Annotated in this window: 209 protein-coding genes, 2 tRNA genes and 1 riboswitch (1 of these 212 cut by a window edge); of the genes, 129 read left to right on the top strand and 82 right to left on the bottom strand. The window is 71.4% G+C overall.

Annotation, left to right across the window (positions count from 1 at the left end):
* Positions 1 to 275, top strand: partial view of a hypothetical protein gene (locus HEK131_RS29750; RefSeq protein WP_030816552.1) — the 3' portion only. 61 nt of this gene lie to the left of the window's left edge; the window shows 275 of its 336 coding nt (coding positions 62-336); its start codon lies beyond the left edge, outside the window; the stop codon is at positions 273 to 275.
* 139 nt (positions 276 to 414) lie between these two features.
* Here the strand turns inward: HEK131_RS29750 and HEK131_RS29745 are convergent, their stop codons facing one another.
* A complete protein-coding gene (locus HEK131_RS29745; RefSeq protein WP_217465025.1) occupies positions 415 to 828 on the bottom strand; it encodes a pyridoxamine 5'-phosphate oxidase family protein in 414 nt (137 codons plus the stop codon).
* Between the two features lie 115 nt (positions 829 to 943).
* Between HEK131_RS29745 and clpB the strand changes: the two genes are divergently transcribed.
* Positions 944 to 3,541, top strand: coding sequence for an ATP-dependent chaperone ClpB (gene clpB, locus HEK131_RS29740; RefSeq protein ID WP_244451867.1), 2,598 nt, complete (start codon positions 944 to 946; stop codon positions 3,539 to 3,541).
* A 172-nt stretch (positions 3,542 to 3,713) separates the two neighbouring features.
* A complete protein-coding gene (locus HEK131_RS29735) occupies positions 3,714 to 4,244 on the top strand; it encodes a YbjN domain-containing protein (protein WP_217465022.1) in 531 nt (176 codons plus the stop codon).
* Between the two features lie 67 nt (positions 4,245 to 4,311).
* Here HEK131_RS29735 and HEK131_RS29730 read toward each other — a convergent pair whose 3' ends face one another.
* Positions 4,312 to 5,499: a pyridoxal phosphate-dependent aminotransferase gene (locus HEK131_RS29730; protein ID WP_244451866.1), complete on the bottom strand. Its 1,188-nt coding sequence runs from the start codon at positions 5,497 to 5,499 to the stop codon at positions 4,312 to 4,314.
* Positions 5,500 to 6,376: 877 nt separating this feature from the next.
* On the opposite strand from HEK131_RS29730, the gene HEK131_RS29725 reads away from it, so the two are divergent.
* From HEK131_RS29725 to HEK131_RS29695, 7 genes are all read left to right on the top strand, one after another.
* Positions 6,377 to 6,904: a DUF2617 family protein gene (locus HEK131_RS29725; protein WP_217465020.1), complete on the top strand. Its 528-nt coding sequence runs from the start codon at positions 6,377 to 6,379 to the stop codon at positions 6,902 to 6,904.
* 79 nt (positions 6,905 to 6,983) lie between these two features.
* Positions 6,984 to 8,621 carry a polyamine aminopropyltransferase gene (locus HEK131_RS29720; RefSeq protein WP_244451865.1) on the top strand — a complete coding sequence of 546 codons (1,638 nt, stop codon included), beginning with the start codon at positions 6,984 to 6,986 and terminating at the stop codon, positions 8,619 to 8,621.
* 101 nt (positions 8,622 to 8,722) lie between these two features.
* A complete protein-coding gene (locus tag HEK131_RS29715) occupies positions 8,723 to 9,541 on the top strand; it encodes an SRPBCC domain-containing protein (protein ID WP_244451864.1) in 819 nt (272 codons plus the stop codon).
* Between the two features lie 51 nt (positions 9,542 to 9,592).
* The gene (locus tag HEK131_RS29710) at positions 9,593 to 10,381 is read left to right on the top strand and encodes an aldose 1-epimerase (protein WP_244451863.1); all 789 of its coding nucleotides are present in this window, start codon (positions 9,593 to 9,595) and stop codon (positions 10,379 to 10,381) included.
* Positions 10,382 to 10,391: 10 nt separating this feature from the next.
* Positions 10,392 to 10,943: an orotate phosphoribosyltransferase gene (pyrE, locus tag HEK131_RS29705; protein ID WP_244451862.1), complete on the top strand. Its 552-nt coding sequence runs from the start codon at positions 10,392 to 10,394 to the stop codon at positions 10,941 to 10,943.
* 150 nt (positions 10,944 to 11,093) lie between these two features.
* A complete protein-coding gene (gene fbaA, locus HEK131_RS29700) occupies positions 11,094 to 12,116 on the top strand; it encodes a class II fructose-bisphosphate aldolase (protein WP_217465015.1) in 1,023 nt (340 codons plus the stop codon).
* 84 nt (positions 12,117 to 12,200) lie between these two features.
* Positions 12,201 to 13,667, top strand: a complete 1,467-nt coding sequence (locus tag HEK131_RS29695; protein ID WP_244451861.1) for an MFS transporter — start codon at positions 12,201 to 12,203, stop codon at positions 13,665 to 13,667.
* Between the two features lie 22 nt (positions 13,668 to 13,689).
* Here the strand turns inward: HEK131_RS29695 and HEK131_RS29690 are convergent, their stop codons facing one another.
* Positions 13,690 to 14,109, bottom strand: coding sequence for a DUF3151 domain-containing protein (locus tag HEK131_RS29690; RefSeq protein ID WP_217465013.1), 420 nt, complete (start codon positions 14,107 to 14,109; stop codon positions 13,690 to 13,692).
* Complete coding sequence (locus HEK131_RS29685) at positions 14,106 to 15,524, bottom strand: glycosyltransferase family 39 protein (RefSeq protein ID WP_244452179.1); 1,419 nt, start codon at positions 15,522 to 15,524, stop codon at positions 14,106 to 14,108. The genes HEK131_RS29690 and HEK131_RS29685 overlap by 4 nt, the downstream gene beginning before the upstream one ends.
* Positions 15,525 to 16,008: 484 nt before the next feature.
* On the opposite strand from HEK131_RS29685, the gene HEK131_RS29680 reads away from it, so the two are divergent.
* The 3 genes from HEK131_RS29680 (at position 16,009) to HEK131_RS29670 (ending at position 19,136) form a co-directional block, all read left to right on the top strand.
* Positions 16,009 to 16,869 (top strand): tryptophan 2,3-dioxygenase family protein, encoded by an 861-nt coding sequence (locus HEK131_RS29680; protein ID WP_217465012.1) that lies wholly within the window; start codon positions 16,009 to 16,011, stop codon positions 16,867 to 16,869.
* Entirely contained in the window at positions 16,862 to 18,055 is a 1,194-nt protein-coding gene (gene kynU / locus HEK131_RS29675) for a kynureninase (protein ID WP_244451860.1), read from the top strand. Before HEK131_RS29680 ends, kynU begins: the two co-directional genes overlap by 8 nt.
* A 184-nt stretch (positions 18,056 to 18,239) precedes the next feature.
* Positions 18,240 to 19,136, top strand: coding sequence for an alpha/beta hydrolase (locus HEK131_RS29670; protein WP_244451859.1), 897 nt, complete (start codon positions 18,240 to 18,242; stop codon positions 19,134 to 19,136).
* A 2-nt stretch (positions 19,137 to 19,138) separates the two neighbouring features.
* Here the strand turns inward: HEK131_RS29670 and HEK131_RS29665 are convergent, their stop codons facing one another.
* On the bottom strand, positions 19,139 to 19,360 hold the full coding sequence (locus HEK131_RS29665; protein WP_244451858.1) for a DUF7489 domain-containing protein: 222 nt from the start codon (positions 19,358 to 19,360) through the stop codon (positions 19,139 to 19,141).
* 110 nt (positions 19,361 to 19,470) lie between these two features.
* On the opposite strand from HEK131_RS29665, the gene HEK131_RS29660 reads away from it, so the two are divergent.
* Together HEK131_RS29660 and HEK131_RS29655 are read left to right on the top strand one after the other, a co-directional pair.
* The gene (locus HEK131_RS29660; RefSeq protein WP_244451857.1) at positions 19,471 to 20,679 is read left to right on the top strand and encodes a cytochrome P450; all 1,209 of its coding nucleotides are present in this window, start codon (positions 19,471 to 19,473) and stop codon (positions 20,677 to 20,679) included.
* A 64-nt stretch (positions 20,680 to 20,743) separates the two neighbouring features.
* Positions 20,744 to 21,076, top strand: a complete 333-nt coding sequence (locus tag HEK131_RS29655; RefSeq protein WP_244451856.1) for a hypothetical protein — start codon at positions 20,744 to 20,746, stop codon at positions 21,074 to 21,076.
* On the opposite strand, the gene HEK131_RS29650 is transcribed toward HEK131_RS29655, so the two are convergent.
* Positions 21,057 to 21,755: a DUF4097 family beta strand repeat-containing protein gene (locus tag HEK131_RS29650; protein WP_244451855.1), complete on the bottom strand. Its 699-nt coding sequence runs from the start codon at positions 21,753 to 21,755 to the stop codon at positions 21,057 to 21,059. The genes HEK131_RS29655 and HEK131_RS29650 overlap by 20 nt on opposite strands.
* A 215-nt stretch (positions 21,756 to 21,970) precedes the next feature.
* Positions 21,971 to 22,759, bottom strand: coding sequence for a diacylglycerol kinase (locus tag HEK131_RS29645; protein WP_244451854.1), 789 nt, complete (start codon positions 22,757 to 22,759; stop codon positions 21,971 to 21,973).
* Positions 22,760 to 22,947: 188 nt separating this feature from the next.
* Between HEK131_RS29645 and HEK131_RS29640 the strand changes: the two genes are divergently transcribed.
* Positions 22,948 to 24,231, top strand: a complete 1,284-nt coding sequence (locus tag HEK131_RS29640; protein WP_217465005.1) for an adenylosuccinate synthase — start codon at positions 22,948 to 22,950, stop codon at positions 24,229 to 24,231.
* Between the two features lie 90 nt (positions 24,232 to 24,321).
* The gene (locus HEK131_RS29635) at positions 24,322 to 24,513 is read left to right on the top strand and encodes a hypothetical protein (protein ID WP_217465004.1); all 192 of its coding nucleotides are present in this window, start codon (positions 24,322 to 24,324) and stop codon (positions 24,511 to 24,513) included.
* A 27-nt stretch (positions 24,514 to 24,540) separates the two neighbouring features.
* On the opposite strand, the gene HEK131_RS29630 is transcribed toward HEK131_RS29635, so the two are convergent.
* The 3 genes from HEK131_RS29630 to HEK131_RS29620 all read right to left on the bottom strand — a co-directional run bounded on the left by HEK131_RS29630 (position 24,541) and on the right by HEK131_RS29620 (position 26,848).
* Entirely contained in the window at positions 24,541 to 25,191 is a 651-nt protein-coding gene (locus HEK131_RS29630) for a hypothetical protein (RefSeq protein ID WP_161147858.1), read from the bottom strand.
* A 117-nt stretch (positions 25,192 to 25,308) separates the two neighbouring features.
* Positions 25,309 to 26,001 carry a GntR family transcriptional regulator gene (locus HEK131_RS29625; protein ID WP_217465002.1) on the bottom strand — a complete coding sequence of 231 codons (693 nt, stop codon included), beginning with the start codon at positions 25,999 to 26,001 and terminating at the stop codon, positions 25,309 to 25,311.
* A 121-nt stretch (positions 26,002 to 26,122) separates the two neighbouring features.
* Complete coding sequence (locus HEK131_RS29620; protein ID WP_217465001.1) at positions 26,123 to 26,848, bottom strand: TetR/AcrR family transcriptional regulator; 726 nt, start codon at positions 26,846 to 26,848, stop codon at positions 26,123 to 26,125.
* Positions 26,849 to 26,898: 50 nt separating this feature from the next.
* Between HEK131_RS29620 and HEK131_RS29615 the strand changes: the two genes are divergently transcribed.
* Entirely contained in the window at positions 26,899 to 28,401 is a 1,503-nt protein-coding gene (locus HEK131_RS29615) for an FAD-dependent oxidoreductase (RefSeq protein WP_244451853.1), read from the top strand.
* Between the two features lie 6 nt (positions 28,402 to 28,407).
* Here HEK131_RS29615 and HEK131_RS29610 read toward each other — a convergent pair whose 3' ends face one another.
* Entirely contained in the window at positions 28,408 to 29,793 is a 1,386-nt protein-coding gene (locus HEK131_RS29610) for an aspartate aminotransferase family protein (RefSeq protein ID WP_244451852.1), read from the bottom strand.
* Between the two features lie 211 nt (positions 29,794 to 30,004).
* Between HEK131_RS29610 and HEK131_RS29605 the strand changes: the two genes are divergently transcribed.
* Positions 30,005 to 31,918, top strand: coding sequence for a serine/threonine-protein kinase (locus HEK131_RS29605; RefSeq protein ID WP_244451851.1), 1,914 nt, complete (start codon positions 30,005 to 30,007; stop codon positions 31,916 to 31,918).
* 14 nt (positions 31,919 to 31,932) lie between these two features.
* Here HEK131_RS29605 and HEK131_RS29600 read toward each other — a convergent pair whose 3' ends face one another.
* Positions 31,933 to 32,733 (bottom strand): SLATT domain-containing protein, encoded by an 801-nt coding sequence (locus tag HEK131_RS29600; protein ID WP_244451850.1) that lies wholly within the window; start codon positions 32,731 to 32,733, stop codon positions 31,933 to 31,935.
* Positions 32,734 to 33,785: 1,052 nt separating this feature from the next.
* Here HEK131_RS29600 and HEK131_RS29595 point away from each other — a divergent pair.
* The 7 genes from HEK131_RS29595 (at position 33,786) to HEK131_RS29565 (ending at position 40,329) form a co-directional block, all read left to right on the top strand.
* A complete protein-coding gene (locus HEK131_RS29595) occupies positions 33,786 to 34,127 on the top strand; it encodes a YbaB/EbfC family nucleoid-associated protein (protein ID WP_217464997.1) in 342 nt (113 codons plus the stop codon).
* Positions 34,128 to 34,179: 52 nt separating this feature from the next.
* Positions 34,180 to 34,779, top strand: a complete 600-nt coding sequence (gene recR / locus HEK131_RS29590; RefSeq protein WP_161148711.1) for a recombination mediator RecR — start codon at positions 34,180 to 34,182, stop codon at positions 34,777 to 34,779.
* Complete coding sequence (locus HEK131_RS29585; RefSeq protein WP_217464996.1) at positions 34,772 to 35,440, top strand: DUF5063 domain-containing protein; 669 nt, start codon at positions 34,772 to 34,774, stop codon at positions 35,438 to 35,440. The genes recR and HEK131_RS29585 overlap by 8 nt, the downstream gene beginning before the upstream one ends.
* Positions 35,441 to 35,584: 144 nt before the next feature.
* Entirely contained in the window at positions 35,585 to 36,862 is a 1,278-nt protein-coding gene (locus tag HEK131_RS29580) for an aspartate kinase (protein WP_161148706.1), read from the top strand.
* Positions 36,862 to 37,920 carry an aspartate-semialdehyde dehydrogenase gene (locus HEK131_RS29575; protein ID WP_244451849.1) on the top strand — a complete coding sequence of 353 codons (1,059 nt, stop codon included), beginning with the start codon at positions 36,862 to 36,864 and terminating at the stop codon, positions 37,918 to 37,920. The genes HEK131_RS29580 and HEK131_RS29575 overlap by 1 nt, the downstream gene beginning before the upstream one ends.
* A 325-nt stretch (positions 37,921 to 38,245) precedes the next feature.
* Positions 38,246 to 38,950, top strand: coding sequence for a SigE family RNA polymerase sigma factor (locus tag HEK131_RS29570; RefSeq protein WP_374201510.1), 705 nt, complete (start codon positions 38,246 to 38,248; stop codon positions 38,948 to 38,950).
* A complete protein-coding gene (locus tag HEK131_RS29565) occupies positions 38,947 to 40,329 on the top strand; it encodes a hypothetical protein (protein WP_244451848.1) in 1,383 nt (460 codons plus the stop codon). Before HEK131_RS29570 ends, HEK131_RS29565 begins: the two co-directional genes overlap by 4 nt.
* A gap of 4 nt (positions 40,330 to 40,333) precedes the next feature.
* Here HEK131_RS29565 and HEK131_RS29560 read toward each other — a convergent pair whose 3' ends face one another.
* Positions 40,334 to 41,137, bottom strand: a complete 804-nt coding sequence (locus HEK131_RS29560; RefSeq protein ID WP_217464994.1) for an SURF1 family protein — start codon at positions 41,135 to 41,137, stop codon at positions 40,334 to 40,336.
* 124 nt (positions 41,138 to 41,261) lie between these two features.
* Here HEK131_RS29560 and HEK131_RS29555 point away from each other — a divergent pair, with 124 nt between their 5' ends.
* The gene (locus tag HEK131_RS29555; protein WP_244451847.1) at positions 41,262 to 43,070 is read left to right on the top strand and encodes a S9 family peptidase; all 1,809 of its coding nucleotides are present in this window, start codon (positions 41,262 to 41,264) and stop codon (positions 43,068 to 43,070) included.
* Positions 43,071 to 43,076: 6 nt separating this feature from the next.
* On the opposite strand, the gene HEK131_RS29550 is transcribed toward HEK131_RS29555, so the two are convergent.
* On the bottom strand, positions 43,077 to 44,870 hold the full coding sequence (locus HEK131_RS29550; RefSeq protein WP_244452178.1) for an NAD-binding protein: 1,794 nt from the start codon (positions 44,868 to 44,870) through the stop codon (positions 43,077 to 43,079).
* A gap of 161 nt (positions 44,871 to 45,031) precedes the next feature.
* On the opposite strand from HEK131_RS29550, the gene HEK131_RS29545 reads away from it, so the two are divergent.
* The gene (locus HEK131_RS29545; RefSeq protein ID WP_244451846.1) at positions 45,032 to 46,051 is read left to right on the top strand and encodes a permease; all 1,020 of its coding nucleotides are present in this window, start codon (positions 45,032 to 45,034) and stop codon (positions 46,049 to 46,051) included.
* Positions 46,048 to 46,758, top strand: coding sequence for a TIGR03943 family putative permease subunit (locus HEK131_RS29540; RefSeq protein ID WP_244451845.1), 711 nt, complete (start codon positions 46,048 to 46,050; stop codon positions 46,756 to 46,758). Before HEK131_RS29545 ends, HEK131_RS29540 begins: the two co-directional genes overlap by 4 nt.
* 121 nt (positions 46,759 to 46,879) lie before the next feature.
* On the opposite strand, the gene HEK131_RS29535 is transcribed toward HEK131_RS29540, so the two are convergent.
* Positions 46,880 to 47,776, bottom strand: coding sequence for an SCO2400 family protein (locus tag HEK131_RS29535; RefSeq protein WP_244451844.1), 897 nt, complete (start codon positions 47,774 to 47,776; stop codon positions 46,880 to 46,882).
* Between the two features lie 238 nt (positions 47,777 to 48,014).
* Here HEK131_RS29535 and HEK131_RS29530 point away from each other — a divergent pair, with 238 nt between their 5' ends.
* From HEK131_RS29530 to HEK131_RS29470, 14 genes are all read left to right on the top strand, one after another.
* The gene (locus HEK131_RS29530) at positions 48,015 to 48,488 is read left to right on the top strand and encodes a carboxymuconolactone decarboxylase family protein (RefSeq protein WP_217464989.1); all 474 of its coding nucleotides are present in this window, start codon (positions 48,015 to 48,017) and stop codon (positions 48,486 to 48,488) included.
* A gap of 112 nt (positions 48,489 to 48,600) precedes the next feature.
* Positions 48,601 to 49,638, top strand: a complete 1,038-nt coding sequence (locus HEK131_RS29525) for a permease (protein WP_244451843.1) — start codon at positions 48,601 to 48,603, stop codon at positions 49,636 to 49,638.
* Positions 49,635 to 50,411 (top strand): TIGR03943 family putative permease subunit, encoded by a 777-nt coding sequence (locus HEK131_RS29520; RefSeq protein WP_244451842.1) that lies wholly within the window; start codon positions 49,635 to 49,637, stop codon positions 50,409 to 50,411. Before HEK131_RS29525 ends, HEK131_RS29520 begins: the two co-directional genes overlap by 4 nt.
* Before the next feature lie 177 nt (positions 50,412 to 50,588).
* Positions 50,589 to 51,071, top strand: a complete 483-nt coding sequence (gene crcB / locus HEK131_RS29515; protein WP_217464987.1) for a fluoride efflux transporter CrcB — start codon at positions 50,589 to 50,591, stop codon at positions 51,069 to 51,071.
* 43 nt (positions 51,072 to 51,114) lie between these two features.
* Positions 51,115 to 51,489, top strand: a complete 375-nt coding sequence (gene crcB / locus HEK131_RS29510) for a fluoride efflux transporter CrcB (RefSeq protein WP_244451841.1) — start codon at positions 51,115 to 51,117, stop codon at positions 51,487 to 51,489.
* A gap of 11 nt (positions 51,490 to 51,500) precedes the next feature.
* Positions 51,501 to 51,911 carry an Imm50 family immunity protein gene (locus HEK131_RS29505; RefSeq protein ID WP_244451840.1) on the top strand — a complete coding sequence of 137 codons (411 nt, stop codon included), beginning with the start codon at positions 51,501 to 51,503 and terminating at the stop codon, positions 51,909 to 51,911.
* A 57-nt stretch (positions 51,912 to 51,968) separates the two neighbouring features.
* Positions 51,969 to 52,427, top strand: a complete 459-nt coding sequence (locus tag HEK131_RS29500) for a hypothetical protein (RefSeq protein WP_244451839.1) — start codon at positions 51,969 to 51,971, stop codon at positions 52,425 to 52,427.
* Between the two features lie 14 nt (positions 52,428 to 52,441).
* Positions 52,442 to 53,074, top strand: a complete 633-nt coding sequence (locus tag HEK131_RS29495; protein WP_244451838.1) for a hypothetical protein — start codon at positions 52,442 to 52,444, stop codon at positions 53,072 to 53,074.
* The gene (locus HEK131_RS29490; protein ID WP_244451837.1) at positions 53,074 to 54,741 is read left to right on the top strand and encodes a putative T7SS-secreted protein; all 1,668 of its coding nucleotides are present in this window, start codon (positions 53,074 to 53,076) and stop codon (positions 54,739 to 54,741) included. Before HEK131_RS29495 ends, HEK131_RS29490 begins: the two co-directional genes overlap by 1 nt.
* 4 nt (positions 54,742 to 54,745) lie before the next feature.
* The gene (locus tag HEK131_RS29485; RefSeq protein WP_244451836.1) at positions 54,746 to 55,177 is read left to right on the top strand and encodes a DUF4279 domain-containing protein; all 432 of its coding nucleotides are present in this window, start codon (positions 54,746 to 54,748) and stop codon (positions 55,175 to 55,177) included.
* A 67-nt stretch (positions 55,178 to 55,244) separates the two neighbouring features.
* Complete coding sequence (locus tag HEK131_RS29480) at positions 55,245 to 55,622, top strand: hypothetical protein (RefSeq protein WP_244451835.1); 378 nt, start codon at positions 55,245 to 55,247, stop codon at positions 55,620 to 55,622.
* A gap of 389 nt (positions 55,623 to 56,011) precedes the next feature.
* The gene (locus tag HEK131_RS30210) at positions 56,012 to 56,137 is read left to right on the top strand and encodes a hypothetical protein (protein WP_279614284.1); all 126 of its coding nucleotides are present in this window, start codon (positions 56,012 to 56,014) and stop codon (positions 56,135 to 56,137) included.
* 68 nt (positions 56,138 to 56,205) lie between these two features.
* Entirely contained in the window at positions 56,206 to 56,730 is a 525-nt protein-coding gene (locus HEK131_RS29475) for a VOC family protein (RefSeq protein WP_244451834.1), read from the top strand.
* Between the two features lie 61 nt (positions 56,731 to 56,791).
* Complete coding sequence (locus HEK131_RS29470; protein WP_244451833.1) at positions 56,792 to 57,619, top strand: hypothetical protein; 828 nt, start codon at positions 56,792 to 56,794, stop codon at positions 57,617 to 57,619.
* On the opposite strand, the gene HEK131_RS29465 is transcribed toward HEK131_RS29470, so the two are convergent.
* The 4 genes from HEK131_RS29465 to HEK131_RS29450 form a co-directional block, all read right to left on the bottom strand.
* Complete coding sequence (locus HEK131_RS29465; protein ID WP_244451832.1) at positions 57,613 to 58,248, bottom strand: hypothetical protein; 636 nt, start codon at positions 58,246 to 58,248, stop codon at positions 57,613 to 57,615. The two genes, HEK131_RS29470 and HEK131_RS29465, sit on opposite strands and share 7 nt — an antisense overlap.
* Positions 58,249 to 58,766: 518 nt before the next feature.
* Positions 58,767 to 61,151 (bottom strand): hypothetical protein, encoded by a 2,385-nt coding sequence (locus HEK131_RS29460; RefSeq protein WP_244451831.1) that lies wholly within the window; start codon positions 61,149 to 61,151, stop codon positions 58,767 to 58,769.
* 86 nt (positions 61,152 to 61,237) lie between these two features.
* A complete protein-coding gene (locus tag HEK131_RS29455; protein ID WP_244451830.1) occupies positions 61,238 to 61,918 on the bottom strand; it encodes a hypothetical protein in 681 nt (226 codons plus the stop codon).
* Between the two features lie 212 nt (positions 61,919 to 62,130).
* Positions 62,131 to 62,469 (bottom strand): hypothetical protein, encoded by a 339-nt coding sequence (locus HEK131_RS29450; RefSeq protein ID WP_244451829.1) that lies wholly within the window; start codon positions 62,467 to 62,469, stop codon positions 62,131 to 62,133.
* Between the two features lie 1,381 nt (positions 62,470 to 63,850).
* Here HEK131_RS29450 and HEK131_RS29445 point away from each other — a divergent pair.
* The 7 genes from HEK131_RS29445 (at position 63,851) to HEK131_RS29415 (ending at position 71,050) form a co-directional block, all read left to right on the top strand.
* A protein-coding gene (locus HEK131_RS29445) for an IS5 family transposase (RefSeq protein ID WP_432215685.1) occupies positions 63,851 to 64,659 on the top strand; the annotation gives its coding sequence in 2 pieces (ribosomal slippage) (positions 63,851 to 64,205 and positions 64,205 to 64,659; 810 coding nt in all).
* Positions 64,660 to 64,733: 74 nt separating this feature from the next.
* On the top strand, positions 64,734 to 65,366 hold the full coding sequence (locus HEK131_RS29440; protein WP_244451827.1) for a hypothetical protein: 633 nt from the start codon (positions 64,734 to 64,736) through the stop codon (positions 65,364 to 65,366).
* A 584-nt stretch (positions 65,367 to 65,950) separates the two neighbouring features.
* Positions 65,951 to 66,661 (top strand): hypothetical protein, encoded by a 711-nt coding sequence (locus tag HEK131_RS29435; protein WP_244451826.1) that lies wholly within the window; start codon positions 65,951 to 65,953, stop codon positions 66,659 to 66,661.
* A gap of 144 nt (positions 66,662 to 66,805) precedes the next feature.
* A complete protein-coding gene (locus HEK131_RS29430) occupies positions 66,806 to 67,123 on the top strand; it encodes a helix-turn-helix domain-containing protein (protein WP_244451825.1) in 318 nt (105 codons plus the stop codon).
* A gap of 1,003 nt (positions 67,124 to 68,126) precedes the next feature.
* Positions 68,127 to 69,254, top strand: a complete 1,128-nt coding sequence (locus HEK131_RS29425) for a hypothetical protein (protein ID WP_234019234.1) — start codon at positions 68,127 to 68,129, stop codon at positions 69,252 to 69,254.
* Between the two features lie 11 nt (positions 69,255 to 69,265).
* On the top strand, positions 69,266 to 69,667 hold the full coding sequence (locus HEK131_RS29420) for a hypothetical protein (RefSeq protein WP_244451824.1): 402 nt from the start codon (positions 69,266 to 69,268) through the stop codon (positions 69,665 to 69,667).
* Between the two features lie 150 nt (positions 69,668 to 69,817).
* The gene (locus HEK131_RS29415; RefSeq protein ID WP_244451823.1) at positions 69,818 to 71,050 is read left to right on the top strand and encodes a hypothetical protein; all 1,233 of its coding nucleotides are present in this window, start codon (positions 69,818 to 69,820) and stop codon (positions 71,048 to 71,050) included.
* A 424-nt stretch (positions 71,051 to 71,474) separates the two neighbouring features.
* On the opposite strand, the gene HEK131_RS29410 is transcribed toward HEK131_RS29415, so the two are convergent.
* The 5 genes from HEK131_RS29410 to HEK131_RS29390 form a co-directional block, all read right to left on the bottom strand.
* Entirely contained in the window at positions 71,475 to 72,269 is a 795-nt protein-coding gene (locus HEK131_RS29410; RefSeq protein WP_007823991.1) for a hypothetical protein, read from the bottom strand.
* 120 nt (positions 72,270 to 72,389) lie between these two features.
* Positions 72,390 to 72,602 (bottom strand): hypothetical protein, encoded by a 213-nt coding sequence (locus tag HEK131_RS29405; RefSeq protein WP_244451822.1) that lies wholly within the window; start codon positions 72,600 to 72,602, stop codon positions 72,390 to 72,392.
* A complete protein-coding gene (locus tag HEK131_RS29400; protein WP_244451821.1) occupies positions 72,599 to 73,702 on the bottom strand; it encodes a radical SAM protein in 1,104 nt (367 codons plus the stop codon). The genes HEK131_RS29405 and HEK131_RS29400 overlap by 4 nt, the downstream gene beginning before the upstream one ends.
* Before the next feature lie 53 nt (positions 73,703 to 73,755).
* Positions 73,756 to 74,208, bottom strand: coding sequence for an ATP-binding protein (locus HEK131_RS29395; protein WP_244451820.1), 453 nt, complete (start codon positions 74,206 to 74,208; stop codon positions 73,756 to 73,758).
* Between the two features lie 8 nt (positions 74,209 to 74,216).
* Positions 74,217 to 74,645 (bottom strand): hypothetical protein, encoded by a 429-nt coding sequence (locus HEK131_RS29390; RefSeq protein ID WP_007823984.1) that lies wholly within the window; start codon positions 74,643 to 74,645, stop codon positions 74,217 to 74,219.
* Between the two features lie 154 nt (positions 74,646 to 74,799).
* On the opposite strand from HEK131_RS29390, the gene HEK131_RS29385 reads away from it, so the two are divergent.
* Genes HEK131_RS29385 through HEK131_RS29375 form a run of 3 tightly spaced genes read left to right on the top strand, consistent with a single transcriptional unit; the run spans position 74,800 to position 77,316 of the window.
* The gene (locus HEK131_RS29385; RefSeq protein ID WP_043255187.1) at positions 74,800 to 75,924 is read left to right on the top strand and encodes a helix-turn-helix domain-containing protein; all 1,125 of its coding nucleotides are present in this window, start codon (positions 74,800 to 74,802) and stop codon (positions 75,922 to 75,924) included.
* Positions 75,921 to 76,589 (top strand): YdcF family protein, encoded by a 669-nt coding sequence (locus HEK131_RS29380; protein ID WP_043255186.1) that lies wholly within the window; start codon positions 75,921 to 75,923, stop codon positions 76,587 to 76,589. The genes HEK131_RS29385 and HEK131_RS29380 overlap by 4 nt, the downstream gene beginning before the upstream one ends.
* Positions 76,590 to 76,635: 46 nt before the next feature.
* On the top strand, positions 76,636 to 77,316 hold the full coding sequence (locus HEK131_RS29375; RefSeq protein ID WP_244452177.1) for a WbqC family protein: 681 nt from the start codon (positions 76,636 to 76,638) through the stop codon (positions 77,314 to 77,316).
* A 50-nt stretch (positions 77,317 to 77,366) separates the two neighbouring features.
* On the opposite strand, the gene HEK131_RS29370 is transcribed toward HEK131_RS29375, so the two are convergent.
* The 4 genes from HEK131_RS29370 to HEK131_RS29355 form a co-directional block, all read right to left on the bottom strand.
* Positions 77,367 to 79,058 carry a relaxase/mobilization nuclease domain-containing protein gene (locus HEK131_RS29370; RefSeq protein ID WP_244451819.1) on the bottom strand — a complete coding sequence of 564 codons (1,692 nt, stop codon included), beginning with the start codon at positions 79,056 to 79,058 and terminating at the stop codon, positions 77,367 to 77,369.
* Complete coding sequence (gene mobC, locus HEK131_RS29365; protein WP_432215715.1) at positions 79,058 to 79,711, bottom strand: plasmid mobilization relaxosome protein MobC; 654 nt, start codon at positions 79,709 to 79,711, stop codon at positions 79,058 to 79,060. Before mobC ends, HEK131_RS29370 begins: the two co-directional genes overlap by 1 nt.
* A gap of 104 nt (positions 79,712 to 79,815) precedes the next feature.
* Positions 79,816 to 80,886: a DUF2637 domain-containing protein gene (locus HEK131_RS29360; protein WP_244451818.1), complete on the bottom strand. Its 1,071-nt coding sequence runs from the start codon at positions 80,884 to 80,886 to the stop codon at positions 79,816 to 79,818.
* 212 nt (positions 80,887 to 81,098) lie between these two features.
* A complete protein-coding gene (locus HEK131_RS29355; protein WP_244451817.1) occupies positions 81,099 to 82,376 on the bottom strand; it encodes a DUF3631 domain-containing protein in 1,278 nt (425 codons plus the stop codon).
* Positions 82,377 to 82,670: 294 nt separating this feature from the next.
* Here HEK131_RS29355 and HEK131_RS29350 point away from each other — a divergent pair, with 294 nt between their 5' ends.
* From HEK131_RS29350 to HEK131_RS29340, 3 genes are all read left to right on the top strand, one after another.
* A complete protein-coding gene (locus HEK131_RS29350) occupies positions 82,671 to 83,183 on the top strand; it encodes a helix-turn-helix domain-containing protein (RefSeq protein ID WP_388827742.1) in 513 nt (170 codons plus the stop codon).
* 126 nt (positions 83,184 to 83,309) lie between these two features.
* On the top strand, positions 83,310 to 83,687 hold the full coding sequence (locus HEK131_RS29345) for a helix-turn-helix domain-containing protein (RefSeq protein WP_432215684.1): 378 nt from the start codon (positions 83,310 to 83,312) through the stop codon (positions 83,685 to 83,687).
* 32 nt (positions 83,688 to 83,719) lie between these two features.
* A complete protein-coding gene (locus HEK131_RS29340) occupies positions 83,720 to 85,237 on the top strand; it encodes a LacI family DNA-binding transcriptional regulator (protein WP_244451816.1) in 1,518 nt (505 codons plus the stop codon).
* A gap of 172 nt (positions 85,238 to 85,409) precedes the next feature.
* On the opposite strand, the gene HEK131_RS29335 is transcribed toward HEK131_RS29340, so the two are convergent.
* From HEK131_RS29335 to HEK131_RS29310, 6 genes are all read right to left on the bottom strand, one after another.
* Positions 85,410 to 89,417, bottom strand: a complete 4,008-nt coding sequence (locus HEK131_RS29335) for an NACHT domain-containing protein (protein ID WP_244451815.1) — start codon at positions 89,415 to 89,417, stop codon at positions 85,410 to 85,412.
* Positions 89,404 to 89,838 (bottom strand): DUF6375 family protein, encoded by a 435-nt coding sequence (locus HEK131_RS29330; RefSeq protein ID WP_244451814.1) that lies wholly within the window; start codon positions 89,836 to 89,838, stop codon positions 89,404 to 89,406. The genes HEK131_RS29335 and HEK131_RS29330 overlap by 14 nt, the downstream gene beginning before the upstream one ends.
* On the bottom strand, positions 89,835 to 90,743 hold the full coding sequence (locus tag HEK131_RS29325; protein ID WP_244451813.1) for a radical SAM protein: 909 nt from the start codon (positions 90,741 to 90,743) through the stop codon (positions 89,835 to 89,837). Before HEK131_RS29325 ends, HEK131_RS29330 begins: the two co-directional genes overlap by 4 nt.
* A gap of 424 nt (positions 90,744 to 91,167) precedes the next feature.
* Positions 91,168 to 91,241: transfer RNA gene (locus tag HEK131_RS29320), tRNA-Pro, on the bottom strand.
* Positions 91,242 to 91,306: 65 nt separating this feature from the next.
* The gene (locus HEK131_RS29315) at positions 91,307 to 92,080 is read right to left on the bottom strand and encodes a Pr6Pr family membrane protein (protein ID WP_217465072.1); all 774 of its coding nucleotides are present in this window, start codon (positions 92,078 to 92,080) and stop codon (positions 91,307 to 91,309) included.
* 55 nt (positions 92,081 to 92,135) lie between these two features.
* Positions 92,136 to 93,062 carry a metallophosphoesterase gene (locus tag HEK131_RS29310; RefSeq protein WP_217465073.1) on the bottom strand — a complete coding sequence of 309 codons (927 nt, stop codon included), beginning with the start codon at positions 93,060 to 93,062 and terminating at the stop codon, positions 92,136 to 92,138.
* A 107-nt stretch (positions 93,063 to 93,169) separates the two neighbouring features.
* On the opposite strand from HEK131_RS29310, the gene HEK131_RS29305 reads away from it, so the two are divergent.
* A complete protein-coding gene (locus HEK131_RS29305; RefSeq protein WP_217465074.1) occupies positions 93,170 to 93,637 on the top strand; it encodes a GatB/YqeY domain-containing protein in 468 nt (155 codons plus the stop codon).
* Between the two features lie 69 nt (positions 93,638 to 93,706).
* On the opposite strand, the gene HEK131_RS29300 is transcribed toward HEK131_RS29305, so the two are convergent.
* Entirely contained in the window at positions 93,707 to 95,986 is a 2,280-nt protein-coding gene (locus HEK131_RS29300) for a transglycosylase domain-containing protein (RefSeq protein WP_244451812.1), read from the bottom strand.
* A 584-nt stretch (positions 95,987 to 96,570) separates the two neighbouring features.
* Here HEK131_RS29300 and wblA point away from each other — a divergent pair.
* Entirely contained in the window at positions 96,571 to 96,909 is a 339-nt protein-coding gene (gene wblA, locus HEK131_RS29295) for a transcriptional regulator WblA (protein WP_202495049.1), read from the top strand.
* Between the two features lie 196 nt (positions 96,910 to 97,105).
* Here the strand turns inward: wblA and HEK131_RS29290 are convergent, their stop codons facing one another.
* On the bottom strand, positions 97,106 to 98,464 hold the full coding sequence (locus HEK131_RS29290) for an ArsA family ATPase (RefSeq protein WP_217465076.1): 1,359 nt from the start codon (positions 98,462 to 98,464) through the stop codon (positions 97,106 to 97,108).
* The gene (locus tag HEK131_RS29285; protein WP_244451811.1) at positions 98,461 to 99,438 is read right to left on the bottom strand and encodes an ArsA family ATPase; all 978 of its coding nucleotides are present in this window, start codon (positions 99,436 to 99,438) and stop codon (positions 98,461 to 98,463) included. The genes HEK131_RS29290 and HEK131_RS29285 overlap by 4 nt, the downstream gene beginning before the upstream one ends.
* Positions 99,439 to 99,509: 71 nt before the next feature.
* Between HEK131_RS29285 and HEK131_RS29280 the strand changes: the two genes are divergently transcribed.
* The 5 genes from HEK131_RS29280 to HEK131_RS29260 all read left to right on the top strand — a co-directional run bounded on the left by HEK131_RS29280 (position 99,510) and on the right by HEK131_RS29260 (position 102,143).
* Positions 99,510 to 99,668: a DUF4177 domain-containing protein gene (locus HEK131_RS29280; protein WP_018547934.1), complete on the top strand. Its 159-nt coding sequence runs from the start codon at positions 99,510 to 99,512 to the stop codon at positions 99,666 to 99,668.
* Positions 99,665 to 100,129, top strand: a complete 465-nt coding sequence (locus HEK131_RS29275; protein ID WP_217465078.1) for a RidA family protein — start codon at positions 99,665 to 99,667, stop codon at positions 100,127 to 100,129. The genes HEK131_RS29280 and HEK131_RS29275 overlap by 4 nt, the downstream gene beginning before the upstream one ends.
* 62 nt (positions 100,130 to 100,191) lie before the next feature.
* A complete protein-coding gene (locus HEK131_RS29270) occupies positions 100,192 to 101,082 on the top strand; it encodes an NUDIX hydrolase (RefSeq protein WP_161147723.1) in 891 nt (296 codons plus the stop codon).
* Positions 101,079 to 101,909 (top strand): MBL fold metallo-hydrolase, encoded by an 831-nt coding sequence (locus HEK131_RS29265; protein WP_217465080.1) that lies wholly within the window; start codon positions 101,079 to 101,081, stop codon positions 101,907 to 101,909. Before HEK131_RS29270 ends, HEK131_RS29265 begins: the two co-directional genes overlap by 4 nt.
* 24 nt (positions 101,910 to 101,933) lie before the next feature.
* A complete protein-coding gene (locus HEK131_RS29260) occupies positions 101,934 to 102,143 on the top strand; it encodes a hypothetical protein (protein WP_244451810.1) in 210 nt (69 codons plus the stop codon).
* Between the two features lie 47 nt (positions 102,144 to 102,190).
* On the opposite strand, the gene HEK131_RS29255 is transcribed toward HEK131_RS29260, so the two are convergent.
* Both HEK131_RS29255 and HEK131_RS29250 read right to left on the bottom strand, forming a co-directional pair.
* The gene (locus tag HEK131_RS29255) at positions 102,191 to 103,015 is read right to left on the bottom strand and encodes a nucleotidyltransferase domain-containing protein (protein WP_244451809.1); all 825 of its coding nucleotides are present in this window, start codon (positions 103,013 to 103,015) and stop codon (positions 102,191 to 102,193) included.
* A 152-nt stretch (positions 103,016 to 103,167) separates the two neighbouring features.
* The gene (locus tag HEK131_RS29250; RefSeq protein WP_023547771.1) at positions 103,168 to 103,842 is read right to left on the bottom strand and encodes a Crp/Fnr family transcriptional regulator; all 675 of its coding nucleotides are present in this window, start codon (positions 103,840 to 103,842) and stop codon (positions 103,168 to 103,170) included.
* A 311-nt stretch (positions 103,843 to 104,153) separates the two neighbouring features.
* Between HEK131_RS29250 and nth the strand changes: the two genes are divergently transcribed.
* The 3 genes from nth to HEK131_RS29235 are packed head-to-tail and all read left to right on the top strand — an operon-like array spanning position 104,154 to position 107,002.
* Complete coding sequence (nth, locus tag HEK131_RS29245) at positions 104,154 to 104,999, top strand: endonuclease III (RefSeq protein WP_217465082.1); 846 nt, start codon at positions 104,154 to 104,156, stop codon at positions 104,997 to 104,999.
* Between the two features lie 51 nt (positions 105,000 to 105,050).
* Positions 105,051 to 105,746 carry an NUDIX hydrolase gene (locus HEK131_RS29240; RefSeq protein ID WP_217465083.1) on the top strand — a complete coding sequence of 232 codons (696 nt, stop codon included), beginning with the start codon at positions 105,051 to 105,053 and terminating at the stop codon, positions 105,744 to 105,746.
* A gap of 56 nt (positions 105,747 to 105,802) precedes the next feature.
* Entirely contained in the window at positions 105,803 to 107,002 is a 1,200-nt protein-coding gene (locus HEK131_RS29235; RefSeq protein ID WP_244451808.1) for a MarP family serine protease, read from the top strand.
* Between the two features lie 43 nt (positions 107,003 to 107,045).
* Here HEK131_RS29235 and HEK131_RS29230 read toward each other — a convergent pair whose 3' ends face one another.
* From HEK131_RS29230 to HEK131_RS29205, 6 genes are all read right to left on the bottom strand, one after another.
* The gene (locus HEK131_RS29230; RefSeq protein ID WP_244451807.1) at positions 107,046 to 107,228 is read right to left on the bottom strand and encodes a hypothetical protein; all 183 of its coding nucleotides are present in this window, start codon (positions 107,226 to 107,228) and stop codon (positions 107,046 to 107,048) included.
* Between the two features lie 139 nt (positions 107,229 to 107,367).
* Entirely contained in the window at positions 107,368 to 108,303 is a 936-nt protein-coding gene (locus tag HEK131_RS29225) for an alpha/beta fold hydrolase (RefSeq protein ID WP_217465085.1), read from the bottom strand.
* A complete protein-coding gene (locus HEK131_RS29220) occupies positions 108,300 to 108,779 on the bottom strand; it encodes a phage holin family protein (protein WP_217465086.1) in 480 nt (159 codons plus the stop codon). Before HEK131_RS29220 ends, HEK131_RS29225 begins: the two co-directional genes overlap by 4 nt.
* A 55-nt stretch (positions 108,780 to 108,834) precedes the next feature.
* On the bottom strand, positions 108,835 to 110,277 hold the full coding sequence (gene nhaA / locus HEK131_RS29215; protein ID WP_244451806.1) for a Na+/H+ antiporter NhaA: 1,443 nt from the start codon (positions 110,275 to 110,277) through the stop codon (positions 108,835 to 108,837).
* A gap of 212 nt (positions 110,278 to 110,489) precedes the next feature.
* Complete coding sequence (gene acs, locus HEK131_RS29210) at positions 110,490 to 112,445, bottom strand: acetate--CoA ligase (protein ID WP_217465088.1); 1,956 nt, start codon at positions 112,443 to 112,445, stop codon at positions 110,490 to 110,492.
* 127 nt (positions 112,446 to 112,572) lie between these two features.
* Complete coding sequence (locus HEK131_RS29205) at positions 112,573 to 114,972, bottom strand: SulP family inorganic anion transporter (protein ID WP_244451805.1); 2,400 nt, start codon at positions 114,970 to 114,972, stop codon at positions 112,573 to 112,575.
* A gap of 349 nt (positions 114,973 to 115,321) precedes the next feature.
* Here HEK131_RS29205 and HEK131_RS29200 point away from each other — a divergent pair, with 349 nt between their 5' ends.
* Entirely contained in the window at positions 115,322 to 116,584 is a 1,263-nt protein-coding gene (locus HEK131_RS29200) for a hypothetical protein (protein ID WP_217465090.1), read from the top strand.
* 3 nt (positions 116,585 to 116,587) lie between these two features.
* Here HEK131_RS29200 and HEK131_RS29195 read toward each other — a convergent pair whose 3' ends face one another.
* Entirely contained in the window at positions 116,588 to 117,568 is a 981-nt protein-coding gene (locus HEK131_RS29195) for an ATP-binding protein (protein ID WP_244451804.1), read from the bottom strand.
* 129 nt (positions 117,569 to 117,697) lie between these two features.
* Here HEK131_RS29195 and HEK131_RS29190 point away from each other — a divergent pair, with 129 nt between their 5' ends.
* The gene (locus HEK131_RS29190; RefSeq protein ID WP_161147736.1) at positions 117,698 to 118,522 is read left to right on the top strand and encodes a Fic family protein; all 825 of its coding nucleotides are present in this window, start codon (positions 117,698 to 117,700) and stop codon (positions 118,520 to 118,522) included.
* 352 nt (positions 118,523 to 118,874) lie between these two features.
* Here HEK131_RS29190 and HEK131_RS29185 read toward each other — a convergent pair whose 3' ends face one another.
* Entirely contained in the window at positions 118,875 to 119,705 is an 831-nt protein-coding gene (locus HEK131_RS29185) for an HAD family hydrolase (RefSeq protein ID WP_244451803.1), read from the bottom strand.
* Between the two features lie 581 nt (positions 119,706 to 120,286).
* Here HEK131_RS29185 and ssd point away from each other — a divergent pair.
* Genes ssd through HEK131_RS29150 form a run of 7 tightly spaced genes read left to right on the top strand, consistent with a single transcriptional unit; the run spans position 120,287 to position 125,229 of the window.
* On the top strand, positions 120,287 to 121,393 hold the full coding sequence (ssd, locus tag HEK131_RS29180) for a septum site-determining protein Ssd (RefSeq protein WP_217465094.1): 1,107 nt from the start codon (positions 120,287 to 120,289) through the stop codon (positions 121,391 to 121,393).
* Positions 121,390 to 122,586: a TadA family conjugal transfer-associated ATPase gene (locus tag HEK131_RS29175; protein WP_217465095.1), complete on the top strand. Its 1,197-nt coding sequence runs from the start codon at positions 121,390 to 121,392 to the stop codon at positions 122,584 to 122,586. The genes ssd and HEK131_RS29175 overlap by 4 nt, the downstream gene beginning before the upstream one ends.
* A complete protein-coding gene (locus HEK131_RS29170) occupies positions 122,579 to 123,454 on the top strand; it encodes a type II secretion system F family protein (protein WP_244452172.1) in 876 nt (291 codons plus the stop codon). The genes HEK131_RS29175 and HEK131_RS29170 overlap by 8 nt, the downstream gene beginning before the upstream one ends.
* On the top strand, positions 123,451 to 124,236 hold the full coding sequence (locus tag HEK131_RS29165) for a type II secretion system F family protein (protein WP_244451802.1): 786 nt from the start codon (positions 123,451 to 123,453) through the stop codon (positions 124,234 to 124,236). The genes HEK131_RS29170 and HEK131_RS29165 overlap by 4 nt, the downstream gene beginning before the upstream one ends.
* Positions 124,237 to 124,296: 60 nt before the next feature.
* Positions 124,297 to 124,497 (top strand): DUF4244 domain-containing protein, encoded by a 201-nt coding sequence (locus HEK131_RS29160; RefSeq protein WP_217465097.1) that lies wholly within the window; start codon positions 124,297 to 124,299, stop codon positions 124,495 to 124,497.
* 22 nt (positions 124,498 to 124,519) lie between these two features.
* Positions 124,520 to 124,858 carry a TadE family type IV pilus minor pilin gene (locus tag HEK131_RS29155; protein WP_432215683.1) on the top strand — a complete coding sequence of 113 codons (339 nt, stop codon included), beginning with the start codon at positions 124,520 to 124,522 and terminating at the stop codon, positions 124,856 to 124,858.
* Positions 124,855 to 125,229: an Rv3654c family TadE-like protein gene (locus tag HEK131_RS29150; protein WP_244451800.1), complete on the top strand. Its 375-nt coding sequence runs from the start codon at positions 124,855 to 124,857 to the stop codon at positions 125,227 to 125,229. Before HEK131_RS29155 ends, HEK131_RS29150 begins: the two co-directional genes overlap by 4 nt.
* Here HEK131_RS29150 and HEK131_RS29145 read toward each other — a convergent pair.
* Positions 125,226 to 127,730: a DEAD/DEAH box helicase gene (locus HEK131_RS29145; RefSeq protein ID WP_244451799.1), complete on the bottom strand. Its 2,505-nt coding sequence runs from the start codon at positions 127,728 to 127,730 to the stop codon at positions 125,226 to 125,228. The genes HEK131_RS29150 and HEK131_RS29145 overlap by 4 nt on opposite strands.
* An 82-nt stretch (positions 127,731 to 127,812) precedes the next feature.
* Between HEK131_RS29145 and bldG the strand changes: the two genes are divergently transcribed.
* The 11 genes from bldG to HEK131_RS29090 all read left to right on the top strand — a co-directional run bounded on the left by bldG (position 127,813) and on the right by HEK131_RS29090 (position 144,041).
* On the top strand, positions 127,813 to 128,154 hold the full coding sequence (gene bldG, locus HEK131_RS29140; protein ID WP_010986038.1) for an anti-sigma factor antagonist BldG: 342 nt from the start codon (positions 127,813 to 127,815) through the stop codon (positions 128,152 to 128,154).
* A gap of 165 nt (positions 128,155 to 128,319) precedes the next feature.
* Positions 128,320 to 128,757: an ATP-binding protein gene (locus HEK131_RS29135; RefSeq protein WP_217465100.1), complete on the top strand. Its 438-nt coding sequence runs from the start codon at positions 128,320 to 128,322 to the stop codon at positions 128,755 to 128,757.
* A 343-nt stretch (positions 128,758 to 129,100) separates the two neighbouring features.
* On the top strand, positions 129,101 to 131,503 hold the full coding sequence (locus tag HEK131_RS29130) for a sodium-translocating pyrophosphatase (protein ID WP_161147746.1): 2,403 nt from the start codon (positions 129,101 to 129,103) through the stop codon (positions 131,501 to 131,503).
* Between the two features lie 195 nt (positions 131,504 to 131,698).
* Positions 131,699 to 132,307 carry a small secreted protein gene (locus HEK131_RS29125; RefSeq protein ID WP_202495048.1) on the top strand — a complete coding sequence of 203 codons (609 nt, stop codon included), beginning with the start codon at positions 131,699 to 131,701 and terminating at the stop codon, positions 132,305 to 132,307.
* 42 nt (positions 132,308 to 132,349) lie between these two features.
* Positions 132,350 to 133,870, top strand: coding sequence for a N5-glutamine methyltransferase family protein (locus tag HEK131_RS29120; protein WP_244451798.1), 1,521 nt, complete (start codon positions 132,350 to 132,352; stop codon positions 133,868 to 133,870).
* Positions 133,871 to 134,147: 277 nt separating this feature from the next.
* Entirely contained in the window at positions 134,148 to 134,345 is a 198-nt protein-coding gene (locus HEK131_RS29115) for a hypothetical protein (protein WP_217465102.1), read from the top strand.
* Positions 134,346 to 134,605: 260 nt separating this feature from the next.
* On the top strand, positions 134,606 to 137,437 hold the full coding sequence (gene topA / locus HEK131_RS29110) for a type I DNA topoisomerase (RefSeq protein ID WP_244451797.1): 2,832 nt from the start codon (positions 134,606 to 134,608) through the stop codon (positions 137,435 to 137,437).
* 195 nt (positions 137,438 to 137,632) lie between these two features.
* Positions 137,633 to 140,776: a dTMP kinase gene (gene tmk / locus HEK131_RS29105; RefSeq protein WP_244451796.1), complete on the top strand. Its 3,144-nt coding sequence runs from the start codon at positions 137,633 to 137,635 to the stop codon at positions 140,774 to 140,776.
* Between the two features lie 146 nt (positions 140,777 to 140,922).
* The gene (locus HEK131_RS29100) at positions 140,923 to 142,128 is read left to right on the top strand and encodes a DNA polymerase III subunit delta' (protein WP_244451795.1); all 1,206 of its coding nucleotides are present in this window, start codon (positions 140,923 to 140,925) and stop codon (positions 142,126 to 142,128) included.
* A gap of 96 nt (positions 142,129 to 142,224) precedes the next feature.
* The gene (locus HEK131_RS29095; RefSeq protein ID WP_244451794.1) at positions 142,225 to 143,862 is read left to right on the top strand and encodes an alpha/beta hydrolase; all 1,638 of its coding nucleotides are present in this window, start codon (positions 142,225 to 142,227) and stop codon (positions 143,860 to 143,862) included.
* Between the two features lie 105 nt (positions 143,863 to 143,967).
* Positions 143,968 to 144,041 (top strand) — tRNA-Thr (locus tag HEK131_RS29090).
* A 64-nt stretch (positions 144,042 to 144,105) separates the two neighbouring features.
* On the opposite strand, the gene HEK131_RS29085 is transcribed toward HEK131_RS29090, so the two are convergent.
* From HEK131_RS29085 to HEK131_RS29070, 4 genes are all read right to left on the bottom strand, one after another.
* Positions 144,106 to 145,806: an eCIS core domain-containing protein gene (locus HEK131_RS29085; protein WP_244451793.1), complete on the bottom strand. Its 1,701-nt coding sequence runs from the start codon at positions 145,804 to 145,806 to the stop codon at positions 144,106 to 144,108.
* Positions 145,807 to 145,923: 117 nt separating this feature from the next.
* Positions 145,924 to 146,238 (bottom strand): DMT family transporter, encoded by a 315-nt coding sequence (locus tag HEK131_RS29080; RefSeq protein WP_244451792.1) that lies wholly within the window; start codon positions 146,236 to 146,238, stop codon positions 145,924 to 145,926.
* 10 nt (positions 146,239 to 146,248) lie between these two features.
* Positions 146,249 to 146,312, bottom strand: a riboswitch (guanidine-III (ykkC-III) riboswitch).
* Positions 146,313 to 146,340: 28 nt separating this feature from the next.
* Positions 146,341 to 148,017, bottom strand: a complete 1,677-nt coding sequence (locus tag HEK131_RS29075) for a bifunctional 3'-5' exonuclease/DNA polymerase (RefSeq protein ID WP_244451791.1) — start codon at positions 148,015 to 148,017, stop codon at positions 146,341 to 146,343.
* 60 nt (positions 148,018 to 148,077) lie between these two features.
* A complete protein-coding gene (locus HEK131_RS29070; RefSeq protein ID WP_244451790.1) occupies positions 148,078 to 148,857 on the bottom strand; it encodes a Clp protease N-terminal domain-containing protein in 780 nt (259 codons plus the stop codon).
* 145 nt (positions 148,858 to 149,002) lie between these two features.
* Here HEK131_RS29070 and HEK131_RS29065 point away from each other — a divergent pair, with 145 nt between their 5' ends.
* Positions 149,003 to 150,112, top strand: coding sequence for a DUF2786 domain-containing protein (locus tag HEK131_RS29065; protein WP_244451789.1), 1,110 nt, complete (start codon positions 149,003 to 149,005; stop codon positions 150,110 to 150,112).
* Positions 150,113 to 150,251: 139 nt separating this feature from the next.
* On the opposite strand, the gene HEK131_RS29060 is transcribed toward HEK131_RS29065, so the two are convergent.
* Complete coding sequence (locus HEK131_RS29060; RefSeq protein WP_244451788.1) at positions 150,252 to 150,779, bottom strand: DUF4232 domain-containing protein; 528 nt, start codon at positions 150,777 to 150,779, stop codon at positions 150,252 to 150,254.
* Between the two features lie 173 nt (positions 150,780 to 150,952).
* Positions 150,953 to 151,441, bottom strand: coding sequence for a hypothetical protein (locus HEK131_RS29055; protein ID WP_217465112.1), 489 nt, complete (start codon positions 151,439 to 151,441; stop codon positions 150,953 to 150,955).
* A 504-nt stretch (positions 151,442 to 151,945) separates the two neighbouring features.
* Between HEK131_RS29055 and HEK131_RS29050 the strand changes: the two genes are divergently transcribed.
* Positions 151,946 to 152,164: a DUF397 domain-containing protein gene (locus tag HEK131_RS29050; RefSeq protein WP_202440822.1), complete on the top strand. Its 219-nt coding sequence runs from the start codon at positions 151,946 to 151,948 to the stop codon at positions 152,162 to 152,164.
* Positions 152,165 to 152,263: 99 nt separating this feature from the next.
* Here the strand turns inward: HEK131_RS29050 and HEK131_RS29045 are convergent, their stop codons facing one another.
* The gene (locus tag HEK131_RS29045; RefSeq protein WP_244451787.1) at positions 152,264 to 152,764 is read right to left on the bottom strand and encodes an ATP-binding protein; all 501 of its coding nucleotides are present in this window, start codon (positions 152,762 to 152,764) and stop codon (positions 152,264 to 152,266) included.
* Positions 152,765 to 153,097: 333 nt separating this feature from the next.
* Between HEK131_RS29045 and HEK131_RS29040 the strand changes: the two genes are divergently transcribed.
* The 3 genes from HEK131_RS29040 to HEK131_RS29030 all read left to right on the top strand — a co-directional run bounded on the left by HEK131_RS29040 (position 153,098) and on the right by HEK131_RS29030 (position 156,180).
* Positions 153,098 to 153,922, top strand: a complete 825-nt coding sequence (locus HEK131_RS29040) for a helix-turn-helix domain-containing protein (protein WP_217465173.1) — start codon at positions 153,098 to 153,100, stop codon at positions 153,920 to 153,922.
* A 114-nt stretch (positions 153,923 to 154,036) separates the two neighbouring features.
* Positions 154,037 to 155,497, top strand: a complete 1,461-nt coding sequence (locus HEK131_RS29035; protein WP_244451786.1) for an aldehyde dehydrogenase family protein — start codon at positions 154,037 to 154,039, stop codon at positions 155,495 to 155,497.
* Positions 155,498 to 155,631: 134 nt separating this feature from the next.
* Complete coding sequence (locus HEK131_RS29030) at positions 155,632 to 156,180, top strand: DinB family protein (RefSeq protein ID WP_217465115.1); 549 nt, start codon at positions 155,632 to 155,634, stop codon at positions 156,178 to 156,180.
* Positions 156,181 to 156,184: 4 nt separating this feature from the next.
* Here HEK131_RS29030 and HEK131_RS29025 read toward each other — a convergent pair whose 3' ends face one another.
* A complete protein-coding gene (locus tag HEK131_RS29025) occupies positions 156,185 to 157,588 on the bottom strand; it encodes a glutamate decarboxylase (protein ID WP_244451785.1) in 1,404 nt (467 codons plus the stop codon).
* A gap of 25 nt (positions 157,589 to 157,613) precedes the next feature.
* Complete coding sequence (locus tag HEK131_RS29020; protein WP_244337765.1) at positions 157,614 to 158,900, bottom strand: ion channel protein; 1,287 nt, start codon at positions 158,898 to 158,900, stop codon at positions 157,614 to 157,616.
* 137 nt (positions 158,901 to 159,037) lie between these two features.
* Here HEK131_RS29020 and HEK131_RS29015 point away from each other — a divergent pair, with 137 nt between their 5' ends.
* Entirely contained in the window at positions 159,038 to 159,799 is a 762-nt protein-coding gene (locus HEK131_RS29015) for a MerR family transcriptional regulator (RefSeq protein ID WP_244337763.1), read from the top strand.
* A gap of 16 nt (positions 159,800 to 159,815) precedes the next feature.
* Here HEK131_RS29015 and HEK131_RS29010 read toward each other — a convergent pair whose 3' ends face one another.
* A complete protein-coding gene (locus HEK131_RS29010; RefSeq protein WP_161149100.1) occupies positions 159,816 to 160,181 on the bottom strand; it encodes a YbjQ family protein in 366 nt (121 codons plus the stop codon).
* Positions 160,182 to 160,323: 142 nt separating this feature from the next.
* On the opposite strand from HEK131_RS29010, the gene HEK131_RS29005 reads away from it, so the two are divergent.
* On the top strand, positions 160,324 to 161,337 hold the full coding sequence (locus HEK131_RS29005; protein ID WP_244337761.1) for a DedA family protein: 1,014 nt from the start codon (positions 160,324 to 160,326) through the stop codon (positions 161,335 to 161,337).
* 18 nt (positions 161,338 to 161,355) lie between these two features.
* Here the strand turns inward: HEK131_RS29005 and HEK131_RS29000 are convergent, their stop codons facing one another.
* Positions 161,356 to 163,008, bottom strand: a complete 1,653-nt coding sequence (locus tag HEK131_RS29000; protein ID WP_244452171.1) for a threonine/serine ThrE exporter family protein — start codon at positions 163,006 to 163,008, stop codon at positions 161,356 to 161,358.
* Positions 163,009 to 163,125: 117 nt separating this feature from the next.
* Positions 163,126 to 163,617, bottom strand: coding sequence for an inorganic diphosphatase (locus HEK131_RS28995; RefSeq protein WP_030811306.1), 492 nt, complete (start codon positions 163,615 to 163,617; stop codon positions 163,126 to 163,128).
* A 112-nt stretch (positions 163,618 to 163,729) separates the two neighbouring features.
* Here HEK131_RS28995 and dacB point away from each other — a divergent pair, with 112 nt between their 5' ends.
* The 6 genes from dacB (at position 163,730) to folE (ending at position 171,459) form a co-directional block, all read left to right on the top strand.
* Complete coding sequence (dacB, locus tag HEK131_RS28990) at positions 163,730 to 165,292, top strand: D-alanyl-D-alanine carboxypeptidase/D-alanyl-D-alanine endopeptidase (RefSeq protein WP_244337759.1); 1,563 nt, start codon at positions 163,730 to 163,732, stop codon at positions 165,290 to 165,292.
* Between the two features lie 150 nt (positions 165,293 to 165,442).
* The gene (locus HEK131_RS28985) at positions 165,443 to 166,579 is read left to right on the top strand and encodes a zinc-dependent metalloprotease (RefSeq protein ID WP_217465122.1); all 1,137 of its coding nucleotides are present in this window, start codon (positions 165,443 to 165,445) and stop codon (positions 166,577 to 166,579) included.
* A gap of 193 nt (positions 166,580 to 166,772) precedes the next feature.
* Positions 166,773 to 167,861, top strand: a complete 1,089-nt coding sequence (gene tilS, locus HEK131_RS28980) for a tRNA lysidine(34) synthetase TilS (RefSeq protein WP_217465123.1) — start codon at positions 166,773 to 166,775, stop codon at positions 167,859 to 167,861.
* 86 nt (positions 167,862 to 167,947) lie between these two features.
* A complete protein-coding gene (gene hpt, locus HEK131_RS28975; RefSeq protein WP_030811294.1) occupies positions 167,948 to 168,508 on the top strand; it encodes a hypoxanthine phosphoribosyltransferase in 561 nt (186 codons plus the stop codon).
* Positions 168,509 to 168,702: 194 nt separating this feature from the next.
* Positions 168,703 to 170,742 carry an ATP-dependent zinc metalloprotease FtsH gene (gene ftsH / locus HEK131_RS28970; protein WP_217465124.1) on the top strand — a complete coding sequence of 680 codons (2,040 nt, stop codon included), beginning with the start codon at positions 168,703 to 168,705 and terminating at the stop codon, positions 170,740 to 170,742.
* Positions 170,743 to 170,853: 111 nt separating this feature from the next.
* Positions 170,854 to 171,459 carry a GTP cyclohydrolase I FolE gene (folE, locus tag HEK131_RS28965; protein WP_244337757.1) on the top strand — a complete coding sequence of 202 codons (606 nt, stop codon included), beginning with the start codon at positions 170,854 to 170,856 and terminating at the stop codon, positions 171,457 to 171,459.
* A gap of 37 nt (positions 171,460 to 171,496) precedes the next feature.
* Here folE and HEK131_RS28960 read toward each other — a convergent pair whose 3' ends face one another.
* The 6 genes from HEK131_RS28960 to HEK131_RS28935 all read right to left on the bottom strand — a co-directional run bounded on the left by HEK131_RS28960 (position 171,497) and on the right by HEK131_RS28935 (position 176,675).
* Entirely contained in the window at positions 171,497 to 171,985 is a 489-nt protein-coding gene (locus HEK131_RS28960; protein WP_161149094.1) for a DUF3180 domain-containing protein, read from the bottom strand.
* A gap of 59 nt (positions 171,986 to 172,044) precedes the next feature.
* On the bottom strand, positions 172,045 to 172,656 hold the full coding sequence (gene folK / locus HEK131_RS28955) for a 2-amino-4-hydroxy-6-hydroxymethyldihydropteridine diphosphokinase (RefSeq protein ID WP_161149093.1): 612 nt from the start codon (positions 172,654 to 172,656) through the stop codon (positions 172,045 to 172,047).
* Complete coding sequence (gene folB / locus HEK131_RS28950; RefSeq protein ID WP_161149092.1) at positions 172,653 to 173,012, bottom strand: dihydroneopterin aldolase; 360 nt, start codon at positions 173,010 to 173,012, stop codon at positions 172,653 to 172,655. Before folB ends, folK begins: the two co-directional genes overlap by 4 nt.
* A 271-nt stretch (positions 173,013 to 173,283) precedes the next feature.
* Positions 173,284 to 173,823 (bottom strand): nuclear transport factor 2 family protein, encoded by a 540-nt coding sequence (locus tag HEK131_RS28945; RefSeq protein ID WP_161149091.1) that lies wholly within the window; start codon positions 173,821 to 173,823, stop codon positions 173,284 to 173,286.
* The gene (folP, locus tag HEK131_RS28940; RefSeq protein WP_217465126.1) at positions 173,820 to 174,722 is read right to left on the bottom strand and encodes a dihydropteroate synthase; all 903 of its coding nucleotides are present in this window, start codon (positions 174,720 to 174,722) and stop codon (positions 173,820 to 173,822) included. Before folP ends, HEK131_RS28945 begins: the two co-directional genes overlap by 4 nt.
* A 138-nt stretch (positions 174,723 to 174,860) precedes the next feature.
* Positions 174,861 to 176,675 carry a phosphatidylglycerol lysyltransferase domain-containing protein gene (locus tag HEK131_RS28935; protein ID WP_244337755.1) on the bottom strand — a complete coding sequence of 605 codons (1,815 nt, stop codon included), beginning with the start codon at positions 176,673 to 176,675 and terminating at the stop codon, positions 174,861 to 174,863.
* Positions 176,676 to 176,897: 222 nt separating this feature from the next.
* Here HEK131_RS28935 and HEK131_RS28930 point away from each other — a divergent pair, with 222 nt between their 5' ends.
* The 3 genes from HEK131_RS28930 (at position 176,898) to HEK131_RS28920 (ending at position 180,586) form a co-directional block, all read left to right on the top strand.
* On the top strand, positions 176,898 to 178,025 hold the full coding sequence (locus HEK131_RS28930) for an alpha/beta hydrolase (protein ID WP_244337753.1): 1,128 nt from the start codon (positions 176,898 to 176,900) through the stop codon (positions 178,023 to 178,025).
* A gap of 95 nt (positions 178,026 to 178,120) precedes the next feature.
* Positions 178,121 to 179,341: a hypothetical protein gene (locus tag HEK131_RS28925; protein WP_244337751.1), complete on the top strand. Its 1,221-nt coding sequence runs from the start codon at positions 178,121 to 178,123 to the stop codon at positions 179,339 to 179,341.
* Between the two features lie 96 nt (positions 179,342 to 179,437).
* Complete coding sequence (locus HEK131_RS28920) at positions 179,438 to 180,586, top strand: NADH-quinone oxidoreductase subunit D (protein ID WP_217465130.1); 1,149 nt, start codon at positions 179,438 to 179,440, stop codon at positions 180,584 to 180,586.
* A gap of 1 nt (position 180,587) precedes the next feature.
* Here HEK131_RS28920 and HEK131_RS28915 read toward each other — a convergent pair whose 3' ends face one another.
* On the bottom strand, positions 180,588 to 181,595 hold the full coding sequence (locus HEK131_RS28915; RefSeq protein ID WP_244337749.1) for an SAM-dependent methyltransferase: 1,008 nt from the start codon (positions 181,593 to 181,595) through the stop codon (positions 180,588 to 180,590).
* 117 nt (positions 181,596 to 181,712) lie between these two features.
* Here HEK131_RS28915 and HEK131_RS28910 point away from each other — a divergent pair, with 117 nt between their 5' ends.
* Together HEK131_RS28910 and HEK131_RS28905 are read left to right on the top strand one after the other, a co-directional pair.
* Positions 181,713 to 182,918 carry a sensor histidine kinase gene (locus HEK131_RS28910; protein ID WP_217465132.1) on the top strand — a complete coding sequence of 402 codons (1,206 nt, stop codon included), beginning with the start codon at positions 181,713 to 181,715 and terminating at the stop codon, positions 182,916 to 182,918.
* Between the two features lie 65 nt (positions 182,919 to 182,983).
* Positions 182,984 to 183,655, top strand: a complete 672-nt coding sequence (locus HEK131_RS28905; RefSeq protein ID WP_217465133.1) for a response regulator — start codon at positions 182,984 to 182,986, stop codon at positions 183,653 to 183,655.
* 48 nt (positions 183,656 to 183,703) lie between these two features.
* Here HEK131_RS28905 and HEK131_RS28900 read toward each other — a convergent pair whose 3' ends face one another.
* Positions 183,704 to 184,807, bottom strand: a complete 1,104-nt coding sequence (locus tag HEK131_RS28900; RefSeq protein WP_217465134.1) for a DUF5937 family protein — start codon at positions 184,805 to 184,807, stop codon at positions 183,704 to 183,706.
* 144 nt (positions 184,808 to 184,951) lie between these two features.
* Positions 184,952 to 186,109, bottom strand: coding sequence for a threonine aldolase family protein (locus tag HEK131_RS28895; RefSeq protein ID WP_244337747.1), 1,158 nt, complete (start codon positions 186,107 to 186,109; stop codon positions 184,952 to 184,954).
* 112 nt (positions 186,110 to 186,221) lie between these two features.
* Between HEK131_RS28895 and HEK131_RS28890 the strand changes: the two genes are divergently transcribed.
* From HEK131_RS28890 to HEK131_RS28845, 10 genes are all read left to right on the top strand, one after another.
* The gene (locus HEK131_RS28890; RefSeq protein WP_254641992.1) at positions 186,222 to 187,250 is read left to right on the top strand and encodes a Rossmann-like and DUF2520 domain-containing protein; all 1,029 of its coding nucleotides are present in this window, start codon (positions 186,222 to 186,224) and stop codon (positions 187,248 to 187,250) included.
* Positions 187,247 to 188,248: a pantoate--beta-alanine ligase gene (panC, locus tag HEK131_RS28885; RefSeq protein ID WP_244337745.1), complete on the top strand. Its 1,002-nt coding sequence runs from the start codon at positions 187,247 to 187,249 to the stop codon at positions 188,246 to 188,248. Before HEK131_RS28890 ends, panC begins: the two co-directional genes overlap by 4 nt.
* Positions 188,245 to 189,942: an L-aspartate oxidase gene (locus HEK131_RS28880; RefSeq protein WP_244337743.1), complete on the top strand. Its 1,698-nt coding sequence runs from the start codon at positions 188,245 to 188,247 to the stop codon at positions 189,940 to 189,942. Before panC ends, HEK131_RS28880 begins: the two co-directional genes overlap by 4 nt.
* Positions 189,943 to 189,990: 48 nt before the next feature.
* Entirely contained in the window at positions 189,991 to 190,971 is a 981-nt protein-coding gene (gene nadC / locus HEK131_RS28875; RefSeq protein WP_217465139.1) for a carboxylating nicotinate-nucleotide diphosphorylase, read from the top strand.
* A gap of 5 nt (positions 190,972 to 190,976) precedes the next feature.
* Positions 190,977 to 191,774, top strand: coding sequence for a type III pantothenate kinase (locus tag HEK131_RS28870; RefSeq protein WP_217465140.1), 798 nt, complete (start codon positions 190,977 to 190,979; stop codon positions 191,772 to 191,774).
* 140 nt (positions 191,775 to 191,914) lie between these two features.
* Positions 191,915 to 192,574, top strand: coding sequence for a hypothetical protein (locus HEK131_RS28865; protein ID WP_217465175.1), 660 nt, complete (start codon positions 191,915 to 191,917; stop codon positions 192,572 to 192,574).
* 77 nt (positions 192,575 to 192,651) lie between these two features.
* The gene (locus HEK131_RS28860; protein ID WP_244337741.1) at positions 192,652 to 192,825 is read left to right on the top strand and encodes a hypothetical protein; all 174 of its coding nucleotides are present in this window, start codon (positions 192,652 to 192,654) and stop codon (positions 192,823 to 192,825) included.
* Between the two features lie 138 nt (positions 192,826 to 192,963).
* Positions 192,964 to 193,392: a BlaI/MecI/CopY family transcriptional regulator gene (locus HEK131_RS28855; RefSeq protein ID WP_302712210.1), complete on the top strand. Its 429-nt coding sequence runs from the start codon at positions 192,964 to 192,966 to the stop codon at positions 193,390 to 193,392.
* A 9-nt stretch (positions 193,393 to 193,401) separates the two neighbouring features.
* Positions 193,402 to 193,935, top strand: coding sequence for an amino-acid N-acetyltransferase (locus HEK131_RS28850; protein ID WP_161147473.1), 534 nt, complete (start codon positions 193,402 to 193,404; stop codon positions 193,933 to 193,935).
* A gap of 203 nt (positions 193,936 to 194,138) precedes the next feature.
* Positions 194,139 to 194,474: a histone-like nucleoid-structuring protein Lsr2 gene (locus HEK131_RS28845; protein ID WP_161147472.1), complete on the top strand. Its 336-nt coding sequence runs from the start codon at positions 194,139 to 194,141 to the stop codon at positions 194,472 to 194,474.
* Here the strand turns inward: HEK131_RS28845 and HEK131_RS28840 are convergent.
* Positions 194,453 to 195,109, bottom strand: coding sequence for an SCO3374 family protein (locus HEK131_RS28840; RefSeq protein WP_217465142.1), 657 nt, complete (start codon positions 195,107 to 195,109; stop codon positions 194,453 to 194,455). The two genes, HEK131_RS28845 and HEK131_RS28840, sit on opposite strands and share 22 nt — an antisense overlap.
* A gap of 430 nt (positions 195,110 to 195,539) precedes the next feature.
* Here HEK131_RS28840 and HEK131_RS28835 point away from each other — a divergent pair, with 430 nt between their 5' ends.
* Positions 195,540 to 198,065, top strand: a complete 2,526-nt coding sequence (locus tag HEK131_RS28835; protein WP_161147470.1) for an ATP-dependent Clp protease ATP-binding subunit — start codon at positions 195,540 to 195,542, stop codon at positions 198,063 to 198,065.
* Positions 198,066 to 198,132: 67 nt separating this feature from the next.
* On the opposite strand, the gene HEK131_RS28830 is transcribed toward HEK131_RS28835, so the two are convergent.
* Both HEK131_RS28830 and HEK131_RS28825 read right to left on the bottom strand, forming a co-directional pair.
* The gene (locus HEK131_RS28830; protein WP_244337739.1) at positions 198,133 to 201,219 is read right to left on the bottom strand and encodes an NACHT domain-containing protein; all 3,087 of its coding nucleotides are present in this window, start codon (positions 201,217 to 201,219) and stop codon (positions 198,133 to 198,135) included.
* A gap of 51 nt (positions 201,220 to 201,270) precedes the next feature.
* Entirely contained in the window at positions 201,271 to 201,870 is a 600-nt protein-coding gene (locus HEK131_RS28825) for an HAD family acid phosphatase (protein ID WP_244337737.1), read from the bottom strand.
* 381 nt (positions 201,871 to 202,251) lie between these two features.
* Between HEK131_RS28825 and HEK131_RS28820 the strand changes: the two genes are divergently transcribed.
* Positions 202,252 to 202,797: a M23 family metallopeptidase gene (locus HEK131_RS28820; RefSeq protein WP_217465146.1), complete on the top strand. Its 546-nt coding sequence runs from the start codon at positions 202,252 to 202,254 to the stop codon at positions 202,795 to 202,797.
* Between the two features lie 68 nt (positions 202,798 to 202,865).
* Here HEK131_RS28820 and HEK131_RS28815 read toward each other — a convergent pair whose 3' ends face one another.
* Entirely contained in the window at positions 202,866 to 203,465 is a 600-nt protein-coding gene (locus tag HEK131_RS28815; protein ID WP_217465147.1) for a TetR/AcrR family transcriptional regulator, read from the bottom strand.
* A gap of 123 nt (positions 203,466 to 203,588) precedes the next feature.
* On the opposite strand from HEK131_RS28815, the gene HEK131_RS28810 reads away from it, so the two are divergent.
* On the top strand, positions 203,589 to 205,181 hold the full coding sequence (locus HEK131_RS28810; protein ID WP_244337735.1) for an MDR family MFS transporter: 1,593 nt from the start codon (positions 203,589 to 203,591) through the stop codon (positions 205,179 to 205,181).
* A 51-nt stretch (positions 205,182 to 205,232) separates the two neighbouring features.
* Here the strand turns inward: HEK131_RS28810 and cseC are convergent, their stop codons facing one another.
* The 5 genes from cseC to HEK131_RS28785 all read right to left on the bottom strand — a co-directional run bounded on the left by cseC (position 205,233) and on the right by HEK131_RS28785 (position 209,643).
* Positions 205,233 to 206,564 carry a two-component system sensor histidine kinase CseC gene (cseC, locus tag HEK131_RS28805; protein WP_244337733.1) on the bottom strand — a complete coding sequence of 444 codons (1,332 nt, stop codon included), beginning with the start codon at positions 206,562 to 206,564 and terminating at the stop codon, positions 205,233 to 205,235.
* Positions 206,565 to 206,572: 8 nt separating this feature from the next.
* The gene (gene cseB / locus HEK131_RS28800) at positions 206,573 to 207,277 is read right to left on the bottom strand and encodes a two-component system response regulator CseB (RefSeq protein ID WP_244337731.1); all 705 of its coding nucleotides are present in this window, start codon (positions 207,275 to 207,277) and stop codon (positions 206,573 to 206,575) included.
* Positions 207,278 to 207,313: 36 nt separating this feature from the next.
* On the bottom strand, positions 207,314 to 207,919 hold the full coding sequence (locus tag HEK131_RS28795; RefSeq protein ID WP_217465151.1) for a hypothetical protein: 606 nt from the start codon (positions 207,917 to 207,919) through the stop codon (positions 207,314 to 207,316).
* 35 nt (positions 207,920 to 207,954) lie between these two features.
* The gene (locus tag HEK131_RS28790; RefSeq protein WP_217465152.1) at positions 207,955 to 208,494 is read right to left on the bottom strand and encodes a SigE family RNA polymerase sigma factor; all 540 of its coding nucleotides are present in this window, start codon (positions 208,492 to 208,494) and stop codon (positions 207,955 to 207,957) included.
* A gap of 273 nt (positions 208,495 to 208,767) precedes the next feature.
* Complete coding sequence (locus tag HEK131_RS28785; RefSeq protein WP_217465153.1) at positions 208,768 to 209,643, bottom strand: A/G-specific adenine glycosylase; 876 nt, start codon at positions 209,641 to 209,643, stop codon at positions 208,768 to 208,770.
* A gap of 181 nt (positions 209,644 to 209,824) precedes the next feature.
* Between HEK131_RS28785 and HEK131_RS28780 the strand changes: the two genes are divergently transcribed.
* Entirely contained in the window at positions 209,825 to 210,667 is an 843-nt protein-coding gene (locus tag HEK131_RS28780) for a hypothetical protein (protein ID WP_244337729.1), read from the top strand.
* A 190-nt stretch (positions 210,668 to 210,857) separates the two neighbouring features.
* Here the strand turns inward: HEK131_RS28780 and disA are convergent, their stop codons facing one another.
* Positions 210,858 to 211,982: a DNA integrity scanning diadenylate cyclase DisA gene (gene disA, locus HEK131_RS28775; RefSeq protein WP_217465155.1), complete on the bottom strand. Its 1,125-nt coding sequence runs from the start codon at positions 211,980 to 211,982 to the stop codon at positions 210,858 to 210,860.
* Positions 211,983 to 212,062: 80 nt separating this feature from the next.
* Positions 212,063 to 213,472, bottom strand: a complete 1,410-nt coding sequence (radA, locus tag HEK131_RS28770; protein WP_244337727.1) for a DNA repair protein RadA — start codon at positions 213,470 to 213,472, stop codon at positions 212,063 to 212,065.
* 244 nt (positions 213,473 to 213,716) lie between these two features.
* Here radA and HEK131_RS28765 point away from each other — a divergent pair, with 244 nt between their 5' ends.
* Positions 213,717 to 215,411 carry a BACON domain-containing protein gene (locus tag HEK131_RS28765; protein WP_244337725.1) on the top strand — a complete coding sequence of 565 codons (1,695 nt, stop codon included), beginning with the start codon at positions 213,717 to 213,719 and terminating at the stop codon, positions 215,409 to 215,411.
* Between the two features lie 7 nt (positions 215,412 to 215,418).
* Here the strand turns inward: HEK131_RS28765 and HEK131_RS28760 are convergent, their stop codons facing one another.
* Positions 215,419 to 216,237: a hypothetical protein gene (locus HEK131_RS28760; RefSeq protein ID WP_244337723.1), complete on the bottom strand. Its 819-nt coding sequence runs from the start codon at positions 216,235 to 216,237 to the stop codon at positions 215,419 to 215,421.
* Between the two features lie 71 nt (positions 216,238 to 216,308).
* Between HEK131_RS28760 and HEK131_RS28755 the strand changes: the two genes are divergently transcribed.
* The 4 genes from HEK131_RS28755 (at position 216,309) to ilvD (ending at position 220,713) form a co-directional block, all read left to right on the top strand.
* On the top strand, positions 216,309 to 217,241 hold the full coding sequence (locus HEK131_RS28755; RefSeq protein WP_217465159.1) for a Ppx/GppA phosphatase family protein: 933 nt from the start codon (positions 216,309 to 216,311) through the stop codon (positions 217,239 to 217,241).
* Positions 217,242 to 217,317: 76 nt separating this feature from the next.
* Positions 217,318 to 218,130 (top strand): sugar phosphate isomerase/epimerase family protein, encoded by an 813-nt coding sequence (locus HEK131_RS28750; RefSeq protein WP_217465160.1) that lies wholly within the window; start codon positions 217,318 to 217,320, stop codon positions 218,128 to 218,130.
* Positions 218,127 to 218,732 (top strand): TetR/AcrR family transcriptional regulator, encoded by a 606-nt coding sequence (locus HEK131_RS28745; RefSeq protein WP_161150265.1) that lies wholly within the window; start codon positions 218,127 to 218,129, stop codon positions 218,730 to 218,732. Before HEK131_RS28750 ends, HEK131_RS28745 begins: the two co-directional genes overlap by 4 nt.
* Positions 218,733 to 218,859: 127 nt before the next feature.
* Positions 218,860 to 220,713: a dihydroxy-acid dehydratase gene (gene ilvD, locus HEK131_RS28740; protein ID WP_217465161.1), complete on the top strand. Its 1,854-nt coding sequence runs from the start codon at positions 218,860 to 218,862 to the stop codon at positions 220,711 to 220,713.
* Positions 220,714 to 220,762: 49 nt separating this feature from the next.
* Here ilvD and HEK131_RS28735 read toward each other — a convergent pair whose 3' ends face one another.
* Positions 220,763 to 222,877 carry a serine/threonine-protein kinase gene (locus HEK131_RS28735; RefSeq protein WP_244337721.1) on the bottom strand — a complete coding sequence of 705 codons (2,115 nt, stop codon included), beginning with the start codon at positions 222,875 to 222,877 and terminating at the stop codon, positions 220,763 to 220,765.
* A 204-nt stretch (positions 222,878 to 223,081) separates the two neighbouring features.
* Between HEK131_RS28735 and HEK131_RS28730 the strand changes: the two genes are divergently transcribed.
* From HEK131_RS28730 to proC, 6 genes are all read left to right on the top strand, one after another.
* Positions 223,082 to 223,384 (top strand): SH3 domain-containing protein, encoded by a 303-nt coding sequence (locus HEK131_RS28730; protein WP_217465163.1) that lies wholly within the window; start codon positions 223,082 to 223,084, stop codon positions 223,382 to 223,384.
* Between the two features lie 45 nt (positions 223,385 to 223,429).
* On the top strand, positions 223,430 to 223,939 hold the full coding sequence (locus tag HEK131_RS28725; protein WP_244337719.1) for an EamA/RhaT family transporter: 510 nt from the start codon (positions 223,430 to 223,432) through the stop codon (positions 223,937 to 223,939).
* A 72-nt stretch (positions 223,940 to 224,011) separates the two neighbouring features.
* Complete coding sequence (locus tag HEK131_RS28720; RefSeq protein WP_244337717.1) at positions 224,012 to 224,818, top strand: class I SAM-dependent methyltransferase; 807 nt, start codon at positions 224,012 to 224,014, stop codon at positions 224,816 to 224,818.
* A gap of 91 nt (positions 224,819 to 224,909) precedes the next feature.
* Positions 224,910 to 225,698, top strand: coding sequence for an ABC transporter ATP-binding protein (locus tag HEK131_RS28715; protein ID WP_217465166.1), 789 nt, complete (start codon positions 224,910 to 224,912; stop codon positions 225,696 to 225,698).
* Positions 225,695 to 226,456 (top strand): ABC transporter permease, encoded by a 762-nt coding sequence (locus tag HEK131_RS28710; protein WP_244337715.1) that lies wholly within the window; start codon positions 225,695 to 225,697, stop codon positions 226,454 to 226,456. The genes HEK131_RS28715 and HEK131_RS28710 overlap by 4 nt, the downstream gene beginning before the upstream one ends.
* 63 nt (positions 226,457 to 226,519) lie before the next feature.
* Positions 226,520 to 227,332, top strand: a complete 813-nt coding sequence (gene proC / locus HEK131_RS28705; protein WP_217465168.1) for a pyrroline-5-carboxylate reductase — start codon at positions 226,520 to 226,522, stop codon at positions 227,330 to 227,332.
* Positions 227,333 to 227,671 lie beyond the last annotated feature (339 nt).

Genomic DNA, 227,671 nt, shown 5'->3' with positions numbered 1-227,671 from the left:
GCTGGCACTTCATCGACCTGGTCACCGCCATCCCCCACAGTGGTGACTCGTTGATGGTGACGGTGTTCGGCGAGCCGGTCGTGGTCACCCGTGACGAGGACGAGGACGTACGGGCGTACCGCTGCCTGCGCAAGCCCCGCGGCGCGCCGCAGCCGGTACGGTGTGCCGTCCGGTACGGAATGATCTTCGTGAATCTCGACCAGCGGGACCACCGTCTCGCGGAGCCCGAGGTCGCCGACCTCAGGACCACAACTGCCACCCCCCGCAGTGCCTGACGCGATTCCCCCGTCGTAAAAGATCGCCTCAGGTGCTTCCCCCCGCAGCGGCGTCACCGTGACCTGAACACGGTGACGCCGCTGCAGTTTCTGCGCATATTTCGGGGCATGCGCCCTCCGGCCAAGTGGCCGAAACTGCTCAGCCGTTGCCGAGCGCGCGTTCCACCTCGATCTCGATGGCGACCCGCAGGGGGTTCTCCCGGGGCTCCCGGCCGTACCGCTCGGTGAACCGCCGCTCCGCCTCCGCGACCGCCTCCCGGTCCTCGCGCACCCGCGCCCGCCCCTCCAGGGTGGCCCAGCGCCGGCCGTCCACCTGGCACACCGCCACCCGCGCGCCCTCGGGTCCGGCCGCGCGTACGTGCGCGGCCTTCGCGCTGGTGCCGCTGGTGATGACGCGGGCGATCCCCGCCTCCGGGTCCCAGGTCACGCACACCGGCACCACGTGCGGGCTGCCGTCCCGGCGCGGGGTGGTGAGTGTGCTCAGGTGCCGCTCCCGCCAGAAGCCGACGTACGACTCGTCCGGCGCGTCCAGGTCTACGGAATATGTGGCCATGGCCGAAACCTAGCCAACCTGAAGTTCCCGCCGCTTAATTGAGCGCACCCGACTCAAGTTTGTGTACACTGGTTAAGTCATCAGTGGAGTAGTGGCGGAAGGGGAGAACACGCACGTGGACGCCGAGCTGACCAACAGGAGCCGGGACGCGATCAACGCCGCGAGCCAGCGGGCCGTGACGGAGGGGCACCCCGACCTGACGCCCGCTCACCTGCTGCTCGCTCTGCTCGCGGGCCAGGACAACGAGAACATCACCGACCTGCTCGCCGCCGTCGGCGCCGACCCGGCCGCCGTGCGCACCGGCGCCGAGCGCGCCCTCGCCTCGCTGCCCAGCGTGACCGGCTCCACCGTCGCGCCCCCGCAGCCCAGCCGGGAGCTGCTCGCCGTCCTCGCGGACGCGGACGAGCGCGCCGGGGACCTCGGGGACGACTACCTCTCCACCGAACACCTGCTGACCGGTCTCGCCGCGAAGGGCGGCGCCGCCGGGGAAGTGCTCCGAGAGCAGGGAGCCACCGCCAAGAAGCTGCAAGACGCCTTTCAGAAGGCCAGAGGAGGACGCCGCGTGACCACCGCCGACCCCGAGGGTCAGTACAAGGCCCTGGAGAAGTTCGGCACCGACTTCACCGCCGCCGCCCGTGAGGGCCGCCTCGACCCGGTCATCGGCCGGGACCAGGAGATCCGCCGGGTCGTGCAGGTGCTGAGCCGCCGCACCAAGAACAACCCCGTCCTCATCGGTGAGCCGGGCGTCGGCAAGACCGCCGTGGTCGAGGGGCTGGCCCAGCGCATCGTCAAGGGCGACGTGCCGGAGTCCCTGAAGGACAAGCGGCTGGTCTCGCTGGACCTCGGCGCGATGGTCGCGGGCGCGAAGTACCGCGGTGAGTTCGAGGAGCGGCTCAAGGCCGTGCTCTCGGAGATCAAGGACTCCGACGGGCAGGTCATCACCTTCATCGACGAGCTGCACACCGTCGTCGGCGCGGGCGCCGGGGGCGACTCCGCGATGGACGCGGGCAACATGCTCAAGCCGATGCTGGCCCGCGGCGAGCTGCGCATGGTCGGCGCGACCACGCTGGACGAGTACCGCGAGCGGATCGAGAAGGACCCCGCGCTGGAGCGGCGCTTCCAGCAGGTGTTGGTCGCCGAGCCGAGCGTCGAGGACAGCATCGCGATCCTGCGCGGTCTCAAGGGGCGGTACGAGGCGCACCACAAGGTGCAGATCGCGGACAGCGCGCTGGTGGCCGCCGCGACCCTGTCCGACCGGTACATCACCTCGCGCTTCCTGCCCGACAAGGCGATCGACCTCGTGGACGAGGCCGCGTCCCGGCTGCGCATGGAGATCGACTCCTCACCCGTCGAGATCGACGAACTCCAACGCGGTGTCGACCGGTTGCGGATGGAGGAGCTGGCGATCGGCAAGGAGACCGACCCGGCCTCCCGCGAGCGCTTGGAGCGGCTGCGCCGCGACCTCGCCGACAAGGAGGAGGAGCTGCGCGGGCTCACCGCCCGCTGGGAGAAGGAGAAGCAGTCCCTCAACCGCGTCGGTGAGCTGAAGGAGCGCCTGGACGACCTGCGCGGCCAGGCCGAACGCGCCCAGCGCGACGGCGACTTCGACACCGCCTCCAAGCTGCTGTACGGGCAGATCCCGGAGCTGGAGAAGGAGTTGGAGGCCGCCTCGGCCGCCGAGGAGGAGGCCGCCAAGGACACCATGGTCAAGGAGGAGGTCGGCTCCGACGACATCGCGGACGTCGTCGCCGCCTGGACCGGCATCCCGGCCGGCCGCCTGCTGGAGGGCGAGACGCAGAAGCTGCTGCGCATGGAGGACGAGCTGGGCAAGCGGCTCATCGGCCAGGGCGAGGCCGTACAGGCCGTCTCGGACGCGGTCCGGCGTGCGCGCGCCGGGGTCGCGGACCCGGACCGGCCCACCGGCTCCTTCCTCTTCCTCGGCCCGACCGGCGTCGGCAAGACCGAACTCGCCAAGGCGCTCGCGGACTTCCTCTTCGACGACGAGCGGGCCATGATCCGCATCGACATGTCGGAGTACGGCGAGAAGCACAGTGTCGCCCGCCTGGTCGGCGCGCCTCCCGGCTACGTCGGGTACGAGGAGGGCGGCCAGCTCACCGAGGCCGTGCGGCGGCGCCCGTACAGCGTGGTGCTGCTGGACGAGGTGGAGAAGGCGCACCCCGAGGTCTTCGACATCCTGCTCCAGGTGCTGGACGACGGCCGCCTGACGGACGGCCAGGGCCGCACCGTCGACTTCCGCAACACCATCCTGGTGCTCACCTCCAACCTGGGCAGCCAGTACCTGGTCGACCCGGGGCTGGACGAGGCGGAGAAGCGGCAGCGGGTGCTGGACACGGTGCGGGCCTCGTTCAAGCCGGAGTTCCTGAACCGGCTGGACGACCTGGTGGTGTTCTCCGCGCTCGACGAGGCGGAGCTGGCCCGGATCGCCCGCCTCCAGATCGACCGGCTCGGCCGGCGCCTGGCGGAGCGGCGCCTCACCCTGGACGTCACCCCCGAGGCCCTGGCATGGCTCGCGGAGGAGGGCAACGACCCGGCGTACGGCGCCCGCCCCCTGCGCCGCCTGGTCCAGACGGCCATCGGCGACCGGCTCGCCAAGGAGATCCTCTCCGGCGAGATCAAGGACGGCGACACGGTCCGGGTGGACCGGTCCGAGGAGGGCCTGAAGGTGGCTCCGGCCACCGGAAAGACCCTGTAGTAGGGGCCCCGCGCGTTTGCCGGGAGGGCTCGGGTGTCACTCGTCGAGGAGACGCGCGGCACCCGAGCGCGGACCGCGTGTCCGCCCGTGGCTGACAGGCCGCGCCGGGGCTTGCCACGGACCTCCCCTTCTGGGGGAGGATGGCGGAATTCCGTACGAAGGGAAAACCACGGTGAGCATCGACCCGTCCTCGATTCCGAACTTCGGGGGCCAGCCCGAGCAGCAGCCGCAGGGACCGGCGGGCCCCGTCCTCCCGGATCAGGACCTCGTGAAGCAGCTCCTGGACCAGATGGAGCTGAAGTACGTCGTGGACGAGGAGGGCGACCTCGCGGCGCCCTGGGAGCAGTTCCGCACCTACTTCATGTTCCGTGGGGAGGCCGAGCAGGCCGTCTTCTCCGTGCGGACCTTCTACGACCGCCCGCACCAGATCGAGGAGAAGCTGCGCCTGCTCGAGTCCATCGACGACTGGAACCGGCGCACCCTGTGGCCCAAGGTCTACACCCACACCCACGACGACGGCACGGTCCGCCTCATCGGTGAGGCCCAGATGCTGATCGGCACGGGCGTCGACCTGAACCACTTCGTCTCCTCCACGGTGAGCTGGGTCCGCGCGGCCATCGAGTTCGACAAGTGGCTCGCCGAGCAGCTCGGCCTCGAGCAGGAGATCGACGACGCGGAGGACTCCGGCGGGGACGTGGAGTAGTCCACACCGGATTCCGCAGAGGCCGAGGGCCGGGGCGCGCGTTCTGCCGCCCCGGCCCTCGGCCGTGTCAGACCAGCCGGCGGAGGCGGTCGGTGGCCTCCCGGAGGACTTCCGGCTTCTTGCAGAACGCGAAGCGGACGAACGGGGCGCCCGCCTCGCGGTCGTCGTAGAAGACGGCGTTGGGGACGGCGACGACGCCCGCGCGCTCCGGGAGGGCGCGGCAGAAGGCGAAGCCGTCCTTCTCGCCGAGGGGGCGGATGTCCGTGGTGATGAAGTAGGTGCCCGCGGGGCGGAAGACCTCGAAGCCCGCTTCCGCCAGGCCCGTGGCGAGGATGTCGCGGCGGGCGAGCATGTCGCGCCGGAAGCCGTCGAAGTAGGAGTCGGGCAGCGCCAAGGCCTCGGCGACCGCGTACTGGAACGGGCCCGCCGAGACGTAGGTGAGGAACTGCTTCGCCGAGCGGACCGCGCTGACCAGGGCGGGGGCGGCCGTGATCCAGCCGACCTTCCAGCCGGTGAACGAGAACGTCTTGCCGGCCGAGCCGATCGTCACCGTGCGCCCGCGCATGCCGGGGAAGCCGGCCAGCGGCAGGTGTTCGGCGTCGTCGAAGACCAGGTGTTCGTAGACCTCGTCCGTCACCACCAGCAGGTCGCGCTCCACCGCCAGCTCGGCGATGGCGGCCAGCTCCTCGCGGGTCAGCACCGTGCCGGTCGGGTTGTGCGGGGTGTTGATCAGCAGCAGGCGGGTGCGGTCGGTCACGGCCGCGCGCAGCTCGTCCAGGTCCAGCCGGAAGCGGCCCTCCGACGGGCGCAGCGTCACCGGCACGCGCCGCCCGCCCGCCATGGCGATGCTCGCCGCGTACGAGTCGTAGTACGGCTCCAGCGCGACCACCTCGTCGCCCGGCTCCAGCAGGGCCAGCAGGGTCGCGGCGATGGCCTCCGTGGCGCCCGCCGTGACCAGCACCTCGGTGTCGGGGTCGTACGCCAGCCCGTACCGGTGCTGCTGGTGCGCGGCGATCGCCTGGCGCAGCTCCGGCACGCCGGGACCCGGCGGGTACTGGTTGCCGCGGCCGTCGCGCAGCGCCCGTACGGCCGCTTCCCTGATCTCCTCGGGGCCGTCCGTGTCGGGGAAGCCCTGGCCGAGGTTGATCGCGCCGGTGGCCGAGGCCAGGGCGGACATCTCGGCGAAGATCGTCGTCCCGAACTCGGCGAGCCGGCGGTTGAGGTACGGACGTGCGGTGGAGGTCATGCCGGCCATCCTGCGCCCAAGCTCTGGACTTCCTCAACTCGGCTTTGGCGTTCTTCGTGGGCGGGCATCCCCCGGTCACCGCGCGGTGCGCGGGTACGGACGAGGCGCCCACGGGGGGCCGCTTCGGGGGAACGGAAGGAGGGGGGACGCCATGGTCATCGGCATCATCCTCGTCGTGGTGGTGGTCCTGGTCGGTACGTCCGCGCTGCGGGCGCGGCGGCGCAGGTGGGGGCGGCAGCGGGTCTCGCCGGGTACGGCGCGTTCGCTGCGTGGCGGTTCGGGCTCGTCGGCCGCGTCCGCCGGGGCGGCCTCGGCGCACGACAGCGGGTCGAGCTGGTGGGTCTGGGGCGGCGACTCCGGGTCCTCTTCCGGTGGGGGGCACCACGGGGGCCATCACGGGGGCCACTCGTCCTGCGGGGGCGGCCACTCGTCCTGCGGAGGCGGGTCGTCCTGCGGGGGTGGCGGGGGCTGCGGGGGCGGTAGCTGAGCCGTGGGGCGCGGCCGGGGCGGGGGCTCCGGTCGCGCCCCGGCGGCGGCGGTGCGGCCACCGGCGTGATCCGGCTGCCCTCGGCGGTCTCCATGTGGCCGAAACGCGTAGCGGGGCGGCGCCCCGGGCGTGGGAACCGGCGGAGCCGCGTGCTCCGCGCTCGGCGTACGCCGTAGTTGAACAGTTGAGCTGTGGAGCCCTCTGAGGGATGGAAACCCTCCGAACTTGGGTAAAAACGCTGTGGCACGGCCAGTGTTCGTGATTCCCTCTAAAACACCACCTCAAGCCCTCGGACGTCCCATGGACACCGCTTCTCCAGCCGGGCCGACCTGGCCGAATCGCCCGGTGTCACCGAGGTGCGCCGGACCACCCCTCCTCGTGTGTTAGCGGAGCCGATCCATGCTCACGACCCTGAACACGTCCTACACCGACACGCGCGCTGCCGACCTGGCCTGGGCCCTCGGCCGCGAACCGCTCCCGGCCCTGGCCACCCTCGATCTGGAACTGGGCCGGGCGAAGATGCAGTTGAGACTGCTCGGCGCCTCCCACCAGGTCCTCCTGGAGGAGGACCGGGGCAGTTGCTCGGAGACGGTCGCGTGCATCCCCGGCTCCTCCACCCCGCTCCCGCTCGGCGTCGCCAAGCGGGTCGGCGACTGGGAGTACGAGTTCGCGGCGCGCGTGGAGATGCTCACGCCGGGCTCGTTCGCGGGCCGCGCCCAGGAGTTGCTGGCCCTGGTCTCCGACCATCCGCACGGCCTGGCCGGGGTGTTCCCCGGCAGCCCGCACGCCTTCACCGCGATGCTGGCCCAGTGGCACGAGGGTCAGGTGAGCTGGCGCACCTGGCACGCGTACCCGCAGGACGGGCAGTTGGTGGCGACCCGCACCCGTGTCGGGGTACGGGTCCCGGCGGGGCAGGGGGCCGGGTAAACCAACCGGTCTGCCTGACGGGGAGTTTCCACACGTGTGGGTGACGAAGCGTCCTGCGGCGGTGACGTAACGTCGCAGCGTGATCGATCCGCACGCCCCCGTGTCCCCGGGTGCCCCGCCCTGGACCGAGCCCGCGCGGCTGCCCGTGGAGCCCGGTACCGGGCGGTTCCTGGTGCTCGCGTGCGTCTTCGTCTGCGCGGCCTGCGGGCTGGTGTACGAACTCGAACTCGTCGCCTTCGCCTCGTATTTGATCGGTGACTCGGTCACCCAGGCGTCCGTGGTGCTGTCGGTGATGGTGTTCGCCATGGGTATCGGCTCGCTCGCCGCGAAACGGCTGCGCTGGCACGCGGCCGTGGGCTTCGGCGCGATCGAGACCCTGCTCGCGCTGGTCGGCGGGTGCAGCGCGATGTCGCTGTACGCGGTGTTCGCGTGGACCGGCGGCTGGGGCGGGATCTGGGCGGACGGGCCGCGCTGTCTGCTGGTCGGATTCTCCCTGGCCATCGGCCTGTTGGTCGGTGCCGAGGTGCCGTTGCTGATGGAGCTGATCCAGCGCATCCGGCGCCAGGACGCGGGCGGCGCGGTGGCCGACCTGTTCGCCGCGGACTATGTGGGCGCGCTGGTCGGCGGACTCGCCTTCCCCTTCGTACTGCTGCCGTTCCTGGGCCAGTTGACCGGCGCGCTGCTCACCGGGTCGGTGAACGTGGTCGCCGGGAGCGCGCTGGTGCTCGGGCTGTTCCGCCGGGACCTGACCCGGCGCGCCCGCTGGACGCTGCTCGCCGCCGGGCTCGCGGTGCTCGGGGTGCTCGCCTCGGCCGCCGCGCTCGCCGGTGACTTCGAACGGGCCGCCCAGCGCGCGGTGTACGGGCCGGACGTCCGGGTGGCCGCGCAGACGGACGTCCAGGAGGTGGTCCTCGCCGGGGGCACGGGCGGCAGGCCGCTCGACCTCTTCCTGGACGGGAGGCTGCGCGTCGGCGGCCGGGACGAGCGGCGCTACCACGAGGCGCTGGTCCACCCCGCGCTCTCCGGCCCGCACCGGCGGGTGCTGATCCTCGGCGGCGGGGACGGCCTGGCCGCGCGGGAGGTGCTGCGGCAGCCGGGGGTGGCGCGGGTGGACGTGGTCGAACTCGACGCCGGACTGGTCCGCCTGGCCCGCCGCGACCCCGGTCTCTCCGCCCTCAACGCCCACGCGTACGACGACCCGCGCGTGCGCGTCACCACGGCGGACGCGCTGAGCTGGCTGCGGCGGGCGCCGGCCGGGCGGTACGACGTGGTCCTCGCGGACCTGCCCGACCCCGGCATCACGGCGAGCACGAAGCTGTACTCCCAGGAGTTCTACGGCCTGACCCGCCGCGTCCTGACCCCCGGCGGGCGCCTGGCCGTGCACGCCGGCCCGGTCACCGCCCGCCCCCGCGTGTTCTGGACGGTCGCGGCGACCCTGCGCGCGGCGGGCTTCTCCGCCACCCCCTACCGCGTCCCGGGCCAGGACTCGGGCTTCGCCACCGGCCCGGACCGCTCGGCGGGCCCCTCAGGAAGCCCTCCGGACTGGGGCTTCCTCCTCGCGTCACCGGGCCCCCGAGCCCCCCGTCCCCGGCTGGCGTCCTCCGGCTCCCGGCCCCGCACCCTGACGGAACGGGACCTGAGGACGGACGTGGCGGCCGCCAGGATCACCCGGCTCCCCGGCCTGCCCCCGTCGACGCTGGCACATCCCCGGTACTGATGCTCCATCCCCGGTACTGAGGCTCCTCGACGGCCCTGGCGGTCCCCGTTCGCCGCCGAGGGCAGGTGAATTCCGGGCCGCACTGGGTAGGCTCGGCCAACATGGAGCTCCAGGTCTTCGTTCCGGTTCCGGCCGGCCGGCTCAGGGAGGCCCTCACGGATGCCGTGAGGGTGGCCCGCGCGGTGCCGGGACTTCAGCAGGACGCCGGGGCGGAACCCGTCGCCGGCCGGCTGAAGCTGCGGGTCGGCGGGCACTCGGTCACCTACCGCGGCACCCTCGCGGTCAGCGGGCGCGCCGACGGCACGTTCGCGGTGCGCGGTGACGGCACCGAGTCCCGGGGCACCGGCACGGTCACGCTCGCCCTCACCCTGAGCCTCGCCGCCGCCGAAGGCGGTACGACGGTCACCGTGGGCGGCACCGCCAAGGCGGACGGCCGCCTCGCCGAACTCCCCGGCGAAGCGGTGACCCAGGCTGCCAACCGCCTCCTCACCCGCACCCTGGAAACCCTGGCGGCGGGTTCCGCCGAGAGCACCGGGCAGGAGCGGGCGGCGCGGGCCGACGACCAGCGGACCGGCACCGACGACGGCCCGCACCCCAGAGTCTTCGACACCGAAGTCCCCCCGCCCGCCCTGGAGCCCGACGAGGCCGAGGCGATCCCCGACACCGTCGTCCCCGACGCGATCCCGGACGGCTTCGAGGTCCGCTCCGAGCCTCCGGCCGAGGCCGCCCACGCGCGCCGGACGATGATCGGCCGCAGCGCGGAGGAGGTCGACCACGCCCCGCCGCGCGGCCGCTACGCCCCCGTCCCCGCTCCCCAGACGGTCACCGGCAACCCGGCCCTGCGCTGGGCCGCCCCGGCTGCGGCGGTGGCCGTCGCCTCGGCGATCGTGGTGGCACGGGCCCTGCGCAAGCGCCACTGAGCACCCCCCACCGCCCCTCCCGCGCCCCGCGGGGACCAGTAGGGTCGTCCCGTGAGTAACGGAGAGATCACGCTGGCCGCGGGTGACGCGGAGGTACGGGTCCTGCCCGGTAACGGGGGACGGATCGGCGGGCTGCTCGTCGGTGGCACGGAGCTGCTGCGGCAGGGGGAGCGGTTCGGGTGCTTCCCGATGGTCCCCTGGTGCGGGCGGATCAGGGACGGACAGTTCCTGGACGGCGGAGTCGTACGGCAGATGCCGCTCAACTCCCCGCCGCACGCCATCCACGGCACCGCCCGCGACGGTGCCTGGCGCACCGCGCGCAAGTCGGCCGACGAGGCCGTCCTCACGTACGAACTGACCGACCCCTGGCCGCACACCGGCCGCATCACCCAGATCGTCAGCCTCGGCGAGGACAGCCTGACGCTGACCATGTCCGTGGAGACGTACGAGGATTCGTTCCCGGCGCAGATCGGCTGGCACCCCTGGTTCAACCGGAACCTGGGCGGTGAGGACGTGCGGCTCGACTTCACCCCGGCCTGGCAGGAGGAGCGCGGCGAGGACCACCTGCCCACCGGCAACCGCGTCGAGCCGAAGCCCGGCCCCTGGGACGACTGCTTCGGCATGCCCGACGGCGTCGACGTGCGCCTGACCTGGCCCGGGCAGATCGAACTGAAGGTGACCAGCCGCGAGCAGTGGGCCGTCGTCTACGACGAGCAGGACGCCGCCGTGTGCGTCGAGCCGCAGACCGGCCCGCCCAACGGGCTGAACACCGCGCAGCGCCTGGTCACCCCGCTGGAGCCGCTGGAGGCGTCCACCACCTGGACCTGGCGCCGCCTCTAAGCTGGGCGGTATGACGACGGACGCGCGTGGCGAACTGCTCCAGCAGATCAAGGACAAGGCCGTGGTGTACGGCAAGGTGACCCTCTCCTCGGGGCTGGAGGCCGACTACTACGTCGACCTGCGCCGCATCACCCTGGACGGCGAGGCCGCCCCGCTGGTCGGCCAGGTGCTGCTGGACCTCACCGCCGACCTGGACTTCGACGCGGTGGGCGGTCTGACCATGGGCGCCGACCCGGTGGCCGCCGCCATGCTGCACGCGGCGGCCGCGCGCGGGCAGAGGCTGGACGCTTTCGTGGTGCGCAAGGCGGCGAAGGCGCACGGCCTTCAGCGCCGCGTCGAGGGGCCGGACATCGCGGGCCGCCGGGTGCTGGTCGTCGAGGACACGTCCACCACCGGTGGTTCGCCGCTGACGGCGGTCGAGGCGGTGCGCGAGGCCGGTGCCGAGGTCGTCGGCGTCGCCACGATCGTGGACCGGGCGACCGGCGCGGCGGAGAAGATCGAGGCCGGGGCGGGCGTTCCGTACCGGTTCGCCTTCTCGAAGGATGAACTGGGGCTGGACTGACGGCCCGCTTGGGGCTGGACTTCTCCCCGGCCGCCAGGCCGTCCGGCAGGGCCGGTCTGGAAAGATGGGGCCGACGCTGACGTCGCCCCCAGGGTCCAGGTCAGGGCCGCATATCGCAGAACGCCAACCCGCAACACGAGGAGCGGACAGATGCCCATCGCAACTCCCGAGGTCTACAACGAGATGCTCGACCGGGCGAAGGCAGGCAAGTTCGCCTACCCGGCCATCAACGTCACGTCGAGCCAGACCCTGAACGCGGCGCTGCGCGGCTTCGCCGAGGCGGAGAGCGACGGCATCGTCCAGATCTCGACCGGTGGTGCCGAGTTCCTCGGCGGCCAGTACAGCAAGGACATGGTGACCGGCGCGGTCGCGCTCGCGGAGTACGCGCACATCCTCGCCGAGAAGTACCCGGTCAACATCGCGCTGCACACCGACCACTGCCCCAAGGACAAGCTGGACGGCTACGTGCGTCCGCTGCTCTCGCTGTCCGAGGAGCGCGTGAAGGCCGGGCGCAACCCGCTCTTCCAGTCGCACATGTGGGACGGCTCCGCCGAGACTCTCGCGGACAACCTCTCGATCGCCCAGGAGCTGCTGGAGCAGGCCCGCCGCGCGAACATCGTGCTGGAGGTCGAGATCACCCCGACCGGCGGTGAGGAGGACGGCGTCACGCACGAGATCAACGACTCCCTCTACACCACGGTCGACGACGCGATCCGTACCGTCGAGGCGCTGGGCCTGGGCGAGAAGGGCCGCTACCTGCTGGCCGCGTCCTTCGGCAACGTGCACGGCGTGTACAAGCCGGGCAACGTGGTGCTCCGCCCGGAGCTGCTGAAGGAGCTGAACGACGGCGTGGCCGCCAAGTTCGGCAAGCAGTCGCCGTTCGACTTCGTCTTCCACGGCGGCTCCGGCTCCTCGGAGGAGGAGATCCGCACCGCGCTGGAGAACGGCGTCGTGAAGATGAACATCGACACGGACACCCAGTACGCCTTCACCCGTCCGGTCGCCGACCACATGTTCCGTCACTACGACGGTGTGCTGAAGGTCGACGGCGAGGTCGGTGACAAGAAGCAGTACGACCCGCGCACCTGGGGCAAGCTGGCCGAGGCGGGCATGGCGGGGCGCGTCGTCGTCGCCGCGAACAACCTGCGGTCGGCGGGCAACAAGATGAAGTGACCCTCCCGTGGTCCCCATAGGGGGCCCGGCACCCTGTTCGCAGGGGCCGGGCCCCCTACGCGTATCCGGGGTATACCTGAGGGCATGCCCGATGTCCGGCTGGCCTCCACCAAGGGCCGGTGGATCCTGCTGACCACCGTGCTCGGCTCCAGCATGGCCCTGCTGGACTCGACGGTCGTGAACGTGGCGCTGCCGCGCATCGGCCGCGACCTCGACGCGAGCCTGGCGGCGCTGCAGTGGACGGTCAACGCGTACATGCTGACGCTGGCCGGGCTGATCCTGCTGGGCGGTTCGCTGGGGGACCGGTACGGGCGCCGGAGGGTGTTCGTCATCGGGGTGGTGTGGTTCGCGGCGGCCTCCCTGGTGTGCGGTCTCGCGCCGGACCCGAACGTGCTGATCCTCGCGCGGGCCCTGCAGGGGGTGGGCGGGGCGCTGCTCACGCCGGGCTCGCTCGCGCTGATCCAGGCGTCCTTCCATCCCGACGACCGCAGCCGGGCGGTGGGGCTGTGGTCCGGGTTCGGCGGGGTCGGCGCCGCCATCGGGCCGTTCCTCGGCGGCTGGCTGGTGGAGGGGCCGGGCTGGCGGTGGGTGTTCCTGCTGAACGTGCCGGTGGCGCTGATCTGCGTACCGGTGGCGCTGCGGCACGTACCGGAGTCGGACGCGGGGCCGGCGCACGGGCGGTTCGACGTCCTCGGCGCGGCGCTCGGCGCGGTGTCGCTGGCGCTGCTGACGTACGCGCTGATCGAGGCGCGGTCGGGGTCCGTCGCGGTGATCGTGACGGCGGTGGCGGGCGTGGCGGCGGCGGTTGCCTTCGTGTACGTCGAGCGGCACCGGCCGGATCCGATGCTGCCGCCGGCCATCTTCGCCTCACGGCAGTTCACGGCGGTCAACCTGGTCACGCTGTGCGTGTACGCCGCGTTCGGCGGCTTCTTCTTCCTCACCGCGCTGCAGCTCCAGGTGGTGGCGGGCTACTCACCGCTGGGCGCCGGTACGGCCCTGCTGCCGCCCACGATCCTGATGCTGCTGTTCTCGTCCCGCTCGGGTGCCCTGGCGGACCGCACGGGCCCCCGCCTGCCGCTGACCGTGGGCCCGCTGCTCTGCGCGGCCGCGATGCTGCTGATGCTGCGAGTGGGCCCGGACGCGAACTACCTGGCGGACGTGCTGCCGGCGCTCCTGGTCATGGGCGCGGGCATGGTCACCCTGGTGGCGCCCCTGACGGCGACGGTCCTGGCCTCGGTGGACACCGCCCGCGCGGGCCTGGCGAGCGGCATCAACAACGCGGCGGCACGGGTGGCGGGCCTGGTGGCGGTGGCCGCCCTCCCCCTGCTGACCGGCATGGGCCCGGACGCCTACCGCTCCCCGCCGGCCTTCGACGCGTCCTTCGACAAGGCGATGCCGATCTGCGCGGCGGTCCTGGTGGCCGGCTCGGTCCTCGCCTTCACCCTGATCCGCCATCGCCCCACCCCGGACTGCCCCCACCCGGAGTGCAGGACGCACTGCAGCCTGACGGCTCCGCCGCTGGAGCAGGGGACGGTCGGCCGGGAGGCGTGACTCCCGGCCGACCGGACACGAGTCAGCGCTTCAGCTCCTCGTAGGCTTCCTCGCTGCTGTCCTGCAGGAACTGCCAGCAGCGGTCGCCCTCTTCCTTCTCGTCGATCGCGTCGGCCGCGCGGGCGAGGGCCGCGAGGCAGCGGAGGAAGCCGCGGTTGGCGCGGTGGTCCCAGGGGATGGGGCCGTGGCCCTTCCAGCCGGCGCGGCGCAGGGCGTCGAGGCCGCGGTGGTAGCCGGTGCGGGCGTAGGCGTACGACTCGACCACGCGGCCGGCCTCGAAGGCGTCGTCGGCGAGCATGGCCCAGGCGAGGGAGAACGTGGGGTACTTCGCCACGACCTCGGCCGGGGACCGGGAGTCCTCGCCCAGCAGGCGGTACGCCTCTTCGTTCTCGGGCAGGCGGGTCGGGTCCGGGCCGCCGAACAGGTTCTTGTGCGTAGTCATGGCTGAAGTCTGCCACTACGGGACGGACCCCGACCGGGCTCCGGGAGGCGTTCGTAGACGGTCACCCTGCGGCCGCGTACGGTCTCGTCCGCGACCGGTGTGAAGTACGCGCGCAGCGCGGCCTTCTTGGCCTTGTCCCGGCGGGCCGAGGCCGGCTTCGCCACGTCCGGCGCGTCCGTGACCAGCACGATCCGGGCGCAGTGCGGGATCGCGGTGGCGATGCGCCCGGGGGTCGCCTCCACGCCCTTCAGGGTCCCGGAGGCCACCGGGGACTCGGCCAGGGCTATGTCCCGCAGGCCGGTGAAGGCACCGGGGGAGACCAGAGCGGTGTCGCGGCGGGCGGCCGGGATGAAGAGGACGGCGTCGCCGGGGCGCTTCAGGTGGTGGACACGGTCGGCCGCCGCCAGTACGTCGTCCACGCGGCTCTCGGGGGAGCGTCTGGCCAGGGAGTAGGGGAGGAGCGCCGCCGTCGCCGCCAGCAGGGCCAGCGGAAGGATCAGCGTCGCCGCGCGCAGGAAGCGGGGGCGGGCCGCGTGGACCGCCGTGGCCAGTGCGGTGCCGATGAGTAGGGCGAGGCCGAGGTGGCCGAAGAGGATGTAACGGTCGAGGAACAGGGGCTTGAACAGGGATACCGCTGCCAGGACGACGAGCGGGACGGCCAGCAGGGGCAGCGCCACCGCCGTCACCGAGGGGGCGCCCGGCCGGGGGCGGTCCAGCAGGGCCCCCAGGGTGCCGATCGCCAGCAGGATCGCCGGGCCGATCAGCATGTGCCAGGTCAGGGGCGGTATCCAGGAGATCTGTTCGGACTGGCGCAGGCTGAAGAGGATCAGCGGTGCCGTCCCCGCCACGGCGACCGCCGAAACCGCCGCCCAGCGAGCCCACGTGCCCGGTCGGGCCCGCACCCGGCACAGCGTCACCGCGTGCGCGGCCAGTACCAGCAGGGAGAGCCAGTTCAGCAGCCCGCACAGCAGGACCGTCACGCCGTACGCCGCCCAGCGCCAGGGAGCGGGCCGCTCCAGCAGCCCCACCAGCAGCAGCGTCGACACCGCCGCACCCGCCATGACCAGCGCGTACGGCCGCCCCTCCTGGAGGTGGAACTGCACGGCGGGCAGCAGCCCGAGGGCCAGTCCCGCGCCCAGCCCGGCCCGGTTCCCGGCCAGCCGCTGCCCGATGGCCGTCACGCAGGCCGCCGCCACCGCCATGGCCAGCACGGAGGGCAGCCGGAGTGCCGTGGTGCCGGGGCCGAAGCAGGTGAAGACGGCGTGCATCAGCAGGTAGTACAGGCCGTGCACGGCGTCGACCTGGCCGAGCAGGTGCCAGATGTCGGCGGTGGAGCGCCGGGCCACCTGCCAGGTCGCCGCCTCGTCCCGCCACACGCTGTGCTCCCGCGACAGCCCCCACAGCCCGAGGCCCATGGTCCACAGCGCCGGGAGCACCCACAGGCCCCCGTGCCCGGCGTTCCGTACGGGAACCCCCGTAAGTCTCGTGCGGACCTCCAGCGAGGTCACGACCCCGCCCCCGCAAAAGCGCACAGCACAGCCCGCACCCCTCCCCCGATACGCGCGAGCCCGCACTCCCCCGTGCCCCCATGACACCGACCGGCACTCACGCCCCCGCCCGCGACCCTAGGTGATCTCATTCAGGAAGAGAACGGTCTCTTACGGTCAACAAGCCGCCCCGCCACGGCCTGCAGGCCCGCCCCGCCACGCCGGGCAAGCCGCCCCGCCAAGCCCAGCAGGCCCGCCCCGCCACGGTCTGCGGGCCCCCCGCCAAGGCCGGCGCAGCGTCCCGCCTTGCCGTATCCCATGCGATTGCGGAGGATTCCCGTTGGGGACCGGGGCCCCCGTGCCGGCATCGGCAGGGGCGGACCGCTACCCGGAGTTGCTACAGGAGACAGCGATGTCCCACCAGGCTCACCCCCCTTCCCAGGCCGCCGAAGAGGCCGCTGAGCCCGAGACCCCGCATCTCGACTTCGCCGGTACGACGCCGTACGAGGACTACGTCCGGGCCGACGTGCTCACCCACCTCCAGCACACCCTCTCCGACGACCCCGGAGAGATGGTCTTCCTGGTCACGACCCAGGTGATGGAGCTGTGGTTCACGGTGATCACGCACGAGTGGGAGACGGCCGCGAAGGCGCTCCGCTCGGACGACGTGCCCACCGCCGTGGCCGCGCTGAAACGTTCCGTACGGGAGCTGGACGCGCTCAACGCCTCCTGGCGCCCGCTGGCCCAGCTCACCCCGGCGCAGTTCAACTCGTACCGCTCCGCCCTCGGGGAGGGCTCGGGGTTCCAGTCGGCGATGTACCGCCGCATGGAGTTCCTGCTCGGCGAGAAGTCCGCGTCGATGCTCGTCCCGCACCGGGGTACCCCGCGCACGTACGCCGAGCTGGAGAAGGCGCTGTGCGAGCCGAGTCTGTACGACGAGGCGGTACGCCTCCTCGCCCGCCGGGGCCACGCCATCCCGGACGAGGTGCTGCAGCGGGACGTGTCCCAGCGGTACGAGCCCGCCGACGCGGTCGAGGCGGCCTGGACGGCCGTCTACTCCGGTGACCCCGACGCCGACCTCGCCCGGCTCGGCGAGGCGCTGACGAACGTCGCCGAGCTGGTGTGGCGATGGCGCAACGACCATCTGGTGGCGACCCGCCGCGCGATGGGCGCCAAGGCCGGCACCGGTGGCTCGGCCGGAGTGGCCTGGCTGGAGAAGCGGGCCCGCAAGAACGTGTTCCCCGAGCTGTGGACGGCGAGGTCCCATGTCTGACCGTACGGAAGCGGCGCTGCGCGCCGAGGAGTTGGACGCGGCCGACGAGCTGGCCGGGCTGCGTGACCGGTTCGTCCTCGACGAGGGCGTGTACCTGGACGGCAACTCGCTCGGCGCGCTCCCCGCGCACGTCCCCGACCGGATGCGGGACGTACTGGAGCGCCAGTGGGGCGAGTTGCGCATCCGCTCCTGGGACGAGTCCGGCTGGTGGACCGCGCCGGAGCGGATCGGGGACCGGATCGCACCCCTGATCGGCGCGGGGCCGGGACAGGTCGTCGTGGGCGACTCGACGAGTGTCAACGTCTACAAGGCACTGGTGGCCGCCGTCCGCATGGCGGGGGAGGGCCGGGACGAGATCCTGGTCGACGCGACGACGTTCCCGACGGACGGGTACATCGCCGAGTCGGCCGCGCGGATGACGGGCTGCGAGCTGCGCCCGCTGACCCCCGCCGAGATCCCGGCCGCCCTCGGCCCGCGCACGGCGGCGGTCCTGCTCAACCATGTCGACTACCGCACCGGCCGCCTGCACGACCTGCCCGCGCTGACGGCGGCCGTCCATGACGCCGGTGCGCCGGTCGTCTGGGACCTGTGCCACAGTGCGGGCGCGCTCCCGGTCGGGCTGGACGAGCACGGGGTGGACCTGGCCGTCGGCTGCACCTACAAGTACCTGAACGGCGGCCCCGGTTCGCCCGCGTACCTGTACGTCCGCGGCGATCTCCAGGACCGTTTCGACTCCCCCCTGCCGGGGTGGAACTCGCACGCCGAACCCTTCGGGATGAACCCCGAGTACACCCCGGTGCCGGGCGCGCGGCGCGGCCGGGTCGGCACGCCGGACATCCTGTCCATGCTGGCGCTCGAAGCGGCGCTAGAGGTGTGGGACGGGGTCTCGGTGGACGCCGTGCGGGCGAAGTCGCTGGCCCTGACGGACTTCTTCCTGGACTGCGTGCGCGCGTACACCGAGCCCGGCCGGGTGGAGTGCGTGACCCCGCTGCGGCACGAGGAGCGGGGCAGCCAGGTCGCGCTGCGCTGCGCGGACGCCGGTGAGGTGATGAAGCGGCTGATCGACCGGGGCGTGGTGGGCGACTTCCGCCACCCGGACGTGCTCCGCTTCGGCTTCACCCCGCTGTACGTCGGTTTCGCGGACGCGGAGCGGGCGGCGCGGGTGCTCGGAGAAGTGCTGGCGTAGGCGCGGTAACGGTGCGCCGGGGGGCTGTGCGGAGGGACGAACTCCGCACAGCCCCCTTTTGCCTCACCCTGGGTGACATCCCCGTGTCCGCGCACGTCACGGGCCTGATACCGTCCCGGCCAACGGCCGAATCCCCACCCTGGCCCGGTCCGCCAAACCCCCTACGTAGCTGGAAGGTTGGAGCATGCCGGAGGACGCTAGCGCAGCCCGTGCCGCCGCCGAGGAGGAGTCGGCGTTCTCCCATCCGCCCGTCGACCCCGACGCGAGCGCCCCCTACGGGGACCACCCCGACCAGGTGATCGACTTCTACGCCCCGCGCACCGGGACGGCGGCCGCGCCGCTCGTCGTGGTGCTGCACGGCGGGGCGTGGCGGGCGCGGTACGACCGGCGGCACATCACGCCGTTCGCGGACTTCCTGGCGCGGCGCGGATTCGCCGTGGCGAACGTGGAGTACCGGCGTGGCGGGCCCGGCATCCCGGCGCAGAACACGGGCGCGGAACCCGCGTCCTCCGTACCCCCGGCGGGCCGCTGGCCGGAGACCTTCGACGACGTCGCCGCCGCGCTGGACGCACTGCCTGAGCTGGCCCGTGAGGCGCTGCCGAGTGCGGACGCCCGGCGCGTCGTCCTCACCGGGCACTCGGCGGGCGGGCACCTCGCGCTGTGGGCGGCGGCCCGGCATGTCCTGCCCGCCGACTCGCCCTGGCGCACCGATCGTCCGGCACCGCTGCGCGGGGTCGTCGCGCTGGCGCCGATCGCGGATCTGGGGATGGCGGCGAAGCTGGAGGTCTGCGACGGAGCGGCGGTGCAACTCCTGGGCGGACAGCACTCGTTCGCGGAGCGTCTTCCCTACGCGGACCCCGCGCTGCTCCTGCCCACCGGCATCGCCACGACCCTGGTCCAGGGGCGCGCCGACCTGGATGTCCCCCACGAGGTGGCGGAGTCGTACGCCGACGCCGCGGCGAGATCGGGCGAGGTCGTGGGGGTCACGCTGCTGGAGGACGTCGGCCACTTCCCGCTGATCGATCCGGCGGCGGACGCGGCGGCCGTCGTGGCGGAGGAGATCGCCCAACTGGCTTTCTGAGGCTATGCCTTGACCGGGTCGTCGCCGGGGCGCTTGACGAGGCGGTCGCCCACGGCCACGTCCTTCCATAGCCGGCGGCCGATGCGTACCTTCTTGGAGTCGCCGTCGCTCAGGCGGAGTTCGACGAAGTGGTACATGTTCGAGCCGTCGAGCATGCCGCGTGACTTGTCGGTGACGACGCCTTCCCAGGCGTCGTCCTGTCCGGGTTTGCGCGATTTGAACATGGGTCGAGTCTAGGAAGGCGAGGGGGCGCGCGGGCAGTGCCGAGGGGCACCTCCTGGGGATGACACATGTCATCTACCCCGGTGGTGCCGGCACGTACTAGCGTCCCCCCATGGGCACCACCTTCGACCCCTGGTCACCGGAGTTCCTCGCCGACCCCTACCCGGCCTACGCGGAGCTGCGGGCGCGCGGCCGGGTGATCCGGTACGAGCCGACGGACCAGTGGCTGGTGCCGCACCACGCCGACGTCTCGGCGCTGCTGCGGGACCGCAGGCTGGGGCGTACGTACCAGCACCGGTTCACGCACGAGGAGTTCGGCCGGACCGCGCCGCCGCCGGAGCACGAGCCGTTCCACACGCTCAACGACCACGGCATGCTCGACCTGGAGCCCCCGGACCACACCCGCATCCGGCGCCTGGTCTCCAAGGCGTTCACCCCGCGCACGGTGGAGCGGCTGCGGGGGTATGTGCACGGCCTGGCCGACGAGTTGGTGGGCGACCTGGTCGCGGCGGGCGGCGGCGACCTGCTGGCGGACGTGGCGGAACCGCTGCCCGTCGCGGTGATCGCGGAACTGCTGGGCATCCCCGAGGCGGACCGGGCGCCGCTGCGGCCCTGGTCGGCGGACATCTGCGGGATGTACGAGCTGAACCCGTCCCCGGAGACGGCGCGGCGGGCGGTACGGGCGTCGGTGGAGTTCTCGGAGTACCTGCGGACCCTGATCGCCGCGCGCCGCGCCGAACCCGCCGACGACCTGATCTCGGCGCTGATCGCCGCCCACGACGAGGGCGACCGCCTCACCGGGCAGGAGATGATCTCCACGGCGGTGCTCCTCCTCAACGCCGGTCACGAGGCGACGGTCAACGCCACGGTGAACGGCTGGCACGCCCTCTTCGAGCACCCCGCCCAACTGGCCGCCCTGCGCGCCGACCACACCCTGGTCCCCACGGCGGTCGAGGAGCTGCTCCGCTACGACACGCCTCTCCAGCTCTTCGAGCGCTGGGTCCTGGACGACATCGAACTGGCGGGCACCACGATTCCCCGGGGCGCCGAACTGGCCCTCCTCTTCGGCTCGGCCAACCACGACGAGACGGTCTTCGACGACCCGACGAGCCTCGACCTGTCGCGCGGGGACAACCCGCACATCTCCTTCAGCGCGGGCATCCACTACTGCATCGGCGCCCCGCTGGCCCGCCTGGAGCTGGGAGCCTCCATGAAGGCGCTGCTGCGGCGGGCCCCCACCCTGACCCTGGCGGCGGAGCCGCTGCGCAAGCCGGGGTTCGTGATGCGGGGTCTTGAGGAGCTGAAGGTGACCGTCGCCTGACGGCGGCGGCCTCAAGTTACGCTCCCGGTAAGCGGATTCCCGGAAGCGAGTGGTGAGGCGGACGATGGTCAGGGAGCTTTACGAGGTCCGGCTGCCGGACGCCGAGGACGCACCCCTCCCGCTCACCGACGACGAGGAACGGCGTTACCGGGAGCTCCTGTTCAGGGAGCTCGGCAACGAGATCTCCGAGCGGGGCTGGGTGCGGTATCCGGCTCACACCCCGCAGGAGCGGCGCCGGCTGGTCGAGGTGGCCGGGCGGCTCGGGGAGTACTGGGGGCAGCGGGTGTTCGTGGAGGCCGAGGACGTGACCCGGCTGCGGCTCTGCCTGGCCGGGTACGAGACGGCACCCGGCGTGCTTCCCCAGGTCGCTCCGCGGCCTACGCCACACCGACCTTGATGTTCCCGCCCCCGGTGCGGATGGTCACGTGGTGCGGGGAGGAGGGGTCGGTGGGGACCGAGATGTCGCTCCGGCCGCCGTCCGTCGTGGCCTTCACCGTGTAGGGGGTGCGGGGGAGGCTCACCGTCACGTTCCCGCCGCCCGTCTCGGCGTCCAGGGCCGACGGGGGCCTGGTCAGGGCCGCTTCGATGTTGCCGCCGTCCGTGCGGGCGGAGAGGTTCTTCGGGGCCGCGTCGGTGACGTGTACGTTGCCCCCGCCCGTGCGCGCCTTCATGTCCCCGTCCACGTTCCGGACGGTGATGTTGCCGCCCTCCGTGTCCAGGGTCAGGGTCGCGCCGGGAGGCACGGACACCGTGTAGCTCACGCCGCAGTCGTCGCAGCTCGGGGCGGTCAGGGTGAGGCGGCCGTCGCTCACGGAGTGCTCGGTGCGGGGCTTGTCGTGGGCGTAACGGATCTTCTCCGTGACCCGCGCGCCGGGCCCGTCTCCGGCGAGCACGTCGATGTCGCCGCCCTTCGTCGTGACGCTCAGCGCGCTGACCTTCGCGTCGACCCCGTACTGCGAGGTCGACGACTTGTCCTGCACGGCACACCCCCCGAGCGCGCCCCCCACCAGGACCGCGGCCCCCAAGGCCATGAGCAGACGGCGTCCGGGCAAGGTACGGGTCGGCTTGGCGTGCATGTTTCCCCCTCGGCTCCACCGGCACCGCGCACCGGCTTCCCACAGGTAGCAGGTGCCGGCCGTCGCCGAGGTGGAACGGCTTGATCCCGGCGCAGGAACGACGCGAACCGGACAGCCGAGCCGTGCCTGCGTGCTGCGGTGCCGTCCCATACCCAGCCCCGCGAACTCGTCCCCGCTCACGCCCACGCTCGGGTTTGCCGGCGGCGCCTGACCCCCTACGCCGGCACCACCAACCCCCAGGCCCCCTCCGCCACCCGCCAGGTCCTCCGCCGTACCGGGCCGGAGGTCTCCGCGTCGGCCCGGTAGTGGAAGTCCTCCCCCGTCACCGTGACCGTGCGGCCGCAGGAGCGGAGGGTGGAGGCTTCGGCGCCCAGGGACACCGGGCGGATCTCCACCTCCGCGACGCCCCGCGTCCCCGGTGTCACCGACACCGACTCCACCGGGCGGTCCAGGTCGATCACCGTGACGCCGTCGACCTCGACCCGGAGCCGGGCGGGCCGGACGGCGAGGGTGCGGACCAGGGTGCGCAGCCAGGGGCGGGCGCCCACGCCCACCGGCTCGGCGGGGACGGACGCGGGAGGTATGCCCAGCGAGCCGAGCACGACGCCGTCGCTGTCGTCCACCAGCAGGTCCAGCCGCCGGGACACCCCGTCCAGCACCGCCCGCGCGGAGGCGACCGGTCCGCCGGGCACCCCCAGCGAGCGGGCCAGGCCGGCGGAGCCGACCGGCACCACCGACAGCGCGCATCCGGCCAGCTCGCGGTTGCGGTGCAGCAGCCCGACCGCTCGCACGAGTGCTCGGTCGTCGCCGATCACCACCGGCCGCCGGGACCCCCGCCGCCCGAGCGCGCGGGCGAATTCCTCCGGCCCGTCCGGCAGGCACACCTTGGCCGCCGCACCCGCGCTGAGCACGTCTTTCGCTATCCGCACGGACTCCCCGTCCGTGTGCCTGGCCGCCGGATCGATGATCACAAGGAGCTGATCGGACGTCGCGGAAGTCGCCACCTCGGTCCTGCCTCGCTTCCTCGGGTAGCATCTTTGTGCAAGAGCCCCTTGCGCTATTGCGCCAGGGGCTTCGTCTATTCCGGGGCATCCGGTCCGACGGTCGTGCGGCCAAAGGCGGTCGCGGTGGTAAGCGGCGTACGCCCACACCCCGACCATGGACATGCCCCGCCCGGAAGGGGTGTACGCGCGTGCCCGCACTTGTGCTGCTCGGTGCTCAGTGGGGTGACGAAGGCAAGGGGAAGGCTACCGACCTGCTCGGTGGCTCGGTGGACTATGTAGTGCGCTATCAGGGCGGCAACAACGCCGGCCACACGGTCGTCGTGGGCGACCAGAAGTACGCGCTCCACCTCCTCCCTTCCGGAATCCTCTCCCCAAGCTGTACGCCGGTCATCGGCAACGGTGTCGTCGTCGACCCGTCGGTCCTGCTCTCCGAGCTGAGCGGTCTGAACGAGCGCGGCGTCGACACGTCGAAGCTCCTGCTCAGCGGAAACGCGCACATCATCACGCCGTACCACGTCAGCATGGACAAGGTGGCGGAGCGTTTCCTCGGCAAGCGCAAGATCGGCACGACCGGCCGGGGCATCGGCCCGACCTACGCGGACAAGATCAACCGCGTCGGCATCCGGGTCCAGGACCTCTACGACGAGTCGATCCTCGAGCAGAAGGTGGAGGCCGCGCTCGACGTCAAGAACCAGGTCCTCACCAAGCTGTACAACCGCCGCGCCATCGCCGCCGACCAGGTGGTCGAGGAGCTGCTGGGCTACGCGGAGAAGCTGAGGCCGTACGTCGCCGACACCGTCCTGGTCCTGAACCAGGCGCTCGAGGACGACAAGGTCGTGCTGTTCGAGGGCGGTCAGGGCACCCTGCTCGACATCGACCACGGCACGTACCCCTTCGTCACCTCCTCCAACCCGACCGCCGGCGGTGCCTGCACCGGCGCGGGTGTCGGCCCGACGAAGATCAGCCGCGTCATCGGCATCCTCAAGGCGTACACCACCCGTGTCGGCGCCGGTCCGTTCCCGACCGAGCTGTTCGACGAGGACGGCGAGGCGCTGCGCCGCATCGGTGGCGAGCGCGGTGTCACCACCGGCCGGGACCGCCGCTGTGGCTGGTTCGACGCGGTGATCGCCCGCTACGCGACCCGCGTCAACGGCCTCACCGACTTCTTCCTCACCAAGCTGGACGTGCTGACCGGCTGGGAGGAGATCCCGGTGTGCGTCGCGTACGAGATCGACGGCAAGCGCGTCGAGGAACTCCCGTACTCGCAGACCGACTTCCACCACGCGAAGCCGATCTACGAGACCCTGCCCGGCTGGTCCGAGGACATCACCAAGGCGAAGTCCTTCTCCGACCTGCCGAAGAACGCGCAGAACTACGTGAAGGCGCTGGAGGAGATGTCCGGCGCCCCGATCTCCGCGATCGGCGTGGGTCCGGGCCGGGACGAGACGATCGAGATCAACTCGTTCCTGTAGGCCGCACGCTCCGCACGGGTACGCCCGCCGGTCCGCCCTATGGGCGCGCTCGGCGGGCGTTCCGCTGTCCGGCGCGGTGCAATCTCTTCCATGAGCGGCGACCGGAACACCTGCGGAGGGCCCTACGGCGAGGGGTCCGGGTGCGGGGACCCCGTGGTGTTCGAGGTCGGTCGGTACAACCGGCCGCCGCTGCTGGTGTGCCCGCTGCATCTCGGCCCGTCCCTGCTGGTGGGGACGGGCGTCCTGTGGCCGCCGGTGATCAGCCTCGTCGGACGTCCGTGAGAGGCGCTCGCACGGCCGTGCCGAGGATCAACTGAAGACGATCATCGAGCCCTGGGCGAGGGAGCGGGTGGCGGCGGCGTGCAGGCCCAGCCAGACGTGCCGTTCACGGGCGAAGGGGCTCGGGTCGTACGGCGCGGGCACCGCGGGCTCCTCCAGCTCGGTGGGTGCCGAGGGGGGCGTCGGGGCGGCGGGCGGGTTGGCCGGATCGATGCCGATGGCCGGGGCGACCTGCTCCAGCTCGCGCAGCAGGGCGTGCGAGGAGCCCAAAGGGCCCCCTCCGGCGAGGAGTTCGTCGTTGGAGAGGGGCGCGGGGAAGTCGAGGGGGACGTAGGCGCCGGCGTGGTCGTAGTGCCAGACCAGGTGGGACTGCTGGGCGGTGGACTCGAACATCTCCAGCAACTGCTCGTAGTCCCCGCCGAGTTCGCCGACGGGCGTCACGGGGAGGCCGCAGAGCTGGAGGAGGTGCGCGCGGCGCAGGAAGTGCAGGGCGTCGTAGTCGAATCCCGCCACGGGGGCGACCTCGCCGTTGAGTCCCGGCATGTACTGGTAGACCGGGACCGGGGGGAGCCCGGCGGCGGACAACGCGTTGTTGTACACCGCGAGTTCCTCGGCGAACGGGTTGTCCGGCGTGTGGCACAGCACGTCCACGAGCGGCACCAGCCACAGGTCACAGGCCAAGGAAAACTCCTCGCATCGTCGCGCGCGAGCGGTCCCCTCGCACAGCGGGTGGACAAGGAAGCGTAGTCCGTGCGGCGCACGGGGTCGCCCTTCGGGGAGCGCCGGGGTGCGCGGGGGCTACTCTCCGGCCAGTTCCTCGACCATTTCCAGGGCGTGGGCGTTGGCCGCGGCGACGATCGCGCGGGCGCCCTCGGGGTCGTGGCGGGACAGGGCGTCGACCAGGTCTATGTGGCCGGCCCACAGGCGGCCGCGGGCCTCGGGGAGGCGGCGGAGGTGCTGGACCGCGCAGACCCAGGAGCGGACGCGGAGGCGGTGCAGGAACTCGGCGAGGTAGGGGTTGCCGAACAGCACGCTCAGCTCGCGCCAGAAACGGAGGTCGTAGCCGATGAGGACGGTGAGGTCCCCGGCCGCGTTCGCCCGCTGCGCCTCCTCGCCCCGGCGCCGTACGGTCGCCAGCGCGGCTGCGGTGTCCGGGTCGTCCGGGGTGGCGAAGGCGGAGTGCCCCTGGCTGAGGACGCGGAACATGCCCTCGGTGACCAGTGAACGGGCCTCGATCATGCCCCGGTAGTCGTCCAGGGAGTACTCCGGGACCCGGAATCCCCGGTGGTGGTCGGCCTCCAGCAGGGCCTGCGCGGACAGGTCGACCAGGGCCTCCCGCACGGGCGTCGCGGACACCCCGTACTGGTCGGCTATCTCCTTGACGGTGAACGCCCGCCCCGGCAGCAGTCGCCCGGCCAGCACCTCGTCACGCAGCGCGTCGGCGATCTGCTGCCGCAAGGTACTGCGCGTCACAGCGCCGTAGCCGGGCATCGTCCCGGAGTCTCCTCACACGAATGGGGCCGGTCTCGTACGCACGTGCCTATTTCCACTACCCCTTACGAGCACGTCACCTTACGCGTTCACCCCTGCCGGGCATCAGCCCCGGTGCCCTTTATGTGCGGAGGTCCTGTGTGAGGCCGTCGATCATCAGGCCCACGGTGAAGTCGAAGCGGTCGTGGCCCGCGCCCGCGGTCAGCTCGGCCGCGTGCCGGATGGTGTGCGGGAAGGTCTCGGCGGGCAGCGCGGTGAAGCGGCGTACCAGTTCGTCCCGGTCGGCCGGCCAGACCGCGTCGCCCTGCTCGGACCTGCGGTGCGCGACGGAGAGTTCGAGACAGTAGGCGGCCACGTAGAGCAGCAGCGCGTCGATGGCCCAGGCGGCCCGCTGCGGGGCGATGCCGCCCGCCAGGAGGACCGCGAGCATGCCCTCGCCGACCCGCACGGTCTCCAGGTCGGTCGGCGCCATGGCGAGCGCGGCGCCGGAGATGCCGGGGTACTTCAGGTACTGGTCGCGCAACTGCTCGCACACGGCCCGGATCTGCTCCCGCCAGGCCGCCGGGTCGGGCTCGGGGAGGGCGAGCCTCGCGCACAGGCGGCCGATGAGCAGCTCGTCCAGGTCGGCCTTGTTGACCACGTGGGCGTAGAGCGAGGCGGGGCCGGTGTCGAGCGCGGCGGACAGCCGCCGCATGGTCAGGGCTTCGTAGCCCTCCGTGGCGATGATGCCGAGCGCGGTGTCGACCACCTGCTCCACGGTGATCGGGTCCTTGCGGCGCCGGGGCCTGGCCCCGGCTTCGGTGGGCGGCGGCTGGTGGCGTGCCGCGCGGCGCTCTCTCGCGTTCACAGGGACACTATAACTTGACACGAACGCTGTTCGTACATAGAACGCTGTTCGTGGACAGGGATCCGGATGTGGAAGTGACCGTGGTCGGCGCCGGGCCGGTGGGCCTGGTGCTCGCCGCCGAGCTGGCGCTCGCCGGGGTGTCGGTGCGGGTGCTGGAGCGGCGGGACGCGCCCGACCCGGCGATGAAGGCGCAGTCGGTCAACGTGCCGACGGCCGAGGCGCTGGACCGGCGCGGGCTGCTTCCCGCGGCCGAGGCGATCCAGCGCGAGACGCTGCGCCGGGTGGGCCCCTTCGGCGGCCCGTCCGCCGACGGCGTCCTCCGCTTCACCGGGCACTTCGCGGGCATGCCCCTCGACCCCGGCCTGGTCGACTGGTCCGACCCCGACCTGGCCGCGCACACCGCGGTGGAGGGGGCGCGGATGCTGCCCCAGCAGCGGTTGGAGGCGCTGCTCGCCGAGCACGCGGTCCGGCTCGGGGTCACCGTGCGGCGCGGGGTGGAGGTGACCGCGCTGGAGGACACCGGCGACGGTGTCCTCGTCGGCACCACGGCCGGCCCGCTGCGCACCGGCCGGCTGGTCGGCTGCGACGGCGGCCACAGCGCCGTACGCCGTCTCGCGGGCATCGCCTTCCCCGGCACCGCCCCGGAGATCACCGGCTACCAGGCGGTCGTGGACATCACTGACCCGGAGAAGCTGGCCGACGGCTGGTCGTGGTCGCCCCGAGGCGCCTACCGGTACGGCCCCCAGCCCGGCCGCGTCGCCACCGTCGAGTTCGACGGCGGCCCCGCCGACCGCTCGGCGCCGGTCACCCTCGACGACGTCCAGGCGAGCCTGCGCCGCGTCTCCGGCACGGACGTCACGCTGACCGCCCTGCGTGCCGCCCCGACCCGCTGGACCGACAACACCCGCCAGGCCGCGGCCTACCGCGCCGGCCGGGTCTTCCTCGCGGGCGACGCCGCCCACGTCCACCCGCCCTTCGGCGGCCAAGGGCTCAACCTGGGCGTCGGCGACGCGATGAACCTGGGCTGGAAGCTGGCGGCGGTGGTGCGCGGCCGTGCGCCGGAGGCCCTGCTCGACACCTACGAGACGGAGCGACGCCCGGCGGGCGCGTGGGTCCTCGACTGGACCCGCGCCCAGACGGGCCTCCTGCGCGGCGACCCGAAGTCGGCGGCGCTACGGGAGGTGATGGCGGGCCTGCTGGGGACGCGGGACGGGACGACGTACGCGGTGAAGGCGGTCTCCGGGGTGACCCAGCGGGTGGACCTGCCCGGAGACCACCCGCTGACCGGGCGGTACGTCCCTGACCTGCGTCTGAGCGACGGCTCCCGCCTGGCGGACCACGCGCACGACGGCGGGTTCCTGCTGCTGGACCGCACCCCCGAGGGGGCGTTCGCCGCGCGGGCGGCCGGCCGGGTGCGCGTGGTCAGGGACGACGGCACCGGGGTCACGGGGCTGCTGGTCCGGCCGGACGGGGTGGTGGCGTGGGCCTCCGACACCACCGACCCCGCCGGCCTGGAAGCGTCCCTCGGCCGGTGGGCCGGGGAAGGGCGCTGACCTGCCTCAGGCCGACGTCGTGTGCTCGTCCGCCACGGTCAGCGCGGCGTCCAGCGCGGCCAGGCCCTCCTTCAGCTCGGGCTCGGTGATGTTGCAGGGCGGGACCACGTGGGTGCGGTTCATGTTCACGAAGGGCCACAGGCCGTGCTTCTTCGCCGCCGCGGCGAAGGCCGCCATGGGGGCGTTGGCCTCCCCGGCGGCGTTGTAGGGGACCAGGGGCTCACGGGTCTCGCGGTCCTTGACGAGTTCCAGCGCCCAGAACATGCCCGTACCGCGCACCTCGCCCACGCTCGGGTGGCGCTCGGCCAGCGCGGCGAGCGAGGGGCCGAGCACGGTCTCGCCCAGGCGCTTGGCGTTCTCCACGATGCCCTCGCGGGCCATGACGCCGATCGTGGCGACGGCGGCCGCGCAGGCCAGCGGGTGCCCGGAGTACGTCAGGCCGCCGGGGTAGGGGCGCTTGGCGAACGTCTCCGCGATCGCCCCGGAGATGGCCACGCCGCCGAGGGGGACGTAACCCGAGTTCACGCCCTTGGCGAAGGTCATCAGGTCCGGGACCACCCCCGACAGGTCCGCCGCGAACCACTCGCCGGTCCGGCCGAACCCGGCCATCACCTCGTCCAGGACGAACACGATGCCGTGGCGGTCGCAGATCTCGCGGACCCCGGCGAGGTAACCCGGCGGCGGCACCATGATCCCGGCCGTGCCGGGGATCGTCTCCAGGACGACCGCCGCGATCGTGCCGGGCCCCTCGAAGCGGATCGTCGTCTCCAGGTGCTCCAGCGCCCGCTCGCACTCCTGCTCCTCCGTCTCCGCGTAGAAGCGGGAGCGGTACAGGAACGGCGCCCAGAAGTGCACCACGCCCGCGCTGCCGTTGTCGGAGGGCCAACGGCGCGGGTCGCCGGTGAGGTTGATCGCCTGCTGGGTGCCGCCGTGGTACGAGCGGTACGCCGACAGCACCTTGGGGCGGCCGGTGTGCAGCCGGGCCATCCGGGTCGCGTGCTCCACCGCGTCCGCGCCCGCGTTGGTGAAGAAGATCTTGTCCAGGTCGCCCGGCGTGCGCTCCGCGATCAGCCGCGCGGCCTCCGACCGCGCCTCCACCGCGAACGCCGGCGCGAACGTCGTCATCCGCCCCGCCTGCTCCTGGATCGCGGCGACGACCTCGGGGTGCTGGTAGCCGATGTTCGTGAACACCAGCCCGCTGGTGAAGTCCAGGTACCGCTTGCCGTCGTAGTCCCAGAAGTACGAGCCCTCCGCGCCCGCGACGGCCAGCGGGTCGATCAGGTCCTGCGCGGACCAGGAGTGGAACACGTGCGCCCGGTCGGCGGCCTTCACGGCGGCGCCGGTCTCGGGGTCGGGGGTGGGGGTCTGCTCCGGGTTCGGCTGAGGCGTCATGCCGGTGAGGGTAGGGGGTGGGGGCGGGCCCGCGACATCGGCGGTCTGTTGCGGGCGGGGGCGCGATGCGCGACAGGTTGTCGTGAGTGGGGGAGCCCGCGGCGGGGTGCGAGGTGTTACGGAACTGTGGGCGAGGAGGTGGGGGCTTGCCCCGTATGCCCGCACTATCCTCGGTCCGGGGGAGCGCGCTTCGGGGGAAGGCGGTTGCGGCATGCGGGAGTTGGAGCCGGGGGACCCCCGGCGGATCGGGGAGTACCGGCTGCTCGGGCGGCTCGGCTCGGGGGACATGGGGCACGTCTACCTGGCGCGGTCGGACCGGGGACGTGCCGTCGCCCTGAGGGTCGTACGGCCGCGTCTCGCCGAGCAGCGGGAGTTCCGGGCGCGGTTGCGCCGCGAGGTCGCCGCGGCCCGGCGGGTCGGCGGGGTGTGGACGGCGCCCGTGCTGGACGCCGACACCGAGGCGGAGCTGCCGTGGCTGGCCACCGGGTACGTCGCCGGGCCGAGCCTCGCGGACGTGGTCTCGCGGTACGGGGCGCTGCCCGAGCGGTCGGTGTGGGTGCTGGCGGGTGGGCTGGTGCGTGCGCTGCGGGACATCCACGCGGCGGGGATCGTCCACCGGGACCTCAAGCCGTCCAACGTGCTCATCACCATCGACGGGCCCCGGGTCATCGACTTCGGGATCGCGCGTACGGGGGCGCCTGGGAGCTCGCCGGAGTTCATGGCGCCGGAGCAGGTGCGCAGGGAGGCGGTCACGCCGGCGGGCGACGTGTTCTGCCTGGGGGCCGTGCTGGCGTACGCGGCGAGCGGGCGGCTGCCGTTCGGGGGTGCGGAGCGGGGGGCGCACGCGCTGATGTTCCGCATCGCGCAGGAGGCCCCGGATCTCACGGGGGTGCCGGAGGGGGTGGGGCCGGTGGTCCGGGCCTGCCTGCGCAAGGCGCCGTCCGCCCGGCCGTCCGTGGACGCGCTGCTGGAACGGGTCTCCCGGTACGGGGGTGCCGAGCCGTGGCTGCCCGGGGGGCTGGTGGCCCAGCTCGGGCGGCATGCGGTGGGTGTGCGGGGGGCGCCTGGCGCGGGGGCGGGCACCCGGCCTCCGGCCGGGTCTGAGTTCCCACCCGCACCGCCCGTGCGGCATTCGTCGTCGGGTGCGGGTGGCCCCGGTGGGGTGGATTCGCCGTCGGCGGGTGCGGGATCGGGGGCGGGCACCCGGCCTCCGGCCGGGTCCGGGTTCCCACCCGCACCGCCCGTGCGGGTTTCGTCGTCGGGTGCGGGTGGCCCCGGTGGGGTGGATTCGCCGTCGGCGGGTGCGGGATCGGGGGCGGGCACCCGGCCTCCGGCCGGGTCCGGGTGCCCACCCGCACCGCCCGTGCGGGTTTCGTCGTCGGGTGCGGGTGGCCCCGGTGGGGCGGGCTCGCCGTCGGCGGGTGCGGGATCGAGGGCGGGGGACGGGCCGTCGGCCGAATACGGGCCGGGTGCGGGGGACGGGACGTCGGCCGAATACGGGCCGGGTGCGGCGCCAGCGGGGTGTGGGGAGCATGCGGCCGTGGGGGATGGCGGGCTCTGGCCTGCGGTTTCCGCCGAGGGCGGGCCCTTCGGGCATCCGCAGCCGTATGCGCGGGTGTCCCCGGAGGGGGATGTGCGGGACCGGAGGTCGACGTGGTTGCTCGTCCTGGTCGCGCTGGTGGTCGTCCTGGGGGCCGGGGGGACCGTCCACACGCTGATGCGGGGTGGCGGGGTGTCGGACACGGCGACCGTCGTGCCCTCGTCGGGCGACGGCGCGGGGGACGTCCCGGCGGGGTACCTCGGTGACTGGGAAGCCCGTACCGACCGCGCGGACGGGTCCGGGACGCGGCGGCTCACCCTGACGCAGGGGCGGGTCGGGGAGCGCGTGCTCGCCCTGGTCGCGGACGGGGCCGACTACCACTGCGCCTTCGCCGCTGACCTGGCCCGAAAGCCGGGCGCGGACGGGACGTTAAGGCTTACCGCCGCCACGGTCACCTCCGGCGCTCCCCTCTCCTCCTGCGCTCCGGGCGCCCCCACGGTCCTCACCCTCCTCCCGGACGGCCGCCTGGAGCGAGCCGAGTCCGCCGGGTCGGAATCCCTGACCTACACCCGGCGCCCCGGCTAGAGGAGGCCCGGCCGCTACCGGGGGTCCGGGGGTCTTTGGCGGGGCATGTTGGGGCGGGTGCCCGGGGGTGGGGACAGGTACCGGGACACGGGGGTGGCGGGCTCCGGGCGGGCGGGCCGGGCGGGCGGGGGCGAGGACACCGGGGGTCGGCCCTTGCGGAACTCCTGCATCCAGTCCGCCGTCTCCGTACGGACCAGCTCCGTCATGTCCTCCGAGAAGCGGCGCAGAATGCCCAGGCACCGCTCCGCCGCCTCCCCCGCGGTTCCCTCGGCGGGACCCAGCACCTCACGCGCGCTCTCCGACGCCCAGTCGAACTGCAGCGCCTGCAGGCGCCGTTGGACGGCCTGGGCCGTACCCATGTCCCGCATCCACCCCGAGGTCAGCCCGAAGCAGCGGTCCGCACCGGCGCACGCCGCTCCCAGCAGCAGCGCCAGGTAACCCCACGGCGCGCAGCCCGACACCGCGCCGGTCGCGTCCAGCAGGGGCAACGACGCCCCTACGACCACCCCCGCCGCCGTACCGCCCCGCAGGGCCCGTGCCGCCCGGCGACGCCACACCCGGTCCGCGAGGTACCAGTCGGCCGTACGCAGCGCCCCTCGCTCCACCCACCGGTACAACTCGTCCAGCCGCTCCGCGGGCTCCCCCCAGTCCCCGAGCGGCAGGGCCCGCCCCACCAGATCCCCCGCGAGCGGCCCGCCCACGTCCCGCTCGCCGCGCCGGGGTCTGCTCACCACCTGATCGTCCTGCTGCCCGTCCCGGTCGTCCGGCTCTGGACCGTCCCAGTCCCGGTCGTCGTCCAGCCGTGGTCCATCCATGTCCCGGTCGTCCCGCCCTGGTCCGTCCTTGCCCAAGTCATCCCCCCGCACTCCGCCCCGCCCGGGGCCGTCCCGCCGTGGTCCACCTCGGCCGGGGCCGTCCCGCTGGGGCCCGCCCACATCCAGGTTGCCTCGCCGTGGTCCTGCTCGGCCGGGGTCGTCCTGCTGGGGTTCGCCCACATCCAGGTCGCCTCGCTGTGGTCCTGCTCGGCCGGGGTCGTCCTGCTGGGGTCCGCCCACATCCAGGCCGTCCCGCCGTGGTCCGTCCCGGCCCAGGTCGTCGTGCCGGGAGCCGTCCGAGCCGCTCGTCCGGCTTTCGTCCGCACCCCGGTTCCCCGATGGCACCCCGTCCGTACCGAGCCCGCCCGGCCACACCCCGCCCCCACCTGAGCCGCCCGGCCGCGCCTCGCCGGTGCTCCGGTCCCCCTGCCGGGAGCCCTCCGCACAGGAACCGCCCTGCCAAGGGCCACCCCCGCTGGGACAGCCCGGCCGAGCCTCGTCCGTACTCCAGCCGGCCTGTCGTGAGCCGTTCGTACCCGGACCGCCAGGCTCAGTCTCGTCCGTACCCCGGCCGCGCGGCCCAGACCTGCCCACATCCCGGCCGCCCGGCCCAGACCCGCCCGCACTCGTATCGCCCGCATCCCAGCCGCCCGGCCGCGCCCTGCCCGCACCCCGATCGCCCGCCCCGGCCCCATCCGCATCCGATCCGCCCCGCCGAGCCCCGTCCGCCCCGGCCCGTTCCGCCCCCGGCTCGCCCGGAGGGGCGGGCTGCTTCTTCGGCTGACCCACCCGGCACTCCCTACTGAACGTGAACACCGACCGCGTACGGGAGCCTGAGCCCGTGGCGGTGCGAAGCATCCTTCCTACCGCTAGACGGGTGGCGGGGAGCCGGGTTCGGGGGGCATGACGCCCGTAAGGGGGGCGTGATCAGGTAGGGGGCCGGGGCCGATCTCACCCGAAAGAGTGGTAGGGCGAGGGCCGCCCGGACCACGTAGGCTCGTGCCGAGCAGAGAACCAGTACAGAAGCGGCGCGCGAGAGACAGGAGACCCCCGTGATTCCCGGTGGCGGCCAGCCCGACATGCAGCAGTTGCTCCAGCAGGCCCAGAAGATGCAGCAGGACCTCCAGCGGGCCCAGGAGGAGCTGGCGAACACCGAGGTCGACGGCCAGGCGGGCGGCGGCCTGGTGCGGGCGACCGTGACCGGCTCCGGCGACCTGCGCGCGCTGAAGATCGACCCGAAGGCGGTGGACCCGGAGGACACCGAGACCCTCGCGGACCTCGTCGTCGCGGCCGTCCAGGCGGCCAACGAGAACGCGCAGGCACTCCAGCAGCAGAAGCTCGGCCCGCTGGCCGAGGGACTCGGCGGCGGCGGCATCCCCGGTCTGCCTTTCTGAGGCCGGGGCAACTACCGTACGTATCGCAAGGTCTTGAAGGAAAGGCAGTCCGTTGTACGAAGGCGTGGTCCAGGACCTCATCGACGAGCTGGGGCGGCTCCCCGGCGTCGGTCCCAAGAGCGCGCAGCGGATCGCCTTCCACGTCCTCCAGGCCGAGCCGACGGACGTCAAGCGGCTCGCCCAGGCCCTGCTGGAGGTCAAGGCCAAGGTCCGCTTCTGCGCGGCCTGCGGCAACGTCGCGCAGGAGGAGCTGTGCAACATCTGCCGCGACCCGCGCCGCGACCTCTCGGTCATCTGCGTGGTCGAGGAGCCCAAGGACGTCGTGGCCATCGAGCGCACCCGTGAGTTCCGGGGCCGCTACCACGTCCTGGGCGGCGCCATCAGCCCCATCGAGGGCGTCGGCCCGGACGACCTGCGGATCAGGGAACTCCTGGCCCGCCTCGCCGACGGCACCGTCACGGAGCTGATCCTCGCCACCGACCCCAATCTCGAAGGCGAGGCCACGGCGACGTACCTCGCCCGCATGATCAAGCCCATGGGTCTGAAGGTCACCCGCCTGGCCAGCGGCCTCCCGGTCGGCGGGGACCTGGAATACGCGGACGAGGTCACCCTCGGCCGCGCCTTCGAGGGGAGACGACTCCTAGATGTCTGACGCCACGCTGCACGCCACCGCGCAGAACCCGGACGACTTCGCGGTCCAGATCGCCGACCAGGTCGAGAGCTTCCTGGTCGCCGTCACCGAGGTCGCCAAGGGGGACGAGCCCGGTTCCACCGTGCCCTTCCTGCTGCTGGAGGTCTCCCAGTTGCTGCTGGCCGGCGGCCGCCTGGGCGCGCACGAGGACTTCGTCCCCGACGAGCGCTACGAGCCCGACCCCGGCCCCGAGCCGGACGCGGACGGCCTGCGCGAGAACCTGGCCCGCCTGCTGGACCCGGTCGACGTCTACTCCGAGGTCTTCGACCCGTACGCGCCCCGCACCGCCCCCGTGGCGGCCCGGATCTCCGACGACCTCGCGGACGTCATCACCGACCTGCGCCACGGCATGGTCCACTACCGCGCGGGCCGCACCGCCGAGGCCATGTGGTGGTGGCAGTTCTCCTACTTCTCCAACTGGGGCCCCACCGCCTCCGCCGTGCTGCGCGCCCTGCAGTCCGTCCTGATCCACGTCCGCCTGAACCAGCCCCTGGAGGAGCTGGACGGCCTCGACACCGACCAGGACCTGGGCGACGAGGCGCTGGAGGTGGAGGCCGGACGCGTCATGGCCGAGGAGATCGGCACGCCCCTCGGTATCCGCCAGGTGCACCAGGGCCTGTGACGCGGGGCACTTTCCGCGTGGTCCGCGTACCGCTGGGCAGGTTCGGGACCGGGCGTACGACGTCTCACCATGCGGGAGCGCGATGGTGGATTTCGGACGCTCGATAGACTGAGCCGACACAAACGAACCGAGCGAGGAGCGCACGTGGGCCTTGTCGTGCAGAAGTACGGAGGCTCCTCCGTAGCCGATGCCGAGGGCATCAAGCGCGTCGCCAAGCGGATCGTGGAAGCCAAGAAGAACGGCAACCAGGTGGTTGTCGTGGTCTCCGCGATGGGCGACACGACGGACGAGCTGATCGATCTCGCCGAGCAGGTGTCTCCGATGCCTGCCGGACGTGAATTCGACATGCTGCTGACCGCCGGAGAGCGTATCTCCATGGCCCTGCTGGCGATGGCGATCAAAAAGCTGGGTCACGAGGCCCAGTCGTTCACGGGCAGCCAGGCAGGTGTCATCACCGACTCGGTCCACAACAAAGCCCGCATCATCGACGTCACGCCCGGCCGCATCCGCACCGCGCTGGACGAGGGCAACATCGCCATCGTCGCCGGTTTCCAGGGTGTGAGCCAGGACAAGAAGGACATCACCACGCTGGGCCGCGGCGGCTCCGACACCACGGCCGTGGCGCTCGCCGCCGCGCTCGACGCCGAGGTCTGCGAGATCTACACCGACGTGGACGGCGTGTTCACCGCCGACCCGCGCGTGGTGAAGAAGGCCCGGAAGATCGACTGGATCTCCTTCGAGGACATGCTGGAGCTGGCCGCGTCCGGCTCCAAGGTGCTGCTCCACCGCTGCGTGGAGTACGCCCGCCGGTACAACATCCCGATCCACGTCCGCTCCTCCTTCAGCGGGCTGCGCGGCACGTGGGTCAGCAGCGAGCCGATCGAGCAAGGGGAACAGCAGGTGGAGCAGGCCATCATCTCCGGTGTCGCACACGACACCTCCGAGGCCAAGATCACCGTCGTCGGCGTGCCGGACAAGCCGGGCGAGGCCGCGGCCATCTTCCGGACCATCGCCGACGCCGAGATCAACCTCGACATGGTCGTGCAGAACGTGTCGGCCGCCTCCACGGGCCTGACCGACATCTCCTTCACCCTGCCGAAGACCGAGGGCCGCAAGGCCATCGACGCCCTGGAGCGCAACCGCCCCGGCATCGGCTTCGACTCCCTGCGCTACGACGACCAGATCGGCAAGATCTCCCTGGTCGGCGCCGGGATGAAGACCAACCCCGGCGTCACGGCCGCCTTCTTCGAGGCGCTCAGCGACGCGGGCGTGAACATCGAGCTGATCTCGACCTCCGAGATCCGCATCTCGGTCGTCACCCGCGCCGACGAGGTCCCCGAGGCCGTCCGCGCCGTGCACACCGCCTTCGGGCTCGACTCCGACACCGACGAGGCCGTCGTCTACGGGGGCACGGGCCGCTGATGTCACGCACCGGTCGCCCGACACTGGCGGTCGTGGGGGCGACCGGAGCCGTAGGAGCGGTGATGCTCCAGATCCTGTCCCAACGGGCGGACGTCTGGGGCGAGATCCGTCTCATCGCCTCCCCGCGCTCGGCCGGCCGCAAGCTGGCCGTGCGCGGCGAGGAGGTCGAGGTCGTCGCCCTCACCGAGGACGTCTTCGACGGCGTCGACGTCGCCATGTTCGACGTGCCCGACGAGGTCGCCGCCCAGTGGGCGCCCGTGGCCGCCGCGCGCGGCGCGGTCGTGGTCGACAACTCCGGCGCCTTCCGGATGGACTCCGAGGTGCCGCTCGTCGTCCCGGAGGTCAACCCGCACATGGCCAGGATGCGGCCGCGCGGGATCGTCTCCAACCCCAACTGCACGACCCTGTCGATGATCGTCGCGCTCGGCGCGCTGCACGCCGAGTTCGGGCTGCGCGAGCTGGTCGTCTCCTCGTACCAGGCGGTCAGCGGGGCCGGGCGGGCCGGGATCGAGACGCTGCGCGCCCAGTTGTCCCTCGTCGCGGGCACCGATCTGGGCAGCGCGCCCGGCGACGTACGCCGCGCGGTCGGCGAGCTGACCGGGCCCTTCCCCGAGCCGGTCGCGCTCAACGTCGTGCCCTGGGCCGGGTCGCTGCGCGAGGACGGCTGGTCCTCGGAGGAGATGAAGGTCCGCGACGAGACCCGCAAGATCCTCGGGCTGCCCGCCCTGCCGGTCGCCGTGACCTGCGTACGGGTCCCGGTCGTCACCACCCACTCGCTGACGGTCCACGCCCGCTTCCAGGGCGAGGTCACCGTGGACGGCGCCCGCGAGATCCTCGCCACCGCCCCCGGCGTCGTCCTCTGCGACGACCCGGCCGCCGGGGAGTACCCCACCCCTGCCGATGTCGTGGGCACCGATCCCACCTGGGTGGGCCGGGTGCGGCGGGCGCTGGACGACCCGACCGCGCTCGAACTCTTCGTCTGCGGCGACAACCTGCGCAAGGGCGCCGCGCTCAACACCGCGCAGATCGCCGAACTGGTGGCCATCGAAATGATGTGAGAATCCTGTGATGTTCATGGGATTCTTGTCGCAGATGTGGCCGGAGCCATGGTCGGTGCCACTTGTCCCCGGCCTTCCTCACGACAGAGGATTTCCCTCCCCGCTCTCCGCAACCGCGTGAGTGCGGGGAGCGTCTTTGCCCTCACCCTGGTGCGGCGGGACGTGGATTCCGGGCGCGGGGCGTCGCGGCGGGGCGTGGTGACACCCTTTCAACTAGGCGTAGGGGAAGAGCGGGGCGCATGGCGGCATTTGAGGAACTGTCGGTCGTCGTGATTGTGACGCCCGGCACGTACAACCCTGCGGGGGGTACGTGTGTCCAACTGGCGTGGCAGAGGTACTCGAATTCGCACCGGCTCTCTTCGAGCCGGGCATATCCCCAGCAGCCCGCGGCGCGGCGGCGCTCCGGTCGCCCCGTGCGGCACTCCGTCCGCGTGTGCCCGGCGGCATGCCGGTGATCGCGCCGATGCCCGCAGCGCGTCCCACCCGCATACCCGGCCAGCGCGACGGCGCCGACGACACCGCGGGTGACGCGGCCGCCGGCACGACCGTCGACCATCTCACCGAGACCTACCGGGCGCACTACCGCTCCCTGCTCGGTCTCGCCGCCCTGCTCCTGGACGACACCGCTTCCTGCGAGGATGTCGTGCAGGAGGCGTTCATCCGCGTTCACTCGGCGCGCAAGCGCGTCCGGGAGCCGGAGAAGACCCTGGCTTATCTGCGCCAGACGGTCGTCAACCTCTCCCGGTCCGCGCTGCGCCGCCGCATCCTGGGCCTGAAGCTGCTCTCCAAGCCGATGCCGGACATGGCGAGCGCGGAGGAGGGGGCGTACGACCAACTGGAGCGGGACTCCCTCATCAAGGCGATGAAGGGGCTCCAGCGCCGCCAGCGCGAGGTGCTGGTGCTGCGCTACTTCGCGGACATGACGGAGGCCCAGGTCGCCGAGACGCTCGGCATATCGCTCGGCTCGGTGAAGGCGTACGGCTCACGGGGCATCGCCGCGCTGCGCGTGTCCATGGGAGCCAAGACATGAGCGAGCACGCCGAGCCCGCCGAGTCCGCCGAGCACGCCGAGTCCGCCACGGGGGCCGACCGACACGACAAGCCGACGCACGCTGGGAACGAAACTGTGAACGACGGCCCCCACGGGGAGGAATCCGCCCCTCTCGACGGTGAGCGGAGAGCTCAGGACGCGTCCGGCGAGGCCCCGGCGGCCCCGGCCGCTCCGGAGACGGAGCCCGAGGCTCCCGAGGAGCCTCGCGGGAGTTCCGGCCCGGACCGGACGCGCGAACTCGATCTCGACGGGTTCGAGCGGATGCTCGGGCTGGCCACCGGACCGGCGAGCGGACCGGCGGGCGGACGGCGCGGGATCGAGACCGACGGGCTGGACGACGGGCTCGGGTCGGACGAGCAGGCGCTGCGGCGGCTGCTGCACTCCGCCGTGGAGGACGTGGAGCCCCGTACCGGCTCGCTGGAGCATCTGCGGCGGGCCGTTCCCGCGCGGCGGGCCCGTAAGCGGCACGCGGCGGTCGGGATGGCGGCGGCCGCCCTGCTGCTCGGCACGGCGATCCCCGCCCTCGTGCACGTCTCCGACTCGGGCGGCACCGACCCCAACACCGCCATGGCGGGCCAGTCCGAGCTGACGCAGGGCACCGAGGGCCGGGGCAGGACCTCCGACGGTGCCACCGGCGACACCCGCGGCTCCACGGGCGACAAGCAGGGCGAGGGCAAGGACAGCGACAAGAAGGACAAGCCCGGTAAGAAGGGCGGCGACAAGGCGGGGTCCGCCGGTGCCGCCGACCCCTCGGCGAGCCTCGCCGCGGGGTCGCCCGTGTGCAGCCCGGCCCAGTTGGGCGTCACGGGCAGCGCGAACGGTCCCGACTCGGGGGGCGTGGTCTACGGCACCTTCCGCGTCTCCAACGTCTCCGGCACCCCCTGCACGGTCTCCGGTACCGGGCAGATCGGCGCCATGGCCCTCGGCGCGGCCGACCAGGCCAAGCTGGGCGTCACCGCGCACGTGTCCGGCGACGGTGCGAGCGGGCTGCCCGACCCGTCGCTGACGGTGTCCTCGCTGGTGCTCCAGCCGGGCGCGGCGTACGCGGAGCAGTTCGCCTTCGTGCCCTCCGAGACCTGCCCGGTGACGGGCGGCGGTACCACCACCACCGGCGGCGGTTCGGCCACCGGCGGCGCCCCCTCGCCCGACCCCACGCCCAGCCAGGACCCGGGCACGACCGGCACCACGGACACCGGCGGCACGGTCGGCGCCGCCCCGCAGTTGCTCACGGTCGACGGTCCGGCGGACGGCAGTGTGCAGGTCACGTACAGCACGGCGTCCGGCGCCGGGTCTTCGGCGGTCGTGTCGAACGCCTGCGCGGGGACGGTGTACTACTCCGGGATGCAGTCCGCCGGATAGTTCCTCAGACGGTGCTCGGGGTGCCGGCGTCCTCCGGGGCGCCGGCACCGTCCGTCACGAGGCCCAGCTCGGCGTCGCTCGCCGCCTCGGCCTCGCGGCGCAGCAGCCGGAACCACATGAAGACCACGAAGCCGGCGAAGACGAACCACTCGCCGGTGTAGCCGAGGTTCTGGAACGCCTTCAGGTCGAGACCGGTCCCGGCGGGCGCGGTCGCGGGCACCGCCTTCATCCCGGCGTCGCCCCGGTCGAGCGTGACCCAGGCTTCGTACAGCTTGTCCGGCACCAGGTTCACCAGGGAGGCCGGGCTGATGGCGTTGGTCTGCCCGGCGGGCAGGCCGCCGGTCGCGGGGACGCCGTTGCTGCCCGGTGCCTCGGGGGCCTGGAGCGCCCCGGTGACGGTGACCTTCCCGGCCGGGGGCGCGGGAGCCTTCGCCGCGTCGGCCGTACCTGGCAGCCAGCCCCGGACCACGGGGAGGGACTCGCCGGTGGACGTGCGCAGCAGGGTCAGGACGTAGAAGCCGGACTTCCCGTCCAGCTCACGGGCGGGCACCAGCAACTGCCTGCCGTACTCGCCGCTCACCTCGACCCGCCGCCCCGACGTGGCCTTGTCGACGGGCAGCATCCGCGCGAGCGGTACCGCCTCCTCGTGCCGGGAGGCCGCCGCCTGTTCGGTGGCGGTGCGATGGTCCTGCACCCGCCCCTCGAACCGGCTGAGCTGCCACGACCCCATGAACACGCAGAACGGGATGGCGAGCAGCACGAAGACGTTGATGCCCCACCAGCGGGGTGTCAGCAGAAACCGGTACACACCCCAACGGTACGGCTCCCCCGCCGCCGCCCCCACGCGACCCCCGGCGCTCCGGCCGGGCCGAAACACATCGCCCAGCTCAGAGGTGTGCCGCAAGGGGAGCGGGCGGGAGATCCTAGGGGGCATGGACAACGCTGACGAAGCTGTGGAGATGCCCGACTGGGAGAAGCGGTTCCGCGCGCCGCGGGTCTCGCTGCCCGACTGGGCCGAGGACGCGCCCGACCGCTCGCTGTTCGTGTCGAACGCGACCGGCACCTACGAGCTGTACGCCTGGGACCGCGCGAGCGGTGCGCAGCGCCAGGCGACGGACCGGCCGAACGGCACGACGGACGGCGTGCTCTCGCCGGACGGCGCGTGGATCTGGTGGTTCGACGACAAGGACGGGGACGAGTTCGGGGTCTGGCGCCGCCAGCCCTTCGGGGGCGGCCCCGACGAGACGGCCGTACCGGGTCTCGACGCCTCCTACCCGGCCGGGCTGGCGCTGGGCCGGGACGGGCGGACGGCGGTCGTCGGCCGGTCGACGGACGAGGACGGTACGACGATCCACCTCGCGCGGGCGGGCGAGGCGCCGGTGGAGATCTACCGGCACCGCGAGTCCGCCGGCGTCGGCGACCTCTCGCACGACGGCTCGCTGATCGCCGTCGAGCACACCGAGCACGGCGACGCCATGCACAGCGCCCTGCGCGTGCTGCGCCCGGACGGCACGGCCGTCGCCGACCTCGACGACACCCGGGGCGGCACCGAGGAGCTGGGCCTGGAGGTGCTGGGCTTCGCCCCCGTCGACGGCGACACCCGCCTCCTCATCGGCCACCAGCGCCGGGGCCGCTGGGAGCCGCTGGTGTGGGACGTGGCGAGCGGCGCGGAGACGGACCTCCCGCTGGACCTGCCCGGCGACGTGGCCGCCGAGTGGTACCCGGACGGCACCGCCCTGCTGATCGCGCACGGTTTCGAGGCCCGCAGCGAGCTGTTCCGCTACGACCTCGCCACCCGCGAGCTGGACCGCATCCCCACCCCGCCCGGCACCGTCTCCGGGGCGACCGCCCGCCCGGACGGCAGCGTGGAGTTCCTGTGGTCCTCGGCCGCCGAGCCGCCGGTGGTCCGCTCCACCAGCGGCCGGGTCGTGCTGGACCCGCCCGGCATGAAGTCCCCGCCGTCGGTGGCGGTGGAGGACGTGTGGGTGGACGGCCCCGGCGGCCGCATCCACGCCCTCGTCCAGAAGCCCGCCGGGGCCACCGGCCCCCTCCCCACCGTGTTCGACCTGCACGGCGGCCCGACCTGGCACGACAGCGACTCCTTCGCCGCGGGCCCGGCGGCCTGGGTGGACGAGGGGTACGCCGTCGTCCGCGTCAACTACCGGGGCTCCACCGGGTACGGGCGCGCCTGGACGGACGCGCTGAAGCACCGGGTCGGCCTGATCGAGCTGGAGGACGTGGCCGCGGTGCGCGAGTGGGCCGTCTCCTCCGGCCTCGCCGACCCCGAGCGCCTCGTCCTCACCGGCGGCTCCTGGGGCGGCTACCTCACCCTCCTCGGCATCGGCACCCAGCCGGAGGCGTGGACGGTGGGCATCGCGGTGGTGCCGGTGGCGGACTACGTCACCGCGTACCACGACGAGATGGAGGCGCTGAAGGCCATGGACCGCACCCTCCTCGGCGGCACCCCCGAGGAGGTCCCGGAGCGCTTCGCCGCGTCCTCGCCGCTGACCTACGTGGACCAGGTCAAGGCCCCCGTCTACATCTCGGCCGGCGTCAACGACCCCCGCTGCCCGATCCGCCAGATCGACAACTACGTGGACCGCCTCCGCGACCGGGGCGCGCCCCACGAGGTCTACCGCTACGACGCGGGCCACGGCTCGCTGGTGGTGGACGAACGCATCAAGCAGGTCCGGCTGGAGATGGACTTCGCCCGGCGGCACCTCGGGGGCTCGGAGAAGTAGGACGGCTCAGCCGAGTTCCGCCAGACCCCGGCGGGTCGCCGCGATCACCACCCGGTCGTCCTTCGTGAGGAGGCGGTCGGGTGGTGTGTCGGGTTCGCCTTCCACGGCCACGGCGCGCCAGATGCCCGGGGCGAAGGCGTCCGCCAGGGTACGGCCCTCCAGTTGGGGGCGGCCGGCGACGTCCACCGAGGCGAAGAGGAGGACGCGGCGCTCCACCGGGACCGCGCCCAGGACGCGGCGGCCCAGCATCGCCCCGGCGAAGGCGGGGGCCGAGAGGTAGGAGACGCTGCGGCTGCGGGTCGTGGCCAGCGGGTGGGCCACGCGCAGGGTGCGGTAGACGGCGGTGGCGAAGTCGTCGTCGTACAGGCGCAGTACCGCGCGCAGGTCGGGCCGGACCCCGCGGGCGTACAGCACGGCCTCCAGGTTGGTCGTGTCCGCGCTGGTCACCGCGAGCAGGGCGTGCGCCCGGCGGATCTTGGCCGCCTCCAGTACGCCCTCCTGCGTGACGTCCCCGATCACCACCGGCACCCGCAGCCGCCGCGCCACGGCGAGCCCGCGCGCCTCCGGGTTGCCCTCCACGCACACCACCGGGATGTTCAGCTCCCGCAGCCGGATCAGCACCCGCGTACCGATCTTGCCCAGGCCCAGCAGGACGACGTGCCCGCCGAGCCCGCGCGGCGGCTTCCGCAGCGCGGACTGCGTGCGGAAGGTGCCCAGCCCCTCCAGGACCGCCGCCAGCAGCACGGGCAGCAGGAGCAACCCGACCAGTCCTGAGAGGAGTTGGAGGATCTGCCGTCCCGTCGACTGTCCCAGCGCGGGCTCGTCGATCGCGAACAGGTCCAGCAGGGTCAGGTAGAAGGCGCCCAGGGGGTGGATGCCGGTCACGATCGACAGGGCGACCGCGAGCGCGATCACGCACCCGGCGAGCACGGCCAGCGACCACCTCAACTGCTTGGAGAACAGGGAGGAGAGGGGCGGGACACCGCCCACCCCGAGCCCGTTGCCCGCCGCCGGGCCCTCCGCCGCGGAGAACCGCTCCAGCGTCACCGTGGACCGGCCCCCGGCCCGCCGTACCTCCGCGTCGTCGGGCAGCAGCACCGGCCCGCCGTCGTCGCCGTCGGCCGACAGCAGCGCCAGCGTGCACACTCCGCGCGGCGCGGGCGCGCCGGCCTGGGGCGGGACCCGCTCCACCGCGCGCAGCAGCAGCCCCTCCGCCTGGATCACCTTGCCGGTTCCGGCGACGGCGGTCGCGGCGAGCGCGGGCGCGGCGGTGTCGGCGTCGGAGAGCACGGAGGTGGCCGCGTCCCGCACCGCCTCGTCGTTCTCGCCCACCAACACGGCTGCCTGATCGAGGAGTTCCTCGATGTGCTGGCCCAACCGGCGGTTGTAGAGCCGCAGTACGAGGCGCACGCGGGGGTTGAGGCGCCGTGCGGTGAGGGCGGCGCGGATGTTGGTCTCGTCGTCCTCGTAGACCAGCGCGAGCGCGGCCGCCCGCTCCACCCCGGCCTCGGCGAGCACCTGCTCGGTCAGGAACTCGGTCTCCAGCACCCTTTCGCCGCCCTGGTGTCGGCCTCCCGCACCGGCGTCGCTCCCGGCGGGAGAGGTGCCCCCGCCCCGGCCGACCGCCACCCCGACCACCCGGTCGAAGAGCGCCGCCGGAGCGGACCGGGGCCGTCCGACCACCGGCCGCCGCGCGGTGCGCGCGTTCGGTGGTACGACGAGGACGACCTGCTCGCCGTAGACTCCGCGCAACTCGGCGGACAACCGGTGCGCGAGACCGTCGTCCCCGCACACCACCATGGGCGCCGACGCGCCACCGGGACCGCCCTGATACGGAACGCTGCTCGCCACGAGGGGAAAGACTGCCCCAAGAAGGCGGACGGTTCCAGCCAACGCCTGAACGGGCCCACCGGCGGCCGCGTACCGCAGAGCAGCCGCACCCAGCCGGAGGTATCCCAGCCGTGGCCATCACCGAAGACGCCCCGCCCGGCGCGGAGTCGGGGACCGCATCGCCCGGCGGACGGCCCGGCGGCGGCAGGCTCAGCTCCCCGCTCGTACTGACCCTGGTGCTCCTGCTCGCCGTACTCGCCCAGGCGCCGATCCGGGGCGCGCTCGGCACCCCGGTGATGCAGAGCTGGACCACGGTGTTCGTCGCCGTGACCGTGCAGGCGCTGCCCTTCCTGGTGCTCGGGGTCCTGCTCTCCGCCGCCATCGCCGTCTTCGTACCGCCCGCCTTCTTCGCCCGCGCCCTGCCGAGCCGTCCCGCTCTCGCCGTCCCCGTCGCCGGGCTGGCGGGCGCGGTGCTGCCGGGGTGCGAGTGCGCGTCGGTGCCGGTGGCGGGCGCGCTGGTGCGGCGGGGGGTGACCCCGGCGGCCGCGCTGGCGTTCCTGCTGTCCGCGCCCGCGATCAACCCGATCGTGCTCACCGCCACGGCCGTCGCCTTCCCGAACGCCCCGGAGATGGTCCTCGCCCGGTTCGCCGCGAGCCTGCTCGTGGCCTGCGCGATGGGCTGGCTCTGGCAGCGGCTCGGCCGCGCCGACTGGCTGCGCCCGCCCGCGCACGGCGCGCACGAGGGCGCCACGAAGGCGGAGACGTTCTGGAACTCCGTGCGCCACGACATCATGCACGCGGGCGGCTTCCTGGTGGTGGGCGCGATGGCCGCGGCCACGCTGAAGGCGGTGGCTCCGGCGGAGTGGCTGCGTACGGCCGCGGGCAACCCCTTCCTCGCCGTCCTCGCGCTCGCCGTCCTCGCCGTGGTGCTGTCCATCTGCTCGGAGGCGGACGCGTTCGTCGCGGCCTCGCTGACCGACTTCTCCCCGACGGCCAAGCTGGTGTTCCTGGTGGTGGGCCCGATGATCGACCTCAAGCTGTTCGCCATGCAGGCGGGCACCTTCGGCCGCGGCTTCGCGCTGCGTTTCGCCCCGGCGACCTTCACGCTGGCCGTCGCGGGCGCGCTGCTGACCGGGGCGGTGCTGCTGTGAACCGCCAGGCGCAGGCCGCCGTGATGTTCCTGCTCGGCGGAGCGCTGCTGCACGCGGGGACGACCGATCTGTATCTCCGGTACGTCAAGTCCGGGTTGCAGCCGCTGCTGTTGGCGGCGGGGGTGGTCCTGGTCGCGGCCGCGCTGACGACGGTCTGGTACGAGCGGAAGCGGGCTCATGGGGCTCATGGGGCTCATGGGGGTCACCCCGAGCCGCGCGTGGCCTGGCTCCTGGTGCTGCCCGTGCTCGCCCTCATCCTCATCGCCCCGCCCGCCCTCGGCTCCTACAGCGCGGTGCGCACGGGTACGGCACTCCAACCCCCGTACGGTCTGGACCCGTTGCCCGCCAAGGACCCCGTCCGGCTGAGCGTCGTCGACTACGCCTCCCGCGCCGCCTACGGCCACACCCTGCGCGGCCGCACCGTCCGCGTCACCGGCTTCCTCGCCCTGGACGCGCACGGCACCCCGTACCTGGTCCGCATGGCCCTCAACTGCTGCGCGGCCGACGCCCAGCCGGTCAAGATCGGCCTGACGGGCCAACTCCCGCCGGTGCTGCGGCCGGACGCGTGGATGGAGGTGACGGGGGAGTACGCGTCCCGCGTGACGCGCGACCCGGTCAACAACGGGCCGATCCCGTATCTCCGGGTCACGTCGGCCCGCCCGGTGCCCGCTCCGGCCGACCCTTATGACGAGACGTGGAACAAGTGAGGCGACGCGGGGCCGGCTTGGCTGCGGCGCCCGGCTCTTGAGGGGGCTCCGGCCTCCTCGAGAGCGTCAGCCCCTGCCTCGGGCCGGGGCGGGGGCTGACGGTGTCCGATTTCGCGGGGCGTCAGCCCAGGCAGACGACCAGGAGGCAGAGGCGGGAGGGGGACGCCGAGGGTGCGGCCGACGGTGACGCCGACCGTGAGGCCGACTGAGAGGGGGACGCCGGGGCCGAGGACGGGGGCTGGGACGCCGGGGTCGTCGACGGGGGCGCGCTGGGGGAATCCGTCGTGGTGTCCGGGGTGGGCGCGGGGGTGCTCCCGGCCGGGGTGGGGGACTGCTCCGTCGGGGCCGACGGCGAGGACGGTGTGGCGGAGTCCGGCGCGGCGCTGTGGGGGAGGGGGAGCAGCGACCGGGAGTGCGGCAGGGCGGAGTGCGACGCGGAGCGGGACGGCTCGGACGGCTCCGGGGAGGCGGTGCGCGGCGCGGCGGGGGTCGTGCCGCGGGGCGCCGAGGGTGCCGTGGACTTGCCGTCGCCCGTGCGCGGGGGGCTGCTCGGGGCGGCCGAGCCGTGGGCCGGGGAGCGCGTGGGTACCGGCAGGCCCGCCGTGGCCTCGGGGCCCGTACCACCCATCGGGCGCTCGGCCTGTGCCGCCGTGGGCCGGGTGCGGTCGGTCGGCTGGTGGTTCAGCGCGGCGAAGGTGAGGCCGCCGCCGACCAGGGTGACGGCGGCCGCCAGTACGGCCCGGCGGCGGGTCTTCCTCCAGCGGGTCTGCTCACGGCGCCGCGCCGCACGGCCGCTGCCCGTGGCCACCTCGGCCGGGGGCTGCGGACGCGGAGCGATCGGCGGGGGCGCCGACCTGCCGTTGCGCGACGGGGCCGCGTCCTCCTCGCCGGGCCGCCGGACGGCGTACGTGCTCGGCCGGACCGGCATCGGAGCCAGGTCCGGGGAGGCGCAGTCGCCGCAGCCGGGGCAGACCAGGGCGCCGTTCAGATGCCGACGGCAGGCGGAGCAGTAGTCCATTCGCGGTCTTCCTGGGTCGACGGGCGCGGGTGAGGCGCCGCCACCGTAACGGGGCTTTCGGAAGACTGTGTGCGCCCCATGTGTCTCTCGTGCACACATTCCCAGGGGATTCCAGGTGCCCGGACCCTATGTGGCCCCATGACGCAGGTCACCCCCACACATGTCACACCCGAGCCGCCCCGGCCGTCGTAACCGTGAATCCCCCGCAACCGGATCACCGGATCACAGGAGTGCAGCAATGGACGCTCGTCTGAACCCCTTCGCCGTCCCGGCGGCCGCCAAGGTCATCAAGCACATCAACTCGGCCGGAAAGGTGGTCTCGGACTCCACCCTCCCCGCCGCCACCCAGGAGCTCGTGAAGATCCGCGCCAGCCAGATCAACGGCTGCGGCTTCTGCCTCGACATGCACACCAAGGAGGCGGCGCACGCGGGCGAGACCCAGCAGCGGCTGAACCTGGTCGCCGCCTGGCGCGAGGCCACCGTGTTCACCGACGCCGAGCGCGCCGCCCTCGAACTGGCCGAGCAGGGCACCCGCATGGCCGACGTGCCGGGCGCCGTCACCGACGAGGCGTGGGCGAACGCCGCCAAGCACTACGACGAGGACCAGCTCGCCGCCCTGGTCTTCCTCATCGGCCTCATCAACGCCTACAACCGCATGAACGTCATGCTCCGCATGCCCGCCGGCGACTACCAGGTCGGCCAGTTCGCCTGAGCCGCCGGCCCGGCCCCTTCGCCGGGTGATCCGGAGGCGAGACGGCGTGTGCGCCCCGCCGCGCGCACGCCCCTCGCTTATCGTCGGCCGAACACCGACATCCGGAGTGAAAATGGGAAAAACGGATGAGCTGGTGGGAGTGGTCGACGGGACGGCGACGGTAGCCACCCCCACCGCCCCACCGGCCCGCCCCAGCCCCGTACGTCTCCTGCTCGCCCTCACCGCCGGGGCGGCCGTAGGGATCACGGTGCTGCTGCTCGCCCGCGCCGGGGTGCTCGACCGGCCCGCCGTCCAGGCGTGGCGCACCGTCTGTCTGGCGATCACCGTGCAGGCGCTGCCGTTCCTGATCCTCGGCACCGTGCTGTCCGGCGCGATCAACGCCTTCGTCCCGGCCGACCTGTTCACCCGCGTGCTGCCCAGGCGGGCCGCGCTCGCCGTGCCGGTGGCGGGGCTCGCGGGCGCGGTCCTGCCGGGGTGCGAGTGCGCGTCCGTGCCGGTCGCCAACAGCCTGATCCGGCGGGGCGTCACCCCGGCCGCGGCCTTCGCCTTCCTGCTGTCCGCGCCCGCGATCAACCCGATCGTGCTCACCGCCACGGCGGTCGCCTTCCCCGGCAACCCCGCCATGGTCGTCGCCCGGCTGGTCGCCTCGCTGGCCACCGCCGCCGTGATGGGCTGGCTGTGGCTCTGCCTCGGCAAGGAGAAGTGGCTGCGCCCGGCCGTACGGCACACCGGCCACCAGCACGGGCACAGCCGCTGGACCGAGTTCCGCCAGGGCTTCCAGCACGACTTCCTGCACGCCGGGGGCTTCCTGGTGCTCGGCGCGATGGCGGCGGCCACCTTCAACGTCGCCGTACCGCGCTCGGTGCTCGACACCTTCTCCGGCTCGCCCTGGCTCTCCGTGCTGTTCCTCGCCGGACTCGCTGTCCTGCTGGCCGTCTGCTCGGAGGCCGACGCCTTCGTGGCGGCCTCGCTCACAGGCTTCTCACCCACGGCCCGGCTCGCTTTCATGGTGGTCGGCCCCATGGTGGACCTGAAGCTGATCGCCCTTCAGGCAGGCACCTTCGGCCGCGCCTTCGCCGTACGCTTCTCCGCCGCGACCACGGTCGTCGCCGTCGCCGCCAGCGCCCTGATCGGAGGCGCGCTGCTGTGAGACGCCTCGCCCAGACCGCACTGCTCGCCCTCATCGGCGCCGGCCTGCTGCACACGGCCCTCTTCACCGACCTCTACCTGCGCTACGTCAAGGAGGGTCTGCGCCCCGTCCTGATCGCCTCCGGCGCCGTCCTCCTGCTGCTCGGCGCGGTGAACGCGTACCTCGACCTGCGCCGACCGGAGCCCCCCGGACACGGGCACGGACAGGGACACGAACACGGGCACGCGCGCGCCCACGAGCACGGCCACGACCACTCCGCCGCGCCCCGGGTCGCCTGGCTCCTCGCCCTCCCCGCCGTGAGCCTGCTGGCGTTCGCCCCGCCCGCGCTCGGCGCCTACACGGCCGCGCACTCGGGCGGGAAACCGGTGACGACCACCGCGCGGCAACGATTCGACAGGCTCCCCGCGACCTCCCCGCTCCCCCTGACCCTCACCGGCTTCACCAAGCGCGTCCAGCAGGACCCCACGCAGGCGATCAGGGGCAGGCAGGTCCGGCTCACCGGGTTCGTCACCCCGGCCGGGCCCGGCGGCGGCTGGTACCTGACCCGGATCATCTTCACCTGCTGCGCCGCCGACTCCCAGACGGTCAAGGTCCGCGTGTACGGAACCGACGCCCCGCCCGCCGACACCTGGCTCGCCGTCACCGGTACCTGGCACCCGGCGGGCCGCCTCGGCACCAGGAGCGCCGAGGCCGCGCTCGACGTCCACGAGACCCGTCCCATCGCCCAGCCGGTCAACGCCTTCACGGACGACCTCCCACTGACCCCGTCGTAGCCGCACCGCGACCCGCCAGGACCCCGCGATACCCTGATGACCGGCCGCGCCTGACCCGTGCGGCACGGCGGTGGGGCTCGCCGTACCCGAACCGCGGCACCGAGGCCGCCGACAGTCCCTACTTGCGATGGAGCACGCCCGCCTGCGCGGGCCCCGGCGAGTAGGAGACGTACGCCCATGACACCCCCACGGCCCACCACGAACGAACCCGTCGACCCCGACATCGACCTGCGCTCCTCCGCCCAGCGGCAGGAAGCGTGGCGGGGGCAGGGCCCGGTCGTGGCCGTGGTCGCGCTCGGCGGCGGCATCGGCGCGACCCTCCGCTACGCGGCCTCGCTGCTGTGGCCGGTCCCCAGCCCCGGCTTCCCGTGGACCACCCTGCTGGTCAATGTGACCGGCTGCGCGGTCATCGGCGTCTTCATGGTGCTGATCAGCGAGGTGTGGACGGCGCACCGGCTGGTCCGGCCGTTCTTCGGCACCGGCGTGCTGGGCGGCTTCACCACGTTCTCCACGTACGCCGTCGAGATCGAACGGCTGGTGGACGCCGGGGAGGCCCGCACCGCCCTCGCCTACCTGGCCACGACCCTGATCGCGGCCCTCGGCGCCGTCGGACTCGCGGCCGTCCTCACGCGCCGCGTCCTGGCCTGGAGGCAGCGATGACCACGGCGAGGCCGACGGGCGCCGCCGGCGAGGAGGAGAAGGCGTGAACTGGCTGCTGGTGATCGTCGGCGGCATGGCCGGAGCCCCGCTGCGCTACCTCACCGACCGCGCCGTGCAGAAACGCCACGACGCCGCCTTCCCCTGGGGCACCCTCACCGTGAACGTCCTCGGCTGCCTCATCCTGGGCCTGCTGACCGGCGCCGTCACCGCGGGCGCCGCCTCCTCCCACGTCCAACTCCTCATCGGCACGGGCCTGTGCGGCGCCCTCACCACGTACTCCACCTTCTCCTACGAGACCCTCCGCCTGACCGAGACCGGCACCCGTTACCTTGCCGCGGCCAACGTGGCGGCGAGCGTCGCGGCGGGCCTGGGCGCGGCCTTCATGGGGACGGCGCTCGCGGAGGCGGTGTGGGGATGACGAGTGACAACATGACCGCCCCGGAGGCCTGGACCGCGCTCATCCTCAACCCCCAGGGCCTGAAAGCGGTTTACGGCGAGCGGCTCCCACCCCTCACCGCCGTACGCCTCAGGCAGCTCACCCTGCACGAGGAGGGCCCCGCCCTCACCCTTCGCCTGGACCTCTCGACCTTCCCGGCCGACCCTCCCCTCAAGTGGGCGGCCAAGGGCTTCAACACCGTCCAGATCACACTGTCCTTCAGCGGTCTCCGTACCCTCACCCTCCACGGCTTCGGCACCGAGATCACCGCGGACCTGGTCCTGGAGGCAGCGGGCACCGGAGTCACCGTCCACCTGGCCGCCCCCGGCATCACCGTTGCGGCGACCGCCGAAATCGCCTATCTCGCAGCCCTGTCGGCCTACACCGACGGGGAATCCCCGTGACAAGGGTGTGACGGATACGAACTTGTTCCCCCAGATCGCAGTAGTGATGATGGGCGCATGTCTGAGTACGGGGACGGCACGGCAGACAACGGTGCAGCGGGCGGTGCGCTCGCCCGGGCGGAAGTGCGCGCTCGCAAAAGAGAGTTCGATGAGCTGCTCGGTGAGTTCCGCCGTACCCCCGTTCTCGTACCGCTGGGTACCGATCAGGGCAGCGAACGAGCGCTGCTGACAGCCGACTTCAACGGCATCCGCTTCATCCTGGCCTTCTCCGACGAGCAGGCTCTCGCCCGGTACGCGACCGCGCGGGGGGAGTCGGCGCGTGAGTGGGCGTATCAGCGGATCCTGGGTGCGCGTCTGCTGGACGTGGCGGTGCCTGCGGCCGGGGTGCCGTGCGGGGTGGCGCTGGACTGTGCGGACGGTTCGGACGGGGTGGTGTTCCCGCCGGTCGTGGGGATCGTGCCGGACGGCGCGGCGGTGGACCTGGGCGACGAGACGCGGCACGGGGGTGCGCTGTGAGTGGTGAGGGCGGGATGGATCTCCAGGCGCAGGGTCTGGAGGAGATCGCCAAGGGCCTGACGGAGGCGCTGGGTGAACTGGGCGAGCTGGGCATGGCCGGCCAGGCCGGCGCGGGCCGTGGTTTCTCCGGCATCGCCCTGTCGGGGCTGGAGTTGGGTCATGAGGGTCTGACGGGTGAGCTGAAGACGTTCTGCGAGCGCTGGGAGTGGGGCGTGCGCGCCCTGGTCGCGGAGGGCAACGCCTTCGCGCAGAAGACGAACCTGTCGGCGGGGACGTACTACGAGACCGAGCAGTACCTCAAGGGCAGCGTGAAGATCGTGGCCAACTCGGCGGTGGGCAACCCGTACGCCTCCGAGGAGGACGTCGAGAAGATGGGCTGGGGGGACATCGCCGAGTCCGGCCGGACGGTGGACTATTCGCAGGAGTCCTTCGAGCAGGCGTGGGAGAACAGCAAGCAGGGCTGGAAGGACGCGGGCCGGGACGCGATGACGGCACCCCTGATCGGCACGATCCCTGTCACGCCGGAGAACATGCACGGTGCGCTGGGCGTGTCGGACAAGGAGTACGACCAGTTCCTGGACGACACCTTCGGCCCGTCCCCGGAGGCCCGCGCGAAGGCCGCCGAGCAGCAGGGCGGTGAGGGCTGATGGGGCTGGGGGACGTCACCAACTCGCTGCTGGGCGGCGCGGAGGACCTGTTCGACAAGGGTAAGAAGAAGGTCGGCGAGCTGGTCGACTCCGGCACGGACAAGCTGGGCGGCGCGATGGACCGCGTCGGCCTGCACGACTGGGCCGACGGTGTGGAGGACTGGGGCGACGACGTCGCTTCCGACCTGGGCGCGACCCCGGGGGAGCAGCAGCTCGGCGACACCGAGCAGGCGGATGAACTCGTGCACGGCAAGCCGGAGAAGATCCGGGAGAGCGCGAAGCATCTGAAGGACTTCCACGGGGCGTTCGACAAGGTCGGCTCGGGCCTGAAGAAGATCGACTCGGCGGGCTGGAAGGGCGAGGGCGGCGACGCCTTCCGGGAGAAGTTCGGCGTCCACCCCACCAAGTGGGCCCACGCGGCGGAGGCGTGCGGTTCGGCGGCGGGCGCGCTGGAGCGGTACGCCGACACGGTCACCTGGGCGCAGAAGCAGGCGGCGGAGGCCGTCGAGCTGTACAAGAAGGGCACGAAGGCGTTCGAGGACGCGGCCGACGACTACCAGAAGAAGGCCGACGCCTACAACGCCAAGGCCCGCGCGGGCGACGACCCCGGTGTGAAGCCGGTGCAGGACACAGGGGCGGGCAAGTCCGACATCAAGGCGGCGGTGGCCAAGCTGGCCGAGGCCCGCAAGCAGCGCAACACCGCCGCCGCGGAGGCCCAGGGCAAGGTCAAGGCGGCCCTCGCGCACGCCCCGGCCGAACCCCCGCCGCTGGAACGCCTCGGCAACGACTTCACCGACGGCTTCCAGGCCGCCAACACCGAGCTGACCCACGTCGTCGGCGGCGCCCTGAAGGGCACGGCCGGCCTGGTCAACTTCGCCCGCGGCCTGAACCCGACCGACCCGTACAACCTGACCCACCCGGCGGCCTACCTCCAGAACGTCAGCATGACGCTATCCGGTCTGGTCTCCGCGGGGACCCACCCCGAGCGCACGGTCCAGGCGGCCATCGACGGCCTGAAGAAGGACCCGTCGGAGTTCGTGGGACGACTGATCCCGGAACTGATCGGCACCAAGGGGGCGGGGCTGGCGCGAGGCGGGCTACGCATGGCGGCACGGGAAGGTCTTGAGGGAGCGGCGCAACGCGGCGTGCGGCAGGGCATCGAGCGTGAGGCCGCCAGAGGACTCGGCGACCCCATGCCGGAACACGCGGACGTCATGAACGCGCTACGCGAGACCAAGCCGCAGATAATCAACGAGAAATGGCCGAGCACCGACGGTCGTTATTACGCGGACCGTGTGCTCGCCGGTGGCCGCCCGGATGGGGAGACGGTCCTCGCGGGTCACGGTTTCATCGAATCGGGGGCCGGTGAGATCGTGGTCCCCAAAGGCACTTCGATCACTTTCTACGTGGAACACGGCGAACGAATTCCTGGCCTCAACGGCCTGACCGTCGAACGCGGCGTGTATCCGGAAGGGTATTCCCACACCCTTCACGAAGGCGCCACGATCCCCAACTACACGCTGGCCCCTCCCGCCGCGTCGGGTGGTGGCACTTTCAGTGTGTTCGAGAACTCCACGACCGTCGCCGAAAGGACGAAGCTGGGAGAGCTGTTGAAGCCCGGCATGGGGAACGTCCACTGGGCGGCCTGTCGTGAGAAGCTAGGATGACTTGATGTACGAGGAGTCGCGCATGGGTGAGACGGGAAAGCGTCACTGGGTGTTGACGGACGTGTCGCTCGTCGTCAAGGGAAGAGATCTGCGCCCCGAAGAGGTCACGCCGTTCCTTGAGTTGGAGCCCACCGCATTCCGCGATCCGGGTCCTGGTCAGTGGGACGATCCGGGCGATGTCGACGGTCGGTGGAGGATCGGCTGCGACGAGCGCACCAGCCGGGACTTTCGCGAGCAGTTGGACACGGTCCTTTCCGTCGCGGAACAAAAGCGGGTCGAACTCAGGCAGTTGGTCGACCGGGGGTATGAGGTCACCATCAACCTGTTCGGATTCGCCGGAAATGATGCCACTCTTTCTCTTGAGTTCGAAGAGATCAAGAGAATCGCACTGCTGGGATTCCCGCTCAGGGTGGCCGCCAGCATGAACGAACGCTGAGAGAGCGGTGATGAAAATTAACCCCTGGGGTAACCTGAGCACGTCCTTGGTCGTCACAGGCCCGGGTGTGGATTCCGCTTTCCTCCTCGCCGAGTTGCACATCGGTGACAGTGAAGACGCCTTGTCGTCCGAGGGTGTGGGAATCTATTCCGGCCCCGGCTGGGCCACACTCACCGTTCACGACCGCCATGCGAAAAGCGCCGACGAACAGGTCGCGGAACTCCTCGAACTCCTCAGCTCCCGCGAGGCGGCGCTCGACGCGCTGAAGCAGGCCGGGAATTCGGTGAAGGTCGATGTGTCAGGCGTCGCCGAACCACGAACCGCACTGCTCGTCTCGCCCACGGTTCTCGCCGGTCTCGCCGACCTGGGACTCCCCGTCACGTTCACGACGGTCACGGAATCCGGTGAGGATCCGGAAGACCCGCTGGCCTGGCTCGACACCTGAGCCTGTGGCCACGGAACGGGAAGCGCGGGCTCTCGCAGCACTACTCACCCCCGACGGAAACCTGGCCCCTTCCTGGCTGAAGGGGAAGTCGGTGACCCCGCTCCCCGTCGGTGAGCAACTGGACGCGACGCAGGCGGCCCACCACCACGAACTCCGCGCAGTGGCAGCCAAATACGCCCCCGCCCACACTGCGTGGTCCCACCCCGCAGATGTCGCCCCGAACACCGCAGCAGCCCACCAACTGCGGCTACTGCGGGACTTCACCAACGGCACAGTGTCAGCGGCGGACTTCGCCCGCGCCTGGTGGCAGACCCGTCGAACTTCCCGAGCGAACGGCTACCGGCGAACGGCTCCGAGGCCCCCTGGCGGACCTCTTCGACCGGGTGTTCATGCTCCTCGAGGACTACGAGGTGGACCCCCGACTCGCCGAGCCCATCGACCTCCCGGCCGCAGCGCTCCACGCAGCGGTGACCGAGGCGTACCGGAGGCTCGTGCCGACTTCGGAGGCCATCTAGGAACGGAACTGTCCTAGTCGATCCCTAGTGTCGTCATCCCACGAAGAACCACAGGAGGGGACGACGCCATGAGTCGTACTGCACCCGAGGGCCACACCACCGTCGCACCGTGGGTGGTGACCGACGACACCGGCGCACTGCTCGACTTCATCACCGCCGCGTTCGACGGCGAAGAACTCGCACGCGTGCCGGTGGAGGACGGCAGCATCGGCCACGGCGAGATCCGCGTCGGCGACACGGTCGTGCTGGCCTTCGACCGACGGCCCGACTGGCCGGTGATGCCCACCCTGTTGCGGGTCTACGTCCCGGACGCGGACGCCGCCATGGCCGCTGCTGTCGCGCACGGGGCGACAGTGATCACCGAGTCCGCCGACAGTGCGTGGGGGGATCGCGGCGGCCGGGTGCGGGACCCGTTCGGCAACATCTGGTGGGTGATGAGCCGGGTCGAGGACATCGCACCGGACCTGGCCTGGCAGCGAATGTCCGAGCCGAAGTACGCCGAGGCGATGCGCACGGCCCAGCAGACCCTGGACGCCGCGCTCAGCGGCCGGCAGGCAGGGGTGGCGAGCGCACCACTGCGCCCGGCCCACTGAGATCGACTTCCCGGGGGCGATTCCCTGCGGCCCGCCCGAACGGCCGCGATACCTTGCCGCCATGTGCATCTCAACCAGCGCGGCCGAGTTCTCCGGCACGATCGTGTACTGCGGACGGCAGCACCACCCGGTGCACGGCCTCGTCCACGTGCTGGGCTACGAGAACACCGCCGTGAACCTGGCGGAGGGCCCGAACGCCATGCTGTTGCACGTACCCACGCGGCAGCTCACGCCCCGCCACTTCCTCTCCGCAGGGCGCAGCGGGGATGTCCTGCGCAACATGGTCGCCGCCGTTGAGACCGCGGCCGACTCGGCCGACGGCATGGAGTGGATGAGCGCGGAACCGGAGCCCGTCCAGGTCTTCGACCACGACGTCTACACGGTCCTCCTGGCGCACGACCCCACCGCCATCCCCGCCGCGCTCGGTCAGGTGCCACCGCAAAGGCGCCCCGATCTCGACCCGGAGCTCCTGCGCTTCTACGCCGACCACTTCCCCGACCACACCATCGCCGTGTGCTGCTTCGACAACGCCGACGCGCAACGGGCCAAGCCGCTGCTGCTCTGGTACCCGCCCCTCGACCCCGACCGGCTGACCGCGCCGGCCCTGGACGCCCACACGGGCAAGGCGCCGGACCTCGACGCCGTCGTACCCGTGGACCACTGGGTCCTGTTCTCCACCGACGAGGCCCCCACCGACTGGGGCACCGCGATCGACCACCCGGAGGACATGCGCCACCGCCTGCGCGCCTTCCTCCCCGACACCGTCGTAGGCAGGCACTACGGCGAAGGTCAGACCCTCCCCAACGGAGACTTCACCATCACCCACCGCGACCTGCTCACCGGCGACCTCGACCGCATCGAGCGCACACGACCACCCCGACTTCAGTAGCGGGCCCAGCGGCCGCGAGAAACGTCCCGTCCTGAGGTCACGTCCTCCGCGATACGACGCCACCCTTCCTCCCCGCCGGGCAACGGCCACGCCCAGGTGAGCCGGGTCGCGGTGTCCAGGTCGTGGAGTCGCCGGACGAGCTGGGGACCGGCGGTGGCGGCGCCGTCCGGGACGGTGGGGCCGTGGAGGGTACGGAGTTCGGCGAAGCGGGCCAGTTCACGCTCGTAGGAGTCCACGACGTCATCGATGCGCGCGGCACGGTCGTCGCGGGGCACCGTGCGGTGCAACTGCAGCAGCGGAGGCTCGACGGACTCGGCGATCGCCGCGGCGAGCCGCGCGTGACCGTCGAGGATCAGATGGCAGTCCAGGCCACTGACCCACCACAACAGGACGGGCGGGAGCGTCCCGTCCCGTGCCTGCTTGCGGTACGCCTTAACCCGGCTGTCGTCCGGACCGGGCACGGGCCGCAGCGGCAGCACCTCGAACGAGCCGGAGTGGACGAACCAGTCGATGTGCCCGTCCGGATGTCCCTCGACGACCCTGATCTCTGCTTGTAGATAGCCTGCCTGCGGCGAGTTGGGCACCACGTCCGGCTCGAAGCCTCTCTTACGGGCATCGAGGTACCGCACGATGCATCGATGATCTGGTGTTGGCGACGAAGAGTTCGTCCTGGGTGCGGATGCCGGAGCGCAGTCCCTCGAAGTTCCACGCGAGGGCGATGCCGAAGTTGGAGACGTAGTATGCACTCGACGATGAGGACGTTCTGACTGCCTCGTGGTGCGATGCCCTGAGCCCGGCTCAGGGCGGCTTCCTCGGCTGGCAGCACCAGCACGTTGCACTCGTGCAGGACGCCCGATGAGCCGGTCACGTAGATGCCGAGGTGGACCTCAAGGGCGGGAGCGCCGTCGAACTCGACGCACGTTTGGCCATGGGTGCCACGTCACCAGTGCGCGTACTGAGTGATCTCCTGCTGGCACGCGAGATATCACGTATTCCAGCCGATTTGTAGTAGGCACAGCATTCCACTTGTGGCACCTAAAACGGGGTCTACAGCAAGTCAGGACCAGTTCTGCTCTCTCATCACTGGTCCTGACCTAGTGCCTCATGGTTGGGGCAGCGGGATTCGAGCTCTCAACTCTCTCACTGGTCAGTCAAGGAGCGTCTCCGGGGAATCCTCGGATTCCGAATTGTCCTCCTCCAGTGCATGGTCTCCCACGGTCCTGCGCCGCAGGTTCTCCACGTCGGTCAGGATGCCGACCAGCAGTTTGTGTAGATGGTCGAGTTGGTCAACCGGGACGATCGGAGTGTGGTCCCCGACTTCCGGCTCCAGTGCATGCAGGTGGTCGAGGGCGTCTCGGGCGCCCTGCACTCCGAGGTGGAGGGTCTTGCGGTGTGCGGCGGCGCGCTGGCTGGGCGGAACCGGAACGTCCTCGTCTCGGGGCCCGGGGAACGACGCTCCGACCACGGTCCCGACCCCTGCGTCGATGGTTCCGTACTGGAACAGTGGCGTCCCGGAGTCCGCCACATCGGACGTCTCGCCGGATTCGTCGACGAGGGGCCCGCTCTGTGCTGACTCCGCCTCATTGGTCGGCGTAGTCTCCTCGTTTGGCGCGGGCGGAGCCGTAGGCGGGATGACAACCATCGGCGGCGCAACCTTCGCCATGCGATCCGGGTCCGAGGCGGCGACGACGTCCCACTCGTACAGCGGCACCGGCACGCCGTCGGCGTCGACGGCGATACGGTCCTCCGCGTCGAGGTCGACCTTGAAGTAGATGTACGGCGGCTCGTCGGATTCGACCGACTCCTTACCTGTGAGGCTCTGCTTGGGCACGGAGTTCTGCGGCAGGTCGTTGCTGCGGAAGGTATTGGCGGCCAGCGCGAGGGTCCACAGGCCGAGTTCGTTCGTCGGCTTGGAGAGTCCCTCGATGACCTTGTTCACATCCGAACGGAAGGGGACTCCACCCTTCTCCTTCCTAGCCCCCAGCGATGAGCCGACGTTCCTGGTCAGGAGCTTGTCAGCGATCAACGCGACGCCGCCGGCCACCGCTAGGGTGCGGCGGGCGTCGTCGTTGCCGTTCATTGCCAGTTCAATGAGCGTGGTGAAGTCCTCGGTGGGGACCGGAGTCCAGCCCTGGGTGACGTCGGCTGATAGCACACCGCCGTTGTTCCATGCGTTGCGCGCCTGCTTAGTGACCAGCTTCTTCTTCGCGCGCCAGGGTAGGTCGATGATCGGTCCGAGTAGCTCACCGAATCCCTTCATACTCATACGCTGGCCGCCCTTGATGGCCTTGGCCTGGTCCTTGAGTAGTTCGAGGAGGTCCGGCTGGGTCAGGGCGCTGACCAGGTAGACGGCACGCCACAGGGCGGTCCCGGGAGGGGCCGGTTCGCCTCCGAAGACCTGCGGAAGCTCGGTCACGGGGATGCGGCCGACGGCAAGGCCGTACACCGCCTGGAGGTCGGCTGTGTTCCAGCGTGGGTCTCCCTGCTGGATGATCCGCTTCAGGGCCCGGGTGATGACCTCGACGTTCTGGGCCGCTGCGTCCCACTGCTTGAACTCGACATGCACCGAGGCCAGTACGGAGCGGATGGCGTCGTCGAAGATGTCCTCCGGCGACAGCACCCGGCCGTCGTGGCCCTCGATTCCGACAGCGATCTGTGCTGGAACGACGAAGGACTGGGCGATCTGAGCGGCCCGGAGCCCGGGCGTCGCCGCCTTCATCTCGCCGTCGAACTGCTGCCGCCGTACCTGGCGCCACTGCGCCCGGCTGGCCGTCAACCGCTGCCCGAGACCGGGCCCTGCCGCCGCCCCTGCCGTGGATGCGCTCCCGAGCAGTGCGTCAGTGGCCAAGGTGGCCACCGCGGCGGTGTCGGCATCGTGCTCGGCTAGTACCGCCCAAGCGCTGGCGAGCCGGGTGATCCCGTCACGGACGACGAGAACGTGGATCGGCTCCGTGCCGTCCTCGAAGGTGATCTCGACAGGGTGGGTGATCAGGTTGCGGGTGACGGAGCGCGTGAGGATGGAGGTCGCGTAGCTGTTGAGCGACAGCGTCGCATGGATGGTCTGCCATACGTGGTTCCGCAGGTGGACGAGGTTCTCGTAGCGGTACTGCACGATCGCACTGGGACGCCCTTCACGGGTAATCCCGTGCACCTGCGGGTCGGGTACCTCCGAGACTTCCATGCCGGTACGAGGCTGGGGACCGGGGAACAGTTCGCTCAGCAGGACACGGGTGACGACCGACCGCAGCGTTGCCCCCTCGACGTTTTCGACCATCAGGAGGCCAGAGGGCTCATCCGGCGTCGGACGAAGCTGAACTGTCACTGCATCGGGACGAGTTGTTGCACGCGCTATGGCGTCCCACGAGGCGTCCGGCAGCCAGGTGTTCGGATTGGCCTGGCCCGCCGCGATCACCGCTGCGACATGGCTGTCCGTCGAGTCGGCAGGGAGATGGGACGAGATGTTGGTTACCCGGATCGTGTCCGTCCCCCAGGAGACGTCGATGGAAAGAGCAGCGGGTTTGCTGGTGGTCATGGGTACAGATCTCCAATGTGGTCTGAAGTGGCCTGCGGTGGTCATCACGAAGGGTGGCGAGTCCCATGAACTCGCCACCCTTATCGTTATTTGAAGATTTCTACCGAGATGTCCTCGTCTGCCCAGGGCAACTCTGGCGGAAGCCAGGTCGGCCTGCAGCTCATGTTCGGGTAACACCGATGTTGATAAGCGGCGTAAGCCCCGAGCTTTGTGGGTGTCAGGAACAGCTCGATCTCGGTCACACGGCAGGGGAGAGCCCTCAAGGTCGGTGATTCCGGGGGCAGGGGCTCAAGATCCGGACCGTCCGCAGTGATGCGGTACCAGGTAATCCCGCGGCTGGTATGGATAAGGGCGAATCCCGAGGATCGTCCTGCGAGCCGAGTGCACAACCAGTCGAGCACGTCCTGCTCTGCCTGCCGGGAATGCCGTTTGGATATGTGGGCGATGAGTAGCTTGGGGAAATCGGCCAGAGCCTCGGTGAATTGTCTGGCGTACTGATGACCCAGCGCACGCGCAGCCTTGGGGTTGACGGCCTGCGAGCGGACGTCAAATTCCCCCTTGACGAGTCTGCTCGGGTGCGGTAATGGCCGTGATGTAGGGATTCGTAGCCGGTCACCGAGAAGGGAGTTCCACTTATGCTGATACTTCGTGATCTCTGCAGCTGCTAGTTCAAGCACACATATGGTGCGAAGCGGCAGATGCCCGGAGGTGCCGACGATGAAGACGGGATCCTCGCATGGGATGGGTATCTCTTCAGCGTTGCTCATCCGTAACTCCTGACAGTGACGGTGTCGGGGGTGCATAGGTGGCGAGGGTGATGCGTCGCCACCAGAGTGGTTGGCGCCGTTCGTTGTTACCACCGTACGGACGAGCTGTAGCTCGTGCAGTCACTTTTTAGATCCTGCGCCATCCTGGCGCAGGGATACGTCTGTTGATGTACGCGACATGCAGGAGACGGATGTTCCGTTTCCGCGTCGCCTCAGCTCAAGTTGTCCTTGGCTTGCGGATAGTTATCGAACACCTGTGGGAGAGGGTTCATTCCTAGCTTGTCCAGGTGCGCCAGGGCGGCGCCGACGGCGGCAACCTCACCTAGGACACTGTCGCGTTGGATGACCCAAACGAACTCGTTCTCGGATGACGGCAACGTGCGCGGCAAGGTGGTGAGTCCGATCCTTTCGAACTCTTCGCTGATTTGTGTGCACAGCTCGGAGCTGAGTCGAGCTCGTCCCGGCGCGGCGTGCTTCTTGATGAAGTGCATGGACAAGCGCTTGATGCCGTGGTCAACCTCGACTGCGTGCTTGATAATTGTGAAGTCCATAACTCAATACCTTACCGAGTTGATAAGGGAGTTGAGAAGGGGGTTGGGGCTACCTCCTCCGGGGTCAATGTGCGTGGCTGGCGGCAGCGCGGGCGCGAAGTCAGCTTGAACAGCGCCACTCCTGTCACGTCAGGGCAGTGGCCACCACCATCAGCGCCAGGAGTCCTTCGCCCCCACGCTGGTCCGCCGCTCCCGCGAACGCTATCCGCACGCATGGGTGCAGCCACCGACGGCCGGATAGGCGCTACAGGGCTGCTCTCCTCAACCGCCCCCCCCGGCAAGCAGGCGCACACCTTCTACGACCAGCTTCCATTCTGCGCGGTTCACCTTGGTCGGCAGCTCGCCTTGATCAAGGTTGTTCTTCCCGAGGTGCGGGGGACCGCGCGTGGCGGCGAGCTCGTCTATATGGCCCCGGCCGCCAGCAGGCACTACACGGTGCGGATCACCCATCGGTGCCGGCATGACTGCGCGCAACTATCACCGACCCTGCATCCGCGCCCCCGTGATCCCTGTCGTGGGCCTTGGGATGGCACCTGCGTCACTGGCTGCGGCGAGTCAGGAAACGCTGGGCTGGTAGTAGCCGCGATTCCTTGCTGTGCCACCGCTCGCTCAGGATCCCGAGGGCGGGGGGTGAGCATCTGCCGACCGGTGAGAGCGAGCATTCACCGAATACGTGATCTTGTGAGCAGCTTTGGGAGCCGCCTCCCGTACTTGGCTCCCAAGAGTGTCCCAGAAACCACCCAGGGACCCGACCCGCTAAGCGGATCAGGCCCCTGACCTGGTACTTCGGCTGTCGGGGTGGCGGGATTTGAACCCACGACCTCTTCGTCCCGAATGAGGTTCGGGCAGGATCACGACCGGTAGTGATAGGTATCTGTGCTGGTCAGACGCATGGTGCGGAGTGGCCTCGCGTGGGCTCGGTGGGCCTCGGCTGGAAGATCATCTCCCGGATTTCTCCCAATGGGGAGCGGTCACCTGCAGGATCGGCGCGGACCGTTGTGGTTGCAGCAGCAAGTTTGCGTGTCGGGTGAGCCTCTTGCGGCGGGCGCGCCGGGAGTGCGTCGTCGTCCCGTTCCACCGGAACTCGCGCCCCACCGCCCTGATCTCGCGCACGTTACGTCCGGCATGCACTGGCTCCTCGTGGGGGCCCAGCGTGCTTTCCAAAATGTCCGTTTAGGGGTTCTGGGGTGTGCGGGAGCGTCCTGACCTGCGGTACGACCGTGACTGGTGTGGTCCGCGAACGGCGTCGTACGTCGGTGAACGCAACCCGAGATGCAACCAAGCGCGCGCTCGACCGTGCTGTAGAAACTCGCAGTGGCGGGGGCATCGGATGCCCCATAAGACGTCGTTTCGTTTGGCGTAGTGGCTCGTTGTCCAGAACATGTCGAGCCTTGTTGAGCGTACGGTGCCTGAGGAGTTGTGGGAGCTGTTCCGGCGAGTGGTGCCGGAGAGCGTGGTGATACGTCCGCAAGGGGGCGGGCGTCGGCGGGCCGGGGACCGTGAGTGCCTGGCGGCGATCATCTTCGTCGCCACCTCGGGCTGCTCGTGGCGGCAGTTGCCGCCGGTGTTCGGGCCGGCCTGGCCAACGGTCTACCGGCGCTTCGCACAGTGGTCCAAGGCCCGGATCTGGGCACGCCTGCACCGCGTCATCCTCGATGAACTCGGAGCCACCGGGAAGTTGGACTGGTCCCGGTGCGCGATCGACTCCGTGAGCGTCCGCGCTCTCAAAGGGGGCTGTTGACCGGACCGAATCCGACCGATCGCGGCAAGAGCGGATCGAAGATCCATCTGATCGTCGACCGTAACGGCCTTCCGCTTGTGGTCGCCATCTCTGCGGCGAACACGCACGACAGCCTGGCGCTACAACCTCTGATCCAGTCCATTCCACCCGTCCGGAGCCGCCGCGGGCGGCGCCGAAGGCGCCCGGGGAAGTTGCACGGCGACAAGGGCTACGACTACGACCACCACCGCCGATGGCTGCGCGCACGAGGGATCACGCCTCGAATCGCGCGTCGCGGGACCGAGTCCTCCCAGCGATTGGGCAGACACCGCTGGGTCGTCGAGCGCACCATGTCCTGGTTGAGCGGCTGCCGCCGGCTGCACCGACGTTACGAGCGCAAGCCCGAGCACTTTCTCGCCTTCACTGCCATAGCCACCAGCCTGATCAACTATCGCCGACTCGCCAAGTGAAGGCTGCACGGGCGGAGGCGGCTTTGCGCTGATCACCTGGATGGGCGCGCGACCGTGCTTCACAATGGCTCCCTGTGACGAGCACCCTGATGACCACCGCCATCGCAATCGTCGGCACGCTCCTGGGCAGCGGACTGACGGCGCTTGTGACCGCTCGGATCGAGCGGCGAAAGAATGAGGCTCTGGAACGGCAGCAGATACGCCAAGAGGCCGCACAAGATCGGGCTGCGCTTCGTGAACTACGGGTCGAGCACCGGAGGTGGCGCCGGGATCGTCGACAAGCTGCCTACCAAACCTTGATGGATGCAGCTCATGAAGCGCAGGGGGCTATCTGGCAACTGGCACGGCTGACGCTGGAGCCCTACGACCAGCATCGCTATGACATACGGCGTGGTGCAGCCATCGATGCTGTACGTGTGACTCGGCAGGCGGCGAACACTGTTGAGCTCGAAGGACCCGCTGGTGTGGCGCAAGCTGGTGCCGAATACGCCGAAGCCATAGATCGGCACATCCACCCGCCCATTCAGTACCTGATGGAACTGAGTAGGGGGCCGCTGGCTGATGAGCAGAAAGACCGCTATCGCTCCTCAGCCACGGAAACGGGCCTTGCCGTGGAGGACATGCGGCGGCGCTTCGTTCCTCTCGCGCGTGCGGCCCTGGACGAGTTGGTGGACGAGGCTGGCCAGGGGACGCAGGCGGCTGCATGACAGGGGCAATCGGACCTCTCATTACGGTCCCCGGCCCGCGACGCCCGCCCCCTTGCGGACGTATCACCACGCTCTCCGGCCACCCGCCGGAACAGCTCCCACAACCTTAGGCACCTTCCCATCCGCTATCTCATCCGCTCAACAAGGCTCTCCATGTCCTGGACAAAGAGCCACTGCGCCAAACGAAACGACGTCTAATGCGGCTCCACACCATGTAAAGCGGACTGGGCTGGGGGACTTCTATGGCGGCGTGGGACTTACGACTGGAGCATTGGGCCATCCGGCTCTGGGCTCGCCACAGGCTCTGGCAGAGGAGATCCAGCCAGAGATGGGGCTGGGCCGGGACTCGGAGGAGCGAGCTGGATGCGGCCATGGAGTCGTTGGGCATTCCGGTTGCTGAGGCACCGGGAGTACACGGCGTTCTCGGATCCTGGCGCCCTCGTTATGGAGCTTGTGCGCTGGCCGTCATATGCGGTTGGTTCGCCGTATGGGCAGCCGTCCGAGTCTCACTCGCGCTAGTGGAATCTGGAGTTGCGTGGCTGCACTGGGCATGGGGCATCAAGGCAGTGGAGCACTACCGGTGGATGGGTAAACCGGAGAACCAAGTGGCCATGGGCTTTGGTGACTGGATGGTCATTCTGGTGATCATGTTCGGGGTGATTTTCGTGCCTGTATTGCATGCGATGCGGTGGAGTTCGACTGCGCAATATCGATTGGTTCGAGCGGTGATCGATGCTGTCATCGCCGGCGCCGAGGCAAGCGCAGCGCCTCGGGGAAGGGCGAAGGCCAAAGCGCTCCGGAATGTAGACCGAAGCTGCAGACTTGTCGAGCAGCGCCTCTTTCAGGTGCACACCATCGCGCGTTCGGTCCCGCGGCGTTCTTCCAGACTTCGACCGATCAAGCGGCATGCCGCGCTCGTCGCCGGTGCGCAACGGGTCGCGCTGCATCAAGTGGATGTGGCTCCGGCGCGTGCGCTCACCGAGCTTGCGCGTCTGCAGTTGGCCATCGCTGAGAATCACTTGTGTGGTCAGCAGGCAGCCCTTCTGTCTAGCGAGCGGCTACAGGAGGTACGGCCTGTGTCCCGCTTGCGCAACACCTGGCTCGAGTCCGCTCATATCGCGCTGGCAATCGTCGCAGCCATGGTTGCGGCGGTGCTCACGGCACGCGTACTGCCGGTCATCGGTGTGGGCGACGATCTGCGCCCGTGGCTAACTCTGGGAGCGAGTGTCCTCGCTGCGACTCTGGTAGCGGGCTGGGGTCGCGTTGCGCGCATCATCGAGCTTCTGCCTGTCTGACGAGGTTGATGGTTCGACGGAACGGTGCTGCCTAGCGACGGCCTAACTGGTGTCACACTGGGCGGGTGAGAGCTGAGCCCGTCGGCATTGGCTCCGCCTGCTCTGAGATTGCGCGGTGCAAGCATGAGTTCTGAGGGACCCAAGGTGGCCTACAGTCGCTGCCTGATCGGCGGCCGTTCAAAAAAGATGCCTTGCGACCCTAAGCGCAAAGGGCGGATGACATACCCCGAGGCGGCCCGAGAATTGCGCGTCAGTGAGAACTGGCTGCGGGCCCACATCATGGAGCTGCCGCATGGGAAGATCGGCAAGTTTGTGTACTTTACCGAAAATGATCTCGAACGTATCGATGAGATGTTCCATTGCGAGCCGGATGTGCGGTCGGCGCGGCCGACAACGCGTCATCCAATCGCGGAGCTGAAGCCCAGCTCACGAGCGCGCCCCAAGGCGAGCCCCAGTTCGTGAGCGCGGTCTGCTCCGTGGCCAGCTGCGCGCTGGTGGTCGGCGACGGACGCCAGCGGTTCAGCTAGACAGGGGAAACCTTCAGGTCGTGCCTCGAAATCGATCTGTTGGCAGAGCCCAATCTCCTGGGTAAGTGGATGCAGACCTTCCGCGAGATCCGTTCGGTGGGCTGAGCTGCGCTTCCATTCCCCCTCCTTCACTGGTGGATCTTCGTAGGACTTCGGTCTGCCGAAGCTGAACATATTTCGGCCATTCCTACGCGCGCTGCGGCCTGTTGTGCACAATGTCGCTTTTGTGGTCTGGCGGTCTCCGTCATTCGCCGTGAAAATGCCCGCCGTAAGTGAGAACGGGGGAATGTATGGGAGCTGCCTGGGGCACCAAGGCCCGGGGGAGGAAGAGGCACGGGGAGTCGGGACCCGGCCAATGGCCGGGTGTCCCCACGCAGCGGGCACCGCACCTAGCTGATACCCCTCGGCCTGCTGAGGTGGAACCGACGGCCACCGAGGTGACGAGGCTTCTGTGTCAAGCGGTGTACGCGCGGCCGGACCGAGCGAAGCAAATCAAGGCATGGTGGCGCATGTTCCGGGGCAAAAACGCCCCCGCGAAGAGGCCGCGTCGTAGCACGCGTCGGCCCATCTACCTGGAGGGCAGCGACGACTGCCCTCCGCTGGGTGAACCGACGGCTCAGTGGGTTGTCGACCACGTACTGAATGGCCCGCCGGCTCCCGTGCCGTCCTATGGGTTCGATCTTGTCCCTGTGGTGAGGCACAGTGTGCGTGCGCACCGAGGTAAACGCCTACGGCGTCTGTGCTTCCTGCTGCTTCTGGCAGGAGTCGGGTACGTCACTCCTTGGGCGACAGCGATCTGGCTGGGGGCAATCACGATCGCCCTCACCATGAGGTGGGCAGCGTTTCGAGCCCAGCGCAAACAGAGGCGCAACAGTCGATTGGCCCGTCGCCCACGTCTGGCATACCTACCTCTCGTCATCCCATGGCTGCTTGCGCTGGTGCCCTACCACTCGGGTGGGGACGTGGTGTCGGCGACTCGTCTTGGCCTAGCCGTAGTGCCGTTCGGCTTTCTCGCCGGGATGGTGGTGGTGTATGCCGGGGACCGGCTCCTTGCGAGATCCGCGCTGTCCGTGTTGAGCCGCGAGAAGGTCTCCCGCGATGCATTGCCGTGGGCGACGCCGAGGGCCTCTCGGAGGGTATCCGTGCTCGGAGAGGAGCAGGAGGGGCGTCTCCTGCCCTACGACGCTTCGCAGCACTTCATCGGTGCCGGCCGTGATCATTGGGGAGCCGCCCACATCAACATCCCTCTAAAGCCTAAAGACCCCGAGGAGCCGGTCAAGTCCTTCGGTGAAGCCGAACTACTGCGGCGTGTAGGTGCCGCACTTGACGAATTGGGCCGTGGCGTAAGGGAGATCACGGACCCGCTGCCAGGGTTTTCCATGGAGCGGGTGCTCGGGCTACCGTCCCACCTCTGGCTACAGCGGACTCGGGAGGGAAACGGGGAAGCCCCAGACCTGGCGGGCAGGGGCCGTAAGTCGCCTTCCAGTGAGCCGGAACGCCTATACCTGCGCGCGCAGTGCATCACCTGGAACGGCCAGGTCGTGGTCAGCGTTTTCGTGCACGCTGCTTTGGAAGCGGGTGAGTTGAGGCTGACCGTGCGACCGCACGTGATGACCCCGCTCTACAACGAGCTGAAAGTGACGGCTGCCTCTGCCGGGCAGCACGGCATACGGCTGTGGAGATGGGTAACGGTCCAGGCTCTCCTGGATGCAGTTGTCGGTCCACTCACTCTGTGGCGAAGGGTGGCCCGTATCGGTCTCGGCGAGAGCATCGAGAGTCACGTCGAGGAAGAGGGCCCGGTAAGCATCAGAGACCGTTACTCGACCGAGGAAGTCACTGATATGCACCAGAGCGACGATGCCAAGCGCCACGTCGTCCTCATAGAGACCTGCGTCTTCCGCACGGTTGCCTCCTACCTGCGCGACCGGGGCATCGACACCACCGCATACGACCAGCAGGTAGCCGCCGTGACCAACAACATCCAGATCTATGGCGACAACAACGCGCCCATCCAGAACGTCGTCGGCAACGGCAACAGCAACGTTGGACAAGGCCCCGCTAAATAGGGAGGAAAGAAATGGCCATCGGACGACGCCGACCGGACCCCACATCCGAACCGGGACACGGGTCGGGCATCAGTATCGGCGGCAACAACATCGCCCCACTCCAGAATGTCGTCGGGCAGAACATCTCACGCGTGTACCAAGCTGCATCGGCAGACGGGACCACCGACGTCGAGGCCGTTCGGGATATCCTCATCACGTTCCGCGAGGATCTGGACCGCAACGCGGCTGGTCTACAGCACGTAGAGGCGCTGAGGGCCATGGCGGGCACGGTAGACGGCTCGCTCACGGCCCCGGCCGAGAGCGCGACCACGTTGAGGGGGGTCGCGCAGGCGCTGCCGGCACTCGTTCTCGGGACGGTTGTCCAGCAGAGCGGAGAGGCTCTCGCGCATGCCGTGAATGGGCTGCTGAGCTGAACCCCCGGGGGGGGGGGGCCTGCTCGAAGCTTATGGGGAGCTGTGTTCCGCACTTGGCGCCCAAAGTGCCCCTGGAAACAACGCAGGGGTCCGCGTATGCGGAATTAAGCCCCTTCACGTTCTCGGGAGAAGCACCGCAAGATAGGTGCTGTGGAAGACGAAAGCACCCTCTCCATCAAGCTCGTCACGATGGATCGCGCGGCATCGTGCACCATCTTCACCCGCTCGGATGGGAAGGAGGCCCGGTTCCCCCTGGACCCCTCCCCGTTCGAGGACACGAGCGTCATAGCCAGACTGGACTTCAGTCCAGCCTTGGCAGCCCTCCTCGCTACCACCCTGAGCGGTGATCAGGTCCTCTTCGAAATGCCACTGGCGGGGGCCCCTGATCAGTTGGCAGGACGGCTCGTCGTGTACCTCGACCAGAACCAGTGGAGCTTGCTGAGCAACGCATCCCACGGTGCGCCGACGAGCAGCGAGGCAGATCGAGCCGCTGCCCTGAGACTCAAAGAATGGGTGGACCAACGCCGGATCGTCTTGCCTGTTTCTGCCGGCCATTACTACGAGACCGGCAAACGGTTCAGCACGGATAAGCGCTACGACCTCGGGTTGACGATCCTTCAGTACAGCCGAGGCTGGCAGATGCGCGATCCGCTGCAGGTCCGACGAAACGAGATTTACGATGCCTTTTGCCACCGACTAGATCAACCCGGCAACGTGCGTAATGCCCCGGTTTTCACTCTCGACCCGGATGCTCTTCACTCCCCTACCCGCCGGGCCGAGGCTGGTGCTGAGATGCCGTCTACGTTCCAGAACCACTTTGTTTTCCAGCCCGAGGCGCTAGTCGCTGCCTCCGGCTCCATCGATGCCATGCTCGACACCCAGAGGGTTGGGGAGGGGCCGGACACCGGGTGGACCGCGGCAAGCCAGCGGTTCAGTGACTGGCTGGACGAGCTTGACCAGGACTCACAACAGAAGCGCAGGGCCATTGACATCCATCTCGTGACGGATCTGCAGCGGGAACTGGCCGAGGAGGCAGCTGCGGCAGACGTTTCGAAGGAACTGTTCCGGCGCTGGGGCTTCAAAGGCTGGGTGCGGGCCATTGGCGAGTCTCCTGCTGTCGACCTCTTCCGGGAGATGCTTCAGAGTCGGCATCTCAACAAGGGCACGAGGCGGCGCCCTAATGACCTGACTGACATGATCTACCTTTCCTGCGCGGCCGGATACGCGGACTTTGTCGTCTGCGAGAAGCACATGCGCGATCCGTTGCAGCACGGCCTGAGGCGCATGGGGCGTTCGACGCCCATGTACCGCAGGCTTACTGACGCCGTAGCGGCCATCGAAATGGCCCTGGCAACATCCGTCCCTGTCGACCCCGCGCAGTAGCGCTGGACGCTCCTGCGCCCGGCGTTCTCTCAGCGCCACGGTTCGCATGTTCCGCCTCTGCTGAACTGGTAGAAGCCCGCGTCGTTGTAGGACCTCAGGATCGCTCGTAGTTCCACGCCTGACCGGTCTGGCGGTACTCCTCGACGGGGATCGGGAAGACCCCGGTCTTCATGCGGGCCGTGTAGAGCACCCCATCGAGGTGGTCGATCTCGCGACGGATGAGGCGGGCGAGACCTGTCCTACTGCGTCGCTCTTGCCTTGATCGACTTCGATGTTCCAGGCGGGGTGGAGATCCGGCATGTGGAGAAGTACAGCGGCAACCACGTTGAGGCCCGACCCACGCTGTACTCGAGTGGGAACTTCCGTATGAGTACCGGAAAGATCGAGTTCATGACGAGGTAGATCCGATGGCGGGCATGGACTCTTAGAGGAGTACGAGCCTGAACGCAGCGGCTCGCTTGGCCATCCGCTGCTTCCAGGGCGTTGGATCCTCCTGGGCGATCTCCCGCCACAGCGCCGCAGATGCGGAACCGAATGCCGTGAGTGCCTCCGGATCGGTGTTCCGCCACGACGGGAAGCGGCCTGCGAACATGATCGCGTCCTCCGCCGGGTGGCCGGCGTCCATGAGCCTCAGCGCCAAGGCGCCTGGATCGATCCACGCCGCACCGCGCGTTGGCCACGCCCAGTCGATGAGGCGAGCACGCCCGTCGGCGATCAGGACGTTGTGTGGTGCGAAGTCGGTGTGCAGCAGGGTGTTGCCGCTGAAGTGCTGGAGCGTTCCGGGCGGAGCGTAATCCGCCCAGCGGTCCACCGCGTCCTTGATCTCGATGTCGGCCGGAGCTGTGATCCGTTGCAGGTCGGTGAGCGCGGCTTCTACGAGCACCAAGTCGGCCGAGCCGGGGCTGTAGTCGGCATGGCGACCGCTGAGGACCTCGTATCCGAGGAGACTCCATCCACCGACTTCCAGGTGCCAGTAAAGGCGGGGACAGGACGTTGGCAGGTGGGGGGCGATCTCCGCCTCGCGCCGCTGTGCTGCGACCTGCGGATGATCACTCGCGATGCCCTTCACGAAAACGCTGCCGCTCTCGGTCTCCAGGACGGAGGCGACGCCGGAGTTCATGCCGCCGGTCATGGTCACCGCCTGATGCACGGGGCCGGTCTTGTCGGTGACAGCTTGGCGGACGTCGGCGGGGAGCTGCTCGAAGGGAATGCGAGACATGGACACGCGCGGTTCCTCATGGGGCTCGGAGACAAGGGAGTGCCGCCCCAGACAGGGTATGACCGGGGCGGCACTCATGGGGCGCGTACGCGAGCGGTGCGGCGCCCGCCTGCGGTGTGTCTAGTACGGCTGGTCGTCGCCGGCCGAGCAGCTGCACTCGGCGCCTTCGGCGGCCTCGTCCAGGTCGGCGATGATCTGGACCTCGTCGTCACGGATGGCTGCGGCCGGAAGTGGCACGGCCAGGGCGCCGGTTGCACCATCGGTGGGGCGCCGTCCGATGGTGAGCAGCACCGGTTCGCGTGGCGGGGTGAGGGTTGTGGTGGGTGGGGTCATGATCCGTAGCCTCCGTGTTGGCAGTAGAGCTCTCGACGGTCCCCCGCCTCCTGGTAGAGCTTGGCCAGCGGCCGGCAGGTACGGCAGGTGCCGACCTTCGTGCAGCCGGAGCATCCACCGGTGCGGAGCTGTAGGGACTCGGCGATGGCGCCGAGCCGGGGGAGGGCGGCGACGCCCTCGGTCACGAGGTTCACGCTCGGGTCGCGGCCGACCTTGCAGACGGACGCGATCCCGTGCGGGTTCACGTGGAAGAAGGTCCGGCCCGCGTTGCAGCCGGTGAAGACGCTCCGGGCCTTGATGTGGCCCTCGGCCTGCGTCGCCAGCGGGTTCGCCTCGCCGTCGATCGTCGGCGACATGTTCGTGAAGACCTGGTGCGGGAAGGCGTAGCGCGCGCACAGAGCCACCATCGCGTCGAGTTCGTGAGCGTTGTCGTCCGACACGATCACGTTCAGCCGGACAGGCAGCCGGTCCTGGTGGGCGGCGTCCAGGCCCTGGATGAACCGTTCGAACGCGCCGCGGTTGCGGGTGACCTTGTCGTACGTACCCGCGGTCGCGCCGTAGACGCTGAGGGTAAGCCGGTAGGGGCGACGGCGTGCGAACAGCCCGCGGATCGGCGGCTTGCGCAGGGACGAGCCGTTCGAAGAGACCTGCACCATCATCCCGAGCTGGTGGGCGTACTCGTAGGCCGCGCCGAACTCGCGGTCGATCAGTGCCTCGCCACCCGTGATCTGCAGCCAGAGCACGCCCGCGTCGCGCATCGTCCGCAGGAGCTGCTGCTTGCCCGCCCAGTCCAGGCCCTCGAAGCGCTTCTCGCCGAGGTAGCAGAACTCGCAGTCGTAGTCACAGCCGAGGTTGATCTCCCAGGATGCCTTCGCGTACCCGTACGGCGAACGCTCACGGACGAGGACGAAATCGCCGACCGGCCCGTCGGGCAGTTCGATGCCCCACGCCTGCCGTGCGGCATCGGCAAGCCAGGCCGGCAGGGGGTCTCCCTCGTGGCTCGCGGCGCGCAGCTCCTCGTAGCGGATCCCAGGAATGCGCACACCGACCGCATGGCCTGGCTGAAGAAGGAGGTGCTGGGCGAGGAACGGGCTGGCCACGAGACGCGTGCTTGATGCGGCAGGCGCAGCCCGATCCGGTGTGCCGGTTGCGGTCATCGGACCTCCAAAGGGCGGTCGTCGCGGTCTGAGCCGGGAGGGCTGATCGGGTTTGCGTCGTCACCCGCGGTCTTGAAGCAGGACCAGATGACCTTTCCGAGCGGGGTACGGTCCTTCACTCCCCACTCGTCGGAGAGCGCGGCCACCAACATCAGGCCCCTCCCGGAGATGTCTGTGACGGCCGGCTCGCGTACGACGGGCTGCTGGCGACGGCTGTCGTGCACTTCCAGGCGTACGCAGTTGTCGTCGATGTCGAGCCGGACGAGGAAGCCGTGCCCGCGGGCGGTGCCGTGGACGACGGCGTTCGTGGCGAGTTCGGAGACGCACAGGCGGATGTCCTCGGTGCGGCTCGTCAGGCCCCAGCCGTCCAGCGCCCGGGTGGCGAACTCCCTTGCCCTGCGGACGGACTGGTGTCGAGCGTCGAAGAACTGCTGAAGCGACTCGGGCATGGGGTGCCTCATGACTCCGTGCTCAGGGGGCGAAGTGGTGCGGGGAAGCGGCGGTGGGCGATCGGGTGGCGAGGTACGTGGACGGGTCCGATGCGGGGACGGCGGGCCAGCAGCAGGCGGGCGCCGGTGGCCTCGATACGGCGCGTGCGTTCGGTGGCGAGGTGCTTCGGTCCCAGGTGGGACAGGGCGGGGACGATGACGCCGTAGACATCGGGAAGGGCCAGCGCGTCCAGCAGACCGGTGAAGGCGGTGGAGGTCGGATCGGTCGTCGCGCGCCTGTCCTTGAAGACGCCGGAGAGCTGCAGCTCATGGATCCGGCAGTACTCCGTCAGTGACGCCTGTAACGCCGTTTGACGGGCTACGGAGACGCCGACCAGCCGCAGGAAGCCGTAGACGACGGGCCCGTTGACCGGACGGTGCTCGGTAAGGAGTTCCATGCTGGTGACCGTCCAGGGACTCGGCGAAAGAGTGACCCCTTGAGCGTCGCCGTACCCCAACGCGCAGGGAATCGCCCGCTGTTCCACTTGCGCTCTACTTCCGCCCCACCGGCCGCACGCTTCTGCTTCCATGGCTGGTGGAAGGGAGCGACGTGTGGCGACCGTGCACCATTGGACCGGCCTGGAGGCCAGAGCCTTACGGCTCGCCCTCCGCCTGAGTGTGCGGGCTTTCGCCGAGCGACTCGGTCTCGCCGTCGCGACCATCTCCAAGTGGGAAAAGCTCCGGTCCGCGACCGAGCCCCGCCCTGACACGCAGGCCATTCTCGACACCGCGCTCGGCCGCGCCGATGCCTCCGTGCACCTGCGCTTCGAAACGCTCCTGTCGGAGATGGCCGGCCCCGGGCAGGTGGCAGCCGGACGCCGGGTGACGGCTGCCGGGCCCAGAGCCTGGGAGTACGAGTCGTGGACCGACGACCTGGATCGTGCCGTTGTCGCCTTGTCCCGACAGAACTTCACCTTCGCGGACAGCCTGCTGGGCCGATGGCTCAACCGTTTCACGGCCGCCGAACTCGACGACAAGGGCCTGTACCTCTACGCCCGTTCCACCGCGTTACTCGGAGACCTCAAGCGTGATCGGGGCGCCGTGCTCGGACCGCTGTCCGCCCGCCACTCCTACGCGGGCGCGCGCTCGATCTTCACCCAGCTCGACATCCCCCGCCGCGTCGCCCAGCTCGATCTGTCCCTCGCGGTCGTCTCGGAGATGTCCGGTGACCTGGAGGCGTCGGCCCGTACGTACGAGACGCTCGCTGTCGACGACCGGCTCTCTCGCCGTGACCGGGCCAGAGCCCGCCTGTGGGTGGGCACGGCACTCAGCAAGGACGGCAACCACGACTACGCGACCCGCGTGATGCAGGCCGCGACCCGTGAGTTCGAAGACCTCACCGAACCCGACGACTGGTCGGTGGCCCATCAGAAGCTAGCCCTGGCCCGCCGGGGCGTCGGAGACCTCACCCAGGCCATGCACTTCATCGACATCGCCCGAAGCAGCGGGAGCACCGACTCACCGATGCAACGCGTACGACTGGACACCGCTCACGGCCACATCCTGCTCTCCGACACGGCGACCCGCGATGATGGGCTACGCGTTCTCGGCCAGGCCGCTCGGACGGCCGCGCAGTACGGCCTCGTGCACCAACTGCGCAGTATCGAGAGCGTCAAGGCCAGCAGTGAGGGGCCGCCCGGGGCCTCGCCGACGGTGATCAGGGAGACGAACGCGTGAGTGACAACCAGCAGGGCATCGCCGAAGACCAGTGGCACCAGGCCAAGGCGATCTGGGACTTTCACCAGATGCACCACCAGGCCCGCCCCGTGGACGTGGCGATCGGCCTGGGCAGCCACGACCTGGGAGTGGCCACGCGCGCCGCCGAGCTGTACCACGCGGGTCTCTTCCCCACGCTGGTCTTCACCGGTGGCAACAGCCCGACCACCGCCAAGGTCTTCCCTCGCGGCGAAGCGGTCCACTTCCGCGAGCACGCCATCGACCTCGACGTCCCAGCCTCAGCGATCCTGCTGGAGCCCCACGCCGCGAACACCGGGCAGAACATCACCCTCGCCCGCGAGGTCCTGGCCGACGCCGGCATCACCCCGGAGAAGGTGCTGCTGGTCTCCAAGCCCTACATGGAACGGCGGTCGTACGCCACCGCCCGCAAGCTGTGGCCCGAGGCCGAGATGGTGTGCGCCTCGGAAACCCTGGAGTTCGACGACTACCTCAAGTCCATCGGCGACGAGAAGCTCGTGGTGGACATGCTCGTCGGCGACCTCCAGCGGGTGATCGAGTATCCGAAGCTCGGGTTCGCCATCGAGCAGGAGGTCCCGGAGGACGTGCATGCCGCGTACGAATCCCTCATCCACGCCGGCTTCACCAGCCGCCTCATCGCTTCCTGAACTCACCTTCCCGGGCAGCCTGTGCGCCATCCACCAGCCCAACTTCATGCCCCGGCTGACCACGCTGGCCAAGCTGTTCGCGGCGGACCACTGGATCGTCCTGGACGACGTGCAGTTCGTCCGCCGCGACTACCAGCACCGCGCCCGCATCGCCACACTCGACGGCCTTGGCCCGAACCGGTGGCTGACCATCCCCACTCACCGCCCCTCCGGGCGCGCCACCCTCATCAGAGACACCCTGATCGCCGACCCTGCCGCGGCCCGACGCAGAGCCTCATCGATCCTGCGCCAGCAGTACGGGACCAGTCCTCACTGGCCCGCCGTTGAGCGAGCCCTTCAGCCGGTCTGGAACGCGTTCGACACAGGAAGGGTCGCGACGGTCGCCACGGCCTCGACTCGCGCCCTGCTCGAACTGCTCGGCTGGCGGGGACAGATCTTCACCAGCAGCACCTTGCCGACACGCACGGGCCGGTCCGAGCGGCTGGCCGACGCCACCGGCGCACGCGCGTACCTGTGCGGCACCGGCGGCATGACCTACCTGGACCATGCCCCCTTCACCGAGCTGGGCGTAGCCGTCGTCCCGTTTCTCTCCCCGGCCACTGGGCTGTGGGCCTCGGGGCGACAGGTCAGTGCTCTACGGGCGCTGGCCTCCCGCGGGCCCGACGCTGTGGGAGCTCGGTTCCGGGCTCTCGCGTTCGCCCACGATGCGCTGGGGTGCGCGGCCTGACACCCGCTTCGGGTACGGAGGCGGGTGTGACCAACACGAAGCGGGTGGAATCAACGTCGGCGTGCCTGTGGGGGCTGCGGCTGGGAGACCGGCGCAACCGTTGTCGGTCGGACCGGCGCGACCGACCACCGCGTCGCACTCCGTATTCGTGCCACACGCGCACGCTCACTCGGAACCGGCCTGGCGCTGAGTCGCTCGATGCGCCAGGTCAGCACCCGTGCGGGGCTTCGGGCGTCGTCGAGCGCCCGTTCGTCGGCGGTCTGTTGGAGCAGTTGCTTCGGATCGTGTCCGGCCTTCTCGGCGGCCGCGAGCACGGCCGTGAGTGCGTCGAAGGACGGGTCTTCGGCCACCTGCTTGGCATGGTCCGGCATGATCTGGTGGATGAGGAGGGTGTGGCGCTGCACCACATGCTGGAGTGGCCGGCGCTGGGCGAGTGCGGTCAGTGGTGCAACGGCTGTGTGCTCGTAGGCGGCTTGCAGGTGGATGAGGGTCTGGTGGGCTGCCGCCACCTGCTGGTCGTGGTGGCGGAGCTGGTGCCAGCGGGCGGCGGCGATGACGGCGAGGATCGCGGCGTCGAGGAACATCGCCAACAGGGCGCCGTCCTTGGGGGCGGGTTCGCGGATCATGGCGCGCACGGCGCCGCGTAGGGCGCGGGCGCGCTGGTGCTCGGCTTGGACGCGAGAGCGGGTGGCGCGTTCGAACGCCTCGGCTGCCTGCCTCAGCTGGGGGCGAATGGTCTGTGGTGCGCGGAGGGGCAAGGCATCAAGGGCTTCGCCGAAGGCGGCCAGGTGGGCCTGGGCTGCCGCGTCCTCAGCGTGTTCGAGGCGGTGGGGGATGCGTTCCGCGGCGGCAGTGGCCTGGTGCCACGGGTTGGTTGTGCGGGGGCTCTGCTGTGGTTCGGTGGCGTCGAGGCGCTTTCGGATCTTGGGGAGGGACAGGTCCGGGGCTAGGGCGGAGCCGGAGTACCAGATCGGTTCCTGCTGGGCGTTGGTGTCGCCTTTGAGGGCGACGGTGTAGCCGCGTACGTCGCCGGACGGGAACTGCTTGACGTCGACCATGATGTGGTCGGTGTGCTGGAGCAGGCCGATGAACTCCTCGGTGCTGGTTGCGGCGGCCACGGCGGTACGCACCGTGGTGCGCAGGCGTTCGCGGGCGGTGCGGGCCTGGCCGGCGCGCTTGGCCTTCTCCTGCTCGGCGCGGGTGGGCCGTTTGGCTGCGGTGCGGTCGCCGCGCACGACCTGGAAGAGGTCGTATTCCTTCTCGATGGTGGCGAGTTCGCGGTCGACGGTGAGGTAGTCGTTCCAGTGGCGTGCGGTGCGCAGGTCGGCCCGTACCTTGGTGGCGGCGATGTGGATATGGTCCGGCGCGTGGCGGACGGCGACCCAGCGGCAGCCGTCCGGATCACCGTCTGGGGCGATGCCGGTGGCGGCGACGACACGGCGCGCGATGTTGGCCCACTCCTCGTCGCTGAGGATGCGGTCGGTCCCGGCGGCGCGGACCGAGCAGTGCCACACGTGCTTCTCGGGGGCGCGGCCGAGCCTGTCGGCCTGCTTGACGTGCAGGTCGAGGTCCGCGACCAGGCGCCGCCTCGTGGCGTCCGCGTCGGTGGCGCGGCCGGGGTCGGGGGCGAAGCTATCCCAGGCGGCGACCAGGTGCGGGTCGGTGTGGCCCTTCTTGCGGGTGTCGAAGAGGTAGTGGATGAGGCCGGCCGTACTCTGGCCGTTCTTGATCTTCGCGATCATCAGGCCGCCTTGTGGCGCACAGCCTGGTTGGCAGCCTGCGCGATCTGCTCGACGGCAGTGCCGATGGCGGTCCAGGTCTGTGTGGCCTGAGTGAGCAGGGCGGTGTCCACGGGTTGTGGATGGCCGCCGCTGTTGAGCTTCTTGGCGATCTGGTTGATGTTGTTGCCGGCCTGGCCTGCCTCGCGGCGCAGGGCGTTGATCTCGTCTATGTAGTCGTCGAGTTGGGTGCGCTGGCCGGGCACCGTGAGGTCTCCGTGGACGTGAGCGAGGGTGACGACGGCGACGTAGTGGGCGCCGCTGATGTTCAGCGACCTGGCCTTGGCGAGGATGGCGGCCTTCTCCTCGGCGCTATAGCGGGCATCGACACGGTTCTTGCGCTGGCCGTTCGGGTCAGGCTTGCGACGGCGGGCGACGCGGTGCAGGGCGGCTTCTTCGGCGGCACGCGGAAACGGCACAGCAGCGACGGTCTCGGCGATGGCGGTCTGTTCCTCCTCGGGCACCCCCTGGTGCCCGCCTGCCTCCGCCACCCCTAGGGCGGAGGCTTCCCCGTAGGACCGGCCCTTGGACGGTCCAGCGGGATACCTTGCTCCGCTGTTCAGGCCGGTGGTCATCTCCTTCTGGGGGGTGGTGAGTTCGTGTTGCAGGTCGTGCATGGGCTGGTTCTCCGTCGGGTCCTTGGGCGAGTGTTCGCTGTGTGCGGACACGGTGCCCCCTCGTGCTGGTCGGCACGGAGGCGGCGACCGGTGCGAGTGTTGGGTCAGGCGGTGCTGGAGAGGACTGCAGCGGGTTCCCTCTGCTGCTGAATGGTGGCGTCGTCGTGGATGTCGAGAGGCTTGCCCTTGAACCCGTCGTCCGTGCCCGGCTCGGGCCGACTGGCGCGCTCGGCCCTCAGTTGGTCGCGCACGGTGCGGGCGCGCGTCTGGGCGATCCGCAGTTCGCTGCGCAGTCGCTTGGCGGTCAACAGGTCGTCGCTCCAGTCGGCGGTCAGGCGGCGGCCTTCAGCGAGCACTTCGGCGTCGGTGCGGTGGCGGTCGGTGGTCGACTCGGCGTTGGTGAGACGCGGACCGGTCGTCTCGTGCGGGGCGGCTTTGGTCGACTTCGCCATGGTGGTCGACCGGGGCGGTCGGGCAGTGAGGGCCGACTCGTCGGCTCCGGTCGATCCCGTCATGTGTGCCTCGTCGACCTTCGTGGAAATCGACTCGGACGGCTCCTCGGGAACCGATTCGGCTCGGTCGGTCACCGACGGTGCGGCCTGCTCCCTGGCGCGCTGGCCAGCGGATTCTTCTCGTTGCCGGCTGACCGACTGGGCCGAGTCGGCCGCCTCGTGCTTGTGGTGCAGCACCTTTGCCACGAGGTCCGAGCCGAAGTAGATCGACCCGACTGGGAGTGACGTGGCCAGCAGTACGAGGGCCCAGTTCGCAGGCTCCCAGCTGGTGAGTCGACCCAGCCGGGTCGACTCGGTGCGCAGGGTCGGTATGAGCCCGTGGACGTAGTTCAGCAGGAGGCTGGCGATCGTGTAGGTCGCCAGTACCCGTAGCGCGAACTCCCGGTCGGAGCCGGTCAGCACAAGCGTGGCGATGAGTGCGAGGGCCATGAGCCCGTCGACCACGATCGGGTAGAGCAGGGCGGCGGTGGGATCGGCGCCGATGGCGCGGGCTACGTCGGACAGCGCGTTCCACGAGACCCGGAAGGCCATGAGGACGACGGCAATCAGGCCGAGAACGAGGGTGGCGCGTGCGCCCGCCCGGCGGCCACTTCCAGGATCGGCAGCGGGGCGATGCTGATGCGAATCAGTTCGGCTGAGCAGGGCGGTGATGCGTGCAAGCAAGCGGGGGTGCTCCAGGTGGGCTTGGGGTGGCGGTCTCGGCGCAGAGGCGGGCAGGGCGTGGCCGCCGTGAGGTGCGGGGACTCGTACCACTCGTCGCGTGCCTGGTCAGCACAGGTACGAGTGGCGTGGCGATGTCGAGACGACTCGTTGCGGGTACTTCACTCGTCCCCGCACTGACCTGCGCGGGGACGAGTGATGCGAGTGGAGTCGAGTCAGGCTGCGGTGCCGGGCGCCGGTCCGTCGGCTGAAGAGGCGGGCGCGTCTGTCGCCTTCGGCTCGGGGCAGTAGCGCGCCCAGGTGTCGAGGAATTGGTTGCGCGCGAAGCCCTTGGCCTGAGTGCCGTCGGGAAAGCGGCGGTTGGCCGAGCCGATGCCGTACGGCTTGAGCAGCAGTTGCAGGCCGCGCGGGGTCAGGCCGTTTGCGCCGTACTCCGCCCACGGTGCTTCCCTGTCTGCGTTCAGGGATTCCAGCAGGTGCTTCGTGCTCAGCACGGCAGGGTCGCCGACGGCGGCGAAGGCGCGGCGGATGCCGGTCAGGAGGCGGGTGCGCAGGCCGCCCTCCTCGTCCTGGCCGGCCTCGTAGTCGGTCATGGTGCGGCAAGCGGTACGAGCGAGCGCGGGCCAGTCGCCACCGGCGAGATCGGCGACGATGATCAGCGGCTCCCAGGTGTCCGCCGCGCGGTCCTCGACCGGCATCGGTGGCTCCATCTCCATGGCCAGCTCATAGAGGGGCTGGAGCCACGCGCGGAGGCGATCGCGGATCGCGTTCAGGGCGGGTGTGTCCCGGCCAGTGCGGAAGGACGCCACCTTCTCGCCCGCTGCTCGGCGGCGCATTCGGATGACCACCGCACGGTCCATGATCGTGTCCGGCAGGTCGCCGATCCCAGCCAGTGCTGCCATGGCGAAGGTGGGGAACTCCTGCACCTGGTGCTCCGGCCCGGACACTCGCAGCGTCGGCCGGCCACGCTGGTGTCCGGCGTTGATGAGTCCGCGGACCTCCTCGTTCTTCTCTGCGGCCTTGGTGGAGCTGAACATGGTGTCGGCCTCGTCGACCAGCAGTGTCGGCGGGTCCTCCCCGTCGATCGACCGGAAGATCGCCGCCGCGCTGGCGTTGACCGTGATCAGCCGGTTGTGCACTGTCTCGGTCACTACGTCCAGCAGGCGGGACTTACCGCACCGCTTCTCCGGCGCGACGATCGCCAGGCGCGGCGCGTGCTGCCACGCACGCTGCAGATGCGTCGCCGCGACCCACAAGGCCACCGCTGTGACGGCCTCCTCGCTCGGCATCGCCACGTACCGCTTCAGCTGTGCCCGAAGGTCGTCCAGGATCTGCGCCCCCTGAGACAGCGGCGTAGGCAAGGCGGTGTCGTCGGGGTCCTCTTCTGTTAGAGGCGCGCCAGCGCCGGACGGCTGGCCAGGGACGGCGACTGGGGGCCACGGCGTACCGGAGCCGTCGGGAAGGGATGGCGTATTCGGCTGGGCATCGGTCATACTGAGCATCAGCTCCTCTGCTTGCGGGCCATATGGGACGGCAATCCCGGACTCCGCAGGTTGATCGCTAGGGATGGCGGTTAAGAGGTTTGCGCTTGAGCCCCCGGCATCGCCGGGGGCTTCTTTCATGTGACTTGCGGGCGTGCGGACTCCTGAGGGCAGTGAGGTGGGATGCCATCACTATGCCACACGAATTGCAGATCGCATAAGTGCTTTGCGTCTCGCAGTAGCGATGCTACTGTTTAGGCTGTGCTGCAAACCGCAGTGCATCGCTACGAACGGAAGGGGGTGCCGGTGGCGGAGGAAGAACCGCCCGAGGGGGTCCTGCTCAGCGGCGAGGCGAACGTTGCCACTCGCATCAGGGTGGAGCGTGAGGCGCGCGGCTGGAGCACCAACGCCCTGTCGGACCGGCTCAACGAGGCTGGCTTTGAGATGAACCCGTCCGCAGTCTGGCGGATCGAAAACGGCAAGCGCCGCATCAACCTCGACGACGCCATCGGCTTCGCCGAAGTCTTCGGCATCGACCTGCGCAACCTCGTCGGGCCACCGCAGCTGGCTGCCAAGGCCCGCGCCATGGAACTCATCGACGAGGTCGTGGACGCGTTCCGCGCCACCCAGAGAGCCAACATGGCCTTCACCGAGGCGCGCGACGCGCTCGACGCCTATTTGACCGAGCACCCCGATATCCGCGAGGAAGCCGACCTCATGGTCCAGAGCGCCATCGCGGAGGAGGCCAGCAAGACCATGCTGAAGATGCATGGCCCTCCGCCCGGTGGCCGTGACGGTCACTCCACCGGCGAGGCATAGCCTCCGGCACCCCCTCCCGGCCTGGAGCCGCAAACCCCCAGGCCGGGCAGCTCACCCACATCCCTAGCGATCGACCGGCGGGTCGGCGTTGCCGCGCCCCATGTCCGCCAGAAGAGGACCCACCCCTTGCGCCAACCCGCGATAACCCCTGCCTCGGCACCGACTTCGCCCGCCGAGGCCGGCCTGACGCGTCTCTACGTCCCCGAGGAAGTCGCAGCCGTCCTCGGCTGCTCCGCCTGGTGGGTCAAGGACCGTGCCCGCCGCCGGCTCATCCCGTTCACCCGCGTCGGCCGTGCTTACCGCTTCTCGGACGAGCACCTCGCGGAGATCATCCGCATGCACGAAGAGCGCCCGGCCGTGAATGCGCAGCGCACCGGCGGCGCTCCTGCGCCGACGCGCAAGCCTCCCGCTCGGCACCGGCCCGATGTGGCTGTACCCACCGTCCGGCTCCAGGCCCGGCCACCGCGACGGATGACCAAGTCCCAGTACGAAGCAGCTGCTTAACGCACCCCATACGACAGAAGGGAGGGAGATCTGTGGGGTACGCAGAGAAGCGCAGTGGCTACTGGCGTGGCCGTTACAAGATCGAGGACGGCAAGTACGGCACCGTCGCCGATTCCACGGGCGCCGTGGTCAAGTTCGCCACCAAGCGCGAGGCCAAGCAGGCCGCAGACGCCGAAGAGGTGGCCGTTCGTCGTGGCCAGTGGCGCGATCCGGGCCTCGGCCAGGAAACCTTCGGCGAGTACGCGAGCCGCTGGTACGCCTCCCAGGACCTGGCTGCCTCGACCATGCAGAACTACAAGCGCCACATCGAGGAGCACCTGCTCCCTGACTTCGAGGACAAGGCGCTCGCCAGCATCCTGCGCACGGACGTCGAGCTGTGGGAGAAGAAGGAGCGCGCGGCCTACGCGGCATCGAGCGTCAAGACCTGGCGCTCCACGCTCCACCTGATCTTCGAGGACGCGATCGACGAGGGCCTGCTCACGTCCAACCCGGCCGCCCGGCGGCGCGGACGAGGCAAGCGCGCCGGTCGCTCTCGCGACCGCGGCCCGGAGAAGGTCGTCACCGACGCGCTCGGCATCCTGCTCACTGCCGAGCGGGCGGCCCTGCTCTCCGGCCGCGACGACGAGTTCGTCGCCACGGTCCTCAAGGGCTACACCGGCATGCGCTGGGGCGAAATCGTCGGCCTGGAAACGGAGTTCATCCGGCCTGGCGCGTTCCGCGTCGAGTGGCAGCTCTACGAGCTGGACACCGGAGAGCTGGTCCGCTGCCCGCCCAAGGACGACAGCTACCGCTACATCGACTCGACGGACTGGCTGTCCGCCCTGGTCTTCAACCACATCGCCCGTACGAAGCCGACGCCCTGCCCCTGCCACGGAAGGACGTACCTCTTCCGAGGCCAAGGCGCGGCGCGCACAGGAGGCCACCAGGGCGCCAAGCTCGTCGACGTCGCCCGCCGTGCCGAAGTCTCCACGGGCACGGTCTCGAACGTCCTCAACCACCCCGACCGCGTACGCGAAGACACGCGCGTACGCGTCGAACTCACCATCGCAGAGCTCGGGTTCGTACGCGGTGGCGCGAGTTCGGAGCACGCAGCTCACTGGCGCCGAAACGGCTTTGCCACATGGCTGTTCACCCCGGCAGCCTCAGGCTGGTACCCCAAGAAGGCTCCGCAGGAGGCTCGCCCGGTGCCGATTCTGGGTGAACCGTGGCCCGGCGTCCCGGCCCGAGGTCGGGGCGCTGCTGCTCGGGCGGACACCTGCTGGCTCCCGATTGCCAAGGGCCTCACACCCCACGGCCTGCGCCACACCCACCGCACGATGATGGAGGACCTCGGCACGGAGAAGGTCCTCATGGACGAACGCATGGGCCACATCGACGGCTCGGTCTCCGCGCGTTACGCCCATGTCACGCCCGGCATGCGCCGACGCCTCATGCTCGGCTTGACCCAACAGTGGGAGGCGGCACTCGATGCTCGGCTGGCCATGTCGCCTGCCTCGCCAGTGCGCGTGCTCAACGACCTTCTGCGCGCATGCGCAGCCGTCCTCCGATAGCTCCAAACGGCGCCCCGCCACACTGTCGCGGGGCACCGCCTTTATCGTCGGAAACCTACGACATCTGTCCGACGAGCGCGAGCGCGGGGACGCCCGCGCATCAGAGGCGTTCACTGGCGCGTCGACGGCAGCAGCCGCCGAGCCAGCACGGCGCACGGTGGCGTACTACCTGTTAGTTTTCCGCATTGCGCTGACCCACCCCCGGCATTCGGATGTGGCGCCACACATGCGCGTAGCTGCGGTGCACCGCGCGCATCCAGGAAGGAACAGAGTGCCAGTCGGCGGCCACCTCCCGCTCACCCCAGGCCACCTGCATGATTCGGCGATCACCGGCGAAGCCCTCGACAAGATCACGGCGCAGGAAGAGCAGGTGGCCGCGCCAGGGCTTGTCCGCGCGGAAGACTGCGGAGGCGCGCTGGCCATCCAGGCCCACGAGGTCGACTGTGCCGGGCAGTTGGCGCAGGCCGAACTTGGCAGCGAACTCGAACGACGGCACGTCGTAGCCTCCGCCGAGCCCGATCTCCGAAGTGCTATCGGGGGAGAAGTCCACGGCGACCTGGCCGAACCCGATGCCGTCGTCCTGCCAGTCGTCACGCAGCGCCCGGTGCGGGAAAGCACCCTGGGCATCTTCGTCGAACGTCAGCTCGAATCGGGGGCTCCAAGGCATCTCAGCGGCCAGTACGTCGCGGACCATCGGCAGCGGAGGGAAGAAATGGTTTCCCGGATACTGGCGCTCGCTGGCGAGCTGCCGAGCGGGTTCCACATCCTCCGGATTCAGTAGAAGGGTGCGAAAGAACCCGAACACCGTCCGCCCGTCGCGGCGGTGGTCCAGGTATCCCTCGACCAGAAGCCAGCCGCCGGACACTCCGTGGATCTCCTCAGGTGACCACAGATGGTCTGAGACAGCCACTGTCCCCGAGGGGAGCCAGGTCTGGTCGTCGGTGGGCTCCATAGGCGCCCACAGCGGAAGGGACATGGGCGCTACCGGGGGCCTGTCGGGGAAGGTCGGGTCGATGTCGGGCATCAAGCGTTCTGCGTCCCCGAAGGGGGCCGGTGCGCGGCCGACATCCACGAGCCGGCCAACCATCTCGTGGTAGGCGACCCAGCCGTACTTCTTGCCGTACCGCTCCACCCTCCGTTTGGCGCTGTAAGGCCGCTCGGCGTTCGCGGCAATGGACTGGTCAACGCTGCCGAATTCCTTCTCGCGCCAGCCCAGTGCCCAGACGCGGGCCATAACCTCGGCGCGGGCCCTGCGGTAGTCAGAGTGGGTGAAGTCGTAGTTGTCCCTGCCGTTGATGGCGGCCCCGATGATGTAGTTCTCGAAGTCCATGCCGAAGGTGCGGGCGCACTCCTCGGCGTTGGGGTCGTCGTCCTCCATCAGCTCGGCGGGCGCCACGGCAGCGAACCTTGGCGCGAAGGCGTCGACCCCCTCCGGAACGGCGGCAGGGTGGAGGGAACCGGCGAATTCATAGAAGGCCCGTATGTGGCCGCGCAGTTGCTCGTGTGAGGTGGGTGTGGTCCCGCCGTCGAGGAAGCGGTCGCGCAGTCGCACTAGCCAGTCCCGCAGTGCGCCTTCGAGCGGTCCGTCGGGATCGGGCATCTGGTGGGCGCTGATGGCGCCGAACGCTGCGGCGACCACCCGTTCGATGACGTAGGGGTCATCGATATCGAGCAGCCGGGTGGCTAGGTCGAACAGCCGCTTCGGTTCTGGTCGGCCGTAGCGCTGCAGGGCTTTCGTCGCCAGGTCCCGCAAGTTCGTGTCCGTGGAAGTCAGTAGCCAGGCGATGGCCAGCGCGTCCAGATCGTCGCTGTCGGCGCGATTGCTGCTTCCGGACCACCTGTCGATCGCTCGTTCCAGGTCTGTCGTCAGTCGGCCTGGAGCCTGGCCACGAGCCCATTCGGTCCAGCGCAGGTCACGTTCCGGAAGGGGCAGCTGGCGCAGGACGCGGTCGAGGAATACGGCATTCAGGCGGTGCGCGGCGGACCTGCGGATCTCCCACAGACGGCCGATCGCTGGTCGTCCCTTTCTCTTGCTGGGATGCGCGGTAACGAGCGCGGTTGCGAGCGCATCGACGGTCTCGTCGTCGAGGAATTCAGACTCGGTGGTGAGTTCCTGGGCGAGCACCAACGAACGGTGCTCATCCGGCGCGGCGCGCCACAGGTGGTGCCGCGTAAAGCGGCGTGGCAGCAGTGAGATGAGACCGACGAGGATGTCTTCGCCGAGTGGGTGCGCTTGGTCGCCCAGGAGGGATTGCCAGAGAGTCGCCTCCGCGAGCTGCTCGTTGACGTCCGCGGGGGGAATGCGCACCAGAATCGAGTCAGCGATCAAGTATCCAGCGAGGCGGTCAAAAACGAAGCCGCACTCAGTGTCGTCGGAACCCTTGATCTCCTCGCGGAAGATCACTCCCTCCTCTACCAGGCGCCTGAGCAGGCTCTCGTCCCAGTTCGGCTGGTCAGCGTCGAGGATTCTTCGCGCTTCGTCGAACGGAAGTCGACGAACGTTGTGCGTCCACAGGTGTCTCGCCAGAGCTGTGAGGCGGCGCTGGATCTGATCGGCCGGCACCGGGATGCGAGCCGGATCCTGGGCCAGCCGCTCGACCACGCCCTTGCGGTACAACTCGAAGACGCCGATGAGAGACTGAGGCAGCGCCTCCACGCCCACCGGCACTCGGCGGTCGTGGTTTGCGGCCTCGCAGTACATGCGGACGAAGAGCGGGTTGTGGAACTCTCCCATCGGTAGCCAGGCGTCGGCCGGGTTGATCAGGTAGTGACGGAAGTAGACGCGGAGGATGTCGTTAACTTCCGCGCGCTGCCACTCCAGTTCCAGGTGCACCGTGTCCTTCGGGAGGGCCTGGTCGGCGAGCGCCTCGCGGAGGGTGACGATCACCGCCACGTGAGGGTAGGCGCCCAGGGCAGGTGCCAATGCGGCGAGCAGTGCCCTCCACTCCGAGGGCCGTTCGGCCTCGTTCAGGCCGTCGATGATCAACGGAATCCGGCAGCCTGCGCGGTTACCGGCTGAGTTGAGAGCTTCCAGCAGGTCCTCGAAGTAGTCGACCTTAAGTCCGGGGATCTTTCGCGCGAGGTCGTCGATGGTCCCGCCGGCGCGCAGGTTTCCGCCCTGGATGAAGACTCCTGCCGTGGATCGGTCGTTCGGTGAGGTCATCTGCGCGGCAAGGTGCGTCTTGCCCTGCCCTGCGGCGGCGATGACGGCGAGCAGGGGGGCTTCGGTGTCCGCCCGTGTGTCGTGCAGCCACTGGATGATGTCGCGGATCTCCGCGCCGAGACCGGTAACCAGCAGTGCCTCGGGCAGGCGACGCTGCCTCAGTTTGAGCACCAGGCGTCGCAGTGTTCGGGGAGAGGTTGCGGGTGGCCGCTGTTTGGCGAGGCGCTCGCGGACTTCCCAGGGCCGGAGGCTCGTTCCGGCGTCAAGGACCTCCCGCAGGTCGTCGACGAATCGGTCCAGGTCGTCGGCAATCTCTACGGTGTCTTGGTGGAAGGTGTTTTCGAGGACGTCGATGGCTGCGCGCAGTGCCTGGATCCGAGCAGCGATGTCGTCGGTGCGCTGCTGCAGCCACTCGAACGACGCCGGGCGCAGCAAGGCCCGTTCGATGCGATGTTCCACGTGGTGGGAAGTGTGCAGCCGTGGCGTCCACCGCGCCTCGATGGGTGCAACAGATCGCTTGTGGGCTTGCGCCAGTACCTCTGCGGTTAGGGCGAGTTCACCGAAGAAGGTGGAACGGAGCTCGTCGTGTCCCGCGAGTTGGTCGTCGTAGTTCTCGGTGGACCAGAGTTTGACGCTGATCCCCTGCTGACCGAGTCCGTTGATCCACTCCTCGTCCCCTTTGGCGGGCCGCTCTGGAAGGCAGAGCACAAAGTCGGTTAGCCCTACGACGTGCTCGATAGCTTTGGAGAGCGAGTCCTCGATCTGTGCGCGCTGGCCTGCGCTGAGCTCGTTCCTGCTGTTGAGGATGAACCACTTGCACGACCAACCCCAGACGCGGCCTGGGTCGCCGAGAGCACCGGCGTGGTCGACGTGCAGGTAGAACTCGACGCCGGGCTGGTTGCGGCGTTCCCGCATCGTGCCCAGCGCACCGTAGCGGCGGGAGACGATGGCCCGTGTGAGCGCTTCGAAGTTCTGGTCGGCGGCGCCGGGCAGACGTTCCAGATCAGTCAGATCCACTGCCGCTCCGAGTGCTTGCATCCGACCGAGTGATCGTGTCCTCGTCCCATTCGTGACGGGAGAAGATCTCGACTTTCGCGCCGTGGTGGAGAAGTGCCTTCAGGAATCCCTGGACGTCGGACTCGTCGGTCCAGATCCGGACCGTCTCTCCGGTGCGGGTGACGTTGTGGTCAAGGGCGAAGACGTCGACGTCGTACCTCCCCATGTCGTACAACTTCATTTCGGCGAGTGCTTCGCCGAGTTCGCGAGGCATGCGCTCGCCAGGGCTCTGCCAGTCGTCATCGGACCACGCGTCCTCGGCAAGAGCCTTCAGAGCCTCCATACGCTCCTCCGCTGCCTTGGCACCGGTGACCGTCTGAAATCGGCCGATCAAGACCAGGTCCATCGAGTGCTCCGAGCCGTAGCCGTTCCAGATCCTCATCGTGCCTCCCTCAACGCCTGCACGGCCTCCATGATGGAACTTCCGACTGACAATCCCGTGGGCGCGTAGGCGTGGGGGCGCAGTATGCCGGTCGCGTCGACGTGCATGTGCGCGTCGAGGGGGCGCTCGCCTGGGACGGCCTCCGCGGTGGGCAGCGCAGCTTCGAGGCCAGTACGGGAGATCGCGAGCCGAACCCCGGCCCTGGCGGTCGCGGCCCATTCCGCGAGGCGCTGAGCGTCGGCTTCGCATATGCCGGGAGTTGCCGCAGTTGGCTGCTCCGGCAGAAGCAGAAGTTCGGACGCGCCGACCTTGTCGGCGAACTCAGCGAGGTCATCTAGTTCGCCGACCGTGTCGGCATTAATGACGGCGTTGATGCCGAATGGAGCGAGGGAGCCGAGCAACCCGGCTGCCTGGACGACAGCCGCGAACGGTCGGCCGCGGAGCCGCTCGTAGGTGGCTCCGACCCCGTCGACTGACAGGCGGACGAAGTGCACGACCCCACGCAGGGAATCGACGAGTTCGGGCGTGAGCCGGTGCCCATGCGTCGTGAAGGTCACCGCCATAGACGTGGACCGGGCTATGTCCGAACACAGCTGGGCGAACCCTCGGTACGCGGTCGGTTCCCCTCCCCCGAAGCCGACCCCGAGGCACCCGGCAGCATCGAGTTCGACCGCCCACGCGACTACACGCTCCCTGCCGAGCGCGGCGGCGTGCTTGGGCGCATAGCAGTAGGCGCAGCGGAGTTCGCAGGCGTTGGTCAGCGCGACGGACAGGTACCGCGGAGCACGGGAGAACTGCTCAGCGGAAACAGGCACCTCGTCGAGCAGCACGTTCATCCCCGAGGCACGGTCGAACAGGTGAACACCAGCTGCGGACAGGCGAATCTTGCACGTCACCGACAGCATGATGCCACCGCATCCCGTCATGCCGGGAGGGACCGTGCAAGGAGATCGGTACCGTGCTCGCAGTGGGAGCGTCGGGCGCGTTGCAACTGAGCGCGGCACTATGCGGGTGCGACGGCGACAACCAGCGTCAAGGTGGAGCGGGTGTAGGAATGGCGGCTGAGGTCCTTGATGCAGTCATGGTGGCCGTGCCATGCGCACACGCCTCTATGGATCCAATTGATCGGCCTGGCCGACTGCGGGGCCGCCTTCGCGAACGCGCAGGTCCGAGTGTGTTCAGCCGCCGCACTTCGGACGGCCTCACCGGTTACTCCCTGGGAGAAGCCGACCAAGATCTTCTCCCAGGTTTCTCCCAAACGATCACTGGAGACGCAGGAAAGGTCTGATCCGCGATACGGATCAGACCTTTGACCTGCTGTTACAGCTGTCGGGGTGGCGGGATTTGAACCCACGACCTCTTCGTCCCGAACGAAGCGCGCTGCCAAGCTGCGCTACACCCCGATGTCGCTGCTGTCGCGGCGACGTCGTTTACTTTAGCCCACCGGGGGCCGGAGGCGAAATCCGATTCAGACGCGGCGACGGGTCGGGGTGGGGCGGGCGTGGTCGAGGGCCACGAGGAGGAGGCCGAGGGCGTAGATCGCCAGGCCGAGCAGGAGTGCGTTGGCCAGGGAGTGGCGGTAGCCGTGGGCCGTGACGTCCAGGAAGGGGTAGAGGTAGCGGCTCGGGGAGGTCGTGGGGACGAACATCGCCCGGCTCAGGGTGAAGATCAGGTACGCCAGCGGGAACAGCAGCCACCCCGCCGCCTGGCGCAGGTGCATCCGCGAGGCCGGGGTCAGCAGGAGCCAGTCCAGTACGGCCGCCAGCGGGACCAGCGTGTGCAGGACCTGGAGCGCCGCCCACTGGGCGTGCCACCGCACCGGCGGCACCGTCGCGTCCGTCATGGTGAACGGCGGGTTCGTGTGGGCCAGCAGCAGGTGGTACACCAGCGCGCTGATCACCGCGTAGAGCAGCACCGCGCCCGTGATCGACGCCGGGAGCGCGCGGCGCGGGCGCCAGGATCTCGACGCCGACACGAGCATCACCACCGCCAGCAGGACCGCGCTCTGCACGCTGAAGTAGCTCAGTGCGCGGGCCGGGCCGGCCAGGAGGATCTCCAGGGCCACCCCGGCCGCCGCCACCAGCGCGGTCAGCAGGCGGAACGCCGCGACCAGCGGGCGCCGGACCGGGGCCACCACCGCCGACACCGGCACGTACGACGGCTGCAGCACGGGGGTGCTTTCCCAGGGGATCGCGGGCAGATCCGGGATCTCCCTGGGGATGGGCGGTATCGGTGCGGTCATGCCCTCACGCTAGGCATGAGGGAGAAATGGGGCGATCCGGGGCACTCCGGACGGGTTACGGCCGCTCCACCAGCGTGAGCAGCGTCGCCTCCGGCGGGCACGCGAAGCGGATCGGGGTGTAGCGGTTCGTGCCGCAGCCCGCCGAGACGTGCAGGTAGGAGGTGTTGCCGTCCGCCGTGTGCGTGGACAGGCCCTTCACCCGGTCCGTGTCCAGGTCGCAGTTGGTGACCAGCGCGCCGTAGAAGGGGATGCAGAGCTGGCCCCCGTGCGTGTGGCCCGCCAGGACCAGCGGATAGCCGTCCGCCGTGAAGGCGTCCAGGGTGCGCAGGTAGGGCGCGTGCACGACACCCATCGAGAAGTCGTGACCCCCGGAGGGGCCGCCGGCCACGCGGGCGTAGCGGTCGCGCTTGATGTGGGGGTCGTCCAGGCCGGTCAGCTCGATCGACATGCCCTCGACCTTCAGCACGCCCCGCTGGTTGGTCAGGTTCAGCCAGCCCGCGGTGTCGAATCCGTCCCTGAGGTCCTCCCAGGGGTTGTGGACCACGCCGACCGCGGGCGCGTTGCCGTTCAGGCCGTGCTTGCCGTTCGCCTTCTCCAGCAAGTACCGCGCGGGGTTGCGCAGTTTGGGGCCGTAGTAGTCGTTGGACCCGAAGACGTACGCGCCGGGGAACTCCATCAGCGGGCCCAGCGCGTCCAGCGTCTCCGGGACGCCCTCGGGGTCCGAGAGGTTGTCCCCGGTGTTGATCACGAAGTCGGGGCGCAGCCCGGCCAGCGACTGGAGCCAGCGCTGCTTCTTGCGCTGCCCGCTCACCATGTGGATGTCGGAGACCTGAAGCATCCGCAGCGGGCGCATGCCCGGCGGGAGGACCGGCACGGTCACTCGTCGAAGGCGGAAGGAGCGGACCTCGAAGCCCGCCGCGTACGCCACTCCGGCGGCCCCGGCCGCCATGATTCCCAGGGGTACTCCGTATCGCGCGCGCATGAGCCCATCGTGTCAGACCCCGCCGGAGCCTCAAGAGCGGGCGCCCCCTTGATCAAGCCCCTTTAATCAGGGGGCGTTCGGCCGTACGCACCTGCGACAATCGGTCCATGACCACCACCCTCAAGTCGAAGCTCCACGACGACCTCAACGCCGCGATCCGCGAGCGCGACGAGCTGCGCTCCGCGACGCTCCGGCTGACCCTCGCCGCGATCACCAAGGAGGAGGTCGCGGGCAAGGAGAAGCGCGAGCTGTCCGACGACGAGGTCCTCAAGGTGATCACCAAGGAGGCCAAGAAGCGCCGTGAGGCCGCGGACGCCTTCGCCCTGGGTGGCCGTCCCGCGCAGGCCGAGCGGGAGAAGGCGGAGGGTGAGCTGCTCGCCACCTACCTGCCCAAGCAGCTCTCCGACGACGAGCTGACCGCGATCGTCTCCCAGGCCGTCGAGGAGGCCAAGGCGGGCGGGGCCGAGGGGCCGCGGGCCATGGGTGCCGTCATGAAGATCGTGAACCCCAAGGTGGCCGGGCAGGCCGACGGCGGCCGGGTCGCCGCGATCGTGAAGCAGCAGCTCCAGGGCTGAGCCGGTAGTACATAGCAGTGGGGGGCCGCACCTTCGAGGTGCGGCCCCCCACTGTCGTGGAGCGGAAGATCAGTTCCGGCGTCCGCCGTTCGCGTTCCCCTGCACCAGGTTCCCGGGCACCTTCGGCTTCGGCTTCACGGCACCGGGACGGCCGCCGTTCCCGCCGTTTCCGCCGGTCAGGCCGCCGAAGAGGCCGCCGATCAGGCCGCCGCCCGGCGTGCCCTGGCGGCCGTCGTCGCCGCCGTCGCCCTTGTCACCCCGGCCGTCGCCCTTCTCCTCGTCGTCCGGGATGTCGACGGTGCTGAAGTCGGGCGCGTCCTTGCCCACCAGGGCGCCGGACATCGCGTCCCGCCAGATCGGGCCCGGCACACCGCCACCGAAGACGAGGGGGTGGAACGTTCCGCCGATGGTGATGTTGTTCATCTGCACGTCCTGCCGGGCGCTGCCGACCCAGACCGCGCCGGACATGTTCGGGGTGTAGCCGACGAACCAGGCGTTCTTCCGCTCGTCCGTCGTACCCGTCTTGCCCGCGCTGTCCCGGTCGTTCAGCCCCGCCTCCTGGCCGGTACCGGAGTCGATCACGTCCCGGAGCAGGGTGTTGACCGTGTCCGCGGTCTTCTGGCTCATCGCGCGCGAGCACGTGGACTTCGGCACCGGCAGCGACTTCTCCTCGTCACCGGACCTCTCGGTGATCGACTCGATGGCGACCGGCGTGCAGTACATGCCACGCGCGGCGAAGGTGGCGTAGGCGTTGGCCATGGTCAGCGGGGACAGGCCGATGGCGCCGAGCGCGATGGCCGGCGTCTGCGGCAGCTTCGAGCCGTCGCCCTGCACCACGTGCAGCTTGTCGGCCATCTTGGCCACCGGGCACAGCCCGATGTCGGAGATGAGCTGCACGAAGTAGGTGTTGACCGACTTGGCCATCGCCTCCTTCATGCGGTACGGGCCCTTCTCGGACTCGTTCTCGTTCTCCGCCATCTCGTTCTCGGTGTTCCGGTACGGCGTCGCGCCGCACCGCTGCACCGGGCTCGGGTACGCCATCTTGTACGGCGCCGAGTACGCCTGGGTCGGCGGCTTGCCGCCCTCGATCGCGGCCGCCGCGACGAACGGCTTGAACGTCGAACCCGTCGGGAATCCGAAGTTGGAGCCGCCCAGGTCCCGGTCGACCGAGAAGTTGTACTCGGTCTCGTCCTTGGCGTAGCCGAACGGCTTCGACTGGCCCATCGCCAGCACCTTGCCGGTGCCCGGCTGCACCAGGGTCGTGGCCGCCGCGACCGAGTCGGACTTGTAGACGTGCTCCTTCAGCGAGTCCTGCACCGACTTCTGCGCCTGCGGGTCCAGCGTCGTACGGATCGTCAGGCCGCCCTTGTTCCAGACCTTGGCGCGCTCCTCGCGGGACTTGCCGAAGACCGGGTCGGTGAGGAAGACGTTCTCGACGTACTTGCAGAAGAAAGCGGAGTCGCGGGTCGCGGTGATGCAGCCGTTCTTGGGGTGGCTGACACGCAGGCCCAGCGGCTCCTGGCCGGCGCGGTCGGCCTCGGCCTGGGAGATGTCGCCCAGCTCGGCCATGCGCTGGAGCACGGTGTTGCGCCGCTTGGTGGCCTCGGCCTCGTCGTTGACGGGGTCGTAGCGGCTCGGGGACTGCACGATGCCCGCCAGGAGGGCGGACTCCTGGAGGTTGAGATCCTTCGCGTGCTTGGAGAAGTAGCGCTGGGCCGCGGCCTCGATGCCGTACGCCTGCTCGCCGAAGAAGGTGATGTTGAGGTAGTTCTCCAGGATCTTCTTCTTGCCGAGCTTCTCCTCGATCTGGATCGCGTACTTCAGCTCGCGGACCTTGCGGCCGAGGGTCTGCTGGGTGGCCTGGGCGACCTTGGTCGGGTCGTCGCCGGCCTCCTCGATGAAGTAGTTCTTCACGAGCTGCTGGGTGAGGGTGGACGCGCCCTGGGCGACGCCCCCGCTCTGCGCGTTCTTGTTCAGCGCGCGCAGCACGCCCTTGAGGTCGATGGCGCCGTGCTGGTAGAAGCGCGAGTCCTCGATGGCGACGATGGACTTCTGCATGTAGGGCGAGATGTCCTTCAGCTCCACCACCGTGCGGTCACGGGAGTAAACGCTGGCGATCTGGTTGCCCCGGCTGTCCAGTATGGTCGTGCGCTGGCTGAGCTGGGGGCTCTTGAGGTTGGCCGGGATCTCGTCGAAGCCCTGCACCGAGCCCTTCGCGGCGAGGCCCAGCGCCCCTGCGGCAGGCAGCGCGATGCCCGCCATCACCGCCCCCGCGAGCACACTGACACCGAGGAACTTGGCGGCCGACTGCGTCGCCGACAGACCACCGCCCGAGCGCTTCTTTGGCATGGGGGCAGCCTAATCCGTGGTGATAAGCGTTCCGGGGGAGCGACGGGCCCTCGGGCGGTTCGGGTGCAGGATCGTGACGTCCGGTCGGGTGGTGGACGCCCCCGACCAGGGCCGCGCGGGGTCCGGCGGGCACGCCGGAGCAGGCCGCCGGGGCACCGGGCGCGTCACGGCACGGCAAAGCGGGGCCGAGGTTGTCATTCGCCGGACACACGCACAGGCATTGGCCTAAGCTGCTCTCAACTGTCACAGCGGCACGGCCATGTAGCAATACGTCCGGCGACCCCGAATCGTTCCGGAGTAACCCCGACTTCTCGGTGGGGACGTGTCCGAAACCGCCTCGTGTGTCACCCGGCGCCCCATGTGCCGCACCACAACCATCCCGCTTTGCCGGGATGATCACGCATGTCGCCAGCTCACTCCTCCGGGTGATCTGCCGCTTACCCATAGTCCGTTCGGGCCATTCAAGATTGGGCCCGAAGGGGGTGTTGCGCTGTCCGCGCCTTCCGTAACGTCCTCAACTGGCGGCGGTGAATATGCCGCTGCCGCCGTGGGGGAGCCTCGATTCGGGAGAGGACGGCGCCGGTATGGGCTGGGTTACCGACTGGAGTGCGCAGGCCGCCTGCCGCACTACCGATCCGGATGAACTGTTTGTTCAGGGAGCAGCGCAGAACAGGGCCAAGGCGGTGTGCACCGGTTGCCCGGTACGCACCGAGTGCCTGGCGGATGCGCTGGACAATCGCGTCGAGTTCGGCGTGTGGGGAGGCATGACGGAGCGCGAGCGCCGTGCGCTGCTGCGCCGGCGGCCCACCGTGAGCTCGTGGCGCAGGCTGCTGGAGACGGCCCGCTCGGAGTACGAGCGCGGCGCCGGAATCGTGCCCCTCGACGACGACGAGGTGTACGAGAACTACGCGGCCGTGAGCTGAGGGCTTCGCCTCCGGCATAGGCCGGGAGCATCAGGGAGCCGAGGACCGGCGGGGGCCGGTACGGCCTCGGTACGGCGATGTCGTGCGGGGAGCTGGGCGCTGTGCGCGCCCGCGCCCGCCCGTGCCGCCGTACACAGGAGCGCGCGGGTGCCGGTGTGCGGCATGCCCGGACGCCCTCGCGGCGCGGCTGCCTCGGCTACGACAGCTCCGTGTGCCCCGCCGCCAGGCGGTCGCCGATGTCGCGCAGGCCCGTGAGGTCGTGCACATCGCCGGGGAGTGCGGGTACTTCGACGATGGCCACCTCGGGGTGGTCGCTGATGAAACGGTCCCTCGTGCGCTGTTCGCGCGCGAGCAGCCGCATGCGCTCGGCGTGCAGGCGCAGCAGACCCGCGGTCAGTTCGTCCACGGACCGCTCCGGGTCCGGGGCGGGGGAGCCTTCGTCGGGAGCCGGAGAGGTGGAAGAAGCCGAGGCGGAATCTGAACTTCCGTCCGTTTCAGGGGAGTTACGAACCTCAGCCTTCCCGTCCTCCTGATCCACAATGCCGGGGGCGGCAAGATTTTCCGCGGCGGTGAGCGCCCGCTCGGCCGTCAGCCGGGTGGCGCCGCTGCCGTGGACGCGGTTGAGTACCAGACCGACCAGCGGCATCTTCTCCGCGGCCAGCCGCTGCACGAAGTACGCCGCCTCGCGCAGCGCGTCCCGCTCCGGCGCCGCCACCACCAGGAACGCCGTACCGGGCGCCTGCAGCAGCTTGAAGGTGGCGTCCGCGCGGGTGCGGAAGCCGCCGAAGGTGGTGTCCATCGCGGAGACGAACGTCTGTGCGTCCTTGAGGAGCTGACCGCCCAGGATCTTGCCCAGGGTGCCGGTCATCATCGACATCCCGACGTTCAGGAACGCCATCCCCGCGCGCCCGCCCAGCTTGGCCGGCGCGGTCAGCAGCCGGATCAGCTTGCCGTCCAGGAACGAGCCGAGCCGCTTCGGCGCGTCGAGGAAGTCCAGCGCGTTGCGGGAGGGCGGGGTGTCGACGACGATCAGGTCCCACTCGTCCTTGGCCCGCAGTTGGCCGAGCTTCTCCATCGCCATGTACTCCTGCGTGCCCGCGAAGCCGCCGGAGACCGTCTGGTAGAAGGGGTTCGCCAGGATCTGGGCCGCCCGCTCGGGGTCCGCGTGCGACTCCACGACCTCGTCGAACGTGCGCTTCATGTCGAGCATCATGGCGTGCAGTTCGCCGGCCTCGGCGCTCTCGCCGGGCGCCTCCCCGCGGCGGTCCTCGACGCCCTTGACCCGGCGCGGCACGTTGTCGAGGGAGTCGATGCCCATCGACTGGGCCAGCCGCTTGGCCGGGTCGATGGTCAGGACGACCACCTTGCGGCCCCGCTCGGCGGCCCGGAGCGCGAGCGCGGCGGCCGTGGTCGTCTTGCCGACGCCGCCGGAGCCGCAGCACACCACGATCCGGGTCTCGGGGTCGTCCAGCAGCGCGTCCACGTGCAGCGTCCGTGCCGGGGACAGGCCGGAGCGCGCGTCCGGGTCGGCGGCGGTCTGCGGGTCCGGACTCATGACAACCCCTGCTTCCGCAACTCGGTGGCCAGTTCGTACAGGCCCGCCAGGTCCATGTCCTCGGCGAGCAACGGCAGCTCGTCCACCGGCAGGCCCAGCTCGTCGAGGACCGCGCGCTGCTCCTGCTCCAGCGTGTGCCGTTCGGCGTACTCGGCGGCCTGCGTCAGCAGCGGGTCGACCAGCCGCTCGGCGTGCCCGCCGCGCCGCGCTCCGCCGAGGCCCGCCGAGGACAGCGCGCGGGCGACGGCGTTGTGCGGCACGGTGCGGGCCAGCTCCAGCTCGGCCGCGTCCAGCAGCTCGGGGCGGACCATGTTCACGATGACGCGGCCCACCGGGAGGTCCGCCGCGCGCAGTTCGGCGATGCCGTCGGCGGTCTCCTGGACCGGCATCTCCTCCAGCAGCGTGACGAGGTGCACGGCGGTCTCCGGGGACTTCAGCACCCGCATCACGGCCTGCGCCTGATTGTGTATCGGGCCGATCTTGGCGAGGCCCGCCATCTCGTCGTTGACGTTGAGGAAGCGGGTGATGCGGCCGGTGGGGGGCGCGTCCATCACGACGTGGTCGTAGATGAAGTCGCCCTTCTTGTCCTTGCGGCGCACCGCTTCGCACGCCTTGCCGGTCAGCAGGACGTCCCGCAGTCCGGGCGCGACGGTGGTGGCGAAGTCTATGGCGCCGAGTTTTCTCAGCGCGCGGCCGGCGCCGCCGAGTTTGTAGAACATCTGGAGATAGTCCAGAAGGGCCTGTTCGGGATCGATGGCGAGTGCATGGACCTCTCCTCCTCCGGGAGCGGTGGCGATCTTCCGCTCCTCGTAGGGCAACGCCTCGGTCTCGAAGAGCTGTGCGATGCCCTGCCGGCCCTCGACCTCGACGAGAAGCGTCCGCTTCCCCTCGGTGGCGAGGGCCAGCGCTAGGGCGGCGGCGACCGTCGTCTTTCCGGTCCCGCCCTTGCCGCTGACGACCTGGAGCCTGCTCACGTCTTCGAGCCTAACCAGTCCGGGCGACACTCACGCGGGAGGCTGTGGATAACAGCGACTACAGTCGGCCTATGACCAAGTGGGAATACTCAACGGTGCCGCTGCTCGTCCACGCCACGAAGCAGATCCTGGACAACTGGGGCGAGGACGGCTGGGAGCTCGTCCAGGTCGTGCCGGGGCCCAACCCGGAGCAGCTCGTCGCCTACCTGAAGCGCGAGAAGCAGGCGTGAGCGCGGTCGAGGCCCGGCTCGCCGACCTCGGCCTGACGCTGCCGGAGGTCGTGCCGCCGCTGGCCGCCTACCAGCCCGCCGTGCGGTCCGGTGACTACGTCTACACCGCGGGCCAGCTCCCCATGGTGGACGGGCAGCTTCCGGTCACCGGCAAGGTCGGCGCCGAGGTCACGGCCGAGGAGGCCAAGGACCTGGCCCGGACCTGCGCGCTGAACGCGCTGGCCGCCGTCAAGTCGGTCACCGGCGACCTGGACCTGATCGCCCGCGTGGTGAAGGTCACCGGCTTCGTCGCCTCCGCCGCCGACTTCACCGGCCAGCCCGGCGTCCTCAACGGCGCCAGCGAGCTGCTCGGCGAGGTCCTCGGCGACAAGGGCGTGCACGCCCGCAGCGCGGTGGGCGTCGCGGTGCTCCCGCTGGACGCGCCGGTCGAGGTCGAGATCCTGGTCGAGCTGGTCCCGTAGCCGACCTCGCGGGCGATCCGGCACCTCTCGAACATCTGCCCTGTTCGGGATAGCCTCCGCCCATGGCGAACGGTCAGTGGTACCCCCCGGAGTGGCCCGACCGCATCCGCGCCCTCGCGGACGGCACGCTCACTCCCGTCGTCCCCAGGCGGGCGGCGACCGTGCTGCTGCTCAAGGACACCCCGGCCGGACCGGCCGTCCACATGCTGCGCAGACGCGCCTCCATGGCCTTCGCCGGAGGCGCGTACGCGTATCCGGGCGGCGGTGTCGACCCCCGCGACGACGACCACCACGTCCGCTGGGCGGGCCCCACGCGCGCGTGGTGGGCGGACCGGCTGGGCATGGACGCGGGCGACGAGGCGGGTGCCCAGGCGATCGTCTGCGCCGCCGTGCGCGAGACGTTCGAGGAGGCGGGCGTCCTGCTCGCCGGGACCGGCCCGGACTCCGTCGTCGGCGACACCAGCGGCGACGACTGGGAGGCGGACCGCGCCGCCCTGGTCGCGCACGAGCTGTCCTTCGCCGAGTTCCTGGACCGCAGGGGGCTGGTGCTGCGCTCCGACCTGCTGGGCGCGTGGACCCGCTGGATCACCCCCGAGTTCGAGTCCCGGCGCTACGACACCTGGTTCTTCGTCGCCTCCCTGCCCGAGGGCCAGCGCACCCGCGACCTGTCCACCGAGGCCGACCGCACCGTGTGGACACGGCCCGCCGAGGCCGCCGCCGGGTACGACCGGGGCGAGCTGCTGATGATGCCGCCCACCATCGCCACCCTGCGCCAACTGCTGCCCTACGGCACGGCCGCCGAGGCCCTCGCCGCCGCGCCGGACCGCGATCTCACCCCGGTGCTCGCGCGGGCCCGGCTGCTCGACGGGCGGGTGGAACTGAGCTGGCCGGGGCACGAGGAGTTCACCAAGCACGTACCGGCCGCTCCGGGCCCGCGGGGAGGCGTGGCATGACCGACGCCGCCGCCCTGCCCGGCCAGCCCCGTGACGCGGTCCGCTCCGGCCCGGCGACCGAACGCGCCGTCAACGTGCTCGCGCCCAACGCCTCACCCATGACCCTGGACGGCACCAACACCTGGATCGTCGCCGAGCCGGACTCCGACCTCGCCGTGGTCATAGACCCCGGCCCGCTGGACGACGGCCACCTCCGCGAGGTCGTCGACGCGGCCGAGAAGGCGGGCAAGCGGATAGCGCTCACCCTGCTCACCCACGGCCACGCCGACCACGCCGAGGGCGCGTCCAGGTTCGCCGAGATCACCGGCACGCGCGTGCGTGCGCTGGATCCGGCGCTGCGGCTCGGGGACGAGGGGCTGGGCGCCGGTGACGTGGTCACGGTCGGCGGCCTGGAGCTGCGGGTCGTGCCCACCCCCGGCCACACCGCGGACTCCCTGAGCTTCCATCTCCCGGCCGACCGCGCGGTGCTCACCGGCGACACCATCCTCGGGCGCGGCACGACCCTCGTCGCCCATCCGGACGGCCGCCTCGGTGAGTACCTGGCCTCGCTGCGTCGGCTGCGCTCGCTGACCGTGGACGACGGCGTGCACACCGTCCTGCCGGGCCACGGCCCGGTCCTGGAGGACGCCCAGGGCGCCGTCGAGTTCTACCTCGCCCACCGCGCCAACCGCCTGGCCCAGGTAGAGACGGCCGTGGAGAACGGCCACCGCACGGCCGAGGCCGTGGTGGCCCACGTGTACGCCGACGTCGACCGCTCCCTGTGGCCGGCGGCGGAACTGTCGGTCCGGGCGCAGTTGGACTACCTCGGCGAACACGGGCTGATCTGAGCCTTGGCCCGTCAGCGTGGCCGCGTGATCACGATGGAATGGGACGGCCTCACCGACCGCGGGCAGTTCGGCGGGATGTACCTCCAGGAGCGGGACCACTTCGCGGACCTGGCGCGGGACGCCGACTGGAACGCCGTGTTCGAGGAGCTGGGCGGCCGTCCGGGATGGGCCAACCTGCCCCGGCCGGGCATACGCAGCGGGTTCGCCCCGCTGCAGGCACCCACTACCGCGTGACCACCACGGGCTGGTCCGGGATCTGATCCCGGCGACGTCGGCATCAGCTAGGAGGCCGGGCTGCCGCTCTTCTCGCCGTGCACGCGCGCGTACTCCGCGGCCAGCCAGGGGCCCAGGTCGTCCACGTAGCCGCGCAGGATGGCGGCGTCGCCGACGGGTTCGCGGCCGTAGCGGGCCGCCACGCGCATCGGGGCGGCCCGGCGCGGGTGGTACGCGCCGCACACCTCCGCCATCTCGTCCAGCTCGCTCGTCCAGCCGTTCCAGCGGGGCATCACCAGCGTGAAGCCGGTACGCACCAGGTGCCGGGACATGAAGCGGACCAGCGGACGCCGGGCCTCCTCGGTGTCGGCGGCACCCGCGATCCGCTCGCGCCAGCGCGGGAGCAGCCGGGCCAGGTCGCCGTTGGTCTCGCGGGCGAGCAGGGAGCCGGGCCGGTAGCGGGGCAGTCCACCGGCGATGTCGTCCCCGAGCAGCGGGGTGCACAGGCAGGCCAGGAACCAGCCCAGGTCGTACCGCTCCGCCTCGCTGACCAGCCGGGCCCGGCTGTACAGCAGGGTGCCCACGCCGTCGATCTGCGGGAACCGCCGGTCCAGGTCCCTGCCGAGGTCCGCCGCGGCGGTCCGGTCGGCGTCGGCCGGCTCGGTGCGCAGCGCGACCAGCAGGTCCAGGTCGCTGCGTCCCACGCGCGCGGTGCCGCGCGGGACGGACCCGTAGAGGTAGCCGCTGTGCAGCCGCGCCCCGAAAGCCTCCGTCAGCCCGGCCCGCGCTGCGGCCACGACGGGACGGAACGCGTCCTGCACGCGCGCGAGGGACCCTTCACGGGCGATGAACCCCTCGGCGTCGAGGCCGTGGGGCACTGGTGGTCCGGACATGCGGCCACTGTGCACCGCCGGAGGTGGCGGTGCAGGTGAATTACCGGGGACGGGGCCTCACCCGGCGTCGGCCGGCACCGACGGAGCCCGTCCGGCGATCGCGGACGAGGCCCCTCGGGGCCGACCGGGCAGTCGCCCGGTCGGGACAGGCGTCAGCGGGACCGCTTGGCCAGCCGCTCCACGTCCAGCAGGATCACCGCGCGGGCCTCCAGGCGCAGCCACCCGCGCTGGGCGAAGTCGGCGAGCGCCTTGTTGACCGTCTCGCGGGAGGCGCCGACCAGTTGGGCCAGCTCCTCCTGGGTGAGGTCGTGCACCACGTGGATGCCCTCCTCGGACTGCACGCCGAAGCGGCGCGACAGGTCCAGCAGGGCGCGGGCGACGCGGCCGGGCACGTCGGAGAAGACCAGGTCGGACATGGCGTCGTTGGTCTTGCGCAGGCGGCGCGCGACGGCGCGCAGCAGGGCGCCGGCGACCTCGGGGCGTGCGTTCAGCCAGGGCTGGAGGTCGCCGTGGCCGAGGCCGAGCAGCTTGACCTCGGTCAGCGCGGTCGCGGTGGCCGTACGCGGGCCGGGGTCGAACAGCGAGAGCTCACCGATCAGCTCGCTGGGGCCGACGACGGCGAGCATGTTCTCGCGCCCGTCGGGGGAGGTGCGGTGCAGCTTGACCTTGCCCTCGGTGACGACGTACAGCCGGTCTCCGGGGTCGCCCTCGTGGAAAAGGGAGTCGCCGCGAGCGAGGGTCACCTCACTCATGGAGGCGCGCAGCTCCGCGGCCTGCTCGTCGTCAAGAGCCGCGAAGAGCGGGTTGCGCCGCAGAACGTCGTCCACGAGTTCTCTCCTTGTCGACCTGCTCAGGGGATGTTCCTCCCCAGCGTGCCAGGGGACCGTGTTCCCCGTTTTGCCGGACGGTCCAAACAGTGTGATCTGTCACAAGGATGCCGCACAGGTGTCCCGAGGTAAGCGGCAGGGGTCCAATCGGGGGCCGATCTTCGAGGTCCGGAGCGGATGTCGGTGCCGGGCTCTAGGCTGGCCGGGTGTCCAAATCGCCGGTGAGAGCGCAGGCCGAGGGGGCTGGGCAGGTGGTTGCACGACGTGATTCCGCCGTGGGCGAACAGGATTCCGATGGAAGTGGCAAAAAGGTGAAATCCATAAAAAATGCCCCGGCGAAGAAGGCGCCCGCGAAACGGTCCGGCTCGGGCGCGACCCCGTCCGGTGAATCCCACACGGCCCTGGTCCGCCGCGCCCGCCGCATCAACCGCGAACTCGCCGAGGTCTATCCGTACGCCCACCCCGAGCTGGACTTCCGGAACCCCTTCCAGCTCGTGGTCGCCACGGTCCTGTCGGCCCAGACCACCGACCTGCGCGTCAACCAGACGACCCCGGCGCTGTTCGCCAAGTACCCCACCCCGGAGGACCTCGCGGCGGCCGACCCCGCCGAGGTGGAGGAGATCCTGCGGCCCTGCGGCTTCTTCCGCGCCAAGACGCGCTCGGTCATAGGGCTGTCCAAGGCGTTGGTGGAGGACTTCGGCGGCGAGGTGCCCGGCAGGCTGGAGGACCTGGTCAAGCTGCCCGGTGTCGGCCGCAAGACGGCGTTCGTGGTCCTCGGCAATGCCTTCGGCAGGCCCGGCATCACCGTGGACACCCACTTCCAGCGGCTGGTGCGGCGCTGGAAGTGGACCGAGGAGACCGAGCCCGACAAGATCGAGGCCGCGGTCGGCGCGCTCTTCCCCAAGAAGGACTGGACCGACCTGTCCCACCACGTCATCTGGCACGGCCGCCGCATCTGCCATGCCCGCAAGCCCGCCTGCGGCGCCTGCCCCATCGCCCCGCTCTGCCCGTCCTACGGCGAGGGCGAGACCGACCCGGAGAAAGCCCGCAAGCTCCTGAAGTACGAGAAGGGCGGCTTCCCCGGCCAGCGGCTCGACCCGCCGCAGTCCTATCTGGACGCCGGCGGCATCCCGGCCCCGCCGCTGGGGGCCGGATGACGGAACGATCTCGGGGCACGCGAGCGTTGGACACGGCAGGAGGGGGCGGTCATGACGTACACGCGTGACACGCACGAGGGTCCGGTGGCGCTGCGCAGGGAGGGTCTGCCGGACTGGCTGGAGCCGGTGGCGCGGGCCGCCGAGACGGTCCAGCCGCTCCAGCTCAGCCGCTTCCTGCCGCCGGAGGACGGCGGCGGCCGCCAGTCGGCGGTGCTGATCCTGTTCGGCGAGGGCGAGCGCGGCCCCGAACTGCTGCTGATGGAGCGCTCCGGCTCGCTGCGCTCCCACGCGGGACAGCCCTCCTTCCCCGGCGGCGCCCTCGACGCGGTGGACGGCGACCCCAAGACCGACGGCCCGCTGCGGGCGGCGCTGCGCGAGGCGGAGGAGGAGACCGGGCTCGACCCGGCCGGCGTCCAGCTCTTCGGCGTGCTGCCCGCCCTCTACATCCCGGTCAGCGAGTTCGTCGTCACCCCCGTCCTCGGCTGGTGGCGCGAGCCCAGCCCGGTCGGTGTCGTCGACCCCAACGAGACCGCCCGCGTCTTCACCGCCCCCGTGGCGGATCTCACGGACCCGGCCAACCGCGCCATCACCGTGCACCCCAGCGGCCATCGGGGCCCCGCATTCCTGGTCGAATCGGCCCTGGTGTGGGGCTTCACGGCCGGTGTCATCGACCGCCTGCTGCACTACGCGGGCTGGGAGCGCCCCTGGGACAGAACCCGGCAGGTCCCGCTCGACCGGTGGTCGTGACAGGGTGTCGTGCGTGATCCTTGGGCGGAGAAAGTCGATGGGCGGGGCCTGAAGCGTTGAACGTGCTGGACATCCTGTTGTTGCTGGCCGCCGCGTGGTTCGCGGTCGTGGGCTACCGCCAGGGCTTCGTCGTCGGCATCCTGTCGGTGATCGGCTTCCTCGGCGGCGGCCTGCTCACCGTCTACGCGCTGCCCCCGGTCTGGGACGCCGTGACCCATGACGCGGAGGTCAGCACCGCGGCCGCCGTCGTCGCGGTCATCGTCGTCATCGTCGTCGCCTCCGTCGGGCAGGCCCTCACCACCCACCTGGGCAACAAGCTGCGCCGCCACATCACGTGGTCCCCGGCCCGCGCGCTGGACGCCACCGGCGGCGCCCTGGTCAACGTGGTCGCCATGCTGCTGGTCGCGTGGCTGATCGGCTCCGCCCTCGCCCAGACCACGCTGCCGACGCTCGGCCGGGAGGTCCGCGGCTCCAAGGTGCTGGTCGGGATGGACCAGGTGCTGCCCGCGCAGTCCAACACCTGGTTCAAGGACTTCACCTCGGTCCTCGCGCAGAACGGCTTCCCGCAGGTCTTCAGCCCGTTCTCCGACGAGCAGATCCGCGAGGTCCAGCCGCCCGACCCGGCCCTCGCGGGCAGCACCGTGGCCACCAGGGCCCAGCGCTCCATCGTCAAGGTCACCGGCACCGCCCGCAGTTGCGGCAAGGTGCTGGAGGGCTCCGGCTTCGTCTTCGACCGGCGGCGCGTGATGACCAACGCCCACGTCGTCGGCGGCGTCGACGAACCCACCGTCCAGATAGGCGGCGAGGGCCGCAAGTACGACGCCACGGTGGTGCTCTACGACTGGCGGCGCGACATCGCCGTGCTGGACGTGCCCGACCTCCAGGCGCCCGTGCTGCGGTTCGCCGCCGGGGACGCCGAGAGCGGGGACGGCGCGATCGTGGCCGGCTTCCCGGAGAACGGCGCGTACGACGTGCGCGCGGCGCGCGTGCGCGGGCGCATCACGGCCAACGGCCCGGACATCTACCACCGGGGCACGGTCGGCCGTGATGTGTACTCGCTCTACACCACCGTCCGCCAGGGCAACTCCGGCGGCCCGCTGCTGACCCCTCAGGGGAGGGTGTACGGCGTGGTGTTCGCCAAGTCGCTGGACGACGCCGAGACCGGATACGCCCTCACCGCCGACGAGATCCGCCAGGACATCGCCCGGGGGCGCACGGCGAACAGTCAGGTGGGTACCGACAACTGCGCCCTGTGACGGCCCACATGGGGCCGGGGCGGGTCAGCGGTGCGGCGGAGGCTCAGGCGCGCGTGGTGTGACGCAGGCGCACGGACACCCAGCGGGCCCGGCGGCGCAGGATACGCGGAATCCCCACCCTCGGGTCCGCCTCCGCGAGTTGCGGCGTTCCTCGTTGTGGCGATGTCGGCCCGGAGACCGAGCGTCGTTCGCGGGGTGCGTCACCGTAGTCGTGCGTCCAGCCCATACCCCGACGTGTGCCCCCGGCCCAAGGTCCATAACCACCTCCGGGCCCCCCGATCGGCCTATGCGTCAGGCATGTGGCAGTTCGGTGGACAAGTTGTCCGAAACGGTCGGGAAAACGGACACTCAGCGCACCCGAACGGTCACCGATCGGGTTCGGGGTCCTTCAGCCAACTGATCAGCTCGGTGGAGAACGCCACCGGGTCCTCCTCGTGCGGGAAGTGCCCGAGCCCGTCGAACAGCCGCCAGCGGTACGGCGCCTCCACGTACTCGCCCGAACCGGCCGCGCTGCGCGTCCGGGTGACCGGGTCCAGCGAGCCGTGCAGATGCAGCGTCGGCACCCGGACCGGGCGCTTCATCCGCCGGTTGAACTGGATGCCGTCCGGCCGCGCCAGCGAACGCACCAGCCAGCGGTACGGCTCGATCGAGCAGTGCGCCGTCGACGGGACGCACATCGCCCGCTGGTACGCCTCCACGTCCGCGTCCTCCGGCAGCCGGGGGCCGGACCAGTTCCGGATCAGTTCTCCCACCAGCGCGCCGTCGTCGGCGGTGAGCTGGCGCTCCGGGATCCACGGCCGCTGGAAACCCCAGATGTAGGAGCTGGCCGCCGTCTGCCGGGCGTCCCGCAGCATCGCCGCGCGCCAGCGCCGGGGGTGCGGCATGGACACCACGGCGAGCCGCCGCACCAGCTTCGGCCGCATCGCCGCCGCCGTCCACGCCAGGTAACCGCCCAGGTCGTGGCCGACCAGCGCGGCGTCCGGCTCGCCGAGCGAGCGGATCACCCCGGTGACGTCCAGCGCGAGGTTGGCCGGGTCGTACCCGCGCGGGGTGCGGTCGCTGCCGCCGACGCCCCGCAGATCCATGGCGACGGCCCGGTAGCCCGCGCCCGCCAGCGCGGACAACTGGTACCGCCAGGTCCACCAGAACTGCGGGAAGCCGTGCAGCAGCAGCACCAGGGGGCCGTCGCCCAGTTCGGCGATGTGGAAACGCGCGCCGTTGGCGGCGACGTCCCGGTGCGTCACCTGCTCCCCGGAGGGCAGGTCGAGGCGTACGGCTGGTGCGGCGGCGGGTTCCGTCATGAGGACGAGCGTGCCACAGCCTTGCGGGTGCGGTCCGCCGCAGGCAGCTCGCGCGGGTGCGGCTTGGCCTTCTGGAGCACGCCCGCCGACTGCTTCATGGACGCGGCGACCTTCTGCGGGCCCTTGCTCTTCTTGGCCTTCTTGGCGAACGTCACGCCGATCAGGGCGAGCAGGCCGGCCAGCAGCACGTTGGCCGCGAAGGACAGCAGGAAGCACACCGCGAGGTTCCAGTGGCTCCAGGTCCGGATGCCGTACGCCAGCGCGAAGTTGAGCATCGGCAGCGAGAACACCAGCACCGCGCCCGCGACCGAGAAGGCCCCGCCGCTCGCCGCGCCGCGCTTCACGTCCCGCTTGAGCTGCGCCTTCGCCAGCGCGATCTCGTCGTGCACCAGCGCCGACATCTCGGTCGTCGCCGAGGCGACCAGTTGGCCGATGCTGTGTTCGGCGCCGACCGGGCTGCCGTCGGGTGCGCTCATCGCGTTCTCTCCCTCTGCTCTGTGGTGCCGTCTTGTTTTGTACCGTCTCGTCAGATCATGCCGGACGACCGTTCTCATCGCCTGCCCCGCCCGGCACTTCGGCACGCGCGTGGCGCGCGGCGGCGGCCAGCTCGGCGGCCGTGCGCCGGTGCTCGGCGGCCTTTCCCTCGTGGATCTCGGCCATGCGCAGGTGGTACGCCGGGTCGTCCTGCTCATAGACGTCGGGGATGCCGTCCAGGTCCTCGTCGCGCTCCTCGTCCTCGCACAGCCGCCGGTACCTGGCGTTACGTATCTTCAGCAGCACGGTCGCACAGATGGCCGCGATCAGCGATCCGACGAGGACGGACGCCTTCACCTCGGCGGTCATGGCGGCGTCGCCGGTGAAGGCCAGCTCGCCGATGAGCAGGGAGACGGTGAAGCCGATCCCGGCGAGCGTGGCGACCGCGAACACGTCCGCCCAGGCCAGCCCGTCGCTCAGCGAGGCGCGGGTGAAGCGCACGGTCAGCCAGGTCCCGCCGAAGACACCGATCGTCTTGCCCACGACCAGCCCGAGCACCACGCCGAGCGTCTCCGGCTGAGTGAACACCCGCGCGAGCGCTCCGCCGGACACCGGTACCCCCGCGCTGAACAGCGCGAACAGCGGCACCGCGAGCCCGGCCGACAGTGGCCGCACCAGGTGCTCCAGCCGTTCACCCGGTGACCGCTCCTCACCCTCACGGGTGACGCAACGGAGCATCAGGCCCATCGCCACACCGGCGATGGTCGCGTGCACGCCGCTGTTGTACATCAGCGCCCAGATCACCAGCGCCAGCGGCACGTACACGTACCAGCCGCGCACCCCCTTGCGCAGCAACAGCCAGAACAGGGCCAGGGCGGCGACGGCCCCGCCGAGCGCGGCGAAGTCGATCCGGCTGGTGAAGAAGACCGCGATGATCAGGATGGCGAAGAGGTCGTCCACCACGGCGAGGGTCAGCAGGAAGGCGCGCAGCGCGCTGGGCAGCGAGGTGCCGATCACCGCGAGGACGGCCAGCGCGAAGGCGATGTCGGTGGCGGTCGGCACCGCCCAGCCGGCCGCCGAGCCGCCTCCGGTGAGGCTGGTGAGCGTGTACACCAGCGCGGGTACGGCCATCCCGCACAGCGCGGCCACCACGGGCAGTACGGCCGCCTTGGGGTCGCGCAGGTCCCCGGCGACCAGTTCCCGCTTCAGCTCGACCCCGGCGACGAAGAAGAAGATCGCCAGCAGGCCGTCGGCGGCCCAGTGGGCGACCGAGAGATTCAGGCCGAGGGCGGAGGGGCCGAGGTGGAAGTGGCTGACGGCTTCGTAGGCGTGGCTCAGCGCCGGGATGTTGGCCCAGATCAGCGCCGCGACGGCGGCGGCGAGCAGGAGGACACCGCCCACGGTCTCGGTGCGCAGCGCATCCGCGACAGCGGTCCGCTCGGGCAGCGACAGGCGGTCGAGTGCCTTGCGGGCGGCATTGGGGGTGCGGGGCGCGGCCACGGTGGGGACCTCCGGGTGGTGGGCATGACGGATCGCTTGCCGACCAGACTTCCCGGCGCACCTTGAGGCACTGACATGTGCCGAACTTTCTCGACTTTACCCAAGGCCGCATCCGGGCGCACCCGTACGGCCTCGGGGTGAGGGGCGCCCCGGCGCGGTCACCGGGACACCCCTCGTCCTGCTGTTCCTGCTGGGCCTCGCTCAGCCCTCGCTCAGTCCTCGCTCGCCGAGGACGGCAGCTTGGACTGGATGAGCGTCATGACCGTGGAGTCCGTCAGCGTGGTGACGTCTCCGAGCTGACGGTTCTCCGCCACGTCCCGCAGCAGCCGGCGCATGATCTTCCCGGAGCGGGTCTTTGGCAGCTCAGCGACCGGCAGTACCCGCTTGGGCTTGGCGATCGGGCCGAGGGTGGCGCCGACGTGGTCGCGCAGCTCGGCGACCAGCTTCTCGTCCTCGGCGGCCGAGCCGCGCAGGATGACGAACGCGACGATGGCCTGTCCGGTCGTCTCGTCGGCCGCGCCGACGACGGCCGCCTCGGCGACGGCGGGGTGCGACACCAGCGCCGACTCCACCTCCGTGGTGGAGATGTTGTGGCCCGACACCAGCATCACGTCGTCCACGCGGCCGAGGAGCCAGATGTCCCCGTCGTCGTCCTTCTTCGCGCCGTCCCCGGCGAAGTACTTGCCCTGGAAACGCGACCAGTACGTGTCCAGGAACCGCTGGTCGTCGCCCCAGATGGTGCGGAGCATCGACGGCCACGGCTCGGTGAGGACCAGGTAGCCGCCGCCCCCGTTCGGCACCTCGTTGGCCTCGTCGTCGACGACGGTGGCGCTGATGCCGGGCAGCGGGCGCTGCGCGGAACCGGGCTTGGTCTCGGTCACGCCCGGCAGCGGCGAGATCATCATCGCGCCGGTCTCGGTCTGCCACCAGGTGTCCACGACCGGGGTGCGGTCGGCGCCGATGTTCTTGCGGTACCAGACCCACGCCTCGGGGTTGATCGGCTCGCCCACCGAACCCAGCACCCTGAGCGAGGTCAGGTCGAACTGTGCGGGGATGTCGTCGCCCCACTTCATGAACGTCCGGATCGCGGTCGGCGCGGTGTACAGGATCGAGACCCGGTACTTCTCGACGATCTCCCAGAAGCGGCCCTGGTGCGGGGTGTCCGGGGTGCCCTCGTACATCACCTGCGTCGCGCCGTTGGCCAGCGGGCCGTACACGATGTACGAGTGGCCGGTGACCCAGCCGACGTCGGCCGTGCACCAGTAGACGTCCGTCTCCGGCTTGAGGTCGAACACGGCCCAGTGGGTGTATGCGGCCTGGGTGAGGTAGCCGCCCGAGGTGTGCAGGATGCCCTTGGGCTTACCCGTGGTGCCGGAGGTGTAGAGGATGAACAGCGGGTGCTCCGCGTCGAACGCCTCCGGGGTGTGCTCGGCCGACTGGCGCCCGACCAGCTCGTCCCACCACACGTCCCGCTCGGCGTCGAACGCCACGTCCTGCCCGGTACGGCGGACCACCAGCACGTGCTCGACGGTGCCGGCCTTGGCGACCGCGTCGTCCACGGCGGGCTTGAGCGCGGACGGCTGGCCGCGGCGGTATCCGCCGTCGGCGGTGATGACGACCTTGGCGTCCGCGTCCTTGATGCGGGTGGCCAGCGCGTCCGCGGAGAAGCCGCCGAAGACCACCGAGTGCGCGGCGCCGATGCGGGCCGAGGCCAGCATGGCGATCGCGGTCTCGGGGATCATCGGCATGTAGATGGCGACCCGGTCGCCCTTGCGGACACCCAGCTCCAGCAGCGCGTTGGCCGCCTTGGAGACCTCGTCCTTCAGCTCGGCGTAGGTGAGGGAGCGGCTGTCGCCCGGCTCGCCCTCGAAGTGGATGGCGACGCGGTCGCCGTTGCCGGCCTCCACATGCCGGTCCACGCAGTTGTAGGCGACGTTCAGCTCGCCGTCCTCGAACCACTTGGCGAACGGCGGGTTCGACCAGTCCAGCGTCTTCGTCGGCTCCTTGGCCCAGCTCAGCCTGCGGGCCTGCTCGGCCCAGAAGCCGAGCCGGTCGGCGTCGGCCTTTTCGTACGCCTCGGCCGTGACGTTGGCGTTCGCGGCCAGATCGGCCGGCGGCGCGAAGCGTCGCTCCTCCCGAAGAAGGTTGGCCAGGCTCTCGTTGCTCACGACATCTCCCTTTCCCAGGGTGTCCGTTGTGTCCCAGGCCACACCTCATCAGACGTCGGGGCTGATGACAAGGGTGGACCGCAGAATTGGTTTAGACCTTTCTGCGGTCACCGGGCGGGGTGGCCACTCAGACCAAGCTGCCCACCTCCGACCCCTCTCGCACGTCCTCTCTCACGTCGTGGAACACCTCTCCGTCCCCCTCGTCCCCGAGCAGGTACGCCCGCGCCTCGCCGACGTGGAAGTACATGCCGTGCAGCTCCAGCGCACCGGCCGCCAGGGCGCGCGCGACCGGCTCGTGCGCCCGCAGGTGCGCCAGTTGCTGCACCACATTGGTCAGGCACAGCTCCTCCACGGAGTCGGCCACCGGTCGCGCGGCCAGCCTGGGCCGCTCCGGGCGCCCGCCGGCCATCCGGTCCAGGCTCGGCTCCCCGTGCCGCAGCCACCGGCGCAGCGGGGTCGTCGCGGCACCGGGTTCCGCGGTCAGCAGGGCCTGCATCGCCCCGCATCCGGAGTGCCCGCACACGGTGATCGACCTGACCCCGAGCACGTCCACCGCGTACTCGATGGCGGCCGCCACCGAGTCGTCGGAGTGCTCCTGGGCGGGCGGCGGCACCAGGTTGCCGACGTTGCGCACCACGAACAGGTCGCCGGGACCACTGGCGGTGATCATCGAGGTGACGAGCCGGGAGTCGGCGCAGGTGAGGAACAGTTGTGAGGGCCGCTGCCCCTCCTTGGCCAGCCGGGCCAGCTCCTCCCGCACCAGCGGCGCGGTGTTCCGCTGGAACGAGCTGATGCCCCGGGCGAGTTCATGGGTGTCGGTGCGGGGGCGGGTCGTCCTGGAGCCGGCCGTCTCGCGCAGGGCGTCCGCGCCAAAGGGCGCGGCGGAGTCCTCCGGCACGCCGGGTGCCCGCTCCCCAGCCGCCGGCAACGGCACGTCGCACCGGTGATTGCGCCACGGTGTCCAGGGGCGGCACCGGCAGACGGTGGAGGAGGGGGTGCCCGCGCTCCGCACTCCGGTACGGCGGTCCTTCAGCTCGGCGGAGCCGCCCCGCGCGGTGTGGGAAGTCTTCCAGTCCTGGAGCGACTCGTACGCCGCGTGGTCCATGAACGAACCGTCCAGCTCCACCACGGCACGGGCACCGTGGGGCACGCGGTGCAGGGCTCTGCTGAGCCGGGGCACGGCGAGGAAGGTCAACTGGCCGCGTACATGGACGTGATGGACGCCCTCCTTCTCGCTGTGCGTGATGCGGGTGTGGGTGAGGCGGTGCAGGGCGAGGGCGACGGCCACGGCGATACCGAGGAGCACGCCCTCCAGGACACCGAGGCAGATCACGCCGAGGGTGGTGACGGCGTACACCGGTACCTCACGGTGCCGGGTCACCGTGCGGATGTGGTTCAGGGACACCATCTGGATGCCGACCGCCATCACCAGTGCGGCGAGCGAGGCGAGCGGGATCTGCTCCAGGAGCGGCACCATCAGCAGGGCGGCGATCACGACCAGGACGCCGTGCAGCATGGTGGAGTTCCGGCTCACGGCACCGGAGTTCACGTTCGCCGTACTCCGCACGGCCACCCCGGCGACCGGCAGTCCGCCGAGTGCGCCGGAGACGATGTTGGCCGCGCCTTGGCCGAGCAGCTCGCGGTCGAGGTCGGAGCGCCCGACGCGGGCGGGACCGGTCCGGGCGGAGGCCAGCTTGTCCACGGCCACCGCGCCGAGCAGCGACTGCACGCTGCACACCAGGGTGGTGGTGAGCACCGCGGCGACGATGCCGAGCGTCGGCCCCTCGGGGAGCCCGGCCAGGGCGTGGCTGCGCCAGGACGGCAGATCGACGCGGGGCAGGGTCAGTCCGGTCAGCGCCGCCGTCACGGTGGCCCCGATGACGGCGACCAGAGCGGCCGGGACCTTGCGCAGCAGGGTGCCCGCTCGGCCGGGGATGCGGGGCCAGGCCAGTAGGAGGGTCAGGGTCAGCGCGCTCATCGCCACGGCGGCCGGATCGAGGTGGGCCAACTGGGCGGGGAGCGCGCGCAGGTTGGCGAGGACGGAGCTGTCCGGGCTGCCGCCGAGCACGATGTGCAGTTGAGCCACGGCGATGGTGACACCGATGCCCGCGAGCATGCCGTGCACGACCGCCGGGCTGACGGCGAGCGCGCCGCGCGCCACCCGCAGACAGCCGAGGCCGAGCTGGGCGATCCCGGCGAGGACGGTGATGCCGCAGGTCGCCCGCCAGCCGTACTGGTGGATGAGGTCGGCGGTGACCACGGTCAGTCCGGCCGCGGGCCCGCTGACCTGCAACGGGCAGCCGCCGATCCGTCCGGCGACGATTCCGCCGACCGCCGCGGCGACCAGACCCGCCTGGAGCGGGGCGCCGGTCGCCAGGGCGATGCCCAGCGAGAGCGGCAGGGCGATGAGGAAGACCGCGACGGACGCGGAGATGTCGGCGCTCTCGACGCGGAAGCGGCGGCGTCGGGGCGGTGGGCTGGTGTGGGGCGGGGAGTGCTGGGTTCGAGGGGGTGCGCAGGCTGGCATGTTCCCGTCTCCTCCGGGGCAGCGCGGTCGCGGACTGGGGGGTTCCCGCCAGGGGCGGGGGGTTCGGTCGCGGCCGTGGGTCACGGCGTGCAGCGGCGGGATGGTTCAACGCTCGGTAAACGGATCGTAATCCAGAGTAAAGGCTCGGCATATCTTTTCGAAGCAAATGGCACATATGTGCACTCTGCCGAGTGAAGCGGGCATTTAATCGGCTTGTCGTATTAATTCCTTCTCGACCCCGTGCGACCTTGACGGCCCCGCCGGGAGGAATCCGGCGGATCGCCAGAAAACGCCCTCACCGGCGTTCGCCTGAGAGTTCGCCCGAGAGAAGGAAGAAGGTGGGCGGAACATGGCCGCCACCCAGAGGATCGCCGTCTGTGCCGTGGTCGCCGCTGCCGGTGCCGCGTCCCTCGCCGGCTGCGCCGGCTCCGACGGGACGAAGGAAGGTGCGCCCGGCCCGCAGAAGGGCGCCCCGGCTCCCAAGAGCGTCGTCCGGCTGATCGGCGACGGCTCCACCGCGTACACCGGCGCGCAGCCGCACCTGCCCCGGCCCGAGAAGCTGAAGCCCGGTCAGAAGCCGCCGCAGTTCGTGGTGTTCTCCTGGGACGGCGCGGGTGAGGACAGCCAGAAGCTGTTCTCGCACTTCCGCAAGGTCGCCAAGGACAACCGCGCGAACATGACGTTCTTCCTCAGCGGGGTGTACATGCTGCCGGAGGAGAAGCGGGACCTGTACAAGCCGCCGCAGCACTCGCCGGGGCGCTCCGACATCGGCTTCAACGACGAGCAGGGCATCGCCGACACCGCCAAGCAGGCGCGCCTGGCCTGGCTGGAGGGCAACGAGATCGGCACCCACTTCAACGGTCACTTCTGCGGTCCCGAGGGTGGGGCCGGCCAGTGGTCCGTGGCCGAGTGGAAGAGCGAGATCAGCCAGGCCAAGGAGTTCGTGAAGACCTGGAAGACCAACTCGGGCCTGAAGAAGTCGTCGCCGCTGCCCTTCGACTACGACAAGGAACTCATCGGCGCCCGCACCCCCTGCCTGGAAGGGCAGAAGAACTTCGTCAAGGCGGCGAGCCAGATGGGCTTCCGCTACGACTCCAGCGGCGTCAACGACCAGGTGTGGCCGAAGAAGAGGCAGGGCCTGTGGGACCTGTCCATGCAGTTGGTCCCCTTCCCCGGCCACACCTTCGAGCAGTTGACCATGGACTACAACTTCATGGTCAACCAGTCCGGCACCCAGACCCAGGGCGACCCCGACAAGTTCGCCACCTGGGGCGACGAGATGCGCGACGGCCTGCTCAAGGGCTTCTACCGCGCCTACGACGGCAACCGCGCACCCCTGATCATCGGCAACCACTTCGAGTCCTGGAACGGCGGCACCTACATGCGTGCCATCGAGGACGTGGTCAAGGAGGTGTGCACCAGGTCCGAGGTCCGCTGCGTCTCCTTCCACCAGCTCGCCGACTGGCTGGACGCCCAGGACCCGCAGACGCTGGCCAAGCTGCGCACCCTGGAGGTGGGTGAGACGCCCAAGAAGGGCTGGGCCTCCCTGCTCTCCGGCCGCCCGGCACCGGCGCCGAAGGGCGTCCCCGGAGCGCCGGCCGCCAGGCAGTAGGCGTCAGGCGGGGGTCGCCACGCTCTCGCCGAGCACGAAACCGGGGTCGACCTGCGCCGCCAGGTCGGCCCCGGTGCGCTCGTTGCCCCAGGACCGGGCGTTGCGCAGATGGAAGTGGACCATCTGGCGGGTGTAGCGCTCCCAGTCACGCAGCCCGTACGTCGCGTCGGCGGCGGCGCGCAGTTCTTCGAGCGCGCGGACGTTGCCGTCCTCCAGGAGGGCGAAGCGGGGCGGACGCCCCTTCTCCATGGCGCGCACCCAGTCCGAGTGCCCGACCGTCACCAGGAGGTCGTCCCCGACCTCGTCGCGCAGGAAGTCGACGTCGTCCGGTCCCTGGACCTTGTTGCCGACCACCTTCAGCGTGACGCCGAAGTCGCGGGCGTACTCCCTGTACTGGCGGTAGACGGAGACTCCCTTCCGGGTCGGCTCGGCGACGAGGAACGTCATGTCGAAGCGGGTGAACATGCCGGATGCGAAGGAGTCCGAACCCGCGGTCATGTCGACCACCACGTACTCGTCCGCGCCGTCGACGAGGTGGTTCAGGAACAGCTCCACCGCACCCGTCTTGGAGTGGTAGCAGGCGACCCCGAGGTCGGCTTCGGTGAAGGGGCCGGTGACCATCAGGCGGACGGCGCCGCCGTCGAGTTCCACCGGGCGGGCGCAGGCGTCGTAGATCGCGTCGGGCCCGCCGATGCTGACCAGCCGCGAACCGCCACCCGGCGGGGTGGTCTTGATCATCGTCTCGGCCGAGGCGATGCGCGGGTTGGAGCCGCGCAGATGGTCCTTGATCAGCGGCAGCCGGTCGCCCATCGCGGGCAGCGCCGCCGCTTCGGACTCGTCGAGGCCGAGGGCGGGCCCGAGGTGCTGGTTGATGTCCGCGTCGATGGCGACGACCGGGGCTCCGGCGGCCGCGAGATGGCGGATGAAGAGGGAGGAGAGCGTGGTCTTGCCGCTGCCGCCCTTCCCGACGAAAGCAATTTTCATGTTCACCAAGCGTAGTGGTGACGTAGCTGTATGTGCCGGGAAGGGGGAGAAGGTCACTCCTTCGAGGGGTGTGGCGGCTGAAGAAGGGGTGCCGGTCGGCCGTCGGGGCGGCCGCGTAGGGTCGACCTCATGAGTACGACAGGAGCGACCGCAGATCCGCTCGCGGCCCTGGGCTCACTGCCCGGCGTGGCCGACTCCGTGGAATCCGTGCGCAAGGCCGTGGACCGGGTCTACGGACACCGGATCATGCGCCGCCGCAGCAACGCCGTCACCTCCGAGGCGGCCCTGCGCGGCGCCCGCGGCTCGGCCGCGCTGTCCGGAGCCGACTGGGCCCTGGAGGAGGTGCGGCGCCGCACCGACTTCAGTACCGGCGGTGAGGCGCAGGTCATGGGCGCGGCACTGCGGCTCACCGCCGAGGCCGGGCAGTTGCTGTCCATCTGGCGGCAGTCCCCGCTGCGGGTGCTGGCCCGGCTGCACATGGTGGCCGCCGCGAGCGACGGTGACGAGGTCGGCCGCCCGCGTCGCGCGGGCGAACTCGCCGACGAGCCGCTCATCGAGCTTCCGCTGCCGGACGCCCCGGAGGTCTCCGGACGGCTGGACGGCCTCGCGGAGCTGGTCATCGCCGGGTCCTCCGCGCCCGCGCTGGTGACGGCCGCCGTGGTGCACGGCGAGCTCCTCGCGCTGCGCCCCTTCTCCTCCCACAACGGGCTGGTGGCGCGCACGGCCGAGCGGATCGTCCTGATCGGCAGCGGTCTGGACCCGAAGTCGGTGTGCCCGGCCGAGGTCGGCCACGCGGAACTGGGCCGGGCCTCCTACCTCGCCGCGCTCGACGGCTACGTCTCCGGCACCCCCGACGGCATGGCGGCCTGGATCGCCCACTGCGGCCGGGCGGTCGAGCTGGGTGCGCGCGAGTCGACGGCGGTGTGCGAGGCGCTGCAGCGCGGCGCGGCCTGACCTGCCCATGCGAAAGGCCCCCTGGGAAGGGGGCCCGAGCAGGGTTGCGGCGGTACGAGTTCTCGTACCGCCGCTGGCACGTTCACCGGGTTACCAAGCGTCCTCGTGATGTTGCTCATCAGGTCGGGGTCTTTGCCCGGCCCTGGTGAAGCAGGCCCGTAATCGACGGTCCGACGTCGCGTGGGTGCCCTGTGTCGATGCGAGGTCCGTGGGGCCAGATGCGTAAAGGTAGGGAATCCTCTCGGATGTCCTTGGTCCCGCAGGCCGTTGATTCATTTGTACTGCAACCACGGGGCAAGCGGAACCCCTGCCCGCACTTCTTTACTTTTACCTTCAAACAGGGGTGAATCGGTCAGACGCTCGTGGCCCGCCGCTTGCTCGCGTACCAGACGAGGCCGGCGGTCGCGGCCGCCGCGCCCAGAGCCGCCGCCGCGACGACCACCGGGCGGGGTGCGGAGAGTGCGGGCAGGCGCTGCTTGAGGCGGACCGGCTTGCGGAACTCCAGCACCGGCCAGCCGCGCGAGACGGCCTCCCGGCGCAGCGCGCGGTCGGGGTTCACGGCGTGCGGGTGGCCGACGGCCTGGAGCATCGGCAGATCGGTGACCGAGTCGCTGTAGGCGAAGCTCCGGTCGAGGTCGTACCCCTCGGAAGCGGCCAGCTCCCGGATCGCCTCGGCCTTGGTGGGGCCGTACGCGTAGTACTCCACCTCGCCGGTGAAGCAGCCGTCCTCGCCGACCACCAGCCGGGTGGCCACCACCCGGTCGGCGCCGAGTAGCTCGCCGATCGGCTCCACGACCTCGGCGCCGGACGTGGACACGATCACGACGTCGCGGCCCGCCGTGTGGTGCTCCTCGATCAGCGAAGCGGCCTCGTCGTAGATGATCGGGTCGATCAGGTCGTGCAGGGTCTCGGCCACGATCTCTCTGACCTGTTGCACGTTCCAGCCCCGGCACAGTGCGGAGAGGTACTCCCGCATGCGCTCCATCTGGTCATGGTCCATACCGCCGACCAGGAAGACGAACTGGGCATATGCGGTGCGCAAGGCCGCCCTGCGGTTGATCAGTCCGCCTTGGTAGAACGACTTGCTGAAGGTGAGGGTGCTGGACTTCGCAATGACCGTCTTGTCCAGGTCGAAGAAGGCCGCTGCGCGAGGCAAGGAGTGGTTTTCCACGTCCCTGAGCATAGGCGCCCACCATTCGGCGTAAGGTGGGGCGTGTGGGTTTGCCTGAGAAGCCTCTCGGGTACACCATGGAAGTCACGGATCGTTCGCGACCGTGCTAACCCCGGTCCGACTCCTCCCCCCCCGAGTCGGACCGTGGGGACGACCCCCGCTCTCCCCCCCGGCGGGGGTCGTCGCATGTCCGGACGCGTTTTCCTCCTCCTTCGGCCGGTACGAGACCGGTGCTGGGCGGCTGCGGCCGCCCTTTCGTCATGCCCATGTTTGATTACGTAGGGTAATCATCAGGGTGCGCTCGGAAACTCGTACACAGCCCGTGTGTGCGTCACCGGTTTGAGTGACGAAGTTATTCACAGGCGCTCCGTCTTCCACAGTTTTTGACCAAGATCCACACGATTTCGCGGATCGCCGCATCGTGATTCCAGCGCACCGGATCCGGGCCCGTTCATGGCCGGATCGCATTGCCGGGCGCCTATGGCCGGTTCCTATCGGCCGTTCATATGGAGGCCGTTACGGGTTCTCCACATCTTCGGGAATCGCGCGGCCGGCAGAGCGGCGCGGAAGACGCGAGTGAAGGGGGAACACCCATGACCGGAACCGTCACACACGATCCGCCACCGGCCGCGGCCGGACGAGGCGGACGGCCGCTCATCGTCACCGAGGACGCGGCGCTCCTCGACGACCTGCTGCGCCTGTGCGCGGCGGCCGGAGCCACCCCGGAGGTCCACCACGGCGTCCCGGACCACGGCGGGGGATGGGACGGCGCGCCTCTCGTCCTGGTCGGTGACGACGCCGCCCGCCGGGTGCGCGGTGCCGCACGGCGGCGTGGGGTGGTCCTGGTCGGCCGTGACCAGGACGACCCGGACGTGTGGAAACGCGCGGTCGGGATCGGCGCCGACCATGTGCTGATGCTGCCCGACGGCGAGCAGTGGCTGATCGACCGCATCGCCGACGTGGCCGAGGGTGTCGGCCGCCCCGCCCTCACGGTCGGCGTCATCGGCGGCCGGGGCGGCGCAGGCGCGTCCACCCTGGCCTGCGCCCTCGCCGTCACCTCCGCCCACCAGGGCCTGCGCACGCTGCTGGTGGACGCCGATCCGCTCGGCGGCGGACTCGACGTGCTCCTCGGCGGTGAGAGCGCGGAAGGGCTGCGCTGGCCCGCCTTCGCCGCCTCGCGCGGCAGGGTCGGGGGCGGCGCCCTGGAGGAGTCACTGCCAGAACTGCACGCACTGCGCGTGCTCAGTTGGGACCGGGGCGACTGCGTGGCCGTGCCGCCCCAGGCCGTCCGCGCGGTGCTCGCCGCCGCCCGGCGGCGCGGCGGCACCGTCGTGGTCGACCTTCCGCGCCGCCTGGACGACGGTGTCGCGGAGGCCCTCGCCCAGCTCGACATGGCGGTGCTCGTCGTCCCGGCGGAGCTGCGTGCGCTGGCGGCGGCCGGCCGGGTCGCGTCCGCCATGGGCCTGGTCGTGCGGGACCTGCGGGTCGCGGTCAGAGGGCCCTGCTCGCCGGGACTGGACGAGGACGAGGTGGCCCGGCTGCTCGGACTGCCGCTGATCGGCACCGTGCCCGTCGAGCCCGCGCTGCTGCGTCCCCGGGGCACCGCCAGGCCGCCCGGCGCGACCGGCCGCGGCCCGCTGTCCCGGTTCTGCACCGCCTTCTGGGAGCAGGCGCTGGCCGAGGCGGGAGGCCCCCGATGACGCTTCCCGGACTCGACCGGGCCGACGGCGCGGCCCTCCTCGACGGTGTCCGGCGCAGGCTCGCCGAGAGCGGCGCCGAACCCACCCCCGCGCGCGTCGCGCAGGCCCTGCGCGAACAGGGCCGGGTGCTGGGCGACGCAGAAGTCCTCGGCGCGGCGGAGCATCTGCGCTCCGAACTCGTCGGCTCCGGACCGCTGGAACCGCTGCTGGCCGACCCGAGCGTCACCGACGTGCTGGTCACCGCACCGGACCGGGTGTGGGTGGACCGGGGCGGCGGCCTGGAACTGACCCCGGTCACCTTCCCGGACGCCCCGGCGGTACGACGGCTCGCCCAGCGGCTGGCCGCCGTCGCGGGACGGCGCCTGGACGACGCGCGGCCCTGGGCGGACGCCCGCCTTCCCGACGGGACCCGGCTGCACGCGGTACTGCCCCCGGTGGCGGTCGGCTGCACCTGCCTGTCCCTGCGGGTGGTGCGCCCCCGCGCGTTCACCCTCGGCGAGCTGGCCCGCGCGGGCACGCTCCCGCCAGGCGGGGAGGGGCTGCTGCGGGCGCTGGTGGGGGCCCGGCTGTCCTTCCTGATCAGCGGCGGCACCGGCAGCGGCAAGACGACGCTGCTGAGCGCGTTGCTCGGGCTGGTCGGGCCCGGTGAACGGATCGTGCTGGCCGAGGACTCGGCCGAGCTGCGGCCGGACCACCCGCATGTCGTCCGGCTCGAGACGCGGCCCGCCAACCAGGAGGGCGCCGGTCTGGTCACGCTGGAGGACCTGGTCCGGCAGGCCCTGCGGATGCGGCCCGACCGGCTGGTCGTCGGGGAGGTGCGCGGGCCCGAGGTGGTGCATCTGCTGGCCGCGCTCAACACCGGCCACGAGGGCGGCTGCGGCACCGTGCACGCCAACGCGGCCGCCGACGTACCTGCCCGGCTGGAGGCGCTGGGCACGGCCGCCGGGCTCGACCGGGCCGCGCTGCACAGCCAGTTGGCGGCGGCGCTGTCGGTGGTGATCCACCTGGCCCGGGACCGGTCCGGGCGGCGCCGGATCGCGGAGGTGCACGTGCTGGAGCGGGACGCCTCCGGACTGGTGCGGACGGTACCGGCACTGCGGTGGGGCGAGCGGGCCTTCGTGCCGCAGCGCGGCTGGGAGCGGCTGCGGGAGCTGCTGGACGGGAGCGGGAGGGGCGGTGGCGGAGATGGGTGACGTCGGCATGGGGGAGACGGCGGTGGGCGCGGTGCTGGCCTGTGCCGGGGGAGTGGCCTGGGCGCTGAACGCACGGCACCAGGAGGTGCGGCGGGCGAGGCTGCTGTTCTCGGGCGGAGGTGCGGTGGACACCGGGCCGGCACCCGGGGAGCGGCTGCTCGGTGAACTGCGGCGCCTGCACGGCCGGGTGGGCGCCGAGTGGTGGTCGCTCGTGGCGGGGCTGGTGCTGGCGCTGGTGGGGGCCTCGGTCATCCCGGTGGTCGCGGGGGCCGCCGGGGTGCCGGTGCTGCGCCGGGTGGGGAAGGCGCGGCGGGCCCGGCTGGAGAAGGAGCGGCGCGCGGATGCGGTGATCGCCCTGTGCGGGGTGTTCGCCGGTGAGGTCCGCGCCGGCCAGCAGCCCGGGGAGGCGCTGCTGCGGGCTGAGCGGGACTCCGGCGGGCTGGGCGAACCGCAGGCGGCCGTGATCGCGGCGGCCCGGTTCGGCGGTGATGTGCCGGGGGCGCTGGCCGTTGCGGCCCGGCGACCGGGCGCCGAGGGGCTGCTGGGGCTGGCCGCCTGCTGGCGGGTGGCGGTGGACCAGGGCGCGGGGCTGGCCGCCGGACTCGACCGGCTGGACGGCGCCCTGCGCGCGGAGCGGGACCAACGCGCCGACCTGAGAGCCCAGTTGTCCGGCGCTCGGGCCACGGCTCTGCTGCTGGCGGTGCTGCCCCTGTTCGGGCTGCTCCTCGGCGCGGCCATGGGCGCGGACCCCCTGCGGGTTCTGCTGCACACCGGGGCCGGGCTGGGCTGTCTGGCGGCGGGAGCGGTGTTCGAGGGCGCCGGGGTGTGGTGGGCGGCCCGGATCGTGCGGGGAGCTGAGGTGGCATGAGCGGCGAGGTCGTCCACAGCCTGGGGGTGACCGTGGCGGTGGCCTTGGTCCTCGGCCGGGTGGCCCGCCGGCTGGAGTCGGCCCGGCAACAACGCCTGACACGGCGGCGGATGGCCGGACTGCTGGCTGTGGCGACGCCGGAGGCCGATCACTCCGTCGTGGTCGCGGACGCGGTCAGGAAGTGGCTGCCGGTGGTGGGGGTCGGCTGCGGGGCGTGGGCGGTGGTCGGCGGGGTCTTCGGGGTGCTGGTGGGGGTCGGGGCCGCCGTGGCGCTGTGGCGGTGGCAGGAGCGCCGGGCGGCGGCACGTCCGGCGGTGGAGGTGGACACGGCTGCCGCGTCTCGCCAACTCCCGCTCGCCGCCGAGCTGCTGGCCGCTTGCATCGAGGCCGGGGCGGGGCCGGTCGTCGCGTCCCAGGCGGTGGGGGAGGCGCTCGGCGGCCCGGTCGGCGACGCGCTGGCGCGGGGCGCGGCGGAAGCCCGGCTCGGTGGTGAACCGGCCGACGCCTGGAGCCGGTTGACCGCACTGCCCGGCGCCGGAGCACTGGCCCGGCTGCTGGAGCGGGCCGACCGGTCCGGGCTCCCGGCCGCCGAACCCGTGGCCCGACTCGCCTCGGACGCGCGGGCGGAGTCGATACGGGCGGCCACGGTCCGGGCCCGCAGGGCGGCCGTGCTCATCTCGGCGCCCGTCGGACTGTGCTTCCTCCCCGCCTTCATCGCGGTCGGCGTCCTGCCCGTGGTGATCGGCCTCGCGGGCGGCGCGCTGGGAGGAGGTGGGCCCTGACCGAGCGCGACCGGGACGAACGACATCAGGAGAACCAAGTCGGAACGAAAGGAAGTTCAGATGCGTGAGAAGGCCGGCAGGGCATGGGCGCTGCTGCGGAAGCGGTGCCGCAAGGACGCCGGAATGGTGACCTCCGAGTACGCGATGGGGATCATCGCGGCGGTCGGGTTCGCGTTGCTGCTCTACGAGGTCGTCACCAGCGGCCAGGTCAAGGCGGAGCTCCAGAGCATCGTGAAACGAGCGCTCAGTGCGCGGATGTGAACGGGGCGCGGACCGGGGGTTCGTGACGGCTGAGGCGGCCGTGGTGCTGCCGGTGCTGGTGGCGTTCACCATGGCGCTGGTCTGGGGGCTGCTCGCCGTGGCCGCCCAGATCCAGTGCGTGGACGCCGCCCGCGCCGGAGCACGGGCCGCCGCCCGCCAGGACCCGCCCGACGCGGTGGTGAGGCTGGCCCGCGAGACCGCACCCCGCGGGGCGACGGTCGGCGTGGCGCGGGAGGGCGAGCGGGTGCGCGTGACGGTGGTGGCGAGACCTCCGGTGCTGGAGGGTCTGCCGTTCGAGGTGCGGGAGGAGGCCGTGGCCGCCGCCGAGGAGGCGGCGGGGGCCGGGGAGGAGAAGCCATGAGAAGCCCGAGCGGCACCGGCCCGCAGGATCGGGGTTCCGCCACCGTCTGGAGCCTCGGGGTCATCGCCCTGCTGTGCGTGGTGTTCGGTGCCGTGCTGGGCATGGGGCACGCCGTCGTCGTCCGGCACCGGGCGGCGGGCGCGGCCGATCTCGCGGCGCTCGCGGCGGCGGACCACTGGGCCGAGGGCCCGGAGGCGGCCTGCGCCGCGGGGCGCCGGGTGGCGTCGGCCCAGGGCGCGAGGCTGGTGCGGTGCGCGATCGTCGGCGAGACCTCGGACGTGAGCGCGGGCTCGGGACACGGCCCGTTCGCGGCGGAGGTACGGGCCAGAGCGGGACCACCCGACCCCGCCCCGCAGGGCCCGAGTCCCTAGCCCGGCTCCCCGGACGCCTCCGCCCCCGTCCCGTCGGTCCCTGTCCCCGCCTCCTCCGGCGCCCCCCGCAACAGCGTCGTGAGGAGCCGTACGGCCCCCCGCTTGTGCAGCGGCTCGTTGCCGTTGCCGCACTTGGGGGACTGGACGCAGGAGGGGCAGCCGGCCTCGCACTCGCAGGAGGCGATGGCCTCGCGGGTGGCCGTCAGCCAGGCGCGGGCGGTGTGGAAGGCGCGCTCGGCGAAGCCCGCCCCGCCGGGGTGGCCGTCGTAGACGAAGACCGTGGGGAGCAGCGTGTCGGGGTGGAGCGGTACGGAGACCCCGCCGATGTCCCAGCGGTCGCAGGTGGCGAAGAGGGGCAGCATGCCGATCGAGGCGTGTTCGGCGGCGTGCAGCGCGCCGCCGAGGATCTCCGGGTTGATCCGGGCCTCGTCGAGCTGGTCCTCGGTGACCGTCCACCACACCGCGCGGGTGCGGAGCGTACGCGGAGGGAGATCGAGTTTCGTCTCGCCCATCACCTCACCGGTGATCAGGCGTCTGCGCAGGAAGGAGACCACTTGGTTGGTGACCTCGACGGAGCCGAGGCAGAGGCGGCCGGAGCCCCACGGGATCTCGGTCTCCGTCTCCAGCACGGAGATGGACGTGGTGTCGCGGGCGGCGGTCGAATACGGCGGGTCGGCCTGCTCGACCAGGGCGACGGAGTCCTTCAGGTCGAGCGAGCGCACCAGGTAGGTGCGGCCCTGGTGGAGATGGACCGCGCCCTCGTGGACCGCGGAGTGCGCGGCCTCCGCGTCGACCGTGCCGAGCAGGCGCCCGGTGCCCTCCTCCACGATCTGCACCGGAGGTCCGCCGGAGCCCCGGATGTCGGTCAGGTCGGCGGCACGCTCCCGGCGCGTCCAGTGCCAGGCCCGGGTGCGGCGGCGCAGCAGCTTCGCGGCCTCCAACTGGGTCAGCACATCGGCGCTGACCGGGCCGAAGAGCTCGAGGTCGGCCTCGGTCAGCGGGATCTCGGCGGCGGCGGCGCACAGGTGCGGGGCGAGGACGTATGGGTTGTCCGGGTCGAGGACCGTGGACTCCACCGGGCGGTCGAACAGGGCCTTTGGGTGGTGGACGAGATAGGTGTCCAGCGGGTCGTCGCGGGCCACCAGGACGGCCAGGGCGCCCTGCCCGGAGCGTCCGGCGCGGCCCGCCTGCTGCCACAGGGAGGCACGGGTGCCCGGATACCCGGCGATCACCACCGCGTCCAGGCCGGAGACGTCCACGCCCAGCTCCAGGGCGGTCGTGGCGGCGAGACCGAGGAGCTCGCCGGAGTGCAGGGCGCGTTCCAGGGCGCGGCGTTCCTCGGGGAGGTAGCCGCCGCGGTAGGCGGCGACACGCCGGACCAGGGAGCGGTCCACCTCGGCGAGCCGTTCCTGCGCGATGACCGAGATCAGCTCGGCGCCTCGCCGGGAGCGGACGAAGGCGACCGAGCGCACGCCCTGCACGGTGAGGTCGGTCAGCAGGTCGGCGGTCTCGGCGGTGGCGGTGCGGCGCACCGGGGCGCCCTTCTCGCCGTGCAGCTCGGTGAGCGGGGGCTCCCAGAGGGCGAAGACGAGTTCCCCGCGCGGGGAGGCGTCGTCGGCGACCTCGACCACCGGCAGCCCGGTCAGCCGGCGGGCGGCCACGGAGGGCTCGGCGGCCGTGGCGGAAGCCAGCAGGAAGACGGGCGACGCGCCGTAGCGGGCGCACAGTCTGCGCAGCCGGCGCAGCACCTGGGCGACGTGCGAGCCGAACACGCCCCGGTAGGTGTGGCACTCGTCGATGACGACGTACTTCAGCGACTTCAGGAAGGAGGCCCAGCGGGGGTGGGAGGGCAGGATGCCCCGGTGCAGCATGTCCGGGTTGGTGAGCACGTAGTTGGCGTACTGCCGTACCCACTCGCGTTCCTCGAACGGGGTGTCGCCGTCGTAGACCGCGGGACGGACCGCGTTGCCCAGGGGCTCGGCGAGTTCCCGTACCGCCCGGCACTGGTCGGCGGCGAGGGCTTTGGTGGGGGAGAGGTACAGGGCGGTGGCGCCCCGGCCGTTCGGCGCCTCGGAGCCGTCCAGCAGGGCGGACAGCACCGGCATCAGATAGGCGAGCGACTTGCCGGAGGCGGTGCCGGTGGCGACGACCACCGAGTCGCCGTCCAGGGCGTGCTCGGCGGCGAGCGCCTGGTGGGCCCAGGGATGCTCGATGCCCCGCGCCTGGACCGCCGCGATCACCTCGGAACGAATCCGGTCCGGCCAGACGGCATGGCGGCCCGCACGCGGGGGCAAGTGCTCCGTATGAGTGATGCGCGCGGACCTGCTCGGTCCGGAGGCGAGCCGGTGCAGAACCGCCTCCGGAGACGGGCGGGACGCCGGGTCCGGCTGGGGGTGATCGGGTCGGTGATTCTTGGCCATCGGCACCGAGTCTGTCACCGGCTTGACGGACAATGGAGCCAAGGCGTCGTGCACACGTGCCGGTAAGTGATTGAATGCCATGGCGGCTGACGTTGTGTTCCAAGGGCCGTAAGCCGGGATGTCCCGAGGGGCGACCGCTCGATAGCAAGGTGCTGGAGGATTCGTGGACCTGTCCCTGTCGACCCGTACCGTCGGCGATCGTACGGTCGTCGAGGTCGGTGGCGAAATCGATGTATACACCGCGCCCAAACTGCGCGAGCAGTTGGTCGAGCTGGTGAACGACGGCAATTTCCACCTTGTCGTCGACATGGAGGGCGTGGACTTCCTCGACTCCACCGGGCTCGGCGTGCTGGTCGGCGGCCTGAAGCGGGTGCGTGCCCACGAGGGCTCGCTCCGTCTGGTCTGCAACCAGGAGCGCATTCTGAAGATCTTCCGTATCACCGGCCTCACCAAGGTGTTCCCGATCCACACCTCGGTCGAGGAAGCGGTGGCGGCCACCGACTGATCCAGGGTCGTTCGCCGGGTCCGGGCCGCATGTGCGGTCCGGACACCGGCCGGCCCCGCCTCGGTCCCCCAGGGGTCCGGGGCGCAGAAGTTTCATCACATGGGGGTGCAGGCTTTCGGCGGCCCCGGCCCCGCACCGCACGCCCGTAGTACGCGAGGGGGATGCATGGCCACCGTCGAACTCCGCTTCAGTGCGCTGCCCGAGCACGTCCGCACCGCCCGTCTGGTGGCGGCCGCGGTGGCGCGCAGGGCCGGAGTGGACGAGGCGGTACTCGACGAGGTCCGCCTCGCCGTCGGTGAGGCGTGCTCCCGCGCGGTCGGGCTCCACCAGAGCGTCGGCATCACCGCGCCGGTGAAGGTGGCGCTGATCGAGGAGGAGAAGCAGTTCTCCATCGAGGTCGGTGACGAGGCCCCGCACGCCGTACCCGCCGAGCGGGTGGCCGGTGGCGCGGCCGCCGACGCCGACGTGGAGGCCGAGGAGGACGAGATGGGCCTCGCGGTCATCAGCGGCCTCGTGGACGACGTCGAGGTCACCACCGGCGAGAACGGCGGACTGATCCGCATGTCCTGGCCGACCGTCCCGCCGCCCACCGTGCTGATCTGACCCGTAGCACCCGCGCATCCGCGCACCGAGTGACCGACGAAGGGCCCCGCGTCATGCGGGGCCCTTCGCGCTGTTCCGGCCACTTCCGGCCGAACCGTCCGCCGTCGGAATACGTGAAGGAATTCACGACCGGAAAGCTCGTAGATCGCCCTGGCCGAATCCGCAACCGTAAATGCCTCAGGGCTATTACTCCGTCCGGGTTCCGTGCTCTGGTCCTCCATCCCATCGTTTGCTAAAGGGTAGGGGGCGGGCAATTCTGTTTACCGTGCCCAGTCGGGATCACGCTCGGACATCTACGAGTGCGTCCAGATCTTGAGCTAAGCCCAAGCGTCAAGGAGGACGAATGGCGGGGCTTTCCATACCCAGTCAGGCGGGTCACCCCGCATCCCTCGCTGCCGTGGTCCTGACCGACGGCAACCGCGTCCTGGTCGCCGTGATCGCGGCCGTCGCCCTGGCCGCACTGGTGGTCGCGGGCGTCCTGGTGCGCCAGGTGCTGTCGGCGGGCGAGGGCACCGAACGCATGCGGGAGATCGCGGAGGCGGTCCAGGAAGGCGCGAAGGCGTATCTGGCCCGGCAGTTGCGCACGCTCGGCGTATTCGCCGTCGTCGTGTTCTTCCTGCTTCTGCTGCTTCCCGCCGACGACTGGAATCAGCGGGCCGGACGGTCGGTGTTCTTCCTGATCGGCGCGGTGTTCTCGGCGGCCACCGGCTATATCGGCATGTGGCTCGCCGTGCGCAGCAATGTGCGGGTCGCCGCCGCCGCGCGCGAGGCGACTCCGCGTATGGGTGAACCCGAAAAGGATCTCACCGTCGTCTCGCACAAAGCGATGAAGATCGCCTTTCGCACGGGCGGTGTCGTCGGCATGTTCACCGTGGGCCTCGGCCTGCTCGGCGCCTCCTGCGTGGTGCTGGTCTACGCGGCCGACGCGCCCAAGGTGCTGGAGGGATTCGGTCTGGGCGCGGCCCTGATCGCCATGTTCATGCGCGTGGGCGGCGGCATCTTCACCAAGGCCGCCGACGTGGGCGCCGACCTGGTCGGCAAGGTCGAGCAGGGCATCCCCGAGGACGACCCGCGCAACGCCGCGACCATCGCGGACAACGTGGGCGACAACGTCGGCGACTGCGCAGGGATGGCGGCCGACCTCTTCGAGTCCTACGCCGTCACCCTGGTGGCCGCGCTGATCCTCGGCAAGACCGCCTTCGGCGACGCCGGGCTCGCCTTCCCGCTGCTGGTCCCGGCCATCGGTGTGGTCACCGCGATGATCGGCATCTTCGCGGTCGCCCCGCGCCGCGCCGACCGCAGCGGCATGAGCGCCATCAACCGGGGCTTCTTCGTCTCCGCCGTGATCTCCCTCGTGCTGGTCGCGATCGCCGTCTACGTCTATCTGCCCGGCCGCTACTCCGAGCTGGACGGCGTGACCGACGCGGCGATCAGCGGCAAGGACGGCGACCCCCGGGTGCTGGCGCTGGTCGCGGTGGCCATCGGCATCCTGCTCGCCGCCGTCATCCAGCAGTTGACCGGCTACTTCACCGAGACCAGCCGGCGCCCGGTCCGCGACGTCGGCCGTACCTCCCTCACCGGCCCCGCGACCGTCGTCCTCTCCGGCATCTCGCTCGGCCTGGAGTCCGCCGTCTACACCGCGCTGCTGATCGGCCTCAGCGTGTACGGCGCGTTCCTACTCGGCGGCACCTCGATCATGCTGGCGCTGTTCGCGGTGGCCCTCGCCGGGACCGGGCTGCTCACCACGGTCGGGGTGATCGTGGCCATGGACACCTTCGGGCCCGTCTCCGACAACGCGCAGGGCATCGCCGAGATGTCCGCCGACGTCGAGGGGGCCGGCGCCCAGGTGCTCACCGACCTGGACGCGGTCGGCAACACCACCAAGGCCATCACCAAGGGCATCGCCATCGCCACCGCCGTCCTCGCGGCAGCGGCGCTCTTCGGCTCGTACCGGGACGCGATCACCACCGGGGTGCGGGACGTGGGGGACGGCCTGACCGGGCCGGGCTCGCCGCTGACCCTGTCGATGGACATCTCCCAGCCCAACAACCTCGTCGGTCTCATCGCGGGCGCCGCGGTCGTCTTCCTCTTCTCCGGGCTGGCCATCAACGCCGTGTCGCGCTCGGCCGGTTCGGTCGTGTTCGAGGTGCGGCGGCAGTTCCGCGAGCGGCCGGGGATCATGAACTACACGGAGAAGCCCGAGTACGGCCGGGTCGTCGACATCTGCACCAGGGACGCCCTGCGCGAGCTCGCCACGCCCGGACTGCTCGCCGTGATGGCGCCGATCTTCATCGGGTTCACGCTGGGCGTCGGTCCCCTCGGTGCCTTCCTCGCCGGCGCCATCGGCGCGGGCACGCTGATGGCGGTCTTCCTGGCCAACTCCGGCGGCGCCTGGGACAACGCCAAGAAACTGGTGGAGGACGGCCACCACGGAGGCAAGGGCAGCGACGCCCACGCGGCCACGGTGATCGGCGACACGGTCGGCGACCCCTTCAAGGACACCGCGGGGCCGGCGATCAACCCCCTGCTCAAGGTGATGAACCTGGTGGCCCTGCTCATCGCGCCCGCCGTGATCAAGTTCTCCTACGGGGACCACGGCAGCATGCTCGTCCGCGTGCTGATCGCGGCGTTCGCGCTGCTGGTGATCGTCGTCGCGGTGTACGTGTCCAAGCGGCGCGGGATCGCCGTGGGGGACGAGGATTCCGGCGAGGTCTCCAACTCCACGCCTCCGGCGGTGGTTCCGTAGGGGCTGCCGGGCGGCCCGGTCAACGGGCGGGCGGACGGCGCGTACTGACGCGTCGCCGCCCGTTCGCGTGTGTGGGGACGCTCTCGGCCGTGAGCCTTCTCTCGCATGGTGCGAAGCATCACAAAAGTCTGCTTATAGGGCTCCGGTCGTGTGGAGGGTCTCGGTCCGCCGTGTAGATTCCGGGGGCCGAGTGCCATGGAAGGGACCGATCCGGTGAACAAGAAACTCGCGGCCGCCCTGTCCGGCGGCGCGGTACTGATGACAGCGCTGACGGGATGCGGCAGCGACGGCGGCGGCCCCGACCCCAAGCTGGGTGTCTGGGCGAAGTCGGTGTGCGACGCGGTGCCCGCTCAGTACACGAAGATCAAGGCGGCCAACGCCGGGATAGCCAAGATCGCCAGCGACAGCGACCTCCCGCCCAAGACGGCCAAGGAGACGTACGCGCAGGCGTTCCAGGACATGTCCGACGGCTACAAGGCCATCGCCACCGCCATCAACGGCGCCGGCGCTCCCCCCGGGGTCGAGGGCGGTGCCAAGCGGCAGCAGGACGCGGTGAAGAACCTCAACAGCCTGGCCACCTCCTACGCCGACCTGAAGAAGAAGGTCGACGGGCTCGACACCAAGGACCAGGGCAAGTTCGCCAAGGGCCTGCACGAGGTCGCCGACCAGACCAAGGAGATCGGCCGCCAGTCCAACAGCGGCACCGAGGCGCTGAAGCGGCTGGAGCAGGGTGACGTCAAGGAGGCGATCGCCGAGCAGCAGAGCTGCAAGGTTTCCGCGTCGGCACCCGCCGCGAAGAGCTGACGGAGGCGGACCCGGAGCGGTGCGGCGGGCCACAATGGGGTCGTGACTGACTCCGGCTCCGCCCCCCTGCCCGCCACCGACCGGCCCGAAGCGGCCGCCCGCCTGCGCGACGCCCTGCTGTCGGCCTCCTTCACCGCGGACGGCCTGCTCGACCTGCTCGGCGCGCCCGCGTACGCGGCGCTGGCCCGCAGCGAGACCGTGCCCGCCCTGCGCGCGACCCGCGGCGACACGCCGCTGGAGGCGCTGGTGCGGCTGTTCCTGCTCCAGCAACCGGTGCCCCGCGCCCGCCTGGCGGACGTGCTGCCGGTCGAGGACGCCGTGGCCGCGGGCTGGCTCGCGCCCGTGGGCGGCGACGAGCTGGCCGCCACCGTCGACGTGCGCCCCTACGGCGGGCCCGACGGCGAGGACTGGTTCATCGTGTCCGACCTCGGCTGCGCGGTCGGCGGGGCGGGCGGCATCGGCAGCCGGGACGAGAGCGTGGTCCTCGGCGTCGGCGGCGCCTCCACCACCCTCGCGGGCATCACCGTGCGCGTCCCCGCCGCCGCCGCGCTCGACCTGGGTACCGGCTCCGGCATCCAGGCGCTGCACGCCGCCCAGCACGCGACCCGGGTCACCGCCACCGACCTCAACCCGCGCGCCCTGCACATCACCGCGCTCACCCTCGCCCTCTCCGGCGCCCCCGCCGCCGCGCTGCGCGAGGGCTCCCTGTTCGAACCGGTCCCCGGCGACGAGACGTTCGACCTGATCGTGTCCAACCCGCCCTTCGTGATCTCGCCCGGCGCCCGGCTCACCTACCGCGACGGCGGGATGAGCGGGGACGATCTGTGCCGCACGCTCGTCCAGCAGGCGGGGGAGAGGCTGAACGAGGGCGGGTTCGCGCAGTTCCTCGCCAACTGGCAGCACGTGGAAGGGGAGGACTGGCAGGACCGGGTGCGCTCCTGGGTGCCGCGCGGGTGCGACGCCTGGATCGTGCAGCGCGAGGTGCAGGACGTCACGCAGTACGCCGAGCTGTGGCTCAGGGACGCCGGGGACCACCGCGAGGACCGCGCGGAGTACCAGTCGCGGTACGACGCGTGGCTGGACGAGTTCGAGGCGCGCAAGGTGAAGGGGGTCGGCTTCGGCTGGATCACCCTGCGCCGCACCGGCGCGGCCGAGCCCTCCGTCACCGTGGAGGAGTGGCCGCACCCGGTCGAGCAGCCCCTCGGCGACACGATCCGGGACCACTTCGCCCGCGTCGACCACCTGCGCGCCCACGACGACGCGGCCCTGCTGGAAAGCCACTTCAGGCTCGCCGCCGAGGTCGTCCAGGAGCAGGTCGGGCTGCCCGGCGCCGAGGACCCCGAGCATGTGGTGCTCCGTCAGCACCGGGGCATGCGGCGGGCGACGAAGGTGGACACCATCGGCGCGGGCTTCGCCGGCGTGTGCGACGGCTCGCTGAGCGCGGGCGTCATCCTGGACGCCATCGCCCAGCTCGTCGGCGAGGACCCGGTGGTGCTGCGCGACCGTACGCCCGCGCAGATCCGGCTGCTGGTGGAGCAGGGCTTCCTGGAACCGGTGGGCTGAGCCGCGGGGCGCGGGGTACGGCGGCTGATCCGACTGTCGTACCCGGTGTACCCGAGCCGGTGGACGGGCGGACGGATCATCGTCGTATGCCGGGGGCACGGGCCGGAACGGCAAAAAGGCCGGAAAACGACGTGTGCCGCTCCGGCGGCGACAGAGCGGGCTCCGGCCGGCCCCCGCCGTTCACCCCGAAGTCGCCCCTCCGTTCTCCTGGCGTGGCAGCCTCCCCGCGCTGGATCAGGGCGGACCGCGCCGAGCGCGCGGGAGGGGCGGACGGATCATGGAAAGTGTGCCGGCGGTGTTCGCGGGAGCGGTGTTCGCGCTGTTCGGAGGGGCTCTGATGGTGTGGACCGGGGCGCGCGTGCGCCGCGCCGAACCGGTCGCCGTAGGTGTGAACCGGGTCGCATCGACGGTGCTCGCCGGGGTCGCCGTCATCGTCTCGCTGGGGCTGGCCGCGTACTGCCTCACACGTCCCTGACCGCGCCGGCCGGGTCGGCGCGGCGGCGGGCGGAGCGGAGGGCTCCGGGCATGGGCTCCGCGCCCGGCGGGTACTCCGGGCGGCAGGAATGGCGGTAGTCGGGTTACCGTTCGAGTGGCCGTTGTGGGCTTTTCCCGTTTGACACGGGGGCGGGATGTACCGTCACACTCCGCAGCGTCACACCAGCCACAGCACGCCGCGACCCCAGGGACGAGCGCCTGGGGACGAACCCCGAGCGCCGACCGGAGAGAAGAGCGAAGTTGTCCCCGACCAGCGAGACCGCACAGGGCGGCCGCCGACTCGTCATCGTCGAGTCGCCTGCCAAGGCGAAGACGATCAAGGGCTACCTCGGCCCCGGCTACGTAGTCGAGGCGAGCGTCGGGCACATCCGTGACCTTCCCAGTGGCGCCGCGGAGGTGCCGGAGAAGTACACCGGCGAGGTCCGCCGTCTCGGCGTGGACGTCGAACACGACTTCGCGCCGATCTATGTCATCAACGCGGACAAGAAGGCCCAGGTAAAGAAGCTCCGGGATCTGCTGAAGGACTCCGACGAGCTCTTCCTTGCCACCGATGAGGACCGCGAGGGCGAGGCGATCGCCTGGCACCTCCAGGAGGTCCTCAAGCCGAAGATCCCCGTCAAGCGGATGGTCTTCCACGAGATCACCAAGGACGCGATCCGCGAGGCCGTCGCCAACCCGCGCGAGCTCAACAAGAAGCTGGTCGACGCCCAGGAGACCCGCCGAATCCTCGACCGCCTCTACGGCTACGAGGTCTCGCCGGTCCTGTGGAAGAAGGTCATGCCGAAGCTGTCGGCGGGCCGTGTCCAGTCCGTCGCGACCCGGCTCATCGTCGAGCGCGAGCGTGAGCGGATCGCCTTCCGCTCCGCCGAGTACTGGGACCTGACCGGCACCTTCGCCACCGGCCGCGCCGGTGACTCCTCCGACCCCTCCGCGCTGGTGGCCCGCCTCCAGACCGTGGACGGCCGGCGTGTCGCCCAGGGCCGTGACTTCGACTCGCTGGGGCAGATCAAGAGCGCGGGCACCCTCCACCTCGACGAGGAGAACGCCCGCGCGCTCGCCGCCGCCCTGGAGACCACCCGATTCTCCGTGCGCTCGGTCGAGTCCAAGCCGTACCGCCGCTCGCCGTACGCCCCGTTCCGTACGACGACCCTCCAGCAGGAGGCCAGCCGCAAGCTCGGCTTCGGCGCGAAGGCGACCATGCAGGTCGCCCAGAAGCTGTACGAGAACGGCTACATCACGTACATGCGTACGGACTCCACGACCCTGAGCGAGACGGCCATCGGCGCCGCCCGCGCCCAGGTCACGCAGCTCTACGGCGGCGACTACCTCCCGCCGCAGCCGCGCTCCTACGCCGGCAAGGTCAAGAACGCGCAGGAGGCGCACGAGGCGATCCGCCCCTCCGGCGACCGCTTCCGCACGCCCGCCGAGACCGGCCTGACCGGCGACCAGTTCAGGCTGTACGAGCTGATCTGGAAGCGGACCGTCGCCTCCCAGATGAAGGACGCGACCGGCAACAGCGTGACCGTCAAGATCGGCGGCACCTCCGCCGACGGCCGGGACGTCGAGTTCAGCGCCTCCGGCAAGACGATCACCTTCCACGGCTTCCTGAAGGCGTACGTCGAGGGCGCCGACGACCCGAACGCCGAGCTGGACGACCGCGAGCGCCGGCTGCCCCAGGTCTCCGAGGGCGACCCGCTGGCCGCCGACGAGATCACGGTCGACGGTCACGCCACCAAGGCCCCGGCCCGCTACACCGAGGCGTCCCTGGTCAAGGAGCTGGAAGAGCGCGAGATCGGCCGCCCGTCGACGTACGCGTCGATCATCGGCACGATCCTGGACCGCGGCTACGTCTTCAAGAAGGGCACGGCCCTGGTGCCGTCCTTCCTGTCCTTCGCCGTGGTCAACCTGCTGGAGAAGCACTTCGGCCGGCTCGTCGACTACGACTTCACCGCCCGCATGGAGGACGACCTCGACCGCATCGCGCGCGGCGAGGCCCAGTCCGTGCCGTGGCTCAAGCGCTTCTACTTCGGCGAGGGCCTGCACACCGGTGCCGCCGCGGACGCGGGCAACGGCGACGGCGACCACCTCGGCGGCCTGAAGGAACTGGTCACCGACCTGGGCGCGATCGACGCGCGTGAGGTCTCCTCCTTCCCGGTCGGCGACGGCATCGTGCTGCGCGTCGGCCGCTACGGCCCGTACATCGAGCGGGGCGAGAAGGACACCGAGCAGCACCAGCGCGCCGACGTCCCCGAGGATCTGGCGCCGGACGAGCTGACCGTCGAGCTGGCCGAGGAACTGCTGGCCAAGCCCAGCGGCGACTTCGAGCTGGGCCCCGACCCGGTCACCGGCCACCAGATCGTCGCCAAGGACGGCCGCTACGGCCCCTATGTCACCGAGGTGCTCCCCGAGGGCACCCCGAAGACCGGCAAGAACGCGGTCAAGCCGCGCACGGCCTCCCTCTTCAAGTCCATGTCGCTCGACACGGTCACCCTCGAGGACGCCCTGAAGCTGATGTCGCTGCCCCGCGTGGTCGGCACCGACGCCGAGGGCGTGGAGATCACCGCGCAGAACGGCCGCTACGGCCCGTACCTGAAGAAGGGCACGGACTCGCGCTCGCTCACGGCCGAGGACCAGCTCTTCACGATCACGCTGGAGGAGGCGCTGGCGATCTACGCCCAGCCCAAGCAGCGTGGCCGGGCCGCCGCCAAGCCGCCGCTGAAGGAACTGGGCGAGGACCCGGTCTCCGGCAAGCCGGTCGTGGTCAAGGACGGCCGCTTCGGCCCGTACGTCACCGACGGGGAGACCAACGCCACCCTGCGCTCCGGCGACAGTGTGGAGGAGATCACCCCCGAGCGCGGCTTCGAGCTGCTCGCCGAGAAGCGGGCGAAGGCGCCCGCCAAGAAGACGGCGAAGAAGGCCACCGCGAAGAAGACGGCCCCGGCGAAGAAGACCGCCGCCAAGAAGACGGCGGCCAAGAAGACGACCGCGGCCGCCAAGAAGACCACGGCGAAGAAGACGACCGCCAAGAAGACCACGGCGGCGAAGGCGGCGGGCTCCGGCTCGGAGGACTGACACCCCCTTTTTCGAGGGCCTCGCGCTTCTTCGAGGGCCTCGCGCTCCGCGTTAGCGAACACCCCGGTACCGGCCTCGGTACCGGGGTGTTCCGCGCGCCGGCGTGCGCCCCTTAGGGGAGCAGGGCCCGAGGCTCAGGGAAGGGGTGGGGGCAAGGGGGGCATAGGGGCCGGTGGCTGCGGATAGGCTGAACGCATGACGCGAGCCGAGCAGCCAACGGCCCCCCAACCAGCACCGGACGACGCACTTGTCGCGGATTCCCGCGAACGCGCCGTCCGTTCACTGCTGCGCCGCCCCGACCTGCGCCGCCTCTGGAGCGCGCAGCTCGTGAGCGGTGTCGGTGACGCCCTCGCGCTGCTCGTGCTGGTGGTCCTCGTCCTCCAGGCCGCCATCGCCGAAGGCTCCTTCGGCGGCGGCTACCGGGGCGCGGCGTTCGCAGTGGCGACGGTCTTCGGCGCCCGTGTGCTGGCCACCGTGCTCTTCGGTGCCGTCCTGCTCGGCCCGCTGACCACCCTCACCTCCCAGGACGGCCCGCTCGACCGGCGCTGGACCATGGTCGGCGCCGACGGCCTGCGCGCCGCGCTGCTGATCGTGGCGCCCCTGTGGATCGACTGGACGCCGGACGACGCCCTGACCGTCCTGCTGGCCACCGCCTTCGTCACCGGCGTGGCCGAGCGGCTGTGGACGGTGTGCCGGGAGAGCGCGGCCCCCGCGCTGCTGCCCACCCCGCCCCCCGAGGGCGCGTCGGTGCGGCCGCTGCCGGACCACCTGGACGCGCTGCGCCGCCTGTCGCTGCGCACCGGCTTCGTGGCGCTCCCGCTGGCCGCCGCCGCGCTGGTCACCGCCTCCCTGTTCAACAACCTGCTGGGCACCGGCATCGCCTGGTTCGACCAGCACCACGCCGCCCTCGCGGCGTACGTCGCGGCCGGCCTGTTCGCCGCGTCCGTCTCGGTGCTGACCGCCCTGAAGCTGCCCGGCACGCGCACCCCGCGCCCGCGGTCCCCGCTGGAAGGCCTGCGCCGCCCGCGCACCGGCACCGGTGTGGACAAGGGCCGTACGGGCGCCGTGCTGCTGCTGGTGGTCGCCTGTGCCGCCGTGGCCGGAGCCATCTCCGCCGCCGTCGCGGTGTGCGTGCTGCACGCCTCCGACCTGGGCGGCGGCCCGGTGCTCTACGGCCTGCTGGTGCTGGGCCTCACCGGTGGTGTGGGCGTCGGCATCCGTACCGCGCCCGCCCTGCTGCCCTCGCTGTCCCGGCGCAGGCTGCTCGCCCTGGCCATCGCGCTCACCGGCATCGCCCTGCTGGCCGCCGGTCTCGTCCCGGACGTCACCACCGTCCTGCTGATCCTCACCCTGGCCGGTGTCGGCGCGGGCACCTCCGCCAACACCGGGCACGCCCTGCTCGACCAGGAGACCGAGGACTCCCGCCGGAGCCGGGTCACCGAGCACCTGCACGCCGTCGTCCGGGTCTTCATGGCGCTCGGCGCCCTGATCGCCCCCGTCGTCGCCGGGCTCATCGGCCGCCACCGCCTGGAGAACGGCCGCTTCGTCTTCGCGCACGGCGGCGCCTCCTTCACCCTGATGCTGGTCGGCGCGCTGCTGCTGCCGGTGGCCGTGCTCGTCCTCGCCAAGGTCGACGACCGCTCCGGCATCCCGCTGCGCCAGGACATCAAGGACGCCCTGCTCGGCGGCGACGACCCGGTCACCGCCCCTGCGGGGAACGGTTTCTTCATCGCCCTGGAGGGCGGCGACGGCGCGGGCAAGTCCACCCAGGCCGAGGCACTCGCCGAGTGGATCCGCGACAAGGGCCACGAGGTCGTCCTCACCCGCGAGCCGGGTGCCACCCCGGTGGGCAAGCGGCTGCGCTCGATCCTGCTGGACGTGTCCGAGGCCGGGCTGTCGCACCGCGCGGAGGCGCTGCTGTACGCCGCCGACCGCGCGGAGCACGTCGACACCGTCGTACGTCCCGCGCTGGAGCGGGGCGCGGTCGTCATCTCGGACCGGTACATCGACTCCTCCGTCGCCTACCAGGGCGCCGGCCGGGACCTGTCGCCGACCGAGATCGCCCGCATCAACCGCTGGGCCACCGGCGGTCTCGTCCCGCATCTGACCGTCCTGCTGGACGTGCCGCCGGAGGTCGCGCGGGAGCGCTTCACCGAGGCGCCGGACCGGCTGGAGTCGGAACCGGCCGAGTTCCACGCGCGCGTGCGGGCCGGTTTCCTCACCCTCGCCGCCGCCGACCCCGGCCGCTACCTGGTCGTGGACGCGGGCCAGGAGCCCGGGGGCGTCACCACCGTGATCCGGCACCGGCTCGACACCGTGCTGCCGCTCTCCGAGGCCGAGATCAAGGCCCAGGAGGAGGCCCGGAAGAAGGCCGAGGAGGAGGCCCGCCGCAAGGCGGAGCTGGAGGCCGCCCGCAAGGCCGAGGAAGAGCGCGTGGCGCGCGAGCGCGAGGAGCAGTTGGCCCGCCTCCGTGCCGAGGAGGAGGAGCGCAAGCGCCGCGAGCTGGAGGAGGCGCAGCGCCGCGAGGCCGAGCGGCAGGAGGAAGAGGCCCGCCTGCGCGCCGAGGAGGCGCACCGCCGTGCCGAGGAGGAGCGTCAGCGTCTCCTCGCCGAGGAGAAGGCCCGCGCCGAGGAGGAGGCCCGTCGCCGGGCCGAGGAGGAGCGGCGCCGCAAGCAGGCCGAGGAGGAGGCCCGGCAGCGTGCCGAGGCCGAGGCCCTGCGCCTGGAGAAGCAGCGCAAGGCCGAGGACGCCCTGCTGCGCGCCGAGGAGGCCCGCAGGCGCGCGGCCGAGGCCGCGGCGGCCGCCGACACCGCGGCCCGCAAGCCGTCCGAGCGCGAGCGCGCCGTCCCGGACGCCCCGGCGTCCCGCGCGGCCGACGACACGGCCGTCCTGCGCAAGGTGAGCGACCGCGGCTCCGAGTCCGAGGTGACCGCCGAGCTGCCGCAGCCGCCCGCCCCGCAGGGCGCGGCGGACGAGACGGCCCTGCTGCCGAAGTTCTCCGACCGGGCCGCCGACGAGACCGCCGTGCTGCCCCCGGTGAGCCCCGCCGAGGAGACGGCCGTCCTGCCGCCCGTGCGCGACGACGCGCCCGCCGACCGGACTCCGCCCGGCTACTTCCGCGACGAGCCCGCCGAGGCGCACGACGCGGAGGACCGCACCCGCGAGATCCCGCAGCTCGGTGCCGACGGCAAGCCCCGCCGCCCGCGCCCCGACTGGGCCGAGGAGACCCCGCTGGACGACCTCCCGTCGCTCGCGGACGAACTCCTCGGGTCCTACGACGAGCAGGACCACGCCGACCGCGACGACCGGGGCCGCGGCGGCCGCGACCGGCGTAGCTGAAGCGGCGAGAACGCGGGGGCGGTGTCCACCGGAGCGCTTCGGCGCTGCGGAGGGTGCCGCCCTTCGCCGTGCGTGGCGGGCGCTGTCGGTGCCCGCCCGCACAATGGACGACGGAACACGAAGTGACGGAAAGGGCGGCGTGACCCATGAGCGTCTGGGACGACCTCGTCGGGCAGGAGAAGGTGAGCGCGGCGCTCGAAGCGGCCGCGCGGGACGCCGACGCGCTCGTCACGGCCGCCACGGCCGACCAGCCGCCGCCCGAGGCCTCGAAGATGACCCACGCCTGGCTGTTCACCGGCCCGCCCGGCGCGGGCCGCAACCAGGCGGCGCGGGCCTTCGCCGCCGCCCTGCAGTGCATCAGCCCCGACCGCGCCCTCGGCGGCACGCCCGGCTGCGGCTTCTGCGACGGCTGCCACACCGCGCTGCTCGGCACCCACGCGGACGTCTCCTCGGTCGCGGCCGTGGGCGCGGAGATCCTGGTGAAGGACATGCGGGACACGGTCCGCAAGTCGTTCACCAGCCCGGCGAACGGCCGCTGGCAGATCATCCTGGTCGAGGACGCCGAGCGGCTGAACGAGAAGTCGGCCAACGCCGTCCTCAAGGCCGTCGAGGAGCCGGCCCCGCGCACGGTGTGGATGCTGTGCGCGCCCTCCATCGAGGACGTGCTGCCGACGATCCGCTCCCGCTGCCGCCACCTGAACCTGCGTACGCCGCCCGTCGCGGCCGTCGCCGACATGCTGGTGCGCCGTGACGGCGTCGAGCCCGACGTGGCCGCGGCCGCCGCCCGCGCCACCCAGGGGCACGTCGACCGGGCCCGGCGGCTGGCCACCGACCCGGAGGCCCGCCGCCGCCGTGCCTCGGTGCTGAAGCTGCCGCTGCGGCTGGACGAGGTGGGCGGCTGCCTCAAGGCCGCCCAGGAACTGGTCGACGCCGCCGCCGAGGACGCCAAGCAGCTCGCCGAGGAGATGGACGGCAAGGAGAGCGACGAGCTGAAGGCGGCGCTCGGAGCCGTGCAGGGCGGACGGCTGCCGCGCGGCACGGCGGGTGTGATGAAGGACCTGGAGGACATGCAGAAGCGGCGCCGCACCCGCACCCAGCGCGACAGCCTGGACGTCGCCCTGGCCGACCTCACCGGCTTCTACCGCGACGTCCTCGCCCTCCAGCTCGGCTCCCGCGTGGCCATCGCCAACGAGGACGCCGAGGACTCCCTTCAGCGCATCGCCCAGGCGGGCTCCCCGGAGTCCACCCTGCGCCGCATCGAGGCCATCGCCGCCTGCCGCGACGCCCTCGACCGCAATGTGGCCCCGCTGCTGGCGGTGGAGGCGATGACGATGTCCCTGCGCGCGGGGTGAGCGGGGCGTACGTCGGTTGACGTCCGGTCTCCCCCGTACGGCGCCACGATCGGGACGCACGGCATCCGTACGGTCGCGCAGGGTTACGCTCGCCCGATGGACACCAGGCACTCCCCGTCGCCCTCGCCCGCCCGGCCGCCCTCCGGGGCGTCCCGGACCCCGGCGCGCCGTCCGTCCCGGGCCACGGCCCGCGCGGCGGCGGCCCTGCTCGCGGCGTCCGCGCTGCTCGTGTCCGGCTGCGCCGCCGGCCAGGGCACGGCGGCGGACGGCACGGTGACGGCGGCGCTGGCCGCGCTGCCGGCGTCGACCCCTTCGGCGCTGTCGCCGTACTACACGCAGAAGCTGAGCTGGCGGGAGTGCGGCGCCCCCGGCTTCCAGTGCGCGACGATGAAGGTGCCGCTCGACTACGACAAGCCCGGCTCGGGCGACATCAAGCTGGCCGTCTCCCGCAAGAAGGCCACCGGCAAGGGCAAGCCGCTCGGCTCGCTGCTGGTGAACCCGGGTGGTCCGGGCGGCTCGGCGATCGGCTACCTCCAGAGTTACGCGGCGATCGGCTACCCCGCCGAGGTGCGGGCCCGCTACGACATGGTCGCCGTGGACCCGCGCGGGGTGGCCCGCAGCGAGCCCGTGGAGTGCCTCGACGGCCGCCAGATGGACGCGTTCACCCTGACGGACACGACCCCGGACGACGCCAGGGAGCGGGACGCGCTGACCGACGCGGACCGGAAGTTCGCCGAGGGCTGCGGGAAGCACTCCGCGCGGCTGCTGAGGCACGTCTCCACCGTCGAGGCGGCCCGCGACATGGACGTCCTGCGCGAACTGCTCGGCGACGAGAAGCTGAACTACGTGGGCGCGTCGTACGGCACGTTCCTCGGCGCGACCTACGCCGGGCTGTTCCCGCACCGCACCGGCCGCCTGGTGCTGGACGGCGCCATGGACCCCTCGTTGGACGCCCGGCAGATCAACCTGGACCAGACGGCGGGCTTCGAGACGGCCTTCCAGGCGTTCGCCGAGGACTGCGTCAAGCAGGCCGACTGCCCCCTGGACGGCAAGGACGCGACGCCTGCGCAGGTCGGCGACCGCCTGGAGAGGTTCTTCCGCGAGCTCGACGCCCACCCGATCCCGGCCGGAGACGCGGACGGCCGCCGCCTGACCGAGTCGCTGGCGACCATCGGGGTGATCGCGGCGATGTACGACCAGAGCAGTTGGGAACAGCTCCGCGAGGCGCTGAACTCGGCGATGGACGAGAAGGACGGCGCCGGCCTGCTGTCCCTGTCCGACAGCTACTACGAACGCGACGCCCGCGGCCACTACAGCAACCTGATGATGGCCAACACGGCCGTGAACTGCCTCGACCTGCCGCCCGCCTTCGACAGTCCCGAGCAGGTGCAGAAGGCGCTGCCGGACTTCGAGAAGGCGTCCCCGGTGTTCGGCCCCAGCCTGGCCTGGTCCTCCCTGAACTGCACGTACTGGCCGGTGAAGGCCACGGGCGAGCCGCACCGCATCGAGGCGAAGGGGGCGGCGCCCATCGTGGTGGTCGGCACCACCCGCGACCCGGCGACCCCCTACCGCTGGGCCCGGTCCCTGAGCCGCCAGCTCTCCTCGGGCCGCCTCCTCACCTACGAGGGCGACGGTCACACCGCCTACGGCCGCGGCAGCACCTGCGTCGACTCCGCGATCGACACCTACCTCCTCCACGGCACCCCGCCCGCCGAGGGCAAACGCTGCACCTGACCACCCCCGCGGTACCGGCCCCGGTGACCGGGGCCGGTACGAACCACACCTCGAACCTGTGTAGACTTACCGACGTTGCCGATCGCACCCCGGTGCGTCCAACACGCCGCTTTAGCTCAGATGGCCAGAGCAACGCACTCGTAATGCGTAGGTCTCGGGTTCGAATCCCGAAAGCGGCTCCGGTGAGAAACCCCAGGTCGATGGCCTGGGGTTTTCTGTTGTCCGGGGCGGGTGCCGGGTCGGTCAGCCCTCCAGGGTGATGGAGAGGATCGCTCCGATGAAGCCCCCGGTGGCCACCTGGGTGCCGTGCCAGGTGTCGCCGGATTCGGGCCGGGTGCCGTACATCTTGAAGTAGAAGAGCGGGTCGCCGCTGGAGGCGGTGGCGTTGCCGACGCCGGGATCGCGGCGGGCGTAGTTCTCCATGGTGACGTAGTCGTTGCCGCTCGTCGCCACGGTGGCGCCGAAGTGGTATTCGAAGGTGTTGTCCCGGTCGCGCGACGCCTCCTGACCGGCGTCGCCGTAGCCCACCGTCACCAGGGCGGAGCCGGGCGGCGGGGGCGGCAGGAACTCGTTGAGGCCCAGCTCGCGCAGGGCCGCGTCGAGTTCGGGGGAGTTGGCCGTCTTCAGATCCTGGAAGGTACGGCTCATCGTCTGGGAGTAGGCCAGATACGCGTCCTTGTCCCCGGCGACGCCCTTCTCGAACGCCTCCTTGACCCCGTCCAGATGCGTGCTGCCGCCGCCGTCGACGAGGTCGAGGACCCTGGCCAGGAAGTTCTCCCAGGAGCCGATCCCCTGCGACGAGAGGCCCTTCTTGCCGGTGACGAATTCCGCCATCTCGTTGCAGCGCTGCGGGGTGAGGACCGACAGGCCGGTCGCCTTCTTCGTCATGCCCAGCGCTCCGGCCGCGCCGGTCCGCTTCGTCTCCACCACGGGCTTGACCTGGTAGAGCCGCAGTTCCCCGGACTCGCCCCGCACGCGCAGGTAGCGGGAGCCCTGACGCAGCCGTACGCGGCCGGCGAGCGCCTCGTTGGCGGCGCGGATGTGGGCTTCGGTGGCGAAGAAGACCTTCGACTCGCCGGGCCCCTGCTCGATCGCCAGGTCGAAGCTGTCCGAGAGGCGCAGGGGAGCGCTGCCGTTGAAGGTGATGTTGGCCGTGCGCGTCTGCGCGTCGGAGAAGTAACTGCCGCCCGCCTCCTGCTGGCTGGGGAAGAAGTGGTCGTCGCTCTCGGCGCTCTTGTTGGAGCCGATGGACGAACGGCGGTGCTTGGAGGGGTAGTTCTCCTCACCGGGTGCGATCTCGACGTAGCGCTGGACGGGCGCCCGCCCGTCCCCGGGTGCCGTGCCCGCGTCCGCCGTGTGTCCGTGGTGCGCGGAGTGGGCGCCGCCTGCCATGACGCGGTGGGCGTTGGCCTCGGCCTCCCGCTCGAACCGGTCGGAGGGGTCGCTGAGGCGCAGGCCCCCGCCGGTGTCCGTCCCGGCGACGGGGCCGGAGCGCTGCGGGACGACATGCGTGAGTTCGTGCGCCAGCGTGTGCTTGTCCGAGCCGTTCTCGCCGATGACGATGTGCCGCCCGGAGGTGTACGCGCGGGCGCCGATCTCCGCCGCGGAGCGCTGTGCCGCGGTGTCCTTGTGGACGCGGACGTCACCGAAGTCGGCGCCGCCGAAGCGGCTCTCCATCTCGGCGCGGACCCCGGGTTCCAGCGGCCGGCCGGTGGAGCGCAGCACGTCGTGGACGCCGGAGCGCCGCTGCACGGAGGGGCTGTCGGCCACCTCGTCGCGGGGCGTGAGCATGCGGGTCACCGCCGCGTTCCCCACGCTGCGCTGCAGCGCGCGCAGGGATTTCGGAGCCGACCCCGCGGGCGGGACCTGTACCGGGACGGCAGGGCGGGCGGTCGTCCGGCGAGGCCGGGCCGGTGCGGTGTCGGGCTCCTCGTGCTTGCGCACGCTGCTCCTTCGGCAGGGGGATGACACGTTCCCGCGCAGTATGTGCGCGCCGGTGGGCGCCGCGGAAGAACCCGAAGGGCAGCATCGGGGGCACACCCGGCCGTCCGGAGAACCGGCTCAGTGCGTCAGCTTCAGGCCCGCCACGCATGCGATCAGCCCGAGCAGCAGCAGGATCTTGACGGTACTGGCCGGCTCCCCGTCGAAGAGCATCGCGTAGGCCGCCGTGAGGGCCGCTCCGATGCCGACCCAGACCGCGTAGCCGGTGCTGACCGGGACCGTGCGGAGGGCGAAGGCCAGGCCCGACATGCTGAGCAGCAGGCCGAGTACGAAGATCACGGACGGGAGCGGGCGGCTGAAGCCTTCCGACTTGCCGAGGGCCGTGGCCCACACCGCTTCCAGCATTCCGGACAGTACGAGCGCGATCCATCCCATGGAGAACTCCCACGCGCCGTCTTGTCGTGTGCTGGGTACGGCGCACCTCGTCCAGGAGCCGATCGAAGCTCTGTCAGCCATGGTCGCACAGGTGGTGCGCGCTCACTTGGCGTCCGCGTAGCACTCCACGACGGCCGTGCTGAAGGGGAAGCGGACCGGGGTGTCGCCGAAGGTGAGGCGGGCCGCGAGGGCGGACGCCTCCTTGATCGCCAGGGCGACCCGCTCCGCCTCCTCGGCGGGGCAGTGGACGATGACCTCGTCGTGCTGGAAGAACACCAGCTCGGCGGCGAGGTCCGCGCACGCGCGGCGCAGGGCCGCCAGGAGCAGCAGGGTCCAGTCGGCCGCGCTGCCCTGCACGACGAAGTTACGGGCGAAGCGGCCCCGGCCCCGGTCGGTGGCCGTTCCCCCGCCGCCCGCGCCCCGCCCGTCCTCCTCGCCGAGCGGGATGCCCGCCTCCTCCGCCGCGTCCGCGCCCGCACCGGCCACCGGCGGGCAGGTGCGGCCGAGCCAGGTACGCACCAGACGGCCCTCCTCGCCCGCGCGGGCCGCCTCGTCGACGTAGGCCACGGCCTTCGGGTAGCGGCGGCGCAGCGCGGCCAGGTTCTTCAGACCGTCGCCCGAGGTCTGGCCGTAGATCGCGCCGAGCACGGCCAGCTTGGCCTGGTCGCGGTCGCCGGAGAAGGCGCGGTCGGAGACGGCCTGGTAGAGGTCGCTCTCCCGCCCCGCCACCTCCATCAGACCGGGGTCGCGGGAGATGGCCGCCAGCACCCTGGGCTCCATCTGGTCGGCGTCGGCCACCACCAGCCGCCAGCCGGGGTCGGCCACCACCGCGCGCCGGATCACCTTGGGTATCTGCAGCGCGCCCCCGCCATTGGTGACCCAGCGCCCGGTGACCGTGCCGCCCGCGAGGAACTCGGGACGGAACCGGCCCTCGCGCACCCAGTCCCGCAGCCAGGACCAGCCGTGCGCCACCCAGATCCGGTACAGCCGCTTGTACTCCAGCAGCGGGGCCACGGCCGGGTGGTCGAGGGACTGGATCTCCCAGCGGCGGGTGGAGCCGACCTTGATCCCGGCCCGCGCGAAGGCCCTGACCACGTCGGCCGGGAGGTCGGGGCGCACCCGGTGGCCGAAGGCCGTGGACACCTCGTCGGCCAGTTCGGCCAGGCGGCGCGGTTCGCCGCCGCCCGCGTACCGCTCGCCCAGGAGGTCGGTGAGCAGGGCGCGGTGCACGTCCGCGCGCCAGGGCAGGCCCGCGCGGTTCATCTCGGCGGCCACCAGCATGCCCGCCGACTCCGCACCGGTCAGCAGGCGCATCCGGTCGGGGTGGGCGGTCCGGTCGTGTCTTCGCTGCTGTTCGGCGTAGACCGCGAGGAGGTCGGTCAGCGGCATCCGGGTGCCGGACGGTTCGAACAGCGAGGACTGGGCGCCTGGTTCGGCCGCGCGCAGCGGCGGGTCGGGCGGTACGGGGCCGCCCCGGAGGCGGGCCAGGGCGGCGGCGGCCGAGCGTGGTTCGCCGTACCGTCCCTCGTGGCCCAGGAGCAGGGTCTCGGCGTCCTCGACGTCGTAGCACCGCTCCACTCGCACCCCCGTGGCGAGCAGTCGCGGGTAGACCTCGGCGGTCGACCTCCACACCCAGCGTCCGGTCTCCGGGCGGCTCCGCACCGCCTGGGCGGGATCGCTCTCGCGCCGGACCGGACCGGCGGGCATCCCGTCCCGGCCGAGGGGTGCGACGTCCACGCCACCGTCCTCGGCCGGTGCGAGTGCCCACCGGTCGGTCATGCGTATGAGTCTCGCAGGGGGGTCTGACAACGGTCCTGACCTGCGCCTTCGCCGCGCCGGTCAGCTCTCCTGCTCGTCGTCCGGGTGGGTGGCCGCCTGCTGGGCCGAGGTGGCCGCCTTCTTCTGTTCGAGGAGCAGCGCCAGCACCCGGTTCACGTACTCCTCGGTGCCCTCCTTGGTGACGCCGAGGCCGGCGAGGACGCCCTGGCCGTTCTCCTGCTCCAGGAGGGCCAGCAGGATGTGCTCGGTGCCGATGTAGTTGTGGCCGAGCCGGAGCGCCTCGCGGAAGGTGAGTTCCAGGGCCTTCTTGGCCTCGGGGCCGTAGGGGACCAGGTCGGGGGTGGTCTCGGTGGCCGGGGGGAGCGCGGCGGTCGCGGCCTGCCGTACGGCGTCGGCTTCGACGCCCTGCGCGGCCATCGCCTTCACCGCGAGGCCCTCGGGCTCGGCCAGCAGGCCGAGGACCAGGTGCTCGGGGCGGCCCTCCGCGTTGCGCGCGGTCACCGCCGCGTTGTGCGCCGCCATGACGACGTTGCGGGCGCGGGGGGTGTAGCGGCTGAAGCCCTGGTTGGGGTCGAGGTCGGCCGACTCCTTGGAGACGAACCGCTTCTGCGCCGCCTGCCGGGTCACGCCCATGCTCTTGCCGATGTCGGTCCAGGACGCGCCCGAGCGGCGGGCCTGGTCCACGAAGTGCCCGATCAGATGGTCGGCCACGTCACCGAGGTGATCCGCGGCGATCACCGCGTCCTGGAGCTGTTCGAGGGGCTCTGCGTGGGCGGTCTTGATGGCCTCGATGAGGTCGTCGAGGCGTACGGATGCAGTGATGTTCGGGTTGCTCGCCATGTGACAACCGTAGGTTGACACCCTGACGCTGTCAACTGATGGTTGACAGTCTTTTTCGGGGCCTCCACTCGGACAGAGCAGCCGTTGTCCACACCCTGTGGACAACTTCGGCGGACTGTCGGCACGGCATGGCACGATCGACCACGTGACCAGCACTGCCAGCACCGTCGAGCGCGCCTTCGCGGCCGCTCTCTACGACGACACCGACTCAGGCCTCGACACCGGCGCGTCCCTGCTCGCCGCCGACCCCGCGTCCGACGCCGAACTGACCCGGCGCGGTGAGGAGTTCGTCGCGTCGGCCTGGCAGCGTGGCTGGCAGCCCGCCGACGTGGTCCGGCTGGTGCGAAGGGACCTGGAAGACGCCCACCTCGGCCTCGCCGCCGCGCTGATCCGCGCCCAGGCCGGCCGGGACCGGCCACGCGGACCCCGCTGGTCCGCCCAGCTCGACGCCCTCGCCGACCAGCCGGACGCGCGCGCCACCGACCGCTTCTCGAACGCCACCACCACCCTGGAGCTGTACCGGCTGTTGCTGCGGCTGCCCACGCTGGAGCCGCTGGAGGAGCCCCGCCGCCCCGCCGGACCCGGCACCTCCCGCACCCTCGGCCGTATCCGCGCCCTGCTCGCCAAGGCCGAGGGCACCGGGTATCCGGAGGAGGCCGAGGCGCTCACCGCCAAGGCGCAGGAGCTGATGGCCCGGCACAGTGTCGACGAGGCGCTGCTCGCCGCCTCCGCCCCGGCGCCGGACGCGCCCGGAGCCTGCCGGATAGGCGTCGAGCCGCCGTACGAGCAGGCCAAGGCCGTCCTGCTGGACGCGGTCGCGCGCGCCAACCACTGCCGCGCGGTGTGGAACGAACCGTTCGGCTTCTCCACGGTCGTCGGCTTCGAGGCCGACCTGGAGGCGGTCGAGCTGCTGCACACCTCGCTGCTGGTGCAGGCCACGCACGCCATGGCCAAGGCCGAGGCGGCGCAGCGGGCCGGGGGCCGCAAGCGGACCAAGACCTTCCGGCAGTCGTTCCTCGCGGCCTACGCCCACCGAGTCGGCGACCGGCTCGCGGCCGCCGCCGAGAGCCAGGTCAGCCAGGACCTGCTGCCGGTGCTGGTCACTCGCGAGACAGCCGTCACCGACCGCGTGGACAGCATGTTCCCGCAGACGACCACCACCCGGCTGCGCGGCGTGAGCGACGAGGCCGGCTGGACGGAGGGAGCACGGGCGGCGGACGAGGCCCAGGTCAGGTCCCGCCGGAGGCTGCCGTGAGGCACGGCGCCGTCCCGCCGGGGCCGGCCATACCCGGCACCCACGGCGCAGTCCCGCAGGGGCCGGTCACACCCGGCGCACACGGCCCGGCGCTCCACGGACGACGGCACGCCGATGTCATCCGCCCCCGGGCGGAGCGCTAGTCGCCGACCTGCTGGAAGGCGCTCACCGACGCGTCCAGGCCGTCCGCGCCCTTGCCCGCGACCGGGCCGAACTTCCACGGGAAGCTCTTCGCGTCCCCGCCGCCCGGCAGGGTGACCTCCATGGTGCTCGCCTTCAGGGCCTTGGCGTCCCCGTCCGCGCCGCGCACGTAGGAGACGGTGAAGGTCGCCGAGGCGCCCTTGGCCAGCTTCAGCGTCTGCGCCTGCGCGCCCTCGCTCACCGGCAGCTTCACCGACCGGTCGCCCTGGTGCAGGGTGACGCCGGGGAAGTGGTCCAGGGTGCAGGGGGCGCTCTGGTTGGTGATGCTGACGGGCACCTCGCCCGCGTCCCCGGCGGCGGGCGCGACGCTCGCCGAACCGACCTCCAGGGCGACCGCGCCGGTCGCGCAGCCCGAACCGGTCTTGCTCTTGGCGCCGTCCGCGCCGCCACTGCCGCCGTCGTCGCAGGCGGTCAGGGCGAGTGCGGCAACGAGAGCGGTGAGGGTGAGCGGAATGGCGCGGCGCATGTACTGGTCCCATCGAGTTCGTGACGTCTCCCCGCATCATGGCGCCTCGGCGCGGGGACCGGGCACGCACCCCCGCCGATTCACCACTTCAGGCGGAGAACGGGCGGAGAACGGGCGGAGAGCAGGCGGAGGACGGACGGAGGGCGGGCGGAGAAACCGCGGGGGTGACGGAGCTACGACGGCTGGAGACTCGTCGGCAGCCCGGAGGGCAGCTTGCCGCCCTCCGCCCTGGTGTACGACTCCGACCCCGCGCCGCCCTTCCAGGTCACCTTCAGCGCCTTGCCGCTCACCGAGTCCACCGTGCCCTCGGCCCGGCTGTCGTCGCCGCCCTGGCAGGTCAGCCTGATCAGGCCCTTGCCGGCCTGCTCGCCCGCCGTACCGCTGCACACGGTGCCGCCGGTCACGAAGAGTCCGGCCTGCTTGCCGGTGATCACCAGCGCGACGATCTTCCCGCTGCCGGTGGTGATCCAGCTCCCCTGGAGCCGGTCGGAGGCCCCCGCGCCGCCGGAGCCGTCCGGGCCCGAGGTGGCCGGAGCCGTGGTGCTCGTGGCGGGGGAGTCGTCCGGCGAACCGTCGCCGCCGCACGCCGTCGCGGTCAGCGCCAGCGCGCTCACCAGTCCCGCCGCAGCAGCGGTCCGCACCCTTGCCGTCGCCGTCGTCACGTCAAGCTCCCAACCAGTAGCCGGTCGCCCCGCCGGCCGTGCGCGAGGCCCCCCTGAGCCGGAGGTCCGCAGCAAGTTACCAGCCGTTACCCGAGGGAATCCGGGACACGAGGGAACAGGAACGACCCGGCGCGCGTCTCCGCCCCAGAAGGATGTTCCGATCCGGACCACCTGGCGCGGAAGCGCGGGCGCGGCGCCCGCTCACGCATGCCCGCAGCCGCTTCGGGGCAGACGCGTCAACACCGTGTGCCTTGAGGCTCGGGTAAAGCGGACGTCAAAGCTGTAACCGCGGGAACACCCGCCGTGCACGTGCATCTGCTCATTCATCTGCACATGAACAAGGTTATGATCCGGGTCGATCGACCAGTACGGCATCCAGTACGGCATCGATCAATGCGACATCGACCAGAGCATCCATGGCCACATCGGACAGTGCACAGCGGGGAGCGACCTGTGGACCGCTACGTTGACGGCGTGTACGGGGGGTACGACGTGTACAACGGCATGGCTGCCACGCAGTTGGACGGCGTGGCCTGGCAGAAGAGCCGCCACAGCAACTCCCAGGGTTCCTGCGTGGAGTTCGCGCGGCTGCCCGGCGGCGAGGTCGCCGTACGCAACTCGCGCTTCCCGGACGGCCCCGCGCTGGTCTACACCCGCGCGGAGATCGAGGCGATGCTCCTCGGCATCAAGGACGGCGAGTTCGACCACCTCATCGCCGGCTGACCCCGCCACCGGCGGGCCTTGGCGGCAGCCGCTCTGGCAACGATGTCAACGGGTGCTGCCGGAGGGGTGGCTCCGGCCTCCCGGACCGTGCTCTTCGGCTCAGTCCGCGCTCTTCAGCCGGAACAGCGCCCACACCAGCTTGCCGCTGACCCCGCCCGCGACCGGGTGCCAGCCCCAGCCGTCCGCGAAGGACTCCACCAGCAGCAGCCCCCGCCCCGACTCGGCGGAGAAGTCGTCCTCCGTCTCGCGCGGCACCGGCGTCTCGTCGCTCGGGTCGCGCACCGCGCACACCAGCCGCCCGGTCCAGCGCAGCAGATGCAGCCGGACCGGCGGCGCCTGCGCGGAGCCGGCCTGCGGTTCGGCGGGCAGCGCGTGGCGCAGGGCGTTGGTGACGAGTTCGGAGACGACCAGGGCGATGTCGTCGAAGCGGTCGCCGACGTCCCAGTGTTCGAGGGTGGACCGGGTGAAGCGCCGGGCCTCGCGGACCGCGTCGTAGCGGGCGGGCAGGGCGCAGGAGGTGGCTTCGGACACGGCCGAGGGGTCCAGCGGCGGAAGGCCCTGCCGTAACGGCTTGAGCATGGTCGATCCATTCGTCCCCATGCGAGGCACTCCCGGAATTCGCGGTCGTTGCGAGGCAGCGGTGGCGCGGCACCATGGTTTCGGATGCGCACAGCAGATGCAAGGGCAGATGCACGTGCACGCGGCCGAAATCGCCCTGCGCGTACCGCTTCTTGGCCATTTTTTCCGCCATCGGGGCACCAGTCGCCGCCAGTGGTCGTGACCTATGGCGGGCAGAAACGGTTCAGCTCTTTCCGTTTCCGTAACCGTACGAGTACTGCTTGAAGTGTTTTAGTGGCAGACTCAGGCACTTGAGGACGGTTGGGGAGGCTGACGAACGTGAGCGCGGGAGAGCCCGGATCGGTGGTGCGGCGGATGCTGCTCGGCTCGCAACTCAGGCGGCTGCGTGAGGCTCGGGGGATCACACGCGAGGCGGCGGGCTACTCGATCCGCGCCTCCGAATCGAAGATCAGCCGGATGGAACTGGGCCGGGTGAGCTTCAAGACCAGGGATGTCGAAGACCTGTTGACGCTCTACGGCGTCGACGACGAGGCGGAGCGCGAATCGCTGCTCTCCCTCGCCCGGGAGGCCAACGTGGCGGGCTGGTGGCACAGTTACTCGGACGTGCTGCCCAGTTGGTTCCCCACCTATGTGGGCCTGGAGGGTGCCGCGCACCTGATCCGGGTCTACGAGGTGCAGTTCGTGCACGGCCTCCTCCAGACCGAGGGCTACGCCCGCGCGGTCGTCCGGCGCGGAATGCGCGGCGCGAGCGCGGAGGACGTCGAGCGCCGGGTCGCGCTGCGCCTGGAGCGGCAGAAGCATCTGCTCGGCGACCACGCGCCCGAGTTCCACATCGTGCTCGACGAGGCCGCCCTGCACCGCCCTTACGGCGACCGCGAGGTCATGCGCGGGCAGCTCCGGCACCTGATCGAGGTCTCCGAGCGGCCCAACGTACGGCTCCAGGTCATGCCGTTCGGCTTCGGCGGGCACTCCGGGGAGAGCGGTGCCTTCACCCTGCTCAGCTTCCCCGAGTCGGACCTGTCCGACGTGGTCTACCTGGAGCAGCTCACCAGCGCGCTCTACCTGGACAAGCGCGAGGACGTCGCCCAGTACGAGCACGCCCTCAAGGAGCTCCAGCAGGACAGCCCCGGTCCCGAGGAGAGCCGCGCCCTCATCGAGAGGCTCGCGCAACAAGTCTGATTCGCAAGGGAGTTGAGGGGGCGGAGTCTCCTCGGCTGCCGTAGCGCATCAGTACGATGGCCTGTGATCAGCACCTGGCGTGACTCAGCCGTACGCTCACGATTGAGGGATCACATGGCGGCCTTTTTCAGCGACCTCGCCCAGCAGTACATCGACGGCGAATGGCGGCCGGGCACCGGCTCCTGGGACGTCATCGACTTCAACCCCTACGACGACGAGAAGCTGGCCTCGATCACCGTGGCCTCGGTCGACGAGATCGACCAGGCGTACCGGGCCGCCGAACGCGTCCAGAAGGAATGGGCACGCACCAGCCCCTACGCGCGTCGCGCGGTCTTCGAGCGGGCCCTCGCTCTGCTCGAGGAGCGCGAGGAGGAGATCGCCGAGCTGATCGTCGCGGAGCTGGGCGGCACCCGGGTGAAGGCGGGCTTCGAACTGCACCTCGCCAAGGAGTTCCTGCGCGAGTCGGTCCACCTGGCGCTGAGCCCCGAAGGCCGCATCCTGCCCTCCCCGGTGGACGGCAAGGAGAACCGCGTCTACCGGGTGCCGGTCGGCGTGGTGGGCGTGATCAGCCCCTTCAACTTCCCCTTCCTGCTGTCGCTCAAGTCGGTCGCCCCGGCGCTCGCGCTCGGCAACGGCGTGGTCCTCAAGCCGCACCAGAACACCCCGATCGTGGGCGGCACCCTCATCGGCAAGCTCTTCGAGGACGCCGGCCTGCCCGGCGGGCTGCTCAACGTGGTCGTCACCGACATCGCCGAGATCGGGGACGCCTTCATCGAGCACCCGGTGCCCCGGGTCATCTCCTTCACCGGCTCCGACGGCACCGGCCGCCATGTCGCCACCGTGTGCGCCGCGCACTTCAAGCGGGCGGTGCTCGAACTCGGCGGCAACAGCGCCCTGGTGGTCCTGGACGACGCGGACCTCGACTACGCGGTGGACGCGGCGGTGTTCAGCCGGTTCGTGCACCAGGGACAGGTCTGCATGGCCGCCAACCGGGTGCTGGTGGACCGCTCGGTCGCGGAGGAGTTCACCGAGAAGTTCGTCGCCAAGGTGCGCTCGCTGCCGGTCGGCGACCCGCGCGATCCCCGTACCGTCATCGGCCCGGTCATCAACTCCACGCAGGCGAACGCCCTTTCCGGGGTGGTCGAGCAGGCGCTCGCCGAGGGGGCCACCGCCCTGGTGCGCGGCCCGGTCGAGGGCAACCTGGTCGCGCCCAGCGTGCTCACCGACGTGCCCGAGGGGTCGGAGCTGCTGCGGCAGGAGGTGTTCGGGCCGGTCGTCTTCCTCGTCCCCTTCGACGGCGAGGAGGAGGCGGTCCGCATCGTCAACGACACCCCCTACGGCCTCAGCGGTGCCGTCCACACCGGCGACGTCGAGCGCGGGGTGGCCTTCGCCCGGCGGATCGACACCGGCATGTTCCACGTGAACGACGGGACCGTGCACGACGAGCCGATCGTCCCCTTCGGCGGGGAGAAGCACTCCGGCATCGGCCGGCTGAACGGCGAGACGACCCTCGAAGCCTTCACCACCACCAAGTGGATCTCGGTGCAGCACGGCCGCAGCGGCTTCCCCTTCTGAGCCGCGCCGGAGATTCTCCGGACGACTTCCGCCGTCACGGGTCATTGAGGACAGGATCTGACCTCAATGGCCCGTAGCTTCGTCGGTGCCGGGGCGAACGGGCCCGACGGAATCTTCAGGAGAGGTGGACGATCATGGTCACTCATGTGGGAGCCGAGGCGCCGGGGGACGAGCGCGGGGCGCTGCTGGCGTTCCTGGAGGAGCAGCGCGGCGGCATCCGCCGGGCCCTGCTGGGCGTGACGGAGGAGCAGGCCCGCACCCGGCCCAGCGCGAGCGAACTGTCGCTGGGCGGGCTGCTGAAGCATGTCGCCGAGGTCGAGCAGGCGTGGCAGGCCCGCGCCCGGCAGGAGCCGCCGGCCGTGCACCGGGACGCGTCGAACTGGCAGGAGTGCTTCCAGCTCACCGACGAGGAGACGGTCGCGGGGCAGCTCGCGTACTGGGAGGAGCTGGCCGCGGAGACGGAGAAGCTGATCCGGTCCGCGCCCAGCCTGGACGACACCTTCCCGCTGCCCTCGGCCCCCTGGTTCCCGCCGGACGGCGCGGTCTCGCTGCGCTGGCTCTGTCTGCACCTGATCCGCGAGACGGCCCGGCACGCCGGACACGCCGACATCATCCGGGAGTCCCTGGACGGCAAGACGGCGTTCGAGCTGGTCGCGCTGGAGGAGCAGCAGTCCGCCTCCTGAACTCTCAGTGGTGGAACCCCGTGGCCGCCTCCTTCTCACCGGTCGGTTCCTGCTGGCGGCGCAGGCCGGGCAGGGCGCGGGTGAGGTCGGCGAGGAAGAGGTCGGCCAGGTCGTGGGAGAAGCCGTTGCGGCACACCACCCGCAGCACGGAGAGGTCCTCCCGGTCGGGCGGGAAGGTGTACGCGGGGACGAGCCAGCCGGCCTCCCGCAGGCGCCGGGAGACGTCGAACACGTCGTACGCGGTGACGTGGTCGGCGGTGGTGAAGGCGAACACCGGCAACTGGTCGCCCCGGGTCAGCAGGCGGAAGTCGCCCAGCGCCTCGATCTTCCCGGCCAGGTAGGTCGCCACGTCCCGGGTGGAGCGCTGCACCGCGCGGTAGCCCTCGCGGCCCAGGCGCAGGAACGTGTAGTACTGGGCCGCGACCTGGGCGCCAGGGCGGGAGAAGTTCAGCGCGAAGGTGGGCATGTCGCCGCCCAGGTAGTTGACCCGGAACACCAGTTCCTCGGGCAGCGCCTCGGAGTCCCGCCACAGGGCCCAGCCGACGCCGGGGTAGACCAGCCCGTACTTGTGGCCCGAGGTGTTGATCGAGGCCACGCGCGGGAGGCGGAAGTCCCAGACGAGGTCCTCGTCCAGGAACGGGGCGATCATCGCGCCCGAGGCGCCGTCCACGTGCACGGGGATGTCGAGGCCGGTGCGCTCCTGCAGGGCGTCCAGCTCGGCGCACAGCTCGGCGACGGGCTCGTAGGAGCCGTCGAAGGTGGAGCCGAGGACGCCGACGACCCCGATGGTGTTCTCGTCGCACAGCTCGGCCGCCGCGCGGGGGTCGAGGTGGAAGCGGTCGCCCTCCATGTTGACGAGCCGGGGCTCCACCTCCCAGAAATCGCAGAACTTCTCCCAGCAGACCTGGACGTTGACGCCCATCACCAGGTTCGGGCGGGCCCCCGGGTACCGGTCGGCGTTGCGCTTCGTCCAGCGGCGCTTGAGCGCCATCCCGGCGAGCATGCACGCCTCGCTGGAGCCGGTGGTGGAGCAGCCCACGACGGCCGAGGGGTCCGGGGCGTTCCACAGGTCGGCGAGGATCGCCACGCAGCGCCGCTCCAGTTCGGCGGTGCGCGGGTACTCGTCCTTGTCGATCATGTTCTTGTCCAGGCACTCCGCCATGAGCACCGCGGCCTGCGGTTCCATCCAGGTGGTGACGAAGGTGGCGAGGTTCAGCCGGGCGTTGCCGTCGAGCATCAGCTCGTCGTGCACCACCTGGTAGGCGGTGGCCGGGGCCAGCGGCGTTTCCGGCATCCGGTGGGTGGGCGGGGCCTCGGTCATCCCGCCGACGGGGTCGGCGTCCCCGAAGAACGGGTTGACGGATATGTGGCGTTCCCCGTGCTTCCTGGAACCTCTGTGCAGTGCCATGGACCATGCCTCCATCAGGGGGAGTTCAGCGGAGCGGGGTACCGTCCGCGCGCAACTGCATCTGCGGCCGCCCGGTCACCAGCAGCCACGCGGGCAGCGAGGCGATGCACAGCAGGGCGAGCACGGCGGGTGAGGCGACCAGCGCGGCGGCCGTGAACAGGCTCACCCAGCCCTGCCGGGTGATTGCCAGCAGCATCCCCAGCACCCCGGTGGCCACCCCGACCGAGGGATGCACGGCCGGGACCAGGGCGTGCGCGCACAGGCCCAGCGCGGCCCCGATGAACACGGCGGGGAAGATCCGGCCGCCCCGGAAACCGCACGAGGCCGCCACCACCAGCGCCGCCAGCTTCACCACGGCCATCACCGCGAACTGCCCCGCCGACCACCCGTCGGGGTCCCGTGCCAGCTCAGCGACCTCGGTGAGCCCCTTGAACAGCGTCAGATGGCCGCCCGCCGCCGCCAGCGCGCCCAGCACGAGCCCGCCCGCCGGGAGCATCAGCATCGGGTGCCGCAGCCGGCGGAACGCCTTGTGGACGTAGGGGAAGACGTAGACGGCGCACATCCCGAGCAGGGCGGACGCCGGGGCGATCACCAGCGCCGCCACGACGTCGCCCCACCGGGCGTGGCCGAAGGGCGGCAGCCCCAGGTCGAAGGTGGGGCGGGCCACCAGCGTGGTGGTGATGGCGCCGCACGCGGCGGCGGTCAGCGGGGCGAAGAGGTTGTCCCACAGCCGTCCGCGCAGCGGGCGCCCGGCCAGCGCCTCGGAGATCACCAGCGCCGCCGCGACCGGCGTGCCGAACAGCGCCCCGATCGTGGCCGCCTCCGCCAGCACCGGCCACAGCGAGTCCGGCGCCCTCGGCACCAGCTTCTGCCCGAGCCACATGGCGAGACCCACGTTGACCGCGATGATCGGGTTCTCCGGGCCGAGGCTCGGTCCGCCCGCCAGCATCAGTCCGACCGCGAGCACCAGTCCCGGCAGCACCACCGGCGGCAGCACCGGTGCGTCCAGCCCGAGGGTGGCCGGATCGGGACCGGCGTGACCGGGGACCTTCCAGACCACCAGGCCGACCGCCACACCGGTGGCGAAGAGCATCACGAACATCCACAGCACCGAGTACCGGCCCACCCCGAGCGCGTCCGGCAGCGGCCCCCACAGCACGTGCTGGAGCTTCTCGGCCGCCGTGCTCACCCCGACGAAGACGAGGCTGGCGGCGATCCCCACCGCCACGGAGGGCAGGATCAGCGGCAGCAGCGCGCGTGCCGGGGCCGTGGGAGCGGTCGGAGGCGGTTGCCGCGCGGTGTCCTGGGCCACGGGCTCACCATAAGTGGACAGAACCGACACAACATCCCGAACAGAATCCCCCTTGCACCTCACCCGGCGTGAGGACGCAGCGTGGACCCCGTACCGGCGGCGCACCCGGCGCCCCGGACGACAAGGAGCGAGGAAAGTTGAGCTACTCCGTGGGACAGGTCGCGGGGTTCGCCGGGATCACGGTGCGCACCCTGCACCACTACGACGAGATCGGGCTGCTCGTGCCCAGCGAGCGCACGCACGCCGGACACCGGCGTTACGCCGACGCCGACCTCGACCGGCTCCAGAGGATCCTGTTCTACCGCGAGCTCGGCTTCCCGCTCGACGAGGTCGCCGCCCTGCTCGACGACCCGGACGCGGACCCGCGCACCCACCTGCGCCGGCAGCACGAGCTGCTGACCGCCCGGATCGAGACGCTGAGCCGGATGGCGGCGGCCGTGGAACACGCCATGGAGGCACGCACGATGGGCATCGACCTCACCCCCGAGGAGCGCTTCGAGGTCTTCGGGGACCACGACCCCGAGGCTTACGCCGAGGAGACCGAGCGCCGCTGGGGCGGCACCGAGGCGTACGCCGAGTCCCGGCGCCGCACCGCCGGCTACACCAAGGCCGACTGGCAGCGGATGCGCGCCGAGTCCGACGGCTGGAACACCCGCTACGCCGCCCTGGTGGCCGACGGTGTCGCGTCGGCCGACGAGGCGGCGATGGACCTCGCCGAGGAACACCGCCGCCACATCGGCCACTGGTTCTACGACTGCCCGTACCCGATGCACCGCTGTCTGGGTGAGATGTACGTCGCCGACGCCCGCTTCACGGCGTACTACGAAGCCTTCGGCCCCGGAGTCGCCGCCCATCTGAACGCGGCCATCGCCGCCAACGCCGACCGGCACGAGGCGTAGGCACACCGGTCCTGGCTCACTCGCGGGCCAGGACCACCGCCGTCCCGTAGGCGCACACCTCGGTGCCCAGGTCGGCCGCCTCGGTGACGTCGAAGCGGAAGGCCACCACCGCGTTGGCGCCACGCGCGCGTGCCTGCTCCACCAGGCGCTCCATGGCCTGGTTGCGGGTCTGCACCAGGGTCTTGGTGAGCCCCTTCAGCTCGCCGCCGATCATCGATTTCAGCCCGGCGCCGATCTGGCTGCCCAGGTGCCGCGACCGCACGGTGAGGCCGAAGACCTCGCCGAGCACCCGCTCCACCCGGCGTCCGGGCACGTCGTTCGCCGTCACCACCAGTACGTCCGGCTCGGGCCCCTGGCCGCCGCCGTAGTCGTCTAGTCCCATGGCTCACAGCTTTGCCCCGCTCGCCCCACAGTGCATTCTGGGACGGCCGGTGGAACCTGGGCCGGTCGCGACGCGTTGATAGTTTGGGCGGCCGCACATGGACGCCGTAGCCGCCCTCTTCCCCCCTCAGGAGCCCGGACCCGTGATGACACTCGCCCTCGGCCCGAGCTGGCTCGATCCCAACTATCTGCTGGAGACCTACAGCATCTGGGGTCTGCTGCTCATCGTCTTCGCCGAGTCCGGCCTGCTCATCGGCTTCTTCCTGCCGGGGGACTCGCTGCTGTTCACGGCCGGTCTGCTGATCACCTCCGGCAGGCTGGACTTCCCGCTGTGGGGTGCCATCGCGCTGATCTGCCTCGCCGCGATTCTGGGCGACCAGGCGGGCTACATGTTCGGCAAGAAGGTCGGCCCGTCCCTCTTCAACCGGCCCGATTCGCGCCTGTTCAAGCAGGAGAACGTCACCAAGGCGCACGAGTTCTTCGAGAAGTACGGTCCCAAGTCGCTGGTCCTGGCCCGCTTCGTGCCCATCGTGCGCACCTTCACGCCGATCATCGCGGGCGTCAGCGGGATGCGGTACCGCTCGTTCCTGACCTTCAACGTCATCGGCGGCGTGCTGTGGGGCGCCGGGGTCACGCTCCTCGGCTCCTGGCTCGGCAACATCGGCATCGTCAAGAACAACATCGAGGCGATGCTCATCCTCATCGTCCTCATCTCGGTGGTCCCGATCGCCATCGAGTTCCTGCGGGCCCGCGGCAAGAACAAGCGCGCCGAGCAGCCGGAGAGCCCCCAGCAGCCCGCGTACGGGCACCAGCAGGCCCCGGTGATGGACGACGCCACGACCCAGTTGCGCCGCATCGAGCCCGACCAGCCCTACGGCCAGCAGCAGTACGGTCAGCGGCCCGCCCCGCAGCAGCAGCCCCAGCAGCAGCAGTCCCAGCAGCCCCACCCCCAGCAGCACTGGCAGCAGGGCTACGGCGACCAGCCCCAGCAGGGCCAGGGCTACGGCGACCAGAACCAGGGCTACGGCCAGTCCCAGGACCCGTACTACGGCCAGCAGCAGCCGCAGCAGCCGCAGTACGACGGCTACGGCCGCCCCCAGCAGCCCCAGCAGCAGTACCCGTACGGCTACGACCAGGGCGGCCACCGCTCCCAGTGAGCGACCGGGGGCCGGGGGCTAGAAGCCCCTGGTCCGCTTGGCCGCCCGGCGCTTGCCGGGGGAGCCGATCCGCAGGGTGAGCCGGGAGATCTCCGCGCCCAGGTTCACCCCGATGGCGATGGCCATGGCCAGTGACACGGCCTTGGCCAGCGACACCAGTCCCTTGTCCACATGGCTCTGCGCGATGGACAGCAGACCGAAGTACGTGGCCGAACCGGGCAGCAGCGGGCCGATCGCCGCCGTGGTGAACGGCAGCGCGGACGCGAACTGATAGCGCGCCAGCAACTGCCCGAAGAGGCCCACCAGACCGGCCGCCACCGCCGTGGACGCCACCGGCGAGAAGTTCGCCGTGTGCAGCGCGCCGTACACCGACCAGGCGACACCGCCGTTGAGCGTCACCCACAGCACGGTGGAGCGCTCCTGCTGGAGCAGCACCGCGAAGGTCAGCGACAGCACCATGGACGCCAGGATCTGCAGCACCGGCCGGGACTGGATGTTCAGCGCCGCGTCCGGATTCAGCTCGCCGCCCACCTGCACGCCGAAGTACAGCACCGTCAGCACACCGATCACGATGGCGACGAAGAAATACATGACCTCCAGCAGCCGCGCCGACGCCGTGATGTAGAAGCCCGTCAGCCCGTCCTGCACGCCGGCCACCAGCGCACGCCCGGGCAGCAGCGCGAAGAGTCCACCGGTGACCACTGCGGACGCCTTCACGTCCACGTCCGCCAGAGCGAACGCCACGCCGATCGCGGCGGGCGGCATGGCGGCCACCGTGAACTGGTAGAACTCCGGCAGCCCGCGCCCGGCGAGCAGCCAGGCCAGCCGGTCGCCGAGCATCGCGCCCAGCGCGGCCGCGACGAACACGATCGCGTCACCGCCGACCAGCACCGAGGCCGCGCCGGCCAGCCCGCCGCTGGCCATGGTCAGCGCCCAGCCGGGGTAGGGGTGCCGGTTGCGCCGCATCTCCGCAAGGCGGCCGTACGCCTCCTCCAGAGAGAGGTGCGCCTCGGCGTCCGTGAGGTCGTCCACCAGACGGAAGACGGCCGCCAGCCGGGTGTAGTCGGTGCCGCGCCTGCGGACCGTCCGGGACGCCGTCACCGGGTCCTCCACCAGGGAGGGCTGATAGGTGATCGACAGCAGGGTGAAGGTCACCGTCGGCTCGCAGCGGTCCAGCCCGTAGGACCGGCACACCGCGAACATCGCGGCCTCCACGTCCTCGGCACCCTCACCGCCCGCGAGCAGCAACTCCCCGATACGCAGGGTCAGGTCGAGCACGCGCGGGACCGCGGGGCCCTCGTCCTCCGAGCGCACCACCGGCTCCAGCGCCGGCCGCTCGGCCACCGGCATGCGCAGCATGGTGCGCATCCGGTCCTGCCAGGGCGCGTCCGTGATCAGCGTGATCATCGGGACGCCCGTCGCGGGGGTGAACGCGGACGGCGCGTCCTTGACGCTGTACGTGCGCGGCGTGTTGAACGCCGAGCCCTCCGGTTCGGCCTCCGCCTGCGTCTCCAGCCCCTTGGGCACGCTGAACTCGGACGTCGTCTCCGACTCGACGCTTCCCCTGGCGACCGCGAGCCCCTCCGGAATGGCGAACTCGGACGTGATCTCCGGGTCGTACGTGGCCCGCGCCTCGTCCGACCGGGGCTTGCGGTCCTCCGCCTCCGACACCTCGCACCGCTCCCTGAACGACACCTTCCGATTACGCCTCAGTATGCGCGTGAAAGCGCGAGCGGGCCGCACCACCCCCACCGGGATGGCACGGCCCGCTCAGCGAGGAAGGGCAGGTCAGTGACCGCCCTGCTCCTCCAGGCGCTTGTAAGAGCGCTCGATCTCCGCCTCGGCCTCCTGGCGGCCCACCCAGTTGGCGCCCTCGACCGACTTGCCCGGCTCCAGGTCCTTGTAGACCTCGAAGAAGTGCTGGATCTCCAGGCGGTCGAACTCCGACACGTGGTGGATGTCGCGCAGGTGCTCCACCCGCGGGTCCGTCGACGGGACGCACAGCAGCTTGTCGTCGCCGCCGGCCTCGTCCGTCATCCGGAACATGCCGATAGCGCGGCAGCGGATGAGGCAGCCCGGGAACGTGGGCTCGTCCAGGATGACGAGCGCGTCCAGCGGGTCGCCGTCCTCGCCGAGCGTGTTCTCGACGAATCCGTAGTCGGTCGGGTAGGCGGTCGAGGTGAAGAGGCGACGGTCCAGGCGGATCCGACCGGTCTCGTGGTCCACCTCGTACTTGTTCCGCGAACCCTTCGGGATCTCGATCGTGACGTCGAACTCCACCGGTGGCTCCTCCATGATCAGCGCATAGTTCTGGTGGTTAAGTGTCCCTCACGCAGGTGTGTGGATGCGAAAGGGGCTGGTGGTAGTGCCGGAGCTGGGACCTTTGCGGTCCATGGGACCGCGTGTGAAGCGGCTCAGGGACGCCCTACGACCGAGTCTGGCGCACGCGGCGGCCGTCGTGAAACCGCGTCTCGCGCGGTTGACGGACACCGGGCGTCCGGGACCCGGCCGATCCGGTCCCAGGCCCCTTGGGACCTGGTACTTCACCGCCTCGGCGGCCACCGCCGGGCTGGCGCTGGCCGTCGGCGCGGCGGCCGTGGCCGGCCCCTTCGACGGCGCGGGTCAGCGTACGGCCGAGCGGGACCGCGCGGTCGCCCTCACGCTCGCACGTGGCGCAGATCACGACGGCGCCGGCGCCGTGGCGGACGGTCCGGACGCCGTTCCGAGCGCCCCGCCCGTGCTGCGCGGCCTCGGCGGCGCCGCCGAGCCCGTGAACTCCGGGAAGGTCCCGCCGAGCGGCATCGCGGGCGTCCTGGACCCCCTGCTGGCCGATCCCGCCCTCGGCTCCGGCCAGGCCGCGGCCGTCGTGGACGTGGCCACCGGCACCCGCCTCTACGGCGCCCACGCCGGGCAGGCGTTCACCCCCGCCTCCACCACCAAGATCGCCACCGCCGTGGCCGCGCTGTCCGCCCTCGGCCCCGACCACCGCCTGACCACCCGCACCGCGTTCGAACCCGACACCGGTGAACTGGTCCTGGTCGGCGGCGGCGACCCCACCCTCACCGCGCACAAGGCGAGCGGCGGCTGGGCGAGCCTGCGCACCCTGGCCGCCGACACCGCCGCCGCGCTGAAGAAGCGCGGCGTGAAGAAGACCAAGCTCTCCTACGACACCACGCTCTACTCCGGCCCCGCCCTGCACCCCATCGGCGTCAACGACAACCTCTCCGTCGTCAGCGCCCTCACCGCCGACGAGGGCCGCACCGACGGCTCCAGCAGCGGACCCGTGGCCCGCGTGGCCGACCCGGCCGCCGAGGCCGCCCGCAGCTTCGCGGGCTTCCTGAAGGAGGCGGGCGTCACCACCACACCGCCCGGCCCCTCCAAGGCCACCGCCCGCGCCGCGACCCTCGCCACCGTCTCCTCGCCCCCGATGTCCGACGTGGTCGAGCGAATGCTCACCAACAGCGACAACGACATCGCCGAGGCGCTGGCCCGCCAGACCGCCCTCGCCTCCGGGCAGCCCGGCAGCTTCGCGGGCGGCGCGAAGGCCATCGGCGCCCGGCTCACCAAGCTCGGGCTGCCGATGCGCGGCACCTCCTTCCACGACGGCAGCGGCCTGAACCGCGACGACCGGCTCACCGCCGGCCTCCTGACCTCCCTGCTCGCCACCGCCGCCGACCCGTCCCGGCCGGGCCTGCGCCCCGTCCTCACCGGCCTGCCCGTCGGCGGCTTCACCGGCACCCTCGCCGAGCGCTACGCCGACGGCGGCGCGGCCGGCCTCATCCGCGCCAAGACCGGCACCCTGACCGGCGTCAACTCCCTCGCCGGCACGGTCGTCACCAAGGACGGCCGCCTGCTGACCTTCGCCTTCCTCGCCTCGGGCACCACCGACCCCCAGTCGGCCCAGTCCGCCCTGGACCACACGGCCACCACCCTGGCCGCCTGCGGCTGCGGCTGACCCCCCGGCGGTCCGGCGGGCAGCCGGGCAGGGCCCGGCGCACACGCAGTTCGGACCCTCGCCGCACCGGCCGCCACCGGTGTCCCGCCCGTCCCGCGGAGCACCGCGCACGGACTGCCCCGACGGGCGGGGCTCACGTACCGTTGACGCATGACGAGCTTCGGTGGCACCGCTTCTCAGGGGATGGTCGACTGGAACCTCGCGGTGGCGACCGCGACGCGGCTCGTGCGGCCGGGACCGGAGATCACCCGGGAAGAGGCCAGGGCCGTCGTCGCGGAGCTGCGCCGGCACGCCAAGGTCTCCGAGGAACATGTCCGGAGCTTCACCCGTATGGGGACCGAGGACATCCACGACACCCCCGTGCTGGTCGTCGACCGGCCCGGCTGGGTACGGGCCAACGTCGCCGGGTTCCGCGAACTGCTCAGCCCCCTGCTCGGCAAGATGCAGGAGCGGCGCGGCCCCGGCGCGGGCAACGCCGTCCTCGGCGCGGTCGGCGGCAAGGTGACCGGCGTCGAGCTCGGCATGCTGCTGTCGTTCCTGTCGTCCCGCGTCCTCGGCCAGTACGAGACCTTCGCCCCCGCCACCCCCGACCTCCCCGCGGGCACCGCCCCCGGCGGCGGCCGCCTGCTGCTCGTCGCGCCCAACATCGTCCACGTGGAGCGCGAACTCGACGTGGACCCTCATGACTTCAGGCTCTGGGTCTGCCTGCACGAGGAGACGCACCGCACCCAGTTCAGCGCCGTGCCCTGGCTGCGCGACCACCTGGAGGGCGAGATCCAGGCGTTCCTCGCGGAGACCGAGGTCGACCCGATGACGTTCCTGGAGCGCATCCGGGACGCCGCCCAGTCCCTCGCCGGGGGCCGCCCCGAGGGCGAGGAGGAGGACGGCGGGCGCTCCCTGGTGGAGCTCGTGCAGACCCCCGCCCAGCGGGAGATCCTCGGCCGCCTCACCGCCGTCATGTCCCTGCTGGAGGGCCACGCCGACTTCGTCATGGACGGGGTGGGCCCCGAGGTCGTGCCGAGCGTCGCCGAGATCCGCGAGAAGTTCCAGCAGCGCCGCGCCAAGGGCGCCTCCCGCCTCGACCTCGCGCTGCGCAAGCTCCTCGGCCTCGACGCCAAGCTGCGCCAGTACCGCGACGGCGAGCGCTTCGTCCGCGCGGTCGTCGAGGAGGTCGGCATGGACGGCTTCAACCGCGTGTGGACCTCGCCCAACACCCTGCCCACCAAGGCCGAGATCTCCGACCCGGCCGGCTGGGTCGCGCGGGTGCACCGCAGGACCGAATCCTGACCCCAGGGCCGAACACCGTGCCACACATCCGGCCCACGGCAGACGAACGCCCCTCCAATCACCCGTCCGAGGGACCGTCAGCCATGCGTAGGCGTGCAATGCTCGGGGAAGGGCCCGCTTCTGTCACCATCGACGCACTCTGAGTGACCGGACTTCGGGCTCGTCCCCCGAAACTTCATGAAGGGAACCGGACATGGGTCCCCATCCCGCGGTCGCGGCGATACGCCTGGCGGTCCGCCGCGTCCTCCACGACATCGCCACCGGCCAGGCCGCCGAGCACGGCACCACCGGACACGGCTCCGTGGCCGTAGCCCGCCGCACCACCGGCCCGAGCACCACGCAGCGCCACCGGGGCCCGGCCCCCGCCACCGCCCCGCTCGTGCTCGTCGCCTGCTCCGGCGGCGCCGACTCCATGGCGCTCGCCTCCGCCCTCGCCTTCGAGGCCCCCCGCCTCGGCCTGCGCGCCGGCGGTGTCACCGTCGACCACGGCCTCCAGCCCGGCTCCGCCCTGCGCGCCGAGGAGGTGGCCCTCAGACTGCGCGAACTCGGCCTCGCCCCCGTCGAGTCCGTCGCCGTCACCGTGGGCCGCGAAGGCGGCCCCGAAGCGGCCGCCCGCGACGCCAGGTACGCCGCCCTGGACGCCGCCGCCGAACGCCACGGCGCCGCGGCCGTCCTGCTCGGCCACACCCGCGACGACCAGGCCGAGACCGTCCTGCTCGGCCTCGCCCGCGGCTCCGGCATCCGCTCCCTGTCCGGCATGGCCGCGGTCTCGGGGGCCGACGGCCGCTACCGGCGCCCGTTCCTCCAACTGGACCGGCAGACCGCCCGCAAGGCATGCCTGGTCCAGTCGCTGCCCGTCTGGGACGACCCGCACAACACCGACCCGGCCTACACCCGCTCCCGGCTGCGCCACGAGGGCCTGCCCGCCCTGGAGAAGGCGCTCGGCAAGGGCGTCGTCGAGGCACTCGCCCGCACCGCCCAGCTCTCCCGGGACGACGCCGACGCCCTGGACGCCTGGGCCGGGCAGGCCGAGTCCTCCGTACGCGACGCGGAGGGCGTGCTGGAGTGCGCCAAGCTCTACGCTCTGCCCCCCGCCGTCCGCCGCCGCGTGCTGCGCCGGGCCGCCATCGAGGCCGGGGCGCCGGCCGGTTCCCTCTTCGCCCGCCACGTCGAGGAGATGGACCGCCTGATCACCGGCTGGCGCGGCCAGGGAGCCATCAATCTGCCGGGCAAGGTCGTCGCCCAGCGGCAGGGTGGCAGACTGGTGATTCGGCAAGGCTGAAATCCCGACCCCCGGAGCGACCCTCCGACGGGCCGGGTCTGCCGGTGGCCGCCGGCGCGGCCATAAGTGCGGGACGACCGAAAGTGATGCGGGTGGACGCGAAAGACATGGGTGCCGACCTCCAGCGGGTGCTCATCACCAAGGAAGAGATCGACGCGAAGCTGGCCGAGCTGGCCGCGAAGATCGACGCGGAGTACGCGGGCAAGGACCTGCTGATCGTCGGTGTCCTCAAGGGCGCCGTCATGGTCATGGCGGACCTGGCGCGGGCGCTGTCCACCCCCGTCACCATGGACTGGATGGCCGTGTCCTCCTACGGCGCGGGCACCCAGTCCTCCGGTGTCGTCCGGATCCTCAAGGACCTGGACACCGACATCAAGGGCCGTCACGTCCTGATCGTCGAGGACATCATCGACTCCGGGCTGACCCTGTCCTGGCTGATCAACAACCTCGGCTCGCGTGAACCCGCCTCCCTGAAGGTGTGCACGCTGCTGCGCAAGCCGGACGCCGCCAAGGTCTCCATCGACGTGGAGTGGGTCGGCTTCGACATCCCGAACGAGTTCGTCGTCGGCTACGGCCTCGACTACGCCGAGAAGTACCGGAACCTCCCGTTCGTCGGTACGCTCGCGCCCCACGTCTACGGCGGCTGACCCGACCGGGCCACACCGCCGGGGAAGATCGGGAACCCCGGCGGGCTCCGTGACGTTGGAGCATTGGAAGACGGGCCTTGGTCCGTCCGGACCGCCGAGTGCGGCTGCGGACGTCGGGGCTGGGGTACCGTCAGAAGAACTGTCTTATCAAACTCACTATGGCAGGAGGGACGGGGCGTCACCGCTCCGTGTGGATGGACGTGAAGCGATACTTCCGTGGGCCGGTCATGTGGATCGTGCTGGCCGTCCTTGCCGTGGTCGTGTTGATGCAGGTCGTCGGCAATTCCGGCGGCTACAAGACGGTGGACACCGGCCAGGTCGTGCAGGCGATCAACGACAACAAGATCAAGTCGGCCAAGCTGACCACCGGTGACGAGCAGACCATCAAGGTCACGCTCAAGGACGGCGTCAAGGTCAAGGACAGCTCGAAGATCCAGGCGAGCTACATCGGCGACCAGGGCGTGGCACTCGCCCAGACGCTGCAGAACAAGTACCAGGACAAGCAGATCCAAGAGGGATACACCGTCTCTCCCTCGAAGCAGAGCCCGTTCGTCGGCGTTCTGCTCACGCTGCTGCCCTTCGTCCTGATCGTGGTCGTGTTCCTGTTCCTGATGAACCAGATGCAGGGCGGTGGTTCCAGGGTCATGAACTTCGGCAAGTCCAAGGCGAAGCTCATCACCAAGGACACGCCGAAGACCACCTTCTCCGACGTCGCCGGCTGTGACGAGGCCGTCGAGGAGCTCCACGAGATCAAGGAGTTCCTCCAGGAGCCGGCCAAGTTCCAGGCCGTCGGCGCCAAGATCCCCAAGGGCGTGCTGCTGTACGGCCGCCCGGGTACGGGCAAGACCCTGCTGGCACGCGCCGTCGCCGGTGAGGCCGGGGTCCCCTTCTACTCGATCTCCGGTTCCGACTTCGTCGAGATGTTCGTCGGTGTCGGTGCCTCCCGGGTCCGTGACCTGTTCGAGCAGGCCAAGGCGAACGCCCCGGCGATCGTCTTCGTCGACGAGATCGACGCGGTCGGCCGGCACCGTGGTGCCGGGCTCGGCGGCGGTCACGACGAGCGCGAGCAGACCCTGAACCAGCTCCTGGTCGAGATGGACGGCTTCGACGTGAAGGGCGGCGTCATCCTGATCGCCGCCACGAACCGGCCCGACATCCTCGACCCGGCCCTGCTGCGCCCCGGTCGCTTCGACCGGCAGATCGCGGTCGACCCGCCGGACCTCCAGGGCCGCCTGGAGATCCTCAAGGTCCACCAGAAGGGCAAGCCGGTCGCGCCCGACGTCGACCTGGCCGCCGTCGCCCGCCGGACCCCCGGCATGACCGGCGCCGACCTGGCCAACGTGCTCAACGAGGCGGCGCTGCTCACCGCTCGCGGCGATCAGAAGCTGATCGACAACCACGCGCTGGACGAGGCGATCGACCGTGTGGTCGCGGGCCCGCAGAAGCGGACCCGGATCATGTCGGACAAGGAAAAGAAGATCACCGCGTACCACGAGGGCGGTCACGCCCTGGTCGCGGCGGCCTCGCCGAACTCGGACCCCGTCCACAAGATCACCATCCTGTCGCGGGGCCGTGCCCTGGGCTACACGATGGTGCTCCCGGACGAGGACAAGTACTCGACCACGCGCAACGAGATGCTCGACCAGCTCGCCTACATGCTGGGTGGACGCGCCGCCGAGGAACTGGTCTTCCACGACCCGACCACCGGCGCCGCCAACGACATCGAGAAGGCCACCAACGTGGCCCGCGCGATGGTCACCCAGTACGGCATGACCGAGCGGCTCGGCGCCATCAAGTTCGGTGGCGACAACAGCGAGCCCTTCCTCGGCCGTGAGATGGCCCACCAGCGCGACTACTCGGAAGAGGTCGCGGGGCTGGTCGACGAAGAGGTCAAGAAGCTCATCGAGACCGCGCACAACGAGGCGTGGGAGATCCTGGTCGAGAACCGCGACGTCCTCGACAACCTGGTCCTGGCCCTCCTCGAGAAGGAGACCCTGGGCAAGGAGGAGATCGCCGAGGTCTTCGCCTCGATCCACAAGCGCCCGCCGCGTCCGGCCTGGACCGGCTCCTCGCGCCGTACGCCCTCCACCCGCCCGCCGGTGCTCTCCCCCCGGGAGCTGGCACTGACCAACGGTGCGAACGGCGCCACGCCCGCGATCAGCACGGTCAAGTCCACGACGACCGAGCACGGCCCGGTCCCGGAGCAGACCCCCGAGGACCGTCCCGAGAGCTGACGCTCCCTCGGCCACCTGGCCGGAATGTATGCCGCGCCCCCCGGGTTCTAGCCTGGGGGGCGCGGCATTTCACCATGCCCGCGCGCTGTCCGCACAGGAACGAGGCACCACATGACCGACCCCGTGACGCTGGCCGGAGACGGCAACATCGGCGAGTTCGACGAGAAACGCGCCGAGAACGCCGTCCGCGAGCTCCTCATAGCCGTAGGCGAGGACCCCGACCGCGAGGGCCTCCTGGAGACCCCGGCACGGGTGGCGCGGGCTTACCGGGAGATCTTCTCCGGGCTGCGGCAGCGGCCGGAGGACGTGCTCACGACGACGTTCGACCTCGGACACGACGAGATGGTCCTGGTGAAGGACATCGAGGTATATAGCACCTGTGAGCACCATCTGGTCCCCTTCCGGGGCGTGGCGCACGTGGGCTACATCCCCTCGGTCACGGGGAAGATCACGGGTCTGTCGAAGCTCGCCCGGCTGGTGGACGTGTACGCGCGCCGCCCGCAGGTGCAGGAGCGTCTCACCACGCAGATCGCGGACTCGCTGATGGACATACTCGAACCGCGCGGCGTGATCGTCGTCATCGAGTGCGAGCACATGTGCATGTCCATGCGCGGCATCCGCAAGCCGGGCGCGAAGACGATCACCTCCGCGGTGCGCGGTCAGCTACGGGACGCGACGACCCGCAACGAGGCGATGAGCCTCATCATGGCGCGCTGACGACGCCCGCTTTCCACTCTTCCGGGACCGGTGGCCCTCAGGCCGCCGGTTCCGTGCCCGTCGGGGGAGTGTCGTCGTCCTCGGGGAGGCGGCAGATGCGTTCCAGGAGGATGGCGGCCGCTATGACGGCGAAGCCGGCCAGGACCGCGAAGCCGGCGTAGATGGCCTGGTCGCGGCGGGCGGGGATGTCGAGGAGTTCCAGCAGGAGGACGCCCGTGCCGCCGTAGACGCCGCTGACCAGGGCGGCGACCAGGGCGCTGGCGTGGCCGAAGACGACCGCGCGGGCGGCCATCATCGGGTCGACGCCCTTGGCGTCGGGGCGGCGCTCGCGCTGGGCCTTGAAGCGGGCCCGCAGGGAGAGCGCCGTGGCGAACAGGACCACGGCGATCAGGGCGAGCACGATCGGTGCGGCCACCGGAACGCTGGGCAGGGTACCGAGCGAGTTCCACAGGCGGGCGCCCGCCCAGGACAGGACTCCGGCGACGACGAACACGCCTGCCAGCACCCTGATGCGCAACTGTTTCACGGTGTCCCTCTCGCTCCCCCCGGACCCGTGTCGGGCCGTGGTCGTGTCGACCTTAACGACTACTCGGGCAGTCGGAGTTCCAGATCCGCGCGGGGTTCGACTCCCTCGCGGGTGACGGCCGACAGCAGCCCGGCCACCGCGCCCTGGCCGGGCAGCTCGGCGGCGGGGTCCACGTCGTGCCAGGGGGCGAGGACGAAGGCCCGCTGGTGGGCGCGCGGGTGGGGGAGGGTGAGTCCGGGGTCCTCGGAGGTGACGTCGGCGTAGGAGACGATGTCGACGTCCAGCGTGCGCGGCCCCCACTGCTCGTCGCGGACCCGGTGGAACGCCTCCTCGACGGCCTGCGCCCGCTCCAGCAGGGAGGACGGCGGCAGGGTGGTCTTCAGGACCACGACCGCGTTCAGGTACGAGGGCTGGCTGCCGGGCTCGACGCCCCAGGGCTCGGTCTCGTACACCGGGGAGACGGCCTTGACGCGGACGCCCGGAGTGTCCTCCAGCGCGTCGACGGCGCCCTGGAGGGTCTCCAGGCGGTTGCCGAGGTTGGAGCCGAGGGAGAGCACGGCCCGCTGGGGGTTGTGCAGGGTGGAGTCGGCGTCGTCGACCTTCTGGACGACGGACGCGGGCACCGGCTGGACGGTCGGGTCGCTGTGACCCTTGGTGAAGGGGCGGGTCATGCTCGGCTCCGGAGGATGGTGACGGTCACGTCGTCGAAGGGGACGGTGATCGGGGCGTCCGGCTTGTGGACGCAGACCTCGATCTCCTGGACCCCCTCGTGCTTCAGGCAGGTCTGGGCGATCCGCTCGGCGAGGGTCTCGATGAGGTTGACCGGCTCGCCCTCGACCACGGCCACGACCTCCTCGGCCACGATGCCGTAGTGCACGGTCTTGGTGAGGTCGTCGTCGGCCGCGGCCGGGCGGGTGTCCAGACCCAGCACGAGGTCCACGATGAAGGTCTGGCCCTCCTCGCGTTCCTTGGGGAACACCCCGTGGTGCCCGCGGGCCTTCAGGCCCCGCAGCGCGACACGATCCACGCGAATCACTCCTGCAATCGTCGGGAACGGCCGGTCGCTGCCGCACACGGGCGGCACACCGGCCCTGGACGAATCTACCTGCGCGCACGGACACGGCCGGGCCACGGGGGTGTGGCCCGGCGCCGGTACCGGGAGGGTTCACTTGGTGTTTGCCCTGGGGGAACCGGTCGTGTCCGTCGACTGGTAGCCGCACTTACCCCGGCGAAGGTGATTCCAACCACGTCCCGGTGGTGCGGCGCCCGCCCGCGCGCCCCCTCGCGGAGGGCCCGGATCAGGCGAGCGTGCCGTCGTCGGGGCCGACGCCCTGGTCGCCGTCCTCGTCGTTCTCCTCGTCCTCGTCGGCCGTGGCGAGGACCGGGGAGGCGTGGTGTGACCAGAGCTTCCAGCCCTCGGGGGTGCGCCGGAACACGTTGGTGGCGACGACGAGCTGTCCGACCAGCGGCCCCAGCTCCTCGCCCTCCTCGGGCGCGGGCCCGCCGCTGAGGATGTTCTCGGTGCAGCTCACCAGCGCGGTGTTCCCGGTGACGGAGACGTGCACGTCGGTGAGGAAGAACTGGATGTAGTCGGTGTTCGCCATGATCAGCGCGTACGACCTGAGGACCTCGCCGCGCCCCGTGAGCACCGGCCAGCCGGGGTGCACGCAGGAGACGACACCGGTGTCGGCGGGGTCGTGGTACTCCTCGTCGACGCCTAGGTCGGCGGGGGCCAGCCAGAGCCCGGCCACCTCCTCGAAGTCACCGCGCTCCATCGCCTCGTAGTAGGAGGTGTTGGCGGCCGACACCTCTTCGACGTCGACGTCCGCGGCGCTCACCGGGCGTCCCCCGTGGTGCCGTCGGCCGCGGGGGTGTCGGTGCGGGCGCGTTCTATCGCGCGGGCCACGCGTACCGCGTCCGCCGTGGCGCGGACCTCGTGGACGCGTACGGCCCAGGCGCCGGCCTCGGCGGCGAGGGCGGAGACGGCGGCGGTGGCGGCGTCGCGCTCGCGGGCGGGCGGGGTGGTGCCCCCGGGGCCCGCGAGGACGTGGCCGAGGAAGCGTTTGCGGGAGGCGGCGACCAGAAGGGGGTGGCCCAGGGCGCGCAGCCGGTCGAGGTGGGCGAGGAGGGCGAGGTCGTGCCCGGCCTCCTTGGAGAAGCCGAGGCCGGGGTCGATGACGACGCGGTCCGGGGCGACGCCCGCCGCGAGGACGGCCTCCACGCGCGCGTGCAGCTCGTCGCAGACCTCGGTGACGACGTCCTCGTAGACGCCCTGTACGTTGCCGCCCTCCAGGAGGCCGCGCCAGTGCATGACGACGAAGGGGGCGCCGGTCTCGGCGACCACGGGCAGCATCGCGGGGTCGGCGAGGCCGCCGCTGACGTCGTTGACGAGGGCGGCGCCCGCCGCGAGGGCCTGCTCGGCGACGCGGGCGCGCATGGTGTCCACGGAGACGGTCACGCCCTCGGCGGCGAGTCCGCGGACGACGGGGACCACGCGGCGCAGTTCCTCGGCCTCGTCGACGCGGGTGGCGCCGGGCCGGGTGGACTCGCCGCCGACATCGACCAGATCGGCGCCCTCGGCGGCGAGGTCGAGCCCGTGTTTGACGGCCGCCGTGGTGTCGAACCAGCGTCCGCCGTCGGAGAAGGAGTCGGGGGTGACGTTGACGACGCCCATGACCGCGCAGCGGTCCCACGTCGGAAGACCCGCCACTTCGCCGCGCCCGCTGAGGTTCTTCATACGTTCAGCGTAGGCCCCGAGGGGCATGCCGAATGTGCGCGGGTCCGGACGGAAGGGCCCCTTCCGGACCGCCTCGGCAAGGCGGTCCGGGGCCTGGGGGCCGGTCGGCGCGAGGTGCGCGGGATTGGTCCGGCCGGGTCAGGCCGCCCGTACGCCGCGCTCGGGGGAGGTGTGCGCGCAGGGCCGGGCGGCGGTGCCGCGGCGGCGCCGGAGGAAGCGCGGCAGGGGCAGCGCGAGGTCGACGAAGCCCTCCGCCTGCATGGCGGCGAAGCCGATGCGGGGGAGGTCGGCGGAGGCGCGGTAGACGACGAAGCGTGGTTCCCAGCGGGGCTGGAACTTGGCGTTGAACTTGTACAGCGACTCGATCTGGAACCAGCGGGAGAGGAACACCAGCAGTCCTCGCCAGGCCCGCAGCACCGGCCCCGCGCCGATCTTCTCGCCGCGCGCGAGGGCGGAGCGGAACATGGCGAAGTTGAGCGAGATCCGGGTGATGCCGAACTTGGGCGCGGCCTGGAGGGCGGCGACGATGAGGAGTTCGTTCATGCCGGGGTCGGCCAGCCGGTCGCGGCGCATGAGGTCGAGGGAGGCGCCGTCGGGGCCCCAGGGCACGAAGTGCAGGACCGCCTTCAGGTCGCCGTAGGGGCCGGGGGTCTCGTCCTGCTTGTGGGCGGTGGCGATCAGGCAGTCGCCGTCGGTGGGGTCGCCGATGCGGCCGAGCGCCATGGAGAAGCCGCGTTCGTTGTCGGTGCCGCGCCAGTCCTCGGCGGCCCGCTGGACGCGCTCCAGCTCGGCGCCGGTGAGGTCACGCACGCGCCGTACGCGGGTCTCGTAGCCGGCCCGCTCGATGCGCTTGACCATCTGGCGCACATTGCGCATCGCGCGTCCGGCCAGCGAGAAATCCGCCACGTCGACCACCGCCTCGTCGCCCAGTTCCAGGGCGTCGAGGCCGGTCTCACGGGTCCACACCTCGCCACCCGTCTCCGAGCAGCCCATGACGGCCGGGGTCCAGGAGTGGGCCTTGGCCTCGTCCATGAAGCGCTCGATGGCGCCGGGCCACGCCTCCACGTCGCCGATGGGGTCGCCGCTGGCGAGCATCACGCCGGAGACGACGCGGTAGGTGACGGCGGCCTTGCCGCTGGGGGAGAAGACGACGGCCTTGTCGCGGCGCAGCGCGAAGTGGCCGAGGGAGTCGCGGCAGCCGTGCCGGTCCAGCAGGGCGCGCAGCCTCGTCTCGTCGTCCTCGGTGAGGCGGGCGGCGGGGTGTTCGGGGCGGAAGGCGAAGTAGCTGGTGGTGGCGGCGGTGAGCCAGCCGAGGGCGCCGAGGGAGAAGGCGACGGTCCAGGAGGTGCTGCCCTGGTAGTCGACGGGGCCCTCGAAGCCGAACAGGCCGTAGACGACGTGGGTCAGCCGATCGGCGAGGCTCGGGTCGCCGACGGTCCGCTCGGGGTGGACGCTGACGATGACCAGTCCGAGGACGAGGGAACCGGCGCTCATGAGGATGAGGTTGGCCAGCGCCCGCCAGCGGCTGCGCGGGTCGGGCAGCGCGCCGAACTCGGTGCGGTGGCGCAGCAGCGGCACCAGGAGCGCGACCGAGATGAGCACGCCGAGCAGGGAGTGCCGGTACACGAACTCGGCGACGGCGCCGGCCGGCAGCAGTGCGACGGCGGCTCGCCAGGCGCGGCGCTTGCGGCGTTTGAGGCCGTGTGCGAGCAGAAGCAGCAGCACGCCCGCGCTGAGCGAGAGGGCCGCCGCGAACGGGCCGAAGGAGCCGGGCAGCGCCTCGGCGATGGCGTGCATACGGCTGTGACGGAAGCGCGGGAACACTCCCGCCGCGATGTCGAGCAGGCCGACGAGGGCGCACGCCCTGCCGATCAGGGTGGGGACGGCCTCGGGACGCGGGCCGCGCAGTATGCGCCGCGCCCGGTTCGAACCCCGCGGAACCCCACCCGACAATTCCCCATCTATCCTGACAGACATCGCATCCCGTAGTTCTGCGAGAGACCTTGATACCCGGTGCCGATCGGGCATCCGGTGACATTGCGCCCTCTAGGACGGTGTCTTGGGGAGACAGGTTCCTCCCTCTCCGGAAAGTCGGGTCAAAGGTCGAGGAAAGCCAAGGGCAAATCCGTGCTGCGGTACGGGTGCCCGGGGCGGAAAGCGCAGGCAGGAACAGCCATGGGTCTCACGAGCAACTCACTTCTGGTGCTGGCGGTGGCGGTCGCCGTGGTGCTGTTCGGGATCACGCTGTGGCTGTGGCCGCGCCTGGCCCGGCGGAGCTGGCGTGCGTTCGGCGGCCGGGTGGGCCTGCTGCTCGCCACCCAGTTGGCGCTGATCTGCTCCCTGGGGGTGGCCGCCAACCAGACCTTCGGTTTCTACGCGGGCTGGGACGACCTGCTGGGCCGGGAGACCGACCAGGGGGTGCTCGTCGACCACTCGGCCACCACGAGCACGGGTGGCCCGCTCCAGGTGGTGAGCACCAAGTCGGCTCCGGGCGGTTCCGGTTCGCGCGCCTCGACGGTCGGTCAGGTCCAGAAGGTCGACATCGTCGGCCGGGTCTCCCGCATCGCCACCCCGGCCTACGTCTATCTGCCGCCGGAGTACTTCCAGCCCCGGTTCCGCACCCGTACGTTCCCGGTCTCGGTGGTGCTGACCGGTTACCCCGGCACCGCGCAGGCCCTCGTCACCAAGCTGAAGTACCCGGCCACCGCGCGGGACCTGGCCAAGGACGGGCGGATGCAGCCGATGATCCTGGTGATGATGCGGCCCACCGTGGCACCCCCGCGCGACACCGAGTGCGTGGACATTCCCCAGGGCCCGCAGACGGAGACCTTCTTCGCCCAGGACCTGCCCGAGGCGGTCCTCGCGCACTACCGGGCCGGCACGCGTCCGGGCAGTTGGGGCATCATCGGCGACTCCACCGGCGGCTACTGCGCGCTGAAGATCGCCATGCGCCACCCCGGCGTGTACGCGGCCGGCGCCGGCCTGTCGGCGTACTACAAGGCGCCCGTCGACCCCACCACGGGCGACCTCTTCCACGGCGACCGGAACCTGCGTGATCACGCCGATCTCCACTGGCTCCTGGCGCACGAACCCGCACCCGACACCTCCCTGCTCGTCACCAGCAGCAAGGTCGGCGAACACAACTACCGGGACACCCTGAAGTTCCTTCAGGAGGTGCGCGCCACCGGCCGGACCAGGATCTCCTCCATCATCCTCGACAGCGGTGGCCACAACTTCAACACCTGGCGACGCGAGATCCCGACCGCCCTGCAGTGGCTGAGCGGGCGTCTGAGCGACCGCTGAGCGCGCGGGGCCCGAACCCGGTGAAGCCCTTGGCGTGGCCGGGTTTTTGCGCCGCGAGGGCCCATGAGGCGCCTACGCGCGGTAAGTTTCTGGCCATGCCACGTGGACGCCACCGCCATTCCCCGCCTCTGCACCGGCTGTTGCCTCCCTCGGCGATCGCCGGTGTCGCCGCCGTCTGCGCGCTGGCTCCCTGGGTGCTCTCCGGCCTCGGCGTGCTGCGCGCGCTGGCCGCCCTGGCCGCGCTCACGGCGGTCGGCGGCGCGGTCGTGATGCGCCAGTGGGACGCCCAGGCGGGCAAGCAGGTCGCCGAGCTGACGCGTGCGCGGGTCAGCGACGAATGGCGGTACGACGAACGGGTCGCCGAACTGGAGACCGATCTGGAGGAGTCGCGCGAGCTGCGCGCCAAGCTGGAGCGGCGCCTGCGGGCCAAGCGCGCCGAACTGGCCGGGCTGCGCGGCGAACACGCCTCCCTGCTGCGCCGGTACGCCACGGCCGAGACCGAGCGCGCCACGGCCCTGGAGGGGCGGCGGCTGCTGGAGATCGAGGCGGCCCCGGAATCCGGCACGCTCGCGCTGCCGCCCGCGCCGAGCGCGGAGACGGCCGCCGAGGACCCGGTGGCCGAGCCCGCGGCGGGCCTGTCGGCCATGAGCGCGGAGCTGTACCTGAAGGCGGCGACGGCGCTGGCGCGCCTGGAGCCGGTGCCCGACGAGGACGTGAAGGACGAGCCGGCGGAGAGCGAGGCGGAGGCCGTCGCCAAAGGAGCCCCGGACAGTGAGGGCACCGAGGCAGGCACCGACCTTGCCGACCCCGCCGACCCCGCCGACTCCGCCGACCTCGCCGAGCGGGACGAAGCGGCCGCCGAGGGTCTGGGACCCGTGGACGCCGAAGGGGAAGTGACCGAGGCCCACACGAGCCCGGACGAGACGGCCCCCGAGGAGGACGCGGAGGTGGCGCAGGCGCACACCACCACCGGTACGGCCGTGGTGCCCGCCCAGCCCACCGGGCAGCGTCCCGCCGGGCACTTCACCGTGCCGACCGCCGTCGCCGTCGTACCGGCCGCTCCCTCGCGGCGTCCGCTGGTCGAGGGCGGGTTCGACTTCTTCGGCACGCAGAAGGACACCTCCGAGGCGATGGACGTGCGCAACGAGGATCTGGCCGACGTGGTCGGCCAGGAGGCCCTCGCGCTGCACAAGGCGGACGGCGGGTCCGGCTACAAGCCCGCCGGGGCGCACGGCGTGGGCCAGGTCATCGACCTCACCGCGCACGACGAGACCGAGCACATCGACGTGGAGGGGCTGCGCAGCGCGGTCTCCTGACCGCGCCGCACCCCGCGAGCCCGGCCCTCCCGCACGAAGGAGCGCCGGGCTTGCCCGTTTCCGCCGCCCACGCGCGCGTAGGGGAGACTGGGACGCATGACTGCCACGGAGACCACGGTCGGGATCGGCGGTGCCGCCGAGAGCACCGACATGGTGCTCAACATCGGCCCCCAGCACCCGTCCACGCACGGCGTGCTCCGGCTGCGGCTGGTGCTGGACGGCGAGCGCGTCCAGAGCGCCGAGCCGGTGATCGGCTACATGCACCGGGGAGCGGAGAAGCTCTTCGAGGCCCGCGACTACCGGCAGATCATCATGCTCGCCAACCGCCACGACTGGCTGTCGGCGTTCTCCAACGAGCTGGGCGTGGTCATCGCGGTCGAGCGGATGCTCGGCATGGAGGTTCCCGAGCGCGCGGTGTGGACCCGCACCCTGCTCGCCGAGCTGAACCGGGTGCTCAACCACCTGATGTTCCTCGGGTCCTACCCGCTGGAGCTGGGCGGGATCACGCCGGTCTTCTACGCGTTCCGGGAGCGCGAGGTGCTCCAGAACGTGATGGAGGAGGTCTCCGGCGGGCGCATGCACTACATGTTCAACCGGGTCGGCGGCCTCAAGGAGGACCTGACCGACGGCTGGACCACGCGCGCGCGGGAAGCCGTCGCCGCCGTCCGCTCCCGCATGGACGTCTTCGACGACCTGGTGCTCGGCAACGAGATCTTCCGCGGGCGCACGCGGGGCGTGGGGGCGCTCACCCCCGAGGCCGTGCACGCGTACGGCGTGAGCGGGCCCATCGCGCGTGCCTCGGGTGTCGACTTCGACCTGCGCCGCGACGAGCCGTACCTCGCCTACGGGGAGCTCCAGGACACCCTGAAGGTCGTCACGCGGACCGAGGGCGACTGCCTGGCGCGCTTCGAGGTGCTGCTGGAGCAGACCCACAACGCCCTCGACCTCGCCGACGCCTGCCTGGACCGGCTCGCCGAGCTGCCGCCCGGCCCGGTCAACCAGCGCCTGCCCAAGGTGCTGAAGGCGCCCGAGGGGCACACCTACGCCTGGACCGAGAACCCGCTCGGCATCAACGGCTACTACCTGGTCAGCAAGGGTGAGAAGACCCCGTACCGGCTGAAGCTGCGCTCGGCGTCGTACAACAACATCCAGGTGCTGAACGAACTGCTGCCGGGGACGCTGGTCTCCGACATGGTGGCGATCCTGGGGTCGCTGTTCTTCGTGGTGGGAGACATCGACAAGTAGGTCACAGCGGTGGCTCGGGGAGGCCGGCCGGCTGGAGGAGCCAGCCGAAGTCGCCGAGGCCGCCCGGTGCGGTGAGTTCGGCGGCGGCTCCGGCGCCCGCGAGGGCGCGGACGTAGGCGGCGGGGTCCGTGGTGGCGAGGGCGAGCGGGGGGCGCGCGCCGGTGATGTCGAGCGCGCGCAGGGCCTCGCGCTGGGTGAGCAGGCGCGGGGTGCCGTGGCCGCTCCCGGCCGCCGCGCAGGCGTCCAGCGCGACATGGGCGGTGATGTCGCACGTCCCGTCGGGCACCGGGGCCGTCTCCCGGCCCGCCCGGAACCCGGTGAGCGTCCCGAAGGGCGGGCGCGTGCCGAGGGTGTGCGCGTAGTCCACGGCCACCGCGAGCCCCCGCTGGACCCGGCTCACGGCCGCAGCCCAGGCCCGGTCCCTCGGCAGCCCGATCTCCGCCCGCAGCCCCTCCTCGGCGGCCAGCGGCCACCACCTGGCCAGCCAGTCCGCCTCCGCGCCCGTGACCGGCTCCCCGAGCCGCTCGGTGCCGTCCGGCGCGACCAGCACCAGCCGGGGCACGCCCGCGCGGTCCACCTCGGCCACGTCCACGGGCACGTTGTCCAGCCACTCGTTGGCGAACAGCAGCCCGTCGACGGCCTCGGGCGGCTCCGCCCGCCACTCGATCCGGGCGTCCAGGCCCTCGGGACGGTCCGCGATCTCCACGGCGCACGCGCGCGTACGGCCCGCCACGTCGGCGGGCAGCGCGGCCAGCACCCCCCGGGTCAACTCCCCGCGCCCCGCTCCGACATCCACGAAGTCCAGCACCGCCGGCCGCCCAAGCGCAGCGTCGACCCGGCACAGCAGCGCGGCCACGGCGGCGGCGAACAGCGGGGATGCGTGCACGGAGGTGCGGAAGTGCCCGGCAGGCCCCTCGGGGCGCCGGTAGAACCCGCCCGGCCCGTACAGCGCCCGCTCGGCCGCGTCCCGCCAACCCCGTACGTCCGCCGTCCCAGATGTCTCCCGCACCGGGTCAGACTAGGCGTACAGAGGACCGGGGCATCCACCTTGCGGCGTACGTGTGCCGGGCATGGATCGCCCCTTCGGCTGACCCGGGCACACATCGGGTTTCCCTACGCTGATTACGTGCAGCGTCTCTATGACTTCCTCCGCCGCCACCCGACGTGGGTCGACTGCTTCTGGGCCGTCGTCCTGCTCGGGCTCTCCGGCGTGAGCGTCGTGAACGTGGACGGCACCCCGCACCACCACGGCTCCTACGCCGCGGCGTGGGCCGTCTCCGCGGCCCTGTGCGTGATCCTGGCCCTGCGCCGTCGGCTGCCGGACCTGATGCTGGTGGCGGTGCTGGCCACCGGACTGGCGCAGCTCATCCTGGACGTCGAGCCGATCGTCGCCGACTTCGCGATGCTGGTGATCATCTACACGGTCGCCGCGACCGGCGCCCGCTGGGCGTCCCGGCTGTCGCTGCTCACCAGCCTGGTCGCGGCGTCGCTGGCACAACTGCGTTGGCCGAACGAGCAGGTCAGCGGGCTCGGGCAGATCGCGCTCGCCGTGTTCCAGACCGTGCCGTTCGCGCTCGCCTGGGTGCTCGGCGACTCCATGCGCACCCGGCGCGCCTACTTCGCCCAGCTGGAGGAGCGCGCCGCCCGGCTGGAGCGGGAGCGCGAGGCGCAGGCCAAGGTCGCCGTCGCCGCCGAGCGCGCCCGGATCGCACGTGAGCTGCACGACGTGGTCGCGCACAACGTCTCGGTGATGGTGGTGCAGGCCGACGGCGCCGCCTACGTCCTCGACGCCGCCCCCGACCAGGCCCGCCAGGCCCTGGAGACGATCTCCTCCACCGGCCGCCAGGCGCTGGCCGAGATGCGCCGCCTGCTGGGCGTGCTGCGCACCGGCGAGCACCAGGAGAGCGGGGAGTACGTCCCGCAGCCCGACGTGGAGCAGATCGACGACCTGATCGAGCAGTGCCGCGACGCCGGGCTGCCCGTCGACTTCAAGGTCGAGGGCACCCCGCGCCCGCTGCCCAGCGGGGTCGAGCTGACCGCGTACCGGATCGTGCAGGAGGCGCTCACCAACACGCGCAAGCACGGCGGGCCCGAGGCGGTCGCGAGCGTGCGGCTGGTGTACTTCGACGACGGGCTCGGCCTGCTGGTCGAGGACGACGGCAAGGGCGCCCCGCACGAGCTGTACGAGGAGGGCGGCGCGGACGGCCAGGGACACGGCCTGATCGGCATGCGCGAGCGGGTCGGCATGGTCGGCGGCACCCTGGACGCCGGGCCGCGACCGGGCGGGGGCTTCCGCATCAGCGCGCTGCTCCCGCTGAAACCGGCGCACTGACACCTGTCACGTACACGCCCACCCCCGCACCACACACCAGCAGAAGGACACGGAAGAGGACCCCGATGGCGATCCGCGTGATGCTCGTCGACGACCAGGTGCTGCTGCGCACCGGATTCCGGATGGTGCTCGCCGCCCAGCCGGACATGGAGGTCGTCGCGGAGGCGGGCGACGGCGTGGAGGCGCTCCAGGTGCTGCGCACCACCCCCGTGGACGTGGTTCTGATGGACGTGCGCATGCCCAAGCTGGACGGGGTGGAGACCACCCGGCGCGTCTGCTCGGAGCCCGAGCCGCCGAAGGTGCTCATCCTGACCACGTTCGACCTGGACGAGTACGCGTTCTCCGGGCTGAAGGCGGGCGCCTCCGGCTTCATGCTCAAGGACGTGCCGCCGGGCGAGCTGCTCAGCGCGATCCGCGCGGTGCACAGCGGGGACGCGGTCGTGGCCCCCTCCACCACGCGCCGGCTGCTGGACCGGTTCGCCCCGATGCTGCCCTCGGCCGCGCAGGAACCCCGGCACGCGGAGCTGTCCCGGCTCACCGGGCGCGAGCGCGAGGTCATGATCCTGGTCGCGCAGGGTCTCTCCAACGGCGAGATCGCCGCCCGCCTGGTCCTGTCCGAGGCCACGGTGAAGACCCATGTGGGCCGCATCCTCACCAAGCTGGGCCTGCGCGACCGCGTCCAGGTGGTCGTGCTGGCCTACGAGACCGGCCTGGTCCGGGCGGGCGGCCGCCCCTAGCCCCGGCCGGTCGTACTGGCCTACGAGACCGGCCTGGTCCGGCCGGGCTCAGCGCAGTACGCCCTCGATGAAGTCGCTGCCCAGGCGGGACACGGCGGCCAGGTCCAACTGGTGCTGGACGTACCGGCCGCGTCGGCAACTGGTGATCAGGCCCGCCTTCTTCAGCACCGCCAGGTGCCGGGATATCTCCGGCGCCGACATGCCGTGCGCGTCGGCCAGTTCGCTCGTGCTGTGCGGGCTGCGGGCCAGGTGGCGGCACAGGCGCAGCCGCGTGGGGTGGGCGAGCGCCTCCATGCGGAGGGTGAGCTGCTCGACGGTGGGCGCCTTGGGGCGGGTCGCTTTGGCGGGGTAGGTGATCACGGGCTGCCAGCCGTAGCGGTGCAGCACGATCACGTGCGGCCAGCCGAGGCTGGTGGGCACCAGGACCAGGCCGCCGTCGCCGGTGGCGCCCCGGCCCACCACGAGCTTGTCGACCGTGATGAGCGCGGCCTCCTCGTCCAGCGACACCGCGCCGGAGAGCGAGGAGAGGGCTTCGGCGGGGCCCTTGCGGCGCAGCAGCTCGGTCTTGTGCCGGGCGTCCGCGGCCAGTTGGGGCTGGAGTCGCGCCCAGGTGTCGGCGAAGAACGCCTCGTCGCAGTCGAGCACCAACTGCCGGAACCAGGAGCGGACCGCAGGCGGGTCCTGGAGCAGCCGCCGCGCGAAGCGTTCCTGGACGGCACCGCGCGCGGCGGCCAGGTCCAGGGCGCGGCGGCGCAGCTCAGGGTCGCCCAGCGGGCCGAGGCTCTGCCGGGAGTACTGCGAGTGGCAGGTGAACTCCAGTGCCGCGTCGACGAACTGCTCGTCCGTCAGCTTGTCGAGCAGGTCGAGTTCCTCGGCGAGTGTCCCGCCCGGCAGCCCGCGCCGGCCGGGGAGCCCGGCGAAGGGGGCGAAGACGTCGGAGAACGTGGTGCGCCACAGGAAGTCCGCCTCGCACAGCCGGTCGGCGAGGCACGGGTCGAGCCGGCTGGAGACGGCGGTCACCCAGCCCTGGAGGTCCGGGTGGTGACCGGGCTCGCTGAGCGCGTGCAGGGCCATCCCCAGCTCGGCCAGCGGCGAGGGCACCACGGAGATGCGCTCCGCCGGGAGCCCCTTGATGTCGATGCTCACGCTCATGCGCCCATGGTGCCCCCCACCACCGACAACGCCCCCTGGATTGACGGCTGCCGTCAATCCACGGGACGGGGCGGGCCGGGAGCGGGGCGCCCGGTGAGCTGCGGGCTCCGGGGGCCTGCTCGCCCGCCGGACGCCGTAGCCGCCTCAGCCCAGCCGCCCGGCGAAGTCCACGGCCGCGTCCCGCACGTCCCGTGCCGTCCAGTCCAGGCCCGCCGCGCGTACGCCGGTCTCGGTGACGGCGAGGCCGGGGCCGCGGGAGTCCCAGGCGTCGGCGAACAGCAGGGTGCCGGTCTCCTCGGCCTGCCGTACCGCCGCCTCCGCCAGTACCTCGGCCTCGAACGGCAGCCAGACCTGGAAGTCGTGGGTGTGCGGCACCTCGGGGTGCACCCGCGCCCACGGCAGCCCCGCCGCGGCGAACCCCTCGCGCAGTGCGGCGGCGACCACGCGCGCGTGCCGCACGTACTCGGGCAGCCTCGGCAGCTCCCGTTCCAGCCCGACGAGCGCCGACAGCGCGGTCGGGAACTGCTGGAAGACCATGCCCCCGTACCGGTGCCGCCAGGCCCGCGCCTCCTCGGCGAGGCTCGCGGGGCAGGCGATCGCGGCGCCGCCCAGGCCGCCGAGGGACTTGTAGAACGACACGTAGACGCTGTCGGCCAGCGCCGCGATCTCGTCCAGCGGGCGGCCGAGGTGTTCGGTGGCCTCCCACAGGCGGGCGCCGTCGAAGTGCACCACCGCCTCCCGGTCCCGCGCGGCCTCGACGACCTCGGTCAGCTCCTCCCAGGACGGCAGCATGAACCCGGCGTCGCGCAGCGGGAGTTCCACCATGAGCGCGCCGAAGGGCTCGTCCAGGTCGCGTACGTCGGCTGCCGTCACCGGGCGGGACCCATGGCTCACGGTCACCGGTCGCAACCCGCTGACCTGGCTGAACGCATGCCGTTCATGCACCTCGGGGTGGGACAGGGCATGCAGCGCGACCGCGGGGTTCCCGGTCCGGGCGGCCCAGCAGCGCAGGGCCACCTGCTGGGCCATCGTGCCGGTCGGGAAGAACACCGCGGCCTCGGTGCCGAGCAGGCCGGCGACCCGGCGTTCCAGCGCGGCCACCACCCCGTCGCCGTAGAAGTCGGTGGGTTCGTCCAGGTCGTACACCTCGGGCGCCGCCTCCGTCAGCCGCGTCAGGCGCTCGCGGAGCGTGCCGCGCCAGCCCCCGCGCGACAGCACGCGCGGCGCGCTGCGTATCGCGGCCCTGCGCCGCTCCCGTATCGACGGCCGCTGCTCCTGTCCGTCCTCGCTCGTGTCGCTCATGCGGGGGATCATGCCGCGCCGGGGCGCGCGCGGGCATCCGGTTTCCGGGCGGGCCGGTGCGGCGGCCCACAGCCTGTGGACGACCGGGGGCCGTTCACCGGATAGCGTTAACATGACGAGAAATCGTCCGGTACCCAGATGCGGACTGGAACGGGAAGGCCACGGTCGCGTGAGTACACACCCCTCAGACACCCAGGACCGCCCCGCGCGGCTCACCGTCGGCGTCGTCGGCGCCGGTCGCGTGGGACCCGCCCTGGCAGCGTCCCTCCAGTTGGCCGGGCACCGCCCGGTGGCCGCCTCCGGCGTCTCCGACGCCTCCCGCAGGCGCGCCGAGAAGCTGCTGCCCGGTGTGCCGCTGGTGCCGCCGGCCGAGGTGCTCCGGCGCGCCGACCTGGTGCTGCTCACCGTCCCCGACGACGCCCTGCCGGGCCTGGTCACCGGCCTCGCCGAGACCGGCGCCGTCCGGCCCGGCCAACTGCTCGTGCACACCTCGGGCCGGTACGGCGTCTCCGTGCTCGAACCGGCCCTGCGCGCGGGCGCGCTGCCGCTCGCGCTGCACCCGGCGATGACCTTCACCGGCACACCCGTGGACGTACAGCGCCTGGCGGGCTGCTCCTTCGGCGTCACCGCGCCCGAGGAGCTGCGGCTCGCGGCCGAGGCCCTGGTCATCGAGATGGGCGGCGAGCCGGAGTGGATCCGCGAGGAGAGCCGCCCGCTCTACCACGCGGCCCTCGCCCTCGGCTCCAACCACCTGATCACCCTGGTCGCCCAGTCCATGGAGCTGCTGCGCACGGCCGGGGTCGGCGCCCCCGACCGGATGCTCGGCCCGCTGCTCGGCGCCGCACTGGACAACGCCCTGCGCTCCGGCGACGCCGCCCTCACCGGCCCCGTCGCGCGCGGAGACGCGGGCACCGTCGCCGCGCACATCGCCGAGCTGCGCGAGCACTCCCCGCAGACCGTCGCCGGCTATGTGGCGATGGCCCGCGCGACCGCCGACCGCGCCCTCGCGCACGGCCTGCTCAAGGCCGAACTGGCCGAGGACCTGCTCGGCGTGCTCGCCGACCAGGACACCGGCCCCGGCCCCGGCACGGACGCCGACGGAGACGACGAAGAGAACGGCCCCGAGGGGAACGACCGATGACCACCGCCCTGCTGAGCACCGCCGACGAGCTGCACGCACGCGTGCGCCACGGCCGCCGTGCCGTCGTGATGACCATGGGCGCCCTGCACGAGGGCCACGCCACGCTGATCCGCGCCGCCCGCGAGATCGCCGGGGCGGACGGCGAGGTCGTCGTCACCGTCTTCGTCAACCCGCTCCAGTTCGGCGCGGGCGAGGACCTCGACCGCTACCCGCGCACCCTGGACGCCGACATCGCCCTCGCAGGGCGCGCGGGCGCCGACGCGGTGTTCGCCCCGGCCGTGGACGAGGTCTACCCCGGCGGCGAGCCCCAGGTGCGGATCACGGCGGGCCCCATGGGCGGCCGCCTCGAGGGCGCCACCCGCCCCGGCCACTTCGACGGCATGCTCACCGTTGTCGCCAAGCTGCTGCACCTCACCCGGCCCGACGTGGCCCTGTTCGGGCAGAAGGACGCCCAGCAGCTCGCGCTGATCCGGCGCATGGTCCGCGACCTCAACTTCGGCATGGACATCGTCGGCGTGCCCACCGTCCGCGAGGAGGACGGGCTCGCCCTGTCCAGCCGCAACCGCTACCTCGCCCCCGAGGAGCGCGCCACCGCCCTCACCCTGTCCCGCGCCCTGTTCGCGGGCCGTGACCGGCACGCGGCGCAGGAGGCCCTTCGCGCGAGGGCCCTGGAAGTGCCGTCCACGCACGCGCGTGCGGAGGCGCTGAGCGCCATAGGCGAGTCGCGTGCGGCCGCCGACGCGCACGCCGTGGCCACCGCCGCGCCCGGCGGCCCGGCGGCCGTCCGCGCGGCCGCCCGCCAGGCCCTGGACGAGGCCGCCCGCTTCGACCCGCCGCTCGCCCTGGACTACCTCGCCCTGGTCGACCCGGCCGACTTCACCGAGATCGCCGACGACTTCACCGGCGAGGCCGTGCTCGCCGTCGCCGCGCGGGTCGGCTCGACCCGCCTGATCGACAACATCCCGCTCACCTTCGGCAGCCCTGGAGCAGCCTCGTGACCAGCACCGGCATACGACTGCACGCGCCAGCCCCCGGCTGGTCCATCCCGGCCGACGTCGTGGTCGTCGGCTCCGGCGTGGCCGGGCTGACCGCCGCGCTGCGCTGCGAGGCGGCCGGCCTGACGACGGTCGTCGTCACCAAGGCCCGCCTGGACGACGGCTCCACCCGCTGGGCGCAGGGCGGCATCGCGGCCGCCCTGGGCGACGGCGACACCCCCGAGCAGCACCGGGACGACACCCTGGTCGCGGGCGCGGGCCTGTGCGACGAGGACGCCGTACGCCTCCTGGTCACCGAGGGCCCCGACGCCGTACGGCGGCTGATCGCCACCGGCGCCCGGTTCGACACGGACGACGCGGGCGCCATCCAGCTCGCCCGCGAGGGCGGCCACCACCGCCGCCGCATCGCCCACGCGGGCGGCGACGCGACCGGCGCGGAGATCTCCCGCGCGCTGGTCGACGCCGTCCGCACGCGCGGGCTGCGCACCATCGAGAACGCCCTCGTACTGGACCTGCTCACCGATGCCGAGGGCCGCACCGCCGGAGTGACCCTGCACGTCATGGGCGAGGGCCAGCACGACGGTGTGGGCGCCGTGCACGCGCCCGCCGTGGTGCTCGCCACCGGCGGCATGGGCCAGGTGTTCTCCGCGACCACCAACCCCTCGGTGTCCACCGGCGACGGCGTGGCGCTGGCGCTGCGCGCGGGCGCCGAGGTCAGCGACCTGGAGTTCGTGCAGTTCCACCCGACGGTGCTGTTCCTCGGCCCGGACGCGGAGGGCCAGCAGCCGCTGGTCTCCGAGGCGGTGCGCGGCGAGGGCGCCCACCTGGTCGACGCCGACGGCGTGCGCTTCATGGTGGGGCAGCACGAGCTGGCCGAGCTGGCGCCGCGCGACATCGTCGCCAAGGGCATCACGCGGCGGATGCTGGAGCGGGGTGCCGAGCACATGTACCTCGACGCCCGGCACTTCGGCGCCGACATGTGGGAGAACCGCTTCCCGACCATCCTGGCCGCCTGTCGGGCCCACGGCATCGACCCGGTCACCGAGCCCGTCCCGGTGGCACCGGCCGCCCACTACGCCTCCGGCGGCGTCCGCACCGACGAGCGGGGCCGCACCACGGTCCCCGGCCTGTACGCGTGCGGCGAGGTCGCCTGCACCGGCGTGCACGGCGCCAACCGGCTCGCCTCCAACTCCCTGCTCGAAGGGCTCGTCTACGCCGAGCGCATCGCCGCCGACATCACGGCCGAGCACGCCGGGAACGGCCTGCACGCGCGCGTGCCCGCCCCCGTCCCCCACTCCGGCACGCCCACGCACCCGCTGCTTGCGCCCGAGGACCGGCTCGCCGTGCAGCGGATCATGACCGAGGGCGCGGGCGTGCTCCGCTCGGCCGGCTCCCTCGAACACGCGGCACGTCGGCTGGAGGAGCTGCACACCCGCGCCAGCGACACCCTGGACGGCGAGGGCAAGACCGCCGAGCCCGGCGTCGACACCTGGGAGGCCACCAACCTCCTGGACGTGGCCCGCGTCCTGGTCGCCGCGGCGACGCTGCGCGAGGAGACCCGGGGCTGTCACTGGCGCGAGGACCACGCCGACCGCGACGATCTCCACTGGCGCCGCCACCTGGTGGTGACCCTGCGGGCGGACCGTTCGCTGGCCGTACGCACCACCGAGAGCGCAGACTTCCCCCCTACCCGGTGACACCTCTGTCCACCGGGTGAAACCGCGTCCCCAGGAGCAGTGACGAACGTGAGCACCGACGACCTTCCCCTCGCCCCGACCGGCGGCTGCGGTGACGGCTGCGCCTGCGGCGCGGACGAGGAGGGCGAAGAGCAGATGGAGTGCGGGCTCGACCCCGCCCTCGCCGCCCTGCTGGCCGAGGCCGGGCTCGACCCCGTCGAGATCGAGGACATCGCCAACATCACCGTCCAGGAGGACCTGGCCGGCGGTGTCGACGTGACCACCGTGGCGACCATCCCCGAGGACGCGGTGGCCACCGCCGACTTCGTCGCCCGCGAGGCCGGCGTGGTGGCGGGCCTCAGGATCGCCGAGGCCGTGCTCTCCGTGGTCTGCGAGGACGAGTTCGAGGTCGAGCGGCACGTCGAGGACGGCGATGCGGTCGAGGCCGGGCAGCTCCTGCTGTCGGTCACCACCCGCACCCGCGACCTGCTCACCGCCGAGCGCAGCGCCCTGAACATCCTGGGCCGCATGTCCGGCATCGCGTCCGCCACGCGCGCGTGGGCCGACGCGCTGGAGGGCAGCCGCACGCGCGTGCGCGACACCCGCAAGACCACCCCCGGCCTGCGCTCGCTGGAGAAGTACGCGGTGCGCTGCGGCGGCGGGGTCAACCACCGCATGTCGCTGTCCGACGCCGCCCTGGTCAAGGACAACCACGTGCTCGCCGCCGGCGGTGTGGCCCAGGCGTTCAAGGCCGTGCGGGAGACCTTCCCGGACCTGCCCGTCGAGGTCGAGGTCGACACCCTGCACCAGCTCCGCGAGGCCGTGGAGGCGGGCGCGGACCTGATCCTGCTGGACAACTTCACCCCCGGCGAGTGCGCCGAGGCCGTGACCATCACGGCCGGCCGCGCCGAGCTGGAGGCGTCCGGCCGGCTCACCCTGGAGAACGCCCGCGCCTACGCCGACACCGGCGTGGACTTCCTGGCCGTCGGCGCCCTCACCCACTCCTCGCCGGTGCTCGACATCGGCCTGGACCTGCGCCCGGCGGAGTGAAGCGGATGCTGCTCACGATCGACGTCGGCAACACCCACACCGTCCTCGGCCTGTTCGACGGCGAGGACATCGTCGAGCACTGGCGCGTGTCCACCGACCCGCGCCGCACGGCCGACGAGCTGGCGGTGCTGCTCCAGGGCCTGATGGGCACGCACCCGCTGCTCGGCGAGGAACTGGGCGACGGCATCCACGGCATCGCAATCTGTGCCACGGTGCCGGCAGTGCTGCACGAGCTGCGCGAGGTCACCCGCCGCTACTACGGCGACGTGCCCGCGGTGCTGGTCGAGCCCGGCGTCAAGACCGGCGTGCCGGTCCAGTTCGACAACCCCAAGGAGGTCGGCGCCGACCGCATCATCAACGCGGTCGCCGCCAACGAGCTGTACGGAGGCCCGGCGATCGTCGTCGACTTCGGCACGGCGACCACCTTCGACGCGGTCTCCGCGCGCGGGGAGTACGTAGGCGGGGTCATCGCGCCCGGCATCGAGATCTCGGTGGAGGCGCTCGGCGTCAAGGCCGCGCAGCTCCGCAAGATCGAGGTGGCCCGCCCGCGCAACGTGATCGGCAAGAGCACCGTCGAGGCCATGCAGTCCGGCATCGTCTACGGCTTCGCCGGCCAGGTGGACGGCGTGGTCGGCCGGATGGCGCGTGAGCTGGCCGACGACCCCGACGACGTCACGGTGATCGCCACCGGCGGGCTGGCACCGATGGTGCTGGGCGAGTCCTCGGTGATCGACGAGCACCAGCCCTGGCTGACCCTGATCGGCCTGCGCCTGGTCTACGAGCGCAACGTGCCGCGCAGGTAGCCGGGCGGCACGGGTCGGGCCCAGGGCCGGGCGGGGGAACCCTGGGTCCGACACGCGTTACAGAGCGCCCCATTCCGTAACTTTTGTCCGATTAGCGGTAGCGTCGCCGCATGCCCACGCCATACGGAACTCGCGGCGGCATGGCGTTCGGTGCGGAGGAGCTGCGTGTGCTCCGTCGCGCCCTCGCCCTCGCCCTCCACCCCGGCACGGCCTCCGCCGAGGACGTGCAGGACTGCTTCCGCCTCGCCGACTCGGTCGACGAGGCACTGGACGAAGCGGCTCGCCTGCGCGCCTTCCTGCTGGCCGACCTGGGCCGCTACCGCGCCGCCCTGCCCGGCACCGCGGCCGGTTACCTCGCCCTCCTCCAGGAGGCGCTCGGCGCCGGGCACCGGCCCGTCCCGGACGACCTCGCCGCGCTGCGCGCACTGCGCGGCAACCCGGTGGCCGCCGCGCTGCTGGCCCACTGTCAGAGCCTGGTCGAGCGGAGTGTCCGGGCCCGCTTCGCGGCGGGGACGCCCACCGTCCCCGCGCCCGCCGCACCACCCTCCCGAGCCCGCCTGCTGGCCCTTCCGGGCGGCGCGGGGGAGTCCTGGCCCACCGGGGCCGACGGGTCCGGCGAAGCCGCCCAGAAGCCCGCCGAGGAGCCCGCACGGCCCCCGGCCCCGCGCCCCGGCGAGCGCCCCGCCGCACCGGCGGCACCCAAGCGCCCCGTCCCCACGCCCGGCGAGGTCTTCCCGCGCCGCAAACCGCAGTCACCGCCCTCCGGCCAGGACCGCTCCCGCCACCTCGCCGCGGGCTGACCTGGCCCGATGACACGCCGGGGCCGCACGGTCCACCCCGCCCCCGCCCGGCCACCCCGCCTGGCTACTCTGGAGCCATGGAATACGTCTCCGCGCTCGTGCCCCCGTTCGTCATGGCCGCCTTCTTCATCGGCGTGGTCAGGGTGATCGTGAAGACCCAGGGCGGGGCGGCCAAGGGCAAGGAGGACGCGGCCGTCGACGCCGCCCTCGCGCGCGCGGAGGGCGTCCGGACCGCCCACGGCGACGCCTGAGCGCACCCCCTTCCGACGGCACCTCCGGGCGCACGGCTTCCACGCCGTGCGCCCTTTTTGCTCCCTTTGGCGGCGAACGCGCAAGTCGGCGCCGTTTTGTCGGGATCTCCTCCTATTATTTGCGTCGTGCCTCGCCCCTTGGGAGATCTCGAAGACGCCGTCATGTCACGGGTGTGGAAGTGGAACCGCCCGGTGACCGTCCGGGAAGTCCTGGAAGACCTCCAGCAGGAACGCTCCATCGCCTACACCACCGTCATGACGGTTTTGGACAATCTCCATCAGAAGGGCTGGGTCCGCCGCGAGGCGGAAGGGCGTGCCTATCGATATGAGGCCGTCTCCACCAGAGCCGCCTACGCGGCCGCGCTCATGAACGACGCCTGGTCGCAGAGCGACAACCCGGCCGCCGCTCTCGTCGCCTTCTTCGGGATGATGAGCGAGGAACAGCGCCAGGCCCTCAGCGATGCCATCCGTATCGTGCAAGGGCCACAAACGCGGGAAGCGCCACAAGCCGCGCAAGTCCCGCGAGAGGAGAACCCCGGCTCGGCGGAGGAGACCGGCGGGCGATAGCGTCCGCTCATGTCAGCGAAGAGCCCCGAAGTCTCCGCGAATGCCATCACCGTCCGGCGGGCCCGGACCAGCGATGTTCCCGCTGTACGCCGACTCCTCGACGCCTACACCCGTGACCGCATCCTGCTCGACAAAGCGACGGTCACGCTTTACGAGGACATCCAGGAGTTCTGGGTCGCGGAACGCGACGACAACGCCGAGGTCGTCGGCTGCGGCGCCTTGCACGTCATGTGGGAAGACCTCGCGGAAGTCCGCACTCTCGCGGTGAACCCCGCCCTCAAGGGCTCCGGAACGGGACACCGGCTGCTGGGGAAGTTGCTGGAGACCGCTCGCCGGCTCGGCGTTCGACGCGTTTTCTGTCTGACCTTCGAAGTCGACTTCTTCACCAAGCACGGCTTCGTGGAGATCGGTGAGACACCGGTCGACGCCGATGTGTACGCGGAGCTCTTGCGCTCCTATGACGAGGGCGTCGCCGAGTTCCTCGGTCTCGAACGAGTGAAACCCAACACCTTGGGCAACAGCCGGATGCTTCTGCATCTGTGATCGCCAATGCCCCGGTTCCCTATGTCCGAAACGCGCACGTTTCCGGACGGGAGAGGGTGCCGGGTCTCTCCCTGAGGGTTTGTGTTTTTCCGGCAAAAGCGGTTTGCTTTCCGGCGTACTGCAGCACTGCATATAACAGGGGCGGCTAAACGGCGTACGCCGCAGACCTCCCCACCCTCACGTTTTCGATGAAAGGAAATCCGGTGGCGCAGAAGGTTCAGGTCCTTCTTGTCGACGACCTCGACGGCGGCGAGGCTGACGAGACCGTGACGTTCGCGTTGGACGGCAAGACGTACGAGATCGATCTCACGACCGCCAATGCGGACAAGCTGCGTGGCCTTCTCGACGCATATGTGAAGGGTGGCCGTCGTACCGGAGGCCGTTCCTCGGGCGGACGCGGCAAGACCCGCGCCGCTTCCGGTGGCAACCAGGACACCGCGGCCATCCGCGCCTGGGCCAAGGAGAACGGTTACGACGTGAACGACCGCGGCCGTGTTCCCGCGTCCATCCGCGAGGCCTACGAGAAGGCCAACGGCTGATCACGCCCCCGCACGGGCGGCTCGGCGCACAGTCGCCGCAGCCGGACCCGGTGGCACTGCGCTGCCACGGTGTCCACCAGCCGCACGAGATCGGGGGCGCCCGTGACGCCCTCGAAGGACGGCAGCGCGGGCAGCACCGCCTCCACATCGCACCCCGGCTCGGGGGGTCGCAGCCATACGGCGGCCCCCTGTACGGCCCCGGCCGCCGGCCCGGAGCCGGGACGCGGCACCGCCGCGCCCACGGCCCGCACGGGCGGTGCCGGCGCCTCCAGCAGATCCCCGGTGCCCAGTGCCCGCAGATCCAGCGCCAGCGGCCCCCACTCCAGCCAGTCGAGCAGCCCCGGCAGCTCCTCCGCGCTGCCCGCGGCCACCAGCAGCCGCATCCGGCCGCCTCCCAGGGCCACCGGTGAGGCGGGCGCCAGATGCCGCAGCGCCACCGCGCCGGCCTCGGCCGGGACGTCCAGCACGTCGAAGCGCACCCCCGTCACCAGCCGCAACGGCGCTCCGGGCTCGGTCGCCCAGCCCAGCACACGTTCGTACCAGTGCCGGGCCGCGTCCTTCGGGGCCGGGCCGAGCGGACGCCTCGGGCGCGGGAAGGGGAGCGCCGATGACGCCGGGGGAATTGAGCCAGCCATGCCAGGTGCAACCGCCGAAGCCGCCCGAGAGTTACGCTGAGCGTCCGGACGGTCGCGCTGTGTGCGGCGAGGGGGAGCGCATGGGCGCGTGCGGAGTCGTGAGGTTGTTCGCCCATAGCGGAGGGAACCGGTGCGCGCGGCATGGACCGCCGGTCCCCGCGGGTAAGACATGCCTAGTGGGAGGGGGCGACACGCAGAAAAGGCGGTCTCACGTTCGCCATCGGCGGAACGGCGAGTGGGGTAACTGCCTGGCCTGCGGGAACATCGTCTCGCACCATCGAGTTGGAGCAGATGTCGGCGTTCGGGGTCAGGAGGCCATCGACGGTGTCGGCAGTTGGAATGAGCGGTCCCCGCTTGCGGGACTAAGCTGCGGAAGGACAGGGAGGGGAAGTTCCCCCCACTGCCTGACCGCTCTGAGGAGCGATTAACGATGTTCGAGAGGTTCACCGACCGCGCGCGGCGGGTTGTCGTCCTGGCTCAGGAAGAAGCCCGGATGCTCAACCACAACTACATCGGCACCGAGCACATCCTCCTGGGTCTCATCCACGAGGGTGAAGGTGTCGCCGCTAAGGCCCTGGAGAGCCTCGGCATTTCGCTTGAGGCGGTCCGTCAGCAGGTGGAGGAGATCATCGGTCAGGGCCAGCAGGCCCCGTCCGGTCACATCCCCTTCACCCCCCGTGCCAAGAAGGTCCTGGAGCTCTCGCTCCGCGAGGCCCTTCAGCTCGGCCACAACTACATCGGCACTGAGCACATCCTGCTCGGCCTGATCCGTGAGGGCGAGGGCGTCGCCGCCCAGGTCCTGGTCAAGCTGGGTGCGGACCTCAACCGGGTGCGGCAGCAGGTCATCCAGCTGCTCTCCGGTTACCAGGGCAAGGAGACCGCCGCCGCCGGCGGCCCGGCCGAGGGCACGCCCTCGACCTCTCTCGTCCTGGACCAGTTCGGCCGGAACCTCACCCAGGCCGCTCGTGAAACCAAGCTCGACCCGGTCATCGGGCGCGAGAAGGAGATCGAGCGGGTCATGCAGGTGCTGTCCCGCCGTACGAAGAACAACCCGGTGCTGATCGGTGAGCCCGGCGTCGGCAAGACCGCCGTCGTCGAGGGCCTCGCCCAGGCCATCGTCAAGGGCGAGGTGCCCGAGACCCTCAAGGACAAGCACCTCTACACCCTGGACCTCGGTGCCCTGGTGGCCGGCTCCCGCTACCGCGGTGACTTCGAGGAGCGCCTGAAGAAGGTGCTCAAGGAGATCCGCACCCGCGGCGACATCATCCTGTTCATCGACGAGCTGCACACGCTCGTCGGCGCGGGTGCCGCCGAGGGCGCGATCGACGCCGCCTCCATCCTCAAGCCGATGCTGGCCCGCGGTGAGCTCCAGACCATCGGTGCCACCACGCTGGACGAGTACCGCAAGCACCTGGAGAAGGACGCGGCCCTCGAGCGCCGCTTCCAGCCGATCCAGGTCGCGGAGCCGTCGCTGCCGCACACGATCGAGATCCTCAAGGGTCTGCGCGACCGGTACGAGGCGCACCACCGCGTCTCCATCACGGACGAGGCGCTGGTCCAGGCCGCCACCCTGGCCGACCGGTACATCTCGGACCGCTTCCTGCCGGACAAGGCGATCGACCTGATCGACGAGGCCGGTTCCCGGATGCGCATCCGCCGGATGACCGCGCCGCCGGACCTCCGCGAGTTCGACGAGAAGATCGCCGGTGTCCGCCGGGACAAGGAGTCCGCGATCGACTCGCAGGACTTCGAGAAGGCCGCCTCCCTGCGCGACAAGGAGAAGCAGCTCCTGGCCGCCAAGGCCAAGCGGGAGAAGGAGTGGAAGGCCGGCGACATGGACGTCGTCGCCGAGGTCGACGGCGAGCTGATCGCCGAGGTCCTCGCCACGGCCACGGGCATCCCGGTCTTCAAGCTGACCGAGGAGGAGTCCAGCCGCCTGCTCCGCATGGAGGAGGAGCTGCACAAGCGGGTCATCGGCCAGGTCGACGCCGTCAAGGCGCTGTCCAAGGCGATCCGCCGTACGCGTGCCGGTCTGAAGGACCCGAAGCGCCCCGGTGGCTCGTTCATCTTCGCCGGTCCGTCCGGTGTCGGTAAGACCGAGCTGTCCAAGGCGCTCGCCGAGTTCCTCTTCGGCGACGAGGACGCGCTGATCTCCCTCGACATGTCGGAGTTCAGCGAGAAGCACACGGTCTCGCGTCTCTTCGGTTCGCCCCCCGGTTACGTGGGCTACGAGGAGGGCGGCCAGCTCACCGAGAAGGTGCGCCGCAAGCCGTTCTCCGTCGTCCTCTTCGACGAGGTCGAGAAGGCCCACCCGGACATCTTCAACTCGCTGCTGCAGATCCTGGAGGACGGTCGCCTGACCGACTCCCAGGGCCGGGTCGTGGACTTCAAGAACACGGTCATCATCATGACGACCAACCTCGGCACGCGGGACATCTCCAAGGGCTTCAACCTGGGCTTCGCCGCCTCCGGCGACACGAAGACCAACTACGAGCGCATGAAGAACAAGGTGTCGGACGAGCTGAAGCAGCACTTCCGCCCCGAGTTCCTCAACCGCGTCGACGACGTGGTCGTCTTCCCGCAGCTCACCCAGGCCGACATCCTCCGGATCGTCGACCTCATGGTGGGCAAGGTGGACGAGCGCCTCAAGGACCGGGACATGGGCATCGAGCTCTCCCAGTCCGCCAAGGAGCTCCTCTCCAAGAAGGGCTACGACCCGGTGCTGGGCGCGCGTCCGCTGCGTCGCACGATCCAGCGCGAGGTCGAGGACACCCTCTCGGAGAAGATCCTCTTCGGCGAGCTGCGCCCCGGCCACATCGTGGTCGTCGACACGGAGGGCGAGGGCGAGAACCAGACCTTCACCTTCCGTGGCGAAGAGAAGGCCGCCCTCCCGGACGCCCCGCCGATCGAGCAGGCGGCCGGCGGAGCGGGCCCGAACCTGAGCAAGGACGCGTAGCCCTCCGGGGGTTCGCGTAGCCCCGAAGGGGGCCGGTGCCTATGGGCGCCGGCCCCCTTCGGCGTTTTCAGAAGGCGTAGGCGCGGGCCCGTCGGCTCACCACTTCGACCCCGGGGAAGTCCGCCTCGTACGCGCTCGCGTCCAGGGTGATGCCGTGGTGCGCACCGAGACGCACGGTGCGCACATTCGGACAGAGCCTTCCGAGCGCGCTCAAGTCCTCATAGCCCAGGACGTCGAGCACCCGCAGGCTCTCGACGCGGGGCAGTACAGAAGCATCGGCGCAATGACGTACGGCGTGCGCGGATACGGACAGCTCGCTGATGGTGGGGTGGGATGCCAACTCGGACCAATCCGAGGGGCCCAGCAGGTCCACCCCGCTGCACAGGTCCAGCCGCCTGAGTCTCGGCCAGTTGCTCAGCCCGCGCAAGCCGCCGGCCAGTGCTCCGGCGCCCAGGTAGAGCCCGTTCAGCGGAGCGCCTTCAGGCAGATCTCGCAGACCTGCGGGCAGCTCGCTCATCACCGTCAGGTCGCGCAAGGTGGTGAAGCGGTCCAGCGCGGAGAGCGCGCCTACGTCGTGCAGGGCCAGATCGCTGAGGTTCAGGTCCGCCAGGGGAGACACGTCCGTCACCCTCGGACAGTCGATCAGGATCACGCGCTTGAGCGACCGGAGGGAGGTGAGCGGTCCCAGGTCCTGGATCAAAGGATTCTCCGCGATGGCAATGCTTCGTACGCCCTCCGGGATCACCCGCATGATGTCCGTCAGGCGGAGTGCCCCGTTGAACGCCAGCCGCGCCCGTGGGCCGAGACGGGGTACGGCGCACAGGATCTCGGGTGAAGAGACACCGACGAAGAAGTCACGGGAGTCCACACGTGCCAGCAGCTCGTCGGCGTATGTGGAGGGGTCGAAGCGATCCCAGGCCCGCACGAGGTTGCTTCGCACCCGGCTCGAAGAATGCTTGGCGTACCGCGCGAGCAGCGGAACTGCCGCGTCGGTGCCCACCAGCGCCGCCGTAGCGGTCACCGCTTCCGCCTCCTCGTCCGACAGCCCCTCGGGACCTGGCAGCAACTCGAGTACGAGTGGGCCGACCAGGGCCAGTTGTCTGGCCTCCTCCGCCGTCCGAGGTGGCAGCAGCTTGCGTCCGAGGCCCTGAACCTTCCGCCGTACCGAAGGATCCAGCTCCGTTGCGTGCTCCAGGCAGGCCAAGGCCAATAGCTGAGCGCGTTCGTCGCGGTCCGCCGCCAGCAGACCCAGCAGCTCCGCCCGTTCCCTCGGCCGGGCCTGGGCCACTGCCATGCGGATCACGTCGGACCACTGGTCGTCGCAGGCGTGCTCGGCCAACAAGCCGAAGTCGCCTGCCTCCACGGCTGCCCGCGCGCCCAGGTAGTCCTGGAAGGTGCGGTGGACGAAGTGGACGGTGTCGGGGGCCGGGGTGAGCAACAGGCCCGTGCGGACGAGGAAGTGGCGAAGTACGGCCGCCGCGTCGCCGAGTGCCGACGCCGCCGGTACCGCCGGAAGCCCCTCCGCGATGATGCTTTCCGCGCGGTCCCGGTCCAGTTCCGTGCGGCCGTTGCGGATCAGCCAGTAGGCGAGCCTTTGCAGCAACTGGAGTTGGGGCTCCTCGCTGAGCTCCGGGACGGCCATGTCCCGTTCCCGGTCGCGGCGCGTCAGCAGCATGGAGAGTGCCGACTCGTACAACTCCTTGCGGCCGTGCGGGAGATAGCCCCGTCGATCCCGGTGCAGCGCGCAGATCAGGCCGCACATCAGGGGGTTGGTGGCGAGGCGGCCCAGGTCCGGCTTCGTGCGGACCGCGTCGAGCAACTGGGCCTGGTACGCGGCCAGTAGCTCGTTCTCCTCCGGCACCCCCGTCTCGGCGGCCGCGTGCCAGCGGCGGATGAAGGAGGCGACGTCCGAGGGGCTCATCGCGGAGAGGACCAGCTCGGTGAAGCCGTCGTCGGAGAGCCACTCGTCGTCCACGGCCGAGGGGCGGGAGGTGATGAGCCAGCGGTTGCCGGGGAACGTCTCCGCGAGGTCGCGCAGCCAGGCGCGGGCCCGTCGCCGCTCGGGTTCCGGTACCTCGTCGAGTCCGTCGATCAGGACGAGGCCGCGCCCGGCGGTCAGCACCCGGTACTCCCAGCCGTCCGGCTGGGCCCCGTCGAGCGGGCAGCCCACGGCAGTCAGGAACCAGGCGGGAGACGGCAGTTGCTCGCCGTGCCGGGTGAGGGTGCGCAAGGGGAGGACGAACGGGACGCGGCCCGCGAGATGCGCCATGCGGCCGGTCGGCTCGGTCGCGGCCGACACCGCGAGCCACTGGACCAGCGTGGTCTTGCCCGAGCCCGCCACACCCCGCAGCAGCACACGGTCGTGCCCGGCCAGCGCCTCGTCGGCGGGGACGCGGACCGGCTTGGCGGGTGCCGTGCCGAACGCCGAGGCGAGCGGTTCGCTGTCGTGCCGGACCGCCTCCAGGCTCAGATAGGCGGCGTCCAGCGGCCAGCGGCCCGGTGAATTGCTGAGGTCGATGCCGTAGATCGTGAGCTTGCCGTGCTTCTTCGCCAGGTAGGTCAGGTACCGGGTCTCGAAGTCGCGGTCCTGGGTGTCCGGTCTGCGGGTGCGGGTCAGCAGCTCGTCCACCGCGGCGGCCGTCCTGGCCTGCGCGCGGCTCTGTTCGATGACCGTCCGGGCCACGAAGGTGGAGCGGCGGCTGAAGAACTCCAGGATCTGGCCGCAGGCCCACTCGGTGGCCCGCTCCAGGAACAGGCCGGCGTCGGCGGAGAGTCCGTCGGGGCGCGGAGCCGCTCGACCCAGTTGCCCGGCAAGCCCGCGCCCGTCGAGCTGAGCTGCCTGCACCACGTCCATGTCGATGTCGCCGAGGGCGAGGAGCCTGCGGGTCAGGGCTTCGGTGGCGGCCGTCCGCTCGGCGTCGGCGAAGGGTGGTTCTCCCGGTGTGGCCAGGGCCTCCTCGACCAGATGCGTGGCGAGTCGGCGTATCTCCTTCTCGCCCAGGTGTCGCTGCTCCCCGCCCGGAGAGAGCCGGTCGCTCAGCCGCACGGGCTTCGGGACCAGCCCCGCGCCGGGGCCGTCGGCCGGGAACGCCTTCTTCAGCAGGGAGGCGAGCAGCCCGGAGGCCAGCTTGCCGCCGATGGCTGTCGGCTCCATCCGTCACCCCCGTGGTCGTGGATGGAGCCTAGCCACGGATTTCGGTTCAGGTCAGGACAACTGCCCGTCGTAGTCCGGGAGTTTGAAGGTCTTTTCCGCGTGGCCGCCCGTCAGGTCGGAGGTGCTGTTGCCGATGTTGGCGATGATTTCGTAGCCGTGGTTCTCGATGTCGGCGCGTTGCGCGGTCTTGTAGTCGGCCACGTCCTTGAAGAGGTCGAAGAGGCCGCGTACGCGGAGGTCGGTGACCTGGTAGCCGTCGTGTTCGAGGTTGTAGGACGTGGGCCAGTGGAGGATGCCCGGGCGGGCCGTCACGAAGAACAGGGCCACGCCGTGACTCTGGGCGTACTGGGCCACCTTCAGGACGGGGCGGTTGGCGGGCTGGGGGTACCGGAAGCCGAAGTCGGTCTCCAGGGTGGTGTTGTCGACGTCCAGGACGATCGCCTGCTTCCCGCCCGAGGCGATACGGCTCTGGATGTAGGGGAGCGCCTCGTCCATCACCCGCCCGCAGTCCCGCTGCCAGGTGGCGTAGTCGACGGCGGCAGCCGTGGGGGCGGCCGTGGGGGCGGCCTCGGCGGGTGCGGCGAGCGCGGTGAGTGCGGCGGTGGAGACGGCGACGGCGGCGGTCCGGCGCGCCCATAAGCGTCTGGTCATGCGGGAACCGTAGGGTTACCGGACGGTAGGTTGCTAGAGGTGCGCGTCACATTTATGGGGTCCGGGATCCGGCCCGCCGGTGACATGCCGCACAGGCGAAATGTCCGGTACTAACCGGGATAGTGGCATACCAAAACGGGACAAACGCAGACGTACGCGTCGGAACCCAGAGTGATACCGGCACGTCGTACCGCCTGGTGTCGCCGGGGTGCCCGGTCTGTCAATAGATGACCGATTTTGGATACTTCTACTACCTCATGCCGTAGAGGGGCCCATTGAACCCGGATGGGGTGGCGGGTTACCAATGTGGAGTCCCGCCCGGCACACGGTGAAACATCCGTACGCCGGGTGGCTCTCTGTCTCCGACTTCACGAGGTATCGATGTTCAAGCGTTCCACGTCTGTCCGTACGTCCGCGCTCCGCACTCGCGTGGCTGTCATGGCCGCCGGTGTCGGCGCCGCGGCCGTGCTGGGTGGCGGGGTTGCCAGCGCCGCCTCCGCCTCCGCGACCTCCTGGGTCGACCCGGTGAAGAAGTACACCCTCTCCGCCAGCTTCGACCAGGGCGGCAGCCACTGGGCGCACAAGCACAGCGGTCAGGACTTCGCGGTGCCCACCGGCACCGAGGTCCTCGCGGCCCACGGCGGCACCGTCGTCAAGGCCGGCCCGAACGGCGCCGGTGACGGCCCCGCGTACGGCAACGCCATCGTCATCAAGCACGGCAACGGTCTGTACTCGCAGTACGCCCACCTGTCCCGTGTCGACGTCAAGATCGGCCAGGTCGTCAAGACCGGCCAGCACATAGCGAAGTCGGGCAGCACCGGTAACTCCACCGGCCCGCACCTGCACTTCGAGATCCGCAAGACGCCGAACTACGGCTCGGCCGTCAACCCGGTCGTCTTCCTGAAGGCCCACGGCGTCCACGTCTGAGCCCTGGGCGACCGCCCCCCCCGGCCCTAGCGGGCCGTCGACGGTAGTCCGGGCCACGGATGTCCGGACTACTTCCTGCCGCGGGCGCCCTCGTGCGCCTGCGTCACCAGATCCACGGCGACTTCGAGAACCGCTTCGCGCTTCTTCTCGGGGTCGCCTTCCAGGTCCGCCATCACGAACATCCCGGCGTGCAGTGTGAAGAGCGCGCTGATCGAGCGGACCTGGTCCACCATCTCGGCATCGGGGTCGATGATGATCTCCCTGAGGCCCTTCATCCGTTCCTTGAACGTGTCCCCGATGCGCAGTTCCCGCACCGTCGCCTGGTTCTCCTGCATGAACCGGAAGAGCGGCTGCGCCCCGGCCAGCGCCGCGCTGTAGCGCCGTACGATCTCCTGCTTGGTCTCCAGGGTGTGCGGCTGGCTCCGGCCCCACTCGATCAGGTCCTCGATGGGCTGCGTCAGATCCTGGAAGAGGCTGACGATGATCTCTTCCTTGGTCTTGAAGTGGTAGTAGAGAGCTGCCTTGGTGACATCGAGGTGCTCGGCGATCTCGCGCAGCGAGGTCTTTTCGTAGCCCTGTTCCGCGAAGAGCTCGAGCGCGACGTCCTGGATGCGCTGGCGGGTGTTCCCGCGGCGCTGCTGCTTGGTGCCGTCCATGGTGTCGCCCATCCTCGTACTCCTCCCGCTCACGCGGAAACTTACTTGACGCCCGGCTAGTAAACGGACTACCTTCCAGTGTAGTGAACTAGCCGGGCGGCAAGTAAGTAGTGGCCGCCAGGGGGAGTGGGAGAAATGGCGGACACGCAGACGGCCACAGCGGGCCAGGCGGAGCCCGAGAAGGCCGAGAAGCAGCCGAAGAGCGTACGGGTGGTCCTGCTCGCGCTCATGATCGCCATGATGCTGGCGATGCTGGACAACATGATCGTGGGCACCGCGATGCCCACCATCGTGGGCGATCTGGGCGGGCTCGAGCACCTGTCCTGGGTCGTGACGGGGTACACCCTCGCCACCGCGGCCTCGACCCCGGTCTGGGGCAAGATCGGTGACATGTACGGGCGCAAGGGCGCCTTCCTCGGCTCGATCGTGATCTTCCTGATCGGCTCCGCGCTCAGCGGTATGGCCCAGGGCATGGGCGAGCTGATCGCGTTCCGGGCCGTCCAGGGCCTGGGCGCCGGTGGTCTGATGGTCGGCGTCATGGCGATCATCGGCGACCTGATCCCGCCGCGTGAGCGCGGCAAGTACCAGGGCATGATGGCCGGCGTCATGGCGCTGGCGATGATCGGCGGCCCGCTGGTCGGTGGCACCATCACCGACAACTGGGGCTGGCGCTGGTCCTTCTACATCAACCTGCCGCTCGGCGCGGTCGCGCTGGCGCTGGTCTCCGCCGTGCTGCACCTGCCGAAGAAGCGGGCCAAGGCGGGCATCGACTACCTCGGTGTCACCCTGCTCACCGTCGGCATCACCGCGATCGTGCTGGTCACGACGTGGGGCGGCACGGAGTACGCCTGGACCTCCGCGCGCATCATGGAGCTGACCGCCCTCGGTGTCGTGTCGCTGGTCGGGTTCGTTTTCTGGCAGACCAAGGCCGCCGAGCCGGTCGTGCCGCTGCACATCTTCAAGAGCCGCAACTTCACCCTGATGTCGCTCATCGGCTTCATCACCGGCTTCGTGATGTTCGGCGCGACGCTCTTCCTGCCGCTGTACCAGCAGGCCGTGCAGGGCGCGTCCGCGACCAACTCCGGACTGCTGCTCCTGCCGATGCTCGGCGCGATGCTGGTGACCTCGATGGTCGCGGGCCGGGTCACCACCGGCAGTGGGCGCTACAAGGTCTTCCCCGTCGCCGGCGGCGCGCTGATGATCGTCGGACTGTACCTGATGTCCACGATGGACACCGAGACCACCCGGCTGACCTCGGGTATCTACATGGCCGTGGTCGGCGCGGGCATGGGCTGCCTGATGCAGGTGACCATGCTGGTCGCGCAGAACAGCGTGGAGATGAAGGACATGGGCGTCGCGTCCTCCTCCGCCACCCTGTTCCGTACCCTCGGCTCCTCGTTCGGTGTGGCCGTCATGGGCGCCCTGTTCAACAACCGGGTGCAGGACGTCATGACCGAGCGCGCCGGTGCGCTGGGCAAGGGCATCACCGAGAAGTCCGCCCAGCTCGACGCGGCCAGCCTCGCCAAGCTGCCGGTCGCCGCGCGGGAGGCGTACCAGCACGCGGTGTCCGCCGGCACGCACTCCGCGTTCCTCCTCGGCTCCGCCATCGCCGTCGTGGTCCTCGTCGCGGCCGTCTTCGTCAAGGAGGTCCCGCTGCGCGGCGGCCCCCAGAAGCCGTCGGCCGAGCCCACGGACGCGGTCCCGGCTCCGGTGACGGAAGCGGTCTGACCGACCACTGAGAAGGCCCCCCGACCACCGGTCGGGGGGCCTTCTCCGCGTTCAGCCCCGCAGGGTCGGCGGCACCGTGTAGCTGCCCGTCGCCGTCGGGGCGTGTTCCGGGAGCCAGAGCACCGCCACCGCGCCCTCGCCGTGGGGGCGGATGTTGCGGAAGGTGAGGCGGGCGCCCAGGACGCGGGCCTGGCCGGCCGCGATGGTCAGGCCGAGGCCGTGGCCCTGGCCGGCGCGGTCCTCGCTGCCGGTACGGAAGCGCAGCGGCCCCTCCGCGAGGAGTTCCTCGGGGAAGCCGGGGCCGTGGTCGCGGATCCGGATCACCCGGCCCTCGACGGTCACCTCGATGGGCGGCCGGCCGTGCCGGGCGGCGTTGGTCAGGAGGTTGAGCAGCACCCGCTCCAGCCGGCGCGGGTCGGTCGTGACCTCCGACTCGTGCACCACCCGTACCGCGATGTCCGGGTCCTTCGCCGTCACCCGCCGGGCCACGAACTCGCCCAGCATGATGTCCTGCAGCTCGGCCCGCTCGGAGGCGCCGTCCAGCCGGGCCACCTCCAGGACGTCCTCCACCAGCGTGCGCATGGCCTTGGCCCGGTCCAGGACCAGTTCCGTCGGGCGGCCGGGCGGCAGCAGCTCGGCGGCCGTGAGCAGCCCGGTCACCGGGGTGCGCAGCTCGTGAGCGATGTCCGCGGTGACCCGCCGCTCCGCCTCCAGCCGCTGCCGCAGCGCGTCCGCCATCGCGTCCACCGCGCGCGCCAGATCGTCGGCCTCGTCCCGGACCACCCCGCCGATGGCCTCCCGCACCCGTACGTCTGTCTCGCCGGTCGCCAGCCGGTTCGCGGCCACCGCCGCCTTGCGCAGCCGCCGGGACAACTGGCCGCCGATCACCACACCGAGCGCGCTGCCGCCGAGCACCACCGCGATGGAGCCGATGAGCAGCGCCTGGTCGAGGTCGGCCAGCACGTCGGCGGACTTGTCCGGGAAGGCGCCGTGCAGCGAGAGCACATGGCCGTTCTTGACCGGCACCGCGGCCCAGATGTCCGGCTCGCCGCTGCCGGTGTCGCTGACGTAGCTGGCCCGGCGCCCCTCCTCCACCTTGTCCCGCAGCTCGGCCGGGAGCGCGGGATCGTCGATCTTGATGCTGGGGAAGTTGGGCCGCCCGGCCAGCTCGTAGTTGCGTTGGGCGAGCTGGACCCGCTGGTTGGCCAGGTCACGGGCGTTGTCCAGCATCGAGACACGGGCCGCGTTGTGCACGACCAGGCTCAGCGCGATCGCCACCAGACCCGCGACCAGCGCGATGGCCGCGCTCAGCTTCCACCGCAGACCGGTGCGCAGGCCCACGCCCGCCACCCGCCGCACCGGGCGCCCGAAGAGTCTCCGCATGACCGCGCTCAGCCCCGCAGCTTGTAGCCGAAGCCCCGGACCGTCTCGATCCGGTCCTGGCCGATCTTCTGCCGCAGCCGCTGCACATGCACGTCGACCACCCGGGTGTCCCCGCCCCAGCCGTAGTCCCAGACCCGCTCCAGCAGCTTGTCGCGGGAGAGCACGGTGCCCGGCGCGCCGGAGAACTCCAGCAGCAGCCGCATCTCGGTCGGGGTGAGCGCCACCGGCTGCCCGGCCCGCCGCACCTCCATGCCCTCGGTGTCCACCTCCAGCTCCCCGAAGACCAGCACCCCGTCCGTGTCCGCCGAGCCGTCGGCCCCGCCCCGCTCGGGGTGCCCGGCGTGGCCGAAGCGGCGCAGCACCGCCCGGATGCGGGCGACCAGCACCGCGCCGTCGAACGGCTTGGTCACGTAGTCGTCGGCGCCCGCCTCCAGGCCCAGCACCACGTCGATGGAGTCCGCGCGGGCCGACAGCATGATCACCGGCACCGTCGACTCGTCCCGGATGCGGCGGCACAGGCTCACCCCGTCCAGGCCCGGCACCATCACGTCCAGCAGCGCGATGTCGGGCCGGTCCGCGCGGAACGCCTCCAGCCCCGACAGCCCGTCGGGCATGGCGGTGACCGCGAAGCCGTCCCGCTCCAGGGCGAGCTGGGTGGCCTCACGGATGACGTCGTCGTCCTCGACGAACAGGACGTGGGTGTGCTCTTGCATCCGGGTGCTCTCAGTCCTCGTGGTCGTGGCGCCGTGTCAGTCGCCCGGCACGGGGGACGGCTCGTGCCCCACCGCTCCGCTGTAGTCGGTGTGCACGGGCTTGCCCGGCGTGAACCGGCCCGTCCTCCACTTGTACGGGATGACGTCCTCGCCCGACGGGCTGGAGATGGGGTCCCCCTTGCTGTACACCTGCTTGGTCACGGTCAGCACGCCCTGGTCGATCTCCGCGTAGACCGGGGATTCCTCGGTCTTGAAGACGTTCCGGTACGAGCCGCCGGTGTCCCGGTACACATACGCGCCGATCCCCACCGCGTCGGCGCAGGTCAGCACGTTGATCACGACATCGGTGCGGTCCCCGTCCGTGAGGTCGCCGTAGGAGACGTCCACCGGGTAGTCGCCGCCGCTGCCACACGGCTTCAGCTCGTGCTTGACGGTGGCCGAGACCGTCGGGTCCCGCTTCAGCAGGCTCACCGCGTCGACGCGGTGGTAGCCGGCCGCCGGGCTGGGGGAGGGGGAGGCGGTCGCCGCGCCCGCCACGGCGGAGGCGTGCGCCGGGCCCTCGTCCCGCGCCCCGGTGCCACCGGCCCCGCAGGCGGTGGCGGAAAGGCCGACGGCGGCGATCCCGGCCACCGCCGTGATCACCGCGCCTCTGCCTCGGGCACGTCTTGGCCCGCCGTTCAGGCCGCGCAACGCTCCCGCTCCTCACGCTCCAGCGCGCGCGCATCCAGATCGCGGGCCTCCAGCTCCTCGCGGAGCCGGGCGAGCGCCCGGTGCAGCGTGCTCTTGACCGTGCCCGCGGACATGCCGAGGGCCGCGGCCGTCTCTTCCGTGGACATCTGCTCCCAGTGTCGCAGCACCACGACACTGCGCTGCTTGGGAGCCAGCACCTTGAGGATGTCCATGAGCAGGGCGCGGTCGGCGTACTGCTCGGTGGAGTCCGCGACCGGCGCCTCGGGGAGCTGCTCGGTCGGCACCTCCTCCAGCTTGCGCGCCCGCCACCACTCCGTCCGGGTGTTGATCATGACGCGGCGCAGGTAGGCGTCGGCGAGCCGCTTGTCGGCGATGCCCTCCCAGCGCCCGTACGTCCGGGCCAGCGCGGTCTGCAGCAGGTCCTGCGCGTCCACCGGGTCGGGCACCAGCCGGCGGGCACTGCGCAGCAGCGCGTCCTGCCGGGTCCGTACGTACTCCTCGAACTCGAGCACCTCGCCCTGCGCCATGACCGACCGCCTTCCGTCTCCCCGTCGCCCCGGCCTGACGCCAAGGGCCCCTCTTCCACCGGCCCGGTGGTCCGCCGGGCACGCAATGAAGTTACGGAGCGGTTGTCACGGGGTTGTCCGAAGCAGCCAGCGGCCGGCACTCGGCTGTCCGTCGGTTGTGTAACGGAAGTAGGTCCGGGGTAAGGAGGTCGCCCACCATGCCCCGTTATGGAGGGATTTGTTGGCCGCGCCGGCCCGTGACAACGGACCCGTGCGCTGTGACCTCGCTGTGCGTCAGCTCAGCGGCAGCCGGTACATCCCGCCGGGCAGCGGCTCCACCAGACCGTCGGTGACGAGCCCGTCGAGCGCGCGGGCCCGCTGCACCGGCTCGTGCCACACCCGGTCCAGCATCGTCTGCGGCACCGGCACGTGCGCGTCCCGCAGCACCGCGAGCAGCTTCCCGCGCACCTGGCGGTCGGTGCCCGCGTACGTCTGCCCGCGCCGGGGCGGGCCCTCGTGCTCCGGCTTGCCCGCGAGCCGCCAGGCGCACTGCGCGGCGATCGGGCAGCGGTGGCACTCCTCGTTCTTCGCCGTGCACACCAGCGCGCCCAGTTCCATGGACGCCGCCGCCCAGCGCGCCGCCGTGCCGTCCTCGTCGGGCAGCAGCTCGCGGGCCAGCCTGCGCTCGGCGGCCGTGGTGGCGTTCGGCGGGTAGCGCACCCCGGTCACCGCCCGCGCGAGGACCCGGCGCACGTTGGTGTCCAGCACCGGGTGCCGCTGCCCGTAGGCGAAGGAGGCCACGGCGGCCGCGGTGTACTCGCCGATGCCGGGCAGCGCCAGCAACTGGGCGTGGTCGGTGGGCACGTCCCCGCCGTGCCGCTCCGTTATGGCGACGGCGGCGCCGTGCAGCCGCAGCGCGCGGCGCGGGTAGCCGAGCCGGCCCCAGGCGCGCACCGCCTCGCCCGGCGGCTCCTTCGCCAGGTCGGCCGGGCGGGGCCAGCGGGCGACCCACTGCTCGTAGACGGGCAGCACCCGGCTGACCGGGGTCTGCTGGAGCATGAACTCACTGACCATCACACCCCACGGCCCCGCCTCCGGGCGGCGCCAGGGGAGGTCGCGGGCGTGGCTGTCGAACCAGTCGATCACTGGGGCGTGAAGCTTCTCAGTCATGGCCTTCCGATCCTGCCACGCCTTCGGCGGACCGGGTGGGTCACCGCCCGTGCCCGGAGCGTCGCGCTCGGCGCAAGATGCCGGTGTGCGCGGCAAGTTACCGGGATGATGATCCGGAAAAGTTGGTGCGAGGGCGGCGGGGGACGCGAGTCGGGGGCATGATCTCTCGTAGAGTTTCCGCGTGGGATCTCTGCGCAATCCGGTCGGGCCGCTTCCCTCCTCCATCTACTGGCGACGGAGGGTCGTCATGGTGTCCGTGGTCGCCCTCTTGGCGCTCGTGGTCGCCTGCATCGTCGTGTCGGGTGGCGGGGGAGGCAAGAACGGCGCCGAAGGTCCCGACGGCAAGAATCCCGCGTCCACGATCACGCCGGGCCCCTCCTCGTCCGGTCCCGCGATCAGCCAACACCCCGGCGGACGTGACGAGTCGGGCTCGGGCGGCGGCGGTGACGGCGGTTCGGGCGACGGGTCCGGGGACGGTTCCGGCGGCTCCGGTGACGGTTCCGGCGGTGACTCCGGCTCGGGGTCGGGCGGTTCGGGTGGTTCGGGCGGTCCGGGTTCCGCCTCGGGTACCGGCGGCGGGAACGTCGGCTCGGGCGACGCGCTGGCCGCGTCCTCCCCGCTCCCCGTCTGCGCCCCCGGCAAGGTCACGGTGAGCCTGCGCAGCAAGCGCAACTCCTACTCGCCCGACGAGACCCCCACCTTCGAACTCGTCGTGCGCAACACCTCGTCCGGCGACTGCAAGGTGGACCTCGGCCCCGAGCACGCGGTCCTGGCGGTCACCCCGGCCGACGGCGACGACACCTTCTGGGCCTCGGACGACTGCGCCAAGGGCGCCAAGAGCCTGGCCTTCCGGGTTCCGGCCGGCGAGAGCATCACCTACACCGTCAAGTGGGACCGCCGGCCGAGCGCCCCCGAGTGCGCCACCCCGCCCGCGGGCAAGGCCAAGCCCGGCACCTACCTGCTGGAGGCGAAGGCGCCGGGCTTCGGCAAGACGCAGACGTCGTTCGTACTGTCGGCGGACTGAGGTGGCGGGGGCTCCGGGTGAGCGGTGGTGCCCGGCAGGGCACGCGGGGGTGCTTCCACCGGGTGAGCGGTCCCGCTTCTAGGGGCGCGGGGAACTGCGCGACCAGCCACAGCGGACCCGCACCCGAAAACGAACCGCCGGAGAACCGACCGCCGGAGAACCAGCCGCCGGAGAACCAGCCGCCGGGGAACTAGACGTACCGCTCCAGGATGGAAGACTCCGCCAGCCGCGAGAGCCCTTCCCGCACGCTACGGGCCCGAGCCTCCCCGACCCCGTCCACGGCCTGAAGGTCATCCACGCTCGCGGCGAGCAACTTCTGCAAGCCGCCGAAGTGCTCCACCAGCCGGTCGATGATCGCACCGGGCAGCCGGGGAACCTTCGCCAGCAGCCGGAACCCGCGCGGCGACACCGCCGAGTCCAGCGACTCGGGAGACGCGGTGTACCCCATCCCCCGCGCCACGGTGCCCAGTTCGAGCAGCTCCGCATGGCTCAGCGCGTCCAGCTCGAACAGCGCCTCCTCCACCGTGCGCGAGCGCTTCGCGGTCGGCTCGGGCACATAGTCCCGGACGACCAGCTCGCGGTCGGGCTCGACGCCCGCGATCAGCTCCTCCAACTGGAGCGCCAGCAGGCGGCCGTCCGTACCCAGCTCGACCACGTACTCCGCGATCTCGGTGGCGATGCGCCGGACCATCTCCAGGCGCTGCGCGACCGCCGAGACGTCCCGGACCGTCACCAGGTCCTCGATCTCCAGCGCCGACAGCGTGCCCGCGACCTCGTCCAGGCGGAGCTTGTACCGCTCCAGCGTGGCCAGCGCCTGGTTCGCGCGGGACAGGATCGCCGCCGAGTCCTCCAGCACGCGGCGCTGACCGTCGACGTACAGCGCGATCAGCCGCATCGACTGGGACACCGAGACCACGGGGAAGCCGACCTGCTTGGAGACGCGGTCCGCCGTGCGGTGCCGGGTGCCGGTCTCCTCGGTGGGGATGGTCGGGTCGGGGACGAGCTGGACCCCGGCGCGCAGGATCTTCGACAGGTCCGAGGAGAGCACGATGCCGCCGTCGAGCTTGCACAGCTCGCGCAGCCGGGTCGCGGTGAACTCCACGTCCAGCACGAAACCGCCGGTGCACATCGCCTCGACCGTCTTGTCCCAGCCGAGCAGGATCAGGCCGCCGGTGTTGCCGCGCAGGACCCGCTCCAGACCGTCGCGCAGGGGGGTGCCCGGAGCCACGGCACTCAGAGAGGCGCGCATCAGGCCATCGGCACCGGCACTCCCACCGGACTTTCCGGGAGCTGCTGCCCGGTCGTTGGCTGCCACTGCACTCCTCCGGTCGCAGGTTCTGACGCGCTTCCGTCACGGCACGCGTTTCGCACGGACGGGCGAGACCTGCGCAAAGTCTACCGGCGGTCCTCCGTCTCCCGCGGGGCCTCTCGGCGACGGGAGCGGGGCAGCACCCGCAGCGCGTCGCCCACGTCGGCGACCTCCACGACCTTCATCCCGGCCGGGACCTTGCCCGGATCGCCCGGTACGAGCGCGTGCGTGAAGCCCAGCCGGGCCGCTTCCGAGAGCCTGCGCTGCACGCCTGTGACGCGTCTGACCTCGCCGGCGAGACCCACCTCACCGATGGCGACCAGATTCTTCGGCAGCGGGGTGTCGCTGGCCGCCGAGGCGAGCGCCAGCGCGATGGCCAGGTCGGCCGCGGGCTCGGACAGCTTCACCCCGCCCACGGTCGCGGAGTAGATGTCCCGCTTGCCGAGCGCGCTGATCCGGCCGCGCTGCTCCAGCACCGCCAGCATCATCGAGACACGGGAGGTCTCCAGACCCGAGGTGGTGCGGCGGGGGGAGGGGATCTGGGAGTCCACGGTCAGCGCCTGTACCTCGGCCACCAGTGGGCGGCGCCCCTCCAGCGTCACCGTCAGACAGGTGCCGGGCACCGGTTCGGCACGCCGGGTCAGGAACAGGCCGCTGGGGTCGGCGAGGCCGGTGATGCCCTCGTCGTGCAGCTCGAAGCAGCCGACCTCGTCCGTCGCCCCGTACCGGTTCTTCACGCCGCGCACCAGGCGCAGCCGGGCGTGCCGGTCGCCCTCGAAGCTCAGGACGACGTCGACCAGGTGCTCCAGGAGGCGGGGGCCCGCGATCGCGCCGTCCTTGGTGACGTGGCCGACAAGGAGCGTCGACATGCCGCGGTCCTTGGAGGCGCGGATCAGGGCGCCGGCCACCTCGCGGACCTGGGCCATGCCGCCGGGGGCGCCGTCGATCTCGGGGGAGGCGACCGTCTGCACCGAGTCCAGGATCAGCAGGGAGGGCTTGACCGCGTCCAAGTGGCCGAGGACGGCGGACAGATCGGTCTCGGCGGCCAGATAGAGGTGGTCGTCCAGGGCGCCGATGCGGTCGGCGCGCATGCGGACCTGGCTCGCGGACTCCTCGCCGGTCACATAGAGGGTCCTGTGCTCCTCGCTCGCCGACTTCGCCGCCACGTCGAGCAGCAGCGTGGACTTGCCGACGCCCGGCTCGCCCGCGAGCAGCACCACCGCGCCGGGTACGAGTCCGCCGCCGAGCACCCGGTCCAGCTCCGGGACGCCGGTGGTGCGGGCGGTGGCCTGGCGGCCGTCGACCTGGCCGATGGGCAGGGCGGAGCTGGTGACGCGGCCGGGAGCCGTCGTACGGACCGCGGGCGCGCCGTACTCCTCGACCGTGCCCCACGCCTGGCACTCGGGGCAGCGGCCGAGCCACTTGGCCGTCTGCCAGCCGCACTCGGTGCAGCGGTAGGACGGACGGTCCTTGGCGGTCTTGGTACGGGTGGCCATGCGGAAACCGTAGCCCCCGGCACTGACAACGCCCGCCGTACGCCCTGGGAGGCGCGCGCTCGGGGGCGCACGCCGGGGTACCGGGGCGCACGCGGAGGGTTCGGTTCCGGATGGCGTGTACCGGGTTCACGCTTCCGACCCGGAGGCCGGTGTCCCCTTATGAGGGATCGTTTCACCCGTACGGATTAAAAGTGCTCAAGGTGCAAGAAGGGGCACTCCGCCGACGCCTACGGTCGCACGGGTGATGAGCAGCACTCCGGAGACCACGACCCGCACCACCGGCGCACACCGGGCGCAACGGGCGCACCGGGAGGCGCGCGACCGATCCGCGGCGCGGAACGTCGCCCAGCGGGCGTCGTCGCGCCACGAGGCTTATCTGGACGGCCTGTTCACCTACTGCCTGTCGGTGCTGTGCGACCACGACGCGGCGACCGCCGCCCTCGGCGAGGTCCTCGTCCTCGCCGAACGGCGCGGCCGGCGCGACCCGCAGACCCCCGGCGACCGCCGGGCCTGGCTGTACGCCCTGGCCCGCTGGGCCTGTCTGCGCGGCCTCGCCCGCGCCCGCCGGAAGGGACAGGCCGCCCACGCCGGCCGCCCCGCCCACGGCACCCCGGCGCCCGACCCGGCGCTGTCCCCGGAGACGCGCGAGCTGCGGCGCCGCGAACTGGCCCTGCTGGCCTGGCCGGAGGCGGCCGGGACCACGCCCGAGCAGCGCGAGGCGCTGGAGCTTGCCGTCCGGCACAAGCTGGCCGCCCCCGAGGTCGCCGCCGTGCTCGGCCTGGAGCCCGCCGCCGCCCGCGAACTGCTGGCGGCCGCCGCCTGTGAGGTCGAACGCACCCGCGCCGCGCTGGCCGTGGTCGAGACCGGGGGCTGCCCGAGCGTGGCCCACCTCACCGGCGACAGCCAACTGATGCTCAGCGCGGCCCTGCGCCGTGAGCTGGTCCGGCACGTCGACGACTGCCCGCGCTGCCGCCGCACCGCCGAGCGCGCCGTCCCCGGCCGCTGGCCCGGAGCCGCGGTCACCCCCGCCGAGCTGCCCGTCCTCCCGGCGCCCCGCGCCGCCCTGCACACCGCCCTCGCGCACCAGCCGCGCGCCCGGTCCGCCGCCGTACCGCGCTTCAACCGGCGCGGTTTCCCGATGGACCCCAAGGACCGCGCGGCCCGCCGCGACAAGCTCCGCGCGCGTGCCGTCACCACGACCGTCGTCGCCACCGTCGTCGCCGCGCCCGTGTTCGCCCTGTGGGCCGCCTACCGGGGCGCGCCCACGCTCGACGGGGACGACAGCCCCTCCACCGCCCGCGAGGCGGACGGCCCCGGCGTACTCGGCGGCGATCCGGCGGGCGGCTACGAGAACGCGGGCAACGCCAGCGCGAAGCCGGGGGCCCGGCCGACCCAGGACGGCAGGTCGGACGTCTCCGTGGAGGTCGTCAGCGTCAACGGCGCCGGGGAGAAGGGCGCCGGCCGGCTCGCGGTCACCGCCGCCCACCACGGCGACACCACGCTGATCACCCTCAAGGCCGCCGGTGACACCCCGGTGCGCTGGTCCGCGACCACCTCGGCGCCCTGGCTCTACCTGAGCCGGTCCGCCGGCACCCTCGACCCCGGCGACTCGGTCACGGTCAAGGTGTACGTCGACCATCTGCGCGAGCCCTCGGGCCACTGGCGGGCCCGCGTGGCCGTCGCCCCGGCCGGTGCCGTCGTCACCATCGACGGGTACGGTCCGGTCCCCTCGTCCCCGCCGCCGTCCAGCTCCTCCCCGAGCCCGGACCCGACGACGCCGACCGCGCCGCCCTCGTCCCCGCCGCCCAGCCAGTCCCCGCCGCCGTCCAGCTCCTCCCCGAGCCCGGACCCCGACCCGACCGAGCCGTCCCCGACCGGGACACCGGAGTCGTCCCCGCCGCCGAGCGACGAGGACACCCCGAGTCCCACCGACAGCTAGGGCGCGGTCAGCTCGGGTCCGCCGGGTGCGGGGCCACCAGCGGCAACTGGGACGCCAGCCGCTGCTCGCACAGCTCGACCAGGCGGTCGTAGCCCGCCTTGCCCATCAGCTCGGTCAGCTCCGCCCGGTAGGAGACGTACACCGGGTCGCCCGCGCCGTGCGCCGAGGTCGCCGAGGTGCACCACCAGTGCAGGTCGTGCCCGCCGGGACCCCAGCCGCGGCGGTCGTACTCCCCGATGGACACCTGCAGGACGCGCGTGTCGTCGGGGCGGTCGATCCAGTCGTAGGTGCGCCGGATCGGGAGCTGCCAGCACACGTCCGGCTTGGTCTCCAGCGGCTCCCGGCCCTCCTTGAGCGCCAGGATGTGCAGCGAGCAGCCCGCGCCGCCCGCGAAACCGGGCCGGTTCTGGAAGATGCAGGAGCCCTCGAAGGGGCGCGTCTGCCGCGAGCCCTCCTCGTCCTCCGCCACCCAGCCGTCGCGCAGGCCCTCGCCGTGGTGCTGCCAGATGTCCGGGGTGAGCCGGGCCACGTGCTCGGCGACCCGCTTCTCGTCGTCCTCGTCGGAGAAGTGCGCGCCCAGCGTGCAGCAGCCGTCGGCCGCGCGGCCCGCCTGGATGCCCTGGCAGCCCTGGCCGAAGATGCAGGTCCAGCGTGAGGTCAGCCAGGTCAGGTCGCAGCGGAAGATCTGCTCGTCGTCGGCGGGGTCGGGGAATTCCACCCACGCCCGCGCGAAATCGAGCCCCTTCTCGTCGTTGTCGGCGGCGTTCTTGGCAGCCTTGTCGGCTTTGCCCGGCTTGTTGACCTTCGCCTTTTTCGTCTTTGGCACCCGTCCAGGGTAAGTCGCCCGACCCCCGTACGGGCACCGCGGACGGGGGTTCTGGCAGTAGCGTTTCGTCCATGAGACTCGGTGTCCTGGACGTGGGCTCGAACACGGTGCATCTGCTGGTGGTGGACGCCCACCCCGGCGCCCGCCCGCTGCCCGCCCACTCCCACAAGGCCGACCTGCGGCTCGCCCAACTCCTCGACGACAGCGGCGCGATCGGCGAGGAGGGCATCGAGAGCCTCGTCGCCGTCGTACGGGACGCGCTCCAGGCCGCCGAGGACAAGGGCGTCGAGGACCTGCTGCCGTTCGCCACCTCCGCCGTGCGCGATGCCCGCAACGCCGACGACGTCCTCGCGCGCGTCGCCGACGAGACCGGTGTCCGCCTCCAGGTGCTCAGCGGCGCCGAGGAGGCCCGGCTCACCTTCCTCGCCGTGCGCCGCTGGTTCGGCTGGTCCGCCGGGAAGCTGCTCGTCCTGGACATCGGCGGCGGCTCGCTGGAGATCGCCTACGGCATCGACGAGGAGCCGGACGCGGCCGCCTCCCTGCCGCTCGGCGCGGGCCGCCTCACCGCCGGATGGCTGCGCGAGGACCCGCCGGACGCCGAGGAGGTGCGCGCGCTGCGCCGCCACGCACGCGCGGAGATCGCCCGTACCGTCGGGGAGTTCAGCCGTTTCGGCGCCCCCGACCATGTCGTCGCCACCTCCAAGACCTTCAAGCAGCTCGCCCGGATCGCGGGCGCCGCGCGGGACGCCGACGGCCTTTACGTGCAGCGCGAGCTCAAACGCGAATCGCTGGAAGCCTGGGTGCCCCGGCTCGCCGCGATGTCCGCCCAGCAGCGCGCCGAGCTCCCCGGCGTCTCCGAGGGCCGGGCCGGACAGATCCTCGCCGGGGCCCTGGTGGCCGAGGGCGCGATGGACCTGTTCGGCGTGGAGAGCCTGGAGATCTGCCCGTGGGCGCTGCGCGAGGGCGTCATCCTGCGGCGCCTGGACCACATGGGACCGGTGTGAGGTGCCGTCGATGGCGAAGCTCACACCACCCGGGGCCACCCCTCTTCCCCCGTACCCGAACCCGTAAGGTGTCCGCGTGGCTGAACCAAGGGACGTAAAGGTCGCCCTGTCGACGGCCTCGGTCTACCCGGAGTCGACGGCGACGGCCTTCGAGATCGCCGCGCGCCTCGGCTACGACGGCGTCGAGGTCATGGTGTGGACCGACCCCGTCAGCCAGGACATCGAGGCCCTGCGCCGCCTCTCCGACCAGCACGGCGTGCCGATCCTCGCCGTGCACGCGCCCTGCCTGCTGATCACCCAGCGGGTCTGGTCCACCGACCCCTGGACCAAGCTGCGCCGCGCCCGGGCGGCCGCCGAGAAGCTGGGCGCCTCCACCGTGGTCGTCCATCCGCCCTTCCGCTGGCAGCGGCAGTACGCCCGCGAGTTCGTCGACGGCATCTGGCGCATGGCCGACGAGACCGACGTGCGGTTCGCCGTGGAGAACATGTACCCCTGGCGCTACCGCGACCGCGAACTGCTCGCCTACGCCCCCGAGTGGGACGTCACCAAGGACGACTACCGGCACTTCACGATCGACCTCAGCCACACCGCGACCGCCCGCACCGACGCCCTCGGCATGATCGACCGCATGGGCGACCGGCTCGGCCACGTCCACCTCGCCGACGGCCGCGGCTCCGCCAAGGACGAGCACCTGGTGCCCGGCCGCGGCACCCAGCCCTGCGCCGAACTGCTGGACCGCCTCACCCGCACCGGTTTCGACGGCCATGTCGTCATCGAGGTCAACACCCGGCGGGCCATGTCCAGCGCCGAACGCGAGGCCGACCTCGCCGAGGCCCTCGCCTTCACCCGCCACCACCTCGCCGCGGGCGCGCGGGTGCCCCGGCCGTGACCGAGCCCACCGCCCGGCGCCGCGGACGGCCCCCGCGCACCGAGTCCGGCGACACCCGCGACCGCATCCTCACCGCGGCCCGTGAGGAGTTCTCCGAACGCGGCTACGAGAAGACCTCCGTACGCGGCATCGCCAAGGCCGCCGGCGTCGACTCCGCGCTCGTCCACCACTACTTCGGCACCAAGGAACAGGTCTTCGAGGCCGCCGTCTCGGTCGCCTTCGCGCCCGCCCTCGCAGCGCCGGACGCCATCGCCGAGGGCCCGCTGGACACCGTGGGGGAGCGGCTGACCCGCTTCGTGCTCGGCGTCTGGGAGAACCCCGCCACCCGCACCCCGCTGCTGGCCATCGTCCGCTCCGCCGTCAACAACGACACCGCCGCCGCCGTCTTCCGCCGCCTGGTCGCCGCCCAGCTCCTGCGCCGCATCGCCGGGCGGCTGGACCTGCCCGACGCCGAGCTGCGCGCCGAACTGGCCGCCGCGCAACTGGTCGGCACGGCCATGCTGCGGTACGTGATCAAGGTGGAACCGCTGGCCTCGGCCGACCTGGAGCGGATCGTGGCCAGGCTGGCACCGGTGGTGCAGGGGCATCTCACGGGAGAGTGAGACGGGCCCGTCCGCAAGACGTCCGTCCCGCATTCCGGACACTTCGTCCCGCCCCGTGGATGACCGGCGTACGCTCGCAACAGTCAGAACCCTGTCTGACCCGTCTTCTCAGAAGGAGCGAGCGACGATGCCCGAGCTGAGGTCCCGCACAGTCACCCACGGACGCAACATGGCGGGCGCCCGCGCCCTTATGCGTGCCTCGGGTGTACCCGGTGCGGACATCGGCCGCAAGCCCGTCATCGCGGTCGCCAACTCCTTCACCGAGTTCGTCCCCGGCCACACCCACCTGCAGCCGGTGGGCCGCATCGTCAGCGAGGCGATCCGGGAAGCGGGCGGCATCCCGCGCGAGTTCAACACCATCGCCGTGGACGACGGCATCGCCATGGGCCACGGCGGCATGCTCTACTCCCTGCCTTCCCGCGACCTGATCGCTGACTCGGTGGAGTACATGGTCGAGGCGCACTGCGCCGACGCCCTGGTCTGCATCTCCAACTGCGACAAGATCACGCCGGGCATGCTGATGGCCGCGCTGCGCCTGGACATCCCGACCGTGTTCGTCTCCGGCGGGCCCATGGAGTCCGGCCGCGCCACCCTGGTCGACGGCACCGTGCGCACCCTCGACCTGGTCGACGCGATCTCCGACGCGGTGAACGACAAGATCTCCGACGAGGACATCCTCCGCATCGAGGAGAACGCCTGCCCGACCTGCGGTAGCTGTTCCGGCATGTTCACCGCCAACTCGATGAACTGCCTCACCGAGGCCATCGGCCTCTCGCTGCCCGGCAACGGCTCGGTCCTCGCCACCCACACCGCCCGCCGCGCCCTGTACGAGAACGCGGCCCGCACGGTCATGGACATCACCCGCCGCTACTACGAGCAGGACGACGACACCGTCCTGCCCCGCTCCATCGCCTCCTTCGCGGCCTTCGAGAACGCGATGGCGCTGGACATCGCCATGGGCGGCTCCACCAACACGATCCTGCACCTGCTGGCCGCCGCCCAGGAGGCGGGCGTCCCCTTCGGCCTGGAGGAGATCGACGCCGTCTCCCGCCGCGTCCCCTGCCTGGCCAAGGTCGCGCCCAACGTGGCGAAGAACCGCACGTACTACATGGAGGACGTGCACCGCGCCGGCGGCATCCCCGCCCTCCTCGGCGAGCTGCACCGCGCCGGTCTCCTCAACGAGGAGGTGCACTCCGTCCACAGCCCGTCGCTGGCCGACTGGCTCAAGACCTGGGACGTGCGCGGCGGCTCCCCGTCCGCCGAGGCGGTCGAGCTGTGGCACGCGGCCCCCGGCTGCGTCCGCTCCGCCGAGGCCTTCTCCCAGTCCGAGCGCTGGGACTCCCTGGACGACGACGCCGAGGGCGGCTGCATCCGCTCCGCCGAGCACGCCTACTCCAAGGACGGCGGCCTCGCCGTCCTCAGGGGCAACCTCGCCGTCGACGGCTGCGTGGTCAAGACCGCGGGCGTCGACGAGTCGGTGTGGACCTTCGAGGGCCCGGCCGTGGTCTGCGAGTCCCAGGAGGAGGCCGTCCAGCGCATCCTGACCCAGGAGGTGAAGGACGGCGACGTGGTCGTCATCCGCTACGAGGGCCCCAAGGGCGGCCCCGGCATGCAGGAGATGCTCTACCCGACCTCCTACCTCAAGGGCCGCGGCCTCGGTAAGACCTGCGCCCTGATCACCGACGGCCGCTTCTCCGGCGGCACCTCCGGCCTCTCCATCGGCCACGCCTCCCCGGAAGCGGCCTCCGGCGGCACGATCGCCCTGGTCGAGGACGGCGACCGCATCCGCATCGACATCCCGGGCCGCACCATCGAACTCCTGGTGGACGAGGCCGAACTCGCCCGCCGCGACAGCGAGCTGAACGGCGTCTACGCCCCCGCCGACCGCACCCGCAAGGTCTCCACCGCCCTGCGCGCCTACGCGGCCATGGCCACCAGCGCCGACAAGGGCGCCGTCCGTGACGTGACCCTCCTGGGCTGACGCCGCCGGCTCTGCCGCCGGGGCTTCCGGCGGCCGGTGTGCTGACCGCTCACCAGGCCGCCGGATCACCCGTGTCCACCGCGAACACCGAACCGTCCGGCGCTCCCGCGTACACATGGCCCGGCGCCGGCACCGGCGCGGGCAGACCCGCGGTCACCCGGTCCGCCCGCGCGCCGAGCCGGGGGCGGGTCTGGCCCGCGAGGGTGCCCCGGCGGGCGTCCACCGCGAGCAGCCGTCCGTCGGCGGCCGAGAAGTACACCCGCCGCCCGTCCGCCACCGGGGCCGAACCCCGGGTCACGGTCGTCTCCAGATGCCACAGCGGCTTGCCCGCGCCCGGATCCACCGCGTCCATGCCGCCGCCGTCCGCGAGCAGGTAGACCACGCCGTCCCGCACGGTGGCCTGGGCATCCGCACGCGGACCCAGCAGCGGGACCCGGCGCGTCACGCCGGACTCCACCGCGTACCGGACCACGGCCCTGGTGTCCCCGTACACCGGATCCCCGTCGAGGAAGTACACGAACCCGCCCTCGGCGCCCACCGGTTCGAGCATCCCGGACATCCGCTCGCTCCACCGGACGGCACCCGAGCCGGGATCGAACGCCGTGACCCGCGTACTCCGCCTGTCCGCCGAGGTCACCGTCGCGTACGCGACGGACGCGGAGCCGAAGGCGTCGATACGCGGCCGGGTCCCGTCCGGCAGCGGCAGCCGCCATCTCTCCTTTCCCGACCCGCTGTCCGCACCCATGACCACCCCGTCCGCACGGGTCGTCAGCAGCGTGTTCCCCACGTACCGCGTCCCGGTGTCCCCGGACAGCTTTCGCTCCCCGCGGGTACGCCCCGTGCCCGGATCGAGGGCCAGCAGGTGAGCGTTCTGATCCCGCAGCCGCAGCAACCCGCCCGCCAGCACGGGCGGATCGCTCCATAGTGCCCCCGCGAACGACCGCCGCCACACCACAGAACCCTCCACGGGGTCCAGCGCGAAGACCGCCCCGCTCGCGGTGCACAGCAGCCTGCCCGCGCCCAGCACGCACCGAGGCGCACCGGGCACCCCGGCCACCTGCTCGGACCGCCACCCGTCGAACCCGGCCGCCGACACCGCCGGAGCCGCCTGCGGCCGCGTCCCCGGGCCGTGACCGGACCCGGCCCACTGCACCGAGGCCACCACCCCGCCCACGGCCAGCACCGACGCCGTCGCCGCCAGCACCGCCCGCCGCCCACGCCACCGAAGCGGTTTCGCCGCGACCGGCTCCGCCTGCTCCTCCGGTACGGCGGACCCGTCCCCGTCCGCCCCGGCCCCGTCCCGCTGCGCCGGTATGAACGCCTGGGTGTCGTACGAGGCCGCGACCGAACGCAGCGCCAGCATCAACTCGTCCGGCGTCGGCCGGTCCTCCGGCTCCTTGGCCAGACACCGCCGCACCAGCGGCGCCAGACTCTCCGGCACCCCGGTCAGCTCGGGCTCGTCGTGCACCACCTGGTACGCCACGACATACGGGCTGTCCGAGTCGAACGGCCCCCGCCCGGTCGCCGCGTGGACGATCACCGAACCGAGCGCGAACACGTCCGCCGCCGGTCCCACCTCCCGAGGCCGCCGGAACTGCTCCGGCGCCATGAACGGCGGAGTGCCGATCAACTTGCCCGTCTCCGTGCGCAGTTCGCTGTCCTTCGGCCGGGAGATCCCGAAGTCGATCACCTTCGGGCCGTCCTCGGCCAGCAGCACGTTCCCCGGCTTGAGATCCCGGTGCACCACACCGACCCTGTGGATGTCCCTGAGCGCCTCGGCGAGCCCCGCCATCAGCCGCCGCACCTGCGCGGGCTCCATCGGCCCGTTCCGCTTCACCTGCTGCGACAACGTCGGACCGGGAATGAACAGCGTCGCCATCCACGGCCGATCCGCCTCCGGGTCCGCGTCGACCACCGGAGCCGTGAACGCACCGCTCACCCGCCGCGCGGCCGCCACCTCCTGCCGGAACCTCCCCCTGAACTCGGGATCCCGCGCGAACTCGGCGTGCACCACCTTCACCGCCACCCGCATCCCGGAGGCGCCGCGGGCCAGATGCACCACACCCATCCCGCCGGAACCGAGCCTCGACTCCAGCCGGTAGTGCCCGGCGTACTCCGGAAGTTCCGCTTCCGCGCCGGCTCCGGTGCTGTGCCGTGGCGCCATGGACCACCCCCGTGCTCTTAGGCCGCGCGCGCGACGCAGGGAGCCTATTCGATTGCCCGTGCGAGACAGAGGCGGCTTGCTAACCTCCGCCTGCGAGTCGCGCACAGCCGTGACCCGCCCGCCCGTCCGGCACCCGTACGCGATGCCCGGCGAGCGGTGTCACCACCCCGTGGCGGCCACGGGGTGTCACGGGGGAGGTATCTCATGTCCGACGACCACGCGCTCACGACCCTGGCCGAGCCGGTGGCCACCGCCGCCGCGCTCCGCTTCCCGACCGCGCCGGGCGTCTCCCTGAACGTCCGCAGCGGCCCCGGCACCGGCTACGGCATCGTCCGTGTGCTGCCCGCGGGGTCCAGCGTCACCATCTACTGCCAGACGCCCGGCACCACCGTGACCGGCCCGTACGGCACCTCGAAGATCTGGGACAACATCGGCACCGGCGAGTACGTGGCCGACGCCTATGTGCACACCGGCAGCGACGGCTACGTGACCGGCCGCTGCGGCTGACGCCCCGCCCCGGAGCCCGCCGGCCGACGGCGCCATAATCGACGCGTGAGCGACGAGACCGGCACCAAGGCCACCCCGGCGGGCTCCACGGGCGGCGGACCCCGCCCCGAACCCCTCCGCTTCTTCGGCACGTCCTGGGTGGACCACACCGACGGCTACGCGGCCCGCCGCGTGGGCGTCGCCGCGGGCGCCCTCGTCGCGGCCGCCGTCTCCTGCCTGATCCTGCGCCTCGCCTATCAGGGCCTCCAGATCTCCGGCACCGGCTCCTTCGTGACCGTCCTGGTCATCGTCATGTTCGCGGTGTGCAGCGCGGTCGCCTTCCGCAACACCTGGGACAACTTCGGCCGCCGCCCGGACCCCGAGCGCCAGGCCCGCCTGCGCGGCCTGCTCGCCATCGGCTTCGTCGGCACCCTCCTCGCCTGGTCCGCCCGCTCCTTCACGGAGGCACCCGGCGAGAAACTGCACCGCACCGAGTACGACACCGCACGCGCGGAGTACGAACGCACCCACTCCCGCCGCACGGGCAACCCGGCGAAGGCCCGCAAGAAGCGCTGAGACCGACCGCGGCGGAAATGCCCGGGGAGCCGGTGCGGAACCACCGCGCCCACGCGCCGCGGGCCGAGCACCATGGTCGGCATGACCGCACCCGAGGCCCCCACCGCGACAGCCCGCGCCCACTCCTTCAACGCGGCCGCCGCCCAGTACGCCGATAACCGCCCTTCCTATCCGCCCGCCCTCCTCGACACCGTCGAGGAACTCACCGGCCGCCCCCTCGCCGGGGCCCGGGCCGTGGACGTGGGCGCAGGCACCGGCATCGCCACCGCGCTGCTGCACGAGCGGGGCGCCGAGGTGCTCGCCGTCGAGCCGGGCGCGGGCATGGCCGCCGAGTTCCGCCGCAGGCACCCGCGTCTCCCGCTGGTCCGGGGCAGCGGCGACGCCCTTCCCGTGGCCGGCGCCCACGCCGACCTCCTCACCTACGCACAGGCGTGGCACTGGACCGACCCGGCCCGCTCGGTGCCGGAGGCGCTGCGCGTGCTGCGGCCGGGCGGCGCGCTCGCCCTGTGGTGGAACACCGAGGCCACGGACGTCGAGTGGATCGCCGCGGCCGCCGCGCGCGCCGCCCGCTTCCTCGGTCTGCCCGAGCACACCGAGCAGCGCAAGGCGGCCGACCGTGTCACCGCCGCCGATCCCAGCGGCCGTCTCCGCTTCACCCGCCGCTCGGTCCGCTGGAGCCGCCGCGTGCCGCTCGAAACGCATCTGGCCAACATCGGCAGTCATTCCGCTTTCCTCCTCGCCCCCGAGGCCGCCCGCACCGCCTTCTTCGACGCCGAGCGCGCCCACCTGATCAAGGTCTTCCCCGACGGCCTGGTCGAGGAGACGTACGAGGTGGTTCTGCTCGTCGCCACCACCCCCGAACCCCTGACCAGTCCCTGAGGCGACCCTGATCAACCCCTGGGACGAAACACCCTGACCCTGACACGGCCCCTTGACGGCACCCCGCCTCGGGCACATTATTCATCACGTGATGAATAATGTGCCCGAGTCACCCCAGCCGACGGCACCCGACGCCGTCCGCGCCGCCGGCCTCACCGTCGTACGCGGTACCCGCACCGTCCTCCACGACCTCGGCTTCACCGTCCCCCGTGGCCGGATCACCGGACTGCTCGGCCCCTCCGGCTGCGGCAAGTCCACCCTGATCCGCTCCATCACCGGCACCCAGGCCAAGGTCACCGGCACCCTCGAAGTCCTCGGCAGCCCCGCCGGCCACCCCACCCTGCGCAGCCGCATCGGCTACGTCACCCAGGCCCCCTCGGTCTACGACGACCTCACCGTCGAGCAGAACCTCGACTACTTCGCCGCGATCCTCGACCCGGGCCGGGCGGCGGCCGACCGCCGCCGCGAGCACGTCGCCCGCGCCATCGCCGACGTCGACCTCACCAGCCACGCGGACGCCCTCGCCGGCAACCTCTCCGGCGGCCAGCGCAGCCGTGTCTCCCTCGCCGTCGCCCTCCTCGGCACCCCCGACCTGCTCGTCCTCGACGAACCGACCGTCGGCCTCGACCCCGTGCTCCGCCGCGACCTGTGGAACCTCTTCCACGAGCTCGCCGGACGCGGCACCACCCTCCTCGTCTCCTCCCATGTCATGGACGAGGCCGAGCGCTGCCACCGCCTCCTCCTCATGCGCGAGGGACGCGTCCTCGCCGACGACACCCCTGAGAACCTGCGCACCCGTACCGCCACCGACACCGTGGAGGCCGCCTTCCTGCGGCTCGTGGACGAGGCCGCCGACCGCACCAAGGAGCCGACCCGATGAGCACCACGACCCCGGCCGCTTTCAGCCCCGCCCGCACCAACGCCACCGCGGCCCGCGTACTGCGCCAGCTCCGCCACGACCCGAGGACCATCGCCCTGATGCTCCTCGTCCCCTGCCTGATGCTGGTCCTGCTGCGCTACGTCTTCGACGCCAGCCCGCGCACCTTCGACAGCATCGGCGCCTCACTGCTCGGCATCTTCCCGCTGATCACGATGTTCCTGGTGACCTCCATCGCCACCCTGCGCGAACGCACCTCGGGCACCCTCGAGCGCCTTCTCGCCATGCCCCTGGGCAAGGCCGACCTCATCGCCGGATACGCGCTCGCCTTCGGCACCGTGGCCGTCGTCCAGTCCGCGCTCGCCACCGGACTCGCCGTATGGGCACTCGGCCTGGACGTCACCGGATCGCCCTGGCTGCTCCTGCTGGTCGCCCTCCTGGACGCCCTGCTCGGCACGGCCCTCGGCCTCTTCGTCTCCGCCTTCGCCGCCTCGGAGTTCCAGGCGGTCCAGTTCATGCCGGCGGTGATCTTCCCGCAGCTCCTCCTGTGCGGCCTGTTCACGCCCCGCGCGGACATGCACCCCGTCCTGGAGGCCGTCTCGGACGTACTGCCCATGTCCTACGCCGTCGACGGCATGAACGAGGTCCTCCACCACACCGACCTGACCTCGGCCTTCGTACGGGACGTCGTGATCGTCGCCGGATGCGCGCTGCTGGTCCTGGCCCTCGGCGCGGCCACCCTGCGCCGCCGGACCGACTGAGGCCGCGTCCGCCCAGCGGACATTCACCCCACACGCCGTATCCCCGGTGCGAGGATGAAGCGCATGAGCCAGAAAGTCGCAGTCCTCGGCACCGGCAAGATCGGCGAAGCCCTGCTCAGCGGGATGATCCGGGGCGGCTGGGCGCCCGCCGACCTCCTGGTCACCGCCCGCCGCCCGGAACGCGCCGAGGAGCTCCGAGCCCGGCACGGAGTCACCCCGGTCACCAACACCGAGGCCGCCAAGACCGCCGACACCCTGATCCTCACGGTCAAGCCGCAGGACATGGGCGCCCTCCTGGACGAGCTCGCCCCGCACGTCCCCGCCGACCGTCTGATCATCAGCGGCGCCGCGGGCATCCCCACCTCCTTCTTCGAGGAGCGCCTCGCCGAGGGGACCCCGGTCGTCCGCGTCATGACGAACACCCCGGCCCTGGTCGACGAGGCGATGTCCGTCATCTCGCCGGGCAGCCACGCCACCGAGGAGCACCTGGCCATCGCCGAGGAGATCTTCGGCGCCGTCGGCCAGACCCTCCGTGTCCCCGAGGGTCAGCAGGACGCGTGCACGGCGCTCTCGGGTTCGGGTCCGGCGTACTTCTTCTATCTGGTCGAGGCCATGACGGACGCCGGCATCCTGCTCGGCCTGCCCCGCGACAAGGCCCACGAGCTGATCGTCCAGTCCGCGATCGGCGCGGCCACCATGCTCCGCGACAGCGGCGAGCACCCGGTCAAGCTCCGCGAGAACGTCACGTCGCCGGCCGGTACGACCATCAACGCCATCCGCGAGCTGGAGAACCACGGGGTGCGGGCCGCCCTCATCGCGGCCCTGGAAGCGGCCCGCGACCGCAGCCGTGAGTTGGCCTCCGGCAAGAAGGACTGACCTCGCCCAAGATCTGTGCGGAGGGGGGTTGACACCCCCTCCCCGGATGCGTAATGTACTCCGAGCTGTCCGACGTGAGTGCCGACTCCGGTCGGTCCCCGGACAGCCATCTCGCAAGGCCAACCACTCATCGACACTTAGCTGTCGCGTGCTCTGGTGTGCATTTGCGAAATGAGGAATCCGTGTTCGAAAGGACGCGGCCCCCGATTAGCTCGGGAGCCGGGAATCCGCTAAAGTCTCACTCGTCGGAACGGCCCAGCGGGCCGGGAAGACAACCCCCCTCTGACTGGGAATCAGACGCCGAAAGGATCTGATAGAGTCGGAACCGCCGGAAAGGGA

Origin of the sequence: Streptomyces seoulensis, from assembly GCF_022846655.1 — a bacterium.
Lineage (GTDB): Bacteria > Actinomycetota > Actinomycetes > Streptomycetales > Streptomycetaceae > Streptomyces.
This window is presented reverse-complemented; position numbering and strand designations above follow the sequence as displayed.

Coding starts and splice junctions, on each gene's coding strand:
- HEK131_RS29045 (WP_244451787.1), bottom strand. CDS start 152,764: ATGGGGACGAATGGATCGACCATGCTCAAGCCGTTACGGCAGGGCCTT.
- HEK131_RS29610 (WP_244451852.1), bottom strand. CDS start 29,793: ATGACGCCTCAGCCGAACCCGGAGCAGACCCCCACCCCCGACCCCGAG.
- HEK131_RS28790 (WP_217465152.1), bottom strand. CDS start 208,494: ATGGCGCAGGGCGAGGTGCTCGAGTTCGAGGAGTACGTACGGACCCGG.
- HEK131_RS29420 (WP_244451824.1), top strand. CDS start 69,266: ATGGCCATCGGACGACGCCGACCGGACCCCACATCCGAACCGGGACAC.
- HEK131_RS29040 (WP_217465173.1), top strand. CDS start 153,098: ATGCTGCTCGGCTCGCAACTCAGGCGGCTGCGTGAGGCTCGGGGGATC.
- HEK131_RS28840 (WP_217465142.1), bottom strand. CDS start 195,109: ATGGCTGGCTCAATTCCCCCGGCGTCATCGGCGCTCCCCTTCCCGCGC.
- HEK131_RS29305 (WP_217465074.1), top strand. CDS start 93,170: ATGACCACCACCCTCAAGTCGAAGCTCCACGACGACCTCAACGCCGCG.
- HEK131_RS29655 (WP_244451856.1), top strand. CDS start 20,744: ATGGTCAGGGAGCTTTACGAGGTCCGGCTGCCGGACGCCGAGGACGCA.
- HEK131_RS29010 (WP_161149100.1), bottom strand. CDS start 160,181: ATGGGACTAGACGACTACGGCGGCGGCCAGGGGCCCGAGCCGGACGTA.
- HEK131_RS29435 (WP_244451826.1), top strand. CDS start 65,951: ATGGGTAAACCGGAGAACCAAGTGGCCATGGGCTTTGGTGACTGGATG.
- pyrE (WP_244451862.1), top strand. CDS start 10,392: ATGACGACGGACGCGCGTGGCGAACTGCTCCAGCAGATCAAGGACAAG.
- HEK131_RS29135 (WP_217465100.1), top strand. CDS start 128,320: ATGGCCACCGTCGAACTCCGCTTCAGTGCGCTGCCCGAGCACGTCCGC.
- HEK131_RS29660 (WP_244451857.1), top strand. CDS start 19,471: ATGGGCACCACCTTCGACCCCTGGTCACCGGAGTTCCTCGCCGACCCC.
- HEK131_RS28850 (WP_161147473.1), top strand. CDS start 193,402: ATGTCAGCGAAGAGCCCCGAAGTCTCCGCGAATGCCATCACCGTCCGG.
- HEK131_RS29715 (WP_244451864.1), top strand. CDS start 8,723: ATGGAGCTCCAGGTCTTCGTTCCGGTTCCGGCCGGCCGGCTCAGGGAG.
- HEK131_RS29475 (WP_244451834.1), top strand. CDS start 56,206: ATGAGTCGTACTGCACCCGAGGGCCACACCACCGTCGCACCGTGGGTG.
- HEK131_RS28920 (WP_217465130.1), top strand. CDS start 179,438: ATGACTGCCACGGAGACCACGGTCGGGATCGGCGGTGCCGCCGAGAGC.
- HEK131_RS29025 (WP_244451785.1), bottom strand. CDS start 157,588: ATGGCACTGCACAGAGGTTCCAGGAAGCACGGGGAACGCCACATATCC.
- wblA (WP_202495049.1), top strand. CDS start 96,571: ATGGGCTGGGTTACCGACTGGAGTGCGCAGGCCGCCTGCCGCACTACC.
- HEK131_RS28820 (WP_217465146.1), top strand. CDS start 202,252: ATGTTCAAGCGTTCCACGTCTGTCCGTACGTCCGCGCTCCGCACTCGC.
- HEK131_RS29220 (WP_217465086.1), bottom strand. CDS start 108,779: ATGAGCGCACCCGACGGCAGCCCGGTCGGCGCCGAACACAGCATCGGC.
- HEK131_RS29455 (WP_244451830.1), bottom strand. CDS start 61,918: ATGAGCAACGCTGAAGAGATACCCATCCCATGCGAGGATCCCGTCTTC.
- HEK131_RS29690 (WP_217465013.1), bottom strand. CDS start 14,109: ATGACTACGCACAAGAACCTGTTCGGCGGCCCGGACCCGACCCGCCTG.
- HEK131_RS29115 (WP_217465102.1), top strand. CDS start 134,148: ATGGAAAGTGTGCCGGCGGTGTTCGCGGGAGCGGTGTTCGCGCTGTTC.
- HEK131_RS29605 (WP_244451851.1), top strand. CDS start 30,005: ATGCGGGAGTTGGAGCCGGGGGACCCCCGGCGGATCGGGGAGTACCGG.
- HEK131_RS29255 (WP_244451809.1), bottom strand. CDS start 103,015: ATGTCCGGACCACCAGTGCCCCACGGCCTCGACGCCGAGGGGTTCATC.
- cseC (WP_244337733.1), bottom strand. CDS start 206,564: ATGCGGAGACTCTTCGGGCGCCCGGTGCGGCGGGTGGCGGGCGTGGGC.
- HEK131_RS30210 (WP_279614284.1), top strand. CDS start 56,012: ATGCTCCTCGAGGACTACGAGGTGGACCCCCGACTCGCCGAGCCCATC.
- HEK131_RS29240 (WP_217465083.1), top strand. CDS start 105,051: ATGACGTACACGCGTGACACGCACGAGGGTCCGGTGGCGCTGCGCAGG.
- HEK131_RS29075 (WP_244451791.1), bottom strand. CDS start 148,017: ATGACCGACCGGTGGGCACTCGCACCGGCCGAGGACGGTGGCGTGGAC.
- HEK131_RS28865 (WP_217465175.1), top strand. CDS start 191,915: ATGGCGTTCGGTGCGGAGGAGCTGCGTGTGCTCCGTCGCGCCCTCGCC.
- HEK131_RS29680 (WP_217465012.1), top strand. CDS start 16,009: ATGTCCCACCAGGCTCACCCCCCTTCCCAGGCCGCCGAAGAGGCCGCT.
- HEK131_RS29550 (WP_244452178.1), bottom strand. CDS start 44,870: ATGGTGGTGTGCGGGGACGACGGTCTCGCGCACCGGTTGTCCGCCGAG.
- crcB (WP_217464987.1), top strand. CDS start 50,589: ATGACACCCCCACGGCCCACCACGAACGAACCCGTCGACCCCGACATC.
- HEK131_RS29095 (WP_244451794.1), top strand. CDS start 142,225: ATGGACACCAGGCACTCCCCGTCGCCCTCGCCCGCCCGGCCGCCCTCC.
- HEK131_RS29165 (WP_244451802.1), top strand. CDS start 123,451: ATGAGCGGCGAGGTCGTCCACAGCCTGGGGGTGACCGTGGCGGTGGCC.
- HEK131_RS29405 (WP_244451822.1), bottom strand. CDS start 72,602: ATGACCCCACCCACCACAACCCTCACCCCGCCACGCGAACCGGTGCTG.
- HEK131_RS29185 (WP_244451803.1), bottom strand. CDS start 119,705: ATGCTCAGGGACGTGGAAAACCACTCCTTGCCTCGCGCAGCGGCCTTC.
- HEK131_RS29575 (WP_244451849.1), top strand. CDS start 36,862: ATGTCACGCACCGGTCGCCCGACACTGGCGGTCGTGGGGGCGACCGGA.
- HEK131_RS29145 (WP_244451799.1), bottom strand. CDS start 127,730: ATGGCATTCAATCACTTACCGGCACGTGTGCACGACGCCTTGGCTCCA.
- HEK131_RS28715 (WP_217465166.1), top strand. CDS start 224,910: ATGAATAATGTGCCCGAGTCACCCCAGCCGACGGCACCCGACGCCGTC.
- HEK131_RS29625 (WP_217465002.1), bottom strand. CDS start 26,001: ATGCCCGGCTACGGCGCTGTGACGCGCAGTACCTTGCGGCAGCAGATC.
- HEK131_RS29530 (WP_217464989.1), top strand. CDS start 48,015: ATGGACGCTCGTCTGAACCCCTTCGCCGTCCCGGCGGCCGCCAAGGTC.
- HEK131_RS29195 (WP_244451804.1), bottom strand. CDS start 117,568: ATGAAAATTGCTTTCGTCGGGAAGGGCGGCAGCGGCAAGACCACGCTC.
- HEK131_RS29190 (WP_161147736.1), top strand. CDS start 117,698: ATGAGTACGACAGGAGCGACCGCAGATCCGCTCGCGGCCCTGGGCTCA.
- HEK131_RS28930 (WP_244337753.1), top strand. CDS start 176,898: ATGGGTCTCACGAGCAACTCACTTCTGGTGCTGGCGGTGGCGGTCGCC.
- dacB (WP_244337759.1), top strand. CDS start 163,730: ATGGGACCGCGTGTGAAGCGGCTCAGGGACGCCCTACGACCGAGTCTG.
- HEK131_RS29130 (WP_161147746.1), top strand. CDS start 129,101: ATGGCGGGGCTTTCCATACCCAGTCAGGCGGGTCACCCCGCATCCCTC.
- folK (WP_161149093.1), bottom strand. CDS start 172,656: ATGACCCGCCCCTTCACCAAGGGTCACAGCGACCCGACCGTCCAGCCG.
- HEK131_RS29390 (WP_007823984.1), bottom strand. CDS start 74,645: ATGGAACTCCTTACCGAGCACCGTCCGGTCAACGGGCCCGTCGTCTAC.
- ssd (WP_217465094.1), top strand. CDS start 120,287: ATGACCGGAACCGTCACACACGATCCGCCACCGGCCGCGGCCGGACGA.
- HEK131_RS29070 (WP_244451790.1), bottom strand. CDS start 148,857: ATGGCGAGCAACCCGAACATCACTGCATCCGTACGCCTCGACGACCTC.
- HEK131_RS29395 (WP_244451820.1), bottom strand. CDS start 74,208: ATGCCCGAGTCGCTTCAGCAGTTCTTCGACGCTCGACACCAGTCCGTC.
- radA (WP_244337727.1), bottom strand. CDS start 213,472: ATGGCCACCCGTACCAAGACCGCCAAGGACCGTCCGTCCTACCGCTGC.
- HEK131_RS28765 (WP_244337725.1), top strand. CDS start 213,717: ATGAGCAGCACTCCGGAGACCACGACCCGCACCACCGGCGCACACCGG.
- HEK131_RS29585 (WP_217464996.1), top strand. CDS start 34,772: ATGTCTGACGCCACGCTGCACGCCACCGCGCAGAACCCGGACGACTTC.
- HEK131_RS29060 (WP_244451788.1), bottom strand. CDS start 150,779: ATGCGCCGCGCCATTCCGCTCACCCTCACCGCTCTCGTTGCCGCACTC.
- HEK131_RS28785 (WP_217465153.1), bottom strand. CDS start 209,643: ATGACTGAGAAGCTTCACGCCCCAGTGATCGACTGGTTCGACAGCCAC.
- HEK131_RS28730 (WP_217465163.1), top strand. CDS start 223,082: ATGTCCGACGACCACGCGCTCACGACCCTGGCCGAGCCGGTGGCCACC.
- HEK131_RS28735 (WP_244337721.1), bottom strand. CDS start 222,877: ATGGCGCCACGGCACAGCACCGGAGCCGGCGCGGAAGCGGAACTTCCG.
- HEK131_RS29200 (WP_217465090.1), top strand. CDS start 115,322: ATGGCCGCCACCCAGAGGATCGCCGTCTGTGCCGTGGTCGCCGCTGCC.
- ilvD (WP_217465161.1), top strand. CDS start 218,860: ATGCCCGAGCTGAGGTCCCGCACAGTCACCCACGGACGCAACATGGCG.
- HEK131_RS29460 (WP_244451831.1), bottom strand. CDS start 61,151: ATGACCACCAGCAAACCCGCTGCTCTTTCCATCGACGTCTCCTGGGGG.
- HEK131_RS29035 (WP_244451786.1), top strand. CDS start 154,037: ATGGCGGCCTTTTTCAGCGACCTCGCCCAGCAGTACATCGACGGCGAA.
- HEK131_RS29505 (WP_244451840.1), top strand. CDS start 51,501: ATGACCGCCCCGGAGGCCTGGACCGCGCTCATCCTCAACCCCCAGGGC.
- HEK131_RS29665 (WP_244451858.1), bottom strand. CDS start 19,360: ATGTTCAAATCGCGCAAACCCGGACAGGACGACGCCTGGGAAGGCGTC.
- HEK131_RS29370 (WP_244451819.1), bottom strand. CDS start 79,058: ATGATCGCGAAGATCAAGAACGGCCAGAGTACGGCCGGCCTCATCCAC.
- HEK131_RS29695 (WP_244451861.1), top strand. CDS start 12,201: ATGCCCGATGTCCGGCTGGCCTCCACCAAGGGCCGGTGGATCCTGCTG.
- HEK131_RS29310 (WP_217465073.1), bottom strand. CDS start 93,062: ATGCGCGCGCGATACGGAGTACCCCTGGGAATCATGGCGGCCGGGGCC.
- HEK131_RS29600 (WP_244451850.1), bottom strand. CDS start 32,733: ATGGATGGACCACGGCTGGACGACGACCGGGACTGGGACGGTCCAGAG.
- HEK131_RS29300 (WP_244451812.1), bottom strand. CDS start 95,986: ATGCCAAAGAAGCGCTCGGGCGGTGGTCTGTCGGCGACGCAGTCGGCC.
- HEK131_RS29160 (WP_217465097.1), top strand. CDS start 124,297: ATGCGTGAGAAGGCCGGCAGGGCATGGGCGCTGCTGCGGAAGCGGTGC.
- HEK131_RS29490 (WP_244451837.1), top strand. CDS start 53,074: ATGGGGCTGGGGGACGTCACCAACTCGCTGCTGGGCGGCGCGGAGGAC.
- tilS (WP_217465123.1), top strand. CDS start 166,773: ATGGGTCCCCATCCCGCGGTCGCGGCGATACGCCTGGCGGTCCGCCGC.
- HEK131_RS29535 (WP_244451844.1), bottom strand. CDS start 47,776: ATGGACTACTGCTCCGCCTGCCGTCGGCATCTGAACGGCGCCCTGGTC.
- hpt (WP_030811294.1), top strand. CDS start 167,948: ATGCGGGTGGACGCGAAAGACATGGGTGCCGACCTCCAGCGGGTGCTC.
- HEK131_RS29265 (WP_217465080.1), top strand. CDS start 101,079: ATGACCGACGCCGCCGCCCTGCCCGGCCAGCCCCGTGACGCGGTCCGC.
- HEK131_RS28890 (WP_254641992.1), top strand. CDS start 186,222: ATGACGAGAAATCGTCCGGTACCCAGATGCGGACTGGAACGGGAAGGC.
- HEK131_RS28925 (WP_244337751.1), top strand. CDS start 178,121: ATGCCACGTGGACGCCACCGCCATTCCCCGCCTCTGCACCGGCTGTTG.
- HEK131_RS28900 (WP_217465134.1), bottom strand. CDS start 184,807: ATGAGCGTGAGCATCGACATCAAGGGGCTCCCGGCGGAGCGCATCTCC.
- HEK131_RS29670 (WP_244451859.1), top strand. CDS start 18,240: ATGCCGGAGGACGCTAGCGCAGCCCGTGCCGCCGCCGAGGAGGAGTCG.
- HEK131_RS28985 (WP_217465122.1), top strand. CDS start 165,443: ATGACGAGCTTCGGTGGCACCGCTTCTCAGGGGATGGTCGACTGGAAC.
- HEK131_RS29175 (WP_217465095.1), top strand. CDS start 121,390: ATGACGCTTCCCGGACTCGACCGGGCCGACGGCGCGGCCCTCCTCGAC.
- fbaA (WP_217465015.1), top strand. CDS start 11,094: ATGCCCATCGCAACTCCCGAGGTCTACAACGAGATGCTCGACCGGGCG.
- HEK131_RS29450 (WP_244451829.1), bottom strand. CDS start 62,469: ATGGACTTCACAATTATCAAGCACGCAGTCGAGGTTGACCACGGCATC.
- HEK131_RS29725 (WP_217465020.1), top strand. CDS start 6,377: ATGCTCACGACCCTGAACACGTCCTACACCGACACGCGCGCTGCCGAC.
- panC (WP_244337745.1), top strand. CDS start 187,247: ATGACCACCGCCCTGCTGAGCACCGCCGACGAGCTGCACGCACGCGTG.
- HEK131_RS29745 (WP_217465025.1), bottom strand. CDS start 828: ATGGCCACATATTCCGTAGACCTGGACGCGCCGGACGAGTCGTACGTC.
- HEK131_RS29280 (WP_018547934.1), top strand. CDS start 99,510: ATGACCAAGTGGGAATACTCAACGGTGCCGCTGCTCGTCCACGCCACG.
- HEK131_RS28905 (WP_217465133.1), top strand. CDS start 182,984: ATGGCGATCCGCGTGATGCTCGTCGACGACCAGGTGCTGCTGCGCACC.
- HEK131_RS29495 (WP_244451838.1), top strand. CDS start 52,442: ATGGATCTCCAGGCGCAGGGTCTGGAGGAGATCGCCAAGGGCCTGACG.
- HEK131_RS29375 (WP_244452177.1), top strand. CDS start 76,636: ATGCCCCGGCTGACCACGCTGGCCAAGCTGTTCGCGGCGGACCACTGG.
- HEK131_RS29100 (WP_244451795.1), top strand. CDS start 140,923: ATGAGCGTCTGGGACGACCTCGTCGGGCAGGAGAAGGTGAGCGCGGCG.
- HEK131_RS29225 (WP_217465085.1), bottom strand. CDS start 108,303: ATGACGGAACCCGCCGCCGCACCAGCCGTACGCCTCGACCTGCCCTCC.
- HEK131_RS29355 (WP_244451817.1), bottom strand. CDS start 82,376: ATGACCGATGCCCAGCCGAATACGCCATCCCTTCCCGACGGCTCCGGT.
- HEK131_RS28815 (WP_217465147.1), bottom strand. CDS start 203,465: ATGGGCGACACCATGGACGGCACCAAGCAGCAGCGCCGCGGGAACACC.
- HEK131_RS29470 (WP_244451833.1), top strand. CDS start 56,792: ATGTGCATCTCAACCAGCGCGGCCGAGTTCTCCGGCACGATCGTGTAC.
- HEK131_RS29565 (WP_244451848.1), top strand. CDS start 38,947: ATGAGCGAGCACGCCGAGCCCGCCGAGTCCGCCGAGCACGCCGAGTCC.
- HEK131_RS29170 (WP_244452172.1), top strand. CDS start 122,579: ATGGGTGACGTCGGCATGGGGGAGACGGCGGTGGGCGCGGTGCTGGCC.
- HEK131_RS29650 (WP_244451855.1), bottom strand. CDS start 21,755: ATGCACGCCAAGCCGACCCGTACCTTGCCCGGACGCCGTCTGCTCATG.
- HEK131_RS29325 (WP_244451813.1), bottom strand. CDS start 90,743: ATGCTGTCGGTGACGTGCAAGATTCGCCTGTCCGCAGCTGGTGTTCAC.
- HEK131_RS29315 (WP_217465072.1), bottom strand. CDS start 92,080: ATGACCGCACCGATACCGCCCATCCCCAGGGAGATCCCGGATCTGCCC.
- HEK131_RS28755 (WP_217465159.1), top strand. CDS start 216,309: ATGAGACTCGGTGTCCTGGACGTGGGCTCGAACACGGTGCATCTGCTG.
- HEK131_RS29555 (WP_244451847.1), top strand. CDS start 41,262: ATGGACAACGCTGACGAAGCTGTGGAGATGCCCGACTGGGAGAAGCGG.
- ftsH (WP_217465124.1), top strand. CDS start 168,703: ATGGACGTGAAGCGATACTTCCGTGGGCCGGTCATGTGGATCGTGCTG.
- HEK131_RS28720 (WP_244337717.1), top strand. CDS start 224,012: ATGGTCGGCATGACCGCACCCGAGGCCCCCACCGCGACAGCCCGCGCC.
- HEK131_RS29635 (WP_217465004.1), top strand. CDS start 24,322: ATGAGCGGCGACCGGAACACCTGCGGAGGGCCCTACGGCGAGGGGTCC.
- HEK131_RS29150 (WP_244451800.1), top strand. CDS start 124,855: ATGAGAAGCCCGAGCGGCACCGGCCCGCAGGATCGGGGTTCCGCCACC.
- HEK131_RS28825 (WP_244337737.1), bottom strand. CDS start 201,870: ATGACCAGACGCTTATGGGCGCGCCGGACCGCCGCCGTCGCCGTCTCC.
- HEK131_RS29485 (WP_244451836.1), top strand. CDS start 54,746: ATGTACGAGGAGTCGCGCATGGGTGAGACGGGAAAGCGTCACTGGGTG.
- kynU (WP_244451860.1), top strand. CDS start 16,862: ATGTCTGACCGTACGGAAGCGGCGCTGCGCGCCGAGGAGTTGGACGCG.
- HEK131_RS29330 (WP_244451814.1), bottom strand. CDS start 89,838: ATGAGGATCTGGAACGGCTACGGCTCGGAGCACTCGATGGACCTGGTC.
- HEK131_RS29205 (WP_244451805.1), bottom strand. CDS start 114,972: ATGCCAGCCTGCGCACCCCCTCGAACCCAGCACTCCCCGCCCCACACC.
- HEK131_RS29080 (WP_244451792.1), bottom strand. CDS start 146,238: ATGGGATGGATCGCGCTCGTACTGTCCGGAATGCTGGAAGCGGTGTGG.
- tmk (WP_244451796.1), top strand. CDS start 137,633: ATGACGCGAGCCGAGCAGCCAACGGCCCCCCAACCAGCACCGGACGAC.
- HEK131_RS29500 (WP_244451839.1), top strand. CDS start 51,969: ATGTCTGAGTACGGGGACGGCACGGCAGACAACGGTGCAGCGGGCGGT.
- HEK131_RS29050 (WP_202440822.1), top strand. CDS start 151,946: ATGGCTGCCACGCAGTTGGACGGCGTGGCCTGGCAGAAGAGCCGCCAC.
- HEK131_RS29730 (WP_244451866.1), bottom strand. CDS start 5,499: ATGGCCGGCATGACCTCCACCGCACGTCCGTACCTCAACCGCCGGCTC.
- folE (WP_244337757.1), top strand. CDS start 170,854: ATGACCGACCCCGTGACGCTGGCCGGAGACGGCAACATCGGCGAGTTC.
- HEK131_RS29410 (WP_007823991.1), bottom strand. CDS start 72,269: ATGTCTCGCATTCCCTTCGAGCAGCTCCCCGCCGACGTCCGCCAAGCT.
- HEK131_RS29030 (WP_217465115.1), top strand. CDS start 155,632: ATGGTCACTCATGTGGGAGCCGAGGCGCCGGGGGACGAGCGCGGGGCG.
- HEK131_RS29230 (WP_244451807.1), bottom strand. CDS start 107,228: ATGGGCTGGACGCACGACTACGGTGACGCACCCCGCGAACGACGCTCG.
- HEK131_RS29270 (WP_161147723.1), top strand. CDS start 100,192: ATGGCGAACGGTCAGTGGTACCCCCCGGAGTGGCCCGACCGCATCCGC.
- HEK131_RS28835 (WP_161147470.1), top strand. CDS start 195,540: ATGTTCGAGAGGTTCACCGACCGCGCGCGGCGGGTTGTCGTCCTGGCT.
- HEK131_RS28710 (WP_244337715.1), top strand. CDS start 225,695: ATGAGCACCACGACCCCGGCCGCTTTCAGCCCCGCCCGCACCAACGCC.
- HEK131_RS29525 (WP_244451843.1), top strand. CDS start 48,601: ATGGGAAAAACGGATGAGCTGGTGGGAGTGGTCGACGGGACGGCGACG.
- HEK131_RS29125 (WP_202495048.1), top strand. CDS start 131,699: ATGGAAGGGACCGATCCGGTGAACAAGAAACTCGCGGCCGCCCTGTCC.
- cseB (WP_244337731.1), bottom strand. CDS start 207,277: ATGCAAGAGCACACCCACGTCCTGTTCGTCGAGGACGACGACGTCATC.
- HEK131_RS28810 (WP_244337735.1), top strand. CDS start 203,589: ATGGCGGACACGCAGACGGCCACAGCGGGCCAGGCGGAGCCCGAGAAG.
- HEK131_RS28860 (WP_244337741.1), top strand. CDS start 192,652: ATGGAATACGTCTCCGCGCTCGTGCCCCCGTTCGTCATGGCCGCCTTC.
- proC (WP_217465168.1), top strand. CDS start 226,520: ATGAGCCAGAAAGTCGCAGTCCTCGGCACCGGCAAGATCGGCGAAGCC.
- folP (WP_217465126.1), bottom strand. CDS start 174,722: ATGAAGAACCTCAGCGGGCGCGGCGAAGTGGCGGGTCTTCCGACGTGG.
- HEK131_RS29290 (WP_217465076.1), bottom strand. CDS start 98,464: ATGAGTCCGGACCCGCAGACCGCCGCCGACCCGGACGCGCGCTCCGGC.
- HEK131_RS29685 (WP_244452179.1), bottom strand. CDS start 15,524: ATGGGCCTCGGGCTGTGGGGGCTGTCGCGGGAGCACAGCGTGTGGCGG.
- HEK131_RS28830 (WP_244337739.1), bottom strand. CDS start 201,219: ATGGAGCCGACAGCCATCGGCGGCAAGCTGGCCTCCGGGCTGCTCGCC.
- HEK131_RS28870 (WP_217465140.1), top strand. CDS start 190,977: ATGCTGCTCACGATCGACGTCGGCAACACCCACACCGTCCTCGGCCTG.
- HEK131_RS28895 (WP_244337747.1), bottom strand. CDS start 186,109: ATGAGCGACACGAGCGAGGACGGACAGGAGCAGCGGCCGTCGATACGG.
- mobC (WP_432215715.1), bottom strand. CDS start 79,711: ATGCACGACCTGCAACACGAACTCACCACCCCCCAGAAGGAGATGACC.